At 63.7% G+C, this 222,023-nt stretch carries 227 protein-coding genes, 4 tRNA genes and 1 pseudogene (1 of these 232 running past the window's edge); 92 read left to right on the top strand and 140 right to left on the bottom strand.

Annotated elements, in window-relative coordinates; genetic code table 11:
* On the bottom strand, nt 1-2,389 hold the 5' portion of the coding sequence (locus tag NX775_RS20595; protein ID WP_258837664.1) for a TonB-dependent receptor. It extends 635 nt beyond the left edge of the window; the window shows 2,389 of its 3,024 coding nt (coding positions 1-2,389); the start codon lies at nt 2,387-2,389; the stop codon falls past the left edge of the window.
* A 236-nt stretch (nt 2,390-2,625) separates the two neighbouring features.
* Here NX775_RS20595 and NX775_RS20590 point away from each other — a divergent pair, with 236 nt between their 5' ends.
* The 3 genes from NX775_RS20590 (at nt 2,626) to NX775_RS20580 (ending at nt 6,658) form a co-directional block, all read left to right on the top strand.
* The gene (locus tag NX775_RS20590; protein WP_258837663.1) at nt 2,626-3,582 is read left to right on the top strand and encodes an N-acetylmuramoyl-L-alanine amidase-like domain-containing protein; all 957 of its coding nucleotides are present in this window, start codon (nt 2,626-2,628) and stop codon (nt 3,580-3,582) included.
* A gap of 607 nt (nt 3,583-4,189) precedes the next feature.
* Nucleotides 4,190-5,518 (top strand): nucleotide sugar dehydrogenase, encoded by a 1,329-nt coding sequence (locus NX775_RS20585; RefSeq protein ID WP_258837662.1) that lies wholly within the window; start codon nt 4,190-4,192, stop codon nt 5,516-5,518.
* 15 nt (nt 5,519-5,533) lie between these two features.
* Nucleotides 5,534-6,658 (top strand): DegT/DnrJ/EryC1/StrS family aminotransferase, encoded by a 1,125-nt coding sequence (locus tag NX775_RS20580; RefSeq protein ID WP_258837661.1) that lies wholly within the window; start codon nt 5,534-5,536, stop codon nt 6,656-6,658.
* Between the two features lie 31 nt (nt 6,659-6,689).
* Here NX775_RS20580 and NX775_RS20575 read toward each other — a convergent pair whose 3' ends face one another.
* The 3 genes from NX775_RS20575 to NX775_RS20565 all read right to left on the bottom strand — a co-directional run bounded on the left by NX775_RS20575 (nt 6,690) and on the right by NX775_RS20565 (nt 9,347).
* Nucleotides 6,690-8,567 (bottom strand): energy transducer TonB, encoded by a 1,878-nt coding sequence (locus tag NX775_RS20575; RefSeq protein ID WP_258837660.1) that lies wholly within the window; start codon nt 8,565-8,567, stop codon nt 6,690-6,692.
* A gap of 59 nt (nt 8,568-8,626) precedes the next feature.
* Nucleotides 8,627-9,043, bottom strand: a complete 417-nt coding sequence (locus NX775_RS20570; protein ID WP_258837659.1) for a DUF5710 domain-containing protein — start codon at nt 9,041-9,043, stop codon at nt 8,627-8,629.
* Nucleotides 9,044-9,140: 97 nt separating this feature from the next.
* Nucleotides 9,141-9,347: a hypothetical protein gene (locus NX775_RS20565; protein ID WP_258837658.1), complete on the bottom strand. Its 207-nt coding sequence runs from the start codon at nt 9,345-9,347 to the stop codon at nt 9,141-9,143.
* Nucleotides 9,348-9,501: 154 nt separating this feature from the next.
* Here NX775_RS20565 and NX775_RS20560 point away from each other — a divergent pair, with 154 nt between their 5' ends.
* Nucleotides 9,502-10,263 carry an XRE family transcriptional regulator gene (locus NX775_RS20560; RefSeq protein WP_258837657.1) on the top strand — a complete coding sequence of 254 codons (762 nt, stop codon included), beginning with the start codon at nt 9,502-9,504 and terminating at the stop codon, nt 10,261-10,263.
* Nucleotides 10,264-10,279: 16 nt separating this feature from the next.
* On the opposite strand, the gene NX775_RS20555 is transcribed toward NX775_RS20560, so the two are convergent.
* The gene (locus NX775_RS20555) at nt 10,280-11,167 is read right to left on the bottom strand and encodes a LysR family transcriptional regulator (RefSeq protein WP_258837656.1); all 888 of its coding nucleotides are present in this window, start codon (nt 11,165-11,167) and stop codon (nt 10,280-10,282) included.
* Between the two features lie 107 nt (nt 11,168-11,274).
* On the opposite strand from NX775_RS20555, the gene NX775_RS20550 reads away from it, so the two are divergent.
* From NX775_RS20550 to NX775_RS20535, 4 genes are all read left to right on the top strand, one after another.
* Nucleotides 11,275-11,685: a tellurite resistance TerB family protein gene (locus NX775_RS20550; protein WP_258837655.1), complete on the top strand. Its 411-nt coding sequence runs from the start codon at nt 11,275-11,277 to the stop codon at nt 11,683-11,685.
* Between the two features lie 929 nt (nt 11,686-12,614).
* Nucleotides 12,615-14,282: a glycosyltransferase family 39 protein gene (locus NX775_RS20545; RefSeq protein WP_258837654.1), complete on the top strand. Its 1,668-nt coding sequence runs from the start codon at nt 12,615-12,617 to the stop codon at nt 14,280-14,282.
* A gap of 150 nt (nt 14,283-14,432) precedes the next feature.
* The gene (locus NX775_RS20540; RefSeq protein WP_258837653.1) at nt 14,433-15,431 is read left to right on the top strand and encodes a glycosyltransferase family 2 protein; all 999 of its coding nucleotides are present in this window, start codon (nt 14,433-14,435) and stop codon (nt 15,429-15,431) included.
* Nucleotides 15,428-15,820 carry a GtrA family protein gene (locus tag NX775_RS20535; protein ID WP_258837652.1) on the top strand — a complete coding sequence of 131 codons (393 nt, stop codon included), beginning with the start codon at nt 15,428-15,430 and terminating at the stop codon, nt 15,818-15,820. Before NX775_RS20540 ends, NX775_RS20535 begins: the two co-directional genes overlap by 4 nt.
* A 495-nt stretch (nt 15,821-16,315) precedes the next feature.
* Here NX775_RS20535 and NX775_RS20530 read toward each other — a convergent pair whose 3' ends face one another.
* On the bottom strand, nt 16,316-16,573 hold the full coding sequence (locus NX775_RS20530) for a hypothetical protein (protein WP_258837651.1): 258 nt from the start codon (nt 16,571-16,573) through the stop codon (nt 16,316-16,318).
* An 86-nt stretch (nt 16,574-16,659) separates the two neighbouring features.
* Here NX775_RS20530 and NX775_RS20525 point away from each other — a divergent pair, with 86 nt between their 5' ends.
* Together NX775_RS20525 and NX775_RS20520 are read left to right on the top strand one after the other, a co-directional pair.
* Nucleotides 16,660-16,845 (top strand): hypothetical protein, encoded by a 186-nt coding sequence (locus NX775_RS20525; RefSeq protein WP_258837650.1) that lies wholly within the window; start codon nt 16,660-16,662, stop codon nt 16,843-16,845.
* 2 nt (nt 16,846-16,847) lie between these two features.
* Nucleotides 16,848-17,228, top strand: coding sequence for a hypothetical protein (locus NX775_RS20520; protein WP_258837649.1), 381 nt, complete (start codon nt 16,848-16,850; stop codon nt 17,226-17,228).
* A 70-nt stretch (nt 17,229-17,298) separates the two neighbouring features.
* Here NX775_RS20520 and NX775_RS20515 read toward each other — a convergent pair whose 3' ends face one another.
* From NX775_RS20515 to NX775_RS20375, 29 genes are all read right to left on the bottom strand, one after another.
* Nucleotides 17,299-18,354, bottom strand: coding sequence for an acyltransferase family protein (locus tag NX775_RS20515; protein WP_258837648.1), 1,056 nt, complete (start codon nt 18,352-18,354; stop codon nt 17,299-17,301).
* A gap of 242 nt (nt 18,355-18,596) precedes the next feature.
* Nucleotides 18,597-18,974 carry a hypothetical protein gene (locus tag NX775_RS20510; RefSeq protein ID WP_258837647.1) on the bottom strand — a complete coding sequence of 126 codons (378 nt, stop codon included), beginning with the start codon at nt 18,972-18,974 and terminating at the stop codon, nt 18,597-18,599.
* Nucleotides 18,971-19,459 carry a lysozyme gene (locus tag NX775_RS20505; protein WP_258837646.1) on the bottom strand — a complete coding sequence of 163 codons (489 nt, stop codon included), beginning with the start codon at nt 19,457-19,459 and terminating at the stop codon, nt 18,971-18,973. Before NX775_RS20505 ends, NX775_RS20510 begins: the two co-directional genes overlap by 4 nt.
* Complete coding sequence (locus NX775_RS20500; RefSeq protein WP_258837645.1) at nt 19,452-19,664, bottom strand: DUF7940 domain-containing protein; 213 nt, start codon at nt 19,662-19,664, stop codon at nt 19,452-19,454. Before NX775_RS20500 ends, NX775_RS20505 begins: the two co-directional genes overlap by 8 nt.
* Nucleotides 19,661-19,945 carry a phage holin family protein gene (locus NX775_RS20495; protein ID WP_258837644.1) on the bottom strand — a complete coding sequence of 95 codons (285 nt, stop codon included), beginning with the start codon at nt 19,943-19,945 and terminating at the stop codon, nt 19,661-19,663. Before NX775_RS20495 ends, NX775_RS20500 begins: the two co-directional genes overlap by 4 nt.
* A gap of 62 nt (nt 19,946-20,007) precedes the next feature.
* Nucleotides 20,008-21,399: a phage head spike fiber domain-containing protein gene (locus tag NX775_RS20490; RefSeq protein ID WP_258837643.1), complete on the bottom strand. Its 1,392-nt coding sequence runs from the start codon at nt 21,397-21,399 to the stop codon at nt 20,008-20,010.
* Nucleotides 21,400-21,406: 7 nt separating this feature from the next.
* Nucleotides 21,407-21,982: a DUF4376 domain-containing protein gene (locus tag NX775_RS20485; RefSeq protein WP_258837642.1), complete on the bottom strand. Its 576-nt coding sequence runs from the start codon at nt 21,980-21,982 to the stop codon at nt 21,407-21,409.
* Nucleotides 21,979-23,730: a ShlB/FhaC/HecB family protein gene (locus NX775_RS20480; RefSeq protein ID WP_258837641.1), complete on the bottom strand. Its 1,752-nt coding sequence runs from the start codon at nt 23,728-23,730 to the stop codon at nt 21,979-21,981. Before NX775_RS20480 ends, NX775_RS20485 begins: the two co-directional genes overlap by 4 nt.
* The gene (locus tag NX775_RS20475) at nt 23,727-25,205 is read right to left on the bottom strand and encodes a hypothetical protein (protein ID WP_258837640.1); all 1,479 of its coding nucleotides are present in this window, start codon (nt 25,203-25,205) and stop codon (nt 23,727-23,729) included. The genes NX775_RS20480 and NX775_RS20475 overlap by 4 nt, the downstream gene beginning before the upstream one ends.
* Nucleotides 25,202-30,073: a hypothetical protein gene (locus NX775_RS20470; RefSeq protein ID WP_258837639.1), complete on the bottom strand. Its 4,872-nt coding sequence runs from the start codon at nt 30,071-30,073 to the stop codon at nt 25,202-25,204. The genes NX775_RS20475 and NX775_RS20470 overlap by 4 nt, the downstream gene beginning before the upstream one ends.
* Nucleotides 30,074-30,118: 45 nt before the next feature.
* The gene (locus tag NX775_RS20465) at nt 30,119-30,346 is read right to left on the bottom strand and encodes a DUF1799 domain-containing protein (protein WP_258837638.1); all 228 of its coding nucleotides are present in this window, start codon (nt 30,344-30,346) and stop codon (nt 30,119-30,121) included.
* Between the two features lie 77 nt (nt 30,347-30,423).
* The gene (locus NX775_RS20460; RefSeq protein ID WP_258837637.1) at nt 30,424-30,741 is read right to left on the bottom strand and encodes a phage tail assembly chaperone; all 318 of its coding nucleotides are present in this window, start codon (nt 30,739-30,741) and stop codon (nt 30,424-30,426) included.
* 105 nt (nt 30,742-30,846) lie between these two features.
* Nucleotides 30,847-31,479, bottom strand: a complete 633-nt coding sequence (locus NX775_RS20455; RefSeq protein ID WP_258837636.1) for a phage tail tube protein — start codon at nt 31,477-31,479, stop codon at nt 30,847-30,849.
* An 89-nt stretch (nt 31,480-31,568) separates the two neighbouring features.
* Nucleotides 31,569-31,919, bottom strand: a complete 351-nt coding sequence (locus tag NX775_RS20450) for a DUF3168 domain-containing protein (RefSeq protein ID WP_258837635.1) — start codon at nt 31,917-31,919, stop codon at nt 31,569-31,571.
* A complete protein-coding gene (locus tag NX775_RS20445) occupies nt 31,916-32,437 on the bottom strand; it encodes an HK97 gp10 family phage protein (protein ID WP_258837634.1) in 522 nt (173 codons plus the stop codon). Before NX775_RS20445 ends, NX775_RS20450 begins: the two co-directional genes overlap by 4 nt.
* Complete coding sequence (locus tag NX775_RS20440) at nt 32,434-32,739, bottom strand: phage head closure protein (RefSeq protein ID WP_258837633.1); 306 nt, start codon at nt 32,737-32,739, stop codon at nt 32,434-32,436. The genes NX775_RS20445 and NX775_RS20440 overlap by 4 nt, the downstream gene beginning before the upstream one ends.
* Nucleotides 32,736-33,281 (bottom strand): head-tail connector protein, encoded by a 546-nt coding sequence (locus NX775_RS20435; RefSeq protein WP_258837632.1) that lies wholly within the window; start codon nt 33,279-33,281, stop codon nt 32,736-32,738. Before NX775_RS20435 ends, NX775_RS20440 begins: the two co-directional genes overlap by 4 nt.
* Nucleotides 33,278-33,430, bottom strand: a complete 153-nt coding sequence (locus tag NX775_RS20430) for a hypothetical protein (protein WP_258837631.1) — start codon at nt 33,428-33,430, stop codon at nt 33,278-33,280. Before NX775_RS20430 ends, NX775_RS20435 begins: the two co-directional genes overlap by 4 nt.
* Nucleotides 33,430-36,081, bottom strand: coding sequence for a fibronectin type III domain-containing protein (locus NX775_RS20425; RefSeq protein WP_258837630.1), 2,652 nt, complete (start codon nt 36,079-36,081; stop codon nt 33,430-33,432). Before NX775_RS20425 ends, NX775_RS20430 begins: the two co-directional genes overlap by 1 nt.
* 114 nt (nt 36,082-36,195) lie before the next feature.
* Entirely contained in the window at nt 36,196-36,462 is a 267-nt protein-coding gene (locus NX775_RS20420; protein WP_258837629.1) for a hypothetical protein, read from the bottom strand.
* A gap of 17 nt (nt 36,463-36,479) precedes the next feature.
* Nucleotides 36,480-36,809 (bottom strand): hypothetical protein, encoded by a 330-nt coding sequence (locus NX775_RS20415; RefSeq protein ID WP_258837628.1) that lies wholly within the window; start codon nt 36,807-36,809, stop codon nt 36,480-36,482.
* A gap of 48 nt (nt 36,810-36,857) precedes the next feature.
* On the bottom strand, nt 36,858-38,105 hold the full coding sequence (locus NX775_RS20410) for a phage major capsid protein (protein ID WP_258837627.1): 1,248 nt from the start codon (nt 38,103-38,105) through the stop codon (nt 36,858-36,860).
* 93 nt (nt 38,106-38,198) lie between these two features.
* The gene (locus NX775_RS20405) at nt 38,199-38,951 is read right to left on the bottom strand and encodes a head maturation protease, ClpP-related (protein WP_258837626.1); all 753 of its coding nucleotides are present in this window, start codon (nt 38,949-38,951) and stop codon (nt 38,199-38,201) included.
* Nucleotides 38,902-40,209, bottom strand: coding sequence for a phage portal protein (locus NX775_RS20400; protein WP_258837625.1), 1,308 nt, complete (start codon nt 40,207-40,209; stop codon nt 38,902-38,904). The genes NX775_RS20405 and NX775_RS20400 overlap by 50 nt, the downstream gene beginning before the upstream one ends.
* Nucleotides 40,209-41,888 carry a terminase large subunit gene (locus tag NX775_RS20395; RefSeq protein WP_258837624.1) on the bottom strand — a complete coding sequence of 560 codons (1,680 nt, stop codon included), beginning with the start codon at nt 41,886-41,888 and terminating at the stop codon, nt 40,209-40,211. Before NX775_RS20395 ends, NX775_RS20400 begins: the two co-directional genes overlap by 1 nt.
* A complete protein-coding gene (locus tag NX775_RS20390; RefSeq protein ID WP_258837623.1) occupies nt 41,889-42,353 on the bottom strand; it encodes a terminase small subunit in 465 nt (154 codons plus the stop codon).
* A gap of 111 nt (nt 42,354-42,464) precedes the next feature.
* Nucleotides 42,465-42,782 carry an HNH endonuclease gene (locus NX775_RS20385; RefSeq protein ID WP_258837622.1) on the bottom strand — a complete coding sequence of 106 codons (318 nt, stop codon included), beginning with the start codon at nt 42,780-42,782 and terminating at the stop codon, nt 42,465-42,467.
* Nucleotides 42,779-43,000, bottom strand: a complete 222-nt coding sequence (locus NX775_RS20380; protein WP_258837621.1) for a hypothetical protein — start codon at nt 42,998-43,000, stop codon at nt 42,779-42,781. Before NX775_RS20380 ends, NX775_RS20385 begins: the two co-directional genes overlap by 4 nt.
* A gap of 480 nt (nt 43,001-43,480) precedes the next feature.
* Nucleotides 43,481-44,143, bottom strand: coding sequence for a hypothetical protein (locus NX775_RS20375; RefSeq protein WP_258837620.1), 663 nt, complete (start codon nt 44,141-44,143; stop codon nt 43,481-43,483).
* 881 nt (nt 44,144-45,024) lie between these two features.
* On the opposite strand from NX775_RS20375, the gene NX775_RS20370 reads away from it, so the two are divergent.
* On the top strand, nt 45,025-45,420 hold the full coding sequence (locus NX775_RS20370) for a response regulator (protein WP_258837619.1): 396 nt from the start codon (nt 45,025-45,027) through the stop codon (nt 45,418-45,420).
* A 40-nt stretch (nt 45,421-45,460) separates the two neighbouring features.
* Here the strand turns inward: NX775_RS20370 and NX775_RS20365 are convergent, their stop codons facing one another.
* The gene (locus NX775_RS20365; RefSeq protein ID WP_258837618.1) at nt 45,461-46,039 is read right to left on the bottom strand and encodes a recombination protein NinG; all 579 of its coding nucleotides are present in this window, start codon (nt 46,037-46,039) and stop codon (nt 45,461-45,463) included.
* 62 nt (nt 46,040-46,101) lie between these two features.
* Between NX775_RS20365 and NX775_RS20360 the strand changes: the two genes are divergently transcribed.
* Entirely contained in the window at nt 46,102-46,335 is a 234-nt protein-coding gene (locus tag NX775_RS20360) for a hypothetical protein (RefSeq protein WP_258837617.1), read from the top strand.
* Between the two features lie 26 nt (nt 46,336-46,361).
* Here the strand turns inward: NX775_RS20360 and NX775_RS20355 are convergent, their stop codons facing one another.
* The 9 genes from NX775_RS20355 to NX775_RS20315 form a co-directional block, all read right to left on the bottom strand.
* Entirely contained in the window at nt 46,362-47,282 is a 921-nt protein-coding gene (locus NX775_RS20355) for a DNA cytosine methyltransferase (RefSeq protein ID WP_258837616.1), read from the bottom strand.
* A complete protein-coding gene (locus NX775_RS20350) occupies nt 47,279-47,500 on the bottom strand; it encodes a hypothetical protein (RefSeq protein WP_258837615.1) in 222 nt (73 codons plus the stop codon). The genes NX775_RS20355 and NX775_RS20350 overlap by 4 nt, the downstream gene beginning before the upstream one ends.
* Complete coding sequence (locus tag NX775_RS20345) at nt 47,497-48,231, bottom strand: DNA-methyltransferase (RefSeq protein WP_258837614.1); 735 nt, start codon at nt 48,229-48,231, stop codon at nt 47,497-47,499. Before NX775_RS20345 ends, NX775_RS20350 begins: the two co-directional genes overlap by 4 nt.
* On the bottom strand, nt 48,228-48,950 hold the full coding sequence (locus NX775_RS20340) for a phage antirepressor KilAC domain-containing protein (protein WP_258837613.1): 723 nt from the start codon (nt 48,948-48,950) through the stop codon (nt 48,228-48,230). Before NX775_RS20340 ends, NX775_RS20345 begins: the two co-directional genes overlap by 4 nt.
* A 23-nt stretch (nt 48,951-48,973) precedes the next feature.
* The gene (locus NX775_RS20335; protein ID WP_258837612.1) at nt 48,974-49,915 is read right to left on the bottom strand and encodes a hypothetical protein; all 942 of its coding nucleotides are present in this window, start codon (nt 49,913-49,915) and stop codon (nt 48,974-48,976) included.
* Nucleotides 49,915-50,169: a hypothetical protein gene (locus NX775_RS20330; RefSeq protein ID WP_258837611.1), complete on the bottom strand. Its 255-nt coding sequence runs from the start codon at nt 50,167-50,169 to the stop codon at nt 49,915-49,917. The genes NX775_RS20335 and NX775_RS20330 overlap by 1 nt, the downstream gene beginning before the upstream one ends.
* The gene (locus NX775_RS20325) at nt 50,166-50,645 is read right to left on the bottom strand and encodes a hypothetical protein (RefSeq protein WP_258837610.1); all 480 of its coding nucleotides are present in this window, start codon (nt 50,643-50,645) and stop codon (nt 50,166-50,168) included. The genes NX775_RS20330 and NX775_RS20325 overlap by 4 nt, the downstream gene beginning before the upstream one ends.
* Entirely contained in the window at nt 50,642-51,082 is a 441-nt protein-coding gene (locus NX775_RS20320) for a phage regulatory CII family protein (protein WP_258837609.1), read from the bottom strand. Before NX775_RS20320 ends, NX775_RS20325 begins: the two co-directional genes overlap by 4 nt.
* 72 nt (nt 51,083-51,154) lie before the next feature.
* Nucleotides 51,155-51,391, bottom strand: a complete 237-nt coding sequence (locus NX775_RS20315) for a helix-turn-helix transcriptional regulator (protein WP_258837608.1) — start codon at nt 51,389-51,391, stop codon at nt 51,155-51,157.
* Nucleotides 51,392-51,474: 83 nt separating this feature from the next.
* Here NX775_RS20315 and NX775_RS20310 point away from each other — a divergent pair, with 83 nt between their 5' ends.
* The 16 genes from NX775_RS20310 to NX775_RS20235 all read left to right on the top strand — a co-directional run bounded on the left by NX775_RS20310 (nt 51,475) and on the right by NX775_RS20235 (nt 59,789).
* Nucleotides 51,475-52,254, top strand: coding sequence for a LexA family transcriptional regulator (locus tag NX775_RS20310; RefSeq protein WP_258837607.1), 780 nt, complete (start codon nt 51,475-51,477; stop codon nt 52,252-52,254).
* Nucleotides 52,255-52,544: 290 nt separating this feature from the next.
* Nucleotides 52,545-52,886, top strand: coding sequence for a hypothetical protein (locus NX775_RS20305; protein WP_258837606.1), 342 nt, complete (start codon nt 52,545-52,547; stop codon nt 52,884-52,886).
* Nucleotides 52,887-52,931: 45 nt separating this feature from the next.
* Complete coding sequence (locus NX775_RS20300; RefSeq protein ID WP_258837605.1) at nt 52,932-53,456, top strand: hypothetical protein; 525 nt, start codon at nt 52,932-52,934, stop codon at nt 53,454-53,456.
* The gene (locus NX775_RS20295) at nt 53,453-54,223 is read left to right on the top strand and encodes a DUF1828 domain-containing protein (protein WP_258837604.1); all 771 of its coding nucleotides are present in this window, start codon (nt 53,453-53,455) and stop codon (nt 54,221-54,223) included. Before NX775_RS20300 ends, NX775_RS20295 begins: the two co-directional genes overlap by 4 nt.
* Nucleotides 54,224-54,652: 429 nt before the next feature.
* Nucleotides 54,653-54,844, top strand: a complete 192-nt coding sequence (locus NX775_RS20290) for a hypothetical protein (protein ID WP_258837603.1) — start codon at nt 54,653-54,655, stop codon at nt 54,842-54,844.
* The gene (locus NX775_RS20285) at nt 54,841-55,314 is read left to right on the top strand and encodes a hypothetical protein (protein WP_258837602.1); all 474 of its coding nucleotides are present in this window, start codon (nt 54,841-54,843) and stop codon (nt 55,312-55,314) included. The genes NX775_RS20290 and NX775_RS20285 overlap by 4 nt, the downstream gene beginning before the upstream one ends.
* Nucleotides 55,315-55,322: 8 nt before the next feature.
* Nucleotides 55,323-55,454: a hypothetical protein gene (locus NX775_RS20280; protein ID WP_258837601.1), complete on the top strand. Its 132-nt coding sequence runs from the start codon at nt 55,323-55,325 to the stop codon at nt 55,452-55,454.
* Between the two features lie 2 nt (nt 55,455-55,456).
* Complete coding sequence (locus NX775_RS20275; RefSeq protein ID WP_258837600.1) at nt 55,457-55,630, top strand: hypothetical protein; 174 nt, start codon at nt 55,457-55,459, stop codon at nt 55,628-55,630.
* Nucleotides 55,631-55,632: 2 nt separating this feature from the next.
* The gene (locus tag NX775_RS20270; protein WP_258837599.1) at nt 55,633-55,941 is read left to right on the top strand and encodes a hypothetical protein; all 309 of its coding nucleotides are present in this window, start codon (nt 55,633-55,635) and stop codon (nt 55,939-55,941) included.
* Nucleotides 55,942-55,966: 25 nt separating this feature from the next.
* Entirely contained in the window at nt 55,967-56,197 is a 231-nt protein-coding gene (locus NX775_RS20265) for a hypothetical protein (protein WP_258837598.1), read from the top strand.
* The gene (locus NX775_RS20260; protein ID WP_258837597.1) at nt 56,197-56,811 is read left to right on the top strand and encodes a dATP/dGTP pyrophosphohydrolase domain-containing protein; all 615 of its coding nucleotides are present in this window, start codon (nt 56,197-56,199) and stop codon (nt 56,809-56,811) included. The genes NX775_RS20265 and NX775_RS20260 overlap by 1 nt, the downstream gene beginning before the upstream one ends.
* Nucleotides 56,808-57,923, top strand: coding sequence for a hypothetical protein (locus tag NX775_RS20255; protein WP_258837596.1), 1,116 nt, complete (start codon nt 56,808-56,810; stop codon nt 57,921-57,923). Before NX775_RS20260 ends, NX775_RS20255 begins: the two co-directional genes overlap by 4 nt.
* A complete protein-coding gene (locus NX775_RS20250; protein ID WP_258837595.1) occupies nt 57,916-58,305 on the top strand; it encodes a hypothetical protein in 390 nt (129 codons plus the stop codon). The genes NX775_RS20255 and NX775_RS20250 overlap by 8 nt, the downstream gene beginning before the upstream one ends.
* Nucleotides 58,302-58,502, top strand: coding sequence for a hypothetical protein (locus NX775_RS20245; RefSeq protein ID WP_258837594.1), 201 nt, complete (start codon nt 58,302-58,304; stop codon nt 58,500-58,502). Before NX775_RS20250 ends, NX775_RS20245 begins: the two co-directional genes overlap by 4 nt.
* Complete coding sequence (locus NX775_RS20240) at nt 58,499-58,729, top strand: DUF4224 domain-containing protein (RefSeq protein ID WP_258837593.1); 231 nt, start codon at nt 58,499-58,501, stop codon at nt 58,727-58,729. Before NX775_RS20245 ends, NX775_RS20240 begins: the two co-directional genes overlap by 4 nt.
* The gene (locus NX775_RS20235; protein WP_258837592.1) at nt 58,722-59,789 is read left to right on the top strand and encodes a tyrosine-type recombinase/integrase; all 1,068 of its coding nucleotides are present in this window, start codon (nt 58,722-58,724) and stop codon (nt 59,787-59,789) included. The genes NX775_RS20240 and NX775_RS20235 overlap by 8 nt, the downstream gene beginning before the upstream one ends.
* Nucleotides 59,790-59,870: 81 nt before the next feature.
* On the opposite strand, the gene NX775_RS20230 is transcribed toward NX775_RS20235, so the two are convergent.
* From NX775_RS20230 to NX775_RS20205, 6 genes are all read right to left on the bottom strand, one after another.
* Nucleotides 59,871-59,947 (bottom strand) — tRNA-Arg (locus tag NX775_RS20230).
* Nucleotides 59,948-60,012: 65 nt separating this feature from the next.
* A tRNA-Pro gene (locus NX775_RS20225) sits at nt 60,013-60,089 on the bottom strand.
* A 93-nt stretch (nt 60,090-60,182) separates the two neighbouring features.
* Nucleotides 60,183-61,523: a phosphoglucosamine mutase gene (gene glmM / locus NX775_RS20220; RefSeq protein ID WP_258837591.1), complete on the bottom strand. Its 1,341-nt coding sequence runs from the start codon at nt 61,521-61,523 to the stop codon at nt 60,183-60,185.
* A gap of 32 nt (nt 61,524-61,555) precedes the next feature.
* Nucleotides 61,556-62,404, bottom strand: coding sequence for a dihydropteroate synthase (gene folP, locus NX775_RS20215; protein WP_258837590.1), 849 nt, complete (start codon nt 62,402-62,404; stop codon nt 61,556-61,558).
* Nucleotides 62,405-62,513: 109 nt separating this feature from the next.
* Complete coding sequence (ftsH, locus tag NX775_RS20210; RefSeq protein WP_258837589.1) at nt 62,514-64,397, bottom strand: ATP-dependent zinc metalloprotease FtsH; 1,884 nt, start codon at nt 64,395-64,397, stop codon at nt 62,514-62,516.
* A gap of 236 nt (nt 64,398-64,633) precedes the next feature.
* Nucleotides 64,634-65,281: an RlmE family RNA methyltransferase gene (locus tag NX775_RS20205; RefSeq protein WP_258837588.1), complete on the bottom strand. Its 648-nt coding sequence runs from the start codon at nt 65,279-65,281 to the stop codon at nt 64,634-64,636.
* Nucleotides 65,282-65,323: 42 nt separating this feature from the next.
* Between NX775_RS20205 and yhbY the strand changes: the two genes are divergently transcribed.
* Nucleotides 65,324-65,794, top strand: coding sequence for a ribosome assembly RNA-binding protein YhbY (yhbY, locus tag NX775_RS20200; protein WP_258837587.1), 471 nt, complete (start codon nt 65,324-65,326; stop codon nt 65,792-65,794).
* 57 nt (nt 65,795-65,851) lie between these two features.
* Here yhbY and NX775_RS20195 read toward each other — a convergent pair whose 3' ends face one another.
* The 6 genes from NX775_RS20195 to NX775_RS20170 all read right to left on the bottom strand — a co-directional run bounded on the left by NX775_RS20195 (nt 65,852) and on the right by NX775_RS20170 (nt 72,934).
* Nucleotides 65,852-66,346: a DUF4149 domain-containing protein gene (locus NX775_RS20195; RefSeq protein WP_258837586.1), complete on the bottom strand. Its 495-nt coding sequence runs from the start codon at nt 66,344-66,346 to the stop codon at nt 65,852-65,854.
* Nucleotides 66,346-66,819, bottom strand: a complete 474-nt coding sequence (gene greA, locus NX775_RS20190; RefSeq protein ID WP_183551119.1) for a transcription elongation factor GreA — start codon at nt 66,817-66,819, stop codon at nt 66,346-66,348. The genes NX775_RS20195 and greA overlap by 1 nt, the downstream gene beginning before the upstream one ends.
* A gap of 147 nt (nt 66,820-66,966) precedes the next feature.
* Nucleotides 66,967-70,197 (bottom strand): carbamoyl-phosphate synthase large subunit, encoded by a 3,231-nt coding sequence (carB, locus tag NX775_RS20185; RefSeq protein ID WP_258837585.1) that lies wholly within the window; start codon nt 70,195-70,197, stop codon nt 66,967-66,969.
* A 1-nt stretch (nt 70,198) separates the two neighbouring features.
* A complete protein-coding gene (gene carA, locus NX775_RS20180; protein ID WP_258837584.1) occupies nt 70,199-71,362 on the bottom strand; it encodes a glutamine-hydrolyzing carbamoyl-phosphate synthase small subunit in 1,164 nt (387 codons plus the stop codon).
* Nucleotides 71,363-71,594: 232 nt separating this feature from the next.
* Nucleotides 71,595-72,005: a GlcG/HbpS family heme-binding protein gene (locus tag NX775_RS20175; protein ID WP_258837583.1), complete on the bottom strand. Its 411-nt coding sequence runs from the start codon at nt 72,003-72,005 to the stop codon at nt 71,595-71,597.
* An 11-nt stretch (nt 72,006-72,016) separates the two neighbouring features.
* On the bottom strand, nt 72,017-72,934 hold the full coding sequence (locus tag NX775_RS20170; protein ID WP_258837582.1) for a patatin-like phospholipase family protein: 918 nt from the start codon (nt 72,932-72,934) through the stop codon (nt 72,017-72,019).
* 199 nt (nt 72,935-73,133) lie between these two features.
* Between NX775_RS20170 and NX775_RS20165 the strand changes: the two genes are divergently transcribed.
* Genes NX775_RS20165 through NX775_RS20150 form a run of 4 tightly spaced genes read left to right on the top strand, consistent with a single transcriptional unit; the run spans nt 73,134 to nt 76,185 of the window.
* Nucleotides 73,134-73,859 (top strand): DUF4198 domain-containing protein, encoded by a 726-nt coding sequence (locus tag NX775_RS20165; RefSeq protein WP_258837581.1) that lies wholly within the window; start codon nt 73,134-73,136, stop codon nt 73,857-73,859.
* A 57-nt stretch (nt 73,860-73,916) separates the two neighbouring features.
* Nucleotides 73,917-74,204 (top strand): DUF3649 domain-containing protein, encoded by a 288-nt coding sequence (locus NX775_RS20160; RefSeq protein ID WP_258837580.1) that lies wholly within the window; start codon nt 73,917-73,919, stop codon nt 74,202-74,204.
* The gene (locus NX775_RS20155) at nt 74,201-75,838 is read left to right on the top strand and encodes a PepSY-associated TM helix domain-containing protein (RefSeq protein ID WP_258837579.1); all 1,638 of its coding nucleotides are present in this window, start codon (nt 74,201-74,203) and stop codon (nt 75,836-75,838) included. Before NX775_RS20160 ends, NX775_RS20155 begins: the two co-directional genes overlap by 4 nt.
* Nucleotides 75,835-76,185 (top strand): DUF3325 domain-containing protein, encoded by a 351-nt coding sequence (locus NX775_RS20150; protein ID WP_258837578.1) that lies wholly within the window; start codon nt 75,835-75,837, stop codon nt 76,183-76,185. Before NX775_RS20155 ends, NX775_RS20150 begins: the two co-directional genes overlap by 4 nt.
* Nucleotides 76,186-76,671: 486 nt before the next feature.
* On the opposite strand, the gene phoR is transcribed toward NX775_RS20150, so the two are convergent.
* The 10 genes from phoR to alr all read right to left on the bottom strand — a co-directional run bounded on the left by phoR (nt 76,672) and on the right by alr (nt 86,689).
* Complete coding sequence (gene phoR, locus NX775_RS20145; protein WP_258837577.1) at nt 76,672-77,964, bottom strand: phosphate regulon sensor histidine kinase PhoR; 1,293 nt, start codon at nt 77,962-77,964, stop codon at nt 76,672-76,674.
* An 18-nt stretch (nt 77,965-77,982) separates the two neighbouring features.
* Complete coding sequence (locus tag NX775_RS20140; protein ID WP_258837576.1) at nt 77,983-78,669, bottom strand: response regulator; 687 nt, start codon at nt 78,667-78,669, stop codon at nt 77,983-77,985.
* Nucleotides 78,670-78,671: 2 nt separating this feature from the next.
* Nucleotides 78,672-79,373 carry a phosphate signaling complex protein PhoU gene (phoU, locus tag NX775_RS20135; RefSeq protein WP_183551093.1) on the bottom strand — a complete coding sequence of 234 codons (702 nt, stop codon included), beginning with the start codon at nt 79,371-79,373 and terminating at the stop codon, nt 78,672-78,674.
* A 68-nt stretch (nt 79,374-79,441) separates the two neighbouring features.
* Complete coding sequence (gene pstB / locus NX775_RS20130; protein WP_258837575.1) at nt 79,442-80,230, bottom strand: phosphate ABC transporter ATP-binding protein PstB; 789 nt, start codon at nt 80,228-80,230, stop codon at nt 79,442-79,444.
* 36 nt (nt 80,231-80,266) lie between these two features.
* A complete protein-coding gene (gene pstA / locus NX775_RS20125; protein ID WP_258837574.1) occupies nt 80,267-81,127 on the bottom strand; it encodes a phosphate ABC transporter permease PstA in 861 nt (286 codons plus the stop codon).
* Nucleotides 81,128-81,140: 13 nt separating this feature from the next.
* Complete coding sequence (gene pstC, locus NX775_RS20120; protein ID WP_258837573.1) at nt 81,141-82,163, bottom strand: phosphate ABC transporter permease subunit PstC; 1,023 nt, start codon at nt 82,161-82,163, stop codon at nt 81,141-81,143.
* 108 nt (nt 82,164-82,271) lie between these two features.
* Nucleotides 82,272-83,306: a phosphate ABC transporter substrate-binding protein PstS gene (gene pstS, locus NX775_RS20115; RefSeq protein WP_183551084.1), complete on the bottom strand. Its 1,035-nt coding sequence runs from the start codon at nt 83,304-83,306 to the stop codon at nt 82,272-82,274.
* A gap of 465 nt (nt 83,307-83,771) precedes the next feature.
* Nucleotides 83,772-84,092: a PilZ domain-containing protein gene (locus NX775_RS20110; RefSeq protein ID WP_258837572.1), complete on the bottom strand. Its 321-nt coding sequence runs from the start codon at nt 84,090-84,092 to the stop codon at nt 83,772-83,774.
* Nucleotides 84,093-84,193: 101 nt separating this feature from the next.
* Nucleotides 84,194-85,570, bottom strand: a complete 1,377-nt coding sequence (gene radA, locus NX775_RS20105; protein ID WP_183551078.1) for a DNA repair protein RadA — start codon at nt 85,568-85,570, stop codon at nt 84,194-84,196.
* A gap of 12 nt (nt 85,571-85,582) precedes the next feature.
* Nucleotides 85,583-86,689: an alanine racemase gene (gene alr / locus NX775_RS20100; protein WP_258837571.1), complete on the bottom strand. Its 1,107-nt coding sequence runs from the start codon at nt 86,687-86,689 to the stop codon at nt 85,583-85,585.
* 161 nt (nt 86,690-86,850) lie between these two features.
* Here alr and lplT point away from each other — a divergent pair, with 161 nt between their 5' ends.
* Nucleotides 86,851-88,110 (top strand): lysophospholipid transporter LplT, encoded by a 1,260-nt coding sequence (lplT, locus tag NX775_RS20095; RefSeq protein ID WP_258837570.1) that lies wholly within the window; start codon nt 86,851-86,853, stop codon nt 88,108-88,110.
* A gap of 468 nt (nt 88,111-88,578) precedes the next feature.
* Here lplT and NX775_RS20090 read toward each other — a convergent pair whose 3' ends face one another.
* From NX775_RS20090 to tsaB, 4 genes are read right to left on the bottom strand one after another with little or no spacing between them, the layout of a single operon-like run.
* Complete coding sequence (locus NX775_RS20090; protein ID WP_258837569.1) at nt 88,579-89,517, bottom strand: DUF1853 family protein; 939 nt, start codon at nt 89,515-89,517, stop codon at nt 88,579-88,581.
* Nucleotides 89,501-90,412 (bottom strand): uracil-DNA glycosylase, encoded by a 912-nt coding sequence (locus NX775_RS20085; protein ID WP_258837568.1) that lies wholly within the window; start codon nt 90,410-90,412, stop codon nt 89,501-89,503. The genes NX775_RS20090 and NX775_RS20085 overlap by 17 nt, the downstream gene beginning before the upstream one ends.
* On the bottom strand, nt 90,409-90,876 hold the full coding sequence (gene rimI, locus NX775_RS20080; protein ID WP_258837567.1) for a ribosomal protein S18-alanine N-acetyltransferase: 468 nt from the start codon (nt 90,874-90,876) through the stop codon (nt 90,409-90,411). The genes NX775_RS20085 and rimI overlap by 4 nt, the downstream gene beginning before the upstream one ends.
* Nucleotides 90,873-91,580, bottom strand: coding sequence for a tRNA (adenosine(37)-N6)-threonylcarbamoyltransferase complex dimerization subunit type 1 TsaB (tsaB, locus tag NX775_RS20075; protein WP_258837566.1), 708 nt, complete (start codon nt 91,578-91,580; stop codon nt 90,873-90,875). Before tsaB ends, rimI begins: the two co-directional genes overlap by 4 nt.
* Nucleotides 91,581-91,669: 89 nt before the next feature.
* Here tsaB and NX775_RS20070 point away from each other — a divergent pair, with 89 nt between their 5' ends.
* Nucleotides 91,670-92,095: a thioredoxin family protein gene (locus tag NX775_RS20070; protein ID WP_258837860.1), complete on the top strand. Its 426-nt coding sequence runs from the start codon at nt 91,670-91,672 to the stop codon at nt 92,093-92,095.
* Here NX775_RS20070 and NX775_RS20065 read toward each other — a convergent pair.
* Nucleotides 92,092-95,232 (bottom strand): sensor domain-containing protein, encoded by a 3,141-nt coding sequence (locus NX775_RS20065; protein WP_258837565.1) that lies wholly within the window; start codon nt 95,230-95,232, stop codon nt 92,092-92,094. The genes NX775_RS20070 and NX775_RS20065 overlap by 4 nt on opposite strands.
* Nucleotides 95,233-95,402: 170 nt before the next feature.
* Here NX775_RS20065 and NX775_RS20060 point away from each other — a divergent pair, with 170 nt between their 5' ends.
* Nucleotides 95,403-95,912, top strand: coding sequence for a DUF1993 domain-containing protein (locus tag NX775_RS20060; protein ID WP_183551053.1), 510 nt, complete (start codon nt 95,403-95,405; stop codon nt 95,910-95,912).
* An 18-nt stretch (nt 95,913-95,930) separates the two neighbouring features.
* Here NX775_RS20060 and NX775_RS20055 read toward each other — a convergent pair whose 3' ends face one another.
* Together NX775_RS20055 and NX775_RS20050 are read right to left on the bottom strand one after the other, a co-directional pair.
* Nucleotides 95,931-96,167, bottom strand: a complete 237-nt coding sequence (locus NX775_RS20055; protein ID WP_258837564.1) for a DUF1289 domain-containing protein — start codon at nt 96,165-96,167, stop codon at nt 95,931-95,933.
* Complete coding sequence (locus tag NX775_RS20050) at nt 96,151-96,717, bottom strand: DUF1415 domain-containing protein (protein ID WP_258837563.1); 567 nt, start codon at nt 96,715-96,717, stop codon at nt 96,151-96,153. Before NX775_RS20050 ends, NX775_RS20055 begins: the two co-directional genes overlap by 17 nt.
* A gap of 345 nt (nt 96,718-97,062) precedes the next feature.
* On the opposite strand from NX775_RS20050, the gene NX775_RS20045 reads away from it, so the two are divergent.
* From NX775_RS20045 to selD, 3 genes are all read left to right on the top strand, one after another.
* Nucleotides 97,063-98,385: a transglycosylase SLT domain-containing protein gene (locus tag NX775_RS20045; protein WP_258837562.1), complete on the top strand. Its 1,323-nt coding sequence runs from the start codon at nt 97,063-97,065 to the stop codon at nt 98,383-98,385.
* A 388-nt stretch (nt 98,386-98,773) separates the two neighbouring features.
* Nucleotides 98,774-100,327 (top strand): DEAD/DEAH box helicase, encoded by a 1,554-nt coding sequence (locus NX775_RS20040; RefSeq protein ID WP_183551043.1) that lies wholly within the window; start codon nt 98,774-98,776, stop codon nt 100,325-100,327.
* Nucleotides 100,328-100,616: 289 nt separating this feature from the next.
* The gene (gene selD, locus NX775_RS20035) at nt 100,617-101,672 is read left to right on the top strand and encodes a selenide, water dikinase SelD (RefSeq protein ID WP_183551040.1); all 1,056 of its coding nucleotides are present in this window, start codon (nt 100,617-100,619) and stop codon (nt 101,670-101,672) included.
* A gap of 18 nt (nt 101,673-101,690) precedes the next feature.
* On the opposite strand, the gene nhaR is transcribed toward selD, so the two are convergent.
* Nucleotides 101,691-102,587 (bottom strand): transcriptional activator NhaR, encoded by an 897-nt coding sequence (gene nhaR, locus NX775_RS20030; RefSeq protein WP_258837561.1) that lies wholly within the window; start codon nt 102,585-102,587, stop codon nt 101,691-101,693.
* A gap of 208 nt (nt 102,588-102,795) precedes the next feature.
* On the opposite strand from nhaR, the gene NX775_RS20025 reads away from it, so the two are divergent.
* Nucleotides 102,796-103,758, top strand: a complete 963-nt coding sequence (locus tag NX775_RS20025; RefSeq protein WP_307732353.1) for a TerC family protein — start codon at nt 102,796-102,798, stop codon at nt 103,756-103,758.
* A gap of 50 nt (nt 103,759-103,808) precedes the next feature.
* Here the strand turns inward: NX775_RS20025 and NX775_RS20020 are convergent, their stop codons facing one another.
* From NX775_RS20020 to egtD, 3 genes are read right to left on the bottom strand one after another with little or no spacing between them, the layout of a single operon-like run.
* On the bottom strand, nt 103,809-104,750 hold the full coding sequence (locus NX775_RS20020) for a YihY/virulence factor BrkB family protein (protein WP_258837560.1): 942 nt from the start codon (nt 104,748-104,750) through the stop codon (nt 103,809-103,811).
* Nucleotides 104,747-105,973 carry an ergothioneine biosynthesis protein EgtB gene (egtB, locus tag NX775_RS20015; protein ID WP_258837559.1) on the bottom strand — a complete coding sequence of 409 codons (1,227 nt, stop codon included), beginning with the start codon at nt 105,971-105,973 and terminating at the stop codon, nt 104,747-104,749. The genes NX775_RS20020 and egtB overlap by 4 nt, the downstream gene beginning before the upstream one ends.
* Nucleotides 105,970-106,938 (bottom strand): L-histidine N(alpha)-methyltransferase, encoded by a 969-nt coding sequence (egtD, locus tag NX775_RS20010; RefSeq protein WP_258837558.1) that lies wholly within the window; start codon nt 106,936-106,938, stop codon nt 105,970-105,972. Before egtD ends, egtB begins: the two co-directional genes overlap by 4 nt.
* A 210-nt stretch (nt 106,939-107,148) precedes the next feature.
* On the opposite strand from egtD, the gene NX775_RS20005 reads away from it, so the two are divergent.
* From NX775_RS20005 to NX775_RS19980, 6 genes are all read left to right on the top strand, one after another.
* Nucleotides 107,149-108,027, top strand: coding sequence for a putative selenate ABC transporter substrate-binding protein (locus tag NX775_RS20005; protein ID WP_258837557.1), 879 nt, complete (start codon nt 107,149-107,151; stop codon nt 108,025-108,027).
* Between the two features lie 7 nt (nt 108,028-108,034).
* A complete protein-coding gene (locus NX775_RS20000; RefSeq protein WP_258837556.1) occupies nt 108,035-108,850 on the top strand; it encodes a phosphonate ABC transporter ATP-binding protein in 816 nt (271 codons plus the stop codon).
* Nucleotides 108,851-108,852: 2 nt separating this feature from the next.
* Entirely contained in the window at nt 108,853-109,683 is an 831-nt protein-coding gene (locus tag NX775_RS19995; protein WP_258837555.1) for a PhnE/PtxC family ABC transporter permease, read from the top strand.
* Nucleotides 109,680-110,489, top strand: coding sequence for a phosphonate ABC transporter, permease protein PhnE (gene phnE, locus NX775_RS19990; protein ID WP_370660604.1), 810 nt, complete (start codon nt 109,680-109,682; stop codon nt 110,487-110,489). The genes NX775_RS19995 and phnE overlap by 4 nt, the downstream gene beginning before the upstream one ends.
* Nucleotides 110,490-110,527: 38 nt before the next feature.
* Complete coding sequence (locus NX775_RS19985; protein ID WP_258837554.1) at nt 110,528-111,172, top strand: ABC transporter ATP-binding protein; 645 nt, start codon at nt 110,528-110,530, stop codon at nt 111,170-111,172.
* Between the two features lie 171 nt (nt 111,173-111,343).
* Nucleotides 111,344-111,634: a hypothetical protein gene (locus NX775_RS19980; protein ID WP_258837553.1), complete on the top strand. Its 291-nt coding sequence runs from the start codon at nt 111,344-111,346 to the stop codon at nt 111,632-111,634.
* A gap of 21 nt (nt 111,635-111,655) precedes the next feature.
* Here NX775_RS19980 and NX775_RS19975 read toward each other — a convergent pair whose 3' ends face one another.
* Nucleotides 111,656-112,138 (bottom strand): hypothetical protein, encoded by a 483-nt coding sequence (locus NX775_RS19975; protein ID WP_258837552.1) that lies wholly within the window; start codon nt 112,136-112,138, stop codon nt 111,656-111,658.
* Nucleotides 112,139-112,443: 305 nt separating this feature from the next.
* Between NX775_RS19975 and NX775_RS19970 the strand changes: the two genes are divergently transcribed.
* Entirely contained in the window at nt 112,444-113,529 is a 1,086-nt protein-coding gene (locus tag NX775_RS19970; RefSeq protein WP_258837551.1) for an AI-2E family transporter, read from the top strand.
* Between the two features lie 3 nt (nt 113,530-113,532).
* Here the strand turns inward: NX775_RS19970 and NX775_RS19965 are convergent, their stop codons facing one another.
* The 9 genes from NX775_RS19965 to NX775_RS19925 form a co-directional block, all read right to left on the bottom strand.
* On the bottom strand, nt 113,533-114,429 hold the full coding sequence (locus NX775_RS19965; RefSeq protein WP_258837550.1) for a Ppx/GppA phosphatase family protein: 897 nt from the start codon (nt 114,427-114,429) through the stop codon (nt 113,533-113,535).
* A gap of 65 nt (nt 114,430-114,494) precedes the next feature.
* Nucleotides 114,495-115,679: a GGDEF domain-containing protein gene (locus NX775_RS19960; RefSeq protein ID WP_258837549.1), complete on the bottom strand. Its 1,185-nt coding sequence runs from the start codon at nt 115,677-115,679 to the stop codon at nt 114,495-114,497.
* 145 nt (nt 115,680-115,824) lie between these two features.
* Entirely contained in the window at nt 115,825-116,451 is a 627-nt protein-coding gene (locus NX775_RS19955) for an exopolysaccharide biosynthesis protein (protein ID WP_258837548.1), read from the bottom strand.
* Between the two features lie 42 nt (nt 116,452-116,493).
* Nucleotides 116,494-116,742 carry a hypothetical protein gene (locus NX775_RS19950; protein ID WP_183551000.1) on the bottom strand — a complete coding sequence of 83 codons (249 nt, stop codon included), beginning with the start codon at nt 116,740-116,742 and terminating at the stop codon, nt 116,494-116,496.
* Between the two features lie 68 nt (nt 116,743-116,810).
* Nucleotides 116,811-118,400: an aspartate-alanine antiporter-like transporter gene (locus NX775_RS19945; protein ID WP_258837547.1), complete on the bottom strand. Its 1,590-nt coding sequence runs from the start codon at nt 118,398-118,400 to the stop codon at nt 116,811-116,813.
* 820 nt (nt 118,401-119,220) lie between these two features.
* On the bottom strand, nt 119,221-120,330 hold the full coding sequence (locus NX775_RS19940) for a serine/threonine-protein kinase (RefSeq protein ID WP_258837546.1): 1,110 nt from the start codon (nt 120,328-120,330) through the stop codon (nt 119,221-119,223).
* Entirely contained in the window at nt 120,331-120,762 is a 432-nt protein-coding gene (locus NX775_RS19935) for a hypothetical protein (protein ID WP_258837545.1), read from the bottom strand.
* A gap of 97 nt (nt 120,763-120,859) precedes the next feature.
* A complete protein-coding gene (locus NX775_RS19930) occupies nt 120,860-121,822 on the bottom strand; it encodes a tripartite tricarboxylate transporter substrate binding protein (protein WP_258837544.1) in 963 nt (320 codons plus the stop codon).
* A 36-nt stretch (nt 121,823-121,858) separates the two neighbouring features.
* Nucleotides 121,859-122,926 carry a porin gene (locus NX775_RS19925; RefSeq protein WP_258837543.1) on the bottom strand — a complete coding sequence of 356 codons (1,068 nt, stop codon included), beginning with the start codon at nt 122,924-122,926 and terminating at the stop codon, nt 121,859-121,861.
* 134 nt (nt 122,927-123,060) lie between these two features.
* On the opposite strand from NX775_RS19925, the gene NX775_RS19920 reads away from it, so the two are divergent.
* The 6 genes from NX775_RS19920 (at nt 123,061) to NX775_RS19895 (ending at nt 131,225) form a co-directional block, all read left to right on the top strand.
* Complete coding sequence (locus tag NX775_RS19920) at nt 123,061-123,750, top strand: response regulator (protein WP_258837542.1); 690 nt, start codon at nt 123,061-123,063, stop codon at nt 123,748-123,750.
* Between the two features lie 13 nt (nt 123,751-123,763).
* Nucleotides 123,764-125,242 carry a sensor histidine kinase gene (locus tag NX775_RS19915; RefSeq protein WP_258837541.1) on the top strand — a complete coding sequence of 493 codons (1,479 nt, stop codon included), beginning with the start codon at nt 123,764-123,766 and terminating at the stop codon, nt 125,240-125,242.
* 273 nt (nt 125,243-125,515) lie between these two features.
* Complete coding sequence (locus NX775_RS19910; protein ID WP_258837857.1) at nt 125,516-127,033, top strand: CitMHS family transporter; 1,518 nt, start codon at nt 125,516-125,518, stop codon at nt 127,031-127,033.
* A 39-nt stretch (nt 127,034-127,072) separates the two neighbouring features.
* Entirely contained in the window at nt 127,073-127,852 is a 780-nt protein-coding gene (locus NX775_RS19905; protein ID WP_258837540.1) for a fused MFS/spermidine synthase, read from the top strand.
* Between the two features lie 165 nt (nt 127,853-128,017).
* Nucleotides 128,018-130,858 (top strand): bifunctional diguanylate cyclase/phosphodiesterase, encoded by a 2,841-nt coding sequence (locus NX775_RS19900; protein ID WP_258837539.1) that lies wholly within the window; start codon nt 128,018-128,020, stop codon nt 130,856-130,858.
* A 145-nt stretch (nt 130,859-131,003) separates the two neighbouring features.
* Nucleotides 131,004-131,225, top strand: a complete 222-nt coding sequence (locus NX775_RS19895; RefSeq protein ID WP_258837538.1) for a hypothetical protein — start codon at nt 131,004-131,006, stop codon at nt 131,223-131,225.
* Between the two features lie 93 nt (nt 131,226-131,318).
* Here the strand turns inward: NX775_RS19895 and NX775_RS19890 are convergent, their stop codons facing one another.
* Both NX775_RS19890 and NX775_RS19885 read right to left on the bottom strand, forming a co-directional pair.
* Complete coding sequence (locus NX775_RS19890; RefSeq protein WP_258837537.1) at nt 131,319-131,690, bottom strand: hypothetical protein; 372 nt, start codon at nt 131,688-131,690, stop codon at nt 131,319-131,321.
* A 59-nt stretch (nt 131,691-131,749) separates the two neighbouring features.
* Nucleotides 131,750-131,887, bottom strand: a complete 138-nt coding sequence (locus NX775_RS19885; RefSeq protein WP_183550962.1) for a hypothetical protein — start codon at nt 131,885-131,887, stop codon at nt 131,750-131,752.
* 186 nt (nt 131,888-132,073) lie between these two features.
* On the opposite strand from NX775_RS19885, the gene NX775_RS19880 reads away from it, so the two are divergent.
* A complete protein-coding gene (locus NX775_RS19880) occupies nt 132,074-132,274 on the top strand; it encodes a hypothetical protein (RefSeq protein WP_258837536.1) in 201 nt (66 codons plus the stop codon).
* A 15-nt stretch (nt 132,275-132,289) separates the two neighbouring features.
* Here NX775_RS19880 and NX775_RS19875 read toward each other — a convergent pair whose 3' ends face one another.
* Complete coding sequence (locus NX775_RS19875; protein WP_258837535.1) at nt 132,290-132,484, bottom strand: hypothetical protein; 195 nt, start codon at nt 132,482-132,484, stop codon at nt 132,290-132,292.
* Between the two features lie 159 nt (nt 132,485-132,643).
* Here NX775_RS19875 and NX775_RS19870 point away from each other — a divergent pair, with 159 nt between their 5' ends.
* Nucleotides 132,644-133,546: an alpha/beta hydrolase gene (locus NX775_RS19870; RefSeq protein ID WP_258837534.1), complete on the top strand. Its 903-nt coding sequence runs from the start codon at nt 132,644-132,646 to the stop codon at nt 133,544-133,546.
* A 293-nt stretch (nt 133,547-133,839) separates the two neighbouring features.
* Here the strand turns inward: NX775_RS19870 and NX775_RS19865 are convergent, their stop codons facing one another.
* On the bottom strand, nt 133,840-134,148 hold the full coding sequence (locus NX775_RS19865; RefSeq protein WP_370660603.1) for a 2Fe-2S iron-sulfur cluster-binding protein: 309 nt from the start codon (nt 134,146-134,148) through the stop codon (nt 133,840-133,842).
* A 114-nt stretch (nt 134,149-134,262) separates the two neighbouring features.
* Between NX775_RS19865 and NX775_RS19860 the strand changes: the two genes are divergently transcribed.
* Together NX775_RS19860 and NX775_RS19855 are read left to right on the top strand one after the other, a co-directional pair.
* Nucleotides 134,263-135,294, top strand: a complete 1,032-nt coding sequence (locus tag NX775_RS19860; RefSeq protein WP_258837533.1) for a L,D-transpeptidase family protein — start codon at nt 134,263-134,265, stop codon at nt 135,292-135,294.
* Between the two features lie 51 nt (nt 135,295-135,345).
* Nucleotides 135,346-136,038: a M23 family metallopeptidase gene (locus NX775_RS19855; protein ID WP_258837532.1), complete on the top strand. Its 693-nt coding sequence runs from the start codon at nt 135,346-135,348 to the stop codon at nt 136,036-136,038.
* Here NX775_RS19855 and NX775_RS19850 read toward each other — a convergent pair.
* The 5 genes from NX775_RS19850 to NX775_RS19830 all read right to left on the bottom strand — a co-directional run bounded on the left by NX775_RS19850 (nt 136,007) and on the right by NX775_RS19830 (nt 141,049).
* Nucleotides 136,007-137,845 (bottom strand): M4 family metallopeptidase, encoded by a 1,839-nt coding sequence (locus tag NX775_RS19850; RefSeq protein WP_258837531.1) that lies wholly within the window; start codon nt 137,843-137,845, stop codon nt 136,007-136,009. The genes NX775_RS19855 and NX775_RS19850 overlap by 32 nt on opposite strands.
* Before the next feature lie 94 nt (nt 137,846-137,939).
* Entirely contained in the window at nt 137,940-138,533 is a 594-nt protein-coding gene (locus NX775_RS19845; RefSeq protein WP_258837530.1) for a hypothetical protein, read from the bottom strand.
* 56 nt (nt 138,534-138,589) lie between these two features.
* Nucleotides 138,590-139,774 (bottom strand): zinc-dependent alcohol dehydrogenase, encoded by a 1,185-nt coding sequence (locus NX775_RS19840; RefSeq protein ID WP_258837529.1) that lies wholly within the window; start codon nt 139,772-139,774, stop codon nt 138,590-138,592.
* 185 nt (nt 139,775-139,959) lie between these two features.
* Nucleotides 139,960-140,838 carry a KPN_02809 family neutral zinc metallopeptidase gene (gene ypfJ, locus NX775_RS19835; protein ID WP_258837528.1) on the bottom strand — a complete coding sequence of 293 codons (879 nt, stop codon included), beginning with the start codon at nt 140,836-140,838 and terminating at the stop codon, nt 139,960-139,962.
* A gap of 28 nt (nt 140,839-140,866) precedes the next feature.
* A complete protein-coding gene (locus NX775_RS19830; protein WP_183550931.1) occupies nt 140,867-141,049 on the bottom strand; it encodes a hypothetical protein in 183 nt (60 codons plus the stop codon).
* 164 nt (nt 141,050-141,213) lie between these two features.
* Between NX775_RS19830 and NX775_RS19825 the strand changes: the two genes are divergently transcribed.
* Entirely contained in the window at nt 141,214-142,149 is a 936-nt protein-coding gene (locus NX775_RS19825) for a methyltransferase (RefSeq protein ID WP_258837527.1), read from the top strand.
* Between the two features lie 497 nt (nt 142,150-142,646).
* Here NX775_RS19825 and NX775_RS19820 read toward each other — a convergent pair.
* Both NX775_RS19820 and NX775_RS19815 read right to left on the bottom strand, forming a co-directional pair.
* Nucleotides 142,647-142,736, bottom strand: a tRNA-Ser gene (locus NX775_RS19820).
* A gap of 116 nt (nt 142,737-142,852) precedes the next feature.
* Complete coding sequence (locus NX775_RS19815) at nt 142,853-143,194, bottom strand: nuclear transport factor 2 family protein (protein ID WP_258837526.1); 342 nt, start codon at nt 143,192-143,194, stop codon at nt 142,853-142,855.
* A gap of 107 nt (nt 143,195-143,301) precedes the next feature.
* Between NX775_RS19815 and NX775_RS19810 the strand changes: the two genes are divergently transcribed.
* The 3 genes from NX775_RS19810 (at nt 143,302) to NX775_RS19800 (ending at nt 145,382) form a co-directional block, all read left to right on the top strand.
* Nucleotides 143,302-144,207 carry a LysR family transcriptional regulator gene (locus tag NX775_RS19810; RefSeq protein WP_258837525.1) on the top strand — a complete coding sequence of 302 codons (906 nt, stop codon included), beginning with the start codon at nt 143,302-143,304 and terminating at the stop codon, nt 144,205-144,207.
* 123 nt (nt 144,208-144,330) lie between these two features.
* Nucleotides 144,331-145,038 carry a hypothetical protein gene (locus NX775_RS19805; protein WP_258837524.1) on the top strand — a complete coding sequence of 236 codons (708 nt, stop codon included), beginning with the start codon at nt 144,331-144,333 and terminating at the stop codon, nt 145,036-145,038.
* 17 nt (nt 145,039-145,055) lie between these two features.
* Nucleotides 145,056-145,382: a hypothetical protein gene (locus NX775_RS19800; RefSeq protein WP_258837523.1), complete on the top strand. Its 327-nt coding sequence runs from the start codon at nt 145,056-145,058 to the stop codon at nt 145,380-145,382.
* Here the strand turns inward: NX775_RS19800 and NX775_RS19795 are convergent.
* The 4 genes and pseudogenes from NX775_RS19795 to NX775_RS19780 form a co-directional block, all read right to left on the bottom strand.
* Nucleotides 145,343-145,630, bottom strand: coding sequence for an RNA recognition motif domain-containing protein (locus tag NX775_RS19795; RefSeq protein WP_258837522.1), 288 nt, complete (start codon nt 145,628-145,630; stop codon nt 145,343-145,345). The two genes, NX775_RS19800 and NX775_RS19795, sit on opposite strands and share 40 nt — an antisense overlap.
* The gene (locus NX775_RS19790; RefSeq protein WP_258837855.1) at nt 145,627-146,841 is read right to left on the bottom strand and encodes an acetate/propionate family kinase; all 1,215 of its coding nucleotides are present in this window, start codon (nt 146,839-146,841) and stop codon (nt 145,627-145,629) included. The genes NX775_RS19795 and NX775_RS19790 overlap by 4 nt, the downstream gene beginning before the upstream one ends.
* Nucleotides 146,841-147,815, bottom strand: a complete 975-nt coding sequence (locus NX775_RS19785; RefSeq protein WP_258837521.1) for a phosphate acetyltransferase — start codon at nt 147,813-147,815, stop codon at nt 146,841-146,843. The genes NX775_RS19790 and NX775_RS19785 overlap by 1 nt, the downstream gene beginning before the upstream one ends.
* A gap of 25 nt (nt 147,816-147,840) precedes the next feature.
* A pseudogene (locus tag NX775_RS19780) lies at nt 147,841-149,346 on the bottom strand (DASS family sodium-coupled anion symporter).
* A 176-nt stretch (nt 149,347-149,522) separates the two neighbouring features.
* Between NX775_RS19780 and NX775_RS19775 the strand changes: the two are divergent.
* Nucleotides 149,523-150,023, top strand: a complete 501-nt coding sequence (locus NX775_RS19775) for an arsinothricin resistance N-acetyltransferase ArsN1 family B (RefSeq protein ID WP_258837520.1) — start codon at nt 149,523-149,525, stop codon at nt 150,021-150,023.
* On the opposite strand, the gene NX775_RS19770 is transcribed toward NX775_RS19775, so the two are convergent.
* The 4 genes from NX775_RS19770 to NX775_RS19755 form a co-directional block, all read right to left on the bottom strand.
* Nucleotides 150,020-150,973 carry a bile acid:sodium symporter family protein gene (locus NX775_RS19770; protein WP_258837519.1) on the bottom strand — a complete coding sequence of 318 codons (954 nt, stop codon included), beginning with the start codon at nt 150,971-150,973 and terminating at the stop codon, nt 150,020-150,022. The genes NX775_RS19775 and NX775_RS19770 overlap by 4 nt on opposite strands.
* Nucleotides 150,974-151,077: 104 nt before the next feature.
* Nucleotides 151,078-151,167, bottom strand: a tRNA-Ser gene (locus NX775_RS19765).
* Between the two features lie 112 nt (nt 151,168-151,279).
* Nucleotides 151,280-152,575: a serine--tRNA ligase gene (serS, locus tag NX775_RS19760; RefSeq protein ID WP_258837518.1), complete on the bottom strand. Its 1,296-nt coding sequence runs from the start codon at nt 152,573-152,575 to the stop codon at nt 151,280-151,282.
* Nucleotides 152,576-152,694: 119 nt separating this feature from the next.
* Complete coding sequence (locus NX775_RS19755; protein ID WP_258837517.1) at nt 152,695-152,886, bottom strand: hypothetical protein; 192 nt, start codon at nt 152,884-152,886, stop codon at nt 152,695-152,697.
* Between the two features lie 412 nt (nt 152,887-153,298).
* Here NX775_RS19755 and NX775_RS19750 point away from each other — a divergent pair, with 412 nt between their 5' ends.
* A complete protein-coding gene (locus NX775_RS19750) occupies nt 153,299-153,664 on the top strand; it encodes a winged helix-turn-helix domain-containing protein (protein ID WP_258837516.1) in 366 nt (121 codons plus the stop codon).
* On the opposite strand, the gene NX775_RS19745 is transcribed toward NX775_RS19750, so the two are convergent.
* The 3 genes from NX775_RS19745 to NX775_RS19735 form a co-directional block, all read right to left on the bottom strand.
* Nucleotides 153,661-154,962, bottom strand: a complete 1,302-nt coding sequence (locus tag NX775_RS19745) for an AAA family ATPase (RefSeq protein ID WP_183550893.1) — start codon at nt 154,960-154,962, stop codon at nt 153,661-153,663. The genes NX775_RS19750 and NX775_RS19745 overlap by 4 nt on opposite strands.
* Nucleotides 154,963-154,983: 21 nt before the next feature.
* Nucleotides 154,984-155,619, bottom strand: coding sequence for an outer membrane lipoprotein chaperone LolA (lolA, locus tag NX775_RS19740; RefSeq protein ID WP_258837515.1), 636 nt, complete (start codon nt 155,617-155,619; stop codon nt 154,984-154,986).
* A 130-nt stretch (nt 155,620-155,749) separates the two neighbouring features.
* Nucleotides 155,750-158,266, bottom strand: a complete 2,517-nt coding sequence (locus NX775_RS19735; protein WP_258837514.1) for a DNA translocase FtsK — start codon at nt 158,264-158,266, stop codon at nt 155,750-155,752.
* A gap of 208 nt (nt 158,267-158,474) precedes the next feature.
* Between NX775_RS19735 and trxB the strand changes: the two genes are divergently transcribed.
* The 3 genes from trxB (at nt 158,475) to NX775_RS19720 (ending at nt 162,481) form a co-directional block, all read left to right on the top strand.
* Nucleotides 158,475-159,443 (top strand): thioredoxin-disulfide reductase, encoded by a 969-nt coding sequence (gene trxB, locus NX775_RS19730; protein ID WP_258837513.1) that lies wholly within the window; start codon nt 158,475-158,477, stop codon nt 159,441-159,443.
* Nucleotides 159,444-159,466: 23 nt separating this feature from the next.
* Nucleotides 159,467-160,135 carry a Smr/MutS family protein gene (locus NX775_RS19725; protein ID WP_258837512.1) on the top strand — a complete coding sequence of 223 codons (669 nt, stop codon included), beginning with the start codon at nt 159,467-159,469 and terminating at the stop codon, nt 160,133-160,135.
* Between the two features lie 150 nt (nt 160,136-160,285).
* Nucleotides 160,286-162,481, top strand: a complete 2,196-nt coding sequence (locus tag NX775_RS19720) for an ATP-binding protein (RefSeq protein ID WP_258837511.1) — start codon at nt 160,286-160,288, stop codon at nt 162,479-162,481.
* Here NX775_RS19720 and NX775_RS19715 read toward each other — a convergent pair.
* A complete protein-coding gene (locus NX775_RS19715; protein ID WP_258837510.1) occupies nt 162,450-162,875 on the bottom strand; it encodes a DUF1842 domain-containing protein in 426 nt (141 codons plus the stop codon). The genes NX775_RS19720 and NX775_RS19715 overlap by 32 nt on opposite strands.
* A gap of 212 nt (nt 162,876-163,087) precedes the next feature.
* On the opposite strand from NX775_RS19715, the gene NX775_RS19710 reads away from it, so the two are divergent.
* Complete coding sequence (locus NX775_RS19710; RefSeq protein ID WP_183550873.1) at nt 163,088-163,693, top strand: trimeric intracellular cation channel family protein; 606 nt, start codon at nt 163,088-163,090, stop codon at nt 163,691-163,693.
* Nucleotides 163,694-163,727: 34 nt separating this feature from the next.
* On the opposite strand, the gene NX775_RS19705 is transcribed toward NX775_RS19710, so the two are convergent.
* Both NX775_RS19705 and NX775_RS19700 read right to left on the bottom strand, forming a co-directional pair.
* Nucleotides 163,728-164,066: a P-II family nitrogen regulator gene (locus NX775_RS19705; protein WP_183550870.1), complete on the bottom strand. Its 339-nt coding sequence runs from the start codon at nt 164,064-164,066 to the stop codon at nt 163,728-163,730.
* The gene (locus NX775_RS19700) at nt 164,063-166,147 is read right to left on the bottom strand and encodes an NAD(+) synthase (RefSeq protein ID WP_258837509.1); all 2,085 of its coding nucleotides are present in this window, start codon (nt 166,145-166,147) and stop codon (nt 164,063-164,065) included. Before NX775_RS19700 ends, NX775_RS19705 begins: the two co-directional genes overlap by 4 nt.
* Nucleotides 166,148-166,227: 80 nt before the next feature.
* Here NX775_RS19700 and NX775_RS19695 point away from each other — a divergent pair, with 80 nt between their 5' ends.
* Nucleotides 166,228-167,373, top strand: a complete 1,146-nt coding sequence (locus NX775_RS19695; protein ID WP_258837508.1) for a GNAT family N-acetyltransferase — start codon at nt 166,228-166,230, stop codon at nt 167,371-167,373.
* An 89-nt stretch (nt 167,374-167,462) separates the two neighbouring features.
* Here NX775_RS19695 and NX775_RS19690 read toward each other — a convergent pair whose 3' ends face one another.
* The 9 genes from NX775_RS19690 to NX775_RS19650 form a co-directional block, all read right to left on the bottom strand.
* Complete coding sequence (locus tag NX775_RS19690; RefSeq protein WP_258837507.1) at nt 167,463-167,591, bottom strand: hypothetical protein; 129 nt, start codon at nt 167,589-167,591, stop codon at nt 167,463-167,465.
* Nucleotides 167,592-167,722: 131 nt separating this feature from the next.
* Nucleotides 167,723-168,679, bottom strand: a complete 957-nt coding sequence (locus NX775_RS19685; protein ID WP_343829780.1) for an ACP S-malonyltransferase — start codon at nt 168,677-168,679, stop codon at nt 167,723-167,725.
* The gene (gene mdcB / locus NX775_RS19680) at nt 168,649-169,545 is read right to left on the bottom strand and encodes a triphosphoribosyl-dephospho-CoA synthase MdcB (RefSeq protein WP_258837506.1); all 897 of its coding nucleotides are present in this window, start codon (nt 169,543-169,545) and stop codon (nt 168,649-168,651) included. Before mdcB ends, NX775_RS19685 begins: the two co-directional genes overlap by 31 nt.
* Nucleotides 169,538-170,212, bottom strand: coding sequence for a malonate decarboxylase holo-[acyl-carrier-protein] synthase (mdcG, locus tag NX775_RS19675; RefSeq protein ID WP_258837505.1), 675 nt, complete (start codon nt 170,210-170,212; stop codon nt 169,538-169,540). The genes mdcB and mdcG overlap by 8 nt, the downstream gene beginning before the upstream one ends.
* Nucleotides 170,196-170,912 (bottom strand): biotin-independent malonate decarboxylase subunit gamma, encoded by a 717-nt coding sequence (gene mdcE, locus NX775_RS19670; RefSeq protein ID WP_258837853.1) that lies wholly within the window; start codon nt 170,910-170,912, stop codon nt 170,196-170,198. The genes mdcG and mdcE overlap by 17 nt, the downstream gene beginning before the upstream one ends.
* Nucleotides 170,912-171,820, bottom strand: a complete 909-nt coding sequence (locus NX775_RS19665; protein ID WP_258837504.1) for a biotin-independent malonate decarboxylase subunit beta — start codon at nt 171,818-171,820, stop codon at nt 170,912-170,914. The genes mdcE and NX775_RS19665 overlap by 1 nt, the downstream gene beginning before the upstream one ends.
* A complete protein-coding gene (gene mdcC / locus NX775_RS19660; protein ID WP_258837503.1) occupies nt 171,817-172,140 on the bottom strand; it encodes a malonate decarboxylase acyl carrier protein in 324 nt (107 codons plus the stop codon). The genes NX775_RS19665 and mdcC overlap by 4 nt, the downstream gene beginning before the upstream one ends.
* 11 nt (nt 172,141-172,151) lie before the next feature.
* A complete protein-coding gene (mdcA, locus tag NX775_RS19655) occupies nt 172,152-173,819 on the bottom strand; it encodes a malonate decarboxylase subunit alpha (RefSeq protein WP_258837502.1) in 1,668 nt (555 codons plus the stop codon).
* A gap of 25 nt (nt 173,820-173,844) precedes the next feature.
* Complete coding sequence (locus NX775_RS19650; RefSeq protein WP_258837501.1) at nt 173,845-175,263, bottom strand: SLC13 family permease; 1,419 nt, start codon at nt 175,261-175,263, stop codon at nt 173,845-173,847.
* A gap of 268 nt (nt 175,264-175,531) precedes the next feature.
* Between NX775_RS19650 and NX775_RS19645 the strand changes: the two genes are divergently transcribed.
* The 4 genes from NX775_RS19645 (at nt 175,532) to NX775_RS19630 (ending at nt 179,761) form a co-directional block, all read left to right on the top strand.
* Nucleotides 175,532-176,509 (top strand): TIGR01777 family oxidoreductase, encoded by a 978-nt coding sequence (locus NX775_RS19645; protein WP_258837500.1) that lies wholly within the window; start codon nt 175,532-175,534, stop codon nt 176,507-176,509.
* A 59-nt stretch (nt 176,510-176,568) separates the two neighbouring features.
* Nucleotides 176,569-177,210, top strand: coding sequence for a uridine kinase (gene udk, locus NX775_RS19640; protein WP_258837499.1), 642 nt, complete (start codon nt 176,569-176,571; stop codon nt 177,208-177,210).
* A gap of 291 nt (nt 177,211-177,501) precedes the next feature.
* Nucleotides 177,502-178,251, top strand: a complete 750-nt coding sequence (locus tag NX775_RS19635; protein WP_258837498.1) for a hypothetical protein — start codon at nt 177,502-177,504, stop codon at nt 178,249-178,251.
* A gap of 4 nt (nt 178,252-178,255) precedes the next feature.
* Nucleotides 178,256-179,761 (top strand): caspase family protein, encoded by a 1,506-nt coding sequence (locus tag NX775_RS19630; protein WP_258837497.1) that lies wholly within the window; start codon nt 178,256-178,258, stop codon nt 179,759-179,761.
* Nucleotides 179,762-179,788: 27 nt separating this feature from the next.
* On the opposite strand, the gene NX775_RS19625 is transcribed toward NX775_RS19630, so the two are convergent.
* Nucleotides 179,789-180,709, bottom strand: a complete 921-nt coding sequence (locus NX775_RS19625) for a LysR family transcriptional regulator (protein WP_258837496.1) — start codon at nt 180,707-180,709, stop codon at nt 179,789-179,791.
* Between the two features lie 247 nt (nt 180,710-180,956).
* On the opposite strand from NX775_RS19625, the gene NX775_RS19620 reads away from it, so the two are divergent.
* The 7 genes from NX775_RS19620 to NX775_RS19590 all read left to right on the top strand — a co-directional run bounded on the left by NX775_RS19620 (nt 180,957) and on the right by NX775_RS19590 (nt 188,938).
* On the top strand, nt 180,957-183,239 hold the full coding sequence (locus NX775_RS19620) for a TonB-dependent receptor (RefSeq protein WP_258837495.1): 2,283 nt from the start codon (nt 180,957-180,959) through the stop codon (nt 183,237-183,239).
* Nucleotides 183,240-183,259: 20 nt separating this feature from the next.
* Nucleotides 183,260-184,468, top strand: coding sequence for a substrate-binding domain-containing protein (locus tag NX775_RS19615; protein WP_258837494.1), 1,209 nt, complete (start codon nt 183,260-183,262; stop codon nt 184,466-184,468).
* Nucleotide 184,469: 1 nt separating this feature from the next.
* Nucleotides 184,470-185,270: an ABC transporter ATP-binding protein gene (locus NX775_RS19610; RefSeq protein WP_258837493.1), complete on the top strand. Its 801-nt coding sequence runs from the start codon at nt 184,470-184,472 to the stop codon at nt 185,268-185,270.
* Nucleotides 185,257-186,003 carry an ABC transporter ATP-binding protein gene (locus NX775_RS19605; RefSeq protein ID WP_258837852.1) on the top strand — a complete coding sequence of 249 codons (747 nt, stop codon included), beginning with the start codon at nt 185,257-185,259 and terminating at the stop codon, nt 186,001-186,003. Before NX775_RS19610 ends, NX775_RS19605 begins: the two co-directional genes overlap by 14 nt.
* A gap of 8 nt (nt 186,004-186,011) precedes the next feature.
* A complete protein-coding gene (locus NX775_RS19600; protein WP_258837492.1) occupies nt 186,012-187,034 on the top strand; it encodes a branched-chain amino acid ABC transporter permease in 1,023 nt (340 codons plus the stop codon).
* Between the two features lie 2 nt (nt 187,035-187,036).
* The gene (locus NX775_RS19595; RefSeq protein ID WP_258837491.1) at nt 187,037-188,116 is read left to right on the top strand and encodes a branched-chain amino acid ABC transporter permease; all 1,080 of its coding nucleotides are present in this window, start codon (nt 187,037-187,039) and stop codon (nt 188,114-188,116) included.
* Nucleotides 188,117-188,269: 153 nt separating this feature from the next.
* The gene (locus tag NX775_RS19590) at nt 188,270-188,938 is read left to right on the top strand and encodes a choice-of-anchor J domain-containing protein (RefSeq protein WP_258837490.1); all 669 of its coding nucleotides are present in this window, start codon (nt 188,270-188,272) and stop codon (nt 188,936-188,938) included.
* 61 nt (nt 188,939-188,999) lie between these two features.
* On the opposite strand, the gene ppa is transcribed toward NX775_RS19590, so the two are convergent.
* The 5 genes from ppa to hemC form a co-directional block, all read right to left on the bottom strand.
* A complete protein-coding gene (gene ppa, locus NX775_RS19585) occupies nt 189,000-189,539 on the bottom strand; it encodes an inorganic diphosphatase (protein WP_258837489.1) in 540 nt (179 codons plus the stop codon).
* Nucleotides 189,540-189,600: 61 nt separating this feature from the next.
* Complete coding sequence (locus NX775_RS19580) at nt 189,601-190,797, bottom strand: heme biosynthesis protein HemY (RefSeq protein ID WP_183550809.1); 1,197 nt, start codon at nt 190,795-190,797, stop codon at nt 189,601-189,603.
* 2 nt (nt 190,798-190,799) lie between these two features.
* A complete protein-coding gene (locus NX775_RS19575; RefSeq protein ID WP_258837488.1) occupies nt 190,800-191,984 on the bottom strand; it encodes a uroporphyrinogen-III C-methyltransferase in 1,185 nt (394 codons plus the stop codon).
* Nucleotides 191,981-192,760 carry a uroporphyrinogen-III synthase gene (locus tag NX775_RS19570; protein WP_370660610.1) on the bottom strand — a complete coding sequence of 260 codons (780 nt, stop codon included), beginning with the start codon at nt 192,758-192,760 and terminating at the stop codon, nt 191,981-191,983. Before NX775_RS19570 ends, NX775_RS19575 begins: the two co-directional genes overlap by 4 nt.
* Nucleotide 192,761: 1 nt before the next feature.
* A complete protein-coding gene (gene hemC, locus NX775_RS19565; RefSeq protein ID WP_258837486.1) occupies nt 192,762-193,721 on the bottom strand; it encodes a hydroxymethylbilane synthase in 960 nt (319 codons plus the stop codon).
* A 185-nt stretch (nt 193,722-193,906) separates the two neighbouring features.
* Between hemC and ppc the strand changes: the two genes are divergently transcribed.
* On the top strand, nt 193,907-196,732 hold the full coding sequence (ppc, locus tag NX775_RS19560; RefSeq protein WP_258837485.1) for a phosphoenolpyruvate carboxylase: 2,826 nt from the start codon (nt 193,907-193,909) through the stop codon (nt 196,730-196,732).
* A 4-nt stretch (nt 196,733-196,736) separates the two neighbouring features.
* Here the strand turns inward: ppc and NX775_RS24105 are convergent, their stop codons facing one another.
* The 3 genes from NX775_RS24105 to rpoD form a co-directional block, all read right to left on the bottom strand.
* Entirely contained in the window at nt 196,737-198,341 is a 1,605-nt protein-coding gene (locus NX775_RS24105; protein WP_307732351.1) for a methyl-accepting chemotaxis protein, read from the bottom strand.
* A 12-nt stretch (nt 198,342-198,353) separates the two neighbouring features.
* Nucleotides 198,354-199,151: a transporter gene (locus NX775_RS19550; RefSeq protein ID WP_258837484.1), complete on the bottom strand. Its 798-nt coding sequence runs from the start codon at nt 199,149-199,151 to the stop codon at nt 198,354-198,356.
* A 302-nt stretch (nt 199,152-199,453) separates the two neighbouring features.
* Complete coding sequence (rpoD, locus tag NX775_RS19545) at nt 199,454-202,213, bottom strand: RNA polymerase sigma factor RpoD (protein WP_258837483.1); 2,760 nt, start codon at nt 202,211-202,213, stop codon at nt 199,454-199,456.
* A gap of 555 nt (nt 202,214-202,768) precedes the next feature.
* Between rpoD and NX775_RS19540 the strand changes: the two genes are divergently transcribed.
* The 4 genes from NX775_RS19540 (at nt 202,769) to NX775_RS19525 (ending at nt 205,989) form a co-directional block, all read left to right on the top strand.
* Nucleotides 202,769-203,305, top strand: coding sequence for a ProQ/FINO family protein (locus NX775_RS19540; RefSeq protein ID WP_258837482.1), 537 nt, complete (start codon nt 202,769-202,771; stop codon nt 203,303-203,305).
* A gap of 38 nt (nt 203,306-203,343) precedes the next feature.
* Complete coding sequence (locus NX775_RS19535) at nt 203,344-203,943, top strand: 3'-5' exonuclease (protein WP_370660609.1); 600 nt, start codon at nt 203,344-203,346, stop codon at nt 203,941-203,943.
* A 61-nt stretch (nt 203,944-204,004) separates the two neighbouring features.
* Nucleotides 204,005-204,715 (top strand): c-type cytochrome, encoded by a 711-nt coding sequence (locus NX775_RS19530; protein WP_258837481.1) that lies wholly within the window; start codon nt 204,005-204,007, stop codon nt 204,713-204,715.
* Nucleotides 204,715-205,989 (top strand): cytochrome c, encoded by a 1,275-nt coding sequence (locus NX775_RS19525; RefSeq protein ID WP_258837850.1) that lies wholly within the window; start codon nt 204,715-204,717, stop codon nt 205,987-205,989. Before NX775_RS19530 ends, NX775_RS19525 begins: the two co-directional genes overlap by 1 nt.
* Nucleotides 205,990-206,001: 12 nt before the next feature.
* Here NX775_RS19525 and NX775_RS19520 read toward each other — a convergent pair whose 3' ends face one another.
* Together NX775_RS19520 and NX775_RS19515 are read right to left on the bottom strand one after the other, a co-directional pair.
* Nucleotides 206,002-207,123: a type IV pilus twitching motility protein PilT gene (locus tag NX775_RS19520; RefSeq protein ID WP_258837480.1), complete on the bottom strand. Its 1,122-nt coding sequence runs from the start codon at nt 207,121-207,123 to the stop codon at nt 206,002-206,004.
* A gap of 72 nt (nt 207,124-207,195) precedes the next feature.
* Nucleotides 207,196-207,678 (bottom strand): DMT family transporter, encoded by a 483-nt coding sequence (locus NX775_RS19515; RefSeq protein ID WP_258837479.1) that lies wholly within the window; start codon nt 207,676-207,678, stop codon nt 207,196-207,198.
* 196 nt (nt 207,679-207,874) lie between these two features.
* Here NX775_RS19515 and NX775_RS19510 point away from each other — a divergent pair, with 196 nt between their 5' ends.
* Nucleotides 207,875-208,648 (top strand): head GIN domain-containing protein, encoded by a 774-nt coding sequence (locus tag NX775_RS19510; RefSeq protein ID WP_258837478.1) that lies wholly within the window; start codon nt 207,875-207,877, stop codon nt 208,646-208,648.
* Nucleotides 208,649-208,671: 23 nt separating this feature from the next.
* Here NX775_RS19510 and NX775_RS19505 read toward each other — a convergent pair whose 3' ends face one another.
* Nucleotides 208,672-209,151: a copper chaperone PCu(A)C gene (locus NX775_RS19505; protein WP_258837477.1), complete on the bottom strand. Its 480-nt coding sequence runs from the start codon at nt 209,149-209,151 to the stop codon at nt 208,672-208,674.
* Between the two features lie 40 nt (nt 209,152-209,191).
* Nucleotides 209,192-209,734 (bottom strand): YaeQ family protein, encoded by a 543-nt coding sequence (locus NX775_RS19500; RefSeq protein ID WP_258837476.1) that lies wholly within the window; start codon nt 209,732-209,734, stop codon nt 209,192-209,194.
* A gap of 126 nt (nt 209,735-209,860) precedes the next feature.
* Between NX775_RS19500 and NX775_RS19495 the strand changes: the two genes are divergently transcribed.
* From NX775_RS19495 to NX775_RS19465, 7 genes are all read left to right on the top strand, one after another.
* Entirely contained in the window at nt 209,861-210,892 is a 1,032-nt protein-coding gene (locus NX775_RS19495; protein ID WP_258837475.1) for an NADP-dependent oxidoreductase, read from the top strand.
* Between the two features lie 153 nt (nt 210,893-211,045).
* Complete coding sequence (locus NX775_RS19490) at nt 211,046-211,387, top strand: KGG domain-containing protein (RefSeq protein ID WP_258837474.1); 342 nt, start codon at nt 211,046-211,048, stop codon at nt 211,385-211,387.
* 139 nt (nt 211,388-211,526) lie between these two features.
* Nucleotides 211,527-212,060, top strand: coding sequence for a M48 family metallopeptidase (locus NX775_RS19485; RefSeq protein WP_183550764.1), 534 nt, complete (start codon nt 211,527-211,529; stop codon nt 212,058-212,060).
* A 166-nt stretch (nt 212,061-212,226) separates the two neighbouring features.
* Nucleotides 212,227-213,519, top strand: coding sequence for a hypothetical protein (locus NX775_RS19480; RefSeq protein WP_258837473.1), 1,293 nt, complete (start codon nt 212,227-212,229; stop codon nt 213,517-213,519).
* 5 nt (nt 213,520-213,524) lie between these two features.
* A complete protein-coding gene (locus tag NX775_RS19475; protein WP_258837472.1) occupies nt 213,525-213,965 on the top strand; it encodes a type 2 periplasmic-binding domain-containing protein in 441 nt (146 codons plus the stop codon).
* Nucleotides 213,966-213,972: 7 nt separating this feature from the next.
* A complete protein-coding gene (locus tag NX775_RS19470; RefSeq protein WP_258837471.1) occupies nt 213,973-216,732 on the top strand; it encodes a bifunctional diguanylate cyclase/phosphodiesterase in 2,760 nt (919 codons plus the stop codon).
* Nucleotides 216,713-217,828, top strand: a complete 1,116-nt coding sequence (locus NX775_RS19465; protein WP_258837470.1) for a diguanylate cyclase domain-containing protein — start codon at nt 216,713-216,715, stop codon at nt 217,826-217,828. Before NX775_RS19470 ends, NX775_RS19465 begins: the two co-directional genes overlap by 20 nt.
* Here the strand turns inward: NX775_RS19465 and NX775_RS19460 are convergent.
* From NX775_RS19460 to NX775_RS19440, 5 genes are all read right to left on the bottom strand, one after another.
* Nucleotides 217,825-218,421 (bottom strand): LOG family protein, encoded by a 597-nt coding sequence (locus NX775_RS19460; RefSeq protein ID WP_258837469.1) that lies wholly within the window; start codon nt 218,419-218,421, stop codon nt 217,825-217,827. The genes NX775_RS19465 and NX775_RS19460 overlap by 4 nt on opposite strands.
* Nucleotides 218,422-218,432: 11 nt before the next feature.
* Nucleotides 218,433-219,128, bottom strand: coding sequence for a TetR/AcrR family transcriptional regulator (locus tag NX775_RS19455; RefSeq protein WP_183550752.1), 696 nt, complete (start codon nt 219,126-219,128; stop codon nt 218,433-218,435).
* A 91-nt stretch (nt 219,129-219,219) separates the two neighbouring features.
* Complete coding sequence (locus tag NX775_RS19450) at nt 219,220-220,068, bottom strand: response regulator (protein WP_258837468.1); 849 nt, start codon at nt 220,066-220,068, stop codon at nt 219,220-219,222.
* Nucleotides 220,069-220,128: 60 nt separating this feature from the next.
* On the bottom strand, nt 220,129-221,091 hold the full coding sequence (locus NX775_RS19445) for an esterase/lipase family protein (protein WP_258837467.1): 963 nt from the start codon (nt 221,089-221,091) through the stop codon (nt 220,129-220,131).
* Between the two features lie 94 nt (nt 221,092-221,185).
* Nucleotides 221,186-221,965, bottom strand: coding sequence for an RNA methyltransferase (locus tag NX775_RS19440; protein WP_258837466.1), 780 nt, complete (start codon nt 221,963-221,965; stop codon nt 221,186-221,188).
* Between the last annotated feature and the right edge of the window lie 58 nt (nt 221,966-222,023).

Below are 222,023 nucleotides of genomic sequence, written 5' to 3'. Positions count from 1 at the left end.
CGAAGTACCACGACCATGACAGGTCGACGTTGTCGGCCGTTTGCGGTTCGAGATCCGGATTCGGCCCCGTGACGCGGCAGCCATTGGCATCGCAACCCGGCGTACCGAAGCCGCTGCCCAGCAGGTTGTAGTTCTGGCGGCCGATCGTGCGACTCACGCCAAAGCGCGCCAGCATGTCGTTGCCCATGTCGTAGCGCACGTTCAGGCTTGGCAGCCAGTTGTCGAAGGTGCGCTTGGTTGGCGTCTTGTAGTAAATGACGCCGGCCAGTGGATCGAATGGCGTGCCGTCGTAGAACGGGGTCGCGTCGCCGGCATCGGTGATCGCGCCCGGATACGCGGCGCACGTCACAGGCGGCTGGCCCGGTGCGACGCGCCGGCAGGCGCCAACCGGAATCGGCGTGGCGATATTGGCTTTCACTTCGGTGCGCGTGAAGCGCACGCCGACGTTACCCGACCAGCGATCGCGTTCCAGGTTGGCCATCAGGTAGGCGGCGCTCTGGCGTTCCTGCATGTCGATCTCGGAACTTACGCGGCGCTCGAACGCGTCGCTCGTGACCTTGGTATTGCCCGCGATATAGTCCTTGATCGCTTCCGGCGTGTAGGTGAAGCCGGTGTTGTCCCAGCCCGCCGGACCGTCCAGGCCATTGCCGAAGTCGCCGGGGAACGCTTGCCAGCCGGTGGTTGGCGTGGGCGTATTGGACATGACGCGGCCCGTGGCTGGGTCGAACGTGATGCCATTGCGGAACGCCGGGCCGCGGCGCGCGCTGGTGCGCTTGTGATCCGAGAAGCGCACACCGCTTTCCAGCGACTGGAAGATGCCGCGGTCGACGCGGTATTCGGTGTCCAATTGCGCACTCCATTCCTTGTCGACGGTGCGCACGCCCGAGGCGGCGCGGTCGACGACGGCGTAGCCGCTGCCGTCGGCGTTCAGGCCGGGCTGGTTGCCGCCGGCGTTCTGGTACCCGACGAACGGCGCGTCATGCAGGTTGCCGAGCGCGTACGAAATGCCGGTGCCGTAGCGGGCCAGCGTCACGCCCTGATCGAGTTCGGTCGTGCCCACGCCGCGCGTGGTCGAGAGCAGCGTCTTGATCGTGAGGTCATCGTTGACGCGGTACTTGGCGTCCAGGTCGAGGAACGAGCTCTCGGCCTTGGCGCCGTCGCGGTAGAAGCCTTCCGAGTTGCCGACGTACTGCGGCGTGGTCCCGTTCGGGAACACGATGTCGGCGGCTTTCAGTACCTTGAGCTGGTTGCCGTAGACGGTGGTTTCGTTGACGATGACCGGATTGCGGATCTGCGCAAATACCTGCTGGCCGTTCGAATTCGTGTTGGCGGCAGCGGCGACGGTACTGCCCAGCGGCGCGTTCTTCCCGAGCAGCATGGAGTAGATGGCGCTCGATGTCAGGCGGCCGTGGTTGTCGGCATCCATCGACGAATGAAAGCCAGTGAGCGTCACGTCGAGATCGCGGTTCGGCTTGAACTGCAGCGACAGCATGCCGCCCTTGCGGTCGCGCACGGATTCGACGAACTCCGAGCTCATCGAGCCCGGCAGGCGCACACCGTTCAGGTCTGCTGCCGTGTAGCCGGTGCCGGCAAGCGATGCATCCGTGATGCCTTTCATCGTGCTGCTGTTGATCACATCCCAGCCGCTGTTGGTGCCGTAGGCGAAACGCGAGACCGAATCGCGCCGCACGTAGCGCTTCTCGGCAAACAGCGCGGCCAGCACGCCGAAGGTGCCGGCCTCGTTCTTCCAGTTGACCGAGCCATTCATGTCCGGCGCGTAGCGCCCCGGCAGGTCGGCGTAGCTGGCGCCGACGCTGATCACGCCCGACAGGTTCTCCTTGGCCGACAAGGGTTTACGCGTGGAGACGTTGATGGTGCCGGCCAGGCCGCCATCGACAATATTGGCCTGCGATGTCTTGTAGACCACCGCCTGCTGCAGCACGTGCGACGGCATCAGCGACAAGCTGGTCGAGCGCGAGCTCGAGCCCTGGTCGGCCACGTACCAGTCGGCGCTGCTGACGGCGTGCCCATTGAAGATGATCAGCGACATGTCCGGATTGGTGCCGCGCATCGAGACCTTCTCTGCCTCGTCATAGTCGGTGCGCACCGCCACGCCGGCCAGGCGCTGCAGCGAATCGGCCAGGTTCTTGTCCGGCATCTTGCCGACGTCTTCGGCCGTGATGACCTCGACGTTGGCCGACGCATCGCGCTTGACCGCCAGCGACCGGGCCAGCGACGCGCGGATGCCCGTCACTTCCACGGTCTGCATCGGCACTGCGGCTGGGGTCTCCTGGTCCTGCGCTTGCGCCTGCGCCAGCACTGGCAACGTGGCAAGGCTCCAGACGGCCATCGATACGGCCGCGGCAAGCGGCTTCTGCTTGAACATCATCTCTCTCCTGGGAAGGTGCGATTCTTGGTAAATTAAGGCAAATTTTTAAATGCTTGTGGCGAGTATTGATGATGAATTGCCATGATGAATAATCACTTGTGTTCGCTTTCGTATAACTGGGAGGAATGCATGTTTCCCATGGATCGCTCAGGTTATGGGCACATACGCAGAATTCATTATCCCCAGCGCACACGCCAGATTAGCGTGACACTTTCCCTTCTCCCGAGATGACCGCCATGCGCCTTGCCTGCCTGCTTCTTGCCAGCGCCGTCCTGACCGGCTGCGCCAGTCCCCCTGCCGCCACGCCGCCGATTCCGGGCGCGCCACCGCCACCCACGCCGCTGGCGGCCCTGCTGGACAAGCCGATCTACAAGATGACGCCGTTCGAGACCGGCCAGTACATCCCGCACATGCAAAGCGCGCAGCCCGACCTGCGCAAGCGCATCGCTGCGATCGGCCGCCAGAACATCGGCCAGCCGTATTCGCTGAACCTGCTGGGCGAGTTCCCGTTCGAGATCCACGACAGCTTGCCGATGTACAGTCTCGAACAAAGCGATTGCGTCGTCTTTGCGGAACACACGTATGCGATGGCGCTGTCGCAATCGTGGGAAGAATTCTTCTGGATGCTGCAGCGGATCCGCTATCGCGACGGCGTGATCGGCGTGGCCACGCGCAACCATTACACCGAGCTGGACTGGAACGTGGCCAACCGCTGGCTGGTCACCGATATCAGCGCCGACCTGGCCGGCCCGAACGGCCCCGGCTACGATATGCGCGTCGACCGCGCCCGCTTCCTGCGCACGCGCCACAACACGGTGCGCGACATCCCCGTCGAAACGAGCCGCCAGACCTACGTGCCGAAAGACGGTGTGGCGGCCATCCTCGAGCAGTTGCAGGAAGGCGACTTCGTCAACGTGATCTCGACCCGCAACGGTGAATACTGGGCCTCGCACGTGGGCCTGGTGGTGCTGGGACCAAACGGCGAGCGGCACTTCCTGCATTCGTCGGCGCCGAAGGTGCGCGAAGAAACGTTTGCGTCGTACATGGCGCGGGTGGCAGGACGCGAAGCGGACAATGCACGCGCCGGCAAGCCCGGCCAGATGCTGGCCGGCTTCAAGTTCCTGCGCCTGAACGAGACAATCACGGTGCCGCCAATGGCGCCGCAGCCGCGGCCTGGCCGGCCCGGCGCGTAATACATTGCTTTGCGTTCCCGGCTTGCCGGGCCGGGAACGTTACTCTCCTCCGCTCGAATCTTCATTCAAGAAATAGGGAATTAGAAATTTAATTCCCTGATTCTATTTCTATTCTCATTAAACCGTTTGAATAACGCTCCATCGCTACTATCCCTGAGCGCTGTTGAGTGACCTCAATCCCGACATGCAGCCAGGGTCGGATAATCAACTCGCAAATAACGGGCGATCAAATCCGTGGTAATTCGATCCGTATATCGGCGCAATCGTGGCGCTTTTTTCTGGCATTTTCTCGAATCAATTTCTTGGAGTGCAGTGCGGCCTGACGGCTCTTCTTCGTATAGCGTGGTGTCACATCAAAACTGGCAACGGCGCTCAACGCAGACGCCTCGCTTATTTTCAAACATCATTTCTTCCTTTCGATCGGGTTATTTATTTTCGCATTCTTTTTATTCGCTTTTTGCCGTGCTGTTATTCAGTTGATGCAAAGTCAGTCACGCCTTTGATATCCCAGGCAGTACAGCGGCAATAACACGCTGCTGCACGATCAGCCTGAGAAATTGCCGGTTTTGATTTACCTGTTGTTGCCACTGTCACTGTCGAGGAAACCATGCGAGACGAGATCAAATCAGTTCACCTGGAGCAGCTGCTGACCCGGCTGCGTGAGCGCCACGCCGTGATCGGCATCATTGGCCTTGGCTACGTCGGGCTGCCACTCGCGCTGCGCTATGCGGCCGAAGGCTTTCACGTACTGGGGATCGACATCGACGCCGCCAAGGTCGACCAGCTCAACCGGGGCGAGAGCTATATCGCCCACATCAAGGGGCCGACAATCGCTGCGGCGCGCGCCGCCGGGCTGGTCGCCAGCAGCGACTTTTCGCGCGTGGTCGAAGCCGATGCGCTGATCATCTGCGTCCCTACGCCGCTCACCGCGTACCGCGAGCCCGATTTGTCGTACGTGATCGGCACGGTCGAGTCGCTACTGCCCCACATGCGCCCCGGGCAGTTGCTGTCACTTGAAAGCACCACCTATCCCGGCACCACCGAAGAAGAACTGCGGCCGCGCCTGGAAGCGCGCGGCCTGCGCGTCGGCCACGATGTGTTCCTCGTGTTCTCGCCCGAACGCGAAGATCCGGGCAACCCCGACTTCCACACCCGCACCATTCCCAAGATTTGCGGCGGCTCCACCGACGCCTGCCTGGAAGCCGGCCTGGCCCTGTACCGGCAGGCGATCGACACGGTCGTGCCAGTCAGCTCGACCCGCGCAGCCGAGCTGACCAAACTGCTGGAAAACATTCACCGCGCCGTCAATATCGGGTTGGTCAACGAGATGAAAATCATCGCCGACCGCATGGACATCGATATCCACGAAGTCATCCGGGCCGCGGCCACCAAGCCATTCGGCTTCACCGCCTATTATCCCGGCCCGGGCCTGGGCGGGCACTGCATCCCGATCGACCCGTTCTACCTCACCTGGAAAGCGCGCCAGTTCGGGCTGCACACCCGCTTCATCGAGCTGGCCGGCGAGATCAACAGCGACATGCCGGCCTGGGTGATCGCCAAAGTGGCCGACGCGCTGAACAGCCGCAGCCGCGCCGTCATGGGTAGCCGCATCCTCGTGCTGGGTATCGCTTACAAGAAAGACGTGGAAGACATGCGTGAGTCGCCCTCGGTGGCGCTGATGGAACTGCTGCGCGCGCGTGGCGCCGTGGTCGAGTATTCCGACCCCCATGTGCCGGTCTTCCCGCGCATGCGCGAGCATCACTTCGACCTGTCCAGCGTCGAACTCACACCAGCATCGCTCGCCTCGTATGACGTGGTGCTACTGGCCACCGGCCACAGTGCGTTCGACTATGAACTCGTGCGCCAGAACGCCAGCCTGATCGTGGATACGCGCGGTGTGTTCCCGAACCGTTCGCCTAACGTTGTGCAGGCCTGAGGCCAGGGACAGAGCATGCAATCCATCGACCCGCGATCGCAGGACGAGACGTCGCGCAGCCTGATCAACAGCCGCATCCAGGCCGTTCTCGACCACGGCCAGACCATCATGGGGCCTGAAGTTGCCGAACTCGAGCAACGCCTGGCCGACTACACGGGCGCGCGCCATTGCATCACTGCGTCCTCTGGCACCACAGCACTGGCGATCGCCCTGATGGCGCTTGGCGTCGGGCCAGATGACGACGTCATCACCACGCCGTTTGCCGCCAGTGCGGCGGCCAAAGCGATCGTGCTGGTCGGCGCCAGGCCCGTGTTCGCCGACATCGAACGCGCTACCTGTACGCTCGATCCGCAGCTGATCGAAGGAGCGATCACGCCGGCCACGCGCGCGGTCATCCCGGTTTCGCTGTACGGCCAACCGCCCGACATGGACGCCATCAACGGCATCGCCGCCCGCCACGGGCTGGCCGTGATCGAAGACGGCGCACAGAGTTTGGGCGCCACCTACCGCGGGCGCCAGAGCGGCAATCTGTCCACGATCGGCTGCACGAGCTTTTTCCCGACCAACCCGCTCGGTTGCTATGGCGATGGCGGCGCCCTGTTCACGAACGACGATGCGCTCGCGGGCGCGATGCGCGACATCCGCATGCACCGTCAGGCGCGGCGCCATGCGGATCACCGTTTTGGCCACGACGCGTGCATGGAGACGCTCCAATGCGCGATCGTGCTGGCCAGGCTGGAACGGTTCGATTGGGACATCAGGCAGCGCCGCCGCATCGCGGCTGCGTACGACGAGATGCTGCAGCCGCATTTACCAGTCATTGGCTGCCGCTCCGACCGCACCAGCGCCTGTGCGGGGTATGCGGTGCTGGTCGAGCAGCGCGAGCAGGTGCGCGCCATCCTGGAGCATGCCGGCGTCCCGACTGCCGTGCACTACCCGGTACCGTTGCACCGGCAACCTGCCTACGCCCGGCTGGCGCCCGATACGTCATGCCCCGTCGCTGACGCGATGGCATCGTCCCTGCTGAGCTTACCGATCGGACCGCACCTGGCGGCGGCAAATGTCCGTCATGCCGTCCAGTGTCTGCTGCACGCGAAGGGGCCGCTGCAAGCTCGGGGCGTGGAATCGGTCGAGCTGTAGAGGTGATGCGACAACGATCGACCAGATGGCGTCAGCGCATCTCTTCGACGAGCTTGAGTCCTTCGGCAAAGCGCCAGACACGGCGGATCTCGATCACATCGAAGTTCGCGGCGACGTTCGGCGGAAACGCGGCGTAGCGGGCGTTCAGGCGCACGAAGCGGCGCACGGCATCGTCCATCTCGGCGCGGCCGCTTGAACGCACGATCGTGATCTCGTCGATGCTGCCGTCGCTGCGCAGCGAGACGCTCACCAAGGGATCAATGCGTACGTCGCGCAGCGACAAGCGCGCGCCGCCGAGCACCGCATTGCGCTCGAGTTTCTGGCGCACGCTGTCGACGTACAAACGCAGCGGCGCATCGCGCTCGCCGCCGTCGGCCACCACGCGGCGGTTGCCGGCCGGCCGGTCGCGCGGCAAGCCGGAGGCGTCCACATTCGGGATCGTGACCCCCCGCAGCAACTCGCGTGCGCGATTGCCCGGCAAGCCAGCCATGGCGCCCGGCCCCGCTTGCATGCCTGCCCCGCTCCCGGTGCCCACGCCAGCGCCAACGCCAACGCCAGCGCCGTCCGTGCGCGCGGCGGCAGCGGCGCCAGCGGCTGGTCCTGCGCCTGCCCCCGCAGCTGGCCCGGAAACCTGCATCTGCACGCGCTGCGCCGCCTGACGCGCCGCTTCTTCGGCAGCGCCCCTTGCCAGCCGCTCGGCGTCCACGCGCGCCTGCTCGGCCGCTTGCTGGCGTGCGCGCTCCTCGGTGAGCCTGCGCTGCGCCAGGTCCTCGACGCGCTGGCGTTCAGCCGCTTGTTGGCGCGCCAGTTCCTCGGCCAACCTGCGCTGTGCGATGTCCTCGTTGCGCTGGCGCTCGGCCGCTTGCTCGCGTGCGCGCTCCTCGGTCAGTCTGCGCTGTGCCAGTTCCTCGCTGCGTTGCCGCTCAGCCGCTTCCTGCACCACGCGCTGCGCGGCATCTTCGGCGCGCTGGCGTGCCTGTAACTGGGCTTGCGCCAGGGCTTCCTGCGTCGCCGCTTCCTGCGCCGCGCGCTGTGCAGCCAGATCGCGCGCAGCAGCGGCCTGTTGTTCACGCTGCACCAGCGCTTCCTGGTCGCGCAGCGCTTGCTGCTGCACTTGCTGCTGCTGCTGCTGCTGCTGCTCGGCGAGCCTGCTTGCCTCGGCGGCGTTGCGTTGTGCATCCACCTGTGCCTGTGCCTGTGCCTGTGCCTGTGCCTGTGCCAGCCGCGCCTGCTCCTGCTCGCGCTGCAAGGCAAGCTCCTGCTGCAGTGCTTGCTCCCGCGCTGCGCGCTGCGCCTCGGCATCCACGACAGGTTCCGGGGGGATGGGTATCTCGCTGGCCGCCACCTCTTCAGGCGCCTCAAGTGGCTCGACAACCGTCGACGGCGGACCCGCGTCAACCTCTGGTAACGGCACCGCCACAGCGAATTCGGATTCCGGGTTCGCTTCCATGGCAATCACAGGCGTCGCCACGTCGCGCAGAACACGCTTGGGCGCGACTGGCGCCGGCCGAGGCAGACGTTTCTTTGGGGCCGGTGCAATCTCCGCAACCGGCAGCGGTGGCGGTGGGGGCGGCAGATCGACCAGCCGCAGGCCGCGCGCAGGCGCCGGCGCTGGCGGGACAGCGGCGACGGGCAGCACCGGCGGCGGCTGGACAGGCGTTGGCACCATTGGCGTTGGTACAGCAGCGACGGTTGGCGCCGTCTCTGGTACAAGTGCCGGCAAAGGAAGAGACGCTGGCGCGAGCACAACGCTGAGCGGTCCGCCACCGCCGGCATCGCCGCCCGGCACGCCGAACTGCAGCGACAATAGCAAGGCATGCAGCAGCACCGAAATGGCAATACCGCCAACCAGGCGCCGGTTGCTGCGGGCGTGGGCGGCCTGGCGCGTGCTGGCGGTCGCAGGATGCATGGCGTCGTTGGGAGGTATTGTCAGGCTTGCATCTTAGCGTTAACGCGGCCGTATGGCGATCACGCCGCCTTGCCGGGCGTCCGGCTATTCGACGTGCCCGGCATACCACCCACCAGCGCCGCCAGGCTGGTGCGTGCCTGCCACCACGGCGTGCCTTCCAGTGTCTGACTGCAGCTCGGACATTCCTCGAATGGATTGCAATCGTGGTCAAGCGCCACGTAATTCACGCCAATCACCGTCTTGCCCTGGTAGCTGTCCACCCGACCCGAACCCGACTTGGCGCCCGGCCTGGCTGAACCGCCAGCCGCGGCAGAGGTGGAAGTCGATGCAGAAGCCGATGCAGCATCGATCCACTTGGCAAACGGCTCGGTGGCGACACCATCGGCCACATACCAACGGCGGCGGGTGGGATTCCAGCGGGCGCCGAGCGCCTTGGCGGCATCCTTTTCGGCATAGGGGACGGTGAGAAAAACCATGTGCGAACTGCTCCGGGATCGATGTGCTTGCGGATTGCTATTCTACCGCGCCGGGCTGAGCGCCGGACCGAGCCAGGGACGCCATCCAGCACGACATTCAAGGTTCCTTCTGGCGCCGCGCCCAGGCGGCGTCGCTGTCGCGCTGCTCGCGCCGGTCCTTGCGCCATGTATACAACAGGTTGCCGACGGTGCTCAGGAAGGCGCTGAACATGGCGATCAGTGCGCCGATATCTGTCAGCGTCAAGTCGGTGGCCAGTCCGGCCAGGTTGGCGTCCATCAGACGCTGCAGTGTTTCAATCATCATCGTGTCTCCCCTCTTCTTGCGGCGATACCTGCACCGGCAAGCCCACGCCTACCCTGCGCTACATCAATGTGATGCATGAAAGTATAGGAAAACTATACCACAGCAGTAAAGAAAAGCTATACTTCAATGTATAGATTTCCTTTACCATACGAACATGGACCTTCAAACAATGATTGCTAACTGGGTGAAAGAAGCGCGCACCGCGGCCGGGTTGTCGGGTACGGCGCTCGGCGCCCGTCTTGCGGTCGAACTCGGGACCGACCGTGGCCATACCAAGGCCAATATCTCTCACTGGGAAAATGAAAAGCACAGCCCTAACCTGAAGCAGTTGCTGGCGATTTCCCGGGTCACGGGCTGCCGCCTGCCGGCCGACATTCTGGCGCCGCTGGGCGGTGGCCCGGCACATGACGGCGGCGCCCTGCCCGGCTTGCCCGGATTGCCCGGACTGCCCGGCTTGCCCAACCTACTTCGCGTGGTGGCCGAAGGCGATGACGATGGCTTCGTGCCCATTCCCATGGTCAAGCTGCGCCTGTCAGCGGGCATCACCGGGTACCGGGCCGAGCCGGAAGCGCGCGATGGCGGCACGCTCGGCATGCGCCGCACCTGGCTGGAACGCAACCAGTACAGTCCCTCGCATCTGATCGCGATCTACGTCAAGGGTGAAAGCATGGAACCGTCGCTGTACGCCGGCGACATCGTTGTCATCAACACGCTCGACACCAAGCCGGTCGCTGGCGCCGTGTTCGCGTTCAATGTTGAGGGCGAAGCCGTCGTCAAGCGCCTGGCGCGCGAGGCAGCCCAGTGGTGGCTCACCTCCGACAACCCTGACCAGCGCACCTACCACCGAAGGCTATGCCAGGGCGACGAGTGCATCGTGATCGGTCGTGTCGTGCGCAAGGAAAGCGACCGCATCTGACACGCATCGCCCGCTGTCAGGCGAACACCTGCGGCGCCCGTTCGAGGATACGGCGCAGCGCCGGATGGTGTACCCGGCGCTCGACGGTCACGGCATAGACCTGCTCGACAATGGCGTCGATCACGCCCACCGGCGTCAGCCCGTATTGCTCGCACAATGCGTCCGCAAGCACAGTGGGCGCCGCCATGAAGCCCGCACCGGCGCCGGCAAATGCGCCCAATAAAGCACCGTCATCGAACTCGCCGACCACGATCGGGCGCAGGCCCTGCGCCTCGAGCCAGGCCATCAGCTGGCTGTGCAGGGCCGCGCCCTGACCCGGCATCAAAAATGGCGCGCCTTTCAGGCGCTGCGGAAAATCGCCGGCCCAGCGCTGGCACACGTCAGGGTGCGCCACAACCGTCACGGTGCTCGATCCGAGCAGATGACTGTGGCCACGCACGGCGCCGCCAGGCGGCAAACCCTGGTCCGAGATCAACAGGTCGAGGCGGTGCGCGCTGAGATCTTCCATCAGGTCGCCAAATTGTCCTTCGCGACAGACCAGGTGCATGGCGAGCCCTGCATCGCGCGCAGGCTGCAGCAGCCGGAAGGCCATCGTCTTGGCGATCACATCGCACAGGCCCACCCGCAGTGTTTCGGTCTCGGTGAACAAGCCACGCCGCACCGCCTGCTCCAGTTCATTGCCGAGGCTGAAGATCTGGTCCGTATAGCGCAGGACGGTCTTGCCGGCTTCGGTCAGCACCAGCCCGCGCCCCTTCTTGCGCAGGAGTTCCTCGCCAAACTGGTCTTCCAGCACCTGCAATTGCGTACTGATCGCTTGCGCCGAGACGTGCAACTGCTCGGCCGCGCGCACGACGCTACCGGCCGTGGCGACCGCATGAAAGTACTGCAGGTGCTTGTAGTTCATTCGCCGTTACCACCAAAAATATTGAGAATTGCTAAAGATTATTCGATTTTACTTTAGCATTGCGCAACCGTATATTGGTGACTCAGTTCACATGAAGCGAGGAAGCAATGAGAAATTACCCAACCGACAGTCCCAAGGCCATGAGCCGCCTGCTGGCCCTGGCGATGATCGCCGACGGCCGCCTGGCGCCCCAGGAGCTCAAAACGCTGCACCGCAGCGGCGTACTCGAGGTGCTGGGCGTGAGCGAAGACACGTTCGACGATGCCGCAGGCGAGCTGACCCAGGATCTGCTGGCCCACAGCACGAACCACGCTGCCGGCATGGTCGAAATCGAACCGGCGACGATCGACGCGCTGCTGGACGAAGTGCAGGATCCGGCCCTGCGCGCGCTGGTGCTCAAGGGCATGCTTGAGATCGTGCGGGCCGACCAGATGATCGATCACCGCGAGCGCCGCCTGTTGCGCCGCGCGCTGGCAGCCTGGGGGGACGGCAGCGAGGCGTTCCCTTCGGCGGCTTGATGACCACGCCAATGGACACGTACAAAGCGTGACCATGTCGGCATATTGGTCTTCGTGCTCTACACCACTCTCGGTATGGCTACACGGTACAAAGCTGTAGCTACCGAGAGTCGTTCCTGCTACGCATTGACAACAGCGCCGGCAATGCGATTGCTGCGGATGATGGTAGCGATACCTACGGCTCCGATTTGCATTGCGTTGACTTCACCAACCTTACACGGCGTCTGTACGAATGACGTCATCAATCGTGGCGCCGGCATCGATATCTTCGTGCCGCAAGATCAACACAACAACTACGCCGTCCGTCCACGCGATGGTTCGATCAGCATCACCGACCTGATAGGGTACAACGAGCCGATGTCCAGCACAGCGTCATGTGTTTATCGATCAGCGATGGCATCTTTATCACGCAGGTCCCTGATTCACTAGCCAGTACGGCGCCGCGCTGCCCCTCCCTGTTTAGAAGCCCGTTGCTCCAACGACTTTCTCGCTCATCTGATCAAAATAACGCAATCGCTCGCCCGGGCTATGTGTTCCTAATTGTCACCATCTATTTGTCTGCCCGGATCTGCGCTTCGCTGCGCGCCGACAGGGCAATCTCTTACAAATCACTACGCTCTAACGCAAAGCTGTTGTTAATTCATTCTTTTCACCACAAAAACATCAAGCTGACAAAAAAGACATTGGATATCTTGTAAAAAAGTCTATAATTTTTCAATTTTTTTAAGATGCTTTTTGGATGGGATTTCGCGTTTGCTCCTTCATGCGCGCTTCTTTCAGCCAAACCGGAGAATAAATTGGTATTGAAGATGAATGGCCACATTGCTGGCTACAGAATGCGGCAGATGGGTGCCTCAATTGAAAACGATCTGGCTGAACAGGTTCCTGCAGTATTTCTGATGCGCGACCCCGCGCGGCAAGGTTGATCAATGCCGACTTGGTTAGCCTTACGTGCTGAGCGTCCAGCGTCCTACCGGAATACGATCGCGCTGGTCATCGCGTTTATTGTTTTAGGATTCATCTATTTCAACCTGCTGCACGGCGATGCCGTCTTTCTAGGCAGTCACTATAAGCCGCGCATCGACAGCTTCGTCATTATTACGCTTTCAGCGCTGTGCATGGTGTTCGCATCACTATTTGTTGGTGCGCCTCGTCTTCCTGAGCAACATCGGTATTCATTGAGCACGCTGCTGATATTGACCATGGTGTTTTGCGCTGTTGTCGGATTTTATTCGTTTACCAACCATGCCTGGTGTGCAGATGAGTATGCTTATTTGTTCGAAGCTGACACGTTCAAAGCACTTCGGCTCTGGAATGCGCCGCCGCCCCTCGGTGATGCGCAATCGACGTATTACATCTGGGTCAAGGACGGCAAGTGGGTTGCACAGTATCCCCCTGGCTGGCCTCTGATACTGGCTCTTTTCGGTGGATCGTTCCCAACCGGGCGCTTGGCCAACGGCGCCTGTACCATTATTGCAGCCTATGCTGTCTATGAACTTGTGAAAGCTCGCGCGAATCGCGAAGCTGCCTGGCTGGCCGTTTTGTTTTTTGTTGTATCCCCATTTGTTCTCTTTCACGGTGGATCGCTCTTTTCTCATACATCGGCCGCCGCCCTCGCTGCTGTGACGATGCTGGTTTCGCAAAAGGTCACGCAAGCGCCGCGCGCTGGTCTGCTGATAGCGCTTGGCGTATGTATTGGCATGCTGGGCCTGACACGCAATGTTGCAGCTTTGGCAGTCATCGTCGCTGTCGCGGTGGAGCAAGCCCGCGGTGGAAGACTGGTATCCAAAGCCATGCTGATTATCCTTGGCGGTGCGCCGTTCCTGATTGGGTTACTGGCCTATCAGTACGCTATCACCGGTCACCCCACGATGCCCGTGTACTGGTATGCAGGACGTACGGTAGACCACTTGTATTTCGACTTGCCTTCCATTCTGATCGGGTTGCGGCACACCGCAGTCCACCACGCGGAATTGGCACTATTTACGAGTCCCCTGATACATGTGATTTGGCTGGCAGCACTCTGGAAAATTATCAGGAACAAGCGGTTTACGGGATCTGACCTGATCTTTCCGATCGGTATTCTGATCTTCGTTTTCTACCCCCTCCATCCCGGGTTTCGCATCGGCCCTCGTTACTATCTCGATTTTTGGCCACTGGCAGTCGTCACAATCGGGGCAGCCATCCCGCTGTTTCATGACACTTGGAGCTGTCTCTATCGAAAAGCCTTGGTACTTTCGATCATCTACGCTGGAGTCATGTCCGTTTTCCTCGTATTTGCATTGCGGGATATAACGCAGAGCAAGTTCGAAATGTATGAGCGGGTGAAAGCCGATGGCTTAACCAACGCTGTCATTTGTGTCGATACACGCTCGGATCGGGAAGATGTCTACGCTAAACTGGAAGGCTACAACGCAGCCCGCAATGGCATTGCACTTGGTGATCCGAAGAAAGCGGCATTATTGGACGTCATCTACGTGTCCTGCGACAAAACAACATTATCCGAAGTGAGGGCTGCATATCCAGAGCGCACATTATGGGTATACAAGAGTGCATCATCCCGACAGCCGGGAATTCTGCAACCGATGCAACCCTGATTCATTTGCCTCTCGATGCTTGCATCGAGAGGCACCGCCACTGGCCCCACTTCGTCACTGCGCATCGAGAGCTTCAACTCGTTTTCGCAGGAAGGAGCATGGCATTCGCCCAACCACCCCGTACTCATCAATTATTTCTGGAACTAAGTCATGTTTATTCAAAGCGCCGCTACGGCCACTGCGGCTACCGCCATCGGCACGCGTTTCAAGGGACTGCGCATCGCCGTCATTCTGCCTTGCTATAACGAAGAGGCAGCCATTGGCACAGTTGTGGCCGATTTTCAAAAGGCGTTGCCGGAAGCACGCATTTACGTGTACGACAATAACTCGATGGACCGTACATCGGCCGTCGCAGCAGCTGCTGGTGCCATTGTGCGCAGCGAGACATTGCAAGGCAAAGGCAATGTGGTACGGCGCATGTTCGCGGATGTTGATGCCGACATTTATCTGATGTGTGATGGCGACATCACCTATGATGCGGCCAGCGCTCCAGCTCTGGTGGACAAGCTTGTCGATGAAAACCTGGACATGGTCGTCGGCTGCCGCGTCGATCAGTCAGTGGCTGCCTATCGCACTGGCCATCGTTTTGGCAATGCGTTGTTCACCGGTTTTGTTGCCAACCTGTTTGGCAAACGGTTCACCGATATCTTGTCTGGTTACAGGGTCTTCTCGCGTCGCTATGTAAAATCGTTTCCTGCACTGTCAAACGGTTTTGAAACCGAAACCGAGCTGACCGTACACGCGCTGCAACTGCGCATGCCAATTGGCGAAATGAGCACACCGTACGGTGCTCGCGTAGAAGGTTCCACCAGCAAGCTGTCCACTTACCGCGATGGCTACCGAATCATGATCATGATTCTCAAGTTGTTCAAGAACGAACGTCCACTCGCATTTTTCGGTTCGATTTTTGCCATTCTCGCCCTGATTTCAATCGGGCTGTCGATTCCTCTGCTCCTCACCTACCTCGAGACCGGGCTTGTGCCACGGCTGCCAACCGCAGTGCTGGCGGTTGGAACGATGCTGCTGGGTTTTCTCTCGATGACGTGCGGCCTGATCCTCGACACGGTGACCCATGGCCGCCGTGAGCTCAAGAGACTCGCCTACCTCACCGTTGCATCGACAATCGCCCTGGCCGAGGAACGCCGGTGAAGCAGTTTCAACGCTTCCTGCTGGTCGGGGCTCTTGGCTTCGTGGTTGATTTTTCGGTATTGTATTTAGCGGTCAATGCCGCAGGTCTCGATACACTGGCGGGACGCCTGCTCTCGTTCATCGTCGCTGCCACAGTGACCTGGAAGGCCAACCGTCATTTCACATTCGTCCGCACAGACGCAGCCGTGCCCGACGCCGCGGCTCGCCAGTGGCTGCGTTACCTGTTGACGACGGCCATCGGCGGCGCGATCAATATCGGTGTCTATCAGCTATGGCTCCGAATGACTGACCACAGCAATCTGAACTTGTTTCTTGCCGTCGTTGCAGGTTCAGCAGTGGCCTTATTCGTGAACTTCACGCTGTCCAAGTACGTGGTATTTGGTCGCTGAGCCGGGCAATTCCTAGAGGCTTCTCGCTGGGCTGCGAACAGACCACCACGTGAACTCGAGATGTGTACGATGTATCGTGGTCATATCCGCTTCAGGCGTACATAACCGCCTGAAGCAATGCAGATGCCTTGACACATCTCGAACGTGGCGGTTTGGTGCTCAAAATGCGGTGGTTGTCGCGCACTTAATAGCAGCCTAAAGCAACGCGATTTGGTTTCTGGAGAGATGCGCCAACGGCGGCGGTCCACTTCTTGGGGATTGCCCAGGCGAGCACATATCAGTGCCTAGTCAGATGTTTTTGATGCCAGAGTATTTGTGGCCCGCCCTGAGGGAATCGAACCCCCGACCCACAGCTTAGAAGTCAGATGCTCCAAAGCTTATTTGTGCCAATTAATCAAAAACTTGCAAGCCCTGGACTGCGCTATTGATTCACTGGTTGTGGGCGTATAAGTGCTTGATTAGATTGAAAGTGGTCGCGTTGAATAGCGCAGCAATTCAGTCCTTCAGGCGCGACTGCTCTTGAATAACTGGCTCGTCTTCGAGCATCGTGCGCAGCGAGTCGGCCAGGATGAGTGCCGTCGACGACGAGCCTTGGCGGAAGTAGTCGTGCGTCCGGAGCGCCAGCGCACGCAACCGCGCCACCTCCCACAGCAGCGCGCGCACGTCAGGCGAATCCGGGCTGCGATCCTGGATCGCTTTCAGATCGTCCTTCGTGAGCGCGGGCTTGAACCGCATGGCTGGATTACTGCTCATCCATACAGTGTATCAGCGGTGTCATGCAGCCTAACTAATTTTGGCTTGCCACGGTCGCCAGCAGCCCGCCCTGCCATACTGAGCGCATGGAAAAACGAACAGACCATCTCACCGCGACCTACGTCGATCTGGCAGTAAATGTCGCGGCCGTATTCGGACTCGAGGTTGGCCTGCGCGTGCTGCAAAACACGACGCCTTTGCACGTGGTACAACGTGTTCTAAGCGATGGCGGGCCGCGCCGACGCGGGGCTGCACCGATCAAACCTGACTAAGGATGATGATGGACAACGAGATCGATGGCGACATGGAAGAGCTGCCAGGGCAGCCTAGGGTGGACGTCCCGGAGTCCGACCTGATACTGCTGCAGCGAGCGGCGCACGCGATCGGCGCGGTGCGCTTTGAGGTGGTCGTCGGCGAGGGCTATGTCAACTTGCACTTCGCCGACGGCTCGGTCATACACAGCTGGAACCCGCTCATGTTTAACGGTGACGCGCTCGACCTAGCCGTGCGACTTCGACTTGAGATTTACATACATGAGCACGACACTTCGGCGATGACCTCCGATCGGAAATTGGCAAACGAGCCGCACGGCGGCGATGCGGGCGCCGCTACCCGCCGGGCCATCACCCGCGTCGCGGGCGAGATCGAGAGCTAGCACCCTTATTTCGGCCAGGCCTGGACTGTCTTCGCGTCGCGCGCGCCTCACTTCGAACTTGGAAATTAAATCAGCCTTCCCGAAGAGGAGCTGCTGCTGGCGTGGCTCGCTTGCTTCGCTCGTGCAGCACTCGACTGATCGGATTTTCGACAATGACATAGAAGATACATCCAGACGCCAATGCCAAACCTGTAAGCAAAAGTCCGGTCAGATCATTTTCCAGCGCAGCCACTCCGATGAACAAATGTTTCCAATGAGCGATTAATGCATGGATTAAATAAATACTATACGACGCGCTGCCGAGAAATAGTAGCGGTTTCGTTAAACTTCTATTTTCAAATTCTGCAAACAAAAATACGAGCACGATTATACCGGCAGGAAGACCCAAACTTAGAATACGGGGCAGTCCAAATTTCGAGAGGAACAGCGACACTACGGTAAGCAGTAGAGCAGTTCCAAGTGCAGTCCAAAAAGAAAATAATGCACGCCCATATTTACGCCATACGAAATAGCAAACGCAGCCGATCACGAAGTTAAACAGGAGCGTATCGCCCACGATGTACTGGAAGTTTGACCATTGGAGCCGGTCACCTTTTAATCCGAACAGATTGACCAACGTCACCAGCAGCACGATCGTTACGATAACGGTGTAAATCGCTCGGTTTTTAGATCGCGACGAGAACATCGCCACAGCAAACAGGACGTAAAAGAAAAGTTCATACGTGAGCGTCCAGGCCGGACCCACCAGCATTCGATATTCCGGTGAGCCTAAAAACGATGGCGATAAAAGTAGATTGCCAATGATCAAGAGTGGATCAACAGGTACTTTTGCTTGGCTGAGATATTGAATCAAAAAAGGAATCAATACCAGGAGGTATATTGGGTAAACCCTGTATACCCGCTTCTTTAAGAATTGAACACTATCACTGGCAAGAACACGATCCTTCAGCGAATAGCACATAATAAATCCGCTGATGACAAAGAAAATATCTACACCGAGGCCTCCGATGCGGCTAAATCTAAGGGTCGATGAAATCACCCCAACGCTCCAAAGATGCGTGACCACGACAAGCATCGCGGCGTAACCCCTAAGGATTTGTATACCTTCTAATTTGTTGGAAGACATCTGACTACCCACCCATACGTTAGCAAAAATAGAACCTTATTGCCGAAGTGTAAGGCACATCACGGTAGTCAGCGACAGGTTTCTGCGGGGGGTGTCGCTATTTCGGCCACGCCTGCACCGTCTTGGCGTGGCGCGCCGCGCATTCTGCATACTGGCCCAAGAGCTCGATCGCCCAGGCCTGCCACACGTCATAGTCGGGCGCGGCCGGGCGCTCGACTAGCGGGCACGGCGCGGCCAACGCGCTATCGAGGGATGCTTTTGTTGGCGGCTTCGATTGCGGCGTCGAGGTTGCGCACGCGGTCAGCATCAGGCACGCAACCAGCAGGCAGAGGTTTCGCATTGCGCAGCTCCTTGGTGAGCGCCGACATTCGCGGCGCCAGGGTGGATTGAATGGCGGCGAACTCGGTGGCCGCCGTGGAGATGCGCACGGCGTCGGCTTGCAGCGTGGTCAGCGCCAGCTCCGACTGGCTGCGCATGGTTTCCGCGTGCGCGCGCTGCAGCTCAGCGATCTCGGCGTCGTGCCGCCAGCCGTTCGTGAACCAGCCGGCGGCGCCCGCCAGCGCCATCGCTAGCAGCAGACCCAGGCCGGCAGCCAGTGCGCGGTACTGGACCGGGATCATGGCAGCCCCTTCAAGCACAGCTCGCGCTCGGCCTGGCGCCGGCGCGTGAGGCCGCGCACTTCCTTGCCGCCGACCTTGTTCCACATCAGCAGCGCGTTGCAGGCGCCGACCATGTCGCCCGCATTCGTGCGCCGCGCCATGCTCGAGCCACAGAAGCCGCTCACTCCGATGTTGTAGGCGATATCGACGAAGGCCACCTTCTGGCCATCGGTCAGGCGCGCGAGCGGGATGCACATGGCGATGCCGGCGGCGTGCCGCTCGAGGTCGCGGTCGAGCTGGGCGCGGCACTGCGCGGGCGTGTACGTCTTGCCCCAGGCTGCGTTCTCGGTGGCGCCGGTGCAGTACGTGAGCACGCCGCCCATGTCGCGGTAGGTGGAAAGCTCGGTGCCTTCGAAGACGGGCGTGAAGCTGAGCAGCGCCGTCGCGGCCACGGCGCCGACCAGCGCGACCAGGCCGCGCCGTTGGGTGGGTGCACGCTTATTCATCGCTGGTCAACGCCGGTTGTGCCACGACGCGCGCGATCGCGGCGCCGAGCGAGGTCAGGCCGGCGGCCACCACCAGGAGCGGCGCGGTGCCGCTGGCATACAGGTTCATGCCGGCCTCGATGGCCGAAGCGATGGCGGCCAGCAGTGCAAAGCGTACCGACCAGAGTTTCGGGAACTGCTTGCTTGCGTCGTCGATGAATTTCATGGTTTCTCCAGTGGTGGGCAATACGGCTTTACTTCGGACGCCTGCAGCTGCGCGAGGAATTGCGCCAGACGCACTTCCCGTTCGTGGCACTCGAGCTCGGCCAGCCGGTTCTCGCGCGAGTTGCGCTGGTGCGTGTACCAGGCGTTCAGCAAGAACGTCAGCAGCGCGGTGAGGATGCCGACGATGACACCTACCTGCGTCAGGGTCAGGGAGGTGGCAACCGTTACTGCGGCGCCGGCGTAGCTGCCGACTTCCGGCGGGGTGGTCTTGCTGATGCTCATTGGTGCCTTTCGATGGGCGTAAAAAAAGCCGCTCGAGGCGGCGTGGCTGAGTTGCGTGTATGTCAGATTTCTTCAACCTCGAGCGTGGTCGCGTACGCGTTCATGAACTGGTAGGCAAGGTCCGAGTCTTTCGTGCGCCGGCCGTACACCATGAAGTCGCGCTCGAGCTCGACGTCGGCATGCATCGGGAACACCGACAGCAGGATCGGATGCGCACGGCTGTTGCGCATCAGGTTCAGGAACGTAGCGCGATCTGCCGGCGGCATGGCGCGCAGGTCGACCGGAACCTTGCGGCTCATCGTGCCCGGGTCGGCCAGCTGGCCGCCGGCGGCGCTGCGCGTGATCTCGGTGCGGTCGACCATCGTCACTGACGCGGCCGAGGCGTTGTAGGTCAGCGACCAGAACGAGCTGGCCACCATGCAACCGGCTTCGATGTAGCCCTGCAGGTTGTCCGGATCCGTGATGTCAACCGCCACGGCGCGCGCGACGATCTCGATCGGCAGCCAGTGGCGCGCGTACGCACCACCGCCGTAGGCATATGCGCTTGCGGCCTGCGCCGGCGTGAAGCCACGCAGCCGAACCGCCGGCGCCGGGCACGCCAGCACCAGGCCGCTGTCATAGTCGTACGACTGCCAGCTGTCGATGTGACCTGCCGGGCGCGTCGCCGCAGCGCTCGTGCTCGGGTAGTACGACCCGGCTACGGGTCCGGCCACGCCCATCGCACCCCACAGCAGGATCCCGGCCGTGCCATTGCCAGCATAAGCAGCCCCGTTGGTCGAGCGATTGGTGTAGACCTGGACGAACGAGGTGGCCGCCGACGTGGCCGACGCCGTGATGCTGCAGCGGTACCAGCCGCCCGGGCGCGCATCCACCCGTGCGGTGCAGTTCGAGGTTGCGACCACGTCACCGGTGTCAAGGTCGAAGTCCGCAAACGAGTTGGTGAACCCGGTACCGAACTGCAGGCGCAGGTACCGCTCCCCGGTGTCGCGCTTGGCGAAGAATGATTCGGTGTGCAGCCCGTTGAGCGCCACCGCGCCGATCGACTGTTGGACGTAGTGGGTGCCGCTGGTGGTAGTAGCGATGATGCGATCGGCCGTGACCGCACCGTCGGGCGCCGTGCCCGCGTTGGCCGCCACCGTGACCGCGCTCTTCGTCCAGGCGGCGTTGTCGAATGCCTCCGTGTAGGTGTGGTTGTTCGTGATGGCCGCCTCGCCCGACACGCGCACGCGCAGCCGCGCCGTCGGCGACAGGTTGCAGAACGGTAGGCCGACGAAGCCGATCGGTTCAGCATCCGCGAATGCTGCAGTGACCCGGGCGTCGCGGCCGGTGGCGCGCCACACCGGGTAGACCTGCGCGGCAGCCAAGTTGCCAACGGCCAGCGCGCCGGCCGTGCTAGATGCGGCCAGGGTCGCGCGCTCGATGGCGTTGTCGGAAACGATTCTCAGATTGGGCATGCGGTCTCTACCAGGTGATTGCTTCGATTTCAGCCGCTGTGGTGGCTGCTTCCAGCTGGGCCTTCAGCAACTGCGCTTTCTTGAAGTGCGCCGTACCGCGATCTGCTATTGCGACATTGAACTCGACCCACGCTGCGACATCCGGTATCGGGACCCAACCGTTGTCAACGGTCTTCCAAGCTGCCGGCCAGTCAGGGTTCGTGGGCATCGCGTTGGTGAGCATGACGACATTGTTGATCCCCTGAATATCGACACGGTCGGATTCGCTATAAGCAATGCGCGCTCCACGGTATTCGAAGTAGCTGTTATTGGCGTCAAGCCACCACGTGTTTATCTGTTCGCGTCGGGCGGCCCGCAGGAATGCGATGCTCGCTGTCTCGACCCAGGACAAGCCGCCCCCTGCGCTCCAGTGCAGCACCGATGTTTCGGTCGGGCCGCGCCAGTCGATCGGACCGTCCAGCAAGATCGGCGCACCCTCGGCGTGCTGCACGACCGGCGGCCCGACTTCCGGCGCTTCGCAGGAAAGGCAGGCGCGCACGCGGCCATCCGGCATCACGTCGGCAAAATGGAAAGTGACTGTCATGGTGGCGTTCCGTGATTCGCATTGATTGAGGTGCCCAGGACAATCGTGCGCTGGTTACCGTCGGTAACTGCGCAGGTCACGGTATATGTCAGCGTGGCATTTGTACCCGACCCGCTAAACGATGCTGATTGCGACGTGGTTTCGCTGATTACCATGTTGCCCGCGCTACCTGTTTTAGTTTCGAGGGTCAGCGTCCATCGGTAAGTGTACGGCGCCTTCCCTCCTGACACATTCGCTTTCAGGAATCCATATCCTGCCGAACCATTCGGATAGCTGCCGCCCGCACTGCCGGTGAGCCATGCGGTGTAGGATTCGAGTGATGCTTGATCAATACGCAAACCTTCTTCCGGGCTATATCGCATATTGGCACCGCCCGCAGTCCCGACAAAGAATTTTGGTGCGCCGCCAGGTGCCCCGATAAAAATCCCCGATCCGGTGTTATACGCATTACTGCCTTGATGTAGCGCGCCATCTGGCCCGAGAAGGACGTCGCCTAATATTGCCGACACTGCCGATACGCGGTCGACATTTATCAAGTCGGCCGTTAGGGATTTAGTCTTGATGTGCCGCGCCTCGAGCACGCCGTCGCCGACCAGTGAGCCATCGGCCACCCGTGTGACGCTGAACGAGCCGACCTCTGCCGTGCCGACCGTATGGCTGCTGCGCACGCGAATCATGCCCCGGCCAGTTGCGGCGCCGAGCGGGACTGTGTAGGTCGTTGAGAACGTCGAGAACCCCTTGGGCGACAAGTTGTTCAGCTGCACCGCAAGGTTATCCGCCCAGCGCTGCCCCGTGTCATTGTCAAAAAATGGATACCAGCGATCGCCAGCAATGAGCAGGTAAGCTGACAGTCGACCGTTGAAGTCGTTGCTCAGGTAGGCCTGGCCCTCGATCCGGTAGGTGGCCCCGGGCGTCAAATCAAAATAGATAGTGTCTCGGGTAAGCTCCGGGCCGCTCGTCGGCAGCAGCATCGACGCGCCACCCTTCCAGCCAGTCGTGCTGCCGTTCTCTGCCCACTGGATTACTGCTGCATCAGGGCGGCCCCACCACGTAAGGTCCTTGAAGCGCGGGTCGGGAACAACGTTATCAGGGGAGCCGACGACCAGGTTGCGCGCCGTTACCGCGCTGCCCGCAATCTTCTCGGCCGTTACAGATTCCGCGCCCAAGTGTGTCGCCAAAACCGATTTTTCGACCAACAGACTTCCCGGAAAGAAGGCCCCTGGGTAGAACCACTTCGAGCCGTCCCATTCTTTCGGCCAGCTGGAAACGCCATTGCTGATGATCACAATGTCGCCGACCACGTTCCCGCCTGGGGTGGCTGCGTCGGCGATGCCATCACTCCAAGCGTTCCCCGTCGCGCGGTAAAACCCGGCGCCGCGCGATCCGGACCCGCCAGCAGCACCATCGCGCAGTGTCGTCACAAGGAACCCCTGTGAGAAGGTTTCGCCACCTGCGGCGATACTTGCCGTCACCATCGCAATCGACCCTTGCATGTCGGCGTACCGTACCGTGGCGCTTTTCCCGGTCACTTGAGTAAGGGTCGCACCCTCTGCAGCGAATGTAACGTCGCCTTCCAACCCAGTCAAACTTGCAGTGATCGTCATGGCTGGTACATCCAGGTCACCAGCGGAGTTCATATGGAATGCCAGCGGAAAGGCATCGAGCCGCACGTGGGCATTCTTCGGGTTGACGATCCGCACCGAGGCGGCCTGCAGGATCGCATCGCGGTCGTTCAGTGCTGTGCTCATACGAGGAATCCAACGGTAACCCGGCCGGTTTCCCAGTCAGGTGCGAGTGAAATAACGATGCCGCTCACGCCTGCGTCCATGCCGAAGCGCGGTGCGTAGACCGTGACGGCCTGGCCCAGCTCGAGCGAGAGCAGTTCCGGCACGCCCTCGAACTCGTACGTGGTGCGCGGCACCTTCCACAGATCGAGCCGGCGCTGGGCTTCAGCGTCGGCGTCGGCGCGCGTGAGCAGCATGGTGTCGATCTGCACCGGCTCTGCGTTCAAGCGGTAGGTGGCCAGCGTGGTCGCGTCGGTTTTGGTGGTGGTCAGCCACTCTTCCGCGAAGAGCCCCTTGTGCACCTCCGGCAGGTTGGCCAGCGTGCCGGCGTCCTGCACGGTCCATGCGCGCGCGAAGCCGAGCTTGACGGCGCCGACGACGTCAGTGCGTGCCGCCGGCTGCAGCGTGCCATCGACCATGTGCTCCGGTCGGATGACCACCGGCGTGCCGGCGCCTGGCAGCGCGACCTTGATCAGCCGCGCCAGGCCGAGGCGCGACATCACCAGCTGGGCGCCGACGCTGCCGAGAAGCATCTGGCAGGCAGCAAGCACGTTCTGGCGCGCGGTCGAGTACACGCCCAGCGACTGCTGGTGCGCGGCGTCGAACGCGGCGATGTTGGCCAGGTCAAGATCGGCATCAGCGAATCGGTCGGATTCCTTGCCGTAGCCGGTGACCAGGCGCTTGACCAGTTGCGCCGCGGTGTCGACGTAGCCGCCGGCCGCAGCGCCACGCACGGACGCGGTGACCACGCCCGCCGGCGCCGACTGCAACTGGAACGTGCCAGCCGCGAGGCCAGGGGTGAACGCCACCGGCGCACCGTTGTCGCGAACCTCGATGATCGAGTCGATCGCGCCGGCGTGCACCTGGTACTTCAGGATCGCCGCATTGATCAGGAGCGGCGTCACGTTGAACGCCTGGCCCAGCGCGATCGGCAGCAATGCATCCCGCTGCTCGCTCGTGCCGCCCAACTTGGCCTCGCTGACCGGTGTGTTCAGCCGCTGCATCTTGTCGCGCAGCTTAAGCGCCAGCGCCTGGCGGCCGCGCGGCGCGATGTCGGCCACGATGCCGTTGAAGATCATCCGGAAGTCCGCGCGCCCCCAGCGCACATCGCCGATGTACGCCTTGATCGCCCGATTGTTCCAGATGTACCCAGGCCCGGCCCAGGCATCGCGCGCGCCGCCGACGTTCTCGAGTTCGAGTTCGCCTGCCGATAGCCCGCCCTCGCCGTCCAGCAGCAGCCGCTCAGTGAACAGCCTACCGACAATGGCGATGGGCAGGTACGTGGTGTTCGCCGGCGCGTCGCCGGGCCCGGTGGTGAATGGTTTCGTCGCCAGGTACACGACGGACTCCACACCACCGATCTGCACAGCCGCCTCGATGAGCACGACACGATAGGCGGCCGAGCTTTTCAGCCAGGCCAGGACTTGAGCATCAGTCATGCGAGTGCAACCCTTTGTTCGCTGTTGGTGACGGACTTGAACCCCGTCGTGGTGGCGCCTGCGACATGCTCAGCGCTCTCACGCGCCGCCCGTGCATTTGCCTCGATCACGTGCCCGGTCTGCACGGCCTGTTCCGCGCGCAGGCTGGCCAGCTCCTGGCGCACCGACTTGAGTTCAGCCACCAGGGCGACGGTGTTGTCTGCCCCGTACGAGGCATACATCACCGGGGTCGGCATGTTGATCGGCGGCGCGGCCATGGCGCCCGGTGTCAGCGGGGCCGTCGTACCCATGAGCTGGCGCACCTGCAGGATCGCATCGCGCACCGACAGCACCGACTTGTCGAGCGTGATCAGGCCGTTCACCGACAGCTTCAGCGCGTCCAGCTGCGCCTTGCCGACGTCGACCTGCGCGCCTGCCCAGCGCTCCGCCTCTGCCGTGAATGCTTGCGCATACGCGAAGTCAGCCTGGTACTGGCCACTGCTGGCGAACACCGCGCGCGACGCCGTGAGGAACGAGTTGAACGCGGCCGAATAGTTCGACTGCGCCGACTCATCACCACTGCGCGCCGCCGCCAGGACCGTCTCGTACTGCGCTTTTGCCTCCGCGTATTTCTCTTGCGGCGACAGCGGCGACAGGCCGCCCAGCAGCGCATTCTGGCGCAGGTTTTTCAGGCTTGCGGCGAACGAGCCCATGCGGTCGATCGTTGAACTGATGGCATCGTTCTCGGCGTTATATGCATCGGTCAGTTCCGAGCGCGCATCGGCCAGGGTCTTCGTCGCATCCTCGATCTCCGGATACAGCTTGGCGTACGCTTCCTGCAGGTCCATCAGCGCAACGTACTGCTCGCGCTGGGCCACGTTCGTGAGGTCGAGGCCCAAGACGTATTGCTTGAACGAATCGCGCGAGCGCAGCGCCGACAGGCCCATCGATGCCAGCTGGTCGGTGACGTACTTCTGCACCGGTGCCAAGCGCTCGGACTCGGACAGGAAGTTCTCGGCAAAGCTGGCCGTCTGGCTGGCCAGCTCGTCGATGCCGCCCGCCAGCGTCAGCAGGTCCTCGCGCGCGCCGAGACTGGCCACGCCGGTGGCGCCGAACGTTTTACCCACGCTGGCCAGGACAGCATCCAGGCTCGCGTAGTTCACAGCGACCCGCGCCAGTGTTTCCAACGCACCCTCGCCCACCTTCTGGAACTGAGTGATGCCGGCCACACTGAACGATGCCAGGTCGTCGCCCACCTTCGAGAAGATGGCCGATAGTTCTTCCTGGATCTGGTCGCCGGTTTTGCCTTTCAGGCTGACCTTGCCGATATCGACCACGAAGCTGTTCAGCTGGTTCGCGAACGCATCGCCACCGATGCCAAGCAGGCTGCCGGCTTCGAACACGGTGTCGTAAAGCGAAGTCAGGATCGTGCTGATCTGACGGTTGCCCTCGGCGCCGATGCCCTCCAGCTGCGTGCTTTTCTTGTCGCTCCGGAACCAGCCGCCGTCCTTCTTGATGTCGGCATACTGCGATGCGCTGACGCCACCGTTGATGATGCTGCCGAAGCTCGCGCTCCCCATCGTGAAGCCGGTGTCTTCCACCGTCTGCTTGCCGCCGAAGATTTTGCTCAGGCCCTTGCCGATGAACGTCTTGCCGATGACAGTACCGAGCACCGCGCCAATGGCCATGCCGACCGGACCACCCAGCATTGCGCCGATGTAGCTGGTGCCCATGCCGACATACGCACCGCCGGCCGCGCCAGCGATGCCACCAAGAGCAGCGCCGCCAATGCCGATCGCCTTCGAATCGAACACGTTCTTGCCCATGTCGGCGCCGAACTTGCCCGTCACGCCAGTGGTGCGCACCAGCAGCGACGCGAACTGGTCAATGCCGGCTTCGATATTGCGCAGCGATGCCAGCATGCCAGTGCTGATGTTCAGCTCCTTCGACGTCGCGCTCTCGATCAGGTCCAGCGAATTGGCGATCGAGGCCGACTTCTCGTCGGAGCCGAGAACCGAACCGGTGCCCTGCGCCTTCTGCCGCTGCTCGGACAAAGCGATGCTGCCCCCACCGATCCCGCCAACCATCTTTGCGCCGATGGCCACCACCGCCGCCAGCGTCGCGGCGCCGGCCGCCAGATTCAATGGGAACGGCAGCGATGCGATGGCCTTGACCACGGCAGTCACGCCCCAGGCGCTGGCCTCGGTTGCGGCCAAGCCGGTCGATGCAGCACTTGCCGCAGCCTCGCCGGTCAGCTTCGTCGCGTTCAGCGCCGTGTTTGCGACCACTTCACCCTGCTTGAAGAAGATTTTCTTCGTCATCGCCTGCAGCGCCAGCGCCAGCTCGGCCGCGCGGTAGGCCTTCTCGGCACCCGACAGTACGGTGTAGCCCTTGCTGCCTTCAGCGAAGAAGCCCTTGGCCGCTGCGGCCATGTCGCCGTAGCCACTCAAGCGCGACTTCAATTCTTTCGAATTGATGGCTGCGGTAGCATTGGCCAGACCCTTGGAATCGGTCGCGTACTTGATGGCAGCGTTCTTGCGCGCATCGTCAACCTCTGCCTGGCGAATGCGGTAAGCATCCAGCGCCGTGACCAGTTGCGTCATCGAATCGCCGGCCGCGCCAAACGCACCCTTGAGCGCCTCGCCGAAAGTCTGCGCCTTCGTCGGGTCGAGCAGCTTGTCGAGTTCCTCGCCGGCCTTCTTGGCTGCGTCAATACCTTCCATCTTCGCGATCGAGCCGGCGTTGCGTTTCTTCGCGTCGATCAGGTTCTCGAGGCTTTCGATTTCGTCCAGGGTCAGCCCCAGCGTCGAACGTTGCGCCAGCTGCTCCTGCAGGCGCGCCAGCTCCAGCGCCTCGATCGCCGATTTGGTCAGGCCGTAAGTACTGGCCAACTCTTCGTTGCGCTTAGCCTCGTCCTCTGCGTCCTGTGCGCGCTTTGCGTAGACAGCGCTCGTCGCTTCCAACCCCTTCGAATAGCTGTCTTGGAAGTCGCTCAGCTGCTTCGCGGCATTGAGTGAATACGGTTGAAGCTTATTGTATTTCTCGATGGTAGCGGTGTACTCGGCGAGCGACATCTTGCCGGCTTTATAGCCAGCGGCAATACTTTTCACATTCTCTTCGTAGTCCTTATCGAACTCCGGGACCTTGCCGTTGATGCGGTCGATCAGCGCCTCGTATTCTTTGACCGCCTTCGCGGCTTCTTGGGCGGCCTTCTTCGCCGCCGCCTCGTCAACCTCTCGCGGCAGGGATGGCTTCGGCTTGTCGCCTTCTGCCGCATTTGGCGTGACGACCGGCACAATCCGGCTGGCCAGGCGTGCACGGTAGGCTTTTTCGAACTGTTCGGAAGGCGCGCTGTTGACTTCTTCGACGCTTTTCCATCCGTCGGCCACAGTTTGCTTCAAGTTGCCGAAAGCTTCCTTGATGCTCTTGAACCCGTCTCCGCCGTTAAGGGCCTCATATCCAGCCGTCAGCGAGTCGAACTTCCCGACAGCATCCACCAACATAAAACCAGAGCGCACTGCCTTGAACGCGTCCCAGGCCACATTGGAATACCGCGCGAAGTTCGCGACGGCATCTGATGCCTTCGCAAAGCCAAGCCCGAGATCGTCAGCCCAGGACGACCACTCACCTTTTTTAATCGAAGTCTGCTGCTTGTAGACGTCTGAGAAGGCGCCGGCCAAGTCTCTCAGCGCTGGCGCCAACGCAACGGCAGCTGACGTGGCGAGGCCTTTCACCTCGATTTTCAGGAAACCTATTTGATCCTGGAAAGCGGCGGCTGCGGCTGCGGCCTCGCCCGAGGTGCCCGCGACCCCGCCATAGTTTTCTGCCAGGTCGTTCAAGAATGGGAGGAGATCGGCCCCGGACTTGCCGACCAGGTTGTTCATCAGGGCCGTTTTGCCTGCGTCGTCGCGGTAGTTCTGGAGGCTTTTGGAGGCCTCAACCAGGACAACGGACGGATCGCGCAAATTACCTGCCGCGTCTCGCGAAGAGACGCCCAGCGTCTTGAGTGCTTTCTGGACTTTGTTGCTGTCGTCGTCCAGGCCCGCCATGCCGCGCGAAAGCTTTACGATCGCAGCGTCGACGCCGCCCATATCTTCGCCAAACACTACGGCAAGCTTCTGGATCTTGGAAAGGCTTTCGACCGATGAGCCGGTTTTTTGGGCCATGCCATCGAGATCCGCCAGGTCGTTCAGAGCATCACCGACCATCACGGCGCCGGCGGCGGCGGCCGCCGCAACGGCTGCAGCAACAGCCAGAAAAGCGACCTTGGCGCCCTCTGCCAAATCGGCCAGACTGCCGAACGACGATTCGCCAGCCTCTTCTTGCTCGCGCAGCTTCTGGATCATTTCAGCTGCGGCGTCGCTGACGCCCAGCTGCTCGGCGCGCAGTGCGGCCAGCTGGGATGCGGACTTGCCGATGCCCTCGGTGCGCAAACGCAGGCTATCGAGGAACCGGGTCGAATCGTCGAGCTTGCGCTGGGCATCGGCCGCGAGCGCGCTCTTCTTCGTCATCTCGTCCAGCTGGTCCAGGTATGGACGCAGGGCGTTGACGTTCAGGCCGCGCGAGTTCGCCAGCGCCTCGTAATACTGCGCCGATCCTTTGGCGCCGGCATTCATCGTGGCCAGCGTGCGCTGGATCGAGTCGGCCATGTTCTTGGTGGCGCGGTCCATGCGGCCAGCTGCCACTCCGGCGCCGTCGCCGGCCGTCTCCATGCCTGGCGTGTTGGCGACGCCCTCCAGAGCAGCCGTCGTCTTCTTCGCGCTGGACTCGAGGTTGTCGAGGTTCCGGCCCGTCTTGGCCGTTGCATCATCGACCTTGCGCAGCCCTGCCTCGACACCGCTCGCGTCGGCGGTGATCATGATTGTCGCGTTGTTGACGATATCGCTCATGTCCCGCCCATAAAAAGTGCCACCTGAAGATGGCTGTGAAACTGGTTATTCCTTGCGCATGGCGTGCAGAGCCGCTGACTCCATGACGCGAACGTCGGCCATCAGCTGCTGCCAGTCGGTGCGCGGCGCGGCGATCATGCGCAGCGCCATCGGCAGCGCGGCATAGTCCAGGCCTGTGGGCCCGGACATGCCGATTCGCCACTGCGTGTCCATCGTGCAGAACAGCAGGTAGGCCTGATAGTTGTCAGGCCAGATCTCGACCGACGTTGCCACCTCGTCCCGAGTCAGGCCCGCGATCGCCAGTTCGGCGTCGGTGGGCCCGGCTTCGTAGAGGGCGGTGGCAACGTCGCTCAGTTTTTTGCGCGCGCGCCCGTCAGCTCACGGATGTAGACGTCGAGCACCGCCTGGGCCGAGCCCATGTAGCGCTGGACCAGCTTCTCGATCGATTCCTTGCCGAACGGTTCGTCCAGATCCCAGCCGCTGGCGATGTCCATCAGCGCGTCGACGTCTTCGGCGCCATGCAGGCCATCGACGAATTCCTTGAAGTCGTCGCGGGTGCGGTGCTTGAAGATGAACTCGACGTCGGCAGCCTTGCCGCCCGCGACCGGGATCGACACGTTCGCTTTGAAGGTGGCGGCGATGGCCAGGGAGAGTTTTGCTTTTGCCATGATGTTTTTCTTTCAGTGGGGAAGTAAAAAAAAACCCGCGAGGCGCTACCCCGCGGGCTGGGAAAAGGCCAGCGCCGATCATTCGGCGCCAGCTGGCAACACGGATCAGTAGCGGACGACCTTGTTCTGCAGCGAGAACATCGACTTCACCGCCATGACGCTGCCCTTGGCCATGCTCGGCGAGTCGTTGAACGAGCAATAGCCCGCGTACAGCAGGATGCCGCCGCCCGGAAGCGTGCCGCGCAGGCAGGTCAGCGTGACGCTGTCCGAGACCTTCTTCAGCGCAGCATGGTGCGGTAGCGACTTGTCGTCGGCGGTCGTCATGGTGACGGTGGTGGCGGTGAAGCCGTCCGGCAGCATCACAGGCATATCGGTGTCCACAAGCGGGACCTCAACGTTCTTGCCGTCACCGCCCGAGATTTCGACGCCGGTCACGCCGACGATCGGCACCCAGGTGGTGATCTTGCGGACGCTGCCGGTGCCGGCGCCGGCCGGGAACAGGCTGGTGTCGGTGGTGTCCAGGCCCTCGGCCGTGAACGAGGTAGCGGTGGCCGCCTTCAGGCGGAACACGCGGCCGTTGGCCTTGCCCCAGCCGCCGGTGTACTCGACAAAGTCGCCGGCGGCGAAGGTGTTGGTGGCCGTGAACACGGCTTCCGAAGCGTTGCTCGCGGCGCTGATGAGAACGGCGGCGGAGAATGCGGACGCAAGAGCGAACGCGATGTTATTTGGCAATTGCATATCGGCCTTTCAGGGGTAAAGCCCGGAAGCCGGGCAAGAAAAAAGCCGCCTGGATTTCTCCGGGCGGCCTGGGGTAAAACTGGTACGGGTCAGCAAAACAGCATGAAGTCTTGCATGACGCCGCGGCGATCTGTTCCTTCGTCGTGGGTCGCCACGCGCCCGGTCGCCACTTCGACCTGCAGCGCGCTGGCGGAGCGCAGCGTATCTTCTACCAGCATGCCGATCTCGGATGCTTCGATGCGGCGCGTGGCCCAGACGTTGACCTGGATGCGCACGCGCTGCTTGTCCGGACGGTCGCCCGTGAGGAAGTTCAGCGGCTCCCCGCCCACCACCTGGTAGGTGATGTATGGAGTCGGCGTGTCGACCTCGGCCAGGTCGGGGAAGACCCGGCCGTCGGCCAGGTGGCTCAGTGCGCCGTGTACGTGTTCTTCGGGTGTCATGATCCTGTGCGGTTCCTCGCAAGTTGCTGGGTCAAGGTGCTCGTCATGGCGTCGACGGCAACCTGCTTTTTGCTTTCGTACGCCGGGCGCATGAACGGGTACGCGGGCGCGCTGGCCGTGCCGTACTCGAGCTCGGCAGCGCGGCGGTGCGCTTCCCACCCCGTCGTCTTGCCGGTCTTCTTGCTGACCTTCTTGTTGCGCGGCACGAACTTGTGGCCGCGCTCGACGAAGCGCCAGTAGAAGGCATCGGTCCCGCCGTACGTGCCGGCGCGCACCGTGACCAGGTAGACCTGGCGCCGCGCGCCGTCCGATTCTTCTTCGAGCCGCTTGACGATGATGTTGTCGTGGATCGTGTAGGTCTTGGCCCGCGCACGCGCGTTGCGCTTCGCTTCGTCACGGAACGGCTCGGCGCCGGAGAACCCGACCGCGCGCAGCCCGTCCTCGTCGATCGCGCTGGCGACCTGGTCGACGGTCTGCTGCACAGCGGCCATCAGCTGCGTTGTGTCGAAGCGGATCATGACGTCGACTCGCAGACCAGGAACATGAACGCCGAATCCCGGCTATCTGGCAGCGCCGACTTGACGTCGTAGACCTTCGCCTTGAACAGCACCCGCGCGCCGGTGTCGACGTCGGCCCGCGCGCGGATCCGGATCGAGCACTTGACGATCGCCGTGTCGGCGCCGGCGCGCATCACCTCGGCGCCCGACTGGAACAGGACGTCGGCCCATACGGTGGCGATATCGGGCCAGCTCTCGATCGGCTGGCCCAACGCGTCCTTGCCGGCGCCGCGCTGCTGCAGGGTGACTCGGTCGTTCATCATAGGTACAACCGCGCGCGATCGAGCAGGCCGCCCAGAAATTCACTCTTAGGCGTGCCGGCCGGCGCGAAGTGCTCGGCGACCTTGCCCAGAATGTAGCCCTTGATCTCGTCCGGCACCGTGCTGTCGTCGACGCCGTAGCCGCACGAGTACTGCACCTCGACCGCGCTGATGCGCGCCTGCGTCGCTGGCCAGGCCCGGCCCGGCGCCGGCACGATGTAGCCCGGCTCGCTTTCGTTGTCGACCAGGTAGTCGTCGGGATGCAGGATCTGGCGCACGCCGGCGGCGTCGTAGAACTTGATGTGCTCGACGCCCAGGATTGGCGGATGCTCGAGCCGGAACGCCGGCGGAAAAGCGTCGAGCGTCAGCCGGAAGGTCTGCTGCACCAGCGCGCGACCCGTCTCGTGCTCGGCGTCGCGCGTGTGCTGGCCGATGACCTGGCGCAGCTCGACGTCAGCTTCGGGCCCGTCCAGCCGCGCCGACAAGCGCGCAGCTTCCAGCGACACGGCCAGCGCTGCAGGCGGGGTGATCAGTCGCAGGCTCATCGAATGGTTCCTTGTGTTGCCGGTGGCCGGCCGGCGCCGTGCGGCGCGCCAGGCGCTGCCGGCGCGCGCGCGTACTCGACAGCGGCCTCTTCCTGCTGTTTCAGCAGCTCGCTGTTCGGCACGCTCGGCAGTTGCGATGCATCGATCATCAGTTGTCCACCCTGTTGAATTGAATGGTTCGGTAGAACCGCTCGCTGTTGGCGCAGTCGATGCGCAGGTCGCAGTAATTGACGCCGGCCGGCAAGGTGTCCATGCCGCCCAGCTTCACCAGGATCAAGGCCCCCTGGATCACCGCCGGCACCAGCACGCTCACGCCCACCGGTAGCGCCAGCACCGCGCTGGCAGAGGTGTTGCTGTCCGCCAGGTCGTTGCTGATGTCGGCCACGAAATAGCTCTCGTCGTCCGCGTCCTTCTCCAGCGACCAGGATCCGACCTGCTGCTTGAACCAGATGGTTCGGTCGAACCGCTCGCCGTTCGCGCACGTGACGCGGAACGTGCAGAAGTTGACCGCGCCGGTCGCTGCGTTGAACCCGCCCAGCTTCACCGGGATCAGCTTGCCCTGGATGACGGGCTGCTGAAGCACTGTCACGCCAGCCACGATGGCCTCGACCGAGACGGCAGTAGTGCCGCGCTCGGCCAGGTCGACCGTGATGTTCGCCACCCAGTAGCGCTCGTCTAGCGGGTGCTTCTCGCTCCACCATTTGCCAGCCTCGAGGTACGGAGCGTTTGGCGTACGCGCGCCCGGCACGCTGCCGAACGCCACCACGCGGGTACCGCCCGGGAATGCGACCCGGCGCGATTCGGCAATCGTCGAGGCCACCACAGCATTCTGCGCAGGCGGCTCGGCCAGCGTGGTGAAGCTCGCCGACAGCGGCGTGGCGCGGTTGCCAGCGGCATCGAAGGCGCGCATGCGCACCGCGTGCGCAGTGCTTGCAGGCCGGCCAGAAACAACTACCGACCGGGCGGCATTGGCAATCACGGTGTAGTTCGTGCCGCCGTTGATGCTGTATTCATAGCCAGCGACGCCGACTGCATCGGTCGCTGCCGCACACGACAACGTAGCGCCCGACGTGGTGATGGCGGACACCGTAATGTTGCCGACCATCTCTGGCGCCGTGGTGTCGCCCCCCGGAACCGGCATTTCCCAAATAACCGAAGTGGGCTGCGCCTCAAAGTCAGGCAGCAGGCGCAGCTTATTGTCCAAACGGAGCGCAGCCTGGTCTATGTAAGCACCGCTGTACGCGCCTGCCGGGTGCGTGATCGCATACTTTTTCCACGTCGCACCAGAGTCGGTGGTGGTGAAAAGGTACAGTTGGTTTGCAGTGCCCAGCGTGGCCGGCACGTTGTCGTCGGTCGTCGCAGCGGTGACGAAGATCTTCCCGTCGTGATATGCAACGTGCGGCGTGCCTGCATCCTGCAAACCGTTGTGCGCCATCAGGCGCGTGCGCACCCACTTGTTGGTTGTGGTGTTGTACTTGGCCACCCACATACTGCGGAAAGCTTCGTCCGGGTGCTGCCAGCTTGCAACCAGCAGCGGCTGTCCATCGGCACCAATCGCAATGCGCGCGACGCTGGAGTTGTGGTTGAGGTTGTTGTTCGGAAATGCGATGTCGCTATCATCCGTGCCGCTGACAAGCGGAAGATTCAGCGCCTTGCCGCGCATGGTCGTGAAGGTAGCCCCGCCGTCTGTCGACTTGATCATGCTGATGTTCTGGCGCGGGTAGCCCGACATCTCGAACGGACCATTGCCTTGCAGGAATTCCGTCGTGACGTAAAGCGTATCGACGCTCGAAAATGCAATTTCCATGCCGTAAGAGCCAAGGTACGAGGCGGCATTGCCAGCGAGAAAATCAGCGCCTTTGCGGTCAAACGTGGCGCCATTCCACTTGAAGATGCCAGCCAAGTAGCCGTTACCACGCGCGCCCATCCACATGCTGCCGTCAAACTGGTTGCGGAAAAAGCGACGGTAGGAGCAGTTCACGTCCAGACCGGTAGGTGCGGTGGTCGCAACCAGTGCCGAAATGTCTTCGGTAGGCGCCGACAGGCCCTTCCATGGGGTGTGGTGCGCTTCGCCATACGTGATGACCTTGCCGTCGTCCGTCACACAAACGCTGCCGTCGCGGTGCCCGATCGTGGTGTCGTGCGTGCCGGTGCCGATCTGCACGTCCTGGATCATCTCGTAGGTGTTCTTGTTCAGCTTGGCCAAGCGCGATTGCTGCACGCCGCCAACGGTCACAGGGGCAACGACATAAACAGCATTGGCCGTCGTCCAGATAGGCGTGTACAGCGACAGCAGCGAGATCACCTTGGTGCCTGAGTACGGCGTGTTGAAGCTCGCCGGCGACAGGTTGCCGGCAGGCGAGACGCTGGCCTCGACTAGATCGGGAGTTGGTACAAGCTCGAACCCGCGGATCCGCATCGTGCCGCCAACGGTGTCCTGCTGGCGGCCCATCTTAAAGTGCGAAATACGTCCGGCATCTTCGCGGGTGAATGAAAACGGCAGTTGCGACCGCTCGACAATCCCGGACGCTTGAGGCGGGACGAGGTTGATCACCTTGTTCGCAGCGACAGGCTTCGAAGACTCAGTCCACGGCTCATAGGCACCGTAGAATTTAACCGATGCAGGCGATGGCTGACCGGGTGTACCGGCCATTGACCACAGCATGTAGACGTCATACTTTTGCCCCACAACCGCGGTATCGGCCGTGAAATGAATTTGCCCTTGCGCGTTCGGGAAAGCGTATGCGGCCGCCCCGTCGACGTCCGTGGCGGTATATGGCGAACCGGTGTTAACTGCCATTTTAGTTGGCAGAATTGTGATCGTAGGGTTCGCCATATTTTTATATTGCTTTGCTGAGGGTTTCGAGGATGCCGTCTATTTCGGCGCGTGGCATCGTGGCCTATTGCTCGGCGCTCACGTCTTTGCTTCCAGCTCGATGGTTTTCATTCGCCCGCGCCGCTCGTACATCACCGTAGTGATGCCGCGCTCGCGGAGCATGTCCAGTGCACGTGCATGCGTCGCGCGGTCGATCTTGCCGACGGCGCCGTGCACATACACGGTGCTGCTTGTCAGGTGGGTGACCGTGATGATTCCGTCATACGGCCGGCGCGCCTCGTAGCCGCCAGGCTCGGAGTACGCGCGGATCGTCGAGACCTCGGGGGTCATGTGCAGGTGGGTCATCGCGGTCTGCCCTGCTGTTACTGCTCGAACGCCAGCGATTCGGCGTAAGCGACTGCCTCCGGGCTGGTATCGACCACGTCCGGGATTGCCTTCGCCAGCGTCGCATCGATCTCGATGACGTCGTTGGGCTGTCCGTACGCGCTGGCCGCCAGGACGCGGGCCTTGACCAGTTCAGGCAAGGCTTCGGGTTCGCTTGCATCCAGCGCCAGATCTGGGCTCGGGGTATCGACCACGTCCGGGAGCGGTTCGCCATCGGCCAGCGTTTCGACCTGGTCAGACGAGGTGGGCGTGATTGTCGGCAGATCCGAGTTCGTCGCCTCGGTGCCTGCGGTTTTTGCTTTTGCCATCGGTGTTCTCCGGTGAAGTGGCCAGCCGAAGCCGGCCACTGGTTACGATCAGGTCGCGCTGTTCTGGTAGTACTTCACGGCGCCGCCGACGTCGATCAGATTTGCACCCGAGCGGCAGAACGCCAGGAAACCGACTTGGCCGTTCTCGGTGTACTTCGAGTCGGTCATGCGGAACAGGGTGAAGTCCATGACGTCGCGGACCATATACTTCGAGAAATCACCGAACAGGACCGACTTGGCATTTGCCGCCATCACCGGCATGTGCTGGTTGATGACGATCTCGCGACCCAACAGGCGATCGGGGGCGCCGCCCGCGTTGCCGGTCTCGTAGCCGGGCACGAAGATCGGGCGACCTTGGGGATCCTTCACTTTCCGCAGAATCCGCAGGGTGTCATCGTTCATCATCCACTTACCGGCCGGGCGGTAATACGGGTCGACCGAGTGCTCCAGATCGACCAGATCGTCGTACGTGATGGTGACCGTCTGACCGGTTGCGCCGACCTTGCCCGCGCCTGCTGCCGGCACGAGGCCGCGAGGCTGGCCGGTGCCGGTACCCAAGGTATGGTGGCGGTTCTGGATGCGGCCGAGGCGCAGCTGAAGCAGATTCTGGATATACGACTCGATGTTGAAGAACGAATCCTGGATCAGCTCGAATGGCAATGCGATCGACTTCGACGAGTACTTGTACACGTCCAGCGATACCAGGCCAAAGCTGGTGTCTTGCTTGGTCACGGCAGCGTTTTGGCCGACGATCTCGCCTTCTTCCGACGTGGCGTCAGCGGTCGGGAACGGCAGCTGGGCGCCAGTCGCGGTCTGGAATTGAGTAGCCACGCTGCGCACAGCAAAGGCGGCTTTCATGGCTTGAATCAGCGTCGTGCTGAACTCCGGAGCGACGGTATAGCCGCCTTCCGAGCCGGTGGTGGTCGACATGGCAGCACGAATGTCCGGGCTCACGCGGGCGCGCATCGAGCGGCGCTGATCATCGCTCAGGGCCGACAGGCCGCCAGAGAGCATCGCGCGCAGAGCGGTGGTTTCTTCGGTCTGCGCGCCGCCGGGGCGAGTTGCAGCAGCCAGTGCAAGGGCATGCTGGCCTTCCGACGTCTCGCCGGCCAGCTGCGCGATGCGGTTTTCGCGTGCGATCTCGATGTCGATCGCCTCGACTTCGGCCAGGAACGTGTCCAGCTGGCCAGCTTCGGCTGCCGGCATGCGCTGATCAGTCGGGTACTTGTTGTTCAGGTCGTGGACTTTCTTGGCCACGGTGTCGCGTTGTGCGCGCAGGTCTGCGAGCTTGGTCATGTAAAACCTTTCGAAGGGGGTGGTCCGCTCTCGCGGCCGTTGGGCATAAAAAAAGCCACCCGGAGGTGGCTGGCTTAGTGGCGCGAGAGAGCGTCAGCTAACTTGGAGGCGGGCCATCGTGGCGATGCGCTGATGCTGGCGCGCGCGGTGCTCTTCGGTGGCGGCCGGGTCGACCGGATCAGGATCAGACGGCGCAGCCTTCGGGGCGTGCGCGTAGGCGCTCATGTCCCACGACGATTCGACCTTCTTGCCTTCAGCGATGCGATCGACGAGGCCAGCGGCCACTGCCTCTTCGGCGGTGTACCAGGTCTCGGCGTCCATGGCGGCGCGCAGGTCTTCGACCGACATGCCGCTTTTCTTGGCGTACTGGCCAGCAAGCGAGGCGTCGATTTTCGAGAGCAGGCCCGCGGTCGACGTCATGTCGTTCGCGTTGCCCATCGCCCAGGTCCAGGCGTTGTGGATCATGTAGAAGCCGCCGTCGGCGATCTCGACCTCGTCGGCCGCAGTGGCGATGACGGTGGCGGCACTGGCCGCGTAGCCATCGATGTGCGCGATGACCTTGGCGCCGGTGTCGCGGATGGCCTGGCAGATGGCCTGGGCCGCGAACACGTCGCCGCCCGGGCTGTTGATGCGCAGGTGGATCGTGCCGCCCTTGATGTCACGGATCTGCGGCACCAGCGCCTCGGCCGAGACGCCGCCCATCCAGTAGGCGGTCTCCTCGTCCGACACGATCGCGTCGTAGATGTATATCTCGACCTCGTCGGCCTTGGCCACGATCTTGGATTGCGGTACGCGCTCAGGACGCTTCTTGTTGCTCGCCAGGAGCTTGGTCAGACTTTTCGACACTAGTGCCTCCGTTTACTTTAAGGTTCGTGTTGGACGGCATGTTTTCGCGGCGGCGAACTTCGTCTGCGGTCATGAATGGCATTTCGCCGGCGCGGCCCAGCGCGATGCGGTAAGCATCGTATCGGGCTTTCAGGTCGCCACGCTCGAGCGCCGCGGTGATGTATTCAACGAAGTACCGCTGGCGAACTGGCCAGAGCTTGCTGTTGAGCTCTTGCTGGATCGGCGTCAAATGCCGCTGCAAGGTGTAGCGCGTAAAGCCAATACCTTGTTGCTCCACGCCAGTCCCGTAGTTGGAGACCGCAGTGCCGTGTCCGACCATTACAGGCGGAACGCCGAAGACGCGGCAGATCTCTTCCACCGTGAATAAGCGGGTGGCCAAAATCTCGGCATCCTTCGAATTCACACTGACTTGGGCCGGCTCCAGACCGCCGGACAAAATCAACGGGCCGCGGCCGCCGTTCTGCGCGCGCGCGATGAGCGATGCCTTGAGCTGCTCTAGCTGGGCCTTGTCCAGTTTCGATGCGGTCTTAAGCGCGTAATCGAAATTGCCGCCACCAGCGAGAAACCTCCCTGTATATTCCTGCGCTGCCAGCGCGGTGCCGATCGCTTCCAGCGCCGCGTATGTCAGCGGACTTGGGCTTGTCAGCCCGTCGAATCCCAGGCTTGGCAGATGAATGACGTCGGCGCGGTCGAGGACGTACGACGGCCCGTCGTCCGGACTGATCCGGTAGTACACACTTTTGCCGTCCTTGAAGGGCTGTACCGACTGCCGCTTGAGCGGCTTCCAGCCGATGACGCGATTGCTATACGGGCTCGCCCGCAGCCACTCGCCAAAGCCATCGCCATGCGACAGCTTCGACAGCATGACCGCCTCCCAGGCTGCGGATGCCGTCCAGCCATCGCTGGCCAGCTCATTGAGCATCCACCAGTATTCATGGTCAGCCGAGTCGCGCTCATTGCCCATACGCTCATAGATGCCGATGGGCAGGGTTGCAATTGCGCCAGCCACGAGCGACATGCAGCCGTAGGCAGCCGAGACGCGCATGCCCGTTTCGGCGGTGACGGCCGCTCCGGACGATGAGCGGTGCGCAGCACCCAGCAGGTTGGCCAGCTCGCCCATCGACATGCTGCCACTGGAGTTTTCGCCCAGCGCCACGATGCCGGCGCGCTCTGCAGCGCCATCGCGACCGGCCATCCAGGAATCAAGCACTCGCGATTTATGCGGGGTCGCCTCCAAGTTCAACAGTTGTCCGGTCATCAAAAGTCCAATACGTGAATTTCCGGCGCCGCCGCCCCGGCGGGGTTCAGCGCCATCAGCGATACCGCGCAAAATGCGGCCATCAGCGGGTCGATCTTGGCCTTGCCGCTGGCCTGCTTGGTGATCAAGATGGCGTTGCCCTTGTCTTCAATGCGCGCATTGCCGACGCACCAGGCCATCATCGGGCGGCCAGCGTGCAGCAGTTCGCCGCCGGCGACCTTCCGCTCGGTGTCCTTGATAGCGCCGTTCAGTTTGTAGCCCTGTGAGATCGCGACGATCTGCGTCATGTCGATGTCGCGCTCTTCGGTGATCAGCTCGTCGACGATTGCGCCGATTCCGGCGGCGTCGACGCCGATGCCCTTCACTTCCGGCAGGAGACCTGCGTCACGCACCTGGCAAATACGATCAGCCACAGCCATGACGTCATCGCCTGGGCGCTTTACGATAGTGAGGTCGCCCTGCTTCTGGAAGTCCAGCAGCCGCGGCGCGATCTCCTTGCGCCGCTCGAGCGCAATCTCGTGGACCCAGGCGTGACACCACAGCAGCCACTGCCCGGTTTCGCGGTCCCGGCCCAGCACGGCCAGGCCGAGCATGTCGTCCAGGCCGCCGCCGTCAATGCCAACCACAGCCACGTCGGATCGTTCGATGATCGATTCCAAGGTGATGGTCTTGTCGACTGCAGCCTCCCAGAAGTCAGCCCCGGCCCAGCGGTCTGATCGAAGGTTCAGGCCGATCTCGACGTTCGCGTGCTTGGCCATGAAGCCGCGAAACGATTCGCCGCCCGATAGATTCGCTTTGCTGAACTCGCGCTCGAGGAATGACTGGTCAACCGAGAAGCCCATGTTCGGGTTCACCATTGCCATGTTTTCGAGCAGCAGGCAGTCGCCCGACGCCACCATTTCAGGTGGATGCTCGAAGATGATCGGGACGAAGGCGGGGTCGACGATCTCGCCATCGCGCACCTTGCGCGCGTAGTCCAGCTTCTGCTTAAACACGCCCGCCGGTGGCTCATCCGACTGGGTAGTCAGCCAGATCACAAAGCCCTCGGGGCGCGACGCCAGGCCGCCCAGTGCCTCACGAAACATGTTCTCCGCGCTCGGCATTTTGCCGAACAGGTGCAACTCGTCGACCAGCGTACCGACGGCCTTCTTGCCGCCGACCGTGTTCTGGTCCGCCGCCAGCACCTTGAGGATTGCGTTGCTCTCTCGGTGCGTGATGGTTTTCACATGCGACTGAACATGCATCAGGGCGTCGAGCTCGTCGTCCTTCTGCACCATGTCGCGCGCCGGCGTGTAGGCGTTGTTTGCCACCTCGACGGTCGGCGCCAGCACCGAGAATTCCGCCGACTGCCGCCAGTTCAGGATCAGTGCGGTCAGCATGATCCCTGCCGCGACGGTGCTCTTGCTGTTCTTCTTTGGCAGCAGCACGAAGAATTCGACGATCAGGCGCCGGCCGCTCTCGGCATCGTAGGCACCGAAGATGCAGCGAACCAGGTCGAAGACCCACTCGGCGCAGGACTCGCCGAACGTCGGGCTGCCTGGCGCGTCTACTATCTTGAGCTGCTTGAAGATCGCGAGGGCATGCTCAGCCTGATCCGGGAAGATCGGCGGGGGAATGATCGATTCGCCCGCGCGCAGTCGCACCGCCCAGTCAGGGCAAGCAGTTGTCCACTCGGGCATTTAGACCTTCTTTCCACCAGCAGCGACCAGCTTCGGAGGCGCGGTAGGCGAGAACTTGCCGCCGCCGGCCGCCTTGGCCGCGTCAGCCTTGATATCTTTCTTGCCGCCCTCGCCCAGCTTCTTGTGCTTGAAGGGCAGCATCGCTTTAGCCGCGTCGATTCGTAGCCGCAAATCTGCCGCCGGCTCGTTCATGACTTTGGTCAGGAATTCGACCGGGTCCTCGGTCGGGGGAATTTCGATCGTGTCATCGCCGGGGTCTGGCGGAGGCGGCGCCTTTGGACCTGCGACTGCCGCCGGTTGGCGGCGCTGATCGAGGTACGCTTTAACATCCGGGTCTTTAACATTTCGAGACCCTGCAGCCGATGCCGTTTTTTCACTGAAGCCGGCACGAATTGCCGCTTCCTTATTGGAGAGCCCGGCCAAAACGGCATCGGCGAAGGCTCGCTTTTTGCCTGTTAAAGCCATTAACAATTTCCTCCAAGGGGGATTTTTTCTGCGCGTGCGGAACTAGTCGGTGTCTGACAAAAGATGATTCCAAGCTTTTTGCCCCCCCTCCCCCTGCCGGGGCAATGAGGGTCAGCCCCGCGCGCGGGCGCGTGCCTCGCGTGCCGACTTCGCGTCGTGGCACGGCACGCACAGCGTTTCCTTGTTGTCGTCGTCATCGGTGCCGCCGTCGGCTAGCGCGATGATGTGGTCGACCGGGTAGCCGATGGTGGTGCGGCCCTGCCGCTTACACTCTTGGCACAGATCGCAGTCACGCGCCCGGATGCGGCGGCGGTCCAGCACACCGCCATAGCCGCGCTTGCGCTCGACCACGACACCAGGGCGTGCGGCCAGGGTGGCGACGCGCGGCGCTGCCGTCTGTAGCCGGGACTTGAGGGCAGTCAGCTTCATGGCTTGTCGGGCACCAGGGCGGCCAGCTCATCAAGCAGCAGCCCGGTCCCGCCGTAGCCCTTGGCACGAAGCAGCGCATGCGCGCGCTCGGACTCGGCAAGCCGATCGGACAGACGCCGGAGCGCAGTCTCATCGACCACGCGGAATACCATCGCCGGCTGGTTGCCGGTGACAGCTCGAATGATCTGGTCGCGGTAGACCTCGACAGGCATGCTCATCGTTTACCCAAGATGGCGAGGTGCTCGCGCGCGAACTGCACGAGCACGCGCATCCAAATGATTTCGGACTCGACGCTCATGCGTACCTCGAAAAAAAACCGCCCCGGCGCATGGATGCGAGGGGCGGCGAAGGTCCTGTTGGCACAGGACTGGAAAGGGGGCAGACGGCGGGGCTCTCACCCGCGGCTTGTATGATAGACGATTCGTGTCCATACAGCTGCATCCGCATTGATTAGTGGCCCTTACGCGGGCGAGACGGCGTGCCTCAGAGCTATCTGCTGAGTGGGCCGCAAATAGAAAAAGCCCGAACGTTTAACGGTTCAGGCTTTTCTTCAGACGTGCGAAAGCACCAAAGGCTGGGGTGCTGTCGCGAGTTCCGGTTATCGGTGGCGCTCTCGCGCACTTTACGAGGCCGGAAGAATGTAGGTGCTTAGTTTACACGAAAAAGCTGTGCGTATACACAGCATTTTTTCATTCCCATCAGTTCGCTAGCGCGCGCAGCTTGGCACCGGCGCGGGTCGCATGGCTATCGGCGATGCTGTGCAACTCGCTCACCATGTTCAGCGTGTGTTCACGGACAAACCCAGCCGCCATCACCAGCGGGGCCTTGCCTGATCCGGCGCAGCACTTGCATGCGCGCGCCTCCGCCACTCCGGTACCACCACATGGATCGCACAGGCCATTCAGCCAGTAAGCCAGAGAATTCTCTGCGACAGTACGGTACAGCTTGATCGCCGCTTCCGCATCCCATGCCGTGTTCTCTGGCACCCATCGGCGCGCGCGGCCGCGCTTCATCACTTCGGCCGTCCATAGGGCTAGCAAACGGGCCAAAAGCAACACTCCGCTCTCCAGTACAATTGCATCACCCTGCAGCGCCTGGCGGCAATCAGCCTCGCGGTTCGCGTCCTTCTTCCGGATTGCATGGACCAGCGCTTTCTCGACCAGGTCGCGCATTGCGACCGCGTGAGCCATGTTCTGGGTCGCCGTGCCGGCGTACTTCGCACGGTGCAGTAGCGCGCCTAGGTCGCCTGCCGAAGTCGATGCCAGCGCCGACGCAAGAAGCGGCTCTGCTTGGCAATGGCGCTCATCGTCCTGCAGGCTCGATGCGCTCAATGCGGTGATATAGCGGTCAACGAACCCCATGATTTAGCTCTTCTATAAAGGACGACCAAGCGAGCGTAGCATATGCCAACAAGAAATTTCCGGATTGAATTTTTTTTTACGAGGTACGTTTACAACATAGAAGCCGGCAGGATGTCCGCCGGTGGCCATCACCTTCACTGGTCCTCCGGGGTCTCTGAATACCGCCGCTCCAGCACGATGCGCACCACCTGCGCTTTTCGCAGCGCCGACGATCCGGCTCTGGCGTAGTCCCCATCCTACATACGAGCAGCGCCTTGCTCGGTTACGTATTTACGACTATTCGTATAGCATTGAGTGTTGACTAAAATTAAGGGCATTTCCGAATGAAAATTGCTCTCGTAGTCGAGGACGACCCGGTGCGCGCATCCACGCTTCAGATACAGCTGAAGCTACTTGGCTACGCCACGTTCATTGCATCAACATCTGCTAGAGCATTGAACATCGTCAGAATGTGCGGTATCGACGTAATCCTGATTTCAGCCCCTACTCGCTTAAGTGAGAGACGGTCCTTTGCCGGCGAACTTAAAAGCTTTCTACGAACCGCGACCGTTATCCTAATAACAGAGTGCGACATCGTCCACTCACATGCGAAATCTCTTCGCTACTCTGGCCTCACTGCTGTTTTGAGAGGCCCATCGACTCTCCTGGCGCTCTGGCGCGCTCTTGAATACGAACGAGACGGCTTTGGATGCCATCCTGGCTGGGTTCCAACTTCAGAAGAACGGCGAGTGCCGCTACGAATTTCCCTGGCACGTTGATTGCGCCAAATCGGTGAGTATCAGCAAGCTTGCCGGGTGATTGCTTCCGCCCTCGAAGTGCTCAGCAGGTTACATCAGGCGCAATGCCAGATTCTCCTCGCTGCTAACTGATATCATGTCGGCATGAGCCAAAAGATATTGTTGATCGAAGACTCTCTCCTCGACGCTGAACTCACAATCCACGCGTTAAAACGTTGCGACTTGCATAATGAAGTCGTTCACGCTGTAGACGGTGGTGTTGCGTTATGGCATTTAGCAGTAGACCAAAAAATTGCACTAATTCTGCTTGATCTTAAGCTAAGGGTAGTCAGCGGCATAGAATTTCTGACCATGTTCCGCTCAGATCCTAAAAACACCGCTACCCCGGTAATCATTTTGTCAGGGTCGGTGAACCCTGAAGATCGTGCTCATACTGAGCAACTCGGCACTTCAGGTTATGTGGTCAAGGATTCAGACCCGGAGAGATTCCGCGACGCTTTGTGCCGAGCCTTGACGCCGTTTCAAACTAAGCTTTCATGACAATTTGCCGCCTACTTGGTCCGATTGTTTCCAAGGAACGTTAAGGCTCCCTCTTCATCTGCTTAAGTTTAGCCGCGTATTTGTCCTTGATACGCTTGGCGTCCTCAATCGTGTATTTCGCCGGCGGGTGCTCGCGCTCCAGAAACTCCAGCCGCTCGTCACCGATGCGCGTGCGCAGGCCGATGCGGTACTCGATGGCGTTGCCGCCCTTGTGCTGGTTGCAGGGCACGCATTGCTTGTGCGTGTTGTCCTCGTGGAAGCGGAGCGCCGGCTGAGCGCCGACCGAGCGATAGTGCCCGGCATCCCACGCGCCGGTGTGATGCCGGCCGCAGCTGATGCACGGCAGCGCCTGGTCGCGTGCCCGGATGTACCGGTTGAACACGGCCTGGGCGTCGGCCAGATGCTCGGTGCGCGTTTTCAGCTTCGCCTTGGCTTCGCGGGTTTGCTTGGAGTCCAGGCGCTGCCGCTCGGCCACGGCGAACACAGCACCGCATTCCGGGCCGCACACCTTGTGCGTCATGTTGCGCGGCTGGAAACGGTTGCCGCAGCCTTTGACGGCGCACTTGCGGGTGCGCGCGGGCTTGAGGGTACCAGTGCGGGAGATGGGGGAGCGGATCATGCTACGATTCCTTCGCATTTAGGAGAATAGTGATGGGCAGGGTTGAGTACGGACGAAATCTGATGTACTCCATTGACGGCATGTATGACGGCCATCTGATCGAGTGGGCAACAGCCCCGCACCGCACTTTTAGGGACAGATCCGTCGGATACTTCCGTGTTCGCAGACCAGGCGTGCAAACGATCTTTGGCGTGGTTGGCGAAGCCTACAAAGACCCTGCTGATGCAAAAACTGCGGCAATTGAAATTGCAAAGTCGGTGGTTCGTGGCAGACGAATGCCGAGACTGTCGGGCTGAGTGATTCACTTGGACACTTGATAGCATCACGCGGCCTTCAGCATCGCGGTGATGACGTCGCGCGCGGCTGGCGGGCACACGGCGTTACCGAGCATGTGCACGGCGTCGGTATGCTTGGCGGGCAGGATGTAGGTGTCAGGGAATCCCATCGCCGCGCGGCACTCCTGCGCGGTGAGCATGCGTGTGCGATCGCCGTCGACAACGCCCCAGCGGTCCCGCGTGGTGACGGTGCCGAGTGGCCGGTTCAGGCATCGCCCGGTCAGGCCCGATCCGCCTCCGTAGTACGGCATCACGAAGCGGTCGCCGTGCGCGCGACGGCCCGCCTGCACGCGGCGCAATGTCGCTGCGGCGCGGCCGGGCTTCTCGATCGGTTGCCAGCTCCCGGCGCCAAAGTCGATGAAGCTGCTGGCCGGCACGTGTGCGCGCTTCTCCAGGCTGATCATCAGCGGATGCGCGGCGCGCGCAGCGACGATGAACAAACGCTCGCGGTGCTGCGGCGTGCCGTGATCGGCCGCGTCGACGATCATCGGCGTCAGCGCGTAGCCCAGCGCGTCCATCGCGGCGCACCAGGCCGGGTACAGCGCCCAGCGCGTGAACTCGGGCACGTTCTCGATGACAGCGAAGGCCGGGCGGTGGTACTCGGCGGCCGACACGACGGCCCAAGCGGTCGAACGGCTGGCGTCGTGCTGCGGGTTGCCGTTGGCCTTGCCGCGCGCCTTGCTGTGCCCCTGGCAGCACGGCGATGCGAGCAGGATGTCGTGCGCAGGCACGTCGCGCCAGTTGGCCTGCTGCAGGTCCTGGCACAGGTGCGCGGCGCCCGGGTGGTTCTGCTCGTGGATCGCCACGGCTGCCGGCCAGTGGTTCGCGGCCCACACGACGTCGACGCCGGCCATGCTGGCGCCCGTGCTGAAGCCGCCAGCGCCAGCGAATAGGTCGATTGCTTTCATGCTGCCTCTTTCTGTTTTTCGTCGATGGCCTGCTGCTGCGCCACATACCGCGCACGCGGCGCCCGGTCGCGCGCTTCCTTGAACAGCACGCCGATCTGGCCGTTCCACGGGGTTGCGCGGTCCCATGCCGTGCACCAGCCATAGCCGGGCGCCAGGTCGGTGCGCAACGTCGCCTTGAATCGCTCGCACATGGCGCAGGGGTCGTGGGCGGTGGTCATGCGGCGAGCTCCCATGGCAGCAAGATGCGTTGCTGGGCGGTGGCGAAGTGCACAGGGTCCTGCTCGATGCCGATGAACGTGCGCCCCGTATTGCGGCAGGCCACGCCGGCGGTACCGCTACCCATCGCGTTGTCCAGCACCACGTCGCCCGGGTTCGAATAGGTGCGCACCAGGTAGTCCATCAGCGCGACGGGCTTCTGGGTCGGGTGGTAGTTGCCTCGCTGCTTATCGCTGGAGAACGGTTGCACGCTGCGCGGGTAGCGGCTGGTCGAGTCGTATTCCGTCAGCTTGATCGCCTTCCCGTAGCATTCGCTGTTGACCGTGCGCCGCGACGTCTTCTTCCGGGCGTGGCCCTGCGTGAACTGCGGGTTGTATGTCGGCTGGCCAGCGCAGAACACCAGCACCGACTCGTGCGCGCGCAGCGGCTGCTTCTTCGCATTCAGGAAACCGGTCGCGTTACCCTTCTCCCACACCCAGTCGTACCGGAACCAGTCGGGCTTGCTCATGACCAGCGTGCTGGTGAACGGCTGCATCGCGGTGAGCAGTACTGCGCCTCGCTTCTTGAGCACGCGGCAGTACTGCTCCCACAGCGGCGCCAGGGGGATGATCGAATCCCAGGAGCAGCGCGTGGTGCCGTATGGCAGATCGGCCAGCACCAGGTCGACGGTACCGCTCTCGATCTCGCGCATGCGCTCCAGGCAGTCGCCCAGCATCAGGGTCACCGGCATCATGCGGCCACCTCGGCGCCCGCGCGCTGGCGCAGCGCCACCTGGTGCTTTGCCCACTCGCCCGCAATCCAGGTCACGCCCTTCGGAGTGAAGCGAGCGGCGTTGTAGGCGTGCCCGCTGACCTGCGCCGTGCCGGCCTTGACGCAGAAACGGCCGGCGTCGATGTGATGCGCATGCGGGGTCCACTCCCCTCCCAGCGGGTACATGATCTTCTGGCTGTGCAGGAACCGGCGGAATTCCGGCTCTTTCACTCCGAGCAGCTTGGCCACCTGGCGGAAGCTCTTCGTGCCGGTCGAGTCGGCGTAACGCTCGACGAAGTCCAAGGCCGGCGCTGCAGCGGCGAGCTGGGCGGCCTGCGCGTCGATCACATCCTGCTGCTCGGCGGCCAGACGCAGCGCCGCGGCGAACGACTGCGGGACGGCCAGCGCCTGCGCCTGCGCTTCCAGCTCTTGCCAACGGTCGACCAGGCGAGCGGTGAACTCGGGCGACAGCTGCGCGACCACCACGTACGAATCGCGCTTGCCGATCCGGTATTGGCCGATGGCGCGCGGGCCCGGGCCGTCGCTCGAGACTTCCTCAAATTGAGGGAGTGTGATCGCGCCACGCGCTGCCAAGGTTTCGACGGTCCGAAGCACGTTGTCGTGCCGCTTCTCGACCAGGTCAGCGATCTCGCGGCTTGACATCGTCGTTTCGGCAGCGCCAGGGTTTTGCAGGGTCAGCATGTTGCCTCCAGTGGTGTTCGTGGTCATGGGTTCAGGGCCTTCCGCCGCGCGGCCTCGTGCGCGTCAACCCGGGCTTGCCACTCGTCGTAGCTTTCGTCCGTGCCTTTCGGCTCATTGCCCTGCGGCTTGCGGATCTGGATCGGCGCGGCGGGCGGCTTGCCGTATCCCTGCGCTGCCGGCGGCGGGTTGAGCAGATCCTCGACGATGCGGACCAGGTAGTTCGGCGGGATCTTGGCGTCGGGGCCCTTCTGCTCGCGGGCCGTGGCAACGGCGGCGTGCAGCACCGCCATCGGGACCTTGCGGGTCGACCAGTCCTGCACGGTCGGATGCGTGAACGTCGCGTTGACGCCCAGCTTGCGCAGAGCCACCGACAGGACGACCGCAGGGTCAGTGCTTTCCGGCAGGTCTTCGCGAGGCGGCATCGCGGCGGCTCGTGGGCTGTCGGGCTCGGCAGGGTCAGGATCGACGACGACGACATCGGCGCCAGCCGCAGCGCTCGCGCTGTCGTCGTTGTTCTTCTCTTCTCTTCTCTCCTCTTCTCTAGGCGTGACTTGGCGTGACATGGCGTGACCTGACGTGACACCAGCATCAGCACCAGTGTTTGCACTGTCACGCTCACGTTGTTGACGCTTGCGCTCTGCAGCCGTTGTGTCCACGCGCTCACGCTTTGGCTGACGCTCTTCCCATCGGGTGACGCGTTCGCCATCGACCAGCGCGCGGCCCTGCATCGCTTCCAAGATGCGGGCCGTGGTGCCGTCGTCGGCGCCGAGCAGGAAGTCGGTTGCCTCGCAGTCGATTGCGCCGAACAGGCCGCGCTCAGTGTTCGCGCTGGCCTGCTCGAGGATCAGTGCCCATACGGCGATCACGTCACCGACGCGCGCAGCAGCCTTCCGGGCGACCAGGCCGAACTTCGGATCGTTCACGCTGCCGTGGTGCCAGCGGAACCAGTCGATACCGTTGGCCATCAGTGCGCCCCCTCGATGATCGAAAACTGGCGCGCGTTCACCGGCTTCTCCACGTAAATGAAGCCGCGCTCGCAGTGGTCCAGTTCGGCGCGCTGGGCGATCTGGCACGCGCGGTTGCAGATGGATGAGTGCTGTTTTTGGAACAGGCAGCCGCGGCAGCTCTTCGCCGGCCGTGTGGTGAATTGAATGGCTTCGGGCGCCAGCGGGTCACCGCCTTGGCCCAGCCATTTCTGGATGGCGACAACTCGTGTCATGCAGCCACCATCGCAACGATGCAGCCGGCCTGGTGCCCGGTGCCCTGCTCCATGTGGCAGCGGGTGCAGCACGGTGCGCTTTGCTGCTGCGCGCGGCGCTCGGCCGCCGGTGCTCCGAACAGCGCAGTCACCAGCGGGTCGCGACGATCGATGGCCGGATAAGCGGAACTCAAGATGACGCGGCGCTCATCGGTGGCGCGGCGGCGCGGCAGGTCTTTCGCGTCGTACGAGGCTTGATCTCCCGGCCCTGGGCCCAGCTGCCAGTTGTTGACGAAACCGCCGCGCTTGGAGTCATCAACCCTCCCCGCGTGGATCAGGCCCAGGGTGCGCAGGTAGTCCAGGCGCGTCGAGACTTGATCAGACTTCACGTTCAGGTGCTTGGCAATCTCGGCCGTGCGATGCATGCCGGCGCCAATGCAGTCGAGGATGGCGTTGCGCAGTTCCACGCTGCCGCGTTTTGGAATGAAGGTAATCATTTTTCAGCCATCCCATTCAGGCGCGCCAGCAGCTCCATCATCGGGCGGATCGAAACGAAGATCGCTTTCTCGATGTGCTGCACTTCGTTGGAGTCGATGCGGCCGTCGGCAAGCGCGGTGTGCACGAGGGTGCCGACCTGGCCCAGGCTGCCCCAGATGTCCGTGACCGACTCCAGCACCGCCATGTCGCTCGCCGGCTGCGCGTCGATCTTCGTGCACACGAAGCCGTGGCGGCGCGCCAGCGCGTGCAGCACCGCGTAATCCTCCGTCAGCTCCATCACCCGCGATGCGTCGTCCATCGTCAGCACGTTGGTCGTGCTGTTCGGGTTGGCCTTGTTGCGCAGCAGGCCGGCGGTGTAACCCATGCGCACGGCCAGCGCCTCACAGCCGCCAGGGGTGTCGTGCACGGTCTTGTAAAAGGCGTCTTTGTAGTTCATGTGATGTTCCTGCAAACAAATGGTGCGTGGAAAGTTTTTGAGCGCGACAATGCAGTTATGGAAACTTCGATATCACTTCGTTTTAGCGGGTCGACAGCGAGGCAGCGCCGGCAGCGGGCCGTAGACGTCGTCGAACGTGATCGCGTGGCCGAGGCCGTGCGCGTAGGTGATCAGCTTTCGGGCCACTTCCGGCGGCATCTGCTGCCCTCGCTCGTAATTTGAGACGTTGCCTTGGGTGACACCGATGCCGGCGGCCATTGCTTCTTGGGTCACGCCGAGGCGTTCCCGGAGGAGTTTGATCGAGTTCATTCACCTATATTAGTCCGACTAATAGCTGATGTCAACAGTCTGACTAATTGCTTTTCATTAGTTTCACTTATATTCTCGCGCGCATGCCTGCCCAACCACTTACCCAAGAGCAGCTCGACGACGCTGCTCGCCTGAAGCAACATTTCGCCACCTGGCAGAGAGCCCAGCGCGATGCGGGACTTCCTTCGTCTCAAGAAGCGATCAGCGAAAAGCTCGGATTCAACCAGAGCTCGCTGAGCCAGTATCTGAACGGCCGTATACCGCTGAACATCGATGCCGCGACCAAGTTCGCGAACCTGATCGGCAAGCCTGTGGCCGAATTCAGCGCCACCTTGGCAGAACAGATCGGAAGATATGCCGGGCCGGCTGATCCAGTCGACTCCAGCGCGATGCTCCGCCGGGCAAGCCAGGTCTCCTTGGACGAGCCCGACCCGAGTGGCCTGATTTCGGTGCCGATGGTGACCATGCGCGTTGAGGCGGGCGTGCCTGGGTTTGAAGCCGACCTCGAGTTTGAGGATGGCGGCGTGATCCAGATCCCGCGCGAAGCTGTCGAATCCGAAAATTGGGCGCCGCAGTGCCTGCTGGCCGTCAAGGTGCGCGGTCTGAGCATGATTCCGGTCTTCGCCGACGGTGACACCATCGTGCTCAACGTTGCCGATCGCAAGCTCGTGTCGGGCGAGGTCTACGCCGTGAACTGCGAAGGCAAGCCCGCCGTCAAGCAAATGGTCTTCGAGCGCCAACAGTGGTACATGCGCTCGTTCAACCCTACCTTCGAGCCGAAGCCGTTCCGCACACCGGATTCCGACGTCATTGGTAAGGTCGTTTATCAGCCTGGCCGAGTAGTGTCTGGGCGGATGAAGTGAATAGAAGGTTCGCCGTCGCCGATTGGCTCGGAACTTTCGTAGCCGCAGAGGTTGACCCCTCGGAGTTCGACGGGCCTCGCGCGGTCGACGTGCTGGAGCGGGTTGCCAAACACTTTTCGGGAGTGAATATCGCGATGATCACGCCGGACTGGGAAACGCCTACAGGCATCCGTGTGCGGGGGCTGCATGCACCCGCAGATATCCTCGCGTCCCCGGACTTGATCTGGCGCGACTTGCATTTACCAGAAGAACCTGACTTGCCATTTTAAATTCTATTTCCAGGAGCGCTCATGAAAAACCTTGTGGCGGGATCCGCCTTCATCCTTCTTTCGATTCCAGCGTTGGCGGGAACGTGCGTGGCACTCGACTATCAGGAGATGAAAGATATGTCGACAGTTGACGTGACAGTCGAGGTTTGCAAAGCGCGCAAGGCTGCCGGCGAATATTTGGACCAAACGATCGAGAACATTGGAGGGCGCGGACCCAAGCCATACCCAAATGCCCAAGCGGATTTCGATCAGTGCATGGGTCAAGTCACTAGGATCGAGCGCGTACTCGAATCAAAAGGGGTGCCTAAAGAATCTGTGCCCGAACTTTGCAAGCAGGCTGCAGCGAAGCCAGTCACCCCTTAAGGCGCTACGGTACGCCTGGATGCCGCATGATAATAACGAAATAAGATGGATCCTAAGCCGAGTTGCGAAGATGTAAAAGCGTTTATGGCGCTCAAGAAAGCCATTGTCCGAGAAATGGAATGGGTTCCTAGTCCAAGCAAAAAATCAGCTGGGTGGGCTAAGTTCGAGAGCAGGTGTTATCTAGGCTCGGAGATTTCCGAAGAGGTAGATTTTCGCGCTCAATTTAGGAGGCGCACAATTAAGCGACGCGGCGCGGCAGAAATCGAGATACCCGAGGCCTTCTATGTCTCAATCTGGCTCCGCAACTATCGGACATACGGGATAGACACGAATCCAGACCAGACGCATACGAACGCCATTGTTGCGGGGCTTCCCTACTCCGGGACTGTCATCACTTCGCACACCCATGAGCACATATGGACGGTTGCGGGAGCTAATTACGTTGAGCCAATTGAGCCACCTATCCTCGAACTGCATGACGCGATTGCTAAATTTTGCGAACGTGTTAACCTCTATCTAAACGGACCATTCTTACACCCCTTGAAGGGGCAAAACGAGCAACTCTTATGAACTGCGCTGCCCTCGAATCGATCACGCAATGGCGTTGCCAGCCCTCCGGGCAGGCTTCCATACGCGCGACAGCGCCGTTCACCTTGGGCGAAAGCGGGCCACACGTCGCCTTCTATATCGCACAACCAAGCCCTGATAGCTTTTACATCACGGATGCTTGCGAGACTGCTATATACGCAGAACAAATGGGCATCGCACTAAGGAAAAATCGCCTTGAGTCCCTTAACCAGACGACCGGCGTGACACTGGCAACATTCGCAGAGGACTGGAGTATTGAATCCAGTGGGCCGATTGCCCTCTTGCAGCGAGCGTTATGGGACGCCGCTAAGCTGGCTCTTGCGCTTTCGTTCAAGACGAAATCTTGGCAGCCAAAGTTCGCACAGGCGAAGTTCCAGGCGACCGTCGTTAAAGAACTGGAGGCTCAGCTTGGTGCTGACCAGATCATCCGGCAAGCGAAAGTCCAGGGCATCAGCGGCCACACCATCGAATTCCCGGCGGCGATCGTGAGTCCGAAGAGCGGGCAGCAAATCTACGTTCAGCCTGTTGCGATGGAGAACGGCAAGGTCAACTGGCCGAGCGTGTACGAGTTCCACGGTAAATTGTTTGACGTCAAAGCAGCCTCAAACGTTTCAAATCGAATCGCTGTAATCGAGCGAGGTGCTACTCCGGTCGAATTTGGACGAGCTGCTAGCTTCCTTGGTGGCGCAGCAAAGGTCATCACTATTGACGGGATTGCTGAGCTGCGGCGTACCGGCTTGGCCGTGTAGCGCGAAGTCATTGCCTTGCTCCGGGATCGAGCTTAAGTCCTGCCTCGGACGACCTCAAAGGACCAGGGATTGCAACCCACTGTAGCAACAATCTAGCCACCTTCGGGTGGCTCTTGTTTTTACGCCTCACCCGCCCAGCGCGGGTATTTTTTCGCTCGACCATTCGAGTAAGGATATTTTCGTTCGAATATCAGTCCGACTGTTGACATACTTAATTAGTCGGACTAATATAGAAATATGCGCTCACCGATGAGGTGACCACACAGCGCGGCTTGGGAAGCATACGACCAACCATCAGTAATTCAAGGGACCGAGTCGCGCTGTGTGGTAGCTGGCAGGACTCAGGCGCCTGCATCGTCTCTGAAGTACGAGGCCTGGCAGCCGCCACACCAACAACACAGCCGCTGAGCGGCACGACTGGAGAAGATCATGAAACGCAAAACTACCGAACTGCAGTGTGCTGGCCTGGTGGCATCCATCGGCTGCCCGCGCCGCCTGGAGATCTGCAACGAGCTCGGCCGCCGCTCGCTGCCGGCTGGGCCACTGCGCTACCGGACGGAGCAGCAACGTGCTGCCGAGTACAGCGCCATGGCACTGACGTCGGGATGGGCCTTCGCATGACCCAGCAGTACGATCAGGACTACCTGAAGAAGGCGATCGCCGAGGAGCGCGAGGTCGCGCGGCTCGACCTGCGTGTGCGCACCTCGACGCCCGGCGGCCTGGGCCTGTCGATCGACTCGAACGTCTACCTGATGACGGGTCACATCGGCAGCGGTAGCGGCATCCGCACCAGCGAGATCCTGCCGAAGTGGCGCCGCCACCCGCGCGCTGCCGGCGCCCTGGCCATCAAGCACGCGTTGAACATCAAGCACGACTTGGAGGAATGCACGGTCACCGTCGGCTACGGCCCCGGGCGCCGCGGCATCGTCGAGCACTACGGTGCGCACCCCGACCACCAGGCCGCGACCATGGCCGCGATCGTGCGTGCTGCCATCCAGATGCTGACCGAGAAGCGCGACGAGGCTGCCGCGCTCAACCCTACCCGCGCACCGGCCCGCCGCCGGGTTGCTGCGCGCCCGAAAACGAAATGAGGACCGCCATGAGCTACCGCATCACCGCCCGCACCAGCGCCGGCAGCACCACCTACACCGCCATCGGCGACCGTGATGCGCTGATCGATGCAGCGTATGACGACGGCGCCCTGGGCGTCACCGTGATGGCTCAGGGCTGACCATGGCCACGAAGAAGCGCACCCGCGCGCTGACTGCCGACGAGCAGAGCCTGACGCCGGCCGACCGCGCAGCCATCCGGCAGGCGCGCATCAACTCGCAGTCCAGCCGCTACCAGCGCGAGGTGGCGATCGAAAAAGCTCACGCTGCAGCGCGCTCACCCGAACCAAGGAAATGACCATGACCGACACCACGCAAGAATCGGCGCCGCTCGCGCCGGCAGGCGTCATCTATCAATATCGCGCCCTGTCCTGGTGCGATCGCCGCTGGCGCGACATCGTATCGATGGACGAGCTGAACTTGATCAAGGGGTCGCCCGACATCTACGCCGTGCGCGCGCTTTCCGAGATACCGCTTGATGACCTGCTGCGCGCGCCGGCTGCGACCGTCAGCACGGCCGTGGCCACCATCGCCCAGGCACGCCGCGACCGCGACGTCATCGGTGGCCAGCTCCGCCGCGCGCTGGCCGCGCTGGAAGGCATGCCATGAGCGAGCACCGCCTACGGGTCATCAAGTGGAAGTGCGCGGTGGTGGTCGCGTATTGCGCCGCGTGCGCCTCGGCGATCGCCCATGGGTGGCCGCTGTGACCTTCGAAGAATTGCGCATCACCTACCAGTGCCCCGAGCAGATGGCCCGCGACCTCTTCGCCCAGGTCGCGCTCGAGCAGGCACTCCGCGCCAAGGCCGAAAACAAACTGAACCCGCCGGCACCGCGCCGCGCCCACCGAGACCGAGAGGAAAACTGATGGAACAAGCACTCCCCCGCCGCACCGCCGGCACCCCGCGCACCTGGGCGCTGTGCCTGACCAGCGAAAACCACGGAACCGTCGGCCCGGCCGGCTGCACCTTCAGCCACGCACCCGAGAAGCACGAGCGTGTGCTGGTGGTCGAAGCGCCGGCCAGCGCGTACGCGCCGGTTGCCGAATTCAAGGGCTACGTCGACGGCCAGCCGGCTGTGACCTGGTTCGATCGCGACAACATGCCGCGCGTCGGCACCAAGCTGTTCGCCGCGCCGTTCGATTTCCATGAGCATCTGGCGCGCCAGGCCGCGTGGTCGGCAAGGACTTTCGGCCCTGGTGCCCGAACCAAGGGCGTGTGCGACCACATCCGCAAAGAGCTGCTGGAGATTGAGTCCGACCCGCTCGACCTGCGCGAGTGGATCGACGTCGTGATCCTCGCCCTTGACGGCGCGTGGCGCTGCGGCGGCACGCCGGAGCAGATCATCGCAGGTATCGTCGCCAAGCAGTCCAAGAACGAGGGCCGCATCTGGCCTGACTGGCGCACCGCCGACCCGGACAAGGCGATCGAGCACGACCGCACCTTCGATGCCGCCCCATCGCCAGCAAAGGAATCGAAATGAGCAATCCAACTGAACTGCGCCGGTACAACATCGGCACCAACGGGCTATCCTTCTACGATCCAGATGGCGTATGGGTTGCATATGAAGACGTGACCGCTGCTGCTCGCCGCGCCCAGCCAGAGGGCATCAGCATCGCCTTGCGCGAAGTGACGGACAAGCTCGCCGCCACGGCAGCCGAGAACCTGTCGCTGGGCATGGAAAACCGGCAGCTTCGCGAGCAGCGCGCCGAGCGCGCCCAGCCAGAGGGCGAAGCGCCGCAAGCCGATCGGCCGAAGCTTACTGTTTGGTATGGCAGTCTTCCCGAATCGAATGGCAAAATGAACTTCACCGCCACGCTCCTGCGAGCGGGAAAGACCATCATGGATGGGGGCGAATATACGTTCGATACGTCCGAGTACCCGGACCGCGTGCGCTATTCCGCGGATTGCATGCGCCATTTGATTGGTGAACTTGCGAACGAGCCTGACATCCTCGACTACGACGACGAGAAGCACAGTGGTTATGTCGCCCCTGCCACCTCTTTGTCGCCTCTTTGTGGCGCCCAGCATGCAGAGAGCGGCAAAGAGGCAGATGCTGCCGAAAAGGCGGCTGCATATGACGAATTGAACCGGATCGCTGAGCTTCACGGGTTCGCAAGTGCAGCGGCAGCAATCGCTGCAGCACGTCGCGTAACCCAGCAAGCCACCCCGGCGCCGCGCATCATCGGCGGCCAGCCTTGGTCGAAAGAAGCCGAGATGACGGAAGGATGGCTCGCCGCCCAGCAAGCCGCAGCACCGGAGCAGTTCTGCGATGCCAATTGCGTATGGACTGACCATCACAAGGACTGCACGATTAGCGCCCCCGGCACACCGGAAGCACCGAAGCCACCATTCCCGATCAGCGATGACGAGATCGCCGCGCTGCGCCGGTTCTGGGAATGTGCGACCGATGGCGAGGGCTATGACGTTGAGAAGTCGATGATGCAGCGCTTGGCGGAAATGGGCCTCGTGCAGCGCAAGAGCGGCGCGTATTACATGGCGACGGATTTCGGACTGTACATACTTGGCGAGTACACGATCCAGCGCGCCGCCCAGCTCGACGGCGGCCAGGAAGGGAGCGAATCAAATGGCTGATACCTACCATGTCAAAGATCACGTCGTGCGCGAGGTCGTGAACCGGCTGCGCGACACGGCGCTGGAGTTCCACGCACACGGCAGCTTGCGCGAGCGCCTGGCGCGCGAACTGGAGCCGCTGCTGGTTGCTTCTCGCCCTGCTGAGGTGGACGACGAGATCCCGCGCGAGAGCAATGATGCGCTGATCGCTTTGGCCAGGTACTGGAAGCTCAACGGCGACTGGATGACGTGCAAGGGCTGTCGGCGCAGCCTCATCGCATCGCGCGACGGCGAAGAACTGGCGCACGGCGACGGCTGCAAGTATTGGGACCAGCAGCATCCATGGGCACAGCTGCGCAAACTGATCACACGGCGGCCAGCGCCAGCCGGTGCTTCTCAATGAACCTGGACAGCATCACACACACGGCGCGCCGCGATCACCTGTGCGCCTTCTGCGGCATGACCGTGCGGAAGGACGAGCAGTACGTCCGCGCGCAGTCGCCGGGTGGCGCGCAGGCCAAGAAGGCGTTTCACAGCGGCTGCTATCGCGGACTTCTACCCGGCGCCGCAGAATCGGAAAAAGGATCGAGGGGAAAATGATGGATCAGATGTTTCTCGATGATGATGAGCTGAAGAGCATGACCAAGCGCGTACAGCGGCCTGCCCAGGCGAAGATGCTACGCTCGATGGGGATCGCGTTCAAGCACCGCGCCGACGGCACGCTGGCCGTGCTGCGCGCGCACGTCGAAAAGGAATTCGGGGCCGGGAAGGATCGACAGCTGAAGACGAAAGAATTTGTACCGAACTGGGGTGGGCTGAATGCCTAGAAAGCGCAACAAGGAGAACGTCGGGCTGCCGGCGCGCTGGAAGATCGAGCATGGCGCGGTCTTTTACCAGGTGCCGACGGGCCTCGAGGATCGATGGGACGGAAAAAGAAAGTTCCGGCTCGGCGCTACGCTGCCCGAAGCCTACAAGGAGTGGGCGGCGCGCCTGGAGTCGGTCGACCAGGCCAAGACGATCGGCGCCCTGCTCGACCGCTACGCGCTGGAGGTGATCCCGAAGAAAGCGGTGCGCACGCAGGTCGAGAACCAGCGCGCCGTGCGCTCGCTGCGCGCCGTCTTCGGCGCCGCGCCGCTGAACTGGTTGCGGCCGCAGCACGTCTACCAGTATGCGGACAAGCGCAAGGCCACGCCGGTAGCAGCCAATCGCGCTATCGACGTTCTCTCGCACGCGTTCACGATGGCTGTGATGTGGGGCTACATGGACCGCCACCCGTTCAAGGGCGAGGTCCGGCTCGAGGGCGAGAAACCGCGCGAGCGCTACGTTGACGACTGGGAGCTAATCGAATGCCTGGCCCTGGCCAGCAAGCGGAAGAAAGGGAGTGTGCTCGTTCTGCAGGCGTACATCCGGATCAAGCTGCTGACCGGCCTGCGCCGCGGCGACCTACTGCGCCTCACCAGCGCCGCCCTGCAGCAGGACGGGATTCACGTCACCCCGAGCAAGACGCAAGGCAGCACCGGCAAGCGCGTCATTATCGAGTGGTCGCCCGAGCTCACCCAGGCTGTTGCGACGGCGAAGGCAGTCCGGCCCGTCGACATATCGCCCTGGCTGTTCTGCACGCGCAAGGGCGACGGATATTTCAATGAAGACAAGGGGACCGCAAGCGGCTGGGATTCAATGTGGCAGCGGTTTATGGAGCGGATCTTGGCCGAGACGAACGTCAAGGAGAGGTTCACCGAGCACGACCTGCGCGCGAAGTGTGCGAGCGATGCGGAGTCGCTGGAGCACGCCCGCGCCCTACTCGCGCATGCCGACAGTCAGCTCACGCAGCGCGTTTATCGGCGCCGGCCCGAGCGTGTGAAACCGGGAAAACTGGCATTTGAATAGCGCAAGCCGAATTGAATAGCGCACTGCACAAAATGTAGGCAGCAAACGGGAGCGGCAAGCGATTGAAAGTAATGAGGAATCTGGCCCGCCCTGAGGGAATCGAACCCCCGACCCACAGCTTAGAAGGCTGTTGCTCTATCCGACTGAGCTAAGGGCGGTGCAAAACGATGAGACCGGAAAACAAAACAGGCCGTCGATGACGGCCTGTTCTGATGAATCTTGCTGGTCGGAGTACAAGGATTCGAACCTTGGACCCCCTGGTCCCAAACCAGGTGCGCTACCGGGCTGCGCTACACTCCGCCGTGGGCAACATTATATGCCAATCGTTCGCGAAACACCAGCCCTTGTCAGAGGCTCAATGCGTCGCCAATTCAGACGCCCAAGTGACCCCAGTCAGACCGACAACTTGGCAGCAATACGGCGCGCTAAGCTGTCGGCAAGTTCCGCCTCTTTCGCCTCGACCATCACGCGGATCAATGGCTCGGTGCCCGATGCGCGGATCAGGACTCGACCGTTGTCGCCCAGCTCGCGCTCGACCGCTTCTTTCTCTGCGACCATCGCCGCATCTGCGGTCCAGTCGAAGCCCGGCGCGACTTTCTTGTTGATCAGGGTTTGCGGGAACAACGTCAGCTCGTTGCAGCATTCGGCCAGCGACTTGTTGCCGCGTACCAGCGCCGACAGCACTTGCAGGGCCGAAACGATGCCGTCGCCGGTGGTGTGCTTGTCCAGTGCCAGCAGGTGGCCCGAACCTTCTCCGCCGAACAGCCAGCCACGCTCCCTCATCACTTCGAGCACGTAGCGGTCGCCCACCTTCGCGCGCGCAAAACCGATTCCCATTTCCTTGAACGCCACTTCGAGCGCCATATTCGTCATCAGGGTGCCCACGGCGCCGGCGACGGGGCCGGTGCTCATGCGGTCGCGCACCATCACGTACAAGAGCTCGTCGCCGTTGTAGACGCGGCCGGTGGCGTCGACCATGATCAGGCGGTCGGCGTCGCCGTCGAGCGCGATGCCCAGGTCGGCCTTGTTGGCGACGACGGCTTCCGACAGCGCCTGTGGTGCAGTGGCGCCAAAGCCGGCGTTGATATTGAAGCCGTCCGGCTGGGCGCCAATCGAAATGACTTCGGCGCCCAGTTCATGGAACACGTGCGGAGCGATGTTGTAGGCGGCACCGTGGGCGCTGTCGACGACGATCTTCAGGCCACGCAGGTCGAGTTCGTTCGGGAACGTGCTCTTGCAGAATTCGATGTAGCGGCCCTGGGCGTCGCGCAGGCGCGATACGCGACCCAGCTTGTCCGACGACACGCAGCCCATCGGCTGGTCGATCGCATCTTCGATTTCCAGCTCCACTGCGTCCGGCAGCTTGGTGCCATGGCCGGAGAAGAACTTGATGCCATTGTCCTGGAACGGGTTGTGCGACGCGGAGATCACGACGCCGGCCTGCAGGCGCAGCGCGCGCGTCAGGTAAGCGATGGCCGGGGTCGGCATCGGGCCGGCCAGCATCACGTCGACGCCTGCAGCCGAGAAGCCCGACTCCAGCGCGGCCTCGAGCATATAGCCCGAGATGCGCGTGTCCTTGCCGATCAGGACGACGGGCCGGCCGCTGCTCGATTTTTTGCCCTTTGCCAGCACGGTGCCGGCAGCGTAGCCAAGGCGCATGACGAAATCAGGGGTGATTGGTGCTGCGCCCACGAGGCCGCGAATGCCATCGGTGCCGAAATATTTCCGTGCCATCTAGTTCTCTTTTCTCTTATTGAAACGAATTTTTATGGATGCATGGCCGCGTGCCATACCTTCAGCGCATCGACCGTCTCCGCAACATCATGCACACGCACGATTCTAGCGCCCTGCGCTACCGCAGCCAATGCCGCGCCGACACTACCGGCGGTGCGCTGCTCGACCGGACGGCCAGTAACGGCGCCGATCATCGATTTGCGTGACATGCCTGCCAGCACCGGCAAGCCAAGTTCATCCCGGATGCGGCCCAGGCCGCGCAGCAACGCGAAGTTATGCTCAACCGTCTTGCCAAAGCCGAAGCCCGGATCGACGCAGATGCGGCTGCGCTCGATGCCGGCCGCGGTCATCGCATCGACGCGTGCTTTTAGGAACGCAATCACGTCATCTACGACGTCATCATACCGGGGCGCCTGCTGCATGGTGGCTGGCGTGGCTTGCATGTGCATCACGCACAGGCCGCAGTCGCTGTCCTGCACCGCCTCCAGCGCGCCCGGCGTGCGAAAGCCATTGACGTCGTTGATCATGTCGGCGCCGGCGATCAGCGCTTCGCGCATGACCTCGGGTTTCGTAGTGTCGACCGACAAGGCGACGTCCAGCGTGCGCAGCGCGTACAGCGTCGGCATCACGCGGCGCAGTTCTTCATCAAGGGGCACGCCAGGGGAACCAGGACGGGTCGACTCGCCGCCGATGTCGATCATGGTGGCGCCATCGCGGATCATCGCTTCGGCGTGCGTCAGCGCGAATTCCAGGCCCTGGTAGCGGCCGCCGTCGGAAAACGAGTCCGGCGTGATATTCAGGATGCCCATCACGACGGGCTCGAGGGACGCGGCGCCATCGAGCGCGAAGCTGAACTGGCCGCATTGCAAAGTCTTGTTCATGGTGTCAGTCGTGCGGGCGTTGCAGGCTGCTCAGTAAGTCAAAGCAGCAAGCGGACGCCGTCATGAAAAAAGGCACCCTTGCGGGTGCCTTCGTGGGGTAGCGCGAGCGTCAGGCTGGTGCGGTGGCGTTTGGTGCCACACCACCAGGGCCGCTGTCGCCTGGCGGCGTGCGCTTGGTCAGCACCGTCGTTGGCTTGCGTGGCTCCTGGCCGGCCATGATGTCGTTGATCTGGTCGGCATCGATGGTTTCCCAGTCGAGCAGCGCCTTCGTCATCATCTCGACCTTGTCGCGGTTCTCTTCCAGCAAGCGACGCGCCAGGGCGTACTGCGTGTCGAGGATCGCGCGGATTTCGGCGTCGACCTTTTGCTGAGTCGCTTCCGAAATGGTCTTGGTAGCGCCGCCGAAGAAGCCTTCATTCTCGCTGTCTTCGTAGACCATCACACCCATGCTGTCGGACATGCCGAAGCGGGTCACCATCGAGCGCGCCAGCTTGGTAGCACGCGAGAAGTCATTCGATGCGCCAGTGGACATCTGACCGACGAAGATCTCTTCGGCGATACGGCCACCGAACAGGATCGAAATTTCCTCGAGCATCTTGTCTTTGTAGCCAGACAGTGCATCGTGCTCAGGCAGCTGCCATGTCAGGCCCAGCGCATAACCGCGCGGCATGATCGTGACCTTGTGCACCGGATCGGCTTTTGGCAACAGCTTGGCGATCACCGCGTGGCCAGACTCGTGGTAGGCCGTGTTGCGGCGCTCTTCCTCGCGGATGACCATCGACTTGCGTTCCGGACCCATGAAGATCTTGTCTTTCGCATCTTCGAAATCGATCATCTCGACCAGGCGCTTGCTGCGGCGGGCTGCGAACAGCGCCGCTTCATTGACCAGGTTCGCCAGATCGGCGCCCGAGAAACCAGGCGTACCGCGGGCCAGGATGTCGGACTTGACGTCGGTGCCGATTGGCACTTTGCGCATGTGCACGTTCAGGATCTGTTCGCGGCCGCGGATGTCCGGCAGGCCCACCATCACCTGGCGGTCGAAACGGCCCGGACGCAGCAGCGCCTTATCCAGCACGTCGGCGCGGTTAGTCGCAGCGATGACGATCACGCCCGATTGTGCTTCGAAGCCATCCATCTCGACCAGCAACTGGTTCAGCGTCTGCTCCCGCTCGTCGTTGCCGCCGCCCATGCCGGCGCCGCGATGACGACCGACAGCGTCGATCTCGTCGATGAAGATGATGCACGGCGAATGCTTCTTGGCATTCTCGAACATGTCGCGAACGCGGCTTGCACCGACGCCGACGAACATCTCGACGAAGTCGGAACCCGAGATCGAGAAGAACGGCACTTTGGCTTCGCCAGCGATGGCGCGGGCCAGCAGCGTCTTACCGGTACCTGGAGGACCGACCATCAGCACGCCGCGCGGGATACGGCCGCCCAGCTTCTGGAACTTGGTTGGATCGCGCAGGAAGTCGACGATCTCGGAGACTTCTTCTTTCGCTTCATCGCAACCGGCGACGTCCGAGAACGTCACGGTGTTATTGGTTTCGTCGAGCATGCGTGCCTTCGACTTGCCGAAGGAGAACGCGCCGCCCTTGCCGCCACCCTGCATCTGACGCATGAAGAACACCCACACGCCGATCAAGAGAAGCATCGGGAACCACGAGATGAAGACCTGTTGCAGGAACGAAGGCTCTTCTGGCGGCTTTACGTCGAAGCGCACACCGTATTCGCGCAGGTCGCCGATCAGGCCACGGTCGAGACCGGTGGCGGTCGCGCGCACTTTAGTGTCATCAGCGCGTGTGGCGGTGATGTTCGTGCCCTCGATCAGGACTTCCTTGATGCGACGCGACTTCACTTCATCGAGCAACTCGGAATAAGCGATGGTCTTGCTGCCGCCAGCGACGCTGTGGGTGTCAAACTGCTTGAACAGCATGAACAACAGCAGCGCGACGACCACCCAGATGGCGGATTTGGAAAACATATTATTCACGAGCACTCCTCCGATGCGTACGCATCTCTACCGATTTCAGTATTCTGATTTTACCCGCAATAGGCCAGCGCTGCCACGCAACTCCAGCCGTAGTGTCGAAATACCATCGAATGACTGTCTTATTCATTCCCGACATCGCCGACTGCCCGAAACGCAGTCGCAATACAAGGGATCACGCGGCAGATGTGGTGGCCGCGCGGCTGAATTTCAAGGGGCGATCTGTCGCCACACGCCAATTACACGCTTGGATTTTTCAGACCTCTGCCCAGCAGGAAAATCTCGGACGATTTGTCGCGGCTGGCCTTCGGTTTGATTTGCTTCACGGTCGTAAACTCGAGGCGGAATTTTTCCAGAATCTGGGTAAACCCCATGTCCTTGAAACACTTCACCAAGAGCGCCCCGCCCGGCTTCAGATGCGCCTGCGAGAATTCGATCGCCAGATCGATCAGATGTTCCATGCGGGCGGCGTCGGCGTGGCCGATACCCGACAGGTTCGGTGCCATGTCCGACAGCACCACGTCGACCTTGCGATCGGCCAGCACGACGTCGAGCTGCGTCAGCACGTCTTCTTCTCGGAAGTCACCCTGGATATATTGAACATCGGCGACCGGTTCCATTGGCAAAATATCCAGACCGATGATGGTGCCGTGGATGCCGCCGCCGTCCTTGCCGGCCAGCCTGCGCCGCGTGTACTGGGCCCAGCTACCTGGCGTGCAGCCAAGGTCGACAACAACATTGCCCGACTTGATGAGTTTCTCGGCCTCGTCGATTTCTTTCAGTTTGTAGGCGGCACGGGCGCGGTAGCCCTCTTTTTGCGCGAGTTTGACATAGGGATCGTTAATATGGTCGTGTAACCAGTTTTTGTTTAATTTGTTCTTGGCCATTCGCGTAGAATACTGCTTTTATAGGTCCATCAAAAATTTATTATGCTTAAACTCACTCCGGCCGAGCGCAGTGCTCTGCGCGCAGAAGCCCACGGGCTCAATCCTGTTGTCATGATCGGCGCCGACGGCCTGACCGAATCCGTGATGAAGGAAGTCGCCAACAGCCTCGACTCGCACGGCCTGATCAAGGTGCGCGTGTTCGGTGACGACCGCGAAGCGCGCGTTGCCATGTACGACAAGATCAGCGCCGACCTCCAGGCGGCCCAGGTCCAGCACATCGGCAAGCTGCTGGTGCTGTACCGTCCGAAGGTCGAGACGGCCAAGGAACGCAGCAGCAAGGCTGGCCCGGGCATGCGCGAAGTCACGATCGTCAAGGCCAGCGCCAGCGGCACCAAGAAGCCGAGCGTCACCAAGGTCATGCTCAAGGGTAACGAGCGCGTCACGGCAGGCGGCAACATCAAGCGCGCCAAGCCGCGTCAGACCAGCTCCAAAAAGAACTCGCTGAACAAGTAAAAAAAACCGGGGCAACCCGGTTTTTTTATATCGGTGTCGCGTACGGCGGGCTAAAAATTACCGCAGCTTGACGAGCAACCACGCCCCTAGCACGCTCTGGATCATGTGAAACACCTGCGACACGCCATGCATGACCGCAAACTGCGTCCAGTACGGCGACGCACGCACCCCGGCCTCACCAGCCAGCACGCGCAAATGCGCCATCCCGGGCTGCAAGCCCACGAAAATCACCAGCGCACACGCCAGCATCGCGATCACGAGCCAGCCCAGAAAGCGCCGGCGCTGCGGGGCAAGATCGGTCGAGCGCCACAGCAAGAGCGCCAGCACAACCGCACAGCCAATCGACAGCCACGCCTGGCGCGTGAGCAGCACGGCAACCAGATCACCTGCCTGCACGCTGCCGAGCACCTTGAACGCCGCTGGCGCCGCGATATAGCCCAGCGCCCACAGGCTGCCGGTCCACAGCGCGGCCACCAGCAGGCGTGCCGCCGGCAAGCGCCCTGCCCGGCCTGGTGCCTGACCTGCTGCGAGCCCCTGCGCGCCGCTGTCCATCAGATGTAGCGCACTTCCAGGATTTCGTATTCGCGCGGGCCGGACGGCGCCTGCACTTCAACGACGTCACCGGCGTATTTGCCGATCAGCGCGCGCGCGATTGGCGACGTGATCGAGACCTTGTTCATCTTGAGGTCGGCTTCATCCATACCGACGATCTGGTACGTGACCTTCTGGCTCGAATCGAGGTCTTCCAGGTCGACCGTGGCGGCGAACACCACGCGGCCTTCGGCGTCGAGCGTGGTCGGGTCGATCACCTGCGAGGTGCTCAGCTTGCTTTCCAGCTCAGCGATGCGGCCTTCGACGAACGCCTGGCGCTCCTTGGCGGCGTCGTATTCAGCGTTCTCGGACAGGTCGCCATGCGAACGCGCTTCGGCGATCGCGTCGATCACGCTGCGGCGTTCCTTCGTCTTGAGCTGGTGCAGCTCTTCTTTCAGGAGTTCTGCGCCGAATTTGGTCAGTGGTGTGGTCATGGTTCTCTGCTTGGTTTGTTTGACGGGTCCGCCAGGGCGGATAGTACCAACGCGACAAGAAAGCGAAAACCACAGAGGCACGCGGCGCCAAGGCCGCGCGAGCTCTGTGGTTGACTGGACTTCCAGTGTGACGGGTACTGCGTCTGCTTAGTTTAAGGTTTTATGCAGACCTTGTAAATCATACACACGCAGTTCGTCGATATGCGGCATGCCTTCGATGGCCGCTTCGGCGCCGGCGATCGTCGTGTAGGTCACCACGTGGGCGGCCAGTGCCGACGTGCGGATCGCACGCGAGTCGACGATGGCGCTGCGCTTTTCTTCCACGGTATTGACGACCATGACGATTTCGCGGTTCTTGATCATGTCGACGACATGCGGACGGCCTTCGAGCACCTTGTTCACGGCGCGCACCGGAATCCCGGCGGCGGCGATCACGGCAGCCGTGCCCTTGGTCGCGACCAGGTCGAAGCCCAGCGCCACCAGGTCACGCGCCACACTCGTTGCGCGCGGCTTGTCGGACGACTTCACCGACAGGAACACGGTGCCCGAACGCGGCAGCTTGATGCCGGCTGCCAGCTGCGACTTGACGAAGGCTTCGCCGAAGGTCATGCCCACGCCCATCACTTCACCGGTCGATTTCATCTCGGGGCCCAGGATGGTGTCAACGCCCGGGAATTTCACAAACGGGAACACGACTTCCTTCACGCTGAAGAACGGCGGGATCACTTCCTTCGTGATGCCCTGCTGCGCCAGCGTCTGGCCAACCATGCAGCGCGCGGCGATCTTCGCCAGCTGCAGGCCGGTGGCTTTCGACACGAACGGCACGGTACGCGACGCGCGTGGGTTCACTTCCAGCACGAACACGGTATCGACGGTCTGGCCGTTTTCTTCCTTCTGCTGGATCGCGAACTGCACGTTCATCAGGCCGACCACGTTCAGGGCCTTGGCCATCAGCGAGGTCTGGCGCTTGAGCTCATCGATGGTCGCCTGCGTCAGCGAGTACGGTGGCAGCGAGCAGGCCGAGTCGCCCGAGTGCACGCCAGCCTGTTCGATGTGTTCCATCACGCCGCCGATGAAGGTGGCTTCGCCGTCCGAGATGCAGTCGACGTCGACTTCGATGGCGTCGTTCAGGAAGCGGTCGAGCAGCACCGGCGAATCGTGCGAGACCTTGACCGCTTCGCGCATGTAGCGCTCGAGGTCACGCTGCTCGTGGACGATTTCCATCGCGCGGCCACCCAGCACGTACGATGGACGCACGACCAGCGGATACCCGATTTCTTCGGCCAGCGCCAGCGCGTCGGCTTCGGTGCGGGCGGTACGGTTTGGCGGCTGGCGCAGGCCCAGCTCTTGCAGCAGTTGCTGGAAACGCTCGCGGTCTTCGGCGGCGTCGATCATGTCCGGCGAGGTGCCGATGATCGGCACGCCGTTCGCTTCCAGGTCCAGCGCCAGTTTCAACGGGGTCTGGCCGCCATACTGGACGATCACGCCCACCGGCTTTTCGAGTTCGACGATTTCCAGCACGTCTTCCAGCGTCAGCGACTCGAAGTACAGGCGATCGGACGTGTCGTAGTCGGTCGAGACGGTCTCTGGGTTGCAGTTGACCATGATGGTCTCGTAGCCGTCTTCGCGCATTGCGAGGGCCGCGTGGACGCAGCAGTAGTCGAACTCGATGCCCTGGCCGATGCGGTTCGGACCGCCGCCCAGCACCATGATCTTCTTCTTGTCGGTCGGGTTCGACTCGCACTCTTCGTCGTACGTCGAGTACATGTACGCGGTGTTCGTCGAGAACTCGGCCGCGCAGGTGTCGACGCGCTTGTAGACCGGACGGATGTTCAGCGCATGACGGCGCGCGCGCACTTCTTCCGGCTTGACCTTCAGCAGGAAGGCCAGGCGACGGTCAGCAAAACCTTTTTGCTTGAGCTTGTACAGCAGCGGCTTGTCCAGACCTTCGAGCGTCTGCGTCTCGAGCCACAGCTCGATGTCGACGATTTCCTTGATCTGCACGAGGAACCACGGATCAATCTTGGTCAGGTTGTGCACTTCTTCGAGCGTGAAGCCCTGAGCAAACGCGTCGCCGACGTACCAGATGCGGTCGGGACCAGGCTCGCCCAATTCTTCTTCGATCTTTTCGCGGTCGCGCGTTTTTTCGTTCAGGCCATCGACACCCACTTCGAGGCCGCGCAGCGCTTTCTGGAACGATTCCTGGAAGGTGCGGCCCATGGCCATCACTTCGCCCACCGATTTCATCTGCGTGGTCAGGTGCTTGTCGGCGGTCGGGAATTTCTCGAACGTGAAGCGCGGGATCTTGACGACGACGTAGTCGATCGACGGTTCGAACGAGGCCGGCGTGGCGCCGCCCGTGATGTCGTTGCGCAGCTCGTCGAGCGTGTAGCCGACGGCCAGCTTGGCTGCGACCTTGGCGATCGGGAAGCCGGTGGCTTTCGAGGCCAGTGCCGACGAACGCGAGACGCGCGGGTTCATCTCGATGACGATCATGCGGCCGTCTTTCGGGTTGATCGCGAACTGCACGTTCGAGCCGCCCGTGTCGACGCCGATTTCACGCAGCACGTCGATCGACGCGTTACGCAGGATCTGGTATTCCTTGTCGGTCAGAGTCTGCGCCGGTGCGACGGTGATCGAGTCGCCCGTGTGCACGCCCATCGGATCGAGATTCTCGATCGAGCAGATGATGATGCAGTTGTCGTTCTTGTCGCGCACGACTTCCATCTCGTACTCTTTCCAACCGAGCAGCGACTCTTCGATGAGCAGCTCCGAGGTTGGCGAGGCTTCGAGGCCGCGCTTGCAGATCGCTTCGAATTCTTCTTCGTTGTAGGCGATGCCGCCGCCGCTGCCACCCATCGTGAACGACGGACGGATGATGGTCGGGAAGCCCATCTCGCGTTGCACGACCCACGATTCTTCCATCGTGTGCGCCACGCCCGAGCGCGCCGAACCCAGGCCGATCTTGGTCATCGCGTTCTTGAACTTCAGGCGGTCTTCGGCCTTGTCGATCGCTTCCGGCGTCGCGCCGATCAGCTCGACATTGTATTTCTCGAGCACGCCGTGGCGGTGCAGGTCGAGCGCGCAATTGAGCGCGGTCTGGCCGCCCATCGTCGGCAGGATCGCGTCCGGACGCTCTTTCTCGATGATGCGCTCGACAACCTTCCAGGTGATCGGCTCGATGTAGGTCACGTCCGCCGTTTCCGGGTCGGTCATGATCGTGGCCGGGTTCGAGTTGACCAGGATGACCTTGTAACCCTCTTCGCGCAGGGCCTTGCAGGCTTGCGCGCCGGAGTAGTCGAATTCGACGGCCTGGCCGATGACGATCGGGCCAGCGCCGATGATCAGGATGCTTTTAATGTCACTACGTTTTGGCATATTATTTTTTCTCCGCTGCTTGCATCAGGCCGATGAAGCGGTCAAACAGGTAGGCGACGTCGGTCGGCCCAGGCGAGGCTTCAGGGTGACCCTGGAAGCAGAACGCGGGTTTGTCGGTACGCTCGAAACCCTGCAGCGAACCGTCGAACAGCGACACGTGCGTGACGCGGCAGTTGGCCGGCAAGGTGGTCGGATCGACCGCAAAGCCGTGGTTCTGCGACGTGATCAGGACCTTCTTGGAATCGAGGTCCTGCACCGGGTGGTTCGCGCCGTGGTGGCCAAACTTCATCTTCATGGTCTTGGCGCCGGAAGCCAGCGCCATGATCTGGTGACCGAGGCAGATGCCGAAGGTCGGGATGCCTTTTTCGATCAGCTCGCGCGAGGCGGCGATGGCGTAGTCGCATGGTTCCGGGTCGCCCGGGCCATTGGCCAGGAAGATACCGTCCGGGTTCAGCGCCAGCGCGTCGGCGGCGGTGGACTGCGCCGGCAGCACGGTGACCTTGCAGCCGCGCTCGGCCAGCATGCGCAGGATGTTGCGCTTGACGCCGTAGTCGAAGGCGACCACGTGGTACTGGGGGTTGGTCTGCTTGCCAAAGCCTTCGCCCAGCTTCCATTCGGTTTCGGTGAATTCGTAGGCGTTCTTCACCGAGACGACCTTGGCCAGGTCCATGCCGGCCAAGCCCGGGAACGAGCGCGCCAGTTCGAGCGCTTGCGCGGTCGATGGCTCGGCGCCTTGCGCGGCGGTGAGGATCGCGCCGGCCTGGGCGCCCTTCTCGCGCAGGATGCGGGTCAGCTTGCGGGTATCGATGCCGGCAATCGCGACGACGTTCTCGGCCTTCAGGTAGTCGCCGAGCGACTGCGTCGAGCGGAAGTTGGAGGCCAGCAGCGGCAGGTCGCGAATGATCAAACCAGCGGCATGCACTTTCGATGCTTCCACGTCGGTCGTGTTGACGCCATAGTTACCGATGTGCGGGTAGGTCAGCGTGACGATCTGACGCGAATAGCTCGGGTCGGTAAGGATTTCCTGGTAGCCGGTCATGGCGGTGTTGAACACCACTTCGCCGGTCGTGTGACCGACGGCGCCGATGGAATAACCTTTGAAGATGGTCCCGTCAGCAAGGGCCAGAATGGCCGGAACAGAGGGGCCGGAAAAGAATGGCGGCAAGGGCAACTCCCGTAAAAGTTGCCGTAGCTGCGCCACGTCAGACCGACATCCAGCTAACCCCGCTGCACTGCTTGCGCCGGGTGTTGGAGGTCATGTTGAATGAGGGTTGGTGGGTATGCGCTACGGCGAAGTTTGAATTAGATAAACTTCCGAATTATAGCGCGTACAACGGCATTCGGCAATGCGGCGTTGCAGCAAATACGGGCGTAAATGATGTGCCCGTACGCTCCATTTACGCCGTGCCCAGGGCGGCGATACCGGCTTTGGCGATCTGCACATCCTCGTGCGATTTCACACCCGAGACGCCGACCGCGCCGATCACGTGACCATCGACGATGACGGGCACGCCGCCCTCGAGCATGCCTTCGAGCTTCGGCGCGCTGAGGAACGACATGCGGCCACCATTGATCACGTCTTCATACACCTTCGACTCGCGGCGGCCGAGCGCGGCCGTATTGGCCTTGCTGGGTGCGATGTGCGACGAGATCGGCGGCGCGCCGTCCAGGCGCTGCTGCCACAGCAGGTGGCCACCATCGTCGACGATGGCGATCGACACGGCCCAGCCATTGGCGAGGGCTTCGGCTTCGGCGGCAGCGCCGATCTGTTTGGCGTCCGCCAGGGTCAGGTAAGGTTTGGTGTTCATCGTGGGCTTTCTCAGGGAACTTGCTGTTTGAGTTTTAGTTTGGCCTTGATCTGCGGCATGGCGGCGGCAGCGGCCTGCTCGCCCGCCAGGATGGCCAGGTTGCGGCCACCGAAATCGCTCGATCCCATATTGCCCAACGCGGGCGTAATGACCACGTCGGCATCCTTGAGTTCGAAGTGATTCAGGCGCTGGCCCATGATCGAGAAGGTCTGCATCAGCACGTCGAGCGAACTGGCGGTGGCTGCGCCCTCGGTCGCGCTCGAGATATTGACCGCGATGATGAAATCGGCGCCCATGTCGCGCACGTAACGCACCGGCACCGGAGCGACCAGGCCGCCATCGACATAGCTCTTGTTGCCGATGACGACGGGCTGGAACACGCTCGGCACGCTGGAAGATGCGCGTACGGCCATGCCCGTATTGCCGCGGCTGAACAGGATGGGCTGACCCGTTTTCAGATCGGTGGCCACGGCGCCGAAGCGCAGTTTCAACTTCTCGATCGGCACGTTGTTGACGGCCTTGTTCACATAGCTCTGCAGCGCCTCGCCTTTCAGCAGGCCCGTCGATTTGCTGAACAGCGGCAGCGCCCAGTCGGAGATGGTGGCCTCGTCCATGGTCATGGCCGTCTTTTGCAGCGCAAAGCCGTTCACGCCCGACGCATACAGTGCGCCGACGACCGAGCCGGCGCTGGTGCCGACGACGATTTCCGGGTAGATGCCCTGGGCTTCGAGCGCCTTGATGACGCCGATATGGGCGAAGCCGCGCGCGGCGCCGCCACCGAGGGCCAGGCCGATACGAATTTTCTTGGGAGGCAATGGCGCCGCCTTGGGGGCGGCAACGGGAATGACGGGAGCCGGGGTCGGGGTGCTGCCGCAGGCGGCCAGCAACAGTGCGGCGCAGGCCACGAGGGAAGTACGTCGAGAGAGCATAGAGGAGGCCGATAAGAACGAGGCACGATTGTACATCGGCGCGTTCTTGCTGGCATGCCTCGGCGGGCACGACGGGGAGCCGGTGATTCGCTCCGCGCGGAGCAGTTGCAAAAATGTTTTGAAATGAGAATGATTCGCATTATAATTCCTGTCGCAATACTGCCCATCTGATCCGATCAACAACCACAAAGCGCTTACCATGACCAAAATTCTGCTCTCCTCCCTCGTCGCCATGCTGGTCGCCGCGCCTGCCGCACAGGCCCACCAAATCTGGTTCGAGCAGGACGGCAAGGCGGTCAAGCTGCAATTCGGTGAGTTCGCCCTGAACCAGCGCGAAACCACGCCGGGCCTGCTCGACAAGTTCGGCGCCCCGAGCGCGACGCTGCTGGGCGCCAAGGGCGAACGCACGCTCAAGCTGGACAAGACTGCCAAGGGCTATCTGGTCAGCGGCGCCACGCCGGCGGCGGGTGACGCGATCGTCGCTCAGGACAATGCCTACCCGAGCTGGGAAACAGATGAGAACGGCAAGAAGCTGAACCACATCTGGGTGCCGGCCGCGCGCATGGCCACCAGCTTCGCTGCGCAGCAGCCGAAACTGACGCTCGACCTCGTCCCGACCGGCAAGGCCGGCGAATTCAAGGTGTTCTACAAGGGCCAGCCACTGCCAAAAGCGAAGGTCAATGCCATTGTCCAGAGCGGCTGGGCCAAAGAAGCGGAGTCGGATGACAGCGGCGTCGTCAAGTTCGACATGCCATGGAAAGGCCTGTATGTGCTGGAAACCGAGCACACCGACAAGACGGCGGGCGAGCGCGCCGGCCTGCAATACGCAACGTCCAGCTACACCACGTCGCTGAGCGTCGTGCAGCCGAAGGGCATCGCGGCCGTCGCGGCTGGCCCAGCCATGGCGCCAAGCGCCGAACACTGATCCGGCTCACCGTGTATCCAGTGACGCCATCCGTCGTCTGAAGAAAGGCCCGGGCTCATGACCACGATCACCTGGCGCTACCGTGGCGGCGTCACCGCCCGCGCGGTGGCCGCGATCGGCGGCGGCTACGTGCTCGCAGCGCTTGCCGGCGCACTGATTGCACTGGCGCTGCCGCTGCCGCGCGCCGATGCCGTCACCATCGCCACGCTGCTGGCGTTCGTCATCTATCCCTGCGTGATCCTGTGGGTATTTGCCACGCGCAGCGCGCTGCGCGCCTGCGTTGGCGTGGCTGCAACGTGCGCGGTGCTGGGGATGGTCTTGTGGCTGGTCGGAGGAACGGCATGAAGGACGGCTTGCGGCAATCGATGGCGTGGGTGCATACGTGGGCTGGCCTGCTCGTCTGCTGGCTGCTGCTGCTGGTGTTCATGGGCGGCACAGCGGCGTATTACCGGCACGAGATCACGTTCTGGATGAAGCCCGAGCTGCACGCGGCAGCCGCTGCGCCGGCCACGCTCTCCCCGGCGCAGTCGGCGCAACTAGCGGTGCGCACGTTGCAGGAGCGCGCGCCCAATGCGACGCGCTGGACGATCGACCTGCCCGACGAGCGCAATCCGCTGATCCAGGCCGCCTGGCAGAATCCGCCGAAAAAAGACATGACGCGCCAAGAGCGCCGCAATGCGCTGCGCGACCAGAATGTCACGCTCGATCCGTCTAGTGGTCTGCAAACGACCAAACCGCGCGACACCCGTGGCGGAGACTTCCTGTACCGCCTGCACTTCGACCTGCACTACATGCCGGCGATCTGGGGCCGCTGGATTGTCGGCATTGGCGCGATGTTCATGCTGGTGGCGATCATCAGCGGCGTGATCACGCACAAGCGCATCTTCAAGGACTTCTTCACGTTCCGGCCAAAGAAAGGCCAGCGCTCGTGGCTGGATGCGCACAACGCGACCGCCGTGCTGGCGCTGCCGTTCCACCTGATGATCACCTACACGGGCATCGTGACGCTGATGTTCATCTACATGCCCGCGCCCACCAAGGCGCTGTACGGCGCCGAGCAGAACACCATGTTCAGCGACGTGTTTGGCAACTTTGAGCGCGGCAAGCCGGCGGACATCGCCGCGCCGCTGGCCGATATCGCACCGATGCTGCAGCAGGCCGAGCGGGCGTGGGGCGTGACGCCATCGCGCGTGGCGATCAGCCATCCGAACGATTCGGCCGCGCGCGTAGAACTGTATCGCCCGTCGGGCCAGCAGTTGTCGAACCTCGAACCGGCAATGACGTTCGATGGCGTCAGCGGCGCTCTGGTGTCGGCAACGCCGCCGCTGAGCACGGCGCTCGCCACGCGCGCCGCCATCTATGGCATGCACCTAGCGCACTTTGCCGATCCCCTGCTGCGCGCGCTGTTCTTCGTGTGCGGCCTGGCTGGTTCTGCGATGGTCGCCACCGGCGCGCTGTTGTGGGGCGTGCGGGAACGCCAGTCGTACGCCAAGATCGTGGCCAACGGCGGACGCGTCGGCTTCGGCGTGCGGCTGGTCGACGCACTGAACATCGGCGCCATCGCCGGCCTGCCGATCGCGTTAGCCGCCTTCTTCTGGGCCAACCGCCTGCTGCCGATGGACATGGCCCAACGCGCCAGCGCCGAAGCCAACTGGTTCTTCATCGCCTGGGCCGCCGCCGCCCTCCTCGCCCAGATCCGGCCGACACGCGCGATGTGGCGCTTCCAGCTAACGGTGGGCGCGGTGATGCTGGCAGGCATCCCTGTGCTGAACGTGTTCACGACCCATTCGCACCTGGGCGTGTCGCTGTTCGGCGGCCCAGGCCTGCGGCCGGTGGCGGCGTTCGACATCGTCGTCCTGATACTGGGCACATTGCTGGGCTGGGCCGCCTGGTGGCTGGGGCACAAAGCCAAAAAGAAAGCAGCGAAAAAGCAGACGGCGGCTGACGCCGGATCGACCTCGACCATGGAGCCCGTATGAGCATGCTATTCCTCAGCAGCGTTTCCCTCGCCTTCAGCGCATTCGCCGCCAAAGGCATCGTGATGGACCGCCACTACGCCGACCTGCACGGCCGCGGCAAGGAGCCAGCGCCAGCGCTGAGAATGCGCATGCGCACACTGGCCTGGTTGGGCCTGGCACTCTCCTTCGCCGCCTGCATCGCCGCCCGCGGCTGGCACGTCGGCCCGGTGCTGTGGTGCGGCATCCTGTCAGTCGCCGCCTGGACGGTGGCCGCCATGCTCCAATACGCCCCCCGCAAAGTCGCCCAAGGCGCCTGGATCGGCATCCCGGCAGCCGCCCTGACCACCGCCCTCCTCCTGCTACCCTAACATCCGGAACAATTAGGGTCAGAGTCGAATTATTGGCCAATTTCCCACTCGCACCACGACGTTTTACCGAGCCTCAATGTCCTAGCCTCAGCTTGCCCAAAAGACAATTAGGGTCAGAGTCGAATTGTTTGACAACTTTCGAAGTTGCTCATTAATTCGACTCTGACCCTCATTTTTTTCCGGTCAAAAAAGCCGAAAAAAGTACCTCAATCTATTGAGCGATGGCTTTGCTTGCTCGTGCCCATCGTTCTAGTCAAAATCAATTGTTCTTCTCACTAAAACACCGAAAAAACAATGAGGGTCAGAGTCGAATTGTTTGACAACTTTCGAAGTTGCTCATTAATTCGACTCTGACCCTCATTGTCTCAAACAAACGTTTCCGTTCAATTTGTGGTCAACCGGAAGATCTCCCCAGCATGTCACAAAGTTGTCAAACAATTCGACTCTGACCCCAATTGTAGGGCAATTGCTTTTGGGGTCGGAGGGTTATGCTGGCAGGGATGTGTTGGGGAGCGTGGCGGCGAAGGTGCTGCCTTTGCCTGGTTGGGAGGTGATCGTCAGCTTGCCGCCGTGGCGCAGCAGCACGTGCTTGACGATGGCCAGGCCCAGGCCCGTGCCCTGCGTTTCGCGCGAGCGGCTCTTGTCCACGCGGTAGAAACGCTCGGTCAGGCGCGGGATGTGTTCCGGGTCGATGCCGATGCCGCAGTCGGTCACGGCAAACGCCAGCGCATCGGGGCCGCGCGACCACGCCAGGCGGATCGTGCCGCCGTTGGGCGAGTAGCGCACCGCGTTCGACGCCAGGTTGGCAAAAGCGCTCCGCAGCTCTTCCATGCTGCCCATCACGTCCGGGCCATCCACCGCCACCTCGATCGTGTGCCGGCCGCCCGACAGCGCGCGCGCTTCGGCGGCGATCGATTCGACCAGAAGCTTGATATCCACCCGCTCGCGCTTGAGCGGGAATTCGTCCGACTCCAGCCGCGACAGGGTCAGCATGTCCTGGATCAGCCGCTGCATCCGCTGCGCCTGCTCGGTCATCAAGCTCAGGTGCGCCGTGCGCGTGGTCACGTCCAGGCCCGGATCGGCCATCGCGATTTCGAGGAAGCCCACGATCACCGTCAGCGGCGTCCTCAGCTCGTGCGAGGCGTTGGCAATGAAGTCGCGCCGCATCGCTTCGATCCGCTCGGTATCGGTCGCGTCGTGCGTGACCAGGATCTGGCGCCGGTTCTCGAACGGGATGATGCGGCATTCGATCTTGCGGCCCCTGAACGCCAGCGTCAGCGGCTGCTCGTAGCGGCCCAGGATGATGTAATCGATGAAGTCGGGATGGCGCACCAGATTGGTCACGCGCAAGCCCTTGTCGCGCTCCATCGTCAAACCCAGATGCCGCTCGAGCGCCGGGTTGCACCACTCCAGAAACAGTACGTCGTCCATGATCGCGACGCCTTCCGGCAGCAGGTGCATCGCCTGGCGGAAACGGGCCAGCCATTCGGTGAGTTCAGCCTGGTGCTTCTTGTCGTCGCGCCGCAGGTGGTACAGGCGCGCGAACGCTTCCGTCCAGGCGCCCCACCCGTCCGGCAGGCGCGTCTCTTGCGGATGCTCGAGCCATTCGCCCAGCTTTTGCAGATAGGACAGCTGCACGATGATGGCCGTGACAGCAGCAGCCAGCGCCAGCGACAGCCCGACCACCAGCCCCATCCACCACCAGACGAGGCCCGCAAAGGCAAACAACAGCCCCAGGCGCAACAGCGCCGGGACCCAGAACAGCAACTTGGGATTCATCGCGTCCTTCGACACAGACTATTTTTCGGACAGCATGTAGCCGACGCTGCGCACCGTGCGGATCAGGCCATCGGCCGATTTCAGCGCCTTGCGCAGTCGTAGCACGTGCACGTCGACCGTGCGCTCTTCGATCACCGCATGGTCGCCCCACACCTTGTCGAGCAACTGGGCGCGTGAAAACACGCGCTCGCGGTGCGCCAGCAGGTACTTGAGCAGCTTGTATTCAGCGTTGCCGATGTCGATCTGCTGGTTCTCGACCGTCACGGTGCAGCTGTTCGGATCGAGCGTTACGCTGCCGGCGCGCAGCGGCGCTTCGGCCAGGTGCGGGCTCTTGCGGCGCAGCAGCGCGCGCGAACGGGCCAGCAGTTCGCGCGGCGAGAACGGCTTGGTGATGTAGTCGTCAGCGCCGCTGTTCAGGCCCGCCAGCTTGTCTTCTTCCATGCTCTTGGCGGTCAGCATGATGACCGGCAGCTCCTGGAAATCGCGGTCGGCGCGAATACGCGACAGCAAGCGCAGGCCGCTCTGGTCGGGCAGCATCCAGTCCAGCAGCAGCAGGTCAGGCTTGCCCCGGCTGATGCTGTCCCAGGCGCCGGCCGCCGTATCGGCCGTGCGGATTTCCCAGCCTGCTTCGCGCAGCGAATAGGTCACCAGTTCGACGATCGCCGGCTCATCCTCGACCACGAGGACGGAGGTGGTGTCAGCCATGCTCACAGTACCGGCGGCTCACCGAGCGTCGGCTTGCTGTGGCGGATGTCGCGGCCTTCGACCACGTAGATCACGTATTCGGCGATGTTCTTGGCATGGTCGCCGATGCGCTCGATGGCCTTGGCCACCCACAGCGTGTCGAGCGCCGACGAAATCGTGCGCGGGTCTTCCATCATGAACGTGACCATCGTGCGCAGGATGACGCGGAACTCGTGGTCGACCACTTCGTCGCCCGCGATGATCTGCAAGGCCTGCTTGCCGTCCAGGCGCGCGAACGCGTCGAGCGAATCGTGCAGCAGTTCGGACGTCGCCTTGGCGATCGTGCGGATCATGTCGAAATGGGCAAAGCCCGTCGCGCCCCGCTCGTGCAGGCTTTTCGCCGTGCGCGCAACCTTGGTCGCTTCGTCGCCAATGCGCTCGAGGTCGGTGATCACCTTGATGGTGGCCATCACGGTGCGCAGGTCGTTCGCGGTCGGCTGGCGTTTCACGATCAGGTGGCTGCAGGCGTCGTCCAGCGCGACTTCAAGCTGGTTGACGGCCTGGTCTTCGGCCATCACGCGCTCGGCGCGTGCGATGTCGCCGATGCGGAAGCATTCCAGCGCTTCTTCGAACTGGGTTTCCACCATGCCGCCCATCAGCAAGACCTGGGAACGGATCCCTTCGAGTTCCTGGTCGTACTGCTTGGATGAATGCTCGCCTGTCATACAAACTCTCCGTCAATATTCTTGTGAAGCCGTCCGCAGGGACGGCCGAAAAAGGTCAGCCAGCTCGATCAGCCGAAGCGGCCGGTAATGTAATCCTGCGTTTCCTTGCGCGCCGGCTTCATGAAGATCTGGTCGGTCTCGCCGAATTCGACCAGTTCGCCCAGGTACATATAGGCGGTGTAGTCGGAGCAGCGCGCGGCCTGTTGCATATTGTGGGTCACGATCGTGATCGTGTAATCCTGCTTGAGTTCGCTGATCAGTTCTTCGATCTTGGCGGTCGAGATCGGGTCCAGCGCCGAGGTCGGCTCATCGAGCAAGAGCACATCGGGCTTGACTGCCACGCCACGCGCGATGCACAGGCGCTGCTGCTGGCCGCCCGACAGCGACAGGCCGCTCTTGGACAGCTTGTCCTTGGCTTCTTCCCACAGCGCCGCCTTTTTCAGGGCCCACTCGACGCGCTCGTCCATCTCGCCTTTCGACAGGTTTTCGTACAGGCGCACGCCGAACGCGATGTTGTCGTAGATCGACATCGGGAACGGGGTCGGCTTCTGGAACACCATGCCGACCTTGGCGCGCAGCATGTTCACGTCGACGCCTGCGTCGAGGATATTGCCGCCGCGGTACATGATCTTGCCTTCGGCGCGCTGGCCCGGGTACAGGTCGTACATCCGGTTCAGGGTACGCAGCAGCGTCGACTTGCCGCAGCCCGACGGGCCGATGAAGGCCGTGACCTGCTTGGCGTGGATGTCGAGGCTGACATTCTTCAGACTCTGCGTTTTACCGTAAAAGAAGTTCAGGCCTTCGATTTCGATCGTCTTGGCTTTGGCCGCAGCCGGGGTCGGAGTCGTATTGAGCATGGCTTGGTTCATCACTTTATCGTTTATCAGAGTGAATTAATTCGGGGTTTTTTGGCTGAACAACGTACGCGACAGGATGTTCAGCAACAACACGGTCGTGGTCACAAGCAATGCACCGGCCCAGGCCAGCGAGCGCCAGTCATCGTACGGGCTCATGGCGTAGGTGTAGATCACCACCGGCAGGTTGGCCAGCGGCGCATTCATGTCATGGCTGTAGAACTGGTTGTTCAGCGCGGTGAACAGCAGCGGCGCGGTTTCACCGGTAACGCGGGCCACGGCCAGCAGCACGCCAGTGACGACGCCAGCCTTCACGGCGCGCAGGCGCACGGTCAGAGCCACTTTCCAGTGCGGCGCGCCCAGCGCATACGCCGCTTCGAGCAGGCTGGGGGGTACCAGGCGCAGCATATTGTCGGTGGTGCGCACGACGACCGGAATCGCGATCAGCGACAGCGCGATCGTGCCGGCGTAGCCCGAGAAGTGCTGGACCTTGGCGACGTAGATCGCATACACGAACAGGCCAATCACGATCGACGGGGCCGACAGCATGATGTCGGTCACGAAGCGCGTGACTTGCGCGAACTTGTTGTTCTCGCCGTATTCGGCCAGATAGATACCGGCCAGGATGCCGACCGGCGTGCTGATCAGCGTCGACAGACCGACCATCATCACGCTGCCCAGAATCGCATTGCGCAAGCCGCCACCAGGCGTGCCCGGGGCCGGAGTGTCGGCCGTGAACAGCGTGGCCGACAGGCCGCCCAGGCCGTTGTACAGCAGCGTGAACAGGATCCAGGCCAGGAAGGCCAGACCGATGCCCATCGCGCACACCGACAGCGTGATGCCGATGCGGTGCGCCAGCAGGCGCCGGCGGTATACCGGGTTCTTGGAAGGGGTATTCATCTCAGTTGCCATCTTATTTCGTGCCTTCGTTACGGGACATACCGAGCAGCATGATCTTGGCCGCCGACAGCACGATGAACGTGATGCCAAACAGGATCAGTGCCAGCGCAAACAGCGACGACGAGTGCAGCGTGCTGGCCGCTTCGGCAAATTCGTTGGCAAGCGTCGACGAAATCGAATTGCCTGGCGAGAACAGCGAGGCCGACAGCGAGTGCGCGTTACCAATCACAAAGGTCACGGCCATCGTCTCACCCAGCGCGCGGCCCAAGCCCAGCATGACGCCGCCCACCACACCGTTGCGGGTGTATGGCAGCACGACCTTGCGCACCACTTCCCAGCGGGTGCAACCGAGGCCATACGCCGATTCCTTCAGCACGGTCGGCACGATCTCGAACACATCGCGCATCACCGAGGCAATGAACGGGATGATCATGATTGCCAGGATCAGGCCGGCGGTCATGATGCCGATGCCCATCGTCGGACCCTGGAAGATAACGCCGATCACCGGCAACTGGCCGATGGTTTCTTTCAGCAGCGGCTGCACGTGGTCGGCGAACATCGGCGCGAACACAAACAGGCCCCACATGCCGTAGATGATCGACGGCACGCCGGCGAGCAGCTCGACGGCGGTGCCCAGCGGGCGACGCAGCCAGGCCGGGCAGATCTCGGTCAGGAACAGTGCGATACCGAAGCTGATCGGGAAGGCCACGGCCAGCGCGATGATCGAGGTGGCCAGCGTGCCCCAGATGGCGATCATGGCGCCGAACTCGTCGTTCACCGGATCCCACTCGACGCGGGTGATGAAGCCCGGGCCAAACTGCGAGAACGCCGGCGCGGCGCCGATGGCCAGCGAGATGATGATCCCGATCAGCACCGCCAGGACCGTGGCAGCAAACAGCAGCGTGATTTTGTGGAAGAAGAAGTCCTGGATACGCTGGTTGCGCATCGTCGTGCGCAGTGCAGCGTAACGACGGGCGTCTTCGGCTGCAGCCTGTTCAGGCAGGTCCTGCACGGACAAGGATGGGTGGGCGCTCATATGTGTGGAAGACTCGCTATAAGACTCGTAATCAATATCGTTTTGTCAATATCGCTGGCATGCAGAAGGACCGGTCGGGCCGGTCCTTCGATGGTGAAGAGGTATGGATTACCAAAGCGCCTTGCCGGTGGTGTCTTTCAGATTGGTACGCCAGGCGTCCTGCACGAGCTTGATGACCGGCGCAGGCATCGGCACGTAGTCGAGTTCAGCGGCCGAGGCGGCGCCATTCTTGTACGACCAGTCGAAGAACTTCAGCACTTCCTTGCCCTTGGCCGCGTCCTGGGCCTTGTGCACGAGGATGTACGACGCGCCCGTGACTGGCCAGCTGTCCTTGCCCGGCTGGTCGGTCAGGATGACCGCAAAGCCCGGGGTGCCCGACCAGTTGGCGCCAGCGGCGGCGGCCTTGAAGGCGTCGTCGCTCGGTTGCAGGAACACGCCATCCTTGTTCTGGAGCTGGGTGTGCGACATCTTGTTCTTTTTGGCGTAGGCCCACTCGACGTAGCCGATGCCGCCCTTGATGCGCTGCACGTTGGCGGCCACGCCTTCGTTGCCCTTGCCGCCCACGCCCACTGCCCACTTGACGGTGGTGCCGGCGCCGACCTTGGTCTTCCATTCCGGGCTCGACTTCGACAGGAAATCGGTCCACAGGAACGAGGTGCCCGAGCTGTCAGCGCGGCGCACGACGGTGATGTCGGCGTCCGGCAGTTTGACGCCCGGGTTCAGCGCGGCGATCTGCGGCGCGTTCCACTTGACGATCTTGCCCATGTAGATGTCGGCGATGACGGCGCCGCTCAGTTTCATCTGGCCAGGAGCGATGCCCGCCAGGTTGACGATCGGCACGACGCCGCCCATCACGGCCGGGAACTGGAACAGGCCGGCGGCGTTGAGTTCAGCGGCTGCCAGTGGCATGTCGGACGCGCCGAAGTCGACGGTCTTGGCCTTGATCTGCTTGATGCCGGCGCCGGAACCGACCGACTGGTAATTCAGGCCATTGCCCGATGCTGCCTTGTACAGCTCGGCCCATTTGGCGTAGATCGGATAAGGGAACGTCGCGCCTGCGCCGGTGATGTTGGCGGCTTGGGCGGTTGCGGTGAATGCCGAAGCGGCGACGGCGATCGAAACGAAGAGATGCTTCATGCGCATATCTGATCCTCTGAAAATAGAACGACGGGACGATCCCGCTGACGATGAAGCGCAGTCTAGCGGGCGAATATGACAAGTTCATGACATATTCTGAAATGTGACACGAACATGACACGGCCGCAAGCATGGCATTGCCGGTGGGGACGCGGCGCGCGGCTGGGCGATCACCGATATTTTCGAGCGTCGCCAGCCTTGTAAATACCGTATCAGCTGCTACCCTGAAGTGTCGTTTTCACATGGAGGGGATGCCCAACGGCGTTGATGATTGTATGCTGGACATGATGGTCATGGGGATTCTGGGCGGGCTGGCTGCACTGGTCGCGTTCGAGATCTACCAGGAAGTACGTGGAAGTTCCAGGCAACTCGAAGACCGCTATCACGAATAGCGACAAACCTGCTCAGCGGGTCAGACAGCAAGCGGTGAGGCCCCAGGGTGCTCGCCGCTTGTAGCATGGTGCGTCGAGATCAGCGCAGGAAGCGCGCCAGCGCCGTCACGGCTGCCAGGTCAAGGCTCTGGAACTTGAACCCCACCTTGTACTCACCGCCGCTGAAAATGCAGTGCAGCGCTTTGGCATGGGCGTCGATCGTCGTGAAGCGGCCGTCGATCATCAGGTCGAAACGCAACTGGCCGGCGAGCCCGACCGGCACCGGGTCGGGAATGTTGACACTGATGCCGTTGGTGCTGACATCGACGCTCTTGCCGGTGAATGGTGCCCGGCCGTCGATGGCCAGCAAGACTTTGGTACGCAATACTTTGCGCGGGGACTGCCTCTGCTCTTGTAACACGTGTTTCCCATGATGCCTGATAAGGGACACTATTATAAGAACATCCACGGGTTCCGGCACGGCATTGTTGGGCCGGGCCGGTTGGCCGGTTGGCCACGCGCCTAGTCGAGTTCGCGCAGTTTGTTGAACGCTTCTTCGATGCGTTCGACGGCGATGATCGTCATGCCCTCGATTTTCTGCTTCGGCGCATTCGCCTTCGGGATCACGGCAATCGAAAAGCCCAGCTTGGCCGCTTCGCGCAGGCGCTCCTGGCCACGCGGCGCCGGCCGGATCTCGCCAGCCAGGCCTACTTCACCGAACACCACGAGCCCGCGTGGCAAAGGTTTGCTGCGCATCGATGAATTGATCGCCAGCAGCACGGCAAGGTCGGCCGCCGGTTCGGTAATCTTCACGCCGCCGACCGCGTTGATGAAGACGTCCTGGTCGAACGCGGCGATGCCGGCATGGCGGTGCAGCACTGCCAGCAGCATCGCCAGGCGGTTCTGCTCGAGGCCAACCGACAGGCGACGCGCATTGGGCAGGTGGCTCGTGTCGACCAGCGCCTGGATCTCGACCAGCAGCGGGCGCGTGCCCTCCTGCGTGACCATGACGCACGAACCCGGCACGGGCGTGTCGTGCTGCGACAGGAACAGCGCGGACGGATTCGACACGCCCTTCAGGCCCTTTTCGGTCATCGCGAACACGCCCAGCTCGTTGACGGCGCCGAAGCGGTTCTTGATCGCCCGCACCAGGCGGAAGCTCGACTGCGTGTCGCCCTCGAAATACAGCACCGTGTCGACGATGTGTTCGAGCACGCGCGGGCCGGCCAGCGCGCCCTCTTTCGTCACGTGACCGACCAGAATGATCGTCACGCCGGTCTGCTTGGCCACGCGCGTCAGTTGCGCCGCGCATTCGCGCACCTGGGCCACCGAGCCGGGGGCCGACGTCAGGGCGTCGGAATACACGGTCTGTATCGAGTCGATCACCGCCACTTCGGGCTTCAGGTCGGCGATCGTGCCGAGAATTTTCTCGAGCTGGATTTCGGCCTGCAATTTGAGGTCTTGCGCGTCGACCGCGAGCCGGCGCGCACGCAGCGCGATCTGGGCGCCGGATTCCTCACCGCTCACATATAACGTGGAGCGCGTTTTGGACAGGCTGGCCAGCGCCTGCAGCAGCAGCGTGGACTTGCCGATACCCGGGTCGCCGCCAATCAGCACGACGCCACCGGCCACCAGGCCGCCGCCCAGCACGCGGTCGAATTCCTCGATGCCGGTACCAAAGCGCGGCACGTCGATCGCCTCGATATCGGCCAGCGACAGCACCGGCGCGGTCTGCGCCAGCGCGCGGTGCGGGGTTTGCGACATGCGGTTCACGCCCGGCGCCTCGACGACGGTTTCGACCATCGTGTTCCAGGCCTTGCAGTCGGCGCACTGGCCCATCCAGCGGGTGGCGATCGCACCACATTCGGAGCAGGTGTAATTGGTTTTTGCTTTTGCCATGTTCTCTATCGGTTATCCATCGGTGCCCAGGCGACCTTCGGCAATGCGCACACGCGGCGCGACTGCGCACATCAATTCGTAGCCGATCGTCCCGGCGGCGTGGGCCACGTCGTCGATCGGCAAGCCATCGCCCCACAGCGTGACCTTGCTGCCGATGCGCGCATTGGGCACCGGCGAGAGGTCGACCGTCATCATGTCCATCGAGACGCGGCCAATCAGCCCCGTGCGCACGCCATCGACGATCACCGGCGTGCCGTGGGGCGCGCTGCGCGGGTAGCCGTCGGCATAGCCGCAGGCGACGACGCCGATCGTCATCGGGCCTTCGGCCACGAAACGGCTGCCATAGCCGACCGTGTCGCCGCGCTCGATGTGCTGGATGCCGATGATTTCCGAGCGCAGCGTCATGGTCGGGCGCAGGCCGAAATCGCCCGCGCTGCGCCCGCCCGGCGTGCCGCCGTACAGCATGATGCCGGGGCGGACCCAGTCGTTCTGCAAGTGTTCGCTGATCATGGCCTGATGCAGCACGCCACCCGAGTTGGACAGGCTGCGCTCGCCGGGCAGGTCGGCGGCGCCGATCTGGAAGCGGCGCACCTGCTCGGCGATGGTCAAGAGCGGATGTTCCAGCTCGTCGGCGTTGGCGAAGTGCGTCATGTGCGTGATGTTGCGCACGTCGGGGATGGCGCGCAGCCGCTTGTAGGCGGCCGCGTATTCGTCCGGGCGCAGGCCCAGGCGGTTCATGCCCGTGTTCATTTTCAGGTAGACATCGATCGGGCGGTAGAGCTGGGTATATTCGAGCAACTTGATTTGTTCAACCGAGTGCACGGCCGTGACGATATTGTGTTCGGCCAGCAGGGGCACGTCGGCCGCTTCGAAGAATCCCTCTAATAACAGGATCGGCTTGATCCAGCCAAGTTCGCGCAGGCGGATGGCGTTTTCGAGCTCGATCAGGGCCAGGCCATCGGCCGTGGCGAAGCCGTGCATCGCGCGTTCCAGGCCGTGGCCGTAAGCATCGGCTTTGACGACCGCCCAGATCTTCGCCATAGGCGCGCAGGTGCGGGCCTGCGACAGATTGTGCTGCATCGAGTCCGGGTGGATGGTGGCAAAGAGTGGGCGCGGCATGGTCGGCGATCGGGATGAAACCGGTACAAAAAGTGGGAGTGGCTATTCTACCGGAGCAGGCCCGGAGGCGTTGCCGGTGCAGTCACGGTGCATCGTATTGGCTTCGCCACGCCAGCCATTCATGGTATAAAGCAACCCGGACCGAACTTTAGAATTTTAGAATGAACCGTGGTTTTTATACCATCATGGCGGCGCAGTTCTTCTCGTCGCTGGCAGATAACGCGCTTCTGTTTGTCGCGATCAGCCTGCTCGTCGCAATGGACGCCCCGGCATCGCTCACTCCGCTGCTGAAGCTGTCGTTCGTCCTGTTCTATGTGTTGCTGGCCGCCTTCGTCGGCGCCTTCGCCGACGCGCTCAACAAAGGCCGCGTGATGTTCATCGCGAACATCATCAAGGTGTTCGGCTGCGCGCTGATGTTCTTCACGGTCCACCCACTGATTTCATACGCCGTTGTCGGCTTCGGCGCGGCCGTGTATTCGCCCGCCAAATACGGCATCCTGACTGAACTGCTGCCACCGGAAAAGCTGGTGCCGGCCAATGGCTGGATCGAAGGCCTGACGGTGATGTCGATCATTCTCGGCACAGTGCTGGGCGGCACGTTGGTCAGCCCGCGCGGCTCGGGCTTTTTGCTCTCGTTCGACCTGCTGCCGCGCCTGGGCATCGACACACCGGCCGAGGCCGCAATGGCCGTCGTCGTCGCAATCTATATCCTGGCCGCCATCTTCAACCTGCGCATCCCGGACACCGGCGCGCGCTACGAGCACCAGGAACGCAACCCGATCAAACTCATCACCGACTTCGCCAATTGCTCCACCACGCTGTGGCGTGACAAGCTGGGCCAGATTTCGCTGGCGGTGACGACCTTGTTCTGGGGCGCCGGCGCCACGCTGCAATTCATCGTGCTCAAGTGGGCCGAAGCATCGCTTGGGCTGCCGCTGGACCAGGCAACGAACCTGATCGGCGTGGTCGCGATCGGCGTCGCACTGGGCGCCGCGATGGCCGCCCGCATGATCCCGCTGCGCAAGTCGCTCACCGTGATCCCGATGGGCATCATCATGGGCCTGGTGGTGACGAGCATGGTGTTCGTGAAATCGGTCACGCTGGCCTACCCGCTGCTGGCCTTCATCGGCTTCCTGTCGGGCTTCTTCGTGGTCCCGATGAACGCACTGCTGCAGCACCGCGGCCACGTCCTGATGAGCGCCGGCCACTCGATCGCGGTGCAGAACTTCAACGAAAACCTGTCGATCCTGACGATGCTCGCCGCCTACGCAGTAATGATCACGCTGAACCTCGACCTGAACATCATCATCGTCATCTTCGGCCTGTCCGTCGCCGGCATCATGCTGCTGATCCAACGCCGCCACCTGATGAACCAGCGCGAACACGACTCCCTCGGCCTGATCGGCGAAGGCAAACACTAAAACTAGGGTCAGTGTCGAATTGTTTGACAACGTTTCGCCTGACCCCTTTCCATGAAGCCTGCCCTTCTCGGCATACCCAGCAGGCAATAGCTCAGGACAGGCACTCTGTCCCCACTTTCTCCGCATTCGCGAGAAATTGCTCAATAATTCGACTCTGACCCTAATTGTTTGGCAGGCCTGAACTTGCTGGCCGCTACGCCTTTGTCAGCGCTTTCCGAACCGGTTCAGTCATCGGCTGAATTTGATGCCGACAGTCATACCAAACGAATCCAGCAAGCAAAAAAACAATTAGGGTCAGAGTCGAATTGTTTGACAACTTTGGGGAATTGCCCAATAAATCTACTCTGACCCTACTTTGTTTGACGGGCTCATCGGCGGGGTTCGAGGCAGGGTCGGGGGCTATTTATTGGGCAATTCGGGAAATTGCTCAATAAATCGACTCTGACCCTAATTAGCCCTGATTAGGGGTTAGGGGTGGGTGGTTTGGGCGCGGGTGCGCCAGTCGTTGGGGACGATGAAGCCGCGGTCGGCTTCTTCCAGTGCGTTTTCTTGTGGGCGGACGCGCGCGATCAGCGCTGGGGTGTTTGATATGGCGAAGCGGTCTGTCAGTTCGGCTGCCAGTTGTGCGCGGGTCATTGCCCAAGTCGGTGAAGCGGTGCGCAGTGGCGCCAGCCATTCGAGTTTTGACAGGATGACGTAGATGTCGTCCGGGAGATTGTCCAGCTCGCTCAGTGCGCACCAGAAGCCGCGGCAATGGCTTTGCGTGATGCCTTGCATTGCCGGCCAACTGCCGGCGGGGTAAAACAGCCAGCCTTTCACCAGGGCGCCCGCTTTGTTGACGGGACGTGGCAGTTGCGCTTGCGCGGCCGGGTGCTGGCCCAGCGCGAGCTGACGTTCGAAGATTTTGCGCATCTTCAGGCCCAGCGTGTCGGCCAGGTTGGGGCCGACCAATGTGTCGAGGCCCCCTACGCCGCTTTCGCCCTGCAGATAGAATTTCGTTGCGAACTCGATGTGCTCCAGCGCATCCGGGCCGTTTTCGAGCAGAAAGTCGAATTCGCCGACCGTGTCGTTGCGGTTGGCGCGGATTTGCAGGCCATGCGCGACCAGCCGCCCCTGCTGCGCAAAATAGAACGCCATCAGCTTTTCGGCGTACAGCCCCAGTCGCGTGTACGGTTTCTCGCCGAGCGCGGCGTTCAAGGCTGATGGGTCGGCATCCAACTGCGCCAGCCAGGTGGCGACCTCGTCCATGACGGGCCCCAGCGTCGCCACGCGCCCGGCCCATGCCGGTGCGGCGCCATCGAGCAGGTCGGGGGAGTCGAGCAGCCAGGCCAGCGCGCGCACCGGTGGCAGCGTCAGGTGCCGCCAGCGCGCGTGGAACGCGGCCTGATAACTAGGTGCGGGGTTCAAGCGAGCGCGTCCGGCACAGGTCGGCCCAGGCGAGCGCCTTGTCGGCGCCGCGCAGCAGCAATTCACCCGGATGCAGCGTGGCGACCAGCGGCACTTCGCCCAGCGCATGCACCTGACCGCGCACGCCGGCCAGCGGCTCGTTCAGCGCGCGGCCCAGCAGGCCATTGGCGGCGACCTGGCCCATCGTCAGCACGGTCATTGCGCCCGTCAGCGCCAGCTCGCGCTCCAGGAACGGCCGGCACGCCGTGATTTCCTCAGGCGTCGGCGCGCGCTCGCCACCCCTGGCGTTGACCGGACGACACTTCACCAGCGGCGTGACATAGGCATCGCGCTCGCGCGACAGGCCGACCGCGTGCAGCATATTGCCCAGCAACTTGCCCGGATCGCCCGTCAGCGGCTGGCCGGCCTGCTCGTCGAGCGCGCTCGGCGTACCGGCGGCGATCAGCCAGCGCGCCTGGCGCGGTCCATCGCCATACACGGGCTTGCGCCCTTCCCCGCATGCGCAGTCCTTGCAGCCGGCAATCGCCTGGCGCAAGCCCGCCCAGTCGAGCGTCGACACGTCGGGCGCGGCCGGCGCGGCGTCACTGCCGTCGTCCCACGCAGCGTCAGTGGCGGCGGGCGGCGGATTGCGATACGGCGGCGCCGACAGCGGCGTCATCCCGCGCGCAACCGGCGCGGGGTCAGGCACCGGCACCGGTGCAGAAGCAGGTGCAGCAACAGGCGCAGAGGCCGGCACCACCGCCGGCGCAGCATCGACCGCGGCGCCAGCATCGCTGTCAACAACCTCGTCACCAGCAGCATCCGTCGACGGCGCAGCCGCCGCCCGCAACTGCCACAACGGCCCGATCCCCATCTCGTTCAGGAACAGCGCATCGCGCCCGCTCACGGTCTTCATAAATCCAGCCTCATCACGATGGCATCTTCACGGCCTGCAGCGCCGGCCGGATAGTAGCCCTTGCGGCGCCCGATATGGACATAGCCATGGCGCCGGTACACGTCCAGCGCGCGCTCGTTCGACGGCCGCACCTCGAGCAGGATCGACGTCATGCCCTGACTGCGCGCGCGCGCCGCGAGCACGTCCAGCAAGCGCCGCCCCAGTCCCTGGCGCTGGCGATTCGCCGCCACCGCAACGTCGAGCAGGTGCGCTTCGTCGAGCGCATACATCAACAGGTAGTAGCCGGCCAGCGTGCCCTCCGCATCACGCACGGTCCAGCAATCGTAGCCGCTGTTGAGCGAGTCGATGAAGTTCCCGCGACTCCAGGGAAACGGAAACACGCTCGCCTCCAGCGCGCATACCTCGCCCACGTCGGCCGCCGTCATCGGCGCCAGCTGCAGGCCAAGCTCTTGCAGGTCGCTCATGCGGCGGCCTTGGCGGCATTGATCACCAGGCGCTCGGCCGTGGTGAACGCAATCTTGTTGCGCAGGTAAATCGGCTGCGCCTGCGCTGCCGGTACGCCCTGCCCGGCCGCCAGTGCGTCAACGGCAAGGGACGCCATCTCACGCGCATGCGGCACGATGTCTGCCATGGCGCCGACAGCAAAGGCCTGCCCGGCAAAGGCATCGGCATACGCCTCGAAGCCGTTGCCGCACGCCTGCAGACCAGCGACCGCCAGCGGCGCCACGGCCTGCGGCGCGCTTAGCGTGGGCGCCACGACTTCGCGCCATGCGCCATCGAAACGGTACTGGGCCCAATAGACTTCGCCCATGCGCGCGTCGAGCACGGTCAATACTTCGGTCGCGCCGCAGCGCGCCCGGCAGCTTTCAGCCATCGCGGCCAGCGTCACCATCGGCAGCACGGGAAGATTGGCGCCATATGCCAGACCTTGCGCGACGCCGCACGCCGTGCGCACACCGGTAAACGAGCCGGGACCGGCCCCGAAGGCAATCGCGTCGCAGTCCGCTAGCGCAATGCCGGCTTCGCGCAGCAGCTCCTGCACCATCGGCAGGATCGATTGCGAGTGGCTGCGCACGCCGGCCGTGGCACGGGAAATAACGGTGTCGTTGACCAGGAGCGCGCAAGACGCCAGCTCGGCCGAGGTTTCAATGGCAAGAATGATAGGCATCCCGTATTTTAACCGCTTGGCCGGGCGCCATCCATGCCGCTCGGCCTTCCCCGCCACATTGCAGCGCAACACGGAGTAAAATGCGCTCCATGCATAGCCTGACCCTCGATTCTTCGACCCTCGACGCCGCTGTCGCCGCCGTCCACGATGACGCCTGGACGGTCGCCTGCCTGTGCGCCGCCTGGTGCGGCACCTGCGCGACCTACCGCGCCACGTTCGAGAGCCTGGCCGCGCGTCACCCGGACAAGCACTTCATCTGGATCGACATCGAAGACCAGGCCGCCCTGGTCGGCGACCTCGATGTCGACAACTTCCCGACGCTGCTGCTGCAGCGCGGCGACACCGTGGCGTTCTTCGGCACGATGGTGCCCGATGGCGGCGTGGCCGATCGCCTGATCCAGGCCCAGGCCGAGATCACCCCGGCCGAACTGGCGCGCCTGGCCCAATCGAGCGACGAGCGCCGCGAATGGCAGCGCGACTGCAATCTGCGGCTGCTGCTGGGCGGCGCGGACTAAGCCTGCCCACCCCAGCGCGCCAGAATCTCACCCGCCGCCACCGGCTTCCCATACAAATACCCCTGCGCCAGATTGCACCCATGGCGCAGCAAGAACGCCGCCTGATCCGCGCGCTCGACACCTTCAGCAATCACCGACAGGTTCATGCTCTTGCCAAGCTGGATGATGGCCACCGCAATGGCCTCGTCGTCCGGACCCTGCGAGATATCCTTGATGAAGCTGCGGTCGATTTTGAGCGTCTGCACCGGCAACTGCTTCAGGTATGCCAGCGATGAATACCCGGTGCCGAAGTCGTCGATCGCCAGCCCCACGCCGATCGCGTGCAGATCCTTCACGTACTGCAGCGCGTCGCCCGTATTCATGATGATCGACTCGGTCACTTCCAGCTGCAGGCGATGCGGCGCCAGGCCGGTCGATTCCAGCACCTCGGTCACGATCGCCGCCATGCCGCCGCGCTCGAACTGGCGCACCGACAGGTTCACGGCGATCTTCGGCATGCGCAAGCCCTGCGCTTCCCACGCGACCATCTGGCGGCAGGCCTCCTGCAGCACCCACTGGCCAAGCTGGCCGATAAAGCCGGTTTCTTCGGCCAGCGGGATGAATTGACACGGGCCGATCTGGCCCAACTCGGCACTGTGCCAGCGCACCAGCGCTTCCACGCCCGTCAAGCGGCCGGTGTCCATTTCGACCTGCGGCTGATACGCCAGATAGATCTCGTTTTTGTCGATCGCGCGGCGCAGCAGGCCTTCCATGCGCAGGCGCTCGACGCCGTCGCCACTCATCGACTCCGCATAGAACTGGTAGCCGTTGCGCCCACGCGCCTTGGCCTGGTACATCGCCACGTCGGCGTTGCGGATCAACATGTGCATGTCCTGCGCGTCCTGCGGATACAGGCTGATGCCCACGCTGCCGGTGACGAACAGCTCGTAGCCGGACACCATGAACGGCTGCTCGAACATCGCGATCAGCTTGGCCGCCACGCGGGTCGCGCCGGCGACGCCGCCGATATCCTCGAGCAGCACGATGAATTCGTCGCCGCCCAGACGCGCGAGCGTGTCGCCTTCGCGCAGACAGCGGGCCAGCGCGAAGGCGGCCTGCTTGAGCAGCTCGTCGCCGACGTGGTGCCCCAGCGTGTCGTTGACGTTCTTGAAGCGATCGAGGTCGATAAACAGCACCGCAAGCTGCTGGCCGTCACGCTGCGCGCGCGTCATCGCGTGGCGCAGGCGATCGTGGTACAGCAGGCGGTTGGGCAGCGCGGTCAGGGGATCGTGGTGCGCCAGGTGATCGAGCTGGTTCTGCGATTCGCGCGCGCGCGTGATGTCACTGAAGACCGACACATAATGCGTGATCGCGCCGGCGTCGCCCCGCACTGCCGTGACGGTCAGTGACTCCAGATACGCTTCGCCATCCCGGCGCGTGTCCCAGATCTCGCCGCGCCAGAAGCCCGTCTCGTCCAGCTCGCGCCACAGCTTGTGATAGAAGGCGTCGTCCTGGAGCCGCCCACGCATCATGCTCGACTCGCGCCCCACCGCCTCTTCTTCGCTGTAGCCGGTGATGCCGGTGAAGGCCGGGTTGATGGCGACGATCCGGCCCGACACGTCCAGCACCATCACGCCATCGGCGATGTGCTCAAGCACCGTGGCCGACAGGCGCAGCTTTTCTTCGGCCAGCTTGCGCTCGGTGATGTCGGCGAACACCCAGATGCTGCCTTCGTCCGGGTACGCCGGGTCGAGCGCCGAGCCGCTCACCAGGCACCAGAACAGGCTGCCGTCGCGATGGCGCAGCTGGTGTTCCTCGCCCAGGTCCATGCGCCGCGCCAGCAGCGGGTATTGCGTCATGGCGGTCTGCTCGTAATCCTCCCGCGTGGGGTACAGGATCTCGGTCGACTGGCCGACCATCTGGCCCTCGTCATAGCCGAACAGCGTTTCGCCGCGCCGGTTGCTCGAGACGATGCGGCGCTGGCGCACGAACAGCACGCCGAACATCACGTTGTCTAGGATCGCGCCCTGCTCTGTGAGCAGCGCTTCGATGCGCATCTCGTTGTGTTTGCGCTCGCTGATATCCGAGATGATGCCATCGATCCGCACTGCGCCGTCCAGCGCGGCCACGCCCGCTAATCCCTGAGGCTGGCCGCTTTCCTGCACCCAGCGCTCCACGCCGTGGGCATCGATGATCCGGTATTCCAGCTGATAGGCGTCGCCAACGCGCGCGGCGTGGCGCACCGTGTGGCTGTAGCGGCGCCGGTCTTCCGGATGCACGATATCGCTCCAGTCGTCGGTCGTGGCGCGCATCAGATGCTCTGCCGAGTGGCCGGTGATGTCTTCGATCGCATCACTCACGAATTCGATGGCCCCGCCCGCGCGCACGCGAAACACGGCGCCGGGAACCTGATTCACGATGCTGCGAAATTGCTCTTCACGCCGCGCGATATCGGCGAACAGATCGCGGATGGCCAGGCGCATATGCTCCATCTGCCGGCCCAGGCGCCCCAGCTCGTCGGCCGCCGATAAGGCCAGCGGCGTATCGAAGTCGGCGCGCGCCAGCCGGTCGGAAAACCCCATCAGGCGGCGCAGTGGCGAGAGCAGGCGGCGGCGCAGCAGCAGCGCAATCAGCAACAGCGAAACCGCCACCTGCCCCGCGACAACCAGCGCATAGTTGCGCTGCTTCCTGCGCAACTCCTGCTGGCTGCGGTAGTCGTCCATTTCGAGGCGCACGGTGCCGATCGTTTCGCCGCGCATCACGACCGGCCGTTCGGCGCTGAACACCCGACCCAGCGGACGCGTGGGCGAGCGCGCCCGCAGCGCGACCACGCCTTCCGGACCACGGACCTCGACCATGACGACGGCCGGGTCGCGCAATATCGCATCGAGCAGCGGCCGCGCCGTTTCCGGGTCGAGATTCCAGAGCGGCTCCTGCACGCCGAGCGCAAGGATCTCTGCATGGCGCTGGAGGGATTCGTCAAGCGCCGCGGCCACCGCAGCGCGCTCCTGCACCCCGATCAGAAGATAGCTGCCCACGGCCGCCGGCCCCGCCAGCCCGACGAACACCACCAGCAGCAAGGCGCGGTACAGCGAGCGGCCATACAGGCTGCCCAGGCGCGACAGGATGGTGGGAGTGGCGGATGACGATGTGGACATGGAGTTGGCACCGCTGGCGCTGGTTTTACTGATTTGATGTAAAAACGCGATTATGCGCCGTCGCTTGCTAAGCGTCACTAGCTAACGGCGCATAACCAACCGTCGGCAACGCGCGACCAGACTTGCTATGATGGATTGTCATGAACGCGTTTCTAATCGAGGAGAATCTGATGAGTCATTCCCTGTACGCCGCTTCGGTGCCGGTGTTTCGCCAATTGCTCGACGCCCTGGCCGGCGTGCTCGAAAAAGCCGAGGCCCATGCGCTGGAGCGGCGCATCGAACCGGATGCCCTGTTACAGGCCCGGCTGTTTCCCGACATGTTCCCGCTGGCGCGCCAGATCCAGCTCGCCACGGATTTCGCCAAGGGCGCCGGGGCGCGCCTGGCCGGCATCGAATCGCCGCGCTATGAAGATGGCGAGCGCACCTTCACCGAACTGCAGCAGCGCATCACGCGTACCGTCGGCTTCCTGGACAGCCTGGAGCAAGCGGACATCGACGCCGGTGCAACCCGCCCGATCACCCATGGCAGCGGCGAACGCGCACGCCATTTCGACACCGGCGCGGTCTACCTGACCCACTTCGCGATGCCGCAGTTCTGCTTCCATGTGACGACCGCATACGCGATCCTGCGCCATAACGGCGTGCCGATCGGCAAGCGCGACTTTATCGGCAGCTATTAAATAAGCGACAGGCCGCGGTTACTTGTTCCGGCGCGGGTAACCCTGCGCCAGAATGCGCTGCCAGACGAGCTCCTTGGCGTCGGCGCTCATCGACACCCAGTGAGCCACCTCGGCCACAGTGCGGCCACAGCCGCGGCAGACTTCGTCGAACGTGGTCGAGCATACCGCCACGCACGGCGTGTCCGGCCGGCCGGCCGGGGTGCCAGGAGTTACTGGTGCGGGGCTGGCCCCGCCTGCTTCACGCTGGTCCGACATGGAGCTTGTCCCAACCGTCGTGTCCAAGCTGTTGCATCGTCTCGATATTCTTTTCGAAGATCTCTTCCGCCTGTGGGAAGGCTGCCACGGCACGCTCGATGCTCTCTTCGCGCAGCAAGTGCAGGATCGGGTATGGCGCGCGGTTCGTGTAATTCGAGATATCGTTGATGTCGGTGTCGGCGAACTGATATAAGGGATGGAAGCTGGCGACCTGCAGCTCACCGTCCAGCTGCATGTCCTCGAGCGCGGCATCGGCCACGTCCAGGAACTCGTTGTAATCCTCGAAATCGCCCAGCACGAACGGATGAATGATCAGCGTGGTGTCGATCTTGGCGGAGTCGGTGTCGGAGAGATGCTGCAGCTCGTCCATTAAGGTTTCAAGCAATTGCTCGGGCGTGGTCGCGGTGGCAACGACATAGCGCACCTGCTCCTTGACGTACACGGCCTTGGCAAACGGGCACAGATTCAGGCCGATCACCGCGCGTTCGAGCCAGTTGCGGGTCGCGCCGATGATGGCATCATCGTCAGCGTTGAGGTTGGGAGTGCTCATAGAAGACTTTCAATAGCAATGCAGACTGCAAAAGCCGGATTGTACGCACTCTTTGCGTGTGCTCATAGATCGGCCCCGCCCCGGGGGTAAGGTTGGCCCGATGCGGTCATATGCGGAGTGGATGGCGCCGCCAAATTCCGGCGTTGCTGACCAAAAATACCGACGGTTCATTAATTTCGATGATCCTGATGGCATCTTCTGTTTTCATGATGTCAACGTACGCGATTCTAGAGGGCATTTTTATTGTAACGAAGGCGTCATACATCTTGACGCGCTCGACAATCCCTACGTACTATGCCTCCTTGTCCTCGGTCCGTTCGTTCCTGAACGCAACACTGGAAAGCTATGCACAACACGAAACGTCCTACCTTCGCACTGGCTGCATTGGCCTTCCTGGCCGCGTCACCCCTCAGTTTCGCCATGGACGCAGCCTCGCTGCCCACAGTCCAGTCTGCCGCAGTCGGCAGCCGCACTACCGCAGCACCCTCGCAAGTCCAGACCAAACTCGATGAATACCGCGAAACCGACGTCTGGGGCCGTATCCGCAGCGGCTACGCGATTCCCGATCTGAACAACGCGCTCGTCACCCGTCATACCCAGGCCTACGCCAATCATCCCGCCACGCTGTCCCGCATTTCCGGCCGCGCTTCCCCTTATCTGTACCACGTGGTGTCCGAGCTCGAAAAGCGCGGCATGCCGACCGAGCTGGCACTGCTGCCGGTGATCGAATCGGCTTTCAACCCACAAGCCATGTCGAGCGCCAACGCCGCGGGCCTGTGGCAGTTCGTGCCGGGCACGGGCAAGGATTTCGACCTCAAGCAGAACATGTTCAAGGACGAGCGGCGCGGCGTCGTGGCCTCCACCGATGCAGCGCTGAGCTATCTGCAGCGCCTGTACACGATGTTTGGCGACTGGCCGCTGGCTCTGGCTGCGTATAACTGGGGCGAAGGCAATGTCCAGCGCGCCATCAAGAAAAACCAGGCCGAAGGCAAGCCGACCGATTTCGAAAGCCTGGCCGACCTGATGCCGGCCGAAACGCGCAACTACGTGCCAAAGCTGCAGGCGGTCAAAAACGTGATCGCCAATCCGGGCAACTATGGCGTCGTGCTGCCAGCCATCGACAACCAGCCCTACTTCACCACGGTCGACAAGACCAGTGACATCGATCTGGCAGTCGCAGCCCAGCTGGCCGAAATGTCGCTCGACGAATTCAAGGCGCTCAATCCGCAGTTCAAGAAGCCGGTCATCATCGGCGGCGCCCAGACCCAGATCCTGCTGCCGAAAGAAAACGCCGAGAAATTCCACCTGAACCTCGCGCAATGGGGCCAGGCGCTGTCCACCTGGACCACGCACAAGATCACTGGCGCGCGCGTGAGCATTGCTTCGCTGGCCTCCAAATTCGGCACCACGCCGGAAGTCATCCGCCAGGCCAATAACATCCCGGCGCAGTCGCTCCTGAAAGTGGGCTCGACGATCCTGGTGCCGAAAATCTCGACCTCGAGCCATGGCGACATCGCCGAGAACATCATCGACAACGCCGTAGTCGCGTTCGAAGCCGACCGCGGCATCGTCAAGCGCGCCACCAGCCGCTTCAAGACCAAGGCTGGCGTGAGCAAGGACAGCAAGCGCATCTCCCGCAATACGTCGTCCAAGCGCAAGCAGCGCTGATCTCCCGCCGGCATCCCCCCACGGGGGTGCCGGCAGTCGTTTCGCACGCAGACAGTTATACGATTTTCAAAGGGTCCGTGCACGAAGGCCGAAAAACCTGTATAGTTCGGTTTGTGCACTGCGACATCGCGCCCTGCTCTGAATACATTCAGATCAGGCAGCAGCAAGGCAGTCATCCAAGCAGCACCGCAAACCCCAGGCAGCTCATTAGAGCGCCTTTCTAAAGCCCTCCCGCCCTGTGTGTCGCTTTCAGACACCGTCCCGGCGCAAAGCTTTTGTGCCGAAATTTCTTTCATTCTGAGTCATTTCGTATGTTGGTTCGCGTTGCATTTTTTCGTTCGCGCCATCCGTGCGAGCGTATTTGATTTATTCCGAAAGTACAGATCACATGAGTTTTGAAGCCCTAGGCCTCCACGCGTCCCTCGTCCAGGCTGTTGCCGATACCGGTTACACCACCCCTACGCCAGTCCAGGCGCAAGCCATTCCTGCCGCCATCGCCGGCCGCGACCTGCTGGTCTCGTCGCAAACCGGTTCGGGCAAGACTGCCGCCTTCATGCTGCCAGCACTGAACAAGCTGGCCAACGCCGAAGAAACGCCAGCCGGCAAGACCGCTGCGCAAGAAGCACAGGCTGCCCGCGCCAAAGGCGAGCGCGTCCGTTTCAAGGCTGCCCAGCCAAAAATGCTGGTGCTGACCCCGACCCGCGAACTGGCCCTGCAAGTCTCGGCTGCAACCGAACAGTACACGGCGCACATGCGCCGCCTGCGCTGCGTCTCGATCCTGGGCGGCATGCCGTACCCGAAACAGATGCAACTGCTGGCCAAGAATCCTGAAATCCTGGTCGCTACCCCAGGCCGCCTGATCGACCACATGGAATCGGGCAAGATCGATTTCTCGCAGCTCGAAATCCTCGTGCTCGACGAAGCTGACCGCATGCTGGACATGGGTTTCATCGACGACATCGAGAAAATCGTTGCCGCGACCCCGTCGGCCCGTCAAACCATGCTGTTCTCGGCCACGCTGGATGGCGTCGTCGGCAACATGGCGCGCCGCATCACGACCGATCCGATGACGATCCAGATCGCCAGCGCGACCAACCGCCACGAGAACATCTCGCAGCGCGTCCACTTCGTCGACGACCTGTCGCACAAGAATCGCCTGCTGGACCACCTGCTGCGCGACGAATCGATGGACCAGGCCGTGGTCTTCACCGCCACCAAGCGTGACGCCGATACGATCGCCGACCGCCTGAACATTGCCGGTTTCGCTGCTGCTGCACTGCATGGCGACATGCACCAGGGCGCGCGTAACCGCACGCTGGACAGCATGCGTCGTGGCAGCATCAAGGTGCTGGTCGCGACCGACGTCGCTGCGCGCGGCATCGACGTGCCAAGCATCACGCACGTCGTCAACTACGACCTGCCGAAGTTCCCGGAAGACTACGTCCACCGCATCGGCCGTACCGGTCGTGCAGGCCGTAACGGTGTCGCCGTCTCGCTGGTGAACCACGCCGAAAGCATGAACGTGCGCCGCATCGAGCGTTTCACGCGCCAGCCGATCCCGGTCGCTGTCGTCGAAGGTTTCGAGCCAAAGCGCGCTGCAGCACCAGCCCGTGCTGGCTGGAAGCCAGGCGACGGCCGCAGCCCGTCGGCCAAGCCGGCATCGCGCGGTTTCTCGAAGCCATCCGGCGCGCGTGAAGGCTATGCCGACCGCGCACCGAGCGGCGCCCGTGGCGCCCCGTCGGAAAGCCGTTACGCTGACCGCGGTCCGCGTGAAGCCGGCCCGGCCCGTGCACCAGGCGCCGCACCACGTGCGCCAAGCGCGCCACGTGACGGCAACCGTTTCAGCGCCCCGCGTGAAGGCCAGCCGGCCCGTCGCGAAGGCGGCTACAAGGGTGCCCACCCACGTTCGGCGGACGGCGTGCGTCGTTCGTTCGGTGAGTAATCCTCCTGCGTGAATCAAGAAACGGCTGCTTCGGCAGCCGTTTTTTTATGGGCGCCGAACGCAAGGGCTTGAACCTTACGATGTAGGGTGGACGGCTATGCCGTCCACGCGTTCAAACCAATCTCGCTCTGTGGCATGCGAAAGCGAGTTGAACGCGTGGGCGGGAAACCCGCCCACCCTACCCGGCAGCGGGTTTTCATGGGCGCCACTTCCATTTCAGGCGCCCTGCCTGGCACGTCCACGCCACATGGTGGATAATCCTAGACGATCAACGATTACCGGACATCCCATGAGCACCAGCGACCAACCCATCAAACTCACTTCGTTCTCGCACGGCGGCGGCTGCGGCTGCAAGATCGCGCCCGGCGTGCTGGCCGAGATCCTGAAGTCGTCGCATGGCTTCCCCGTGCCCAAGGAATTGATGGTTGGCATCGAGACCGCCGACGATGCCGCGGTCTACAAGCTCAACGATGAACAGGCCCTGATCGCCACCACCGACTTCTTCATGCCGATCGTCGACGACCCGTTCGACTTCGGCCGCATCGCCGCCACCAATGCGATTTCGGACGTGTATGCGATGGGCGGGACGCCAATCATGGCGCTGGCGCTGGTCGGCATGCCGATCAACAAGCTGCCGCTCGACACGATCGGCCAGATCCTGCGCGGCGGCGAGTCCATTTGCGCCGAAGCGGGCATTCCCATTGCCGGCGGCCACACGATCGATTCGGTCGAGCCGATCTATGGCCTGGTCGTGCTGGGCCTCGTGCATCCATCGAAAGTCAAACGCAATGCCGATGCCCGCGATGGCGACGTGCTCATCCTGGGTAAACCGCTGGGCGTGGGCGTGCTGTCGGCAGCGCTCAAGAAAGACAAGCTGGGCGCTGACGGCTATGCGGCGATGATCGCCAACACGACCAAGCTGAACAAACCCGGGCGCCTGCTGGCCGACATGCCGGGCGTGCACGCACTGACCGACGTCACCGGCTTTGGCCTGCTGGGGCACTTGCTCGAACTGTCGCGCGGCGCGAAGCTGCATGCCACGCTGGACATGCCCAACATTCCGCTGCTGCCAGGCGTGCTGCAACTGGCGCAGGATGGCTACTTCACGGGCGCCTCGGGCCGCAACTGGGAAGCGTATGGCAAGGACGTGCAGCTCGACGCGGCGATCCTGCCCGAGCAGCGCGCGCTGCTGACCGATCCGCAAACCTCGGGCGGGCTGCTGGTGGCGTGCGACCCGGCAGCCGCCGACGAGGTGCTGGCGCTGTTCGCGCGTGAAGGCTTTGCCGACGCCGCGATCATCGGCCGCATGGCTGCCGGCGAGCCGGGCATCAGCGTCAAGCCATAACGACAGACATGGCGCGCATTAAACAAACAGCTTGTCGCGCGCCAGCGTACTGATCGCCACCGTGGCCGGATGACTCATCCGGCGCTCGGTGGTGATCGCATACACCTGCTCCACCACTCCATCGATCTGGCCCAGCGCCACCACCTGGTATTGCTGGCTGACCTGCGCCGCAATCACCGTCGGCACGAAGAACACCCCTGCCCCTGACTGGCCGAACGCATTCATCATCGCGCTGTCGTCGAATTCGCCGACGATGTGCGGATGCACCTCGGCCTGCTCCAGCCAGCGCAACAGGCGCTGGTGGATCGCGAAATCCTCGCCTGGCAACAGCATCGGCGCATTGTGCAGGCAGGCCGGAAACGGCTGGTCGAACGTGGCCGCCAGCGCCTGCGTGCACAGCGCCGTCATCGGACTCTGGCCCAGCAGGTGGTTATAGGCCCGTACGCTGAAATGCCCAGGAATCGGCCGGTCGGCAATGACCAGGTCGAGCCGGTGCACGGCCAGGTCGCCGATCAGGCCGTCGAGCCGCCCTTCGCGGCAGATCAGCCGCACCGGCTCCTTCAGCTTCAACGCCGGCTCCACCAGCTGGCAGGCAATGAGTTTCGACACAGAATCGGCGCAGCCAATCCTGAACGACATCGTGGCGAAGCTTTTGTCGCGCACCAGTTCGAGGAGTTCGTCGCCGGTGCTGAAGATCGTCTCGGCGTAGCTGACGATGCGGCGGCCCGTGTCGGTCAGCTCGAGGCTGCGGCCGGACTTGCGAAACAGCGCCACGCCCAGCGCTTCGGCGAATTCGGACAATTGCCCGGAGATCGAATGGGGCGTCAGGTTCAGCTGTGAGGCTGCCTTGGCGATGCTGCCGGTCTTGGCCACCATCCAGAAGTAACGCAGGTGCTTGTAATTCAGCGCAGACATGGATTCTCCAATAACATGGACCTAATACATCGTTAAATTCGATGTTATATGAAATTATATTCGATTTGTACGATGCTTCGCAGTCCCCTATAGTCAAGCCTTCACCACAAACTATAGGTGCCATACCAATGACACATCCTGTCCACCATTCCTGCGCACGTGCGCAGGACAACCGGCTGCACGAGCTGCGCCATGAAGGGAGCAACCCATGAACGGTCTGGAAACCATTGCAAGCCCCATGATGTGGGCTGGCTTCGTCGGCTTCGTGCTGGTCATGCTGGCGCTCGACCTGTTCGTCTTTGGCGGTAACAAGGCGCACAAGGTCAGCGTCAAGGAAGCAGGTATCTGGTCGCTGGTCTGGGTCAGCATGGCCCTGCTGTTCAATGCCGGCCTCTGGTGGTATCTGAAAGGCAGCGTCGGCTCGGAAATCGCGGACCAGAAAGCGCTGGAGTTCTTCTCCGGCTACCTGATCGAGAAAGCACTGTCGGTCGATAACGTCTTCGTGTTCCTGCTGATCTTTACCGCATTCCAGGTGCCGCAGCAATACCAGCGCCGCGTCCTGATCTACGGTGTGCTCGGTGCGATCATCATGCGCGCCATCATGATCAGCGCAGGTGCGTGGGTCGTGAGCGAATTCAGCTGGGTGCTGTACCTGTTCGGCGCGTTCCTGCTGTTCACGGGTATCCGCATGCTGGTGGCCGTCGATGCCGAACCTGACGTGGTCAACAACCCGATCCTGAAGTTCGCCCGCAAGCACCTGAAAGTGTCCGACGGCGACCACGGCGAGAAGTTCTTTGTGCGAATCAACGGTGTGCGCTTTGTCACCCCGCTGTTCCTGGTGCTGATCCTGATCGAAGTGACCGACCTGGTGTTCGCGGTCGACTCGATCCCGGCCATCTTCGCGATCACGACCGATCCGTTCATCGTGTTCACGTCGAACATGTTCGCGATCCTGGGTCTGCGTGCGCTGTACTTCCTGCTGGTCGACGTGGCTGACCGCTTCCACCTGCTCAAGTATGGCCTGGCGATGGTCCTGACCTTCATCGGTGTCAAGATGCTGATCATGCCGTGGTACCACGTGCCAGTGCAGGCTTCGCTGACCGTCGTGGCTGTGCTGATCGCCGGTAGCTGTATCGCCAGCGTGTTCATCACCAAGAAGGACGACAAGTAAGCTAGCGGCTGGCCAGTAGCGCCCCCAACGGCGCCAGGAGCACCCGGAACTTACCGGGCTGCGTCTGGCGCCGTTGTCATTGGGTCTTGCGCCGCATCGTCGGGCACCAGGCCGACCCGCTCGTACTCCGCGATCACCTGCGCGCCCAGCAGCAGCAGCGTGGCTGCGATCTCGAGCGAAAACATGACGACGATGGCCGTCGTCATCGAGCCATACACCAGGTTCACCTGCGATAGCGTCGAGAAATACCAGACCAGAATGTGACGCGCCGCTTCCCACAGCAGCGCCGCCGTCACGCCACCGATGGCGGCGTGCCATATCGACAGCCGGCCCACCGGCATCACCAGGTAGATCGACGTAAGCACGAGAATCTCGCCGATCAGCCCCAGCAGATACAGCAGCGCACCGGACACGCCGTTCAGCGACCATTCATAGTTGAACAGCCATACGCTTTCGCGCCCCATGACCTGCAGCGCGCCCGCTACCAGCGTGACGACCATGATGCCCACGCCCAGCGCCAGGATGTAGCAGTACGGAAGCACGGCCGACACCAGGTAATGCCGGCGCCGGATCGCCACGCGGTGCACGAAGATCACGCTCATCGCGTTTTCCAGCACCGTGAAGGCAAGCGAACTGAAGAACAGCATCGTCACCGCCAGTACCCAGGTGATGAGTTGGCGGTCTTCCAGGAAGTGGGCCACCTCGGCCACGATCGGCGCCGACTGTCCCGGCACCAGCAATTGCAGATAGCGGCTGAGCGTTTCCAGCAACTCGGCGGGGTTGATGAAGTGCGACAGCACCACCATCACCAGCATCAAAAACGGCACGATGGACAGCAGCGCGTAATAGGCCACGGCGCCCGCCAGCAGCAAGCCCTGGTTGGCGCGGAACCCCTTCAGGACTTGCAGCGTGAACTTGAGCGGATGATTCAGGATGTAGACATTGGCGCGCTGATCCTTCAGGCGCGCCGTCCAGTCACGCCGACGACTCATCGGGCGAGGCGAATGCCGGAAAATTGCCAGCGCGCGCCTGTCGGGAAGAAGTTGCGGTAGCTGGGCCGTGCGTGACCGCCTGGCGTGGCGCAGGACGAGCCGCGCAAGACATACTGGTTGATCATGAACTTGCCGTTGTATTCACCGATGGCGCCCGGCGCCGGGGCGAAGCCGGGATACGGTGCGTAGCTGCTGCTGGTCCATTGCCAGCAGGCGCCGAACATCTGTTGCAGGCCGGCGCCGCTGGCGGCGTCCGGATGATGGGCCGGGCCGCTGCCCAGGCAGGCCTGGCGCGCCGCGAATTCCCATTCGAACTCGGTTGGCAGGCGCGCCCCCGACCAGCGGGCGAATGCATCCGCCTCGTACATCGAGACGTGCGTGACGGGCCGCTCGTCGTCGAGCGGTTGCAGGCCGTGCAGCGTGAACTCGTACCAGCCATCGGCCTGCTCCACCCAGTACAGCGGCTGGGTAATCTCGCCACTATTGACGCGGTCCCAGCCTTCGGCCAGCCATAGCGCCGGATCGCGGTAACCGCCCGCCTCGATGAACGCGCGGTATTCGCCATTGGTGACCAGGCGCGAGGCCAGCGCGAACGGCGCCACATAGGTGCGGTGGCGCGGCAATTCGTTGTCGAAGCAAAAGCCCTTGCCGCCATAACCAGCTTCGGCCAGGCCGCCTTCGAAATCGAGCCAGGCCAGCGGCTCGGCCGGTGCGGACGGCGCCATGGCGTCCGTCGCATACGCCGGGTACAGCGGATTTTGCGCCAGCAAATGCTTGACGTCGGTGAGCATCAGTTCCTGGTGCTGCTGTTCATGCTGCAGGCCCAGTTCGATCAGCGTGGCCAGCGTCTCGTCGATGCCGCCGGCCAGCAGATCGGCGATGCGGCGGTCGACATTCGCGCGGTAGTCCCTGACGACACTCATGCCGGGTCGCGTCAGCAGCCCCCGCTGGGCACGCGGATGCTTGTTGCCCACGCCGTTGTAGTACGAATTGAAGAACACCCGGAACGCCGGATGAAATGGCGCGAAATTGGCTTCGCGCGGCTCAAGGATAAAGGTTTCAAAGAACCACGTCGTGTGCGCCAGATGCCATTTCATCGGGCTGGCGTCCGGCATCGACTGCGCGACGCAGTCTTCGTCGGACAAGCCCTCGGCCAGTTGCAGAGAACGGGTACGTACCTGCGCAAAAGCGCGTGGCAAGCTGTCATCGCGCATCATGTTCATGATGCGATCGCCTGTGCGTGGATCACGGCGAACCAGCGCTGCGGATCGGTCCAGACGCGCGTGGCCTCGAAACCGGAGCGTTCCAGCAACCCGATCGCGTCGGCCTGCTGGTATTTGTAGCTGTTCTCGGTGTGGATGCGCTCGCCCGCCTCGAAGCGGCGCTCGCCGCCGCGCCAGTGCACGGTCTGCGCGCTGCGCGCCTCCAGGTGCATCTCGATGCGGCCCATGGCCGCGTTGTAGGCGCCCCGGTGCTGCCAGCCCTTGATGTCGAAGTCGGCGTCGATCAGGCGGTTCACGTGGCGCAGCAAATTCAGGTTGAAGGCCGAGGTGACGCCCAGCGCGTCATCGTACGCGGCGTCGAGCGTGGCGGCATCCTTGGCCAGGTCGATGCCAATCAGCACGCCGCCATCGTTGCCGCACTGCGCGCGCAGGCGCGTGAGAAAGCCCTGCGCTTCGTCCGGCGTGAAGTTGCCGATCGACGAGCCCGGATAAAAGAACAGGCGCCGGCCGGCATTGACCTGCGGCGGCAATTCGAAGCTTGATGAGAAATCCATGCCCAGCGCTTCCATCGCGATCTGCGGGAACCGCTGGCGCAGGCGCGCCAAGGCGTCGTGGACGAAGTCGGTGGAAATGTCGATCGCCACGTACTGCGCCGGCTGTAACAGCGGGAACAGCGCCGCTGCCTTGGCGCAGTTACCGGCGCCGAGATCGATCAGGGTCGCGCCGGTGCCCGCGGAACGGGCGATTTCGGCGCCATAGCGCTCAAAAATCGACGCTTCGGTGCGCGTTGGGTAATACTCTGGCAGTTCGCAGATCGCTTCGAACAGTTTCGAGCCAAGCGCGTCATACAGGTATTTGGGGGAGATCCAGGCGGCTGGCGCCTGCAGACCGGTGTGCAGTTCGTCGGCTTCGTGCGCGCTGTGACGGGGCGCCGCGACGTCTTCAGGTGTACAGGATGTCAGCATAGGGTTTATCATTCGTGCCGCCACGACGCACCATGCGAGATGGCCTGTGAGTTTTGCTTCGCGTAGTTCTGGTATTTCTTTGTTTATTTCTCTGTGTATTGCTGTTTTAGCTATCATAGCGGATTCCCCGGATTCGCCTAGTCTGCCTCACGCCAAGCGTGCTGCCCCCCGGGTCAGCCTCGTTTCATTACTTTTTAGACAAGAGCCACCATGACCCTGTCCTTCCGCCGTCACGTTCTCAAAACCCTGTGCGCCGCCGCTGCCGGCACGATGCTGATCGCGGGCGCCGCCCACGCACAGAGCAACGGCGTGCTGCGTGTTTCGGCCATTCCCGACGAATCGCCGACCGAACTGCAGCGCAAGTTCAAGCCATTGGGCGACTACCTGGCCAAGGCCACGGGTTTGAAGGTTGAATTCACTCCGGTGACCGACTACGCTGCTTCGGTGGAAGGCCTGGTCAACCGCAAGATCGACATGGTCTGGTTCGGCGGCTTTACTTTTGTGCAGGCGAATGTGCGAAGCAAGGGCCAGGTCACCCCGCTGGTGCAGCGCGTGGAAGACGAAAAATTCCGCTCGGTCTTCATCACCACCGTGCCAACCATCAACAAGCTGGAAGACCTGAAGGGCAAGACCCTGGCCTTCGGTTCGGAATCGTCGACCTCGGGTCACCTGATGCCGCGCTCGTTCCTGCTGGGCGCCAAGATCAATCCGGACACCGACCTGAAGCGCATCGCCTTCTCGGGCGCGCATGACGCCACCGTGGCTGCCGTTGCCGGCGGCAAGGTCGATGCGGGCGCGCTGAACATCTCGGTCTGGGAAAAATTGGTCGAGGCGAAAAAGGTCGATCCGAAGCAAGTGCGCGTGTTCTACACGACCCCTGGCTACTTCGACTACAACTGGACCGTGCGCACCGACATGGACCCGGCCCTCAAAAAGAAAATCACCGACGCCTTCCTGGCGCTGGACGATTCGACCCCGCAGGGCAAGGAAATCCTCGAGCTGCAGCGCGCGACCCGCTTCGTGCCGACCAAGACCGCCAACTACGGCGCGATCGAAGCGGCAGCGAAAAACGCTGGTCTGCTGAAGTAATCGTACGATGGCGACCTTTCGCCTGCGCGGCGTGACCGTGCGCCACCTGACGGGCAGCCGCGCGGCTGCCCTGCACGCGCTCGACCTCACGATCGGCGCCGGTGAACAGGTTGCCCTGATCGGCCCGTCCGGGGCCGGCAAGACTACGCTCTTGGCCACGCTGGCCAGCGCCCATCAACCGAGCGAAGGTACGCTGGAGATCCTGGGCCAGGAGCCGTGGCACCTGCCGCATGCCGCGCGCCATCGGCTGCGTGCGCGCCTGTTCCTGGCGCCGCAGACACCGCCACTGCCGGCGCGCCAGCGCGTCGTCACGGCCGTGCTGGCGGCGCGCTTGCCGCACTGGACGCTGTGGCAGGCCTTGACCTCGCTCGTGCGCCCGCAAGACCCCGACGCGGCGCATGCTGCGCTGTCGCTTTTTTCACTGGGCGACAAGCTGTATGCACGCGTCGACCGCCTCTCCGGCGGCGAACGCCAGCGCTGCGGCCTGGCGCGCCTGCTGCTGTCCGATGCCGAAGCCTTGCTGGTCGACGAGCCGATTTCAGCGCTCGACCCGGCGCTCGCGCGTCACACGCTGGCCACGCTGCGCCAGGAAGCCGCCCAGCGCAACGCCACGCTGGTGTGCAGCCTGCACCAGGTGGATCTGGCGCGTGAACAGTTTGCCCGCCTGGTGGGCCTGCGCGACGGGCGCATCGTGTTCGACGCGCCGCGCGAGCAGGTCACCGACACCATGATCGCCGAGCTGTACGCCAACGAACACGTCGAGCCGCACGTGGCGCCGCCACACGACACGCCCGCACAAATCGCCGTCGGCGCCTGTTTCTAGGCATGACGAGCAAGGCAGTACTTCATCCCGATCCGGCCTGGCGCGCGCGCCTGATGGGCGCCGTCGTCTTCGTCCTGCTGCTGTATCCGCTGCTGGTCGCTGCCGAATTCAAACCATGGCTGCTGTTCGACGCGCAAAGCCTGCGCGCGGCCGGCGGCTTCCTGCGTGATTTTCTGACGCCCGAAACCGATCCCGCCTTCCTGGCGATGGTGCTGCGCGAGACCTGGCAGACGGTGGCGATTGCCACCGCCGGCCTGACGCTGGCGCTGATCGTCGCCATTCCCGCTACCTTCGTCATCAGCGAGCGCCTGTCGATTTCGCGCCTGGGCACGGGCCGCATCCGTCCGCTCGCCGGCGTCGTGCGCCAAGTGCTGCGCTGGATCCTGATGGTGCTGCGCTCCGTGCCCGAGCTGGTGTGGGCGCTGCTGTTCGTGCGCATCGTCGGCCTGGGGCCGACGGCCGGAGTGCTGGCGATCGCGCTGTCGTATTCGGGCATGCTGGCCAAGGTGTATGCCGAAATCCTCGAATCTTCCGACGCACATGCCACCGACGTCCTGCTGGCCAATGGCAGCGGGCGCCTGCCGGCCCTGCTGTATGGCGCCCTGCCCGATGCCAGCGCCGAACTCGTGTCGTACACTGTGTATCGCTGGGAATGCGCGATTCGCGGCTCGGCCGTGATGGGCTTTGTCGGCGCCGGCGGCCTGGGCCAGCGGCTGGATGAATCGACCAAGATGATGGCCGGCGGTGAAGTGGCGACCATGCTCATCATGTTCGTCTTGCTGGTGGCCGGCGCCGACCTGGTGTCAAAACTGCTGCGCCGGAGGATCGGATGAAGGTGGATAACTCCCCGCGCACTGCGATCCCCGCCCCGCCGCCACGCCAGTCCGGCACCTGGCTCATACTCGCCGGCCTGCTGGCGCTGATTGTCGCCAGTTTTGCCTCGCTGCCGCTGCAATGGAGCGCCTTCTTCACGCGCGAAGCGATCGATTCGGCGTCCGAATTCCTGGCCGGCTTCGCGCCGCCCGACACCGCGCCGGCGTTTCTGGCCAAGACACTCGTCGCGTTCTGGGAAACCCTGGCCATGTCGGCCATCGGCACCATCCTGGCGGCGCTCGTCGCCATGCCGCTGGCGCTGGCCGGCGCCGGGCGCATGGGCCGCGCGGCGCGCGCCGTAACGCGCCTGGTGCTCAATGTGCTGCGCTCGATCCCCGAACTGGTGTGGGCCGCAGTGCTGCTGGTGCTGGCCGGCCTGGGGCCACTGGCCGGCACGCTGGCGCTGGCCGCGCACACGGCCGGCGTGCTGGGGCGCCTGTTTGCCGATGCGCTGGAAAACATCGAGCCGCACGCCGAGCAAAGCCTGCGCACGAACGGCGTGCGGCCGCTGGCAGCGTTTTTGTACGCGACGCTGCCCCAGGCGCTGCCGCAGATGCTGTCATACACGCTGTACCGCTGGGAAAACAATATCCGCGCGGCGGCGGTGCTGGGTGTGGTCGGGGCCGGGGGCCTGGGCCAGATGCTCAAGTACCACCTGTCGCTGTTCCAGATGCCCAGCGCCGCCACGGTCGTGATCGCGATGCTGGTGCTGGTGGCCCTGGTCGATGCGGCCAGTTATGCGCTGCGCCGCGCCCTGATGCGTTGATACTGATGCGCTAACCCTACTTGCGGACACCTCACCCGATGCTCGAACTCGACCAGCTCACCAAATCGTATGGCGGCCGCACCGTGCTGGCCGAACTCTCGCACGTGTTCAAAGCCGGCGAATTCGTCGCGATCATGGGCGAATCGGGCGTCGGCAAGTCGACGCTGCTGAACCTGATTGCGGGTCTGGACACGCCCGACGGCGGGCGCGTGATCATCGACGGCACGCCGATCTCGAACCTCGACGACGACGCCGCCACGCGCCTGCGCCGCACCCGCATGGGCTTCATCTTCCAGGCTTTCCACGTGCTGCCGCACCTGACGCTGCGCCAGAACGTCGCCCTGCCCCTGCTGCTGAACAAGGCGCCACTCGAGCGCGCCGATGCGATGCTCGACGCGGTCGGGCTGCACGGGCGCGGCGGCGACTTCCCGCGCCAGCTGTCGGGCGGCGAAATGCAGCGTGTGGCGATTGCGCGCGCGCTCGTGCACCGCCCGGCCCTGCTGCTGGCCGATGAACCAACCGGCAACCTCGACCCCGAGACTGCCGGCAGCATCCTGCAACTGCTGCGCGACGAGACGCGCGCGCATAGCGCCGGCGCCATCATGGTCACCCACTCCCACGCCGCGGCCGCCATGGCCGACAAGGTCCTGCTGCTGACCCACTCGGGCCTGAAATTAGCGTAAGTTCCGAGCAGAAACGCTCGATTACGGCGAAATTAGTTAAACGACCCGACGCGTGCGCGACGCAATCGTAGTAATATCGCAACGACCTGCCGCAAACAGCTGTCAAAAAAGGCAAGGATTATCCAGAACGACCGGTCTGTCCTGAATCATGTTTCATCAGGGAGAATTGACATGACCGTACGCCAGAAAAAACAGGAATTGCTCGAAGCGATGCAACGAGCGCGCGAGCTGGAGCCGTCGAGCTTCGTGCCCAACATGCTGCTCGACACACTGATCGAGCGCATGCAGTTGAAGAATGACGCGGAGCTGTGCCGCGTGCTGGAAGTGCAACCACCGATCATCAGCAAAATCCGCCATCGCAAGCTCAATGTCGGCGCGACGATCCTATTGCGCATGCACGAAAAATCGAACATCCCGATCCGCGAGCTCAAGGAACTCAGCAGCGCCGCGGCGCTCCACTGACGGTGCGCGACGCCCTGGCCGTCATTCCTGTGCCGGTGGCCGTCCGGTCTTGAGCTGGGGCAGCGCCGCCAGCACGCCCTGCAAGGTCGCGACGTCGAGCTGGCCCAGCAGGGCCACGCCAATGCGCAGCAATTCGCTCTTCTTGACGTCGACACCGGCGCGCAGGCAAGCCTGTTTTACTTCCAGCAGCACTGCATACTCATTTTCCGGCATCGTGAAGCTGTCGCGCACCAGTGCCGGGCGCGCTTCTACCGCGGGCGCACGTTCGACGATCGGCACCATCGGCACCACCGGAGGCTTGGCGGCAACGCGTGGCGCGGCGGGTTTGCGGGCCGGGCTGCTGGCCAGCGCCTTGGCGGCCAACTTGACCACCGACTTCACGCTGGTTTTTGCGGCGGGCTTGGCGGGCTTGGCGACAGCCTTCACGGGCTTGGCAACCCTGGTGGTTTTCGCAGCCGCAGGCGCGGCGCGGGATGCTGATTTGGCGGCAGGTGTGCGGGGCATGGGCCGCTCCGTCGTTGAGAAGGCAAACAATATAAACGATTTGGCAGTATGCTGTCGGACAGGAATGCAGGCTGGGTAAAGACGTCCCGCCGGCAGCCGACGCCAATCCGGGTGACAATAGGGGCTTCATAGAGCGAGGTTTCTGTTTTTCCGAAGTAAAGCTTCGGCAAACTCCTCTTTTGCAGGAGGTACACCTGAATTATCCTGCCAAGGCGACGACTCTGCTGTAAACTTGTCGGCGCCGCGAGCTTTGTCTCGCTGGCCCCTGCGCACCCCAGTAATTTATGAACCCGACCCAGGCCAGTATGCGCACCAAGACTCAATGGATCCTGCCGGTGCTGTTTGCCACCGCGCTGGCCCTGCTGCTCCAGCACTTCCTCGGCTCGATCGCGTGGGCCGGCCTCCTGGCCGTGATCACGTGGCCGCTGCACCAGCGCATGCTGCGCCGCGGCTGGCCACCGCTGGCCAGCGCCGCTTTCATGCTGATTCTGCTGATCGTCAGCTTCGTGGGTCCGTCGGTCCTGCTGTTCCACACGCTCAGCAGCGAACTGGCCAGCCTGCAGCGCCTGCTCATCAGCTTCAACCAGACCGGCGTGCCGGTACCGGCCTGGCTGACCGGCCTGCCGCTGGTGGCCGAACCGGCCGTCACCTGGTGGCTCGAGCACCTGGCCGTGCCGGGCGGCCTGAACGCCCTCGTGCGCACCACCCTGGGCGACTTCATGCCGCATCTGACCGATACGGCGCGCGTCTGGGGCTCGACCATCCTGGCCAATGCGCTGTACCTGTTCCTGACGCTCCTGACGCTGTTCGTGCTGTACCTGCACGGCGCGGCCGTGATGCATTACATCGACGGCGCCGGCCAGCGCCTGGCGCCCGTCCAGTACGCGAAACTGCGCCGCGTGCTGCCGCTGTCGGTGCGCGGCACGGCACTCGGCCTGGGCTCGATCGCGATCCTGGAAGGCATCGTGCTGGGCGTGGCCTACTGGATCGCCGGCGCGCCGGCCCCGGTGCTGCTGGGCGTGATCACCGGCTACCTGGCCCTGATTCCGGGCGGCGCGCCGCTGTCGTTCACGATGGTGTCGCTGCTGCTGTTCGGTCAGGGCAATTCGGCCGAGGCGCTGGGCCTGTTCACCTGGGGTGCGGTCGAGCTGTTCCTGGTCGATAAATTCATCCGCCCGAAACTGATCGGCAAGCGCGTGAACCTGCCATTCCTGGCGGTGCTGTTTGGCCTGCTGGGCGGCGTGTCGACGCTGGGCGTCATCGGCCTGTTCGTCGGCCCGTTGATGATGGCGATCCTGTTCGGCTGGCTGCGTGACAGCACGCCGGCGGCGCCGCTGGTACTGGCCCCGGTGGCGCTGGAACCTTTAAACGATCCCCAGGGGATCCGCTAGCGGTCACACAGCGGCCCCGGCGCGCTGGCGCAGGTCCCACAGCGCGCCGACGCGCAGACCGGCCGCCACCGGCGTGACTGCCGCAATCTCGAGTTCTTCCATCAAGCCATATAGCAGTGCCAGCCCGCCGGCCAGGTGCATGCCCTGGCGGGTGGCGATGAAGGCATCACGCAGACCGGCGAGATCGGCCCGTGTGAGCGGCGTGCCCGCGTTCCCGCCCCGGTGCGCGTGGCCAGCCAGCGCACGCACCGTCCCGCACGCCCCATACGCCATGGCCCAGCCGCGTGCGCCGAAGCCTGCTTCAGCGAAGCGGCTGCGGCTCGAGCGCACGGCGGCGTCGAAGCCGGCCGCGTCAATCTGCCCGTTCGCGAAGAACGTCAGGCTCTGGCGCACCGCGCCGAGCGCGAACGATTCGATGCGCCGGATCGTGGCGCCCTCCCCGATCACCAGCTCCGTCGAGATGCTGCCAATGTCGAGCACGAGCCGCGGCGCAGGGTCGGCTGCGCCCAGGGTATTGGCCACGCCCAGATAGACGAGGCGCCCGGCTTCGTCGCCCGCGATGATGTCGACCGGGTAACCGAGCGCGCGCCCGGCCGCCGGCAAGAACAAGGCAGCATTGCGCGCCATGCGCAGGGCTGCGGTGGCGACGACGCGCACGGCGTGCGGCTTCCATGCGTCGAGCGCACTCCGGAACTGCGCCAGGCAGGCCAGGGCACGCCGCAGCGCCGCGCTGTCGAGCATGCCGTCTTCGTCGAGCGACGCCGACAGCTCGACCCTCTCGCACATGGTCGCGACGAGTTCGAGCACGCCATCATTGAAACGGCCGATGTGCAGGCGAAAACTGTCCGAGCCAAGCTCGACAGCGGCATAGATGGGTGATTCCTGATCGATGGTCGGCATGGCGCATGAGCATAAGCGGCCACCGTGACCGGCGCATTACATGATGCTGCGAGGCGCGCCCGCGACTAGATATCGGCGACTGCTTCGCTGGCAGGCGCTACGCGATTGCGCCCGGCCCGCTTGGCTTGCTGCATGGCCTCGTCGGCGCGCTGGAACAGCGATGTCGTGCTGTCTTCGGGCCGGATCGTCGTCACGCCGAAGCTGGCCGTGAGCTTGATCATCGCCCGCTCGCTCTTGACCGGGGTCGTGTCGATCGCGGCGCGGATGCGCTCGGCCACCATCACGGCTTCATCGAGGCTGGTGCGCGGCAGCAGGACGGCGAATTCGACGCCCACTACCCGCCCCAGCTGATCGCTGTCGCGCAACTGGCGCCGGCACAGCGCGACCATCTGGTGCAGCACGACGTCGCCAGCCGGATGGCCGTAGCTGTCGTTGATGCGCTTGAAGCCATCCAGGTCGAACACGATCAGCCCCGTCGGCAGGCCGGGCCGGCGCGCCAGCGCCAGCCATGGGGCGAGCAGCTGGAAGAAACCACGCCGGTTCGGCGCGTCGGTCAGCGGATCGATGGTTTCGAGCCGCTCGAGCGTGTCCTGCAGGCGTTCGCGGGTCAAGAGCAGCACGCCGAAGGCATTGCCGAGCAGAAGCAGGTAAAGGGCGCCGCTGGAGAATTGACTCAGCAGATCGTTCGAGAGCCAGCCCCAGCCACGTGGCAGCAGCAGCACAGATAATCCACGCGCCGCGACCACCAGCGCCAGCGCCCCTGTGGCCAGCGACAGGAAGCGCTGCAGCAGACTGGCATCACGCCAGCGCCAGCCAAGCGCCACCGAGCCGGACAGGTAGAACGCGCCCAGCAGGAGCGATGCGGCCACGCTGCGCAAGCCTTCTTCGTCGATCAGGTAGCACAGGAAGAACACGAGGACGGCCACGCCGCCCAGAATCAGGGTCGGGGTGCGCCAGGCCGGCCGGCGCGCCGCTTCCCACGAAGCGCCCGACTCGATCGCCACGCCGGCAAACAGCAGCGCATAGCCACCGGGAATCGAGATCGGGGCCGGCACCACGCCAGAATCGCCCAGCGCCAGCAGCAGCCAGGCGCCGCCCTGGATCTGTTTCGACAGGCTCCAGAACGTCATCGCAGGGGCGCGCACGGGGCCGTGATTGAAAAAAGTCAGCAGCGCGCACAGGGCCAGGTTGCCCAGCGCGAGCACCAGCACCATCGTCGACGCATCCAGCATAGGCATGTTGTTACTCATGTTCGGCGTTCCGGGGTGCCGGCACCAGGCTCGCAGGCCTGGGTGCGGGGGGATTGATTCGCGCCTGGGGGCCGGCAGACGGCGCACGGGCGGCTGAGGACCAGCTTATCAGAAAGAACTACCTTGCAACAAGCCAACAGTACCGTCAGCCAACGAAGCGGTTGACCAGTTCACGCACAGCCAGGCCACCACCGCCAATCAGCACGCCGAAATAGATGATCGTCACGACGTTGCTGATGTGACCCAGCAGGATGCAGACACCGTCGCGCTGCAGCAGGCCGATGGCCAGGAACAGGATTGCCACGGCCGGGAACGTATTGCTGAACGGGATCAGGCCGAACGGCATCATCAGCAGCACCGCGCCCAGAATCAGGGCCGCGTTGTTGAAGAAGGCCACCGCACCGGCAGCGACCAGCCACTGGATGCGATTCGGCTTGCTGACGCGCTCGAGCTTCTTGAGCCACGAGAGCGCCTTGCGCAGCAGCGGACGCAGCTTGCGCGTGCCGATGACGCGGTGTTCGAGCTTGGAGGGAATCCACAAATCGCGGCCGATCAGGCGACTGACGCTGATGAGCAGGATCGCGGCGCCGAACACGGTGCTCACGCCCGGAATCGAAATCGGGATCAGGAACACCAGCGTGAGCAGCGCCACCAGGATCAGGAGGCCGTCGTTGCCGACGCTGCGGATCAGTTTACTGAGGGTGATGCCGGTGCGCGGCATCGAGCGGACCAGCGCGCGCAGGCGCTGGGAAACGGGTGGTTCACTGTGCATGATGTGGTCTTGTCGTGCGTTAGGATAGCCGAACAGGGTGGCTTACTGGCCAACGCAAATGATCCGGGTCTCGTACTCGGCCGCTTTGTCTTTCTTGGTCGTGGCCCAGGCAATGACTTCGTCCGCTTGCGCGATCGTCATGATCGTCGCTTTCTCCTTGTTCTTGATGAAGGAGACGCCTTCGAACTTGCCTTCCTTGCTGCGCATGACCTTTGCGAAGACGGGTGGTTTCTTGCCGTCGTCCGACCGTTTGTCCTGGCGGACGAGATAACGCTGCTCTGCTGGTTCCATAAAATAATCCGTGCTTGATCGATCAAACCGCTATTTTACGGTGCGCGCATTGCGGACACGTGAAAAGTTCACCGCCCCACGACGCCGATCACTTGCACCAGCACGATCTTGAGCACCGTCATCGACGGGAAAATCATCGCGTAACCGATGTCGGGCCGGTCCGTCGGCGCGATCCGGTTGGCAAACGCGAGGATGGCGGGATTGCCCGTGGTGCCGGCCACGATGCCGACCACGCTGTCGAACGGCAAGCGAAACACGAACAAGGCAATGACCATCGTGACGACGACAAGCGTGGCCGCAATCGCACTGCCCAGCAGCAGGTACAGCAAACCATCGTTGGCGATCGCCGCGGCAAACGTCGCGCCCGACGAAATGCCCACGACCGCCAGGAACAGTGTCAGGCCGAAATTGCGCAAGACCAGGTTGGCCGGGATCGGCATCGCCCACTGGAACATCCCGCTGCGACGACGCCAGCCAAGCACCAGCGCCACCAGCAGCAGCCCCGCAAACCCGAACGAGAACTGCCCGATCAGCGGCAACGGCCAGACGATCGCGCCGAACGCCAGCCCGAGCGTCACGCCGACGCCGATCCCGATATAGCTCACCTCCCCCGTGCTGCGCACCGAGTCGCCGAACAGCTTGCGCAGCGCGGGAAAGCTGCTGCGCGGCGCGAGCACGCCGACGCGGTCGCCCATTTCGAGCAGGCGCCCCGGGTTCAGGACCAAGTCGGCATCACCACGCCGAAGGTGCAGGACGCGGGCATTGAGTCCGGCCGGCAGCGCCAGCGCGCTCAGTGGCAAGCCGGCCATGCTGGCAGCGGAGATGAAAAAGCGGTCATAGTCGAGGTCGCTCCTGTCGTGCAGCATGCCGCCCGGATGCGCCGGGCCAAAGCGCGTGGCGACTTCGTGCAGTACCGCCTGGTCATTGCCTGCGACGAGCAAGCGGTCACCCGGTTCAATGCGCATCGCGCTATCGGCGACCAGATTGTGCTCGCCGCGCCGCAGCGCAACGATGGCGACACCGTCGGGCAAGCGAGCCGCAGCTTCAGCCAGGGTCATGCCCAGCACGGAAAATTCGGCCACGTCGATTTCTTCCAGGTGCAGCGCGGACGACGCCGGCGCGGCGGTTTTAGGCTTGAACACGGCGTTGTACAGCCCGAGCAGCAGGATCGGCACGGCCACGCCGACCGGATACGCGACCGAATACCCGGTCGCGGCAGACGTGCCAAACACGGCCAGCGCCGCTTGCAGCGCCGCCGTGCTGGTGCCGGCGCCAGCGAAGGCGCCCAGCGATTCAGGCAGCGCAAAGACCGGGAACAGCCACGCCACGCCAACCGCCAGCGCCAGCGCCGTGAGGACGGCCAGCACCGCCGCCAGATTGGCCTTGATGCCGTCAGGCGTCGTCAAGCCGCGAAAGAACTGGGCGCCATAGGCGATGCCGACGCCGTACAGGAACAGCAGCAGGCCCAGGTTGCCGAGCATGCCGGGCAAGACCAGGTCAGGTACAGCCGCGCCAACGGCCAGGCCGACGAACAGTACCGTGCCGGAACCGAGTGACAAGCCTTTCACGCTGACCGCCCCCAGTAAGTAGCCCGCAGCGATGGTGAAGAACAGCGCAAACATCGGCTGGTGGCTGAAGAACGTGGTGATGGCGGTCATCGGCTTTGCCTGGTTGCATGTGTGTGATGCAGTGTACGGCATGGGTGTAATATACGACGTTAAATATTTATGGCGTTCATATAAAACTATTCCCCGATGGTTTGATGATTAGAAATCGTACCCAAGGCACTCGCTATTGTAGTCGCATTGCCACTCCAAAAGTCCCTTGCCAGTCGAAAATAGCAACAGTAAGCGATCGTAATAGATTTTTAGAATTTCAAGCTAATACGGATAGGATCATTAAAAATTTTATATTTTTAATAGCAGTCCAATTTAAACGCCTCGCTAGCACAATATATCAGCAAAATCTGATAATCGTGCTATGCAGGTGAATAATATAAAATCTTCAAAAATCTTAAGTTGGCATGAATTGTGCATATTAGTGATTATCAAGCAATCAATGCATCGCATCTGAGAATTAAATTCTCTGTCAACAATGTAAGACATATATGGACAAGAGCTGATCGCCGACACGAAAAATTTTTGCAATAGCGCTCCAAGCAAGCTCTGCCTTTTTACTGCAAACATAATCAGGGAATTTTAAAATTCGATACTTACACAAGTATAAACACACAAGATTTTCACATAGGCAACTTGCGCGATGGTGAGAAAACTCGGCCCCTGCATTCTAAGGTGTACTTGAACAAGAGTAAAAATTCACTTATTATTGACAGGCGGAGACGGACTGGAGCTTTCAAGCAATCGCTTATGGTGAAACAGCATAAATCCAACTTATTACGCCCAAAATTTTCTGGAGCAGCTAAAAGCTAGCATTAGCCTGTTAAGAAATTTTAAAGATTTCAGATTACTCCAATTCAAATTAGTAGCCGCTATTAGATCTTTGATGTGGCGGCAACCCATATTCTCGATCGCAGCCCTGGGTGTACACAAAATTTCTTAACTCTGACTCACTCATTTTAATTACATCCCGCTCCTTATTTCGAAGGCAATTTATATATGCTATCGCACTAAAAAGATTCACTCTCTCTGCAACTCTACATTTTAACATTGATGAAATTATAAATCTCAATCCTGCATTATCGACCTTGTCATATATTTGACTGAAAATTAATCTATCTAACGCTTTTGAGTATATTAGCTCACAATATTCACCAACCGAGTCAGCAATTTTTAAAGACTCACCCGTGTATATCCGATATAACAACTGCCCCATTGCCCAACAATCGAAAGCCTGAGACCCTTTCAAGGTCGCAATAAAGTCTCGAAGGAAGAATTCCGGAGCTACGCAAGAAAATGCGCCATTAAATGTCCGGCCTGCATCCAAAAACCACTCCGTATCAAATGAATCCTCAAACTCAAATTGCATTGGTATTAGAGCTGAGCCAAAATCCAGTATTCGGACGAAAGAGCTATCGATAGAAGATTTTCTTATCTTTTCGCTCCATTCTGCATTACTCATTTCAAAAATTATATTTCCAGGATGAAGATCCTTATGCACCTGTGCCGCGCGCATCGAATTATGGCGCGCCCATCCAATTCGATAAAAGGTAGTAAGTGTAGAATCCATATCGCCAGGCGCCATAGTTTCAAGTACTTGCCAGAGATTTTCCCCTTCAACAAAGCTCATTAAAAATCCGACAATCATTCCATTATCAGCACTGAACTCATCGATAAATTCTGGAGCAACATTTCTCTCATCACTTGAAAATTTCGCCATGAATTTCAGCATTTTTATCTCACGATCGCAAGCCCTATCACCACGCCCTTCCGGTCCTGAAAAAAAGAATTTAGCAACGACTCTTCTGTCACTGTTGCCATATTCAGCAGTAAAGTTAGTTCCACCTCCAGATAATGTTTTTATGTATGTGTAACCAAGGATAGTTAAAAGCCCCATACTTCGCAGAAAATTTTCAACATCAGCCTCTTTAGCATCTCTGGGCGGCGCGAATACGTCATCGAATTTTGTCACTCAGAGTTCCTCATGTTGATATATAAATTCTTGCGCATACATCATAATTTCACAACCACTTTGCAATGCCCCGGCCCACAACTCATCACTCCCAACCATGTAATCTAAAGAATCTAATTCAACAAATACCTTTTCACGCGACCATGGGTGCCGACCAATGGCTTTAAAATGTTCATACATATCTACGCAGTTCGGCGAGTAGCAAATTGTAAATTCTCCTCGCGGCATGAGAGAAATCGCACGATGATCCGCATCTACGTATTTTGCAACTACACTAGAATTTCCGTTACCAAATAAAGCAGCACTTCTAAATCTAATTTTAAATTTGGAGAAAAACCAGTCATCAGCTAATCTATGAAGTTCGATCGAAGAATCCCTAGGATTTCGAGAAACCGAGAGGTAAGGGTTACGTAGCACCCCTGAAAATGGCACAACTTCATTTTTATTATGTGCTCGGTATAATTTGATATGATTCTCCTATATTTTAAATATTTTATTTGAGCAGATGCTGATTTTTTCAGCAGAATTATCAGCGCTCCCGCAACAACTTGAACTGCCTCGCCTGCCGATGATACGTATCCACCGACTGCTTGACATACCGCGTGAGCGCATCGCCCGTCAGCGCAAACGGATACAACCCGGCCTGCGTGCGCATCTCCGCAAACGCAGGCGAACTTTCGACCCCATCGAATGCCTTGACCCAGCGGCGGTAATCCGCTTCGCGCACATCCGGCCCCATCCAGACGCCGCGAATCACCGGCCAGACCACGTCATACCCCTGCTCGCGCGCCGTGCGCACGCCGGCCAGTGCGCCCGGCAAACGCTGCTCGGACAGCACCGCCAGCACGCGCACATTGCCGGCTCTGGCCGCCAGCAGCGCTTCCGACGTATCGCCCGACACCGCCTGCACGTGCCCTGCCCCCATCGCGATGAATTGCTCGCCGCCGCCTTCAAGGGCGACAAAGCGCAGCTTGCGCGGGTCGACGCCGGCCATCCGGGCCAGCAGCGCCATCTTGATCCAGTCCTGGCTGCCGACGGTGCCGGACATGCCGATCAAGACCTGCTTCGGATTGCGCTTGATCGCGCCCAGCAGGTCGGACAGTGTCTTGTAGGGGGAATCGGCGCGCACGGCGACCATGCCGTAGTCGGCGCCGAAGGCCGCAACCCAGCGCACGTCGTCGACGTCGGCCTTGCCGAATTTGCCCAGCGCGAGATTCAGGACGGAGCCGCCCGAGAACGTGACGAGCGTATTGGCTTCGCTGCGGCGCTGCGAGACAACGGAGTGCCAGGCCACGGCGCCGACACCGCCCGGCAGGTAACTGAGCGTGAGTTCAGGCGCGCCCGGTTGGTCGTGCAGCGCTTTTTGCGCCAGCTTGCAGGTGAGGTCCATGCCGCCGCCGGGTTTCGACGGGATCAGGCATTCGGCGGCGCCGGCGTGCGGCAGGCCGCCGAGCGCCAGGACGGTCAACAGGAGGACGTGCGAAGGTTTCATGGCGCCCATGATACCGCCGCACGGTGAGACGTGGAATCAGAAGCGGTGCTGCATGCCCGCGGTGATGCCGCTCTGGGTCGACCCAAAGCCCGGATCGTCGCGCGACAGGCCGATCAGCTGGCCGTTGTCCGCCTTCGCGTGCGCCAGTGACAGGTACAGGTCCGTGCGCTTGGACAGCGCCAGCATGGCGCGCGCGACAAACATCGTCGGGTCGGCGTCCAGGTTTGCAGGCAGGTTCTTCGTGTTGATATGATAGACCGCGCCCGTCAGCGTGACCGCGTCGATCGTGCGCGTGATGCCGCCCCAGTAGGTGTCGCCACGCAGGTCGGCCAGATTGGTACGGCCCTGCGCCATCTTGTAGCCGCGCTTGCCGGCCGTATAGCGCCACGGGCCGCTGCGGTAATCCACCGCCACGTGGTACGCCGTCGTTTCGTCCAATCCATTCATGGCGGTGCCCTCGATCGGCGTGCCGTCGATCCGCTCCCACGACGCCATCATGCCCAGGCCGTCGCCGAACCATGAGCCGCCCAGCGCCAGCTTGCGGCCTTCGCGCGAGCTGCCCGACCGTTCGCCCAGCCCGACCGTGGCGCCGTAGGTGAAGCCGCCCGTGCGCCCCGTGTACTTGATCAGGTTATCGAACTGCGTCGTCATGCCGTAGCGCGATGGCCTGGTGGCGCTGCCGCCCGTCGCCCATGAATAGTTCGGCGCAAAGCCCAGCGGATCGAACTTGATCACCAGTTCATACACGGTGGTAAACGAGCGGCCGATGACGATCCGGCCCAGGTCGTTCTCCAGTCCCACGTAGGCCTGGCGCTTGAAGACCGCCCCGTCGCTGGCGCCGGTGTCCAGCAGGATGCCGCCTTCGAGATTGAAGACGGCTTTCAGGCCGCCACCCAGGTCTTCGCTGCCGCGAAAGCCCCAGCGCGACGTGTTCTTGCCACCCGAGATGACGCGCACTACGTTGCCGCCGTCTTCGCCTGCATGGTTGACGAATTCCGCGCCGGCGTCGATCAGGCCATAGACCTGGACGTTGCTCTGGGCGAGGACGGGTGCGGAAAGGGACAGCGCTGCCAGGACGGCAAGCGCGAGGGCCGATTGTTTCATGTGTCTCCGAACGTTGTTATGGGTATCTGCTGCAGCTGGGTCGCTGCTTGTGGGCCGACTATATGGGCGCGCGCCTTTCAGTTCGCTTTCAGTGGCGCTTTTCCCAAAAGCCGCTTTGCGTTTACACTGGCGCGATGAGAATCCTGCTCGTTGAAGACCATGTCGAACTGTCCCACTGGGTATCCAAGGCCCTGCGCGACGCCAAGCTGACCGTCGAATGCGCCGCCACCGGCGCCGACGCCGACGCCCTGCTGCACACTCAGGACTACGCCCTGGTGATCCTGGACCTGACGCTGCCCAAGATGGACGGCCTGGACGTGCTGCGCCGGCTGCGCGCGCGCGGCGGCGCGCGGGGCGGCACACCGGTGCTGATCCTGACTGCGCGCGGTGGCCTCGAAGACCGCGTGCAGGGCCTGAACCTGGGCGCCGACGATTACCTGCCCAAGCCGTTCGAGCTGGCCGAACTCGAAGCGCGCGTCAAAGCGCTGCTGCGCCGCCGCAGTGGCAACGAGGCGCTGGTGCACGAATGCGGCGGGCTGCGCTTCGACACCGTCTCGCGCATGTTTACCATTTGCGGCGAAGCGCTCGCACTCACGCCGCGCGAGCACGCCGTGCTCGAAGCGCTGATTGCGCGCCCGGGCCGCGCGCTGTCGAAAGAAAAGCTGTTCGACGAAGTGTTCGCGCTAGCCGACGACGTCAACCTCGACGCCATCGAGCTGTATATCCACCGCATCCGCAAGAAGCTCGACAAGTTTCCGGATGCCCGCGCGATGATCGTCACGCTGCGGGGCATCGGCTACCTGATGCAGCAGCGGCCCGATTGAGCCCCCGCACGCGATGACCCTGCGCGCATCCCTGCTCCAGATCACCGCCGGGCGGCCATTGGGCAGCCTGCGCGGGCAGCTGCTGCGCTGGCTGATCCTGCCGCTGGTGCTGCTCGTCGCGCTCAATGCGGTGTCGCTGTACCGCGATGCCTTGGAGGCGGCCGATGTCGCCTACGACCGCTCGCTGCTCTCGTCCACGCGCGCGCTGGCCGAGCGGGTTTCGGTCCAGGATGGCAAGGTCGTCGCCAACGTGCCCTACGTGGCGCTCGACAGTTTTGAGACCGACACGCTGGGCCGCATCTATTACAAGGTCACGGGCCTGCAGGGCGAAACCGTGTCGGGCTACGACGACCTGCCGCCCGTGCCAAAAAACGTGCCGCGTACCGACCTGTATCCGGCGCTGGTGCGGTTCTACCACGCCACCTACAACGGCGAGCGGGTGCGCATCGCGGCGCTGCTGCAGCCGGTGTACGACGATTCGATGCGCGGCATCGCCCTGATCCAGGTCGGTGAAACGCTCGACGCGCGCCAGGCGCTGTCGCGCGACATTCTATTCAGTACCCTGCTGCGCCAGGCCCTGCTCGTGCTGGCGGTGGCGGCGATGGTGTGGTTCGCCGTGCGCCTGGTGCTGCGGCCCCTGATGCTGCTGAAGAACGAGGTGGAAACGCGCGCGCTGTCCGACCTGTCGAACATCGACCCGGCGCTCGTGCACAAGGAAGTGCGGCCGCTGGTGGCGGCGATGAATGGCGCGATGGCGCGCACGCAGGACCTGATCGCCAGCCAGCGCCGCTTCATCGCCGACGCCTCGCACCAGTTGCGCACCCCGCTGGCGGTGCTCAAGACGCAGGCCGAACTGGCCCTGCGCGAAAACGATCCGGCCGCGATGCGCGCCATTGTCGGCTCGATCGCCGGCACCACCGATGGCGCGATCCACCTGGCCAATCGCCTGCTGACGCTCGCACGCATCGAGCATGGCAGCGGCAGCACGCCCGACGCACCGGTCTCGCTGGCAGAAGTGGCGCGCCAGGTCGGGCTGGAACTGGCGCTGCCGGCGGTACAAAAAGGGATCGACCTGGCGCTCGAAGCCGATGCCGACGACCTCACCACGGTGCCGGGCCAAGCGCTGCTGCTGCATGAAATGGTGTCGAACCTGGTCGACAATGCGATCCGCTATACGCCCGCTGGCGGCAGCGTGCTGCTGCAGGTCGGGCGCGAAGGCAACCAGGTGGCGCTCGCGGTCAGCGACAGCGGGCCCGGCATCGCAGCGGCCGACATGGACAAGGTGTTCATGCCGTTCTACCGCGCCCAGGCGACGCTCGAAGCCAATCCGGGCGGCACCGGACTGGGACTGGCCATCGTGCGCGATATCGCCAACCTGCACGGCGCCGGCATCACGCTGGGCCAATCCGGCGATGGCCATGGCCTGAGCGTGCGGGTGATATTCCCCGCGCCGGCAATCGTTGAAGCGTCAAGTGCACTGAAAGCCAATTGAAAGGCACGCACGCCTATAGTTGGTGCAAACAGCAGCACACCAACGACAACGATCGGAGACACCATGCACTTCCCTGCCCCCGCGCACGCCGCCCTGGCCGCGCTTTCCCGCCCTTGAACCGCGCCTGACAAACACGGCGCGCGATCGACCGTGCATCGGTCTGCATGAAGCAGCCCTGCACCACAGCCCCACGCGCCACCTGCACCAACACCCCGGGCCCCAGCGGCCCACACACCGCGTGCGGCAAGCGCACCGGCAAGGAGAATGATGATGATGTTGACCATCCTGGCGTATTCCATGGTCGTCGTGTTCATGTACCTGATCATGACCAAGCGCCTGCCGGCGCTCGTGGCCCTGATCGTGGTGCCTATCGGGTTCGGCGTGATCGGCGGCTTCGGCCCGCAACTTGGCCCGATGATGCTCGACGGGATCCGCAACCTGGCCCCGACCGGCGTCATGCTGATGTTCGCGATCCTGTACTTCGGCATCATGATCGATTCGGGCCTGTTCGACCCGGTCGTGCGCCTGATCCTGAAGATCGTCGGCGGTGACCCGTTCAAGATCGTCGTCGGCACTGCCGTGCTGGCGATGTTCATCTCGCTCGACGGCGATGGCGCCACGACCTACATGATCACCGTGGCCGCCATGCTGCCGCTGTATGTGCGCCTTGGCATGAGCCGCCTGGTGCTGGCCTGCGTCATCATGCTGGCGGGCGGCGTCTTCAACATCCTGCCATGGGGCGGCCCGACGGCGCGCGCTGCCACTGCCCTCGGCGTGGACGTCAGCGACATCTTCGTGCCGATGATCCTGCCGATGGCCGTTACCTCCCTCTGGGTCGTGTTCGTGGCCTGCGTGCTGGGCATGAAGGAGCGCAAGCGCCTGGGCATCATGACGCTACCGACGCAAGCTGAAAAAGCGGAAAAAGCTGCCCAGGCAGCGCAGAATGTCGCCGTGCTGCAGCCGGCCGTGGCCGCTGAAATGAACGGCACCACCGGCCACTGGAGCCCTGCCGCTGCTGCCTCGGCACGCGACGGCAATGTGCACCAGCTGGCGGGCGGTCGCGTCGAATCGACCGTAACATCACTGGGCGAGCCGGCGCTGGCCACCGGCGGTGGTAACGGCGGTGGCGATGACAGCGACGTCTCGAACGCCGCAATCAAGCGCCCACGACTGATCTGGATCAACTTCGCGATGACGACCCTGTTGATGGTATTCCTGATCAAGGGCGTGCTGCCACTGCCCGTGCTGTTCATGATCTTCTTCGCCGTCGCAATCATGATCAACTATCCTGGCCTCGAAGAGCAGAAGGAGCGCATTGCGCACCATGCAGCGAACGTGCTGCCGGTGGTGTCGCTGATCTTCGCCGCCGGTATCTTCGTCGGCATCCTGCAAGGCACCAAGATGGTCGATGCGATTGCGCTGTCCGTCATCGCCGGCGTGCCCGACTGGATGGGTCCATACCTGGCGGTCGTCACGGGCCTCTTGAGCATCCCGTTCACGTTCTTCATCTCGAACGACGCGTTCTACTTCGGCATCGTGCCGGTGCTGGCCAAGGCGGCCGAAGTGTACGGCATCACGGCGGCAGAAATCGGTCGCGCCTCGGTGATCGGCCAGCCGGTCCACCTGCTCAGCCCACTGGTCGCATCGACCTATCTGCTGGTCGGCATGTGCAAGGTGGAGTTTGGCGACCACCAGCGCTTCACGCTGATCTGGTCGATCTCGGCGGCACTGGTCATGCTGGTAGCAGCACTGGTGTTCGGCGTGGTCCCGCTGATGGGCAGCGCCGCGTAATACGGCGGGGCGGCGGGCGCGGCGACATATACTTGCCAGATGCCCGCGCCCCACGATCTTCCTGAATCTCCTGCCGCCGCCGCGCCTCTGGTCGTGACCGACGGCAAGCGCCGCACCCTCGCATTCACACCTGGCGATGTCCAAAGCGAGATGCTGCTGGCGCGGCCCGACGCCCTCGTTCTCGATTATACCCGCGCCATGATGTGCTTTGCGCTGTTCGCGCCGCGCCCGCGCCACATCGTGATGGTGGGCCTGGGCGGCGGCTCCCTCGCCAAGTTCTGCTACCGCCACTTTCCCCAGGCCCGCATCACGGTGCTCGAGATCCGCGCCGACGTGATCGCGCTGCGCGACCTGTTCTGCCTGCCGCCGGACGATGTGCGCCTGTGGGTGCTGCATTGCGACGCGGCCGATTATCTGGCGCGCATGCCCGGGGACGCCGATGTGTTGCTGGTCGATGGCTTCGACCGGGCCGGCTTGCCGCCGGCGCTGGCCAGCCGCGCGTTCTATGCGGCCGGCCGCCGCGCGCTGCGGCCTGGCGGCGTATTGGTGGCCAATATCTTCACCTACGATCCCGATTATGTGTCTTTCTTACAACGGCTGCGGGATGCCTTCGAGGGACGCGTAGTCTGGTTTCGGGACATCGCCGGCAACAACCGGATCCTGTTTGCCGTGCGCCCCGGCACAACGCCTTTACGCGGAGAACGCCTGCTGGGACGCCTCGCACGGCGCGGCCGGGACCGCAGCGGCATCGGCTTCGGCTGGGCCAACCGGCTGCTTGCGCGGGGTGTGGTGGCCTGGCTGGCGTGGCGCCGGGGCTAACACGGTTTTACCCACGACGGGCAGATTGTCCCTCACAATACGATAAGTTTGCGGCGCCAGCCTCTTGTATGACACACTGGCGCGCATTCATGCTCGTCGGCAAGAACCGTCTGCCGCGTGCGCTCCTGACTCATTTGTACGGATTGACCTGGACCTTTCGATAACATGCCGCGCCGACTGCCCCGTTCACTGACTCTCGCGGCAGCCCTCACGCTCGGGGGCGGCATGGCCGCCTCCTTCGGCCTGTTCATCGGTGTCAGCCACCTCGAATATGACAATATGGCGCTCGCCTTCGGCCAGCGCGCCGACCAGCGTGTGGCGGCGGTGCGCCAGGGCATGGGCCAGGCCTTCGAAGTGCTGGCCGTGACCAACCAGCTGTTTTCCAGGGGCGAGCCGGTGAGCCGCGAGCGGTTTGCCGACTTCACGTCGGCCCTGCTCGAGCGCCACCGCTTTATTCAGGCGTTCAATTTTCACCGCGTCGTGCCGGGCAATGAGCGCGCGTTAATCGAAGCCGAGCTGCAGCGCGTGCGTCCCGGCACCATCCTGACTGAGATGACGCCTGTCGGCCTGGTACCTGCACCGCTGCGCACCCGCTACCACGTCATCGAATATGTCGAACCGATGGCCGGCAACGAAGTGGCCCTGGGCCTGAACCTGTCCCACAACGCCGCCGTCATGGACGCGCTCGAGCTGGCGCGCAGCACGGGCCAGCCGGCCGCCAGCAGCCTGTTCGCGCTGGCCCAGGCGCCGAGAAGCCAGGCCAGCTTCGATCTGGTGCAGCCGGTATTCGACAAGCAAGGCGTCATGCGGGGGAACACGGCCGTCGTCCTGCGGGGCAAGGAACTGGTGCGCGAATCGCTTGCCGCCGCTGGCCTCCTCGATGGCAGCGACATCTTCGTGGCGGTGTATGCGAGCGACCATGCCGATCCTGCGGCCCTGCTGTTCTCGAACGGCCCCACCTCAAACGCCTCGCGCCATGAATTTGCCGGCTGGCTGCGCCCCGACCATGGCATGCAGAACACCATACTGCACGCGGGCGGCCGGTCCTGGCGCGTCGAGGTCGCTGCGGCGCCGCGGCCGTTTCTGGCCGACCATCTCGCCTCGCTGTCACTGCTGTTTGGGGGCATCCTCGTTACGCTGATGGGCACTGCCTTCGTGCAATCGGCCGGCGAACGGGCGCGCAAAGTGCAGCAACTGGTGCGCCAGCGCACGTCGGAGCTGCGCCGCAGCAACCGCCAGCTGATCGACGACATGATCGCGCGCGAGCGCGCCGAAAAAGCGCTGCTGCACAGCGAGCAGCGTTTCCGCCAGCTGGTGTCGATGTCGTCGGACTGGTACTGGGAACAGGACGCCGAACTGCGCTTCACGATGATCACGGGCGGCTTCACCGAAAAATCGGGCGTTGCCGTGCAGGGCCTGATCGGCAAGACGCGCTGGGAATACGTGCCGGGCCTGCTCGACAGCGAAAGCGGCCGCGCGCACCTGGCGAAAATGCAGGCGCGCGAGGCGTTCAACAACCTCGAGTACCAGATCGTCGATGACGATGGCAACGCGCGCTGGTTCTGCGTGAATGGCGAACCCGTGTTCGACGAGACGGGCGCACTCACCGGCTACCGCGGTACCGGCAGCGACATCACCGAGCGCAAGCTGACCGAGCAGCGCGTGCACCACGTGGCCCAGCACGACGTGCTCACCGGCCTGCCCAACCGCTCGCTGCTGCAGGACCGCCTGAGCCAGTCGATTGCGTTTGCCAGCCGCAGCGAGCGGCCGGTGTGGGTCATGCTGATCGACCTGGACCGCTTCAAGTTCGTCAATGACAGCATGGGCCACAAGGCCGGCGACGTGCTGCTGGTGACCGTGGCGGCGCGCCTGCGCGCGGCGCTGCGCGATGCCGATACCGTGGCGCGCCTGTCGGGCGACGAGTTCGTCGTGATCCTCAACGAGCATGCCGACGAGCCGCTCTCGCCTGCCGTCGTGCAGCGGATCATGGATGCCGTCGCCCAGCCGGTCATGCTCGGCAACAAGGAATTCTTCGTGACCTGCTCGGTCGGCGTGGCCGTGTTCCCGACCGAAGGCACGCTGAGCGAAAACCTGATCGAGCACGCCGATATCGCGATGTACCGGGCCAAGAAGCTGGGGCGCAACAACTTCCAGTTCTTCACGCCGAGCATGAACGACGAGGCGATGGAACGGGTGCGCATCGAAGGCGCGCTGCGCAATGCACTTGAACGCGACGAATTCGTGCTGCATTACCAGCCGCAGGTGGACATGAAGACGGGCCAGATCGTCGGCATGGAAGCGCTGATCCGCTGGAACCATCCCGAACTGGGCATGGTGCCGCCGGGGCGCTTTGTCGGCGTGGCCGAAGAAACCGGCCTGATCGTCCCGATCGGCGCTTGGGTCATGCGCACTGCCTGCGCCCAGAACAAGGCCTGGCAGGTTGCCGGCTACCCGCGCCTTCGGGTAGCCGTGAACCTGTCGGCGCGCCAGTTCGGCGCGGCCAACCTGATGGCCAGCCTGGAAGCGACGCTGCAAGAGACCGGGCTCGATGCGGCCTGCCTGGAGATCGAGCTGACCGAAAGCCTGTTCATGAGCGACGTCACGCCGGCGGTGGAATTGCTGCACCGGATGAAGGCGCTCGGGGTCAATCTGTCCATTGACGACTTCGGCACCGGCTATTCGAGCTTCTCGTACCTGTCGCGCTTCCCGATCGACGTGCTCAAGATCGACCGCTCGTTCGTGGCCGACATCACGCACGACGCCAACGACGCAGCCATCGTCACGTCCATCATCGCGCTGGCCCACAACCTGAAGCTGGCCGTGATCGCCGAAGGCGTCGAGACGCTCGCACAGCTCGATTACCTGCGCAGTCACGGCTGCGATGAAATGCAGGGCTATTACTTCAGCAAGCCGGTGCCGGCCGACCAGTTCGAGGCATTGCTGGCCGAAGGCCGCTGCTTGCCGGCGCCAACGCCATCACCAGCGCCTGAGACCCTACCCGCCTAGCGTACGATCAGTTGCATGCCCGCCACGCGTGGCGGGACGAAGCCGTGTCATTACATAGCCGGCAGAACATTTGTATAGCTAAATAAACATTATTGGTCGTACAATCATCGGGCCAATGGCACAACCCCGAGACCTGGACCCCACAATGAACATGAATGACATGCCCGACCTGGCCATGACACCCAATACGACCACAACGCGCCACCAGCGCGTCGATGGCCGCACGTCCGATCTGGTCAACCAGGCGATCGCCTCGATTCCGACCCTTGGCCTGCAGCGCGCAGCAGAATTTCTCGCGACGATGAACGTGCCGGCCGAAGTTGCGGTGCGGGCGCTGGTGTATCCAGCCCGCCGCCGCGCGCACTAACCACGCGCAATGCTGCAGGCCAGCTGTAACTGAGGACTCAGAAAACAGCTGACAGGTAATACAGTGGCCGTCCGCAAGGGACGGCCGGCGCGGTCAGCGGCGCTCTTCGTTCAGGGCGATATCGGCCAGCGATTCACGGCCCTTGTCGCTCAGGCCATGGCCACCGCCTTCGAGCGGCACGATATGCGATTTGCGGTTCAGGAAACGCAGTACGTCTTCGTCGAGCACCACCTGCGGATCGGCCGCCAGTGCGCGCAGACCCGTCACGCAGCGGCGCAGGAACAGCACTTCTTCACCCTTGTCGGTCAGCGTCAGCCGCTTGTCGCGACCATAGGACATCAGCTTGATGCCACACAGGCGCTTCGAATTGCGCCCGACACAGGCGCTGGCCATCTCTTGTTTACCGCCGCGCCGCACCATCTCGAGTGCGTCGTATTCGTCCGTCGTGAGCTTTTCGTTTTTCATTACCGCGTTTCGTTGACCAAAGGGCGCATGGTACGCGTCGCAGCGCGCCGGGGCAACCTTCAGCGCAGCGAACGCAGGATCAGCCAACCCAGTCCGGCGCTGGCCAGTACGCCCAGCACGAGCGCAAGCTGCACGCTACGCGAGCCCAGCACCGAGCTGCGCCCCAGATAAATCTTGTTGTACAACGTCGAGCCCATGATCTCCTCCTGTTTTTCATGTTATCGACATTATAGAAAGCCCATTGTTGCCGTTCTGTGACAGGAAGCACACGTACCCTGTACACGGACGAAAAAGCAACAGTTTTCACCATGGCCTGCCGCGCGACATGGCCGCCCCGGGGCTGTTAGGATCGTACAACATTGATAACGCTATTGGAGCCCAGCATGACTGACACACCCAACAACGTCGACCCGAAAAACAAGGATCGCGCCATTTTTGATGAAGCCGACATCGGCAGCGGCGAACGCTCGCCTGGTCAGCACGACACCGAGCAAATGATTCGCGAGATTCCGGGACTGCCGCCGGCAGGCAGCGATGACAAGCAAGAAGACAAGGAAGGTCAGCGCCAGGGACCTGGCGCTTGATCAAGTAATATTAGTTTAGTGAGCCCGGATCGGTGGTTCGGGCATGCTCGGCTCTTCGACCGGGGCATTGACGGGATCGGGCACATCGTCCGGCACCGGTGGTTGCGGCGGCGGCGCCAGTGGGTCGTTCGGCGCATCCGGATCGGGTGTCGTGTGCGCATGCAGAATGACCGGTTCGCGCGAGGCGTTGTTGGCATGGAATTGAATCATGGTCGCCTTTCGGTAAGTGATGGAGTCATGGGCAGACTAGCATGGCCGTCACCCCGGGGCCGTACGATTGCCCGGCAACCGTCGGCCGTCATTGCCGCATGCTGCTGCGGCGTGGCGACTCGGCTATAGTGATGTTTTCACCACCTTCACCGCCCCGCCATGCGCTTTTCCAGCCTGCTGTTTGCCCTCGCGCTTGGCGCCGCCTCGAGCGTCCACGCCGCCCCGATGAAACTCGACGACTATCTGGCCCTGCGCGGCCCTGCCCCGACCACCAAACTCGCCTATGGCCCCGCGCCGTCCCAGTACGCGGAACTGTTCGTGCCGCCCGGCGCCGGCCCGTTCCCCGTGGCGGTGCTCGTGCACGGTGGCTGCTGGAACAGCAAGTTCGGCGGCATTACCCAGTTTCGCAATATGGCCGGCGCGCTGGCCGCACGCGGCATTGCGGTCTGGAACGTCGAATACCGGCGCATCGATGAACCGGGCGGCGGCTATCCCGGCATGTACCTCGACATGCACGCCGCGCTCGACCTGCTGGCAACGCATGCACCTGCGCACAAGCTCGATCTGAAACGCATCGTCGCTGTCGGCCATTCTGCCGGCGGCCAGCTGGTGCAATGGATCGCGGGCCGCGCGCGCATCCCGGCCGGCAGCCCGCTGCACCATGCCAATCCACTCAAGATCGACCGCATCGTGAGCCTGGGCGGCCTGGCCGACCTGCGCCACGAAGCGGCGCTGATCAAATCGAGTTGCGACCGCGATCTCGCGCAGCTGGCCGGCACCCCGAGCGCTGCGCGGCCCGATGTGCTGGTCGATACCAATGCCGCCGACCTGATGCCCAATGGCAGCCGCACCTGGCTCGTGACAGGGGCGCTCGACACGATCTCGCCGCCGCGCGTGGCGCACGACTACGCGGCGCGCGCAGCCAAGCTGGGGGATGTGGCAGACGTCGTGATCCTGCCTGAGGCCAGCCATTACGATGAGGTGGCAACGAGTTCGCCGGCGTGGCCGACGGTGCTGAAAGTGATCGAGGGGGCGCTGGGCTTGAGTACAGAAACGCCGTAGGACAGGCGGTGCGCGTCGCCGGGAGGCGACGCGGTGATGCAGGGTCAAACTGAGTTTATTGCGTATGGCTTACTGCTGGTTTGCTGCTGGCTTACTGCTGGCGCGACTTTTCTTCTTTCTTGACCTTCTTGGCTTCCTTCTTTTCCTTCATGGTCTTGGCCGGTTCCTTCTTGGTCGTCTTCTTTGCATCCTGACTTTTGCTCATGGTGGTGCTCCATTCATGGTGATTACTGCGGATGTCATCAGAACGTGCCGGACAGCGCGTCGGGCATCATGCGGATAGTACCACCATGCTAATCGCGCCCGGTAGCGACGCGCCGCGCCAGCGGGACGTCCAGCACCAGATCGTCGCGCGCCAGCGCCACGCAGGGCAGGATGTCGCCATCCCGCCGCTCATCGACCGACAGGCCCGGCCACTCGACCGTGTACACCACCTTGCCGGCACGCAGGCGGCACAGGCAGGTCCGGCAGGTTCCGTTGCGGCATGAGCTGGGCAACTCGATGCCGGCAGCCTCGAGTGCGTGAAGCACGGTCGTGGCCGTGCCAACAACGACGCTGGCGCCGAGCGGCATGACAGTAACGGTAAAAACAGGCTGATCCATCGTGCAATTGTAGCCTCAATGAAACAGTTGACCTGTTGTGAGTACGCTGACGCACAGACCCGGACGATGCATTTCACTACTCTACAGTTTTCCAGAAGCAAACCCGGAGACCGCATGAACAAGATAACCGCCCTGACCCTGATCGCCGCCCTTGGAGGCACGCTGACCCACGCCATCGCGCAACAGCCTGCCCCGCTGCCGCCAGCCGCCCAACCGGCGACGACAGCCCAGAACACGACGATGTCGACGGCGGTAACCGCTGCGCCCGGCGCCGTGCAGGATCCGGCCATCGCCGAACAGGCAGAATTTGAAAAACTGCTGCGCGCCCAGGTGCTGCTCGAACGCATTTACCTATCCCCGGGTGAACTCGACGGTGCCTACGGCTCGAACATGCGCCAGGCCCTGAACACGTTCCAGGCCGTGCGCAAGCTGCCGGTCACCGGCAAGCTCGATGACGCGACCTGGAATGCCCTCGCCACCGACACCACGCCCACGCTGGCCGAATACGCGCTGATTCCCGAAGACGTCGAAGGCCCGTTCCAGCCAGTGCCCGACACGATGATGGAAAAGTCCAAGCTGGCCCAGCTGGGCTACGCCAATGTGCTCGAAGGCCTGGGCGAGAAATTCCACGCCAGCCCGGAACTGCTGCAGCGCCTCAATCCTGGCAAGACCTTTGCCCGCGCGGGCGAACGCATCATGGTGCCGAACGTGAGCGGCAAGGAGCCACTGGCCCAGGCGACCAAGGTCGTCGTGCGCGATGGCGCCAAGACGCTGCAACTGTTTGACGCATCGGGCCGCCTGCTGGCCCAGTATCCGGCCTCGACCGGCAGCAGCCGCGATCCGCTGCCGATCGGCACCTGGAAAATCGAGGGTGTGCACGCCAATCCGGTCTACAACTACAACCCGAAACTGTTCTGGGACGCCAAGCCGGGCGACAAGGCAACCCCTGTCAAGCCAGGCCCGAACAACCCGGTCGGCGTGATGTGGATCGACCTGTCCAAGCCGCACTACGGCATCCACGGCACGCCAGTGCCGGGCCACGTGGGCAAGACCGAATCGCACGGCTGCATCCGCCTGACCAACTGGAGCGCCGCTGAAGTGGGCGCCGCCGTGTCGGCTGGCACCGAAGTGATCCTGCAAAAGTAACGAGCGCCCCAGGCACACACGCGGCGCCCGTGGCGCCGCACGGAGAACAAGATGAAATGGTTGATCACGTTTATTCTCGGCGTGCTGGTCGGCGCCGCGATCCTGTTCGTGGCCTTGCAGGACGTGCCTGAAAAACCAGCGACCGAGGTTGCAGCGACGGCGCCGGCAGCCCCCGGCATTCCGGCATCGCAGATCGAGGGCCAGCTGCCGCCGGCGCCGGTCGTGGTGCCGAACCTGGAAGACGCCGACCTGCCACTGCGTCCGACGCCCGACGCCAATGCCACAGCAGGTGCCGCTGCCCCGATGACGATGCCGGGCAAGCTGCTGGTGCCGGTCCAGGGCATCAAGTCGGCCCAGCTGACCGATACCTTTTACCAGCCACGCGGTGAACAGCGCCAGCACGAGGCGCTCGACATCATGGCCCCGACTGGCACGCCCGTCCTCGCCGTGGCCGATGGCAAAGTCGCCAAGCTGTTTCACAGCAAGCCGGGCGGCCTGACCGTCTACCAGTTCGATCCGACAGAACAGTTCGCGTATTACTACGCCCACCTGGACCGCTACGCTGACGGCATCGCCGAAGGCATGGAGGTCAAGCGCGGCACGTTGATCGGCTATGTCGGCGTGACCGGCAATTCCGATCCGAACGCACCGCACCTGCACTTCGCTGTCGTCGCCCTGACGCCGGAGAAGCAATGGTGGAAAGGCACGCCGCTCAATCCGTTTCCACTGATGAGCGATCAGTAATTACTGCGGTGATCGCGGCGGCGGCCGGTCCGGCAACGGACGCGGTCGCCAATTCGTCGATGTCGGCCCCGACATTGATTGCTGCATAGGCGCGCGTGACCGCAACGACTTCGCGGCTGCCCGTCCCATACAACTCCCCCGCCGACTCGATCATCTTCGCCCGCGCATCGGCGTAATTGGTGCTGGCCGTGAACTTGGTCGTGTTCGCACGGAACCAGATCCGGAACGCCTTGTCGATGCCGATGCCCGTCATCGCCAGCGGGCGCCGCTTCAGGTAGCTGCTCCATGCATCATTCGTCTTGTCGGCCGCTGAACCCCGCGCCAGGAAATAAAACATCCGGTTGTTCGGGCCACTGCTGTAGTGCACGTCCAGGCGCTTGAGGCTTGTGCTCCAGGCGTCGCGGCTGCTGCCATCCTTGCTGGGCTTGATCATCCAGCGCAGCGGTTTGCCGTCGCGGACGATCTCGCTGCCCAGCATCCAGTCGTTGCCCAGTGCGGGCACGACCTCCCCCTTGCCACCGGCGCGCGCATAGGCTTCGACCACTTCACCGGCGATGTCCGAACTGGATTCGTTGAGCCCACCCGACTCGCCCGTGTAGACCAGGTTTGACGTGGCGGCCGTGATGCCATGCCCCATTTCGTGGCCGACCACGTCGATTGCCGCCAGGTTCGTGAAGAACGTGCCGTCGCCGATGAACATGCAGCGGCAGGTGTCGCTGTAGTAGGCATTGTCGTAGCCGCGGTTGACATGCACGGCGATGTGCGACGCCGTATCCTGGCCGTCGAGCGCGCGCCAGCCCAGCACGTTCAGGTGCAGGTCATAAGTATTCATCAGGCCCCACATGGCGTTGACGGCCGCGGTCTGGCCGTTGGCGCCTGTCGTGCTGCCACCCTCGACGAACTGCTTGCCGTCGCCCCAGGTGTTGCTGCTGTTGGTGTAGACGCGCCCACTGGTGGTGGCGTGGTTGGCGTTGGTGATTGCCATCGCACCGAACACGCCGCCCTTGCCGCGCTGCGGATCGAGCATCTTGTAGACGTTGCCTTCAAATGTCGTGCTCAGCGGCACATTGCCGCTGTACTGGCTCCGGCCGACGCCTTCCACCGTTTGCAGCGCATTCCAGCGGTCGATCGTATCGCCCGTGCGCGCATCGACGATGACGTCATAGAAGATCGGCTGCTCGCCGCTGCGCATGCGCACGCGCACATGCCAGGCCAGCGCGTAGTGGTCGACCGTTTCGACCAGGTCGAGCGCATTGAGGTCGCTATCGGGCTTGGCAATGGCGCTCGGCGCACGCTCGTCGCGCATCACGGGGTAGATCACCAGTTCGGCGGTGGGAAGCTTGACGTTGACGGCGCCGGACGGACTGCCCTTGGCGGCGGCGCTGATGGCAGCCTTGCGCTTGACGACCGGCGTGGTGTCGAAGCCGGTGGTGACGGGACTCAGCGCGCCGGCTGCGCCGCGCCCCAGCTGCAGGCGGCGGGGCGAGGCGCTTTCGGACACGATCTGCTGGCGCGCATCGAGCACGACGACCGATTCAGAGCCGAAGATACGCACGCCCTTGTACAGGTGCGCCGCGCGCACCACGTGCGTGCCCTGCACGCCGGGATGCTGTGCGACGACGCGGTAGCCGTGATCGGCATCAAGGCCGATGGCCGGCCGGCGCGCAGTGAGCTGGCTGATGACCTGCGTCTGCGCCTGCGTGTCCAACTTCAGTGGCGCGCTCATCATCGGCGCGCCGTGGACGCCGGGCGCCAGCGCGATGGCGGCACCCAGCAGAACTGCCCTGAACAACGGTTGAGGAATCATCTCGGCTCCATCCGGTATGCCGGGCCAGGTGGCGCCGGTCATCGACCATGATGGACGTGCAAATAAACGAGTATTTGCTTGAGAACAATGTCCCCTACCTACGGCGCTTCATCAGATACACCGCCGTGCCAACCACGGCCACGCCCAGTGCAACTTTTTTCGCCAGGCCCGCCTTGTTGTGCTGGAACTCGGCCTTGATACCCATCTCGGCCAGCACGTTCGGGATTTTGCCGCTGGCAAGATCCTCGCCGATGCCCTCGACCATGTTCACGCGGTCAGCCACCAGCAACAGCAGCCAGTGGCGCACGTCGTTCTCGGTCAGCTTGAAGGCCTGGCGCCGGATCATGCCAGAGAGGCCCGATGGCGGCTGGACCGTGCCGAACAGCGGTGTGCGGCCCGGGCGCTCGGTGGAGACGAGCACCTCGACGTGTTCTTCCTGTGGCTTCGGATCCCCATCCGGCACGTTGATGAAGCGTGGCGGCGTGCGTTCCATCGGCACGCCGGGCCGGTCCTTGCGGTCGAGGTCGGCGCCCCAGCCCTGGATGTGCGCCAGTTGCGCGCGGGTGGGCCGCCGTGGCGCGATCGCGCCGTGGACGTGGCCGACGTGGCCATCGTTGTCGTGTTCGCCTGGCGCGTGATCGCCGTCGTGCTGGTCGTTGGCGCTCACGATGTCGTTACGTGTCTGCATAATGTGTCCTCGTATTGATCTGCTTCAGTAATCTGCATCAATGATCTGCATGGCAGTTACGCTGCGATGCTGGCCTTGACGGCGCGTACTTCGTTCGCACGCGGCGGAATCAGGATCGTCTTGATGCAGTTATCGAGCTTGCTCGAGAAGATGTGATACGCATCCGACACTTCTTCCAATGGCACGCGGTGCGTGATGATGGCTTTCGGGTCGATGCGGCCGGCACGGATGTGCTCGATCAAGCGCGGCAAATGGCGGCGCACGCTGGCCTGGTTCATGCGCAGTGTCAGGCCCTTGTTCAGCGCATTGCCGATCGGGACCGCATTGAAGGTTGGCCCGTACACGCCGACGATCGACACGTTGCCGCCCTTGCGCACCGAGTTGATGCACCAGTGCAGCACAGTCGCCGCGCCAGCTTGCATCATCGTGTAGACGCCCGTGATCGTTTGCATCGTATTGCCCGCCGCTTCGCAGCCGACGGCGTCGATGCAGACGTCGGCGCCCATCCAGTCAGTCATTTTCTTGATGTGCAGCGCCATGTCGCGCACTTCCTTGAAGTTCACGACTTCACACTGCGCGTAGTTCTTGACGAATTCGAGACGGTATTCGATCTCGTCGACGACGATCACGCGCCCTGCGCCCATCAGCCAGGCCGATTTGGCGGCAAAGATGCCGACCGGGCCCGCGCCGAACACGACGACCGTGTCGCCTTCCTTGATGTCGCCCATTTCGGCGGCCTGGTAGCCAGTGGGCAGCGCGTCGGTGAGCAGCACGGCGTCATCGTCATGGATGTCGTCCGGGATGATCATCGGGCCGACGTCGGCCATCGGCACGCGCACGTACTCGGCCTGGCCGCCGTCGTAGCCGCCGGCCGTGTGCGAGTAGCCGTAGATTGCGCCCACGGCGGTCGATTGCGAATTTGTGTTGTGGCAATTGCCGTACAGCTCGTGCTGGCAAAAGAAGCAGGAGCCGCAAAAGACGTTGAACGGCACCAGCACCTTGTCGCCCACCTTGAGCTTATGGACATCCGATCCGACTTCTTCGACGATGCCGATGAATTCGTGGCCAAAGGTGTGGCCCACGCGGGTATCGGGCACGAGGCCGTGGTACAGGTGCAGGTCTGAACCGCAGATGCAGGCGCGGGTGACGCGCACAATGGCGTCACCGGGGTGCTCGATGACGGGCTCGGGCTTCTGGTCGGCGCGGACTCGGTATGGTCCGCGGTAGTTCATGGCAAGCATAAGCACTCCTTGGCAAGTTCTGTAAGGTGATGTCGGCGCGCGTTGGATAGCGTGCTGATCTAACACTAACTTAGGTCAAGTTACCAAGAATTGCCATACGCGCACGGTAACGAACACGCATTTTTATGCACTTACGCCGAATTAACGTCCGCCTTTATACCCGACAGGAAACTTTCTCTCGCCTTTTATAGATTTTTGGCATCAAAAGTATTGCATGAGGCCACTTCACCACTTTCCAGGCCACGCTCGAACCAGCGCACCCGCTGCGCCGATGTGCCGTGCGTGAACGAGTCAGGCACCACCACGCCGCGCGATTGCTTTTGCAGGGCATCGTCGCCGATGGCGCTGGCAGCGTTCAGGGCGGCCTCGACGTCGCCCTGCTCCAGGATCTTCGCACGCTGATCGGTGCGCTTGGCCCAGACACCGGCGAAGCAGTCGGCTTGCAACTCGAGTTTGACTGACAGGACATTGCCCTGCTTTTCCGACGCGTTCTGCTGGGCTGCGTGCACTTTGTCGGAAATCCCGAGCAGGTTCTGGACGTGGTGACCGACCTCGTGGGCGATCACGTACGCCTGGGCGAATTCGCCGCCAGCGTTGAACCGTTGCTGCATCGTGCGGAAGAAATCGAGGTCGATGTACACGGATGCATCCGCCGGGCAGTAGAACGGCCCGGTCGCGCTCTGACCGACACCGCACGAGGTGTTCGTGCGACCGTCGAACAGTACGAGCTTGGCCGGCTGGTATTGCGCATTCTGTTCAGTGAAGATCTGGGTCCATGCATCTTCGGTGTAGGCCAGCGTGGTGCGCACGAACTTGCTTTCGCGGTCGTCGGCCGGCGCCGCGCGTGGCTGCGACGATTGCTGCACCTGTGGCGCGCCGCCACCCGACAGCAGGCTCAGGATCGTGGCCGGCGAAACGCCCAAAAAGTAGGACCCCACCAGTGCGATGACGATGGTGCCGATGCCGATCGAGCGCCCGCCCATGCCGAAGCCACCACCTCCCCCGCCGCTGTCGCCCCGGCGGTCTTCGACATTGCTGCTTTCACGGTCACCATCCCAACGCATATGTTCTCCTGATCGTTCAGTTGTTGATTCAGCGGCTGTTGCGCTTGAGGTTTGAGGTATCGGCGCGCTCACGCGCATCCTTGCCGCGCAGGTCGTCGACAGGCGAGAGGCCTGCACGCTGCTCGTCGTTCAGCGCGCGCTCGCGGCGTTCGCGGGCGATTTCGCGGTCCATGCGGCCGCGCGGAACGTCGTCCATGTCAAAGCTTTTCATTTTGTGTGCTCTCTCTCGTTATCGTTGTCGTTTGACTATGTTGGCAAGTATGGTTGGTCGCCGTCATCCGGTATGTTCGAGTGATCACATAGTGCATCAAATTCCATCGGCATATGACCCGATTCGTGCGCGCCGCTCCACGCGATTCATGCGATCCTTGCGCCATGACACTTACCCAAGCTGCTGCCCTGCTCACCCTTGGCACGACCCTGCGCCAGGCCGGTTACCGCTTCATGACGGTCACGCCATCGACGCATCGCCGCATCAATGGCCGGCCCGGCAACGAACAGGCACGCGACCTGCGCGACGTGTTCGGCTGGAGCCGGCCGTTTGCCCCCGCAGTACTGCCGCCCGGCATGCTCAAATTGATGGCGGATGCCGGCGTACTGGCTGGCGAAGGCAACGCGCTGCGTTCGACCGTGCGCGCCTCGACGCTGGACGACCTGCTGCTGTTTCACTCGGCCTTTCCGACGCACGACGACGATGCGGTGTTTTTCGGGCCGGACACCTACCGCTTTATCGGCGCCATGCGGCGCGCATTCGCGTCAGCCGACGCCGCGCCCATGCGCGCGATCGATGTCGGCTGCGGCAGTGGCGCCGGTGCGCTGACGATCGCGCGTGCCTTCCCGGCTGCCGAGGTCATCGGCGCCGATGTCAACATGGCCGCGCTGGCGCTGTCCCGGGTGAATGCACAGCTGAACGACGTGACGAAATTCACGGCCTGCGAAAGCGATCTGTTCAATGGTGTGGCGGGCGAGGTCGACCTGATCGTGTCGAATCCGCCGTTCGTTCTCGATCCGGACGCTCGCCGCTACCGCCACGGTGGCGGTGAACGTGGCGCCGAGCTGTCGCGCCGCATTGTCGAAGAAGGCCTGCCGCGCCTGCGCTCCGGCGGACGGTTGCTGCTGTACACGGGCGTGGCGATCACGGGGGACAGTGACCATTTCCTTGAGAGCCTGCGCGCGCAGCTGGATGCGCAATGCGCATCGTGGTCGTACGAAGAACTCGATCCCGACATCTTCGGCGGGCAGCTCGGCGAGCCCGGGTATGAAGAAGTTGAGCGGATTGCTGCAGTGTGGCTGCAGGCGCGCAAGCGCTGAGGCCCGGTCGGCCCGGATTGTTCCTGCGCCGCCGCCAAAAAAGCCGATTTGCAGTCAATGGAACGTAGAGTGGGCGGGTTTTTCCGCCCGCGCGTTCAACGCACCGTTGCACCGTCGCACCGCGGAGCGAAAAGCGGGGGTCAGGTCTGACATTCGGACACGACCTCGACAATCGGGTAGTCGTAACCAGCTGGCACCGGGCCATGCCAATACTGGTCAACACACGATTGGAAGTGGATAAGGCTGAGGTCGTGTCCGAATGTCAGACCTGACCCCGGCTGTTCCCTGACACGCCGCGAAATGAAAAAAGCCACCTTGCGGTGGCTTTTTTTTGCTACTTGGCGGAGAGGGTGGGATTCGCCTACATGCCGCAGGCCGCGCCATCGCGAGTACGCGATGGCCTTCTCATCCCACACGCAGGGCGCGCAGGCGCCCTGCTCCTCTGATACGCCGCGGAATGAAAAAAGCCACCTTGCGGTGGCTTTTTTTTTGCTACTTGGCGGAGAGGGTGGGATTCGAACCCACGGTACGCTCGCGCGTACGCCTGATTTCGAGTCAGGTACATTCGACCACTCTGCCACCTCTCCAGATTCGGTCGTCTCGCATCGCTGCGAGAGGCCGCATTATACCGACAGCTTGGCGGATCTTGCAAGTAATGCCGTGCAACTTATTCTCATGACGGCGACTTGCTGTCCAGGTTAGCTCATGCACGGATGGCCAGGGCGGTGATCGCCGGGCCGTCGAGACTGAAATCGAACACGATGCGCGCGGGGCTGCCGGGGAAGTTACCCGTGACTTCGGCCTGGACGATACAACCGGGCGGCGTCATTTCGCACGATACCGGATGCGCTATTGCACCGTAGCGGGCGCTGGTCGTGCGCTTCCAGGCGTGGATCGCGTCGCGCCCGCGATACACATGCCCCTCGTCGCGTACCTCGGCATCCTGGCTGAAGCACGCTGCCCCCGCATCGGCATCGCGTGCATTCGCGTGCAGAAAGTAGTCTGCGACCGGGGTGGGGATGGGGATGGGCATTGGGATTGTCATGGTATCTCCTGAAGGTCAATGGAAGTCCCCATCCTGCCAGCCTTGATTACCTGGCGATACATACAGTTAGCCGATAGACTATCAACTCCAAGTTCATGATCGCGGCGATGAAACATACTTCTCTGGATGCCATCCGCATCTTTCTCGCCGTTGCCGAAATGAAGAGTTTTACCGCCGCCGCCATCCGCATCGGCGTGACACCTGCCGCCGCCAGCAAGGCCGTGAAACTGCTCGAAGCGCAGCACGGCGTCATCCTCCTGACGCGCAACACGCGCCGGGTCATGCTGACCGAGACGGGCAGCGCGCTGTACGCCGACCTGCTGGCGGCGACGTGTCAGATCGACGACGCTTTTTCGAGCCTGGCGCGCTTTCGGGACAAGCCGGCCGGCACCTTGCGGCTGACCGTCCCGCGTGCACTGGGCACGCTGGTGCTCAGGACATTGATGCCGCAGTTCCGGCGCGCGCATCCCGACGTGGCGCTCGATATCTCGCTCGATGACGGCGAGGTCGATTTGCTGGAACGGGGATACGACGCGGGCATCCGTCTCGGCCAGTCAGTCGCGCAGGGCATGGTGGCGGTGCGGCTGACGCCCGACCTGCGCTGGTCGGTCGTCGGCGCCCCCGCTTACTTCGCCGAAGCCGGCCGGCCGCGCATACCGGAAGACCTCGTGCGCCACGCGACGATCCGCTACCGCTTCCACACCTCGAACATGCTGGCGCGCTGGCAGTTCACGCGCGATGGCGCCGCATTCCACGTCGAGACCGGCCACACGCTCGTGGTCAACGACACGGGCCTGATTGCCGACTTCGCCCGCTCGGGCCTGGGCCTGGCCTACCTGCCCGACATCGAGATCGCGCACGACCTCGCCAACGGCCAGCTCGAACAGGTCCTTGCACCGTTCGTCCCAAACACGTCAGGCCTCTACCTGTACTTCGCCACGAAAGCGCAAGGCCAGCCCAAGCTGCGCGCCTTCATCGACATGGCCACCGCGCTGCGCGACGCAGCCGCCTGATCGTCCGCTGTACATTCAATGCCGCGTTTACACGGCATTGACAGGTGCGCCCTGCTCTTTTGCCCTGTTTTTACGGCCGGGTCGCTACGCTGGGCAGATCGAATCTGTTCAGGAAAGCCAGCCATGATCATCGCTATCGTCAATCAACACAGCAGCCCCGAGCGCACGGTCGTCGCGCGCAACCTGGCGGTGCTGCGCGCGCGTGCGGGGCGTCGCGTATGCCTGATGACCACCGCCGGGAATGGCAACAGCGACTGGTCCGAAGAACGCAACCAGGCCGGCGTGCAGCCGTGGATCGAAACCCACCAGGTGGGCAGTCGCGCGGTCAAGACGCGCCTGGCCGCACTGCGGCCGCTGTTCGACGACATCCTGATCGACGCGGGCACGCGCGATACCGACGGCTGCCGCTGCGTGCTGGCCGAGAGCCGGCTGGTGGTGGTGCCTGTGCGCAGCGGCGCGCTCGAGCTTGACCTGCAATACCGCCTGCTGGCGCGCCTGCATGGCGCACGCACGTTCAACCCCGCCATGCGGGTGATGTTTGTCGCTGTCAGCGGCGCCGCCGGCCCGGGCGTCAGCGAGCGCGCCGCCGTGCTCGCACACGTGGCGCGGGTCGAGGACGCCACACTGACCGCGACGGTCCTGCATGCGCCGGCCGCGCGCGACTACGGGCCTGGCCGCTGTGTGTCGGACGCTACGACCTGCGATCCCGAAGCGGCCGCCGAACTACGCGCGCTGTACGACGAGGTGTATCCGGCGGCAGCGCCGATGGCATGCGCCGTGCAGGCGATGATCAGTCGCCAGGAATCTTTGACACGCCGGATGTCACGGTAACCGCAGGAGAAATCACGATGAAACACGTTACGCTTTACAGCCCCGCCCTGCGACGCCAGCCGCCGGCCGATCACACGATGCTCGTCTGGCTGCAAGTGGACACCGCATCGGCAACGAGCTTGCGCGAAGCGGTGATCCGCGCGGGGCTGGACGCGGTGCGATTCCTGCGCATCGACGCCTGTCCGAGCGGGTGCACGGTGCGCGCCTTGCTGTGCGTTGAGCGCGACGCCGCCCCGGCATTGCAAGCGCAGCTGTTGCAGCGCCTGCCCGGCTGCCAGTGGCACGCTGCGCCACGCCGCCACGCTCAAGCGATATCGAGGCGCTCGTGCGGCGCGAACTCGTGATAGATGTCGGGCTGGTGCGTCGGGATATAGACGCTCAGGCGCTTGCCGCGATGGAAGACGCCGCGCAGGCTGTTGCAGGCGGCCCACGCGTGCTCGTACGAGTCGGCGATGTGCAGCACGGCCCAGGGGCTGTCAGGCGAGCCTTCCCGGATCATGTCCACCTGCGTGATGTGAAAGTACGGGGTGAAGCTGTCGATGATGGCGCTTTCACAGGCATCGGCGTGCAGGCCCGACAGGATGACTTTCATGGGTGTTCTCCAGGTTCAGGCAAAGGTGGATCGAGCATGTCACGTGTATGGCGCGCGATCATCAGTTCTTCGTTGGCGGGCACCAGCCAGACGGCGACCCGGCTCGACGCCAGGCTGATGCGGGCCGGGCCGGCGGGCAGCGCCGCGTTCGCGGCCGGGTCGAGCTCGACGCCAAGCCAGGCCGCATCACGGCATACCGCGGCGCGCAGCTGCGCGCTGTTCTCGCCGATCCCGCCCGAGAACACCAATGCATCCAGCCCGCTCAGGCTGGCCGCCAGCGAACCCAGTTCGCGGCCGATCCGGTACACCAGCAGGTCGATCGCCAGTTGCGCGCGCGGCTCGCTGCTCGCTTCCAGCACGCGCATGTCGGACGACACGCCGGACACGCCCAGCAAGCCCGACTCGTTGTACATCATGCGCTGCACGCTCTCCACCGTCATGCCCAGTTCGTCAATGAGGTAGATGACCACACCAGGATCGAGCGCGCCGCAGCGCGTGCCCATCGGCAGGCCGTCGACTGCCGTGAAACCCATCGTGCTGGCCATGCTGCGCCCGCCCTGCATCGCGCACATGCTGGCACCGTTGCCCAGGTGCGCGGCGACCACGCGCGCGCCGGCCAGCGCCGGATCGCACAGCGGCAGCGTGGCCGCGATATATTCGTAGGACAGCCCGTGAAAGCCATAGCGGCGGATGCCCAAATCAGTGATCGCCTCTGGCAGCGCGAACGCCTGCGCCAGCGCCGGCTGCGCCGTGTGGAATGCGGTGTCGAAGCAGCCGACCTGCAGCAGGCCGGGACGCAGCGCCATCAAGGCGCGTACCGGCGCCAGATTGTGCGGCAGGTGCAGCGGCGCCAGCGGAATCAGGCCGGCCAGCCGGTCGAGCACGGCCTCGTCCAGCTGCACCGGTCCGCTGAAGTCGACGCCGCCGTGCACGATGCGGTGACCGACCGCGCACACGCGGTAGCCATCCAGGTGGCCCTCGGCGAAATCGATCAGGTATTCCATGCCGGCCTGATGGTCGAGCGGCGTCGTCCAGGCATGTTCGCCAACCGTGTCGCCAGCGGCGTCGCGGGCGATGAAGCGCGCGGCGCCCCGATACAGCCCGTCGATCTTGCCGGCGAAGAGCGGCGCCAGATCGGGCAGTGCATGCAGCGAAAACTTGATGCTCGACGAGCCGGCATTGATGACGGCGATACAGTCCTGCGTCGCCATCAGCGCCCCGCCACGCTGGCGCTGGCCGTGGCGCTGGCCAGCTGATGCCGCGCCAGCAGCACGGCGACGGCGCACGACGCCAGGCGCGCGGCGACCGAATCGGCGCGGCTGGTCAGGATCAGCGGCACGCGCGCGCCGAGGACGATGCCGGCCGCCGCCGCCCCGGCCATGAAAGTCAGGCTCTTGGCCAGCATGTTGCCGGCTTCCAGATCCGGCGCGACGAGCACGTTGGCGCGCCCGGCCACGGGCGAGTCGAGCCCCTTGACGGCGGCAGCCTGCGGGTCGATCGCATTGTCCATCGCCAGCGGGCCATCGAGGATCGCGCCGGTGATCTGGCCGCGATCAGCCATCTTGCACAGCGCCGCCGCGTCGATCGTCGAGGGCATCTTGTCGCTGACCGTTTCCACCGCCGCCAGGATCGCCACGCGCACGCCCTCGAAGCGCAGCACGTGCGCCAGGTCGATCGCGTTCTGCACGATGTCGCGCTTCTCGGCCAGCGTCGGGATGATGTTGATGGCGGCGTCGGTGATGATCAACGGTTCGCTGCGCCCCGGCACGTCCATCACGAAGCAGTGACTCAGGCGCCGCGCCGTGCGCAGGCCGGTCGTGGCGGCCACCACCGCGCCCATCAGTTCATCGGTGTGCAGGCTGCCTTTCATCAGTGCGGCAGCCTTCCCTTCACGCACCAGTTCGACGGCGCGCGCGGCCGACGCGTGGCTGTGCGCCGTGTCGACCAGGCGCAGTGCGCCGATGTCCAGGCCAGCCGCATCGGCCGCAGCGTGGATGCGCGCCGCCGGGCCGACCAGCAGTGGCGTGATCAGGCCGATGCGGGCTGCGTCGAGCGCCGCTTCGAGTGCGTAGCGGTCGCACGGATGCGCCACCGCCACCGTCACCGGGCCATTGGCGCGGCCGGCTTCAATCAGGCGGTCGTAATACGGATGTGGGGTCGCAACTACTGTCGGCACTGCGGTCATCTATCTCTCCTTGAACGTGGGTACATCACCAGTACCCGAGCAACTTCCACCACAGGCCGCCGACGACAGCAAACACCGCCAGCTCGAACAGGCACATGATGAAGCCGACTTTCCACCACAGCCCCATGCTGACATACCCGCTGCCGAAGATGATCGGCGAGGTGCCGGTGGCGTAGTGGGTCAGCGTCATCATGATGCCCGACGACGCCGTCATCATCAGCAGGAACAGCACCAGATACTGGCCTGGCACGAGCGCGGCGCCCACCGACAGAAACGCGAACATCATCGCGCTGATGTGGGCCGTGGTGCTGGCAAACAGGTAGTGCGAGAACACGAAGGCCAGCACCAGCACGCTCGCTGCGGCGCCCCACCCCATGCCGCTGGCGACGATGGCGTCGCGCATGCCGTTCGAGGCCCAGGCGATCACGCCCATCTTGTTGAGCTGCTCGGCCAGCATGACGAGCGCGCCGAACCAGATCAAGGTATCCCACGCGCTTTTCTCGGACAGGATATCGTCCCAATCAAGCGTGCCAGTGATGATCAGGATGAACAGGCCGACAAAGGCGACCACGGTCGGGTCGAGCGTGAACGCGCTGCCAAAGAGCATGGCCGGTACGTTCGCCCACAGCACCAGCAACAGGCCGAAGGTGCCGAGCATCACGCGCTCACTGGCCGACAAGGGCCCCATGCGGGCGAGCTCGCCCCGCGCGAAGCCGATCGCATCGGGTGTCTGCTTGAGCTCTGGCGGCGCCAGCAGGTAAATAATCAGGGGCATCAGAAACAGGCACACGAGGCCCGGCAATACCATGCACAGCGCCCACGTGGTCCAGCTGAGCTGAAATGTCTAGCCGCTGGCGCGCGCGACGAAGTCGACCACCAGCGGATTGGGCGCGGTGGCGGTCACGAACATCGTCGAGGTGATCGGATTGGCGTGGTAGTTGACCAGTGCCAGGTAGGTACCCACCCTGCCCTCGGTGCCCTTGGCCGGATCGGAATCGAACGACGCGGCGATCGATTTCATGATCGGGTGGACGATGCCGCCGCCGCGCGCGGTATTACTGGGCGTGAACGGCGCCAGCACCAGTTCGCAGACGGCCAGCCCGTAGCCAATGCCGATCGTGCGCTTGCCGAGCAGCGCGATGAAGTTCAGGCCGATACGGTTGCCCAGGCCCGTCTTTTTCAGGCCGCGCGAAATCAGCACGGCAACGACGATCAACCAGATCAGCGGGCTGGAAAAGCTGCCCAGCGCGTCCGCCATTGCGCCCTTCGATGACCCGGACGTCACTTGCGACAGCGCCACGATCACGATCGCCATCAGCGCCATGACGCCAATCGGCATGACCTTCAGGATGATGGCGACGATGGTGGTCAGAAAAATCGCCACTAGCGTCCATGCACCCGCGGTCAAGCCAGCCGGGTGCGGAATCGCCAGTAGCGTGAGCAGTACGGCGGTGGTGATCAGTGCAGGAATCAGGCGAAACGGCACGGCCTGATTGAAATAACGAAACGCAGCCTGCAAGCGCAACAGCATGAACTTCCTTCTACGTAACCGACCAGCCAACGAAAATATTGACTACTGGTCTGATAGTAACAGGAATATATTGCACCGCATCAATCATCGAGCGGTTTGGTCGGGTATTCACGCAGATCGTGGTTTATGGCTCAGCTTGTCCTATGATGCATCTTTACATGGCCTTGCACCCGACGATGACCACAATTCGCCCCGCATGCCCGCTCGACGCCGCCCGCATCTGCGCGATCTACAACCACTACGTCGACGGCACAACCATCTCGTTCGAGGAAGCGCCGGTGAATGCCGACGACATGGCCGCGCGCATTGCGGACGTGATCGACGGCGGCCTGCCCTGGCTGGTGCTGACAGACGGCGACGCCATCATCGGCTACGCCTACGCTACCAAATGGCGCGCCCGCCCCGCCTACCGCCACGCGGTCGAGAGCACGATCTATCTCGATGCCACGCTGGCCGGCCAGGGCCATGGCATGCGCCTGTATGCCAGCTTGCTGGACGAGTTACGTACGCGCGGCCTGCATACGGTCATTGCCGGCATTGCGCAGCCGAACGCGCGCAGTGTCCGGCTGCACGAACGCCTGGGTTTTGCCAAGGTCGCGCACTTTTCAGAAGTGGGCTTCAAGCTCGGGATGTGGCTCGATGTCGGGTACTGGCAGATGCGCCTGACGCCAGGCTAGACTTGCTCGGCGGGCTCAACCGGCCGCCGCGCGTAACGGCCCGCAATCACCGCGCAGACGATCAGCTGGATTTGGTGGAACAGCATCAGCGGCAGCACCACCATGCTGATGCTGGCGGCGGGGATCAGCACATGGGCCAGCGGGATGCCGGTGGCCAGGCTTTTCTTGGAACCGCAAAACACGATGGTGATTTCGTCGGGCTTCGAAAAACCGAAGCGCCGCGCCAGCCACGTCACTGTCAGCATGACGACGGCCAGCAGGAGGATGCAGACCAGGATCAGGTTGCCCAGCATGGCGGGTGGCACGCGTGACCACAACCCTTCCACTACTGCCGCGCTGAACGCGGAAAACACCACCAGCAGGATCGAGCCCTGGTCGACGCCCCTGACCAGGCTCTTGTGGCGATCGACCCAGCCGCCAATCCAGCGCCGCGCGATCTGGCCGGCAACGAATGGCAGCAACAGCTGATAGACGATCATCAGCACCGAATCGAGCGATGCGCCGGCGCCGGACGACGCTGGCATCGCCACGCTCACCAGCAACGGCGTGAGGACGATGCCGAGCAGGCTGGACACCGAAGCGCTGCAGACCGCAGCCGGCACATTGCCACGCGCCGCGGCCGTGAACGCGATCGACGACTGCACGGTCGAGGGCAGCAGGCACAGAAACAGGATGCCGAGATACAGCTCAGGCGTGAGCAGCAGCAGGATGGCGGGCTTGAACAGCAGCGCCAGCACGGGGAACAACGCGAAGGTGCACAACAGCACCAGCAGGTGCAGGCGCCAGTGGGTTGCACCGGCAATGATCGCAGCGCGCGACAGCTTGGCGCCGTGTAAAAAGAACAGCACGCCGATCATCACCATCGTGACGACCTTCAGCACGGCGGCGACGTCGCCCTGCGCGGGGAAGATGCTGGCTGCGGCCACGACGGCCAGCAGCATCAAGGTCATTCGGTCCGGCAGAAATCGGGATGACATTCGGGCGAGCATACGAGGATCCTGGCAGCGTTCGGGAATGAAAAAAGCCACCTTGCGGTGGCTTGTTCCATGCTACTTGGCGGAGAGGGTGGGATTCGAACCCACGGTACGCTCGCGCGTACGCCTGATTTCGAGTCAGGTACATTCGACCACTCTGCCACCTCTCCTGATTCGGTCGATTCTTGCTGTGAGCTGCAAGAGACCGCCATTATAGCGGATTGCCCGGGAAATGGAAGGGAGAAAATGCGCGGTGGCTGAATTTCCCTTCCCTCACCCATTTCAAGCCGCCGGGCTCAAGCGTTCAAGACCACCCATGTACGGGCGCAGCACCTCAGGCACGATCACGCTGCCGTCGGCCTGCTGGTAATTCTCGAGCACCGCCACCAGCGTGCGGCCTACGGCCAGACCCGAGCCATTGAGGGTGTGCACCAGTTCGAGCTTGCCCTGGGCATTGCGGAAGCGGGCCTGCATGCGGCGCGACTGGAAGGCTTCGCAGTTCGACAGCGACGAAATCTCGCGGTAGGTGTTCTGCGCCGGCAGCCAGACTTCGATGTCGAAGGTCTTGGCGGCCGAGAAGCCCATATCGCCCGTGCACAGCAGCATGACGCGGTATGGCAGGCCGAGCGAGGTCAGGATGAACTCGGCATGGCCGACCATCTCGTCGAGCACGGCGTAGGACTGCTCCGGATGCACCACCTGGACCAGCTCGACCTTGTCGAACTGGTGCTGGCGGATCATGCCGCGCGTGTCGCGGCCGTAGCTGCCGGCCTCGGAGCGGAAGCATGGCGTGTGCGCCGTCATCTTGAGCGGCAGCGCGTCCAGCGCGAGGATCTCGTCGCGCACGACGTTGGTCAGCGAGACTTCTGACGTCGGGATCAGGTAGAAGGTTTCGCCCTCGCCTTCGACGCCACCCTTTTTCACCGAGAACAGGTCGGCTTCGAATTTCGGCAGCTGGCCGGTGCCGCGCAGCGAATCGGCGTTGACCATGTACGGGGTATAGCACTCGGTGTAGCCGTGGCGTTCGGTGTGCGTGTCGAGCATGAACTGCGCCAGCGCGCGGTGCAGGCGCGCCATGCCACCCTTCATCATCGAGAAGCGCGAGCCGGTAATCTTGGTGGCGGTTTCGAAGTCCAGGCCCAGGCGCTCGCCGATGTCAACGTGGTCGCGCACGGCGAAGTCGAATGCCGGCACATCGCCGACCTTGCGCACTTCGACGTTGCCGCTTTCATCCAGGCCCTGCGGGGCGCTCTCGTGCGGCAGATTCGGCACGGCCGCCATGAACTGGGCCATGCTCTCCTGCACCTTCGCCAGCGCCGCTTCATTGGCCTTGAGCTCGTCGGCCAGGCCCGCCACTTCCGCCATCACGGCCGTCGTGTCTTCGCCTTTGCCCTTGAGCATGCCGATCTGCTTGGACAGCGCATTGCGCTTGCCCTGCAGTTCTTCGGTGCGCGTCTGGATGGCCTTGCGCTCGGCCTCCAGTGCACTGAAGGCGGACACATCGAGCTGGTATTTGCGCGTCGCCAGGCGGGCGGCAGCGGTATCGATGTCTTTGCGGAGAAGTTGGATGTCAATCATGTCGGGTTGGACCAGGCTGTGTGTATCGAAACCACAATTGTACCAAGCCGACTGGCATTCCTTGCGAGATTTGGCAGTCACTCTGCCGGGCCCTCGCCTGCCCACCGGTTGGCGGCGAGTTACAGGGTGGCGGCCAGGCGCGGCGCGCTTACGACGACGGTCTGGATGCTGGCCATGTCGAGTGCCGGCGCGGTCGATGCGGCCGATGCAGCGATCATGATCGGCCGTTCGCTGGCGGTGACGTAGCTGCCAACCAGGCCCAGTGCAACAACGGCCAGGAACAGGGCTTCGAAGTTTTTACGGATGTTCATGACGGCTCCTCGGTGGTGGTTTCAGGGTTCGCAGAGGTGCTGCGGTATGGTGGTACTGTAGCCACCGATCCCCTGAACCACCATCGATTTGCGACGAAGCACACGAACCGCGGCGCAGAATGCACCGCCATGCGACCGACGGCTACGCCGCCCGCCAATCAGTGGCGGCGCGCCATGGACCCGGGCGAAACACGCCGGGCGCGAACCAGGCGTGGTGCATCGTGGAACATCGCGGTATCCACGACCATCGTGAATGCAAGCTCCAGATGACCCATGACTGAGAGGCTTTGGTTACAATGTCAATACACCGACAGACGCGGGATTAAAACCAGGCGGATGTTTCCTGAGGCAGCAACTCACTGGGCGTAGCACCAATGCAACAAACTTCCCCGGGATGGGGCACGGGAACTCGATGAGTCACGAAAAACCACTGACGCGGCCGGCTGATATCTACCTGCGCTTCCTGCATCTGGTCGATGCCCTGCGCACGCTGCCCACGCTGGGGGCCCTGGACGCGCGCGAAGAGCGCGTGCTGACCGTGGTCGCACGCGCATTGCAGGCGCACGAGCGACTCTCCGTACGCGACCTGATGGCGCAGGAACACCTCGGTGCGCCCGCCACCATTCATGCGCGGGTCACAGCGATGCGCAAGAAAGGCTGGCTCATGCTTACCGACACCGAGGACAGCCGGCGCAAGCAGGTCGACCTGACGCCGGCGGCGCTGGCATATTTCGATGAGTTATCCGGCCTGCTGGTGAAGGCGGCCGAGGGCGGCTAGCGGCGCGCCTCGTCGTCCAGCCCGCGCAGCCACGCCATCTTTTCGGCGATCTTGGTTTCGATCCCGCGCGGCACCGGCTGGTACCAGCCCGGCTCGGGCATGTCGTACGGCAGATAGGTCTCGCCCGCCGCATACGCGTTCGGCTCATCGTGGGCATACCGGTAATCGTGACCGTAGCCCAGTTCTTTCATGAGCTTGGTCGGCGCATTGCGCAAGTGCACCGGCACCTCGCGCGACTTGTCCTTGCGCACAAAGGCCATCGCCGCATTGAAGGCGTTGTAGCCGGCGTTGCTCTTGGCGGCAATTGCCAGATAGATCACTGCCTGACCCAGCGCCAGTTCGCCTTCCGGCGAACCGAGCCGCTCATAGGTGGCGGCCGCGTCGTTGGCCAGCTGGATCGCGCGCGGATCGGCGATGCCGATGTCTTCCCAGGCCATGCGCACGATGCGGCGCGACAGGTACTTGGCGTCGGCCCCGCCGTCGAGCATGCGGCACAGCCAGTACAGCGCGGCATCCGGGTGCGAGCCGCGCACTGACTTGTGCAGCGCCGAGATCTGGTCATAGAAATTGTCACCGCCCTTGTCGAAACGGCGCACGTTCAGCGTCAGCGCATTTTCGACGAAGTCGGCCGTGATGTGCGTGATGCCGGCCGTGTCGCTGGACGTCTTCGTCTGTTCGAGCAGGTTCAGGAAGCGGCGCGCGTCGCCGTCGGCATAACCGATCAGCGTGTCGATGGCGACCTCGTCGAATTCGAGATGCTGCAGCACGGATTCCTTGGCGCGCGCGAGCAACTGGCGCAGTTCGTCATCGGTGAGCGCCTTGAGCGTGTACACCTGCGACCGCGACAGCAGCGCCGAGTTGACCTCGAACGACGGGTTCTCGGTGGTCGCGCCGATCAGCGTGACCAGCCCACTTTCGACGAACGGCAGCAAGGCATCCTGCTGCGATTTGTTGAAGCGGTGGATTTCGTCGATGAACAGGATCGTGTGCTTGCCGCGCGCCAGATACTGCTCGGCCTGGTCGATGGATGCACGGATATCCTTCACGCCCGACAGCACGGCCGACAGCGCGATGAACTCGCAGTCGAACGCGTACGCGGTCAGGCGCGCCAGCGTGGTCTTGCCCACGCCCGGCGGGCCCCACAGGATCATCGAATGGGGCTTGCCCGACTTGAAGACCAGGTTCAGCGGCTTGCCGGGGCCCAACAGGTGGCTCTGCCCCACGACCTCGTCGATGGTGCGCGGGCGCAGGGCCTCGGCCAGCGGCGCCGCCGGTTCGGTCTTGAACAGGTCATCCACTGGCGCTCTCCGGTGCGGCTCTTACTGGTTGACGACGTCGGCGCCCTTGGGCGTCTCGAACTTGAATTGCTGCGCGCCCAGGGCCGGGTTGCGCTGGAAGTTGGTGAACGTCAGGCGCGAAGTCTGGCCGAACGTGTCCTTCAGTTCCATCGCCAGCGGCACCCCGCCCTTCAGGCCGATGCTGATCTGCTCGAACGATGTATCCCTGGCTTTCGGGACGGCGTTGAGCCACTCCATGCCGTCGCGCTCGCCGGCTTCACTGAGCGTGAAGTTTTCTTCCAGCTTGTTGCTGCCAAACAGGATCGCGGCCGGGGATGAACCCAGCGCGTTACCCAGTTTGCGCACGGTGACCTGGTTCAGGTCCTTGTCGTAGATATACAGCTGGTCGCCATCGGCTTGCAGGACCTGCTCGTACGGTTTCTGGTAGGTCCAGATGAACTTGCCGGGACGCGCAAAGACGAAGCTGCCGCTCGATGCGGGGCTGGCCTTGCCACTTTTGGATTTGCCCAGCTGTTGCTGGGTGAATTCGCCCTTGGCCGATTTGGTGCTGGCGACGAAGGATTTGAACTGGTCGAGTGCGGCGGCGCTGGCGGTGGTCGAGAATGCGAAGGCGCTCGTGGCCAGGAGTGCGGCGATGGTGAATTTGGTTGATTGCATGCTTGGGGCCTTTTCTTGTTGTTGGGCTTGCTTGGGCAGGTTGGACGCGTGGACGGCGGAGCCGTCCACCCTACAGCCGACGAAGGCAGATGACCCGCCCACGTAACGAAAGCGAATGGCCGGCGCGCTGTTATTCCGCGCTGGCTGCCGGCACCAGGATGTCGCGGTTGCCGTTCGACTGCATTGGCGAGACGACGCCGCTGTTTTCCATCTGTTCCAGCAGGCGTGCGGCGCGGTTGTAGCCGATGCGCAGATGACGCTGGACCAGCGAAATCGATGCGCGGCGGTTCTTGAGCACCACCTGCACCGCCTGGTCGTACAGCGCGTCGGCCTCGCCACCACCCTCGCCTGCTGCGGCCCCGTCGGCGGCGCCGCCTTCTTCCAGCGTGCCCCCTTCGAGGATGCCTTCAATATAGTTCGGCTCGCCCAGCGATTGCAGATGTTTTACAACTCGATGCACTTCCTCGTCGGACACGAAGGCCCCGTGCACGCGCACTGGCAGGCCGGTACCCGGCGGCATGTACAGCATGTCACCCATGCCCAGCAGCGCCTCGGCGCCCATCTGGTCAAGAATCGTGCGCGAGTCAATTTTTGACGACACCTGGAACGCAATGCGGGTCGGGATGTTCGCCTTGATCAGGCCCGTGATGACGTCGACCGACGGGCGCTGCGTTGCCAGGATCAGGTGAATGCCGGCCGCGCGCGCCTTTTGCGCAATACGGGCAATCAGCTCTTCGACCTTCTTGCCGACGACCATCATCAGGTCGGCCAATTCGTCGATGATGATGACGATGGTCGGCAGCTTCTCGAGCGGCTCCGGGTTGTCCGGCATGATCGAGAACGGATTCGGGATGTGCTCTTCGCGCTTGTCGGCCTCGAGGATCTTGTTGTTGTAGCCGGCGAGATTACGCACGCCGAGCTTACTCATCAACTTGTAGCGGCGCTCCATCTCGTTGACGGCCCAGTTCAGCGCGTGCCCCGCCTGGCGCATGTCGGTCACGACCGGTGCGAGCAGGTGCGGAATGCCTTCGTACACCGACATTTCCAGCATCTTCGGGTCGATCAGGATCAGGCGCACATCGGCCGGGTCGGACTTGTAGAGCAGCGACAGGATGGTGGCGTTGATGCCGACCGACTTGCCGGAACCCGTCGTACCCGCCACCAGCAAGTGGGGCATCTTGGCCAGGTCGGCCACCACCGGCTTGCCGGCGATGTCCTTGCCCAGCGCCACGGTCAGGCTCGATGCGCTGTCGCCATACACCTTGGAGCCGACGATTTCGGACAGGCGCACGATCTGGCGCTTCGGGTTTGGCAGCTCGAGCGCCATGTAGTTCTTGCCGGGGATGGTTTCCACGACGCGGATCGAGGTCAGCGACAGCGAACGCGCCAGGTCGCGCGCCAGGTTGACGATCTGGCTACCTTTTACGCCGGTGGCCGGCTCGATTTCGTAGCGCGTGACGACCGGGCCCGGGTAGGCAGCCACGACCTTGGCGTCGACGCCGAAGTCGGACAGTTTCTTTTCGATGAGGCGGCTGGTGAATTCCAGCGTCTCGACACTGACCGTTTCGGTCACAGGCGGGGCTTCATCGAGCAGCGCCAGCGGCGGCAGGCCGGTATCGCCCCGGTGATCGGAGAACAATGGCGTCTGGCGCTCTTTTTCGGCGCGCTCGGACTTGGGCACGCTGACCATCTGCGGCTCGATCTTGATCGGTTGCAGCGCAGGTTGCGCATTTGGCACGACATTCGGCGCCCCACCTGGAACAACGCCCGGCGCAACACCTGGCGCCGACGACGCGGTCGACTTGGCCATGGAAACCGGCGCCGGTGCTGGCGGCATGTCGAGCGACGGCTCGGCCTTGACGACCGGAATCGGCTCGTTCGAATGCTTTTCGGTGAACTTGGCGCGGCCGTGATCCACGACCTCGTCGCGCTTGACGGCCGCGACTTCGCCCTGCTTGCGGTCTTCGATGTCTTCCATGCGCAGGCGGAACCAGTCGAACGCATCGTCGAACACGCCGCCGATGCGCTCGGCCACGGCCAGCCACGACACCTGGAAGAACAGCGAGAAGCCCAGGCCGAACAGCAGCAACAGGAGCAAGGTGGCGCCGGTCGCGCCGAACGTGACCTGGCTGGCATGCCCGATCAGTTGACCCAGTACGCCACCCGGTGCGCGCGGCAGTTCAACATCCCACGACCACATGCGCAGGTATTCCAGGCCGACACTGCCGGCGAACATCAGCGCGAAGCCGATCCAGCGCACATAGATTTCACCGTGGTGCACGGGCTCGGCGGCCGCGGCCGTGCCGAGCTTGTCGGTCAGGCGCCGCCAGCCGCGCCAGACCTGGCGCAGGAAGATGACGCTCCACCACCAGGCCGAAAAGCCGAAGATGAACAGCAGCAGGTCGGACAGCCAGGCGCCGGCAGCGCCGCCCAGATTATCGATGCGCGGCACCGAATTGGCGTGCGACCAGCCGGGATCCCCCTTGCTGTAGCTGAGCAAAATCAGGACGAAATAAAGGAACGCGACGGCGCCGGCGATCCAGCGCGCTTCGGACAGCAGGCGCGACAGGCGGCCTGGCAGCGGCGCGCGGGCCGTTTGCTTGGTGCGGGTATATCCGGAGGTGGCGGCTGGACTATTCTTGCTCATTGCAGGCACTGCGTGGTAACTACGAATCGACGATCCGGTCATTCTAAGCGATATGTGGTCGCGCTGGCCCCACGATTCATGCCCGCGCGCTGCATCGTCTATAATCTGCCCTCTTTCGCACACCCCGACCGGCGCCCGCGTGGGCCTTGATTCTTCTCAAGGTGCCCCCAATTGCCGTGTGTCTATTAACAATCATTGAAGCGCCGCCATGACTACAACTAAACACGCCAAAGTCCTCATTCTCGGTTCCGGTCCTGCCGGCTACAGCGCCGCTGTGTACGCCGCGCGCGCCAACCTCAAGCCGATGCTGGTGACGGGCGTCGAGCAAGGCGGCCAGCTGATGACCACCACCGATGTCGAGAACTGGCCGGGCGATCCGCTGGGCGTGCAGGGTCCGGAGCTGATGCAGCGCCTGCTGCAGCACGCCGAGCGCTTCAATACCGAGATCGTGTTCGACCAGATCCACACGACCTACCTGAACGAAAAGCCAATCCGCCTGGTGGGTGACAGCTTCACGTTCACCTGCGACGCCCTGATCATCGCCACCGGCGCCTCGGCCCAGTACTTGGGCCTGCCGTCCGAGCAGGCGTTCATGGGCAAGGGCGTCTCGGCCTGCGCCACCTGCGACGGCTTCTTCTACCGCAACCAGGAAGTCGCGGTCATCGGTGGCGGCAATACTGCTGTCGAAGAAGCGCTGTACCTGGCCGGCATCGCCTCGAAGGTCACGCTGATCCACCGCCGCGACCGCTTCCGCGCCGAGCCGATCCTGGTCGACCGCCTGATGCACAAGGTTTCCGAAGGCAAGATCGTGCTGGAATATAACCAGACGCTCGACGAAGTCCTGGGTGACAACAGCGGTGTGACCGGCCTGCGCCTGAAGTCGTCCCAGACGGGCGACGTCAAGGACCTGACCGTGCACGGTCTGTTCGTGGCCATCGGCCACAAGCCGAACACGGGCATCTTCGACGGTCAGCTCGAGATGCACAACGGTGGCTACCTGGTGACCAAGTCGGGCCTCGAAGGCATGGCGACCGCCACCAGCGTGCCGGGTGTGTTTGCTGCCGGCGACGTGCAGGATCACATCTATCGCCAGGCGATCACCAGCTCGGGCTCGGGCTGCATGGCCGCGCTCGACGCACAGCGCTACCTCGAAGCGCTGGAAGACGACCCACAGTAAATTCTCACCAGGGACCGCATTCGATGGCAGGCATGAAAGACTTCGCTGAGCTCAAGGGCCTACGCGACCAGCTCAAGGAAAACGAGCGCGTGCGCGCCATCGAACAGGCCGAGCGTGAACAACGCGAACGCCTGGCGCGCGAACGGGCAGTCGAATTTCGCAGCTCGATGCAGGGCGTGCGCAAGCTGCCCGAATCCGACCGCTACGTGCACCGCCCGGTGTACGTCGCCCCGAACCGCCCCATCCAGCGCGGCCCGGTGCTCTCCGCTGAAGAAGAAACCGAAGCCGTTCTGCGCGAATCGCTGTCGGACCAGTTCGATGTCGAAGGCATGCTCGACGAGGACCCGGCCCTGAGCTACTCGCGCGACGGCGTCGGCCCGGATGTCGTGCGCAAGTTGCGCAAACGTCACTGGCCGATCCAGGACGAACTCGACCTGCACGGCCTGAACCGCGACGCTGCGCGCGACTCCCTCACCGACTTTTTGCACCGCGCCAACCGGCGCGGCGTGCGTTGCGTGCGCATCATTCACGGTATCGGCTACGGCTCACCGGGTGGCGAACCAGTGCTGCGCGGGATCGTGCACAGCTGGCTCGTGCAAAAAAACGAGGTGATTGCCTTTTGCGCAGCCGGCCGGTCCGACGGCGGGCATGGCGCGCTGATCGCTTTACTGCGCGCTGCACTACTGGAATAACACGCGTCTGTATGGGTAATGCAACATGGTTGTGTAACAATTGCAATGTTCGTGTTTGCAGTTTCCACGCCTTTTGCCGGTTGATTGTAGAATTCCTCTCGGCCGGTCTTTTGCCGGTCATTCGACTAGGGGTGGTGTGATTTGAAGGCAATGCAAGCGGTCATCATGGAGCATGGGCAGCAGGTCGATTTGTCGTCCTGCGCCGCAGAGCCGATCCATATCCCTGGCTCGATCCAGCCCCACGGCGCAATCCTGTTCTTTACCGAAGATGCACGTCTGGCAGGCTGGAGCGAAAACGCGCCCGGCATGCTGGGTGTCGTCCCGCAACTGGGCCTGGCCCTTGGGGACCTGGCGCTGCCGGTGGCCGCCTTCGACGCCATCTCCGACTGCATCGATGCGCTGCACGACGACGATGCCGGTCCGATCGTGGCCGGCCTGTCCATCGGCGCGGCCGAATACGATTGTGTCGTGCACGCCGCCCACGGGCGCGTTACGGCCGAATTCGAATTGCGTGAAGCTTCGACCGAAGAAGTGTCGCAGTTCGCCGTCAAGGCGCACAGCTCGATCGACCGCCTGCGCCGCCAGAAAACCATCGAAGGGCTGCTCAGCGTCGCCGTGACCCAGGTGCGCGAGTTCACCGGGTTCGACCGCGTGATGGCCTATCGTTTCCGCGCTGACGACAGCGGCGACGTGGTGGCCGAAAGCCGGCGCGACGACCTGGTGCCGTACATCGGCCAGCGCTATCCGGCCGGCGACATCCCGGCCCAGGCGCGCCGGCTGTACACGCTCAATACGCTGCGCATGATCGGTGACATGGACTACACCGCCGTGCCGCTGTGCGGCGCACCGGGCGCCCTGCCGCTGGACATGAGTTTCGCGGTACTGCGCAGCGTCTCGCCGGTCCACATCGAGTACCTGAAGAACATGCACGTGATGGCGTCGATGAGCGTGTCCATCGTCATCAACGGCCGCCTGTGGGGCCTGATCGCCTGCCACCACATGTCGAAGAAGCTGGTCCCGTACGCGGTGCGCCTGGCGGCCGATGTGCTGGCACAGGTGATGGCCTCGACCATCCTCAGCATTGAAGCGCGCGCCGACGCCACGCTGGCCGAGCAGTCGGCCCGCGTGCGCACGAGCATCGTCGAATCGCTGCTGCTCGACGACGACCCGATCGACGCGTTGGGCGAGCACAGCAAATCACTGATGGCGGCTGCCGGCGCCCAGGCGATGATCGTTGCCCAGCATGGCAAGGTGGTCGTGCATGGTGAACTGGCGCCCGAACTGGCCAAGGCCGTCATTGCGTCGCTGCCGGACAACCAGCATGACTTGCTGGTGCGCGAAGGCAAGCACGAATGGCCGGGGGCGCTTCAGGAACAATTGGGGAAGTGGGTCGGCATGCTGGCACTGCCCTTCGATCCGATGGGCCAGGGCTGGTGCGTGCTGCTGCGCGTCGAACAGATCGAAACCGTGGCCTGGGGCGGCCGCCCCGAAAAGATTGCCATCTTCGGCCCGCTGGGCGAACGCCTGACGCCGCGCGGCTCGTTCGACGCCTGGCATGAAACGGTGCGCGGCTGCGCGCACCCGTGGGAACCCACCGTATTGGGCAATGCCCGCCTGACGCTGGCCGAGCTGGTGCGCGCGATGAACTCGCACCGCTCCCAGACCGAAGCGACCCGCGCGCAGTTGCTGGCGATGCTTGGGCACGACCTGCGCGATCCGCTGCACTCGATCAATATGGCCGGCATGGTGCTCGAACGCACCGGCAACGGCGGCGGCAATGGCCAGCCGACGCTGGGCAAGCGCATCCAGTCGTCGACCAACCGCATGCAGCGCATGATCAGCCAGGTGCTGGACATGAGCCGCATCGACAGCGGCATGGGCCTGGGCGTCTCGCTGGTGCCGGTCGACCTGAAGGAATTGCTGATCGACCTGATGGACGAGGCGCGCATGGCGTACCCGTCGATCCCGCTCGACCTGATCTGCGACGACGACGCCACCGTCAAGGCCGATAGCGGCCGGCTGGGTCAGGTGTTATCCAACCTGATGAGCAATGCGCGCCATCATGGCGAGCCGGGCACGCCGGTGACCGTGTGCCTGCGCGCCAACGAGCGTGACGCATCGGTCGAAGTCGCCAACGCCGGCCAGGCGATCCCACCCGAAACCGTGGCCACGCTGTTCAATCCGTTCAAGCGCGCATCGATGAACAACCCGCGCAACCGCACCGGCATGGGCCTGGGCCTGTACATCGCGCAACAGATCGTGCGCGAGCATCAGGGCGAACTGGCCTACCGGTATGCGGACGGGCGGGTTATCTTTACGCTGCGACTGCCACTGCTGACGCAGTAAGCCCCGGGGCGATCGGCACATCGGTCACGTCGTGGGGTGGGTAGTTGAAGTAGCCGTTGCCCACCCAGTCATTGTCGGTCACGAAGAAGGCGCTGAATGGAATCTCCATGGTGCCGATTGCCGGTGGTTTGAGCGTCGTGAAGATCGTGCCCTTCAGCGCCAGCGCCTGCGTCGCCGGGCCGAACCCCATCGAGCGCACCTGGCCAGTGATGTTGGAAACGCTCAGTTCGCCATATGGTGGCGCCAGGGCCTGGGTGATCTCGCCCTTGCCCTGCACGGTGCCATCGGCCGGGTCGATCATCAGCGCCATTCTCAGGATCGGGGCGCCGGGCATGCCGCAGTTGCCGGCGGTCAGCGTGATCACTCGTACGGACTCGAACGTATTTGCCATCATCTACTCCTTCATCTGGGTTGGCTTGCAGGATGCCCCGGCGCTCGCACTGCCCGGGTCATGGCTACTCTAGGCAAACCCGGCTGCAGTAACCTTCCGGTTGCCTTCCTGCCCGCCAGACGAACGTTCGCCGCCGACGCAGGGTGCGCATAATTCTCTTATGCAAGCGTCGTGCCCGTGGTAATCTCACAACAACATTCCCTGACCTCTGCTGCATGACGCTCATCAAGTTCATCGAAATCATGGCGATCCTGGTCGGTGCGTTTTCCGGCTTCATCGAAGCGCGGCGCAAGCGCATGGACCTGGTGGGCGTCTTTACCGTCGCGTTCATCACGGCATTCGGCGGCGGCACGCTGCGCGACATCCTGCTCGACAAGCGTCCGCTGTTCTGGGTGACGCACCAGGAATATGCGATCGCGATCTTCGTGCTGGCACTGGTTGCCTCTCCCCTGATCCGCACGCTGCGCCAGATCGTCTCGGAACGCCTGATCGTGATTGCCGATGCGGTGGGCCTGGGCCTGTTCTCGATTGCGGGCGTGTCAGCCGCGCTGGCAGCGGACATGCCGATCTTCATCGCCTCGATGATGGGCGTCATTACGGGGATTTTCGGTGGCGTACTGCGCGATATCGTTTGCAACGAGGTGCCGATGGTGTTTCGGGATGGCAAACCGTATGCGATCTGCGCCTTCATCGGCAACTGGCTGTTCCTGCTCATGGGCAAGTACGGCGTGCCGGACGATTTTGCGCTGTGGTCGAGCTGCCTGTTCATCAGCGGCCTGCGGCTGCTGACGTGGAAGTTCGATATGCGAATGGGGCGGTAACGAAGCACCGCCCCAGGGGTTTAAGCAGGCAGGCTTAGACGGCGTCGGGGCCGGTCTCGCCGGTACGGATCCGGATGACTTGCTCGATGTTCTGTACAAAAATCTTGCCGTCGCCGATCTTGCCGGTGCGCGCCGCCTTGATGATGGCGTCGACGACGCTGTCGGCCATCGGATCGTCGACCACCACTTCGATCTTCACTTTTGGCAGGAAGTCCACGACGTATTCGGCGCCGCGGTACAGCTCGGTGTGGCCTTTCTGGCGGCCAAAGCCCTTTACTTCGGTAACGGTCAAGCCGGTGACATTGACTTCGGCCAGCGCTTCGCGCACTTCGTCGAGCTTGAACGGTTTGATCACGCAGGTAATCTGTTTCATGGTGGTAGTCCTTTCGATGAGTCGGGGATATTTGCCAGGTCGTCGAGCCAGACGGTGGCCTCGGAGTCGGACGGCGCGCGCCAGTCGCCGCGTGGCGAGAGGGAGCCGCCGTTGCCGACCTTCGGTCCGTTCGGTACGCACGAGCGCTTGAACTGGCTGGTCTTGAAGAAGCGGAACAAAAAGATCGACAGGTTGCGCTTGATGGCATCCAGGTCGTATTGGTTGCGCGTGCCGGTCTCGTCCGGCCAGCGCCCCGCGGCGCTGTCGTGCCAAGCCGAATACGCCATGAACGCGACCTTGCTCGGCTTGAAGCCGTAGCGCAGCGTGTAGAACAGGTTGAAGTCTTGCAGCTCATAGGGGCCGATGCGTTCCTGCGTGCTTTGCGCGGGCTTGGCATCGGCGCCGTGACTGACTGCACCGCCGGGCACCAGCTCGGGGCTGATCTCGGTATCGAGAATGTCGATCAGCACTTGCGACTGGCCTTCGGCAACCACGGTGCCCGTCTCGGCCACCCAGCGCACCAGGTACGAGATCAGCGTCTTGGGCACGCTGGCGTTGACGTTGTAATGCGACATATGGTCGCCCACGCCGTAGGTGCACCAGCCCAGCGCCAGCTCGGACAAATCGCCCGTGCCGATCACGATCCCGTTGTGGAAGTTCGCCAGCCGGAACAGGTGGTTGGTGCGCTCGCCCGCCTGCACGTTTTCGAACGTGATGTCGTAGTCCGGCGTGCCCTCGCTATACGGGTGGCCCAGATCCTTGAGCATCTGGATGCAGCTCGGACGGATATCAATCTCTTGCGCGCTGCAGCCCACGGCCGTCATCAGGTCGCGCGCCTGTTTGAGCGTGCGCTCGCTGGTGGCAAAGCCCGGCATCGTGTACGCCAGGATGTTCGTGCGCGGTAGCTTCAGGCGGTCCATCACCTTCGCGCAGACGAGCAGCGCATGGGTCGAGTCCAGGCCGCCCGAGACGCCAATGACAACCTTCTGGATGCCGCTCGAGGCCAGGCGCTGGATCAGCGCCTGCACCTGGATGTTGTAGACCTCGGTGCAGCGCTCGTCGCGCAGGGCGCGGTCGGCCGGCACGTACGGGAAGCGCTCGATGCCGCGCGCCAGCGGCAAGGTGTGCTCTACGGGCAGCGCAAGGTCGAAGCGCACGATGCGAAACGCCGCGACTTCGGCCGCATGGCGCTGCGCAGTCTGCGCAAACGTGGTGGCCTTCATGCGCTCGGTCGACAGGCGCTCGAGGTCGACGTCGGCAAAGATGATGTGCGATTCGTCGGAAAAGCGTTCGGATTCGGCCAGCAGCTCGCCCTTTTCATAGATCAGCGACTGGCCATCCCACGCCATGTCGGTGGTGGACTCGCCCCGCCCGGCCGACGTGTACAGGTAAGCGGCCATGCAGCGCGCCGATTGCTGGGCGACCAGCTGGTGGCGGTAGCCACTCTTGCCGACGACGACGTTCGATGCCGACAGGTTGACCAGCACCGTGGCGCCGGCCAGTGCCGCGAACGACGACGGCGGCACCGGCACCCAGACGTCTTCGCAGATTTCGAGGTGAAAGCGCAGCAGCGGCAGGTTGGCGACCTCGAACAGCAGGTTCACGCCGAACGGCACGGTCTCGCCAAACAGGTCGATCTGGTCAACCGGCGCGCAATCGGCGGGCGTGAACTGCCGGGATTCGTAAAACTCGCCATAATTAGGCAAATAACTTTTCGGCACCACGCCCAGCACACGCCCATTGGCAATGGCGACGGCGCAGTTGAACAGCATGTGGTTGACCCGCAGCGGCATGCCGATAACGATGGCCAGCGGCAGGCTGCGCGAGGCATCGAGGATGGTGTGCAAGCCGCCCAGGCAGGCGTCGAGTAGCACGCGCTGGTGGAACAGGTCGTCGCAGGTGTAGGCGGACAGGCCCAGCTCGGGAAACGCGACAAGCGCCGCGCCTTCGCTTGCCGCCTGCTGCGCCAGTTTGATCGTCTGTTCGACGTTGTAGGCCGGGTCGGCCACACGGATGCGCGGGATGGCGACCGCAACGCGTGCAAAATGGTGCGAATAGAGATTGAAGAATCGGCTGGTCATAAGGGTCCCTCGCAGTGCCGACGCGGCGAATCGCTGCCCGTCGCACTCACTTCTTGGAAATGGAAGCAATGTTGAAAGCAATGACAGATTATCGCACGCATATCGTCTCGAGCCTGTCCGAAGTCGGGCAGGCACCATGGGATGCGCTGGTCCAGGCCCAGGCCGCGCCGACGCCGTTTCTCTCGTACGCCTTCCTGCACGCGCTGCACGCGTCGGGCAGCGCGGCGCCCGAGAGCGGCTGGCAGCCGCAATTTTTGCTGCTGTACGACGCGGCCGATGTGCTGGCGGCCGCCCTGCCCCTGTACGTCAAGGGCCACTCGTATGGCGAGTACGTATTCGACTGGGCCTGGGCCGATGCCTACGCGCGCAATGGCCTCGACTATTACCCGAAGCTGCTGTCGGCGATTCCGTTCACGCCTGTGGCCGGCTCGCGCCTGCTGGCGGTCGACGCCGCCGCGCGCGCCGCGCTGATCGAGGTGCTCACGGCCACGCAGTCGGCCACCGAAGTCTCGTCGACCCATATCCTGTTCCCGCCCGAGGATGAAGCGCAGGCGCTCAAGGATGCCGGCTTCCTGCTGCGCAGCGGCGTGCAGTTTCACTGGCTGAACCGGGGTTATGCGAGCTTCGATGACTTTCTGGCCACGCTCGAGCCAAAGAAGCGCAAGAACATCCGCGCCGAGCGGCGCAAGGTGGTCGACGCCGGTGTCACGATGCGGCGCGTGCGCGGGGCGGATGCGACGCGCGAGGACTGGGTACTGTTCAACCGCTGCTACCGCAACACGTACAAAGACCACCATTCGACGCCGTACCTGAACCTGGACTTTTTCCTGCGCATCGGTGCGACGATGCCGGACAATATCCTGCTCGTGATCGCTGAACTGGAAGGCCGCGCGGTCGCCGCATCGCTGGTCATCCACGATGCCGACACGCTGTACGGCCGTTACTGGGGCGCGCTGGAACACGTGCCGTGCCTGCATTTCGAGGCTGCGTATTACCAGCCACTGGAATTCTGCATCGAACAGGGTATCGCCACATTCGAAGGCGGCGCGCAGGGCGAGCACAAGATGGCGCGCGGCTTCCTGCCGACCAAGACCTGGTCGGCGCACTGGCTGGCGCATCCGTCGTTTGCCAATGCGGTGGAAAATTTCCTGCAGCGGGAGGCCGGCGGCATTGACGACTATCTCGATGAGTTGAACGAGCGTAGCCCGTTCCGCAGTCAGCCATAAGACGACGCTCCTGGATGAAAAAAAAGGCCGGCCCGCAGTACGGGCCCAGCCTTTTCATCAGTCCGCCAGGGAGTGGCGGTGCTTACTGCTTAGTTCCAGCCGCCGGCGTTCAGGCGGTAGTCAACCTTCGATGGCTTGATGGCTTCAGCGCGCTTGCGCAGGGCATATTTGGCGCGGCTGCCGGCAGCGGCGACGAGTGCGTGGACAATCTTTTTCACGTAGAGCTCCTTCGATTGCATCGCCCAGATGGGCAACGCCTATGATTTCAGTTGGTGTACCACTGTTATATAGGCGACTCAGCGTGTTTTCCAATTCTGAGTTGCAATATCAGACATCAGCTTCGTGAATGTCAGTCGAGCTGCCTCTCTAGCCAGGCGCGTATCCCGTCGAGCGAGCGAAATTCCGTGACCGAACGGCAAGCGATATTCGGGTTGCGCGACTGCAACATTCGGGACAGCGCAGCACCAGGCCCCAGTTCCAGCGCCACGGTGACGCCGGCTTCGCCCAACGCATCCATGCAGTCGCGCCAGCGGATCGGCTCGGCGACCTGGCGCGGCAGTTCCGCCAGTGCCTTGGCCGTATCGAACACCGGTTCGGCCGTGATACCGGACAGCACGGGGAATGCAGGTACGCGCCATTGCGCATCGGCCAGCAAGGCCGCGAACGGTGCGACCGCGCCCGCCAGCAACGGCGTATGCGATGCGACCGCGACCGGCAACACGGTGGCGTGGCCACCGGCGGCGATCGCGGCGCTGGCCAACGCATCACGCTGCGCGGCCGGACCACCGGCCACCAGCGCATCGTCGCCGGTCACGATGGCCGGATAAAAGCCGGCCTCCGCCAGCAACGCGTCAACCGTCCCGGCCGGCATGCCGGACAGCGCCACCATGCCCTGCTCTGCGCCATCGATCACGCAAGCGTCCATCAGGCGCGCCCGCTCGATGGCCAGCTTGATCACGTCATCCGGTGCCAGCGCTCCGGCCACGCCATAGGCCGACAACTCGCCGATGCTGTAGCCGGCCACCAGCGCCGGCGTCGCGATCGTGGTTTGCAACGCGCGCCACATGGCCAGCGTGGCGGCGACGATGGCCGGTTGCGCGATCCGGTTGGTGAAGCGCTCTTCACCAAGGCCGGCCTGGAGCGTTGCGCCCAGCTCAGGATCGGCGCTCCATTCCTCAAGCAGCCGGCTGGCCGCAGGATCGCCGCGCGCCATGTCGAACATCGCCGGATGCTGCGCGCCCTGCCCCGGGCACAGGATGGCCAGACGCCCCGCCATCAGCGCGTCGTCACCGCGTGCACGAGGCACACAGCGCCCAGCAAATCGGCCGCGCCGCCCGGCGACAGGCGCGCCGCCACGAAGCTGCGGTGGCTGGCCAGCGCACGCGCTTCCCAGTCCGGCGCAGCCGTCCCACCGCGCGCGACGAAGGCGCGTGCCTGGCGTCGCACGGTCAACGCACCTTCGATGCCACCGCGGTGGTAGACATTGGTATCGCTGATATGTGCCATCAGCGCAAACAGTGCGTCGATGCGGGCTTCGCGCATGCCACGCCCCGCGGCCACTGCACGGCGTAGCGCCGGCAGGCCGACGTCGAACACCGACGGAAAGCCAAGCGCACCTTCTTCGCGTGCACCGCTGGCTGCGTAGCGCAGCACGGCACGGGCGCCGTGCGAAACAGGCGCGCCGTTGACAACGCTGTGCGCGCCCAGCGCCTGGCCCCAGCATGCGCGCAGCAATTCGCCGATGCGCGCCGGGGTCAAGGCGTCGCCGAGCGCCTGGCAGCGGCCGATGGCCGCGCACAGCATGCCCAGGCAAAAGATCGCACCGCGGTGGGTGTTGATGCCGCCGGTGGCGCGCAGCATCCGCGCTTCGGCGTCGATTCCCAGTTGCTTTAAGACGTGGAACGGCGCATCCTGCATGCCGGCACGGGTGATGTCGCCAAAGTAGCGCCGCAGCGCAAACAGGCTGCGCACGAAGGTGGCGGCCGTCATGTCGGTATGGCTGCCGTTGTCGATCTTTGAGACCAGGCCTGGCTTCGGATACAACACCAGCTCCGCATACAGGCTGCGCACGGCCACGCGCGCGATGCGCTGGCACAAGGCGCGCTCGCCGGTGTCGCCCTGTTTGCGCCGGCCAGGCGCGCCCACAGTCTGTACGGGGTTCAGGTTATCCATGTTCTTCCTCCAGCGTGGCCATCAAGGCTTCGGGCAGGACCAGCGCGATGCGGTCCAGCCCCTTCGTCAGCACGCGCGTGCCCGGCGCACCGGCAAACGCCGCGCGCAGTTCTTTCCACGCGACCGCGCGGCCATCGGGAAACACCACTTCGCCATCCAGCGGCAGGATGCCCGCATGCCACGACAGCAGATCGAGCCCGATCATCAGCTGGCGCCGCGTCTGCGGCTGCAGCAGCACGTCGATATCGGACAACGGCGTCAGATAATACTGGCCAGTGAGCGCGGCCAGCGCCACCGAGCCGTACACGGAGAGGCTCACGCCGGCATCGGCCGCCTGGCGTTCGAGCGCTTCCAGGCCTTCACGCCACTGCGCCGGCACGGCGTCAAGCGCGCCGACCAGCGGCAAGGCGCGCGTGCGCCGGCCGATATCGGACATCTCGACCGCGCAGCCAAATTTGAGTTTGCCGCCGTCTTCAGGTCGTGGCGGCAATGGGAAACCGATCGCCACCTCGCCCGGCAGCATGCCGGCTTCGGTGCGCCGCACAACCGCTGGCCAGCCGCCGTCACGCCAGCGATCCAGCGCAGACAGGGCGGCCTGCGGCGCGCCGTCGCGCACGCGCTGCCAGCCGCGGCTCGTCAGCCAGACCAGGTCATGCCGCGCGAACATCGCTGCCCACCCTGACCGCCTGCGCCACCGGGTGCGCCATCAGGCGGCCGCCCCGCGCCAGGCCCAGCGCCATGCGCCCGTCCTCGGCCTTGGCATCGGCCAGTGCGCGGATCAATTCACCTGCCAGATCGCCATTCCAGATGCCGTGCAGCCCACCCATGCGCAGGTAGTTTTCCGGCCCTGGTGCGAACACGGGATTGTCCTTGGCCAGTTCGGTCAGGCGTTCCTCGGGCACCTTCGTGATGCGCGCCATCGCCGGCAAGCCCATCACGCGGATGGTCGCCTCGGGCAGCGCGTAACAGGCGCTGGCAATCAGGCCACTGGTGATGAAGCCACCCGACAGCGCCTGGTCGTACACGAGGCCGATCACCGTGTGGCCTTCGCGCCGCGCCAGGTCGACGCATTTGCCAAGATGGGCCATGTAGCTGTTAATACCCAACATCTCGTCGCGGTGGCGCAGGCGCTGGCCTTGCGTGTCGACGAGGATCAGGATCGGGCGGCCCGGATGATCGCGCACCGTCCGGAGGATTGCCTGGGCCTGGGCCAGCGCGATCTCGATGCCGATCGGCGTGTGGTCGGTGGTGCCGATGACGGCCACCGGCTTGCCATCGACCTGCGCGCTGCCGCTTAAAAAGTTGTCGGCTTCGGTGATGGTATGCCCGCCGGGGAAAAGTTGTGCTGCTACCGTTTGCCAATCCATCATCGTTCTCCCAGCGTGGGCGTGGCGCGGTGCTGCGCCGCCAGTGTGAGGAAGGCGTCGGGTTCCAGCATCGGCACCCGCGCCGGGTCTGGCATGCCCAGGCCCTTCCAGATATCCATCGGTTCGGTGAGGCCCTGCGTGTCACGCAGGCGCCGTTCCAGCATCGCCTGCTCGGCCAGCAGGCCGTCGAGCGTCAACGGTGCGCCACCCACCGGAATATCCGCGATGGCTTCGAGCGCCGCAGCGCGCAGCGCCTCTGTGTCGTCTTCCACCAGCACCTGGCAGTCGCCCAGCAGATAGCGGTGCTTGCCACCCGTCGTGCGCCATACCAGCGCGCGGTCGCGCGAATCGAATTCTTCCACACCGTTGGCGGTCTCGATGACTTCGGGGCCCGACATCGCCAGGCGCCCTTCTTCGGACATGATGACCGTGTTGGCGCAGCGCGCCGCGATGCCCATGCCGCCAAAGCACCCGTTGGCGCCACCGACGACGGCGATCACGGGGATGCCGGCTGCGCGCACGTCGAGCATCGCGCGCATGACTTCCGACACGGCGATCAGGCCCGCATTGGCTTCATGCAGCCGCACGCCGCCCGATTCGAGCAGCAGCACGACGGCGTGCGCCCGTTCGTCGATCGCGCGCTGCAGCATGCCCACCAGCTTGGCGCCGTGGACTTCGCCCACCGCGCCGCCCATGAAGCCGCCCTCCTGCGCCGCGCCGAACACGACCTGGCCACCGAGCTTGCCGCGCCCGACGACAACACCATCGTCGAACGAGACCGCCGCATCGAGGCGCGCCAGGTGCGGACTGACGATGCGCATTGACGGCGGCAAGAATTCTTCAAACGTGCCGGCGTCGAACATGGCCGGAATGCGCTGGCGCGCCGTAAGTTCCTGGTAGCTGCTCATGGCGCGCCTCCGGGAAGAGCGGCGATCGACTCGACCGCCTGGTCCAGGCGCAGGCTCACGACGGCCGGCGTGGCGCCCATGTCGTTGACGCTCACGCGGGCATCGGCCAGGCTCCAGCGCGCATGAAAGTCGGCCATGACGGCCTGCCACGTGGCGCCGAAACCGACGGCCGCCGTGCGCACCTCGATCTCGCACGCGCCCTTCAGGTGCGCCGGTTCGATCAGGATTTCGAGATTGCCCGAGCCGACCACGCCCACTAGCTGCGGCATGCCGCTCAACGGGCGCTGCCCGCCTTCGAAACGATAGTTCAGCGTTTCCATGATGTTGTTCCTTACCAGTTCCTGAAGCGCTTCGGCGGGTCGTACAGCCCGCCCGATGCACGCACCAGGCCCTTCATGTTCTTGGCGGCCAGCAGGTCGCGGGTCGCCATGCGTTTGTCGATGCCGAGATCTTCGGGCCGGCGGATGATGCCCCGGTCGCGCAGGTTCTCGACCATGCGCTTGTCGCGCGCCATGCCAACCGGCGTGTAGCCGGCCACGCCGCGGATCGCCTGTTCGCGCTCTTCGTCCGTGCGGCACAGCAGCAGGTTGGCGATGCCTTCCTCGGTCAGGATGTGACTGACGTCGTCACCATAGATCATCACGGGTGGAATCGCCATCCCGGCCTGCTCGGCCAGTTGCCAGGCGTCGAGCTTGTCGACGAAGGCCGGCGCCATGTGCTCTCGGAAGGTCTCGACCATCTGCACCACCAGCTTCTGCCCGCGCGGGATCACGTTGCGGCCCGCGCGCGCTTCTTCACCGGCTTTCAGCCAGGCCTTGCTGGGGTGGCGCCGGCCACGCGCATCGGCGCCCATGTTCGGTGCGCCGCCAAAGCCCGCGATGCGCCCCAGCGTGGCGGTCGATGAATTGCCCTGCAAGTCGATCTGCAGCGTCGAGCCGATGAACAGGTCGCAGGCGTAATGTCCGGCTGCCTGCGAAAAGGCGCGGTTGCTGCGCATCGAGCCGTCCGGCCCCACGAAGAACACGTCGGGCCGCGCGCGGATATAGTTTTCCATCCCCAGCTCGGAGCCAAACGAGTGCACCGATTCGACGAAGCCCGCTTCGATCGCAGGGATCAGGGCCGGATGCGGGTTCAGCGCCCAGTGACGGGCGATCTTGCCTTTCAGGCCAAGGCTCGCGGCGTAGGTTGGCAGCAGCAGTTCGATGGCGGCCGTGTCGAAGCCGATGCCGTGGTTCAGGCGCTCGATCTCGTACTCGGCATAGATGCCCTTGATGGCCATCATCGCCATCAACACCTGGATCTCCGAAATCAGGGCCGGATCGCGCGTAAACAGCGGCTCGATGTAGTACGGCGTAGGCGACTGCACGACGTAGCCGACCCAGTCGCCGGGAATGTCGATGCGGGGCAGCTTGTCGACGATCTGGTTCACCTGCGCGATCACGATGCCGCTCTTGAAGGCCGTCGCTTCGGCAATCGCCGGCGTGTCTTCGGTATTCGGGCCGGTGTACAGATTGCCTTCGCGGTCGGCCATCTCGGCGGCCACCAGCGCCACGCGCGGCGTCAGGTCGATGAAGTAGCGGGCGAACAGCTCGAGGTAGGTGTGGATCGCGCCGATATTGAGCTTGCCCGACTGCGCCAGCTTGGCCAGGCGGCCGGCCTGCGGGCCCGAGAATGAAAAGTCGAGCTTGGAGGCGATGCCCTTCTCGAACACGTCAAGGTGTTCGGGCAGCGAGAGCACCGACAGCAGCATGTGCAGGTCATGCACGCGCGCCGTGTCGACGCGCGTCAGGGCTTTGCCAAGGAAGTCAGCCTGCTTCTGGTTATTGCCTTCGAGGCAGACGCGGTCGCCCGGTTCGAGCACCGCGTGCAGCAGCTCGACGATGTGCGAGGCCTGGACGACCTTGCCGTCGAGCGCCCCGCCAAGGGCGGCGCCGGCGCGGGCCAGGCGCTCGCTGCGGTTACGTTGCTGGCCGGTCCAGCGGCCTTCAGCATGATTCATGATAGTTCCTAAAATTTGCGTGGCCTTACAACACCACGAACAGCAGCCACACGACGATCGGTGCGACCAGCGTCACGATACCGCCATAGATCATCAGCTGGCGCAGGAATACGTCGCGGTCAATGCCCTGAGCACTGGCCAGCACGAGTGCGCCATTGGTCGAGAACGGGCTGACGTCGACGATGGTCGAGGCGACGGCCATGGCGGCGATGAAGCCGATGGCGTCGACACCGGTGCCCGATGCCAGGAACGGCACGGCCAGCGGAATGAGCGAACCCAGCACCGCGGTCGACGACGCGAAGGCCGAGACGATGGCGCCGACGAACAGCAGCAGCAAGGCCACCGTCAGCGGCGAGGTCAGGCTGGCGACGCTTTCGCCAACCCAGGTAATGGTGCCCATTTTCTGCATGACGCCGACATACGTGCTCACGCCGACGATCAGCATGATCTCGGGCCACGACACCTGGCCGATGGCGCGCTTTTGCACCTGCGGCGACAGGATCGAAATCAACAAGCCAATGGTGAGGGCAACGAAGCCGATATCGAGTTTGTACAGCAGCGTGAGCACGGCCAGCGCGACCAGGCCGACAACGGTGAACATCTGGTGGAAGGTCGGCCCGGCATGCAAGTCGATGTCGCTGGTGCCCAGGCCCGAACCTGGGCCACCGTTGCCGACTGCGCCGACGGCGGCAGTCGAACGCTGTGCAGTCAGGCGCTCTTCGCTGCCGGTTTCATTTTCGGCGTCGCCGTAGATCTGCGGGCCCTGCGCTGCCACTGCCACGGGTGGCGTGAATGGCGTCATCGGACGGATGCCGGCGCCGGCCTTCGGCATTTGCTGGCGCATCAGTTTGGCGCCGCCGAACACGAAGAACAGGATGATCGACACGGCCAGGTTCACGCCCAGGCTGGTAAAGGCGGTGGTCAGCGGCGAAATCGGCAGGCCGGCTTCCATGACGACCTTGTTGGTAATGCCGCCGTAGATGCTGATCGGCGAGAAGCCGCCGCCCTGTGCGCCGTGGATGACCAGAAGGCCCATCATCAGGGGATTGATCTTGTACTTGGCGGCGAAGCCCAGCGCGATCGGGGCGATGATCGCCACCGCGGCCGGGCTGACAGCGCCGACGGATGTGAGGAGCGCGGTGACTGCGAACATGACCCACGGAATGGCGGCGATGCGCCCGCCGACAGCGCGCACGGCCAGTCTGACGAGCCAGTCGATGGTGCCATTGTTCTGGGCCTGGGCGAACAGGAAGGTGATGCCGACCAGGGTCAGGAACAGCTCGGCCGGGTAGCCGGACATGATGGCCTTGGTCTCCATGTTGAAGACGATGGTGCCGACCAGGAAGGCACCGACAAACGCGATGACGCCCATATTGATGGGCATGGCGGTGGCGACGATGAACATGAGCGCCAGAACGCAGATTGCAATGACATGAGAGGACACAGGGTGGCTCCTACGAGGTGCGAAGGCCGGTTCCACCCGGCGCGTCGCTGGTGATACGTCTCCAATGCATGGCCTGTCGCCATCGCCTCCTCGGACCGTGGTCTCGGGACACTGCGGGGCCGGCCATGCTCTTTTGTTATGCAGGTTGTGCCGCCAAGGTAAACCCGATCGCTGCCGAGATCAATTACGCTGAGTCGGTAACGTTTACTGTCAGCGGAAGTGTTACATTCCTGTCTTGGCAAATTCAGACGAAGAACCGGAGAACAAGTTGACAACGAGTGCGACACCGACATCCAACAAGGCACCGATCGTGTTCGACAAGGTCGCCCGCTGCGTGCTGGTCACCGGGGCCACGGGCTTCGTCGGCCAGCACCTGGTACGCGCGCTGCTGCAGGACGGCCATCAGGTGATCGCGCTGACCCGCGACGTGGCGCGCGCTGCCGCGCTGCTCGGCGCGCAGGTGCGCACCATCGCCTCGATGGACGATCTGCCGCTCGACCACCAGGTCGACATCGTCGTCAACCTGGCCGGTGCCCGGATTCTCGGCCAGCGCTGGACCGCCGCGCGCAAGGCGGCGCTGCGACAGAGCCGCGTCGCACTGACGGAAAAAGTCGTCGACTGGATCGGCCGCGCCAGCCACAAACCGCGGCTGTTGCTGTCGGCGTCGGCGATCGGCTACTACGGCATCCAGCGGATCGGCGACGACGCCAAGCTCGACGAAGCCGCGCCGCCCCAGCCGATGTTCATGTCGGACCTGTGCCGCGAGTGGGAAGCCGCCGCGGCCGGCGCCGTGCGCCACGGCGTGCAGGTCGAGTGCATGCGCTTCGGCCTGGTGCTGGGCGAGCAAGGGGCGCTGCCCATGATGCTGCTACCGATCCGGCTGGGCATCGGCGGCCGGCTGGGTAGCGGCCGCCAGTGGCTGTCGTGGATTCACATCGACGATCTGATCGGGGGCATCGCGCATCGCTGGAAGCAGGCGCTCAGCGATCCGTCTGCGCCGACGTTTGGCGCAACCAACTTCACCGCGCCGATTGCGGTGTCGCAACTGGAATTCAGCCAGGCGGCCGCGCGCGTCTGGAAACGGCCATGCGTGATCCCGACGCCCGGTTGGCCGATGCGGCTGGCGCTGGGCGAGCAGGCCGATTTGCTGCTCGAAGGCCAGCGCGTAGTGCCGTTGCGGTTCGCCCGTGAAGGGTTCGAGTTCACCTATCCGGCGCTGGAAGCGGCGCTGCGCAGCCTGAAGTAACGACGCCGCCAGGGGTCCCGGGACCTGTCGGTCCGGTCCTGAATCCGGTATCATTCGGCATGCTCAGTTTTCCTTTTCAACCGTTTATTATTGGCGTCGCGGGCGGTAGCGGCAGTGGCAAGTCCACGGTGTCCAGGCAAGTGCTGTCCACATTCGGCACCGAGATGGTCTCGGTCGTGATGCAGGACGATTATTACTGCGACCAGACGCATCTCAGCCCCGAAGTGCGTACCCAGCAGAATTACGACCATCCGCAAGCGTTCGAGTGGTCGCTGCTGGTGCAGCACGTCCAGGCGCTGCGCCGGGGCGAATCGATCGACATGCCCGAGTACGACTTTACGCTCCACAACCGCTCCGACCGCACCATCCGGGTCAAGCCCGCCCCGGTGATCGTCATCGAAGGCCTGTTTGCCCTGTATGACCCGGCCCTGTGCGACATGATGTCGCTGAAGATCTTCGTCGATACGGCGTCCGACATCCGCTTCATCCGCCGCATGCAGCGCGATATCACGGAGCGCGGCCGCTCGGTGGAAAGCGTCATCAGCCAGTACCTGGACACCGTGCGTCCGATGCACAAGCAGTTCATCGAGCCGACCAAGCGCAACGCCGATGTCATCATCCCGCACGGAGCGAACAATCCGGCGGTCGACATGATCACCACCAAGGTCGCCAGCGTGATCAACCAGCTGAAGCGGGCTTGACCATGTTGAAGCAGTGCTGTCGCATCACTCAGCAGCATTGCCCCCATTCGCTGAATCGCCTGTCTCTCCTTACGGCTGCTGCGCCCTTGCGCATTGTGCCTCGCTACCTGACAATCAGGCGGCCAAACGCCGCATTCAACTGCCAGTTGTTGAGGTCGGTAATGTCAGGTGCATCAAGGCCGATGCTGGCGTAACCAACACAACTTTGCGGCAGGTCAAATGTACTCGAAATCGATCAGCTAACGTAGGTTCTCTACCCAAGCGTTATTGATCAACCTTCGAGGAGTCATCATGCCTGACCGCCGCTCTTGCTTGCACCTTGCTTGCCTGGCTCCCCTGCTCTCGTTTCCTGACATCGCGTTTGGCATGCCCTCGGCACCCGTCAAAGAGGAGAACGCCATTGCGGACATGATCAACGCGTGGTGCAGCGATGACAAAAACAAGAAGTACCTCGAATTTTCCAAACCCGGCACCAAGGGCTCGCTCAAGCTGGCGCCCGAAGATCTACGCGTGCGTGAGGCCGCCAGGTTCCTCGCCGCCGTACCGAGGACCCTTACGCCGCTCGACGTAGCGAAGCACATGATCGAGAACCTGCCTGAGAATCAGCGAATGGAATGGCCGGCCGACCGGCCGAACGACCCGCAGCCAGCCAATCCACTAATCATCGCGTTTTTTGCAGCCACGCATACGGCCCCCACCGCCGGTGACCAGACCGCATGGTGCGCAGCATTCGCCTGCTGGGCCTTGCAACACGCCAGCATTACCCCTGAGCATCCCCACAACGCAGGATCGCGCGCGTTTCGCACATGGTCCAGCAAGACGACCGATCCGCAACCTGGCGACATCGCTGTCTTTCGCAGCAAACGGATGGCGAAAAGGGCCATGTGGGCTTTTTCGACGGTTTCGTCGACGGGAGCAAGAGCCGGATCTATCTGGTGGGGGGCAACCAGTCCAACCAGATCAACCGCCTCGCGTGGAATCTGGACAAGCCCACGCTGGCGTTCGATTCCTTTCGCACTGCGCCAGGCTTGCGCAAGGTAATGGCATGAGAGCCGCGCGCAGTTGGCTATGGATACTGGCGGCGATAGGCGCTGCAGCGCATGCCGGGAATACACCATATTATGTCAGCCCACTGCCGGCGGCGCAGACGGCGATCCTCGCACGCGATCCGGATAATCAAGTGCATACGCTGTACAGCGAGAGTCACGCAATCCTGATCGGGCAGATAGACTATACAAACTGGGAGCCACTGAACACCAGCAAAACACGCATCCTCGAATTGCGCGACGCGCTCGAGAAGCATCGTTTCAAGGTCGAGGTGTACTTCGATATTGGGGCCGACCAGTTTGCCAGTGTGCTGGATAGTTTCATGCGACGCCGTGCGACGGTGCCGGACTCACGCATCTTCGTTTTTGTCAGTGGCCACGGTTTCAGCCGCACGCCGCTCGACCGGCCCGTCGGCTATCTGGTGCCATTCGACGCGCCTGCAGAAAACGCTGGCAGACAGTCGCTGGCGGCGGCGTCGTTGGCAATGCCCTACTTCACGAGCTGGGCGCGACTACCCGACCCACGCCATATGCTGTTCGTGTTCGACGCCTGTTTTTCCGGCAGCTTCTTTGGCCGGCCTGCCCTGGGTGTCACGCCGCCGGAAGGCATTCCCAAGAAGCGCGCGCCGCGCTTCGTCCAGGCCGCTCCACCGACAACACGCGGTCCCGAGGTCGACGACTATATTTTCCAAGCAAAAACGTTGGGAAAGGGGCGCCAGTTCCTGACTGCAGGTTCGCAAGGAGAAGTGGTGCCGGCGGACAGCAAATTCACAAGACTGCTGATTGACATTCTGAATGGGGGACGCGCGGCGGAAGCCAGTATCAATTTCGATCACTGGACCACCGGTTCCGAGCTTGGCACCTGGCTCGAGCAAAATACACGGCGCCTCTACGACGGTGCCGAGAACGCCACCTCTCCGGTATTTGCGCCGCTGCGCGACGAAACCTACGAGGGCGGCGACATGATCTTCACGCGCCTCGATATCGATAATGATAATCTGATCGCCCAGCCTGAAAATCCCGCTACACGTACCCCGGATGACAATGGCCCTGTCGTGGGCGTGCCTCGCTTCGAGCCACCTGCATCCGGGCCGGTAACGCAGGTTCCTTCCGGTTCTGAACCTCCCTCCGCGTCGCCATCCCCGCCAATCAACGCCGGCGCCATGCCCGCTTCCACCGAACTGCGGATTCAGCAGCAGATCAATGCCCTGTCATCATCCGACGCGGTAACACGGCGCACGGCCAGGGCAGCACTGTCCGATACGCTGGCCGGCCTACCCGAAGAACAGCGTAGCAGTGCGGTACAACGCCTGCTGCGCCAGTTCAGCACGAAAAGCTACCGCTTCCAGCTCGGCATTTCGAAAGCGATTGCATCTCAGCCAATGCAGGTACGCACCTTCGACTCCCCCGATGTGCGCGAAGAACTGCTGGCCGCGCAGGCAGCGAGCAAGGACAAAACGTTGCTTGCGACGGTGAAAAGCGCGCTTGAAAAAATTGGTCGCTGATTCGAAAAAGCAGTATGGCAAGCGCATTCAGCCCGTTGGCGTGCGGTGTTTCAGCATCCGGCACACCGCCGCCAGCGCCAGCAGGTTCGGGTCCCGCTCGCGCACCCGCAGAAAACTCAGGCCGATGGTCTGACGCATCAGATAATCGTTCTTCAGCGGGATCAGCTGGACCTTGTCGCCAAACGCATGGCGCACGCGGCCAGGCAGCAGCGTGTAGCCGATCCCCGCCCCCACCAGATTCATCAACGAGAAAATATCGCCCACGCGCGTGACGATGCTCGGCGCATACCCGGCGATGCGAAATGCTTCCTGGAACCCGTTGAAGGTCACGAAGCCATCCTTCAGGCAGACGAACTTTTCGTCCGCGCAGGCGCGCAGATCCACCTCGGCCATCCCAGCATAGGGCGAACCGGCCGGCGCCGCAAAGAAAATCTCGTCCTCGAACAGCGCGATCGATTCGATATCCGGATCGGGTTCGGGCACCGCCATCAGCGCTGCATCGATCGCGTTCTGCTTGAGCTTGTGCAGCAGGTCCGCGTTCGAGCCCAGCACCAGTTCCGTTTCCAGTTCCTGCTTGCGCAGCTTGATGCCGATGATGACATCGGGGATCGTGCCGGTCGTCAGCGAATACAGCGAGCCGATCTTCAAGTGATCGGCTGAATAGCCGGCGGCCGAGCGCGTCGCTGCAATCCCGTCCGCCATCAGCCGCACCACGTCGCGGCTCACGTCCGCCAGCACCTGCGCGGCGTCGTTGGGAATCAGGTTGCGGCCCTGCAGACTGAACAGCTGACAACTCATCCCATCTTCCAGCGAATGCAGCGCGCGGTGCACGCTGACGGCGCTGATGTCGAGCATGCGCGCGGCGGCGTTCAGGTTGCCGCCCTCCATGTAGGCCAGCAGGATCTCGAGCTTGCGGAAAGTGATGTCGTCGCTGATCTGGCTGCGCATGGGGGCCCTCGTGAAATGGATACATGACGAGGATACATCAACCGCCCCTACTGGGCCTCAATCGCCAAGGGGCCGGCACGCTTGGTAATGCAACACGCATGAGTTCGACCATCTGTTGCAACGCCGCCATTCGAACTGCGTATTCATGGGAGCGCTTGTTGATGCGCAAGGCGACGCATGGTGCGCTCGGGCACATTCCCCCTTTGAGCGACACATCCACCGTGGCGACGAACAATAAGGAGACATCATGCGTCCGATCAGAAAGATGAAGCTGCTGCATCCGTCCACGTGCGCCCTGCTGGCCGCTTGCAGCGGCGCCATCGGCGCCGTCCATGCCCAGGAAGCGACCGGCGCCCCGGCTGCGGCGAACACCGACGACAACATGTCCAGGGTGGTCGTCACCGCGCGCCGGCGCGAAGAATCGCTGCAGGATGTGCCGGTGTCGGTCACCGCATTCTCGGCCGACCAGCTCTCGAAACAGGCGCTGCCCGATGTGACTGCCCTGGCGCTGTCGCTGCCCAACACGACGCTCAAGGCGTCGCGCGCCACCAACAGCACGCTCACGGCGTTCATCCGCGGCGTCGGCCAGGCCGACCCGCTGGCTGGCTTCGAGTCGGGCGTGGGTATCTATGTCGATGACATTTATTTGGCCCGGCCGCAGGCGGCCGTGGCCGATATCTATGACGTCGAGCGCATCGAGGTGCTGCGCGGCCCGCAGGGCACGCTGTACGGCCGCAACACGATCGGCGGCGCGCTCAAGTACGTCACGCGCAAGCTTGGCCCCCAGCGCGATGTGCGCGTGCGCGCCACGGTCGGCAATTACGGGCAACGAGACGGCGTGCTCACGGCCAGCACGCCGCTGACCGACACCGCGCGCATTGGCGGCACATTCGCGCGCTTCACGCGCGACGGTTTTGGCGACAACCTGACCACCGGCAAGGGCAACTACGACAAGGACGTCACCGCCGGCCGGGTCTCAATTGAACTCGTGCCGAACCAGGACCTGTTCGTCCGCCTTGCCGGCGATTTCACGCAGGACGATTCCAACCCCAAGAATGGCCATCGTCTGATCGTCGGGCGCACCAGCCGCGCGCCCATCCTGGACGACGTGTTCGACACGCGCGGCAATCTCACCAAGGCACTGGGCCGCGACCAGGAAGTGCGCTCGTACGGCGGCTCGGTCACGGTCGAATACACCGTCGACAGCGCGTGGCGCCTGAAATCGATCACCGCCGCGCGGCGCGACAAGTCATGGGCGCCGATCGACTTCGACGCCCTGCCCGTCGTCGACATGGAAGTGCCGGCGCTGTACACCAACCGCCAGTTCAGCCAGGAGCTGCAAGCGACCTACAGCGGCGCGCGCCTGCAGGGCGTGGCCGGCCTGTACTACATGGACGCCAACGCCTTCAACCAGTTCGACACCATCCTGGCCGGCGCGGTTCCCACATCGACCTTCACGCTGGGCGACATCGACACGAAGGCTTGGGCCGCTTACGTTGACGGCAGCTACACGCTTGCCGAGGGCCTGAGCCTGTCGCTGGGCGGACGCTACACGGTCGACCAGCGCGAAGCCGATGTGCTGCGCCAGATTTATTTCGGGCTGGCCGGCTCGCCCCGGATGGGCAATCCGAACGCGATCCTGTTTCGCACCGACACCGATCTGCGCGGCGGCCTGCTCGAGCGCAAGGACAAGAAATTCACGCCGCGCGTGGCACTGAGCTGGAAGATGAACGATGCCCACAACCTGTACGCGTCGTATTCCGAAGGCTTCAAGGGCGGCGGGTTCGATCCGCGCCTGAACGTGGTCGGCACGCGGCTCCCGATTGCCACCGCGCGCGCCGGCTATGCGCCGGAAACGATCGAGACGACTGAACTCGGTCTCAAGTCGGCCTTCAATGGCGGGCGCATCACGACCAACCTGGCCGTGTTCCACAGCGATTACCAGGACGTGCAGATTCCGGGCTCGATCGCCATCGACACCAACGGCGACGGGCGCGACGACAGCTTCGCCGGCGTGACGACCAACGCCGGCAAGGCGCGGATCAAGGGCGTCGAACTCGAGGCGGTCGCCAATATCACGCCCAGCTTCATGGTCGCCGGGATGTACAGCTACATCGACGCCAGCTACCGGGAATACATCGTGGCCAATGTCAATGTGGCCGGCCAGCGCACGTTCCAGAACACGCCGAAGAATTCGGCCAACCTGCGCGCCAGTTACGACATCCCGCTGCCAGTCATGGGCCACAACGGGCGCGTCTCGCTGATCGGCAGCTATGCATACAAGGGCGCCACCAGCCAGTTCGAAACCCCATCCATCCTCGACCAGGACTCGTACAGGATCTGGGACGCGAGCATCGTCTGGACCCGCGCGGATGGCAAGGTACGCGCCGGCCTGCATGGCAAGAACCTGGGCGACGAGCACTATAAAACGGCCGGCTACCTGTTCCCGACGCTGGGCAATGAGGGCACCCTGACCGCCTTCTACGGCAACCCGCGCACGGTGTCAGCGACGCTCGAACTGCGCTTCTAAAAACATCACGAGGAGACCGCATGCGCCATTCGATCAGATTCTTCGCCCTGCTGCGACTGGCCGCATTGGCCGCATGCGCATTGGGCGCCGCGCCGCAAGCGGGCGCACAGGGCAAGGAGTTTAAAGTTGCCCTCATCGCCGGCAAGACTGGCCCACTTGAAACCTACGCGCGCGAGACCGAGAGCGGCTTCATGCTGGGCCTCGAGTATCTGACCAGGGGCACGATGACCATCAACGGCCGCGCCGTCAAGGTGATCGTCAAGGACGACCAGAGCAAGCCCGATCTGGGCCGTACGCTGCTGGCCGAAGCGTATGGCGACGACCGCGTCGACATCGCGGTGGGCACCACCTCGTCCGCCTCGGCGCTGGCCATGCTGCCAGTGGCGAAGGAGTATAAAAAAATCCTGATCATCGAGCCGGCCGTGGCCGATGCGATCACGGGCGACAAGTGGAACAAGTACATCTTTCGCACGGCGCGCAGTTCGATGCAGGATGCGCTGGCCGCCGCCAGCACCCTGAAAAGCGGCAGCGTGGGCTTCCTGACCCAGGATTACGCGTTCGGGCGCGATGCGATCAAGGCCGGCAAGGAAGCCTTGATCGCCATTGGCAGCAAGGCCAGCGTCGTCCACGAAGAATACGCACCGCTCGCGACGACTGACTTCACGGCCTCGGTGCAGCGCCTGTTCGATGCCCTGAAAGACAAGCCGCAGCCGCGCGTGCTGGCCATCGTCTGGGCCGGTCCGAGCCCGATGAATAAGATCGCCGCCATGAAACCCGAACGCTACGGCATCGCACTGGCCCCGGGCGGCAATATCCTGCCCGTGATGCAAACCTGGAAGGCGCATGCAGGCACCGAAGGCACCATCTATTACTACTACGATTTCCCGAAAAATCCGATGAACGACTGGCTGGTGGCAGAGCACAAGAAGCGCCACAAGACCCCGCCCGACATGTTCACCGCCGGTGGCATGGCCGCCGCCAGCGCAGTCGTTGCGGCGCTGGGCAAGGTCCAGGATGGCGATGGCGACCGGATGGCCGCGGCGATGGAAGGCATGCGCTTCGAGACGCCGAAGGGCGCCATGGTCTTTCGCAAGGACGACCACCAGGCGATCCAGCCGATGTATCACTTCCGCATCAAGAAGGACCAGAAGAACGAATGGGATCTGCTCGAACTGGTGCGCGACATCCCGGCCGACGAGATGCCGCTGCCGGTGCGGAACAAACGCTGACATGGCTGACATGGCTGCCGCCAGCGCATGCGCCGCGCCGTCCCTGTCCACGCGCGGCCTGACGATCCGCTTCGGCGGGCACGTTGCCGTCAACGCCGTCACGGCCGACTTTTATCCGGGCACGCTGTCCGTCATCGTCGGGCCCAACGGCGCCGGCAAGACCACGTGGTTCAACCTGATCTCGGGTCAGTTGCGCGCGAGCGCCGGCAGCGTGCACCTGCATGGCCGCGACATCACGCGTCTGGGCGCCGCGCGCCGCACGCGCCTTGGCATCGGCCGCGCCTTCCAGCTCACCAACCTGTTCCCGCTGCTGTCCGTGGTCGAGAACGTACGGCTGGCGGTCCAGAGCCGCGCCGGCATTGGCCTGGACTTCCTGTCGGTCTGGTCAAGCCACCGGGACCTGATCGAACGCGCCGACTATTACCTCGAGCGCGTGGCGCTGGCGGCGCGGCGCGACATGCTGGTGGGCGCGCTGTCGCACGGCGACCAGCGCAAGCTCGAAGTCGCGATCCTGCTGGCGCTGCAGCCGTCCGTCATGATGTTCGACGAGCCCACCGCCGGCATGAGCGCCGACGACGTGCCGGTCGTGCTCGACCTGATCCGCGAAGTCAAGGGCGACGCCGCCCGCACCATCTTGCTGGTCGAGCACAAGATGGACGTCGTGCGCCAGCTCGCCGACCGCATCGTCGTGCTGCACAACGGCGCGCTGGTGGCCGATGGCGAACCGCGCGAGGTCATGGCATCCGCCATCGTTCAGGAGGCTTATCTTGGAACGTCCGACACCGAACATGCTCGCGCCTGATCCTGCGGCGCGCCAGCCGCTGCTGCGCATGACCGGTGTGCACACGCACATCGGTCAGTACCACATCCTGCACGGGGTCGACCTGCAGGTGGCGCGCGGCGAACTGGCCGTCCTGCTGGGGCGCAACGGGGCCGGCAAGACGACGACACTACGTACGATCATGGGTCTGTGGCGCGCCAGCAGCGGCAGCATCCATTTCGATGGCAGCGACATCACCCGGCTGGCCACATCGGACATCGCGCGCGCCGGCATTGCGTATGTGCCCGAGAACATGGCGGTGTTTTCCGACCTGACGGTGCGCGAAAACCTGGTGCTGGCCGCGCGCAACGGCCCGATCGACACCGCGCGTGTCGACTGGATCTTCGGCTTTTTCCCGGCGCTGCGCACGTTTTGGCACCGCCCGGCGGGCAACCTGTCCGGTGGCCAGAAGCAGATGGTGGCCATTGCGCGCGCCATCGTCGAACCGCGCAAGCTGCTGCTGGTCGATGAGCCAACCAAAGGCCTGGCACCCGCCATCGTGCACAGCCTGATGGCGGCGTTTCGCGAACTGAAGGCGCAAGGCGCGACGATCCTGCTGGTCGAGCAGAACGTGCACGTCGTGCGCGTGCTGGGCGACACGGCCAGCGTGATGGACGGCGGCCGCGTGGTGCATGCCGGCCCGATGGCCTTACTGGCGGGCGACGCCGCGCTCCAGCAGCGCCTGCTCGGCCTGTCCCTCGACACCCAACCCTAGGAACGCCCATGTCCCTCGCCCCCGCCGTCCCGTCGGCCGACGCCCAACTGCCGGCCACCCGCCGCGATATCGCGCCGCTGCTGCTGGTACCGGCGCTGATGCTGACCATGCTGCCGCTGGTGGGCAGCTGGTCCACCTGGGTCACCCTCACAGTCGCGGGCCTCGCGATGGGCATGATGATCTTCATCATGGCCAGCGGGCTGACCCTCGTGTTCGGGCTGATGAACGTGATCAATTTCGGCCACGGCGCATTCATCGCGGTCGGCGCGTTTTCCGCCACGCTCGTGCTGCTGCCGCTGCGCAGCTGGCTCGAGATGGATTCTCTGCCCGTCAATCTGGCTGTGCTGGCGCTGGCGATCGTGGTCGCCATGCTCGTCACGGCGCTGCTGGGCTGGGCCTTCGAGCGGCTGCTCATCCAGCCCGTCTACGGCCAGCACCTCAAGCAGATCCTGGTCACGATGGGCGGCATGATCGTGGCCGAGCAGCTGATCCACGTCCTCTGGGGCGCCGGGACGATCGCCGTGCCGCTGCCCACCGCCCTGCGCGGTGCGTTCCTGCTGGGCGACGCGGCCATCGACAAGTACCGCCTGGTGGCGGTGGCGGTCGGACTGGTGGTATTCGTCGCGATGTACCTGATCCTGAACCGCACGAAGGTCGGCCTGCTGGTACGCGCCGGCGTCGAACATGGCGAGATGGTCGAAGCGCTTGGCTACCGCATCCGGCGCCTGTTCGTGCTGGTGTTCGCGGCCGGTGCGGGCCTGGCCGGCCTGGGCGGCGTGATGTGGGGCCTGTACAAGGAAACGCTGACGGCGTCGATGGGCGGCGAGATCATGGTGATGCTGTTCATCGTCATCATCATCGGGGGCCTGGGGTCGGTCGGCGGCTGCTTCATCGGCGCGCTGCTGATCGCCCTGGTGGCCAACTACACCGGCTTCCTGGCGCCCGGGATCGCGCTGGTGTCGGGCATCGTCCTGATGATTTCGGTCCTGCTGTGGCGGCCCGCCGGGATGTATGCGACGGGACGGGGCTGACCATGCTGCGGCAACTGTTATCGGACGACCTGCCCCGCAGCCGCATCCTGACGGCGCTGCTGGTCGTGATCCTGCTCGGGCTGGCGCTGGCGCCGTTCCTGACCTCCGGCGCGAGGCCACTCAACACGGCGGCCACGATCTGCGTCTACATCGTGCTGGTGGCGTCCTACGACCTGCTGCTGGGTTATACCGGCATCGTCTCGTTCGCCCACACGATGTTCTATGGGATCGGGGCGTATGGCGTCGGGCTGGCGCTGGCGCGCGTCGATGAGCCGACCTGGGGCATCGCCATGACCGGGCTTGGCCTGGCGCTGCTGCTCGCGCTTGCCCTGGCGCTGGTGGTGGGCCTGTTCGCGCTGCGCGTGCAAGCCATCTTCTACGCGATGATCACGCTGGCCGTGGCCTCTTCGTTTGCCGTGCTGGCGTCGCAACTGTCCGACTTCACCGGTGGCGAGGATGGCGTCACGTTCAGCGTGCCGCACGTGCTTTCTCCTGCCTATCGGCTGATCGAGCATGAGGTATTCGGCCGTCATCTCGATGGCCGGGTGCTGACCTATTACGTCGTGTTCTTCGGCTGCCTGCTGCTGTTCCTGTTCCTGCTGCGGCTGGTCAATTCGCCGTTCGGGCGGGTGCTGCAGGCGATCCGCGAAAACGCGTTTCGCGCCGAAGCCCTTGGCTACCGCACGATGGTGTACCGGATCTGGGCCAATGTCCTGGCGGCGCTGACGGCAAGCCTGGCTGGCGCACTGATGGCACTGTGGCTGCGCTACGTCGGCCCGAAGACGTCGCTCGGCTTCGAGGTCATGACCGACATCCTGCTGATCGTCGTGATCGGCGGCATGGGCACGATGTATGGCGCGGTGGTGGGCGCGACGCTGTTCATCCTGGCCCAGAACTACCTGAAGGACTGGATGGCGCACGGCGCTGCCGCGCTGGACGGCGTGCCGCTGCTGGCCGCCGCCCTGCACCCGGACCGCTGGATGCTGTGGCTGGGGCTGCTGTTCATCCTGTCCATTTACTGGTTTCCGGTCGGGATCGTCGGCAAGCTGCGGCTGCAGGCGTGGCTGGCGACGCGGCCCTGACCTACGCACCTTGCGACCTCGGCGACTTTTTTTGGTTCCCCCTCCTCCTTTGCGTCGCGCCGGACACCTGACCCAACAGCCCCAACGCACCGCAATACCGCGGCGCCCGCCGTTTCTATGATGAAGCCTCGATCCACGACGCGACGGCTCACCATGCAACGACTCAACTACATGCTCGCCGCCGCAGCGGTCCCAACCTCCTGCGCCCCTCACACCGCCCATGCGGTTGGGACCGAGGTGCTCAGCGAAGACTTCACCAACTTGGCCACCGCCCCCGGCTGGGCCCGCATCAACCGCAGCATCCAGCCCGGTGCGCCGTGGTGCCAGGGTAATCCCGACGTCTTCCCTGCCCAGGCAGGCGTGCCGGACGCGTACGCCGCCGCGAGCTGCCTCAGCGCCGCCCACGGCATTGGCCGCGTCGACAACTGGCTGATTACGCCCACGCTGACGCTCAGCGGCCTAACGACGCTGTCGTTCTTCACTAGCCGCGAGCGCGTCAACGGCTTCGATGATCTGCTCGAAGTGCGCTTTGGCAGCGGCAGCGGGACCGCTGTAGCGTCGTTCGACACGCTGCTGGCCAGCATCGGCGGCGCGGCCGACTTCCCCGCACAATGGCAGCCATGGCACCTCGACCTGATGGTGGACGGTCCAGGCCGCTTCGCATTTCGCTACCTGGGCGACGCGGCCAGGCTGAGCCATGTCGGGCTCGACACGGTGCGCGTGGTCACGCGCCTGCCGGAACCGACCAGCCGGCTGCTGCTGGTAGATGGCCTGGGCGTGCTTGGCCTGCTGCGCCGCCACGAGCGCCACGAGCGCCACTGACGTAAAAAAAACCGGCAACCCTCACGGGCCGCCGGCTTTCGAATACTGCCTGCGCGCTGGCTTAAGCCTGGGCGCCCTTGTTGAACGCTGCCACGCCGGCAACGATCTCGGCCTTGGCTTCATCGATGCCAGCCCAACCTTCGATCTTGACCCATTTGCCCGCTTCGAGATCCTTGTAGTGCTCGAAGAAGTGCTGGATCTGCTTCAGGCGCAGCTCTTCCACGTCGTCCAGCGACTGGATTTTCTTGTACATCGGCAGCACTTTTTCGATCGGCACGGCGATCACTTTGGCGTCGCCGCCGCCGTCATCGGTCATCTTCAGCACGCCCAGCGCGCGGCAACGGACCACGACGCCTGGTGGCAGCGGGAACGGGGTGATGACCAGCACGTCGCATGGATCGCCGTCGTCGGCGATGGTTTGCGGCACGTAGCCGTAGTTGCACGGGTAGTGCATGGCCGTACCCATGAAACGATCGACGAAGATCGCGCCCGTGTCCTTGTCGACTTCATACTTGACCGGATCGGAGTTCATCGGGATTTCAATGATGACGTTGAAGTCGTTCGGCACGTCTTTGCCGGCTGGGACGTTGTTCAGGCTCATGATGGGATCCTTGGTTGCTAAAGAGTCAAAATTAGTCCGCCATTATAGCGAAAGGCACGCGTTACAACACAGTCGCCAGTGCGCACTGCCGGTAATGCTTTGCAGCCAGCTCGTCCTGCCCCAGCGCTTCATGCATCTGGGCCAGTTTCAGATGCGCTTCGCGCACCATCGCCGCTTCAGTCGCGTCCGACAAGGCTTGCTCCAGATAGCGCTGGGCCTTGCCCCACAGCTTCTGTTTCAGGCACAGCGTGCCGAGCGTGAGCGCCAGTTCGGCGTCCTGCGGCCGTTCACGGCGCCACGTTTCGCACGCTTCGATCTGGGCCAGCAGCGAAGGCGAGCCGGCCGGGCTGGCCGCGTCGCGGTAGGCGCGCACGACACGCTCGTCCCAGTTGGCCTTGAGCGACTCTTCGGCAATTGCGCGCGCTTCGTCGTGCAGGCCGCGCGCATTGAAGGCGCCGGCGGCGCGCGCGGCGACGTACGGCACCGTGCGGTCTTGCGGGGGCACCGTGGCCCAGGTCCAGCGGATCGATTCGGCGTCGTGGTCTTCGCCGCCCAGCAGCGCTTCGTAGGCCATTTCGCGCAGGCGCCGGGCCAGGGCCGGATGCAGTGCATTGCGCTTGTCGAGGATGCGCACCAGGCGCAGCACCTCGGGCCAGTTGCGCGCCTGCTGATTCGCCTTCATCGCCCACTGCAGCGCGTGGATATGGCGCTGGCCGCTGGCATTGAGTTCGGCCACCGCTTCCAGCGCCGCTTCGGGGCGATGATCGTCCACCAGCAGTTCGGTCAGCGTCATCAGGCGCGCCGTCTTGAGCGTGGTGTCATGCGAGATGCCGGCCAGCCAGGCGTCGCGGCGCGCCGGCTCGCGCATGCGGTGCGCCGCGCGCGCGCCGATCAGCGCTGCCAGGCCCGTGTTCTCGGGCAGGTCGGCGGCGCGCATCGCGGCTTTTTCGGCGTGGCCGAAGCGGCCTTCGAACAGCGCCTTGAGCGCGTCGCGCAAGCCCTTGTTGCCATCGCGCTCGCGGCGGCGCTGGCGGTACGCTGCCACCCGCTGCGGCATGCGCGCCGTTGCGTAGAAGGTGCGCACCAGCACGTACAGCGTGGCGAACAGCAGCATCAGCACCACGACAAACAGATTGAGCGACATGTCGATCCGGTGCGGCGGATAAAACAGCACCACATTGCCCGGATTGAAGCGCGCCGTCACCGCAATGCCGATGGCCGCGGCCATCAGCGTAACCAGCCAGATGAGTAAGCGCATGGTTATTGCTTCGCTTTGTAGTTACGCACTGCGCCCAGGCTCTCGGCCAGCGTCGGCAATTCGATCGTCAGGTCATTGGCCTGCACCTGGCGCAATGCCGCCTGGGCCGATTGCGTCGTACGGGCGCGCGTGTCGAAATACATGGCCAGCATGGTCTGGGCCGTGGCCAGGTCGTCGCGGAACGTGGCTTCGTTACGCGACAACAGGGCCAAGCGCGCATTGAGCAGGCGCAGCTTGAGGTTTTCGCGCACGAAGAAGGACTCGCTCGGCGACAGCATCAGCGCCTCGGGGTCGTCGACGCTGCGCACGCGGATCAGCTGGCGCACGTCGTCCCACATCTCCTGGCTCCACTGGCTCCAGGTTTGCAGCAGGCGCTGGCCCACGCCCAGCGACTCGGGAGGGACGGCCGGCGCGGCAGTTTTGGCAGGCGCTGCGGCGGCCTCGAGCCGGCGCGTCGTGCGCACCGGGGCCACCGGCAGCAGCGGCTTTTCATCGGCCAGCATCGGCAGCGTTTCGACCTGGACGATCACATTGTCCAGGCGCAGCGCGACACCGGCCAGATCGACCGCCGGCAAGGCCTTGAGCCGGTCGATGTCAGCCGCGATCGCGCGGCGGATGGTCAAAAATTGCGGCGCGTTCGAGCTCGAGACGGCGCGGTCGGCGTTTTGCAGCGCGATCAGGGCGCCCTGCACATTGCCCGCCAGTTGCAGCTGCTGGCTCGCGGTGGCGAGCACCTGCTCGATTTCGGACAGCGCCCACTCGTCGCGGTTCTGCGACAGATCCTTGTACAGCTGCTCGAGCGCGACCTGCTGGCTCTGCGCTTCGCTCTGGCGGCTCTCCAGCACGCCGACCTTGATCTGCAGTTCCTTCGACTGGTCGGCCACGTCGCGCGCGAGGGCCGCCGTCTCGGCATTGACCGCATTGCCCTTCTGCAGGCTACGCGCCATGTCCTGGCGCAGCGAATTGATGCGGCTGTGCGACGAGAATGTCTGCACGGCCAGCAGCGCGGCCAGTACGATGACGGCCAGCGGCAATGGCCGCGCCACGCGATCAAACAGGCCACGCGTGGCAGGGCCGCTCATGCGCGGCGGCGCAGCAGGCGGCACCTGCGCCTCCTCCGGCTTGGCAAGGCTGGGAGCGGGCACACTGGCCTGGGGCTGGTCTGGGTTGTTCGGCAATTCGTTCATTCTTGTGATTGTAACGCTGCTAATAGGCGTGCATCGCCGGAACCGGTGAGGCGCACGTGTTCCAGGCCCAGATCGCGGGCCGTCTGTGCAATCCGCGCATGGGGCACGATCAGGCGCTGCTGCTGCAATCGCGCCATCAGCGCATCGTCGTCGATGGATTGCACCAGCCCGGCCAGGCCACGCAGGGCTTCCGAACTCGTGATTATCCAGTCGTTTGGCTGCGCCAGCAAGGCGCGCAATCGTGTGGCCAGTTCTGCCGTCAATACCGGCGTCGCACGGCGATACGCGGCCACCGGCTCGACCCGGGCGCCGGCGGCGCGCAAGGCGTCGGCCAGCAGCTCGCGCCCGCCGTCGCCGCGCACGATCAGCACGCGCTTGCCGGCGTACGACGCCAGATCGAGGCGCTGCAGCAGATGTTCGGAATCGCTGTGCGCGCTGTCGGCCGGGCTGAAGATCGTGCACGCGTCACCGGTCACCCCGTGGCGCGCCAGCGCGGCGCGGCTGCCATCGCCGACGATCGCCACCGGCACGCCCACGGGCCATGCCTCGATGTGCGCGAACGTGGCGTCGATGGCATTCGGAGAGACGAACGCCACCAGCGCAAAGCGGTCGAGTTCAGCCAGCGCCGCGCGCAGCGGCGCCGCATCCTCGACCGGGCTGATCTCGAGCAGCGGCAGCAGCACGGCCGTACGGCCGCTGGCGGACACCGCCTGCGCCAGCGCATCGGCCTGTGCGCGCGGGCGCGTGACGACGACGACGCGCGCCGTCTCAGGCATGTCAGGCATCCTGGTTTGCAGCGGCATCGAGACGGCACGCCGCCAGGATCGCATTTGCATCCTGCTGGGCCAGCAACTCGGACACCTGCTCGCCCAGGTACTCGGGCTGCTCGACCGGGCCGCTCACTTCGGCGTGCGCGCTGCGCTTGCCGTCGGGCGTGGCAACCATCGCGCGCAGGCGCATCTGGCCGCCCTGCACGGTGGCGAACGCCGCCAGCGGGATCTGGCAGCTGCCGCCAAAGATCCGCGAGACCTTGCGCTCGGCCAGCACAGCGCTGGCGGTGTCGTCGTGGTTCAGCGGCGCCAGCACGGCGCGCAGGTCGACGCCGTCGCTGCGCGCGCTGCTCAGGATCTCGATCGCCATCGCGCCCTGCCCGGCCGCCGGCAAGCTCATTTCGGGTTCGAGCAGTGCGCGAATGCGCTGCGGCAGGCCGAGGCGCTTGAGGCCCGCAGCGGCCAGGATGATGGCGGCATATTCGCCGCGATCGAGCTTGCCCAGGCGCGTATCCAGGTTGCCGCGCAGCGGCAGGATGACCAGGTGCGGATAGCGCGCGGCGATCAGCGACTGGCGGCGCAGGCTGCTGGTGCCGACGATGGCGCCAGCCGGCAGCGCATCGAGGCTTTCGTAATCGTTGGACACAAACGCGTCGCGCGGGTCTTCGCGTTCGAGCACGGCGGTCAGTTCGAAGCCTTCGGGCAGCTCCATCGGCACGTCCTTGAGCGAGTGCACGGCCAGGTCGGCGCGGCCTTCGGCCATCGCGACTTCGAGCTCCTTGACGAACAGGCCCTTGCCGCCGACGGCCGACAGCGTGCGGTCGAGAATCTGGTCGCCCCGTGTCGTCATGCCGAGAATCTCGACGCGGCACTGTGGATATAATGCGACGAGCCGGTCGCGTACGTGCTCCGCCTGCCACATGGCCAGGCGGCTCTCGCGGGATGCGATAATGAGTTTTGACGGCATCGTTGGCGCCGCTGGTGCCGAAGTACCCTGCTGTATAGCTGCTAACACACGAATTCTTTCACTGTCATTGGGCCGATCCGGCCGGTGCCGGTAACCGCTCCCTGCATAAGATCACAAATTTTATCATGGGGGCCTCTTGCAGACCGTGGCCAACCGCCCTCGCACAACGCTTACTTGTGGTCGATATGAACAATCCTGCTCTCCCTGACGTAACCGCCGGCGCCGACAAGGACGCGCCGCTCAAAGAAGACATCCGCCTGCTTGGTCGCCTGCTGGGCGACGTACTGCGCGACCAGGAAGGCGCCGAGGTCTTCGACCTGGTCGAAACCATCCGCCAGACTGCCGTGCGTTTCAGGCGCGACGACGATCCCGACGCCAGCAAAGAACTCACGACGATGCTGCACGGGCTCACGCGCGACCAGACCATCTCGGTCGTGCGCGCGTTCTCGTACTTTTCGCACCTGGCCAATATCGCCGAAGACCAGCACCACAACCGCCGCCGCCGTGCGCACCTGCTGGGTGGCTCGGCGCCGCGCGCGGGCAGCATCGGCTATGCACTGGACAAGCTCGCCGGCGCCGGCATTGGCCGCGACGAAGTGCAGGCATTCTTCAACGACGCGCTGATCTCGCCGGTACTGACGGCGCACCCGACCGAGGTGCAGCGCAAGAGCATCCTGGACGCCGAACACGATATCGCCCGCCTGCTGGCCGAGCGCGATACGCCGCTCACGCCGCGCGAGCGCCAGCGCAACGAGCAGATGCTGCATGCCCGCATCGCCACGCTGTGGCAGACGCGCATGCTGCGCTACTCGAAGCTGACGGTGGCCGACGAAATCGACAACGCCCTGTCCTACTACCGCATCACCTTCCTGCGCGAACTGCCGGCGCTGTACGACGACATCGAGTTCGAGATCGCCGAACAATATGGCCCTGACGACGGCGCCCAGGATGACGCCCCTAAACCCCACGCATCGTACCTGCAGATGGGCAGCTGGATCGGCGGCGACCGTGACGGCAACCCGAACGTCAACGCCGACACGATGCGCCACGCGCTGACGCGCCAGTCGACGACGATCCTCGACTTCTATCTCGACGAAGTCCATGCGCTGGGCGCCGAACTGTCGGCTTCCACGCTGCTGGTGGACGTCACGCCGGCGCTGGAGCTGCTGGCCCAGAACTCGCCCGATGCGTCGCCACACCGCAGCGACGAGCCTTACCGGCGCGCGCTGATCGGCATCTATGCGCGCCTGGCAGCCACCGCGCGCGAACTGGGCGTGGGCCATATCCTGCGCAAGGAAGTCGGCCACGCCGCGCCCTACCTCGACCCCGAACTGTTTGCGGCCGACCTCGAAACGCTGGCCGACTCGCTGCGCCAGAACCACGGCGCGATGCTGACCATGCCACGCTTGGCCGGCTTGCTGCGCGCGGCGCGCATCTTCGGCTTCCACCTGGCCTCGCTCGACATGCGCCAGAGTTCGGACATCCACGAGCGCGTGCTGGCCGAACTGCTGGCCCGCGCCGGCGTCGAGCCTGACTACGCCGCGCTCGACGAAGACGCCAAGATCGCGCTGCTGCTGCGTGAACTCGACAGCGCCCGGCCCCTGATTTCGCTATGGGACACCTACGGCGAAGAGACGACGTCCGAACTGGCGATCCTGCGCTGCGCGCGCGAGATCCGCCTGCGCTACGGCCCGCGCGCGATCCGCAACTACATCATCTCGCACACAGAGACGGTGTCCGACCTGCTCGAAGTGCTGCTGCTGCAAAAGGAAACCGGCCTGCTGCGCGCCAGCAGCACGACCGGCGAAGTGATGGTGATTCCGCTGTTCGAAACCATCCCCGACCTGCAGCGCGCGGCCGGCATCATGGATGCGTGGATGGCGCTGCCGTTCGTCGCCAACGTGATCGCCAAGCAGGGCCACCTGCAGGAAGTCATGCTGGGCTACTCCGACTCGAACAAGGACGGTGGTTTCCTGACATCGAACTGGGAGCTGTACCAGGCCGAGCTGAAACTGGTCGACGTGTTCGCGCAGCAGAAGGTCAAGCTGCGCCTGTTCCACGGCCGCGGCGGCACGGTCGGCCGTGGCGGTGGTCCGAGCTACGACGCGATCCGCGCCCAGCCGCCGGGCACCGTCAATGGCCAGATCCGCCTGACCGAACAGGGCGAAATCATCGCGTCCAAGTTCTCGAATGCCGAAATCGGCCGGCGCAACCTGGAGCTGCTGGTCTCGGCCACGCTGGAAGCGAGCCTCACGCCCAACACGGCGAGCGAAGCGCAGACCGGCCGCCTGCACCGCTTCGAGTCGGTGATGGCCGAGCTGTCGAATCGCGCCTACAAGGCCTACCGCGACCTGGTCTACGACACGCCCGGCTTTACCGACTACTTCTTTGCGGCCACGCCGATCGCCGAGATCGCAGAGCTGAACCTGGGTTCGCGCCCCGCTTCGCGCAAGTCGACCCGCCGCATCGAAGACCTGCGCGCGATTCCGTGGGGCTTCTCGTGGGGCCAGTGCCGCCTGCTGCTGCCGGGCTGGTTCGGCTTTGCGTCAGCGGTCCATGGCTGGCTCGGCGAAGGCGAGCGTGAGGCGAAACTGGCCGAGCTGCGCACGATGTTCCAGGAATGGCCGTTCTTTGCCACGCTGCTGTCGAACATGGACATGGTGCTGGCCAAGACCGACCTGCCGATCGCCCGGCGCTACGCCGAACTGGTGGCCGACGTCGAACTGCGCGAGCGGATCTTCAAGCGCATCACGGCCGAACACGCGCTCACGCTGACCATCCTGGAAGACATCACCGGCACGGGCGAGCGCCTGCAGGGCAATCCGCTGCTGGCGCGCTCGATCCAGAACCGGTTCGCCTACCTGGACCCGCTGAACCACCTGCAGGTGGAGCTGATCGGCCGGCACCGGGCGCTGGCGCTCGATCCGGCGAGCCAGGTCGATGCGCGCGTGCACCGGGGCATCCACCTGTCGATCAACGGCGTTGCGGCCGGTCTGCGCAATACAGGCTAACGGTCTAGGCCAGTTGCAACACGCCGGTCTGCCGGCGCCGATCCACCGGCGCCAGCTGTACCGGCGCCGCCTGACCCAGCTTGAAATTCCCGACCAGCGCACTGAGGTTGGCGGTCTGCTCCTGCATTGAGGCCGCCGCCGCTGCGGCCTGCTCGACGAGCGCAGCATTCTGCTGAGTGACGGCGTCGATTTCCCCGATCGCGCTGTTGACCTGCGCGATGCCCTGTCCCTGCCGCTGGCTGGCAGTGGCAATCTCGGCCACGATATCGGTGACGCGCCGTACGCTGGCCACGATCTCGTCCATCGTGCCGCCGGCCGCCGCGACGAGCGAGATCCCGTTGTCGGCGTGCCGCACCGACTCGTCGATGAGCACCTTGATTTCGCCGGCCGCGGCGTTGGCGCGCTGGGCCAGGTTGCGCACCTCGGACGCCACCACGGCAAAACCGCGCCCCTGCTCGCCGGCGCGCGCCGCTTCCACCGCTGCGTTGAGCGCCAGGATATTGGTCTGGAACGCGATCGATTCGATCGTGCCGGTGATGTCGACGATACGGCGCGACGATGTATGGATCGCGCCCATCGTATCGACCACGCGCGCGACCGCCTCGCCGCCCTTGACAGCTACCTGGGACGCCGATGCCGTCAGCGTGTTGGCCTGTAAGGCGCTGTCGGCATTCTGCTTGACCGTCGCCGCCAGCTCCTCGATCGACGCCGCCGTTTCTTCGAGCGCACCGGCCTGCTGCTCGGTGCGGCGTGACAGGTCCAGGTTGCCGCTGGCGATTTCGCCGGACGCCGTTTCAATGGCATCGGTGCTGCCGCGCACCTGGCTGACCACCCCATGCAGATTGGCGCGCATGCGCTGCAGCGCCACCTTCAGGCGCCCAGTTTCAGTCCTGTCGTCGGCGTTGCAGTCGAGCGTTGCGCCCAGGTCGCCGTCGGCGATGCGGCCAGCGAACGCCACCGCTTCTTCAAGCGGGCGCCGGATGGCGCGTGCCGACAGCTGGCCTACGACCACCATCAGCATCACGGAAATCAGGGAGGCCAGCAGCAGCAGGCGTTCGGAGCGCACGACCAGTTCATGGCCTCCGACGCGTGTGGCCTCGGCGCTGGCCCCGATGGTGTCGCTGAGCTCGCCCATGCTCGTTTCGAGCTTGCGGAAATGCCCCATGAAGTCCGCCTGCGCCTGACGCGCTGCGACCGGGTCGGTGAACGCCATGTCGATCATCCGAGCCACGCTCTTGAGGTAAGCGTCGACGTCGGCGCGCACGGCGGGGATGGCACTTTGCAGGGCTGCGTCGGTATCCTCCTTGGCCAGCGTGTCGATCAACCCGGCCAGTGTCGCAGCGTGCTGCGCATGATCGCGCCGGACCTCGGCCTGCTTGCCTGCGTCATCCGGCCCGGCGATCAGCGCGGCCAGCACGTCGGCGCGCAAGGCATCGTGCGCCATGTCGGCCTGCAGCTGCTGCTTCAGCGCGCTGCCGTTGACGGTGATGGCGTTCATCGCCGTCTCCAGCGACAACATCGCGCCGTAGCCGATGCTGGCCACCACGGCGGCCAGAAAGACCGCTGCCAGGTTCGATAGAAACAGCCGGTGCCGGATGGTCAGATTCATGGTGATTTCTCCCTACAGTTTGAACGATAGCCCGACCGTGAGCGCGGCATCGGGCGTGCGCCGGTTCAGGCCCAGCGCAAGCATGGTGTCGAGCTGGCAGCGGTCCGACAGCAACCACGCCATGCCCGTATCGAACGTGGCCACGGTGCCGCCGTTGGCGCTGCGGGCGATCTGCGGCGCCGCCACTTCGACGAATGCGCGCCAGGTTGGCGTCAATTCTTTACCCAGCACCACGCCGAGGATGCCGTAGCCATAACGCTTGCCATCCTCGGTGCGCTCGCGCCCGACGCCGGGCATCACGCCCAGCGACCAATCACCCGGCAATTCCCATTCGGCGGCCACGCGCAGCGACGGGCGCACGCCCTGGCCGCGCCAGGCCCGCGATCCGCTGTCCAGGTCGGCATGCAGCAGCACGCCGACCGAAGGCCGGCCCGGCGCTTCGTCCTGCACATGCCACTTCACGCCGAGCGCCGTGTCGGCGTAACCGGCGGACGTGCCCTCGCCGCCCGCATGCTGGACCGTACGGCCGTCGGTCTCGAGCCGCAGTTCGAGCACGTCGCCCACGCCATAGCGCAGCAGCGTCGGCATGCTGTAGGTTCGCGCGCGCACGCCATCGGACTTGTCCCGCTCGGCCAGCACGCTGGTCTCGATCTGGAACCGGCCACGGCCGACCACATTGCTGGACTCGACGAAATCGGGCCGGTCGGTGACGATCCCGTCATCGTCGCCAGCGACGGCGGACAGCGGGGCCAGCAGCGCCAGGCTGGCAAGACAGGTAAAGGTGAGGCGTGGGTATGGGGAGGTCGGCATGTTGCGGTCTTTCAGGAAAGGAGGTCTGCACTTGGAGTGCAGATCGAGTATTGCAAAAATTTGTCGGCGTAGAACACATGTCTGCATTTATTTCTTGTGTTCAACAAGTGATGTGTATTGACAGCCACGGCGGGCTTGAAACCGAGATAATGAACTGCGGCTTTTGAGGAATCACGACGTATTCTGGAAGGTCGTTCGCAGAAACAGCGCCGCCGCAGATGGGGTCGACAACGCGAAAAAAAGCCGCCCGGCGCGAACCGGACGGCTTTCATGTCGACAGCGTCGACGCGGCATGTGCCGGCTTACTGATTGTGCAGGAACGTCTTGAGCTTGTCCGAGCGCGACGGCTGGCGCAGCTTGCTCATCGCCTTGGCTTCGATCTGGCGAATGCGCTCGCGGGTCACGTCGAACTGCTTGCCCACTTCTTCCAGCGTGTGGTCGTTCGACATTTCGACGCCGTAACGCATGCGCAGCACCTTTGCTTCGCGCGGCGTCAGCGAGTCGAGCACTTCCTTGATCACGTTGCGCATCGACGCGTGCAGTGCGGCGTCCAGCGGGGCCAGCGTGGCGTTGTCTTCGATGAAGTCGCCCAGCTGCGAATCGCCGTCCTCGCCCATCGGCGTTTCCATCGAAATCGGCTCTTTCGCGATCTTCATGATCTCGCGAACCTTGTTCTCTGGCATTTCCATCTTCAGGGCCAGCGTCGGCAGATCCGGCTCGCTGCCCGTTTCCTGCATGATCTGGCGCGAGATGCGGTTCATCTTGTTGATCGTCTCGATCATGTGCACCGGCACGCGAATCGTGCGGGCCATGTCGGCGATCGAACGCGTGATCGCCTGGCGGATCCACCACGTCGCATACGTCGAGAACTTGTAGCCGCGACGGTATTCGAACTTGTCGACCGCTTTCAGCAGACCGATATTACCTTCCTGGATCAGGTCCAGGAACTGCAGGCCGCGGTTGATGTATTTCTTGGCAATCGAGATCACCAGGCGCAGGTTGGCCACGGTCATTTCGCGCTTGGCCTGGCGTGCACGCTTTTCGCCCGCCGCCATCTGCTTGTTGATCTTGCGCAGGTCGGCCAGCGGCAGCGCCACGCGCGCCTGCAGGTCGATCATGCGCTGTTGCAGTTCCTTGATCGCCGGCAGGTTACGGCTCAGCACAGCGCTGTACGGATACGCGCAGTCGACTTCGCGGTCGCCCCATTGCAGATCGGTTTCATTGCCCGGGAAGACCTTGATGAAGTGGGCGCGCGGCATGCCGCAGCGGTTCACGCAGATGTCCAGCACGGCGCGCTCGATCGAACGCACTTCGTCCATCTGGCCGCGCAGCGTGTCGCACAGCTTCTCGACGACCTTGGCGGTAAAGCGGATGCCCAGCAGCTCGTACGAGATGACGGCTTGCGCATCTTCGTACGCCGGCGAGCCATAGCCCTTGTTCTTGAACGCGTGGCCCATCAGGTCGAACTGCTGCTCGATCAGCGCGAATTTCTCGAGCGCGCTCTTCTTGAGTTGTGCGAGCTGCTCGGGCGAGTAGCCGGCAGCGGCGCCGCTGTTGACGTCGCCCTCTTCTTCTTCGACTTCTTCCTCTTCTTCTTCGTCGTCCTCTTCGCTGATCGCAGCGGCGTGGGCGACCGAGGCAGCAGGCGCCGGGGTGTCGTTCATGTCCACGAAGCCATCGACCACGTCGTCGATCTTCAGTTCATCGTTGGCGATCTTGTGCGACAGCGCGATGATTTCCGAAATCGTCGTCGGGCACGCCGAGATCGCCTGGACCATGTCCTTCAGGCCCTGCTCGATGCGCTTGGCGATTTCGATTTCGCCTTCGCGCGTCAGCAGCGACACGGCGCCCATTTCACGCATGTACATGCGCACCGGGTCGGTCGTGCGGCCGAAGTCCGAGTCGGCGGTCGACAGCGCGGTTGCGGCGGCCGCTTCCACTTCGTCTTCGCTCGTCGGCGTCACGGCCTGGTCCGACAACAGCATCATTTCGGCTTCCGGCGCACGCTCGTAGACGGCGATGCCCATGTCGTTGAAGGTCGCGATGATGCCTTCGATCGCTTCCGGATCGATGATGTTTTCCGGCAAATGGTCGTTGATCTCGGCGTGGGTCAGGAAGCCCCGCTCCTTGCCCATATTGATCAGGTTCTTCAGCTGCTGGCGACGGCGCTCGAGTTCGGTCTCCGAGAAGCCTTCTTCCTTCAGCAGCGCAATGCCTTTGGCCTTGCGCTCACGCACTTTCGATGCGGCCTTCATTTCGGCGCGCTCGACGGCGTTCAGCGCCGCGACTTCGTCGTTCTCCGGCACGAATTCGCTTGGCTTGCGGCCACGGCGGCCAGGCACCTTCACCTGCGGCAGCAGGTAGCCCGACGTGTCGATCGCCGCCAGCGCAGCGGCGTCGGTGGTCTTGCTGACGGTGCCGACGGCATTGGTCTGGGCGACTGGCACCGAAGCCGGGCTGGCATCGACGCGGCGCGCGGTGCGGGTGCGCACGACTTTCGGCGCTTCCTCGGCCACCGGGGCAGGCTCCGCAACGGTGGGGGCCACGGCTTCGGCTGGTACAGCCTCGGCAGCGACGTCGCTTTCCGGCTCGGCGTTTTTCAGCGCTGCCAGACGGCCGCGCTTGCGCACGATGACCGGTGGCGCGGCTGGCTTGGCCTGCGTTGGCATGTAGTCGTCGGCGGGATCGTGCGCGTCAAGCGCGGTGTCGGCTGCGGTGTCTGCTGCAGCAGCGACAGCAGTGACGACAGACTCGGGCGCGCTGACCTCGGCTGGCGCGGCAGCTTCCGCTGGCGCGGCCGCTGGCGCCACTGCTGCAGGTGCGGCTTCAGCGACGGCTGGGGCGGCAACCGGCTCGGCTGCGGGGCCACCGGCGGCCAGGATCGCGTCGGCCTGGGCTTTGAGCGTCGCCAGGCGCGAACGGGTCTTGACCACCGTGACCTTGGCCGCCGCTTCCGTTTCGAGGAAGTAGGAAGTGGCGGTTTTAGGCACTGCCAGCGGGGCCGATGCCTTGGCCGGGGCTTTTTTCGCTGTCAGTGTCAATGTCTTGGCGGTGTTTTTCATAGCTTAAAACTCTCCAGTCGAGGCGAGTAGCGCGCCTGCGAAGTCAATAATCCAGCGGGCCCCGCGTACGGGACCTGGGAATGGGGAACGGAAGTGGCCCTACCTTAGGGCGGACATGCCAGACTTCAAGCTCGACCTGCCCTTCGGTGCGCGCGCCGGCGTAATATCGGGGCTGCGGGCAGGTGGCGTTGGTCGCTGTTCAAAGTCGTGCTGTGCATGTCGGAACGAAAAAAAGCCCGCTAACACGGGCTTGCATCTATTTTTCTAGAAGAATAGGAGATGGGGCCATTACGCCCCAATGCAAGTTTTGGTGATCATTGCTCGATCCGGTGAGGGATCTGCACGTGTCACCGGGTGCATTGCCCCGGCATGATGACCTTCTTGCTGGTCTGCGCCGGCGCAAGCCGGACTCAAGGCAAGAGGCGGATCATACACGATTTCGCGTTTCAATGCTTCATCGCAGTGCGTCTTTCTCAACATTTATTAGTGGAACTAGTACAATGCGGCTTTTAGCGCCGTGCTATCCTTCGCAATCCTGTTCTTACCATGAAGTCAATGAATACCAATACCCCTGCAGAGTCCGTCGACACCACCGCCGCGCCAGCCACCCCGGATGCACAGCAGCCAACGCAGTCGCCAGCCGAGCCGGCAGCGCCAGCAGCCCCGGTTGCCGCACCTGCTGCGGCCCCGGCATCGGGCCAGTCGGCGCGCTCGCTGCTCAAGCAACTCCAGCAGGAGTATCCCGCCTTCCGTGACTGCCTGCCACTGTCGATCGGTATCGACAAGCAGTTGCAGGCACGCATGCCGGGCCTGGACAAGAAAACGATGCGCGCCGCCCTCGGCATCCACACCGGCTCGATGCGCTACCTGCGCGCGATGGAAAAAGCCAAGGTCCGCTATGACCTCGACGGCACTGCCGGCGCCGAAGTGCCTGAAGCGCACCGCCTGCATGCGAAAGAGCAGTTGCAGCAGCGCTTCAAGAAAGAAGCCGACCGCAAGAAGGCCGAGCGCGACGCCGCCCTCGAGGAAGAAAACAACCGCAAGCGCCAGGAAAAGCTGCAGGCGCTGGCGTCCAAGTTCTCGAAGACTTGAATTCGGGCGACGCATTGAAGGACGTGGTGGCAGATGGCCTGCAAGCTGGTCTGCCACCCGAGCTGCCCGCCTACATCGGCATCGACCCGGCCCATGTGCGGCTGGTGCGCTCCGATGCGGACGCGCAGCAGGCGCTCGCGGCGCTGCTCGCGGCCGACGTCATCGGCTTCGATACCGAATCAAAGCCCACCTTCGCCAAGGGCGAAGTCTCGACCGGGCCGCACCTGGTGCAATTGGCCACCGACGACTTCGCCTTCCTGTTCCAGACCGCCACGCCCACCGGCAATGCCCTCGCTTTCACCGTGCTGGAACCCGTGCTGGCCTCTGGCAGCATCCTCAAGGTGGGTTTTGGCCTGGGTGACGACGTCAAGCGGCTGAAGTCCAAATTCGGCATTGAGCTGCGCAACGTGCTCGATCTGTCGACGGCGCTGCGCCGGCGCGGTGAAAAGAATCCGCTGGGCGCAAAGAGCGCCGTGGAACGCTTCTTCGGCCAGCGCCTGCAGAAATCCAAACGCATCACGACCACCAACTGGTCGCTGCCGCACCTGTCGGACAAGCAGCTGCAATACGCGGCAGACGACGCGCATGCGGCACTGCGGATCTACCGGCGCTGGAAAATGGAAACGCCGGCAGGCTGAATCCCGCGCGGCGTTCAAGATTCGCGCTATCATCGTCAGCGTCCATGCTGCCGGTGAATCCATGCCATCTCGACGCTTCCGTTGGCCCGCTGCTGCGCTCCTGTGCGCGGGGACATTCGTCGCCAGCGCCGCGCCACAGCCCGTTCCCGACACCCTCACCCAGCGCCTGCGCGCCTGCGCCACCTGCCACGCACGCGTCGATGCGCGCGGCAACCCTGTCAACGACAGCTTCTATCCGCGCATCGGCGGCAAGCCGGCCGGCTACCTGTATCACCAGCTGCGCAATTTCCAGGACGGCCGGCGCCACTATCCCGTGATGACGTACCTCACCGAGCACCTGCCCGACGCCTACCTGCGCGAAATCGCCGCGCACTTTGCGGCGCAGGCGCCAACCGTGCTGCCGCCCACGCCGGTCAACCTGTCGCCCGCACAGCGTGACCGGGGTCGCCAGCTCGTGCATGAGGGCGACCGGGGACGCAGCATCCCGGCCTGCATCGCCTGCCACGGCGCGCGCCTGACCGGCGTGCAGCCCGCGATCCCGGGCCTGCTTGGCCTGCCGCGCGACTACATCAACGCGCAGTTCGGCGCCTGGCGCAACGGCGTGCGGCGCGCCCATACTCCCGATTGCATGGGGCAAGTAGCCGCGCGCCTGTCGCCCGACGATGTCGCCGCCGTCTCGGGTTGGCTGGCGGCGCAGCCAATGCCGGCCGACCCGCGACCGGCCGATGCCGTTGCCCGGCCGCTGCCAATCCTCTGCGGCAGCGCGCCATGATGAAGACCGTGCGCCTCGTCCTGCTGGCGGCGGTCGTCATCGTCGGCCTCGCGATCGCACTGGCATGGCCGCGGGCCGACTTCGTCCCGGCCAGTTCGCCCGCTGCCTGGGCATCCGCGCCCGCCAATATCGCGCGCGGCGCCTACCTGGCACGCGCCGGCGACTGCATCGCCTGCCACACGGCGCGTGGCGGCGTGGCATACGCCGGCGGCCGTCCGCTCGATACGCCGTTCGGCCACTTTTACGGCCCTAACCTCACGCCCGACCGCGACACCGGCATCGGCGCCTGGAGCGCCGACGACTTCTGGAATGCGCTGCACAACGGCATCGCACCAAGCGGCCGCCTGCTGTATCCGGCCTTCCCGTACACGAACTACACGAAGGTCACGCGCGCCGATGCGGATGCGCTGTTTGCCTACTTTCGCAGCCTGCCGCCGCAACGCCAGGCGAACCGGCCGCACGATATCCGCTTCCCGTACGACCAGCAGGCGTTACTGGCCGGCTGGCGCCTGCTGTATTTCCGGCCTGCCGAATATGCCGCGCAACCGGCGCGCAGCGCCAGCTGGAACCGGGGCGCGTATCTGGTCGAAGGCCTGGGCCACTGCAGCGCCTGCCACAGCACCCGCAACAGCCTGGGCGCGGCGGATGGTGCGCTGGCTGGCGGCATGATCCCGACCCTCGGCTGGTATGCCCCATCGCTGACGGCCAACCACGAGGCGGGCCTGGGTGACTGGCGCGAGGCGGATATCGTGGCGTTGCTGGGCACCGGCATCTCACCGCGCGGCGCGGCGACCGGGCCGATGGCCGAAGTGGTGGCGCGCAGCCTGCAGTACCTGACACCCGACGATCTGGGCGCGATGGCGGGCTACCTGAAGTCGCTCGCCGCCACGCCCGTGAGTGCGCAGCCCACGCCGGCATTGCTGCCTGCCGCTGATCAGGTACTGGCGGAAGGCGGCCGGATCTACGCGGCGCAGTGCGCGGCATGCCATGGCGACGATGGCAAAGGACGCATGCCGGCCTACCCGCCACTGGCCGGCAACCGCGCCGTGACCATGACGCCGGCCGTGAACGCGATCCGGATGACGGTCAACGGCGGCTTCCCGCCCGGCACGCATGGCAATCCACGGCCGTACGGGATGCCGCCATTCGGGCATGAACTCGATGATGCGCAGGTGGCGGCGGTACTAACCTGGATCCGGGCCAGCTGGGGCAATACCGGCGCGCCGGTGACGGCGACCGAGGTCAATCGCTATCGGGCGGTGTCGCTCGACTAAGTCGCGGGCGAGTCACACCATATCGGCAAACGCCACCCGATCGGTGGTGGCATTGCGTGCATCTTCCAGACGCACCTTGTGCGAGGCCAGCAAGCCTTCGAGCGACGCATTCATCGTGTGGCAGCCGGCATCGATGCCGCGATTCATATGCGCGCGGATGCTGCCCAGGTCCCCTGCTTCGAGCATGCGCACGACGGCCGGACTCGGGGTCAGGCATTCGGTGGCGAGGTGATAGCGGTTGCCCTCCACCGATGGCAGCAGCGCCTGGCACAGCACACCGCGCAGCGCGTGGGCCAGCGCTTGCGCCTGGGCGTCCGTGTTGCCTAGCAGGCGCAGCATCTTTTGCAGGCCCAGCTCGGTCGAGCGCGCATGCAGCGACGCCAGCACCAGCGGGCCGGATTCGGCCAGCGCCAGTGCTTCCTGCGCCGTCTCGGCGTCGCGGATCTCGCCGATGACGATCACGTCCGGCCGCTCGCGCAGCGCGTCCAGGGCGCCAAGATAGTAGCTGTCGACGTCGCCGTCCTCGCCCACTTCGCGCTGGGTGATGATGCACTTGCGCTGCGGGATCAGCGTTTCGACCGGGTCTTCGATGGTGATGATGTGGCCCGAGCGGTGGCGGTTGATCTCGTCGAGGATCGACGCGATCGTCGTCGACTTGCCCTGGCAGGTGTCGCCAATGATCAGGACCAGGCCACTGGCCAGGCTCGCGAATTCGCGCTCGTCGTCCCACAGGCCCAGGTCGGCCAGCGGGATCGGCTCTTTCGGAAAGCGCCGGATCACGCAGCCGATCCGCTTGCCGCCCTGGAAGCGGAAGCAGTTGGCGCGGATGCGCGCCGTGTGCAGGTCAATGGAGCGGTCGAACGCGCGCGAGGCGATGCGCTGCGGCCAGTTTGGCTCGATCACATCAAAAAATTCTTCCAGCTCTTCCTTCGTGATCGGCGAATCGGTCACCGCCACCAGGCCCTTCGGCTGGCGCAGCATCAAGGGGCTGTTCTGGTGGATGATAATGTCCGAAAACACCAGCTTCGAGTTCAGCAGATGCAGGATCTGCTGGACCAGCGTTTCGAATACCGGATGGTCTTCGTTCTCGATATACGACAGGGTGGGAATCTGCGAGGACTGGTGATGTTCCATCTGGCCGATGCTGGTAAAAGATCAAGTGTCGACCATTATAGAACCCAAATATTGCAGAAAAGAAAAAAATCTTCAGCGTGACATACTAGCAACAATGCGCTCGCCGAACACCGTAATCGTCACCCCGAGCACGACCACCAGCGCACCAGCAATGCGCACGCCGGACACCTTGCGCGTTGCCATATTGATCAGGCCAAAATGGTCGATCGCCATTGAGCTGAGCAGCTGACCGGCAATCACCAGCACGATCAGGCTGAGCAGACCGATGCGCGGCGCCAGGAACACGGTCCCGAACACGAACGCCGCACCGAGAAAACCGCCCAGGAATTTCCAGGCGGGCTGCGACGGCAACGCTGCCAGCGTCGCGCCCAGGCCGCCGACGCCGCTCTTGGCCAGCGCCACGGCCAGCAACACCGCCGTGCCGCAGGTGAACGACACCAGCGCCGCCATCATCGAATTGGCCCCGATCGAATGGGCCAGCTGGCTGTTGATCGCCGCCTGCACCGACATGGCCATGCCCACACAGAAGGCCATCGCCAATAAAATCACGTTCATCGCACTACTCCGTTGCAAAAAGCGCACTATCTTAGTGCATCTTGCGTGGGCGTGTTGGATAGTCGGAGCGCGCGGCTTAATCCGCACAGTTGCATTTCACACCACGGCGCGCGCAGTCTGTCGCAAACGGCTCGGCAGCACGGGACCGTCCTGCCAGGATGGGCACCATTCCCACCGCCTTTCAAGGAGCCCCACCATGTCGCGTAACGCCTATTCCATCCCTGCCCTGCGCGCCCTGATGCTCGCCGCCGCCCTCGCCTGCACCGTCGCGCCCCCTGCGGCCATGGCCTGGCCATTCGGCAGCGAACAAGTCGAAGGCAATGGCAACGTCACGCGCCAGGCGCGCAAGGTCGAGTCGTTCAATGGCATCGCGCTGGGCCTGCCGGGCCGGCTGGAACTGCGTACTGGCAACGTCGACAGCGTCACGGTCGAGACCGATGACAATCTGCAGGCTCTGGTCGAGACGCGCGTCGAAGACGGCATGCTGCGCATCCGTCCCGCCAAGCGCAACCTGAACCTGCGCACCCGCAACCTCAAGATCGTCGTGACGGCGCGCCAGATCGAGCGCCTGTCGCTGGGCGGCTCGGGCACCATCGATGCGGATGTCCTGCGCGGCAAGCGCCTGGACCTGGACGTCGGCGGCTCGGGCAAGATCCAGATTGCACGGCTGGAAGCAGAGACGGTTGCGGCCAGCGTGGCCGGCAGCGGCGACCTGCGCGCCGATGGCGGCACGGTACGCGAACTGTCGGTGTCGATCGGTGGTTCAGGCGATGTCGACATGGGCAAGATCGCCGCCGATTCGGCGCGCGTGAGCATCGCCGGATCCGGCGACGCGACGGTGTGGGCAAAGAATGACCTGCGCGCGAGCATCGCCGGGTCGGGCGATGTCGGCTATTATGGCGATCCCAAGGTGAGCCGCAGCGTGGCGGGCTCGGGAGAAGTGCGGCGCATCGGAAACGCGCCGCGCTGAAGTGGTGAAGTCGCTGGCTGCGCTCAGTGGCCAGTGTGACCCGCGTGCGCATCCTGCGCTGCCGGCTTGCCGCTGTGCGTCAGCGGCATGACCGGTAGCGACACCTTCACTTCCTGGCGCTTGGCGGCGGCGTCCTGCACCACCAGGGTCAGCTCAACATTCTCGCCTTCTTTCAGCTGGCGCTTCAGGTCCAGCAGCATCACATGGTAGCCGCCCGACGCCAGCACGACTGGCTTGCCGGCCGGCAGATCGATGCCCTTTACCTGACGCATGCGCATCACCTGGCCTTCCATCGCCATCTCGTGGATCTCGGCGCGGCCAGCCACCGGCGTGCGCACTTCGAGCAGGCGTGCCGGCGTGGCCGACTGCAGCTGCATGAACGCACCCGTGCTTTTCTGGGCCGGCACGGTGGCGCGCACCCAGGGTTCGGTCACGGTGACCTGGGCCAGCGCGGAGACGGAAAACAGGCCCGCGGCAAGCGCGGCGATCAGGTGACGGGTCATGGCAATCCTTGGCTAGTTGAAGTCAGTGAAAAATACAATCTTACACTGCGCCGCGCAAGGCTTCACGCTCGACCAGCACGGTGTCGGTGCCGTCGGTCAGCCACACCTGGCCATCCTGGATCGTGCATTGCAGCGCCATCGAGCGCGACGCCATTTTTTCGAGCTGGGCGCTGATCTCGGCCGGGATGTTGATCACGCTGACGTTTTTCGCGCGCTCGATCTTGTTGGCGATGCCCTTGAACCAGATGCTGCTCGTTGCGCTGTAGCTGTAGACGATCACTTTCTCGGCGCGGCCGGCCGCCTTCAGCAGGCGCTTTTCATCGGGCTGGCCCACTTCGATCCACAGGTCGATGGCGCCGGTGAGATCCTTGAGCCACAGGGCCGGTTCGTCGACGTCGAACAGGTCTTTCGTGAACGCCAGCGCCGGATCGGCGTGCAGCGCATAGGCCAGCACGCGGATCATCACGCGTTCGTCGGTCTCGGACGGATGCCGGGCGATCGTCAGGCTGTGTTCCTGGTAATAGTTGCGGTCCATGTCGGCAATCGACAGGTCAGCCTTGTAGATGGTCGCTTTGATAGCCATTGGTGCGGTGCTTTGAACGGATTGATCGGTAGAGGAACCCGCTATTGTCGCATGCGCAGCGCGCGCCGGGCGATGGCGCGGTATAGACTTCCTGGCACAGATCATCCAACCAGCCAGGAGACCCGCATGACCGACACCTTTCCACCCAATCAGCAATTCCTGCTCGCTGCCCGCCCGGTCGGGCTGCCGCAGGCCCACGACTGGAAACTGCACGAACAGGCGGTGCCGGCGCCCGCTGAGGGCGAGATCGTGGTCAAGGTGCTGTACCTGTCGCTCGACCCGGCCATGCGCGGCTGGATGAACGAAGGCAAATCGTACATCCGACCGGTTGCCATCGGCGAAGTCATGCGCGCCGGCGGTCTGGGCGTCGTGGTGGCGTCTCGCTCGCCCCGCTTTGCGGTGGGCGACCATGTCGCTGGCGGCACCGGCGTGCAGCGCCACTGGTCCGGCCCGGCCGACGACAAGAACGCCGGCTTCGTCAAAATCGATCCACGCATCGGCAACCTTACCGCGTGGCTCAACCTGCTGGGCATGCCTGGCATGACGGCGTACTTCGGCCTGCGCGACGTGGGCCAGGCCAAGGCCGGCGACACGGTCGTGGTCTCGGGCGCGGCCGGCGCCGTCGGCATGACCGTGGGCCAGGTCGCCAAGCGCATGGGCTGCCGCGTGGTCGGCATTGCGGGCGGCGCCGAGAAATGCCGCTTCGTCGTCGAGCAACTGGGTTTCGATGCCTGCATCGACTACAAGGCGGGCGGCCTGCACGCGGCGCTCAAGCAGCATTGCCCGCAGGGCGTGGACGTCTATTTCGACAATGTCGGCGGCGACATCCTCGACGCCGTCCTCACGCGCATCAACATGAAGGCGCGGATCGTGATCTGCGGGGCGATCTCGCAATACAACGCCACCGCGCCCGTGAAGGGCCCGACGAACTACCTGGCGCTACTGGTGAACCGCGCACGGATGGAAGGCATGGTGGTATTTGACTATGCCGCGCGCTACCACGAGGCGGTGGCCGAACTGGGCGCGTGGCTGGCGGCCGGCGAGATCGCCAGTCACGAACACGTGGTCGACGGCTTCGAGCAATTCCCGCAGGCGCTGTTGATGCTGTTCGAGGGCCGTAACCTGGGCAAGCTGGTATTGAAGGTAGCCGACGCATAAAAGCACTGACCTGCCTCTGCCCCGCCCTGACGTGAAAATGGCGGAACTAACGCTCACCACGTTTCTCTAAACACGAGAGTGCATCCTGTGTGCGCTCGTGGCATCGGGCACGACCTCTTCCACTGACAGCCCCACGGGCACAAGGAGATCGACATGGCGACGAGCAAAGAGAACGGCAGCAAAGAGACGGCGACCGGCAGTGCCCAAAAGAGCGGGCAACCGGCCAAGCGGGGTTTCGCGGCAATGGACCAGAACCAGCAGCGTGAAATCGCCAGCAAGGGTGGCCAGGCGGCGCATCAAAAAGGGACGGCGCACGAATTCGATTCCGAAGAAGCGCGCCGCGCCGGCCAGAAAGGCGGCGAAGCCGTCAGCCGCAACCGCGCGCACATGGCCGACATCGGCCGCAAGGGCGGCGAAAGCCGGCAGTCGGCGCAGCGCGCGGCGGCAGCAGCCATGGCCGACAAGGGCAATCGCCAGAGCAGCAAGGACAATTAGCCTCTGCAGCGTCGTTCCCAGCCGGTGCGGGAACGACGCTTTTCCGTGGCATCGGCTGCATCGGCTGTCCCGGCCGCAGTCGCCCGCTCTATATATCCCCCAGGCACGGCGCCACCCCCTGTGGTACATTGCCCGGCTTATGCACACCCTGAAATACCTGACCGCCTATCCCGAGCAACTGCGCACGCAGGTCAGCGGCCTGATCGCGCAAGACCGTCTTGGCGACACGCTGCGCCAGCGCTATCCGGCACCGCACGGCATCCGCACCGACCGCGCCCTGTACGACTACGTCCAGGACCTGAAGGACGAATACCTGCGCCAGGCCGCGCCGGTCTCGAAGGTCGCCTTCGACAGCAAGATCCAGGTGGTCCAGCATGCACTGGGCCTGCACACGGCCATCTCGCGCGTCCAGGGCGGACGTCTCAAGGCCAAGCACGAGATTCGCATCGCCAGCCTGTTTCGGGATGCGCCGCTGCCATTTCTGCGCATGATCGCCGTACACGAACTGGCGCACCTGAAAGAAAAAGAACACGACAAGGCGTTCTACAAGCTGTGCTGCTGGATGGAACCGGCCTATCACCAGCTGGAATTCGACGTGCGCCTGTACCTGACGTGGCTCGATCTGGCAGGCGCACGCCTGTGGAACGCCGAACCAGCACCGCTTCCGCGTTGATGTTACCATGTGCAACTGTCGTTGCGCATACGCAACAAAAACCATCGTCAGTCGCTTGTCTTGTCGTGCTCCGCTCGACTTTGCAGGAGCGCTTCGCTAGAGTCGTCAGGTTCTGGCCCGGCGTCACCCGACACCGCTCAGGCCCATGGCGCCAACATCACATCACATGCTTTCGCACTATTTTCCCGGCACGCTATTGCCTGCCGCATTTGCCACTTGTGTGCTCGCCTGCACGCCGTTGTACGCACAGGCGCAGACACAAGCAGAAGCACAGGCCGCCGACCCGGCGCCTGACACCGCCGCAGGTCCCACGTGGAAGCTGTCCGGCTTCGGCACGCTCGGCGTGGTCCATTCGAACAACCGCGAGGCTGATTTCAGCTCGTCCATCCTGCGCGCGAGCGGCGCCGGCGTGTCCGGCTCCTGGAGCCCGGACGTCGACAGCCGCCTCGGCGCCCAGCTCGACGTGGGCCAGGGCGCCTGGTCAGGCGTGCTGCAGGTAATCAGTGAGCAGCGCCTGAATGGCAGTTACCATCCGCGCGTCGAGTGGGCCAATATCAAGTACCAGATGACGCCCGACCTCGCCGTACGCGTCGGTCGCATCGCACTGCCCGTTTTTCTTGGCGCCGAATCGCGCAAGGTCGGCTACACCATTCCGTGGGTCCGCACGCCGGTCGAAGTCTATGGCGCATTGCCGATTTCAAGCAGCGACGGGGTCGACGCGACCTGGCGCTGGAACGCCGGCGCCGTGCGCCACGCAACGCAGGTGTTCTCGGGCAGCACCGACCAGGACCTGGGCTTTGGCCTGCAGATCGATGCCGAAAACATCCTGGGCCTGTCGCACAGCATCGACTATGGTCCCCTGACGGTACGCCTGTCGGCCGCGCGCGCGCGCCTGAACACCGACATCGCCGCCGACCTGTTCGCGGGCCTGCGCATGTTCGGCCCGCAGGGCCAGATGCTGGCCGAGCGCTACGCCATCGTCAACAAGCGCGTGTCGATGATCAGCGCGGGCGCCAGCTATGACCCGGGTGCATGGTTCGTCACCGCCGAAACGGGACGTACCCGCACCGACTCCCTGCTCGGCGGCGGCACGTCGGTGTATGTCGGCGCCGGCTGGCGCCAGGGCGCATTCACGCCCTACGTCGGCTATGCGCAGATCCGCGCCGACGTGGCCACGTCCGACCCCGGCCTGTCACTGCAAGGCCTGCCCCCGCCGGTCGCTGCCGGCGCCGCCCAGATCAATGGCGCGCTGAACACGCTGCTGGCAACGATTCCGATCCAGACCACCTGGAGCACCGGCGTACGCTGGGACGTCGCCACCAACGTCGCCCTCAAGCTGCAGTTCGAGAGCGTGCGGCCGCGCGGCGGTTCGCGCGGCACCCTGATCAATTCCACGCCTGCGTTTCGTTCGGATCGCACGACTAGCGTGACCAGCATTGCGCTGGACTTTGTCTTTTGACGCCGATGAAAACACGCCTCGGTAATTATTCCCGCCACCTGCTGGCCCTGTGCACGCTGTGCTTCGTCGCCACGAACGCGTCGGCCGAACTGGTCGTCATCGTCTCGAGCCGCAACCCGAACCCGGTCCTCAATGCCGAGCAGGTCAGCGCCATCTTCCTCGGCCAGACGGGCAGCTTCCCGGATGGCGCGGCCGCCGTCGCCATCGACCAGGGGCTGGGCGCAGCGCAGCGCGACCTGTTCTATCGCCAGCTCACCGGCAAGACCCCGGCACTGCTCAAGGCCCACTGGTCCAAGATGGTGTTCACGGGCCGCGGCCAGCCGCCGCGCGAAGCCCCAAGCGATGCTGCCGTGCGCCGCATGGTGGCCGACAACCCGTCGATGATCGGCTATATCGAGCGCGCCGCGCTCGACCCGTCGGTGCGCCCTGTGCTGGTGCTGCAGTGAGCATGCCATGAACATGCTCGCGCGTTCCAGCGGGCCGTCGCTCACGGGCGACGGCGAGCCGTCGGCAGGCGCGCCGCGCACGCGCGGCCTGCTGGCGCGCTGGCTTGGCCTGGCGCTCGAGACACACATCTCGCTGCCGCTGTTCGCGCTGGCGCTGCTAGGCGCAATGTGGTTCGGCACGCTGCACGTGATCGAATCGGAGCGCCGCGCCGCTGTCGTGGCCACACGCGACGCGACCCAGGAACTGCTCGACACGTATGAAGCGCAACTGGCGCGCAGCCTGAGCGCGATCGACCAGACCCTGCGCGTGCTGAAGTACGCGGTCGAGCAGAATGGCCCGACCGGCGCCCTGCCCGCGCTCGAAGCCAAGGGCCTGCTGCCGCCCGGCCTCGTGTTTCAGGTGGAGATCAGCGACGCCAGCGGACACATCGTCGCCAGCAATCCCGCGTCGAAGCGGCATGACCTGGCACGCACCGCATGGTTCGAATTTCACCGCCAGACCAGCGACGACGTGCCGTTCGTCAGTCTGACCAGCCTGAGCGAGTACTCAAGGGAACCGACCGTCCACTTTTCGCGCCGCATCAACGATGCGGCCGGGCGCTTCTCCGGCGTGGCCGTCGTTGCCCTCGACCCGGCCTATTTCACCAGCGGCTACGAGCGCTCGCGCCAGGGCGATCGCGGCCTGCTCGGTATGGCGGGCACCGACGGCATGCTGCGCGCGCTGCGTGTGGGCGAAACCGTGTCATGGGGCCAGCGCTTCGTGCCGGGCGCAAACGGCGGCGTGGCAGCCGGCACGACCGCGCACGGCGCACCCGTGCTTGAATCCGAGGCCCGCACCGTCGCCAGCCGGCCGATGAACAGCTTCCCGCTGGTCGCGGTGGCCGGCTTGTCCGAAACCGAACAGATGGCCGGGTTCTATCAGGGCCGGCGCGCCTGGCTGCTTGGCGCGGGCGCGGCCAGCGCGCTCCTGATTGCCGTCGTGATCCTGGTGAGCGCGTGGTCGTGGCAGCTGGCCAAGGCGCGCCGGCGCGAACGGCTGGCGCAGGAAACCTACGCCGCTGCATCCGAAGCCAGTCCCGATGCTTTCTTCGTGCTGCGCACCGTGTTCGGTCCGCGCGGCGAAGTGCGTGATTTCGTGGTCGCCACCACCAACAGCCGCGCCGAGCGCTTCACCAGCCTGACCAAGCAGCAGATGGCCGCCAAGCCAATCTCGGGCCTGCTGCCACCGTCGATCAGTCAATCCGTCTTCGACGACCTGTCGGCGGTAGCGCGCGACGGCATTGCGCGCGAGACGGAGTGGCAGGCGCAGACCCTGCCCCAGCCCGGGGTCTGGCTGCACCGCCAGGCGGTGGCGGTCGAGGATGGCGTCGTCGTGATCGTGCGCGACATCACCGAGCGCAAGATGGGCGAGCAGCGTATCCGCCATCTGGCGCACCACGATGACCTGACCGGCCTGCCCAACCGCAGCCTGCTGCGCGAGCGCCTGGGCGAGGCGATCGTCACCGCGGCCGAAGCGGGCCGCGCGGTCGGCCTGGCGTTCATCGACCTCGATGGCTTCAAGCTGGTCAACGACACGCTGGGCCACAACGCCGGCGACGAACTGCTCAAGGTGGTTGGCGCGCGCATGCACCGCTGCCTGCGCAGCGACGATACGCTGGCGCGCTTTGGCGGCGACGAATTCGTGATCCTGCTGCCGGACCTCGCGGGCGACCCGATGGCGATCGCGCCGCTGCTCGAACGCGTGCGTGAAGCCGTCACCGAGCCGGTGCTGGTCGAGGGCCAGGAAGTGCAAGTGAGCTGCAGCGTCGGCGTGACGTTCTACCCGCGCGACGGCGCCAGCGCCAACGCCCTCATGATGCACGCCGATGTGGCCATGTACCGCGCCAAGGAACTGGGCAGCAACAACGTGCAGTACTACGTCAGCGAAATGAACGAGAGCGTTGACGAAAAGCTCGTGCTGCTCGAAGGCCTGCGGGCGGCGATCGACACCTGCGCCGAAGACTATCCGGGCCCGTGCCAGTTCCAGCTGCTGTACCAGCCGAAGATCGACCTGCGCACGAATTGCCTGTTCGGCGTCGAGGCGCTGATCCGCTGGCACCACCCCGAGCAGGGCCTGGTCTCGCCGCTGCGCTTCATCGGCCTCGCCGAAGAGAGTGGCCTGATCGTACAGATCGGCGACTGGGTGCTGCGCACCGCCTGCGCCCAGGCCCAGGCCTGGCGCACGGCTGGCCTGCCCCCGGTCAGCGTGTCGGTGAATGTCTCGGCGCGCCAGTTCGAAGACAAGCGCCTCGTCGAACGCGTCGCCGATGCCCTGCGCATCAGCGGCCTGCCGGCCGACGGCCTCGAAGTCGAGGTCACCGAAAGCCTGATCATGCGCGACCTGGGCCGCTCGATCGACAAGATGCGCGAACTCGAAGCGATGGGCGTGGCGCTGTCGATCGACGACTTCGGCACCGGGTACTCGAGCCTGTCGGCGCTCAAGTCGTTCCCGATCAGCCGCCTCAAGATCGACAAGTCATTTGTCGCCGATCTGGCCGACTCGCCCGACGACCAGGCAATCGCGATGGCCGTGATCTCGCTGGGCCACAAGCTCGACCTGCGCGTGATTGCCGAAGGCGTCGAGACCGAACAGCAGCGCGACTTCCTGCGCGCCAACGACTGCGACGAAATGCAGGGTTACCTGTTCAGCCGGCCGCTCCCGGCCAGCGATATCGCACGCCTGCTCGCAGGCAGCGCAGGAGACGCCCATGACCTCTGCGCCGAGTAGCACCGATAGCAAGGGGACGACCGCCGCGCCGGCCCATGCGGCGCTCATGCTGCGCCGCATGCGCAACTACTGGATCGCCACTGCCATGCTGTATGTGGCCACCATGGGCCTGCTCGCGGCGCAGGTCGGGGCCGGCTACACGCCGCGCGGCCCTGCGCTGGTGCTGAGCATCGTCGCCGCATGCGGCACGCTCGCGTTCTACGCCCTGATCCATTTCAGTGCGCGACTGAAGATCGCGCCCGACATGCTCGCGGCGCTGCAATCGCTGTTCGCGATCGGCTGCACCATTGCCGGCTATGCGATCGCCGGCCCGCTGCGCTCTTCGCTCCTGAGCATGCTGGTGGTGGCCATCGCCTTCTGTACGTTCGCCATGCACCCGCGCCGCGCACTGCTGCTCGCCGGCGCCGCCCTGGCCGGCATGGCCGGCATCATGTGGTATTTGCAGGCAATCGATCCGCTAGGCCATCCGCCCGCCGTCGAGGCGATGAGCTTCGGCTACCTGGCGGCGGCTTTGCTGGCGACTACGCTGCTGGCCAGCGAAATGACCAAGCTGCGCCGGCGCATGAAGGCCAGCAAGCAGGAGCTGCTGGCGGCCCTCGACACTATCCGTACGCTTGCCACCGTCGACGAATTGACGTCGCTGGCCAATCGCCGCCACATGAACGAGTTGCTGGGCGCCGAAGAACGGCGCTCAGCGCCCGCCACCAGTTGCGTGGCGCTGCTCGACCTCGACCTGTTCAAGCAGGTCAACGACCAATATGGCCACGCCGTGGGTGACGCCGTGCTGCGGGGATTCGCCGGCGCCGCGCATGGCGCGCTGCGCGAGCACGACACGCTGGCGCGCTGGGGCGGCGAAGAATTTCTGCTGCTGCTGCCGGACGCCACGCCGCAGGCAGCGCGCCAGGTGCTCGAGCGCATCGTCACGCGCGTGCACGCACTGCAGATCGACGGCATGACGCCGGAGCGGCGGATCAGCTTTTCGGCCGGCCTGGCCGAACGGCGCGATGGCGAACCGTTCACGGAAGCGATCAGCCGCGCCGACAAGGCGCTGTACCGGGCCAAGGCGGCCGGACGCGACCGGATCGAAGTCGCCTAGCCTTTCAATTGGTCGGCCGCCGCCGCTGGCAGACTCGATTCCAGCACGACCGGTACCACCGCGCGCAGACGCTGGATCAGCTGGTCGGGATCGCTGTCGGCGATCATCAGGTCTTCGTGTTCGGGCCGCACGAATCCTTCGGCCACCTGATGGCCCACGAAGGCGCGCAGGCCGTCATAGAAACCGTTGACGTTCAGGAGGCCAATCGGCTTGGCGTGGATGCCCAGCTGGGCCCAGGTCACCATCTCGAACAGCTCTTCCAGCGTGCCCATCCCGCCCGGCATGGCGATGAAGCCTTCGGACAGGTCGGCCATCATGGCCTTGCGCTCGTGCATGTCCTTGACGACGAACAGGCGCGTGAGGCCCGCGTGGCCGACTTCGCGCTCGACGAGGGCGCGCGGGATGACGCCGGTGGCTTCGCCGCCCAGGCGCAGCACTTCATCGGCGATCACGCCCATCAGGCCGACCTTGCCGCCGCCGTAGACGAGGCTGATATTGTGGTCGACCATGGCGCGCGCCAGCAGGCGCGCCGCATCGGCGTAGACGGGGTTGACGCCGTGCGCGGCGCCGCAGTAGACAGCAAGGGTTTTCATCGTGTGCATTTTCAAAGGAAGTCGGCGCCAGGCCTGGCGTCGGCCGACAGTTTTTTAAGATAGTCGTCAGACAGCTTCTCGAACAGGACGCGCGTCTCGCCATTCAGGTAGGGCCCGACCATCGACAGCACCTGGTAGCAGCCGCGCGCGAGCGCATCGGCAATCGCCTGCTGCTCGCTGTATTTGCGGGGATTGCGCACGTATTCGAACGACAGCCAGTAGGTCGCCACGACCACCATATTGGTCGCCATGGCGCCGATCTGCTGGTCGGACGCGTCAAGAGAGCCTTCGCTGCGCAAGTCTTCGCACAGCTGGCGCGCGACCTTGATCTTGTGCGCGTGGATTGCCTTGAAGTGCAGTTCGAGCTTGCGGTTGCGCGACAGCAGATCGTTCAGGTCGCGGTAGAAGAAGCGGTAGCGCCAGATCAGCTTGAACATATGGTGCAGGTACAGCCACACGTCTTCCATGTTCGAGCGGCGCCCGGCCGGCACCGTCAGGATGCGCTCGATCTCCGCCTCGAACTGGACGAAGATCGAGTTGACGATATCGTCCTTGTTGCGGAAATGGTAGTACAGATTGCCGGGCGAGATATTCATCTCTTCGGCAATGACGGTGGTCGTGATATTGGGCTCGCCGAACTCGTTGAACAACCTGAGCGAGAGCTCGAGGATGCGTTCACGGGTCCGGCGCGGTGCTTTTTGTTGCATGTAGGCCGCTGTTCGTGTTTGTTCCCGCAAGGATATCATCGAACGGTCGTTCTATCGAGCCATCTGCCGGTTGACTGGCCGGGGATTCGTGTTATCCGGTCCTGCGCGCGCTCTGCAGGCGGAACGCTTCGTCGAGCTGCTCGCGCAGCGCCCGCGCGCCGAGCGGCTTGATGTAATGGCCATCGGCCACACCGCTCTTGATGGCCGCTTCGATATCGGTCAGGTCGGGCTGACCCGACAGCATCAGGCGCACCGTCTTTGGATACCGCGCCGCCGCCTCGGCCAGCACCTCGGTGCCGCGCATGCCGGGCATGGCCTGGTCGCACAGGATCACCTCGACTGGTTCGTGCGACAGCACCTGCAGCGCTTCCTCGCCCGAGCAGGCGCTGAGCACCCGGTACGGCTGGCCGATCAGCATGTCGTTGAGCACCCCAAGCATGAAGCGGTCATCGTCGACCAGCAGCAGCGTGCGTGCGTCGGTGGCCGGCGTGGCTGTGGCCTCGGTTGACGCGGCAGACTGGGGCTGGGGCTGTGCCGGCGGTGTCGCCATTGCCGGCGCCGGCGCCGACGCTGGCGTAGGGGTCAGAAAGGCTTCGAGCTCCGCGACGAAGCTTTCGGGCTCGATCGGCTTGCTGATATAACCATCGAAGCCGGCGGCCAGCACTTTTTCACGGTCGCCCGTCATTGCCAGCGCGGTCACGGCCAGGATGGGCACGCCGGCCAGCGCCGGGTCGCCCTTGAGCTCGGCGAGCACGGCAAAACCGTCCATCCCGGGCAGATTCACGTCGCACGCGATCAGGTCGGGGCGCTCGCTGCGCGCAGCGGCCACGCCGCGGGGGCCATCGGCCGCGCTCAATGGCGCGTGGCCATAGGCGCTGAGCAGGAACGACATCAGTTCGATGTTCGCCGGGTTATCTTCGATGATCAGGATGCGCGCCACTGGGTGCTCCAAAAGATGCGTTGTTGATATCACTGTACCACGCTCGGGCGAGGGGTGGATTCACGCTGCGCCGTGCAAAACAGGGGGTGCCGGACAGGCCGTTGGCACGCGCCCGATCTCGTCCATGACAAGCGCCAGCACGCGCCGGTTGCGGCCAAGCGCGACGTGACCAACGCCGCCCAGTTCGAGGTTGCGCGCCCCTTCAAGATGCCCTGACGTCTGGGGCGCCACGATATTGTCGTGGTGCGTGTAGATCGACGTGATGCACGCGCGTGTGGCAGCGTCTTCATGCGCAGCAAGCTCGCGCAACCATGCGCAGGCGGGCCCGTCGACACCCGCCCGCCGCATCTGCGCCGCGTTGACGCCGATGCCGAACGCCGCCAGGCATGTGCCGTGATGCGGCGTGCCAAGCGTGATGACGCGCGCCGCCTGCGCGCCGCCATGGCGCCGCAGCCAGGCGCGCGCGGCCAGCCCGCCCATGCTGTGGCCGACGACGATGACCTGCTGCGCGCCGGCCGCGCGCAGCAACCGTGTTGCGCCCTCTTCGATTGCATCGGCAAAGCCGTCGATGTCGCCCGTGAGCGGCTCCAGGTCGAGTGTGGCATGGCTGATGCCGGCCGCGTTGAGCCGCGCCGTCAGGTACGCCCAGTAGCCGCTGTTGCAGCCGTAACCGTGCAGCAGCAGGACCGGCGGCGTGCGGCAGTCAGGATGGATGCGTGTATGGGGCCGCGCGCGCGGCATGTGCCAGGAACTGACCAGCATGCTGGCGCCAAATTCTTCGCCGAGCATGCGCACCGCAGCGGCTGGCCCGAGCTGGTACTGGGGCGGCGTGTGACTGGCGACGCGCCGGCTCATCACGAAATTGTTCATGTTGATCGCCAGGCGCACCAGCACCACACTCATGACGCCGATGGCAACGGCTTGCCACGGCCCGGCGCCAGCCCGGGCGGCGCCGGCGGCGATGGCACAGGCGATCAGCACCTGTGCGAGCAGGACCAGGCGTAGCAGCAGGCGCGAACTCATGCCGGCGCCCTGTCTGAACGGTCGTCGCGGTACGGGGCCGTATCGATGCGGTCAGTGTCCATGCGACGAGTATAGGCTTGCTGCTGCGCGGGCATCAACGGGGTGGCGCGTCCTTCAGGATCGCGCGGGCAATGCCGCGCAGGATGTTGACTTCTTCAAGCTCCAGACCACCGCGCGCGAACATGCGCTTGATGCGCGGCATGAGCTTTTTCGGGTTGTCGGCATTCAAAAAGCCGATGGCGACCAGGGCCTGCTCGAGGTGCGCGTACATGCCGTCGATCTGGGTCACGCTGGCAGCGTCGCCCTGGAAGCCGACGCCGCGCGTATCGGGCGCGCCGCTGAGGCAGGCCATGCGCGCCTCGTAGGCCAGCACCTGGGCCGCCTGCGACAGGTTCAGCGACGAATAATCGGGATTGGCCGGGATGTTGATCAAGACATTGCAGCGCTCGACGATGTCGTTCGGCAGCCCGACGCGCTCGTTGCCGAAGACGATGGCGGCGCGCAGCTCGGGCGCGGCGCCAGCATGTTCGGCGAACGCGCGCGGGGTCCAGACGGGGGGCGAGAATTCGCGCAATCTGGCCGAGACGGCAGCGGCGAAGTTGCAGCCGTCAAGGGCCGCGCCGATGTCAGGCACGACCCGTGCGTTGTTCAGGACATCGCCTGCGCCGCTGGCAAAGGCGACGGCTTCAGGATCATTGACGAAGTCGGCGCACTTCGGCGTGACCAGCACCAGATCGGTAAAGCCCATCGTTTTCATTGCACGCGCGACCGAGCCGATGTTGCCGGCGCGGCTCGTTTCGACGAGGACGAAACGCAAACGGCCGAACAGCGGCTGCGCTCTGAAAGAAGAAGTGTCGGTTTGGGTCGGGTTCATTTACAATAGCGACCATCGCGTGGTGCGGACGGTTTTGCGGTAGCGGGGGCAAGCCCCG

Origin of the sequence: Massilia aurea (assembly GCF_024753205.1) — a bacterium.
GTDB lineage: Bacteria > Pseudomonadota > Gammaproteobacteria > Burkholderiales > Burkholderiaceae_D > Telluria > Telluria aurea.
Note: the sequence above shows the minus strand (reverse complement) of the source record. Positions and strands in the feature narration are given on the sequence as shown.

What these genes read in the sequence shown, in the direction of transcription:
- NX775_RS20590 (WP_258837663.1), top strand. Translation starts at nt 2,626, where the DNA reads ATGCGCCTTGCCTGCCTGCTTCTTGCCAGCGCCGTCCTGACCGGCTGC.
- NX775_RS20545 (WP_258837654.1), top strand. Translation starts at nt 12,615, where the DNA reads ATGCCGACTTGGTTAGCCTTACGTGCTGAGCGTCCAGCGTCCTACCGG.
- NX775_RS19600 (WP_258837492.1), top strand. Translation starts at nt 186,012, where the DNA reads ATGTCCCTCGCCCCCGCCGTCCCGTCGGCCGACGCCCAACTGCCGGCC.
- NX775_RS20565 (WP_258837658.1), bottom strand. Translation starts at nt 9,347, where the DNA reads ATGATGATTGAAACACTGCAGCGTCTGATGGACGCCAACCTGGCCGGA.
- NX775_RS19870 (WP_258837534.1), top strand. Translation starts at nt 132,644, where the DNA reads ATGCGCTTTTCCAGCCTGCTGTTTGCCCTCGCGCTTGGCGCCGCCTCG.
- NX775_RS19580 (WP_183550809.1), bottom strand. Translation starts at nt 190,797, where the DNA reads ATGCGCTTACTCATCTGGCTGGTTACGCTGATGGCCGCGGCCATCGGC.
- ppc (WP_258837485.1), top strand. Translation starts at nt 193,907, where the DNA reads ATGAACAATCCTGCTCTCCCTGACGTAACCGCCGGCGCCGACAAGGAC.
- pstB (WP_258837575.1), bottom strand. Translation starts at nt 80,230, where the DNA reads ATGCTCAATACGACTCCGACCCCGGCTGCGGCCAAAGCCAAGACGATC.
- NX775_RS19900 (WP_258837539.1), top strand. Translation starts at nt 128,018, where the DNA reads ATGCCGCGCCGACTGCCCCGTTCACTGACTCTCGCGGCAGCCCTCACG.
- NX775_RS19850 (WP_258837531.1), bottom strand. Translation starts at nt 137,845, where the DNA reads ATGATTCCTCAACCGTTGTTCAGGGCAGTTCTGCTGGGTGCCGCCATC.
- pstA (WP_258837574.1), bottom strand. Translation starts at nt 81,127, where the DNA reads ATGAATACCCCTTCCAAGAACCCGGTATACCGCCGGCGCCTGCTGGCG.
- NX775_RS20290 (WP_258837603.1), top strand. Translation starts at nt 54,653, where the DNA reads ATGAAACGCAAAACTACCGAACTGCAGTGTGCTGGCCTGGTGGCATCC.
- NX775_RS20325 (WP_258837610.1), bottom strand. Translation starts at nt 50,645, where the DNA reads ATGATTACCTTCATTCCAAAACGCGGCAGCGTGGAACTGCGCAACGCC.
- pstS (WP_183551084.1), bottom strand. Translation starts at nt 83,306, where the DNA reads ATGCGCATGAAGCATCTCTTCGTTTCGATCGCCGTCGCCGCTTCGGCA.
- NX775_RS20020 (WP_258837560.1), bottom strand. Translation starts at nt 104,750, where the DNA reads ATGAGTCGTCGGCGTGACTGGACGGCGCGCCTGAAGGATCAGCGCGCC.
- NX775_RS19615 (WP_258837494.1), top strand. Translation starts at nt 183,260, where the DNA reads ATGCGCCATTCGATCAGATTCTTCGCCCTGCTGCGACTGGCCGCATTG.
- NX775_RS20355 (WP_258837616.1), bottom strand. Translation starts at nt 47,282, where the DNA reads ATGAAAGCAATCGACCTATTCGCTGGCGCTGGCGGCTTCAGCACGGGC.
- NX775_RS20460 (WP_258837637.1), bottom strand. Translation starts at nt 30,741, where the DNA reads ATGGCAAAAGCAAAACTCTCCCTGGCCATCGCCGCCACCTTCAAAGCG.
- NX775_RS19550 (WP_258837484.1), bottom strand. Translation starts at nt 199,151, where the DNA reads ATGCCGACCTCCCCATACCCACGCCTCACCTTTACCTGTCTTGCCAGC.
- NX775_RS19720 (WP_258837511.1), top strand. Translation starts at nt 160,286, where the DNA reads ATGCAAGCGGTCATCATGGAGCATGGGCAGCAGGTCGATTTGTCGTCC.
- NX775_RS19960 (WP_258837549.1), bottom strand. Translation starts at nt 115,679, where the DNA reads ATGAGTAACAACATGCCTATGCTGGATGCGTCGACGATGGTGCTGGTG.
- NX775_RS19975 (WP_258837552.1), bottom strand. Translation starts at nt 112,138, where the DNA reads ATGCCCCGCACACCTGCCGCCAAATCAGCATCCCGCGCCGCGCCTGCG.
- NX775_RS19480 (WP_258837473.1), top strand. Translation starts at nt 212,227, where the DNA reads ATGCTTTCGCACTATTTTCCCGGCACGCTATTGCCTGCCGCATTTGCC.
- NX775_RS19825 (WP_258837527.1), top strand. Translation starts at nt 141,214, where the DNA reads ATGACACTTACCCAAGCTGCTGCCCTGCTCACCCTTGGCACGACCCTG.
- NX775_RS20430 (WP_258837631.1), bottom strand. Translation starts at nt 33,430, where the DNA reads ATGATCGATGCATCGCAACTGCCGAGCGTGCCGAACAGCGAGCTGCTG.
- egtD (WP_258837558.1), bottom strand. Translation starts at nt 106,938, where the DNA reads ATGCTGACATCCTGTACACCTGAAGACGTCGCGGCGCCCCGTCACAGC.
- NX775_RS20360 (WP_258837617.1), top strand. Translation starts at nt 46,102, where the DNA reads ATGTACTCCATTGACGGCATGTATGACGGCCATCTGATCGAGTGGGCA.
- NX775_RS19910 (WP_258837857.1), top strand. Translation starts at nt 125,516, where the DNA reads ATGTTGACCATCCTGGCGTATTCCATGGTCGTCGTGTTCATGTACCTG.
- NX775_RS20580 (WP_258837661.1), top strand. Translation starts at nt 5,534, where the DNA reads ATGCAATCCATCGACCCGCGATCGCAGGACGAGACGTCGCGCAGCCTG.
- NX775_RS20240 (WP_258837593.1), top strand. Translation starts at nt 58,499, where the DNA reads ATGATGGATCAGATGTTTCTCGATGATGATGAGCTGAAGAGCATGACC.
- alr (WP_258837571.1), bottom strand. Translation starts at nt 86,689, where the DNA reads ATGCCGCGCCCACTCTTTGCCACCATCCACCCGGACTCGATGCAGCAC.
- folP (WP_258837590.1), bottom strand. Translation starts at nt 62,404, where the DNA reads ATGAACAAGACTTTGCAATGCGGCCAGTTCAGCTTCGCGCTCGATGGC.
- udk (WP_258837499.1), top strand. Translation starts at nt 176,569, where the DNA reads ATGCTCAGTTTTCCTTTTCAACCGTTTATTATTGGCGTCGCGGGCGGT.
- glmM (WP_258837591.1), bottom strand. Translation starts at nt 61,523, where the DNA reads ATGGCACGGAAATATTTCGGCACCGATGGCATTCGCGGCCTCGTGGGC.
- NX775_RS19885 (WP_183550962.1), bottom strand. Translation starts at nt 131,887, where the DNA reads ATGGGCTCGACGTTGTACAACAAGATTTATCTGGGGCGCAGCTCGGTG.
- NX775_RS19970 (WP_258837551.1), top strand. Translation starts at nt 112,444, where the DNA reads ATGCGCACCAAGACTCAATGGATCCTGCCGGTGCTGTTTGCCACCGCG.
- NX775_RS20275 (WP_258837600.1), top strand. Translation starts at nt 55,457, where the DNA reads ATGGCCACGAAGAAGCGCACCCGCGCGCTGACTGCCGACGAGCAGAGC.
- carB (WP_258837585.1), bottom strand. Translation starts at nt 70,197, where the DNA reads ATGCCAAAACGTAGTGACATTAAAAGCATCCTGATCATCGGCGCTGGC.
- NX775_RS20270 (WP_258837599.1), top strand. Translation starts at nt 55,633, where the DNA reads ATGACCGACACCACGCAAGAATCGGCGCCGCTCGCGCCGGCAGGCGTC.
- NX775_RS19525 (WP_258837850.1), top strand. Translation starts at nt 204,715, where the DNA reads ATGAAGACCGTGCGCCTCGTCCTGCTGGCGGCGGTCGTCATCGTCGGC.
- phnE (WP_370660604.1), top strand. Translation starts at nt 109,680, where the DNA reads ATGAAGGTGGATAACTCCCCGCGCACTGCGATCCCCGCCCCGCCGCCA.
- NX775_RS20395 (WP_258837624.1), bottom strand. Translation starts at nt 41,888, where the DNA reads ATGCCCGAGTGGACAACTGCTTGCCCTGACTGGGCGGTGCGACTGCGC.
- NX775_RS19805 (WP_258837524.1), top strand. Translation starts at nt 144,331, where the DNA reads ATGATCATCGCTATCGTCAATCAACACAGCAGCCCCGAGCGCACGGTC.
- nhaR (WP_258837561.1), bottom strand. Translation starts at nt 102,587, where the DNA reads ATGTCTGCGCTGAATTACAAGCACCTGCGTTACTTCTGGATGGTGGCC.
- pstC (WP_258837573.1), bottom strand. Translation starts at nt 82,163, where the DNA reads ATGAGCGCCCACCCATCCTTGTCCGTGCAGGACCTGCCTGAACAGGCT.
- NX775_RS20340 (WP_258837613.1), bottom strand. Translation starts at nt 48,950, where the DNA reads ATGCTGACCCTGCAAAACCCTGGCGCTGCCGAAACGACGATGTCAAGC.
- NX775_RS19515 (WP_258837479.1), bottom strand. Translation starts at nt 207,678, where the DNA reads ATGAACGTGATTTTATTGGCGATGGCCTTCTGTGTGGGCATGGCCATG.
- NX775_RS19460 (WP_258837469.1), bottom strand. Translation starts at nt 218,421, where the DNA reads ATGAAAACCCTTGCTGTCTACTGCGGCGCCGCGCACGGCGTCAACCCC.
- NX775_RS19750 (WP_258837516.1), top strand. Translation starts at nt 153,299, where the DNA reads ATGAGTCACGAAAAACCACTGACGCGGCCGGCTGATATCTACCTGCGC.
- NX775_RS19510 (WP_258837478.1), top strand. Translation starts at nt 207,875, where the DNA reads ATGTCGCGTAACGCCTATTCCATCCCTGCCCTGCGCGCCCTGATGCTC.
- NX775_RS20155 (WP_258837579.1), top strand. Translation starts at nt 74,201, where the DNA reads ATGAAGGACGGCTTGCGGCAATCGATGGCGTGGGTGCATACGTGGGCT.
- NX775_RS19875 (WP_258837535.1), bottom strand. Translation starts at nt 132,484, where the DNA reads ATGATTCAATTCCATGCCAACAACGCCTCGCGCGAACCGGTCATTCTG.
- NX775_RS20530 (WP_258837651.1), bottom strand. Translation starts at nt 16,573, where the DNA reads ATGAGCAGTAATCCAGCCATGCGGTTCAAGCCCGCGCTCACGAAGGAC.
- NX775_RS19790 (WP_258837855.1), bottom strand. Translation starts at nt 146,841, where the DNA reads ATGGCGACGCAGGACTGTATCGCCGTCATCAATGCCGGCTCGTCGAGC.
- NX775_RS20170 (WP_258837582.1), bottom strand. Translation starts at nt 72,934, where the DNA reads ATGCTCTCTCGACGTACTTCCCTCGTGGCCTGCGCCGCACTGTTGCTG.
- NX775_RS20415 (WP_258837628.1), bottom strand. Translation starts at nt 36,809, where the DNA reads ATGGCAAAAGCAAAAACCGCAGGCACCGAGGCGACGAACTCGGATCTG.
- NX775_RS19485 (WP_183550764.1), top strand. Translation starts at nt 211,527, where the DNA reads ATGCACACCCTGAAATACCTGACCGCCTATCCCGAGCAACTGCGCACG.
- NX775_RS20000 (WP_258837556.1), top strand. Translation starts at nt 108,035, where the DNA reads ATGGCGACCTTTCGCCTGCGCGGCGTGACCGTGCGCCACCTGACGGGC.
- NX775_RS24105 (WP_307732351.1), bottom strand. Translation starts at nt 198,341, where the DNA reads ATGAATCTGACCATCCGGCACCGGCTGTTTCTATCGAACCTGGCAGCG.
- NX775_RS19795 (WP_258837522.1), bottom strand. Translation starts at nt 145,630, where the DNA reads ATGAAAGTCATCCTGTCGGGCCTGCACGCCGATGCCTGTGAAAGCGCC.
- NX775_RS19590 (WP_258837490.1), top strand. Translation starts at nt 188,270, where the DNA reads ATGCAACGACTCAACTACATGCTCGCCGCCGCAGCGGTCCCAACCTCC.
- NX775_RS20500 (WP_258837645.1), bottom strand. Translation starts at nt 19,664, where the DNA reads ATGAAATTCATCGACGACGCAAGCAAGCAGTTCCCGAAACTCTGGTCG.
- NX775_RS20520 (WP_258837649.1), top strand. Translation starts at nt 16,848, where the DNA reads ATGATGATGGACAACGAGATCGATGGCGACATGGAAGAGCTGCCAGGG.
- phoR (WP_258837577.1), bottom strand. Translation starts at nt 77,964, where the DNA reads ATGAATCCCAAGTTGCTGTTCTGGGTCCCGGCGCTGTTGCGCCTGGGG.
- NX775_RS19905 (WP_258837540.1), top strand. Translation starts at nt 127,073, where the DNA reads ATGCCCGCGCCCCACGATCTTCCTGAATCTCCTGCCGCCGCCGCGCCT.
- NX775_RS19895 (WP_258837538.1), top strand. Translation starts at nt 131,004, where the DNA reads ATGAACATGAATGACATGCCCGACCTGGCCATGACACCCAATACGACC.
- NX775_RS20320 (WP_258837609.1), bottom strand. Translation starts at nt 51,082, where the DNA reads ATGAACTACAAAGACGCCTTTTACAAGACCGTGCACGACACCCCTGGC.
- NX775_RS19965 (WP_258837550.1), bottom strand. Translation starts at nt 114,429, where the DNA reads ATGCCGACCATCGATCAGGAATCACCCATCTATGCCGCTGTCGAGCTT.
- NX775_RS20250 (WP_258837595.1), top strand. Translation starts at nt 57,916, where the DNA reads ATGGCTGATACCTACCATGTCAAAGATCACGTCGTGCGCGAGGTCGTG.
- ppa (WP_258837489.1), bottom strand. Translation starts at nt 189,539, where the DNA reads ATGAGCCTGAACAACGTCCCAGCCGGCAAAGACGTGCCGAACGACTTC.
- NX775_RS20470 (WP_258837639.1), bottom strand. Translation starts at nt 30,073, where the DNA reads ATGAGCGATATCGTCAACAACGCGACAATCATGATCACCGCCGACGCG.
- NX775_RS19695 (WP_258837508.1), top strand. Translation starts at nt 166,228, where the DNA reads ATGACAGATTATCGCACGCATATCGTCTCGAGCCTGTCCGAAGTCGGG.
- NX775_RS19475 (WP_258837472.1), top strand. Translation starts at nt 213,525, where the DNA reads ATGAAAACACGCCTCGGTAATTATTCCCGCCACCTGCTGGCCCTGTGC.
- NX775_RS19440 (WP_258837466.1), bottom strand. Translation starts at nt 221,965, where the DNA reads ATGAACCCGACCCAAACCGACACTTCTTCTTTCAGAGCGCAGCCGCTG.
- NX775_RS19995 (WP_258837555.1), top strand. Translation starts at nt 108,853, where the DNA reads ATGACGAGCAAGGCAGTACTTCATCCCGATCCGGCCTGGCGCGCGCGC.
- NX775_RS19880 (WP_258837536.1), top strand. Translation starts at nt 132,074, where the DNA reads ATGACTGACACACCCAACAACGTCGACCCGAAAAACAAGGATCGCGCC.
- mdcC (WP_258837503.1), bottom strand. Translation starts at nt 172,140, where the DNA reads ATGGAAACGCTGAACTATCGTTTCGAAGGCGGGCAGCGCCCGTTGAGC.
- NX775_RS19505 (WP_258837477.1), bottom strand. Translation starts at nt 209,151, where the DNA reads ATGACCCGTCACCTGATCGCCGCGCTTGCCGCGGGCCTGTTTTCCGTC.
- NX775_RS20165 (WP_258837581.1), top strand. Translation starts at nt 73,134, where the DNA reads ATGACCAAAATTCTGCTCTCCTCCCTCGTCGCCATGCTGGTCGCCGCG.
- NX775_RS20435 (WP_258837632.1), bottom strand. Translation starts at nt 33,281, where the DNA reads ATGAGCCTGCGACTGATCACCCCGCCTGCAGCGCTGGCCGTGTCGCTG.
- NX775_RS19800 (WP_258837523.1), top strand. Translation starts at nt 145,056, where the DNA reads ATGAAACACGTTACGCTTTACAGCCCCGCCCTGCGACGCCAGCCGCCG.
- NX775_RS20150 (WP_258837578.1), top strand. Translation starts at nt 75,835, where the DNA reads ATGAGCATGCTATTCCTCAGCAGCGTTTCCCTCGCCTTCAGCGCATTC.
- NX775_RS19495 (WP_258837475.1), top strand. Translation starts at nt 209,861, where the DNA reads ATGACCGACACCTTTCCACCCAATCAGCAATTCCTGCTCGCTGCCCGC.
- mdcA (WP_258837502.1), bottom strand. Translation starts at nt 173,819, where the DNA reads ATGAATCATGCTGAAGGCCGCTGGACCGGCCAGCAACGTAACCGCAGC.
- NX775_RS20570 (WP_258837659.1), bottom strand. Translation starts at nt 9,043, where the DNA reads ATGGTTTTTCTCACCGTCCCCTATGCCGAAAAGGATGCCGCCAAGGCG.
- NX775_RS19810 (WP_258837525.1), top strand. Translation starts at nt 143,302, where the DNA reads ATGAAACATACTTCTCTGGATGCCATCCGCATCTTTCTCGCCGTTGCC.
- NX775_RS19920 (WP_258837542.1), top strand. Translation starts at nt 123,061, where the DNA reads ATGAGAATCCTGCTCGTTGAAGACCATGTCGAACTGTCCCACTGGGTA.
- greA (WP_183551119.1), bottom strand. Translation starts at nt 66,819, where the DNA reads ATGACCACACCACTGACCAAATTCGGCGCAGAACTCCTGAAAGAAGAG.
- NX775_RS20045 (WP_258837562.1), top strand. Translation starts at nt 97,063, where the DNA reads ATGCACAACACGAAACGTCCTACCTTCGCACTGGCTGCATTGGCCTTC.
- NX775_RS19855 (WP_258837532.1), top strand. Translation starts at nt 135,346, where the DNA reads ATGAAATGGTTGATCACGTTTATTCTCGGCGTGCTGGTCGGCGCCGCG.
- NX775_RS20255 (WP_258837596.1), top strand. Translation starts at nt 56,808, where the DNA reads ATGAGCAATCCAACTGAACTGCGCCGGTACAACATCGGCACCAACGGG.
- NX775_RS20485 (WP_258837642.1), bottom strand. Translation starts at nt 21,982, where the DNA reads ATGACAGTCACTTTCCATTTTGCCGACGTGATGCCGGATGGCCGCGTG.
- NX775_RS19755 (WP_258837517.1), bottom strand. Translation starts at nt 152,886, where the DNA reads ATGAACATCCGTAAAAACTTCGAAGCCCTGTTCCTGGCCGTTGTTGCA.
- NX775_RS20370 (WP_258837619.1), top strand. Translation starts at nt 45,025, where the DNA reads ATGAGCCAAAAGATATTGTTGATCGAAGACTCTCTCCTCGACGCTGAA.
- NX775_RS19570 (WP_370660610.1), bottom strand. Translation starts at nt 192,760, where the DNA reads ATGCCTGAGACGGCGCGCGTCGTCGTCGTCACGCGCCCGCGCGCACAG.
- NX775_RS20295 (WP_258837604.1), top strand. Translation starts at nt 53,453, where the DNA reads ATGAACTGCGCTGCCCTCGAATCGATCACGCAATGGCGTTGCCAGCCC.
- NX775_RS20175 (WP_258837583.1), bottom strand. Translation starts at nt 72,005, where the DNA reads ATGAACACCAAACCTTACCTGACCCTGGCGGACGCCAAACAGATCGGC.
- NX775_RS20385 (WP_258837622.1), bottom strand. Translation starts at nt 42,782, where the DNA reads ATGAAGCTGACTGCCCTCAAGTCCCGGCTACAGACGGCAGCGCCGCGC.
- NX775_RS20055 (WP_258837564.1), bottom strand. Translation starts at nt 96,167, where the DNA reads ATGTCGGACCAGCGTGAAGCAGGCGGGGCCAGCCCCGCACCAGTAACT.
- NX775_RS20065 (WP_258837565.1), bottom strand. Translation starts at nt 95,232, where the DNA reads ATGTCCACATCGTCATCCGCCACTCCCACCATCCTGTCGCGCCTGGGC.
- mdcG (WP_258837505.1), bottom strand. Translation starts at nt 170,212, where the DNA reads ATGTTCGCGCGGCATGACCTGGTCTGGCTGACGAGCCGCGGCTGGCAG.
- mdcE (WP_258837853.1), bottom strand. Translation starts at nt 170,912, where the DNA reads ATGGATTGGCAAACGGTAGCAGCACAACTTTTCCCCGGCGGGCATACC.
- rpoD (WP_258837483.1), bottom strand. Translation starts at nt 202,213, where the DNA reads ATGAAAAACACCGCCAAGACATTGACACTGACAGCGAAAAAAGCCCCG.
- NX775_RS20195 (WP_258837586.1), bottom strand. Translation starts at nt 66,346, where the DNA reads ATGGACAGCGGCGCGCAGGGGCTCGCAGCAGGTCAGGCACCAGGCCGG.
- NX775_RS19490 (WP_258837474.1), top strand. Translation starts at nt 211,046, where the DNA reads ATGGCGACGAGCAAAGAGAACGGCAGCAAAGAGACGGCGACCGGCAGT.
- NX775_RS20555 (WP_258837656.1), bottom strand. Translation starts at nt 11,167, where the DNA reads ATGAACTACAAGCACCTGCAGTACTTTCATGCGGTCGCCACGGCCGGT.
- mdcB (WP_258837506.1), bottom strand. Translation starts at nt 169,545, where the DNA reads ATGGATAACCTGAACCCCGTACAGACTGTGGGCGCGCCTGGCCGGCGC.
- NX775_RS20140 (WP_258837576.1), bottom strand. Translation starts at nt 78,669, where the DNA reads ATGGCTGACACCACCTCCGTCCTCGTGGTCGAGGATGAGCCGGCGATC.
- NX775_RS20510 (WP_258837647.1), bottom strand. Translation starts at nt 18,974, where the DNA reads ATGATCCCGGTCCAGTACCGCGCACTGGCTGCCGGCCTGGGTCTGCTG.
- NX775_RS20160 (WP_258837580.1), top strand. Translation starts at nt 73,917, where the DNA reads ATGACCACGATCACCTGGCGCTACCGTGGCGGCGTCACCGCCCGCGCG.
- NX775_RS19605 (WP_258837852.1), top strand. Translation starts at nt 185,257, where the DNA reads ATGCTCGCGCCTGATCCTGCGGCGCGCCAGCCGCTGCTGCGCATGACC.
- NX775_RS19500 (WP_258837476.1), bottom strand. Translation starts at nt 209,734, where the DNA reads ATGGCTATCAAAGCGACCATCTACAAGGCTGACCTGTCGATTGCCGAC.
- NX775_RS19955 (WP_258837548.1), bottom strand. Translation starts at nt 116,451, where the DNA reads ATGCACAGTGAACCACCCGTTTCCCAGCGCCTGCGCGCGCTGGTCCGC.
- NX775_RS20410 (WP_258837627.1), bottom strand. Translation starts at nt 38,105, where the DNA reads ATGACCAAGCTCGCAGACCTGCGCGCACAACGCGACACCGTGGCCAAG.
- NX775_RS20205 (WP_258837588.1), bottom strand. Translation starts at nt 65,281, where the DNA reads ATGGCCAAGAACAAATTAAACAAAAACTGGTTACACGACCATATTAAC.
- NX775_RS19925 (WP_258837543.1), bottom strand. Translation starts at nt 122,926, where the DNA reads ATGAAACAATCGGCCCTCGCGCTTGCCGTCCTGGCAGCGCTGTCCCTT.
- NX775_RS20515 (WP_258837648.1), bottom strand. Translation starts at nt 18,354, where the DNA reads ATGTCTTCCAACAAATTAGAAGGTATACAAATCCTTAGGGGTTACGCC.
- NX775_RS20390 (WP_258837623.1), bottom strand. Translation starts at nt 42,353, where the DNA reads ATGGCTTTAACAGGCAAAAAGCGAGCCTTCGCCGATGCCGTTTTGGCC.
- trxB (WP_258837513.1), top strand. Translation starts at nt 158,475, where the DNA reads ATGACTACAACTAAACACGCCAAAGTCCTCATTCTCGGTTCCGGTCCT.
- NX775_RS20495 (WP_258837644.1), bottom strand. Translation starts at nt 19,945, where the DNA reads ATGAGCATCAGCAAGACCACCCCGCCGGAAGTCGGCAGCTACGCCGGC.
- NX775_RS20490 (WP_258837643.1), bottom strand. Translation starts at nt 21,399, where the DNA reads ATGCCCAATCTGAGAATCGTTTCCGACAACGCCATCGAGCGCGCGACC.
- NX775_RS20085 (WP_258837568.1), bottom strand. Translation starts at nt 90,412, where the DNA reads ATGAAGACCGTGAGCGGGCGCGATGCGCTGTTCCTGAACGAGATGGGG.
- phoU (WP_183551093.1), bottom strand. Translation starts at nt 79,373, where the DNA reads ATGACAGGCGAGCATTCATCCAAGCAGTACGACCAGGAACTCGAAGGG.
- NX775_RS20070 (WP_258837860.1), top strand. Translation starts at nt 91,670, where the DNA reads ATGCATAGCCTGACCCTCGATTCTTCGACCCTCGACGCCGCTGTCGCC.
- egtB (WP_258837559.1), bottom strand. Translation starts at nt 105,973, where the DNA reads ATGAACATGATGCGCGATGACAGCTTGCCACGCGCTTTTGCGCAGGTA.
- NX775_RS19985 (WP_258837554.1), top strand. Translation starts at nt 110,528, where the DNA reads ATGCTCGAACTCGACCAGCTCACCAAATCGTATGGCGGCCGCACCGTG.
- NX775_RS20280 (WP_258837601.1), top strand. Translation starts at nt 55,323, where the DNA reads ATGAGCTACCGCATCACCGCCCGCACCAGCGCCGGCAGCACCACCTAC.
- NX775_RS19860 (WP_258837533.1), top strand. Translation starts at nt 134,263, where the DNA reads ATGAACAAGATAACCGCCCTGACCCTGATCGCCGCCCTTGGAGGCACG.
- NX775_RS19630 (WP_258837497.1), top strand. Translation starts at nt 178,256, where the DNA reads ATGAGAGCCGCGCGCAGTTGGCTATGGATACTGGCGGCGATAGGCGCT.
- NX775_RS19610 (WP_258837493.1), top strand. Translation starts at nt 184,470, where the DNA reads ATGGCTGACATGGCTGCCGCCAGCGCATGCGCCGCGCCGTCCCTGTCC.
- NX775_RS20245 (WP_258837594.1), top strand. Translation starts at nt 58,302, where the DNA reads ATGAACCTGGACAGCATCACACACACGGCGCGCCGCGATCACCTGTGC.
- NX775_RS20505 (WP_258837646.1), bottom strand. Translation starts at nt 19,459, where the DNA reads ATGAATAAGCGTGCACCCACCCAACGGCGCGGCCTGGTCGCGCTGGTC.
- NX775_RS19775 (WP_258837520.1), top strand. Translation starts at nt 149,523, where the DNA reads ATGACCACAATTCGCCCCGCATGCCCGCTCGACGCCGCCCGCATCTGC.
- NX775_RS20350 (WP_258837615.1), bottom strand. Translation starts at nt 47,500, where the DNA reads ATGACCACCGCCCACGACCCCTGCGCCATGTGCGAGCGATTCAAGGCG.
- NX775_RS19575 (WP_258837488.1), bottom strand. Translation starts at nt 191,984, where the DNA reads ATGAACGAATTGCCGAACAACCCAGACCAGCCCCAGGCCAGTGTGCCC.
- NX775_RS20025 (WP_307732353.1), top strand. Translation starts at nt 102,796, where the DNA reads ATGAACGGTCTGGAAACCATTGCAAGCCCCATGATGTGGGCTGGCTTC.
- NX775_RS20420 (WP_258837629.1), bottom strand. Translation starts at nt 36,462, where the DNA reads ATGACCCACCTGCACATGACCCCCGAGGTCTCGACGATCCGCGCGTAC.
- NX775_RS19465 (WP_258837470.1), top strand. Translation starts at nt 216,713, where the DNA reads ATGACCTCTGCGCCGAGTAGCACCGATAGCAAGGGGACGACCGCCGCG.
- NX775_RS20335 (WP_258837612.1), bottom strand. Translation starts at nt 49,915, where the DNA reads ATGGCCAACGGTATCGACTGGTTCCGCTGGCACCACGGCAGCGTGAAC.
- lplT (WP_258837570.1), top strand. Translation starts at nt 86,851, where the DNA reads ATGAACCGTGGTTTTTATACCATCATGGCGGCGCAGTTCTTCTCGTCG.
- NX775_RS19700 (WP_258837509.1), bottom strand. Translation starts at nt 166,147, where the DNA reads ATGACCAGCCGATTCTTCAATCTCTATTCGCACCATTTTGCACGCGTT.
- NX775_RS20285 (WP_258837602.1), top strand. Translation starts at nt 54,841, where the DNA reads ATGACCCAGCAGTACGATCAGGACTACCTGAAGAAGGCGATCGCCGAG.
- NX775_RS19815 (WP_258837526.1), bottom strand. Translation starts at nt 143,194, where the DNA reads ATGACAATCCCAATGCCCATCCCCATCCCCACCCCGGTCGCAGACTAC.
- NX775_RS19725 (WP_258837512.1), top strand. Translation starts at nt 159,467, where the DNA reads ATGGCAGGCATGAAAGACTTCGCTGAGCTCAAGGGCCTACGCGACCAG.
- NX775_RS19715 (WP_258837510.1), bottom strand. Translation starts at nt 162,875, where the DNA reads ATGATGGCAAATACGTTCGAGTCCGTACGAGTGATCACGCTGACCGCC.
- NX775_RS19845 (WP_258837530.1), bottom strand. Translation starts at nt 138,533, where the DNA reads ATGCAGACACGTAACGACATCGTGAGCGCCAACGACCAGCACGACGGC.
- NX775_RS19980 (WP_258837553.1), top strand. Translation starts at nt 111,344, where the DNA reads ATGACCGTACGCCAGAAAAAACAGGAATTGCTCGAAGCGATGCAACGA.
- NX775_RS19665 (WP_258837504.1), bottom strand. Translation starts at nt 171,820, where the DNA reads ATGAGCAGCTACCAGGAACTTACGGCGCGCCAGCGCATTCCGGCCATG.
- NX775_RS19530 (WP_258837481.1), top strand. Translation starts at nt 204,005, where the DNA reads ATGCCATCTCGACGCTTCCGTTGGCCCGCTGCTGCGCTCCTGTGCGCG.
- NX775_RS20380 (WP_258837621.1), bottom strand. Translation starts at nt 43,000, where the DNA reads ATGAGCATGCCTGTCGAGGTCTACCGCGACCAGATCATTCGAGCTGTC.
- NX775_RS20440 (WP_258837633.1), bottom strand. Translation starts at nt 32,739, where the DNA reads ATGATGAACGACCGAGTCACCCTGCAGCAGCGCGGCGCCGGCAAGGAC.
- NX775_RS19865 (WP_370660603.1), bottom strand. Translation starts at nt 134,148, where the DNA reads ATGGATCAGCCTGTTTTTACCGTTACTGTCATGCCGCTCGGCGCCAGC.
- NX775_RS19625 (WP_258837496.1), bottom strand. Translation starts at nt 180,709, where the DNA reads ATGCGCAGCCAGATCAGCGACGACATCACTTTCCGCAAGCTCGAGATC.
- NX775_RS19455 (WP_183550752.1), bottom strand. Translation starts at nt 219,128, where the DNA reads ATGCAACAAAAAGCACCGCGCCGGACCCGTGAACGCATCCTCGAGCTC.
- NX775_RS19950 (WP_183551000.1), bottom strand. Translation starts at nt 116,742, where the DNA reads ATGGAACCAGCAGAGCAGCGTTATCTCGTCCGCCAGGACAAACGGTCG.
- NX775_RS20050 (WP_258837563.1), bottom strand. Translation starts at nt 96,717, where the DNA reads ATGAGCACTCCCAACCTCAACGCTGACGATGATGCCATCATCGGCGCG.
- NX775_RS20375 (WP_258837620.1), bottom strand. Translation starts at nt 44,143, where the DNA reads ATGGGGTTCGTTGACCGCTATATCACCGCATTGAGCGCATCGAGCCTG.
- NX775_RS19840 (WP_258837529.1), bottom strand. Translation starts at nt 139,774, where the DNA reads ATGCTTGCCATGAACTACCGCGGACCATACCGAGTCCGCGCCGACCAG.
- NX775_RS20585 (WP_258837662.1), top strand. Translation starts at nt 4,190, where the DNA reads ATGCGAGACGAGATCAAATCAGTTCACCTGGAGCAGCTGCTGACCCGG.
- yhbY (WP_258837587.1), top strand. Translation starts at nt 65,324, where the DNA reads ATGCTTAAACTCACTCCGGCCGAGCGCAGTGCTCTGCGCGCAGAAGCC.
- NX775_RS19785 (WP_258837521.1), bottom strand. Translation starts at nt 147,815, where the DNA reads ATGACCGCAGTGCCGACAGTAGTTGCGACCCCACATCCGTATTACGAC.
- NX775_RS19930 (WP_258837544.1), bottom strand. Translation starts at nt 121,822, where the DNA reads ATGAAACCTTCGCACGTCCTCCTGTTGACCGTCCTGGCGCTCGGCGGC.
- lolA (WP_258837515.1), bottom strand. Translation starts at nt 155,619, where the DNA reads ATGCAATCAACCAAATTCACCATCGCCGCACTCCTGGCCACGAGCGCC.
- NX775_RS20560 (WP_258837657.1), top strand. Translation starts at nt 9,502, where the DNA reads ATGGACCTTCAAACAATGATTGCTAACTGGGTGAAAGAAGCGCGCACC.
- rimI (WP_258837567.1), bottom strand. Translation starts at nt 90,876, where the DNA reads ATGAGCGACCTGCAAGAGCTTGGCCTGCAGCTGGCGCCGATGACGGCG.
- NX775_RS19705 (WP_183550870.1), bottom strand. Translation starts at nt 164,066, where the DNA reads ATGAAACAGATTACCTGCGTGATCAAACCGTTCAAGCTCGACGAAGTG.
- hemC (WP_258837486.1), bottom strand. Translation starts at nt 193,721, where the DNA reads ATGCCGTCAAAACTCATTATCGCATCCCGCGAGAGCCGCCTGGCCATG.
- NX775_RS19445 (WP_258837467.1), bottom strand. Translation starts at nt 221,091, where the DNA reads ATGAGTTCGCGCCTGCTGCTACGCCTGGTCCTGCTCGCACAGGTGCTG.
- ypfJ (WP_258837528.1), bottom strand. Translation starts at nt 140,838, where the DNA reads ATGCGTTGGGATGGTGACCGTGAAAGCAGCAATGTCGAAGACCGCCGG.
- NX775_RS20060 (WP_183551053.1), top strand. Translation starts at nt 95,403, where the DNA reads ATGAGTCATTCCCTGTACGCCGCTTCGGTGCCGGTGTTTCGCCAATTG.
- NX775_RS19945 (WP_258837547.1), bottom strand. Translation starts at nt 118,400, where the DNA reads ATGACCGCCATCACCACGTTCTTCAGCCACCAGCCGATGTTTGCGCTG.
- NX775_RS19890 (WP_258837537.1), bottom strand. Translation starts at nt 131,690, where the DNA reads ATGAAAAACGAAAAGCTCACGACGGACGAATACGACGCACTCGAGATG.
- NX775_RS20550 (WP_258837655.1), top strand. Translation starts at nt 11,275, where the DNA reads ATGAGAAATTACCCAACCGACAGTCCCAAGGCCATGAGCCGCCTGCTG.
- NX775_RS20455 (WP_258837636.1), bottom strand. Translation starts at nt 31,479, where the DNA reads ATGCAATTGCCAAATAACATCGCGTTCGCTCTTGCGTCCGCATTCTCC.
- NX775_RS19595 (WP_258837491.1), top strand. Translation starts at nt 187,037, where the DNA reads ATGCTGCGGCAACTGTTATCGGACGACCTGCCCCGCAGCCGCATCCTG.
- NX775_RS19635 (WP_258837498.1), top strand. Translation starts at nt 177,502, where the DNA reads ATGCCTGACCGCCGCTCTTGCTTGCACCTTGCTTGCCTGGCTCCCCTG.
- serS (WP_258837518.1), bottom strand. Translation starts at nt 152,575, where the DNA reads ATGATTGACATCCAACTTCTCCGCAAAGACATCGATACCGCTGCCGCC.
- NX775_RS20305 (WP_258837606.1), top strand. Translation starts at nt 52,545, where the DNA reads ATGAAAAACCTTGTGGCGGGATCCGCCTTCATCCTTCTTTCGATTCCA.
- NX775_RS20310 (WP_258837607.1), top strand. Translation starts at nt 51,475, where the DNA reads ATGCCTGCCCAACCACTTACCCAAGAGCAGCTCGACGACGCTGCTCGC.
- NX775_RS20475 (WP_258837640.1), bottom strand. Translation starts at nt 25,205, where the DNA reads ATGACTGATGCTCAAGTCCTGGCCTGGCTGAAAAGCTCGGCCGCCTAT.
- NX775_RS20005 (WP_258837557.1), top strand. Translation starts at nt 107,149, where the DNA reads ATGACCCTGTCCTTCCGCCGTCACGTTCTCAAAACCCTGTGCGCCGCC.
- tsaB (WP_258837566.1), bottom strand. Translation starts at nt 91,580, where the DNA reads ATGCCTATCATTCTTGCCATTGAAACCTCGGCCGAGCTGGCGTCTTGC.
- NX775_RS20445 (WP_258837634.1), bottom strand. Translation starts at nt 32,437, where the DNA reads ATGATCCGCTTCGACACAACGCAGCTGATGGCCGCTGTGCAGCAGACC.
- NX775_RS20540 (WP_258837653.1), top strand. Translation starts at nt 14,433, where the DNA reads ATGTTTATTCAAAGCGCCGCTACGGCCACTGCGGCTACCGCCATCGGC.
- NX775_RS19620 (WP_258837495.1), top strand. Translation starts at nt 180,957, where the DNA reads ATGCGTCCGATCAGAAAGATGAAGCTGCTGCATCCGTCCACGTGCGCC.
- NX775_RS19915 (WP_258837541.1), top strand. Translation starts at nt 123,764, where the DNA reads ATGACCCTGCGCGCATCCCTGCTCCAGATCACCGCCGGGCGGCCATTG.
- NX775_RS20315 (WP_258837608.1), bottom strand. Translation starts at nt 51,391, where the DNA reads ATGAACTCGATCAAACTCCTCCGGGAACGCCTCGGCGTGACCCAAGAA.
- NX775_RS20040 (WP_183551043.1), top strand. Translation starts at nt 98,774, where the DNA reads ATGAGTTTTGAAGCCCTAGGCCTCCACGCGTCCCTCGTCCAGGCTGTT.
- NX775_RS19770 (WP_258837519.1), bottom strand. Translation starts at nt 150,973, where the DNA reads ATGACCTTGATGCTGCTGGCCGTCGTGGCCGCAGCCAGCATCTTCCCC.
- NX775_RS20425 (WP_258837630.1), bottom strand. Translation starts at nt 36,081, where the DNA reads ATGGCAGTTAACACCGGTTCGCCATATACCGCCACGGACGTCGACGGG.
- NX775_RS19540 (WP_258837482.1), top strand. Translation starts at nt 202,769, where the DNA reads ATGAATACCAATACCCCTGCAGAGTCCGTCGACACCACCGCCGCGCCA.
- NX775_RS19735 (WP_258837514.1), bottom strand. Translation starts at nt 158,266, where the DNA reads ATGAGCAAGAATAGTCCAGCCGCCACCTCCGGATATACCCGCACCAAG.
- NX775_RS19710 (WP_183550873.1), top strand. Translation starts at nt 163,088, where the DNA reads ATGACGCTCATCAAGTTCATCGAAATCATGGCGATCCTGGTCGGTGCG.
- NX775_RS20400 (WP_258837625.1), bottom strand. Translation starts at nt 40,209, where the DNA reads ATGACCGGACAACTGTTGAACTTGGAGGCGACCCCGCATAAATCGCGA.
- NX775_RS19520 (WP_258837480.1), bottom strand. Translation starts at nt 207,123, where the DNA reads ATGGAACATCACCAGTCCTCGCAGATTCCCACCCTGTCGTATATCGAG.
- NX775_RS20365 (WP_258837618.1), bottom strand. Translation starts at nt 46,039, where the DNA reads ATGATCCGCTCCCCCATCTCCCGCACTGGTACCCTCAAGCCCGCGCGC.
- NX775_RS20575 (WP_258837660.1), bottom strand. Translation starts at nt 8,567, where the DNA reads ATGCATCCTGCGACCGCCAGCACGCGCCAGGCCGCCCACGCCCGCAGC.
- selD (WP_183551040.1), top strand. Translation starts at nt 100,617, where the DNA reads ATGAGCACCAGCGACCAACCCATCAAACTCACTTCGTTCTCGCACGGC.
- NX775_RS20235 (WP_258837592.1), top strand. Translation starts at nt 58,722, where the DNA reads ATGCCTAGAAAGCGCAACAAGGAGAACGTCGGGCTGCCGGCGCGCTGG.
- NX775_RS20450 (WP_258837635.1), bottom strand. Translation starts at nt 31,919, where the DNA reads ATGACACCCGAAGAACACGTACACGGCGCACTGAGCCACCTGGCCGAC.
- NX775_RS19830 (WP_183550931.1), bottom strand. Translation starts at nt 141,049, where the DNA reads ATGAAAAGCTTTGACATGGACGACGTTCCGCGCGGCCGCATGGACCGC.
- radA (WP_183551078.1), bottom strand. Translation starts at nt 85,570, where the DNA reads ATGGCAAAAGCAAAAACCAATTACACCTGCTCCGAATGTGGTGCGATC.
- NX775_RS20260 (WP_258837597.1), top strand. Translation starts at nt 56,197, where the DNA reads ATGGAACAAGCACTCCCCCGCCGCACCGCCGGCACCCCGCGCACCTGG.
- NX775_RS20525 (WP_258837650.1), top strand. Translation starts at nt 16,660, where the DNA reads ATGGAAAAACGAACAGACCATCTCACCGCGACCTACGTCGATCTGGCA.
- NX775_RS20480 (WP_258837641.1), bottom strand. Translation starts at nt 23,730, where the DNA reads ATGAGCACAGCACTGAACGACCGCGATGCGATCCTGCAGGCCGCCTCG.
- NX775_RS19470 (WP_258837471.1), top strand. Translation starts at nt 213,973, where the DNA reads ATGAACATGCTCGCGCGTTCCAGCGGGCCGTCGCTCACGGGCGACGGC.
- NX775_RS20330 (WP_258837611.1), bottom strand. Translation starts at nt 50,169, where the DNA reads ATGACACGAGTTGTCGCCATCCAGAAATGGCTGGGCCAAGGCGGTGAC.
- NX775_RS20345 (WP_258837614.1), bottom strand. Translation starts at nt 48,231, where the DNA reads ATGATGCCGGTGACCCTGATGCTGGGCGACTGCCTGGAGCGCATGCGC.
- NX775_RS20300 (WP_258837605.1), top strand. Translation starts at nt 52,932, where the DNA reads ATGGATCCTAAGCCGAGTTGCGAAGATGTAAAAGCGTTTATGGCGCTC.